This window comes from Flavobacterium sp. (assembly GCF_027484205.1).
Classification (GTDB): Bacteria; Bacteroidota; Bacteroidia; order Flavobacteriales; family Flavobacteriaceae; genus Flavobacterium.
Map to the genome: position 1 here is coordinate 1 of NZ_JAIXUB010000001.1, position 230,686 is coordinate 230,686.

At 30.8% G+C, this 230,686-nt stretch carries 199 protein-coding genes and 3 tRNA genes (1 of these 202 cut by a window edge); 120 read left to right on the forward strand and 82 right to left on the reverse strand.

Annotated elements, in window-relative coordinates; all coding sequences use genetic code 11:
- The coding region (locus Q0049_RS16610; protein ID WP_366941681.1) for a gliding motility-associated C-terminal domain-containing protein at positions 1-125 on the forward strand (125 nt) is incomplete at its 5' end.
- Between the two features lie 64 nt (positions 126-189).
- On the opposite strand, the gene Q0049_RS00005 is transcribed toward Q0049_RS16610, so the two are convergent.
- Positions 190-378 (reverse strand): hypothetical protein, encoded by a 189-nt coding sequence (locus Q0049_RS00005; protein WP_298114948.1) that lies wholly within the window; start codon positions 376-378, stop codon positions 190-192.
- 334 nt (positions 379-712) lie between these two features.
- Here Q0049_RS00005 and Q0049_RS00010 point away from each other — a divergent pair, with 334 nt between their 5' ends.
- The 7 genes from Q0049_RS00010 (at position 713) to Q0049_RS00040 (ending at position 24,597) form a co-directional block, all read left to right on the forward strand.
- Positions 713-1,456 (forward strand): hypothetical protein, encoded by a 744-nt coding sequence (locus tag Q0049_RS00010; RefSeq protein WP_298114951.1) that lies wholly within the window; start codon positions 713-715, stop codon positions 1,454-1,456.
- Positions 1,457-2,292: 836 nt separating this feature from the next.
- Positions 2,293-2,742 (forward strand): T9SS type A sorting domain-containing protein, encoded by a 450-nt coding sequence (locus Q0049_RS00015; protein ID WP_298114953.1) that lies wholly within the window; start codon positions 2,293-2,295, stop codon positions 2,740-2,742.
- A 3-nt stretch (positions 2,743-2,745) separates the two neighbouring features.
- The gene (locus Q0049_RS00020) at positions 2,746-9,336 is read left to right on the forward strand and encodes an RHS repeat-associated core domain-containing protein (RefSeq protein ID WP_298114955.1); all 6,591 of its coding nucleotides are present in this window, start codon (positions 2,746-2,748) and stop codon (positions 9,334-9,336) included.
- A gap of 641 nt (positions 9,337-9,977) precedes the next feature.
- Complete coding sequence (locus tag Q0049_RS00025; protein ID WP_298114957.1) at positions 9,978-10,457, forward strand: hypothetical protein; 480 nt, start codon at positions 9,978-9,980, stop codon at positions 10,455-10,457.
- 53 nt (positions 10,458-10,510) lie between these two features.
- Positions 10,511-13,690: a T9SS type B sorting domain-containing protein gene (locus Q0049_RS00030; RefSeq protein ID WP_298114959.1), complete on the forward strand. Its 3,180-nt coding sequence runs from the start codon at positions 10,511-10,513 to the stop codon at positions 13,688-13,690.
- Between the two features lie 137 nt (positions 13,691-13,827).
- A complete protein-coding gene (locus Q0049_RS00035) occupies positions 13,828-14,220 on the forward strand; it encodes a hypothetical protein (protein ID WP_298114961.1) in 393 nt (130 codons plus the stop codon).
- A gap of 948 nt (positions 14,221-15,168) precedes the next feature.
- The gene (locus Q0049_RS00040) at positions 15,169-24,597 is read left to right on the forward strand and encodes a CUB domain-containing protein (protein WP_298114963.1); all 9,429 of its coding nucleotides are present in this window, start codon (positions 15,169-15,171) and stop codon (positions 24,595-24,597) included.
- 39 nt (positions 24,598-24,636) lie between these two features.
- Here the strand turns inward: Q0049_RS00040 and Q0049_RS00045 are convergent, their stop codons facing one another.
- Positions 24,637-24,981: a DUF1801 domain-containing protein gene (locus Q0049_RS00045; RefSeq protein ID WP_298114965.1), complete on the reverse strand. Its 345-nt coding sequence runs from the start codon at positions 24,979-24,981 to the stop codon at positions 24,637-24,639.
- A 76-nt stretch (positions 24,982-25,057) separates the two neighbouring features.
- Here Q0049_RS00045 and Q0049_RS00050 point away from each other — a divergent pair, with 76 nt between their 5' ends.
- From Q0049_RS00050 to bchE, 9 genes are read left to right on the forward strand one after another with little or no spacing between them, the layout of a single operon-like run.
- Complete coding sequence (locus tag Q0049_RS00050; protein ID WP_298114967.1) at positions 25,058-25,690, forward strand: hypothetical protein; 633 nt, start codon at positions 25,058-25,060, stop codon at positions 25,688-25,690.
- Positions 25,691-25,695: 5 nt separating this feature from the next.
- Positions 25,696-26,358, forward strand: coding sequence for a YiiX family permuted papain-like enzyme (locus Q0049_RS00055; protein WP_298114969.1), 663 nt, complete (start codon positions 25,696-25,698; stop codon positions 26,356-26,358).
- Between the two features lie 3 nt (positions 26,359-26,361).
- Positions 26,362-26,658: a transcriptional regulator gene (locus tag Q0049_RS00060; RefSeq protein ID WP_298114971.1), complete on the forward strand. Its 297-nt coding sequence runs from the start codon at positions 26,362-26,364 to the stop codon at positions 26,656-26,658.
- Positions 26,659-26,707: 49 nt separating this feature from the next.
- Positions 26,708-27,082 (forward strand): DUF2809 domain-containing protein, encoded by a 375-nt coding sequence (locus tag Q0049_RS00065; protein ID WP_298114973.1) that lies wholly within the window; start codon positions 26,708-26,710, stop codon positions 27,080-27,082.
- Entirely contained in the window at positions 27,079-27,846 is a 768-nt protein-coding gene (locus Q0049_RS00070; RefSeq protein ID WP_298114976.1) for an oxygenase MpaB family protein, read from the forward strand. The genes Q0049_RS00065 and Q0049_RS00070 overlap by 4 nt, the downstream gene beginning before the upstream one ends.
- Positions 27,847-27,866: 20 nt before the next feature.
- Positions 27,867-28,322 carry a hypothetical protein gene (locus Q0049_RS00075; RefSeq protein ID WP_298114978.1) on the forward strand — a complete coding sequence of 152 codons (456 nt, stop codon included), beginning with the start codon at positions 27,867-27,869 and terminating at the stop codon, positions 28,320-28,322.
- Positions 28,323-28,324: 2 nt separating this feature from the next.
- Complete coding sequence (locus Q0049_RS16615) at positions 28,325-28,978, forward strand: DUF1361 domain-containing protein (protein ID WP_367178925.1); 654 nt, start codon at positions 28,325-28,327, stop codon at positions 28,976-28,978.
- Between the two features lie 4 nt (positions 28,979-28,982).
- Positions 28,983-29,297 (forward strand): hypothetical protein, encoded by a 315-nt coding sequence (locus Q0049_RS00080; RefSeq protein ID WP_298114981.1) that lies wholly within the window; start codon positions 28,983-28,985, stop codon positions 29,295-29,297.
- A complete protein-coding gene (gene bchE, locus Q0049_RS00085) occupies positions 29,298-30,749 on the forward strand; it encodes a magnesium-protoporphyrin IX monomethyl ester anaerobic oxidative cyclase (RefSeq protein ID WP_298114985.1) in 1,452 nt (483 codons plus the stop codon).
- Positions 30,750-30,757: 8 nt separating this feature from the next.
- Here the strand turns inward: bchE and Q0049_RS00090 are convergent, their stop codons facing one another.
- The 13 genes from Q0049_RS00090 to Q0049_RS00150 form a co-directional block, all read right to left on the reverse strand.
- The gene (locus Q0049_RS00090) at positions 30,758-32,347 is read right to left on the reverse strand and encodes a gliding motility-associated C-terminal domain-containing protein (RefSeq protein WP_298114988.1); all 1,590 of its coding nucleotides are present in this window, start codon (positions 32,345-32,347) and stop codon (positions 30,758-30,760) included.
- A 138-nt stretch (positions 32,348-32,485) separates the two neighbouring features.
- Positions 32,486-33,919, reverse strand: a complete 1,434-nt coding sequence (locus Q0049_RS00095) for an MFS transporter (protein WP_298114991.1) — start codon at positions 33,917-33,919, stop codon at positions 32,486-32,488.
- Between the two features lie 37 nt (positions 33,920-33,956).
- On the reverse strand, positions 33,957-34,799 hold the full coding sequence (locus Q0049_RS00100) for an endonuclease/exonuclease/phosphatase family protein (protein WP_298114994.1): 843 nt from the start codon (positions 34,797-34,799) through the stop codon (positions 33,957-33,959).
- The gene (locus Q0049_RS00105; RefSeq protein WP_298114997.1) at positions 34,800-36,689 is read right to left on the reverse strand and encodes a discoidin domain-containing protein; all 1,890 of its coding nucleotides are present in this window, start codon (positions 36,687-36,689) and stop codon (positions 34,800-34,802) included. It abuts the gene before it with no gap.
- An 8-nt stretch (positions 36,690-36,697) separates the two neighbouring features.
- Positions 36,698-38,794, reverse strand: a complete 2,097-nt coding sequence (locus tag Q0049_RS00110; RefSeq protein WP_298115001.1) for a glycoside hydrolase family 97 protein — start codon at positions 38,792-38,794, stop codon at positions 36,698-36,700.
- A 100-nt stretch (positions 38,795-38,894) separates the two neighbouring features.
- Positions 38,895-41,198 carry a beta-glucosidase BglX gene (bglX, locus tag Q0049_RS00115; RefSeq protein WP_298115003.1) on the reverse strand — a complete coding sequence of 768 codons (2,304 nt, stop codon included), beginning with the start codon at positions 41,196-41,198 and terminating at the stop codon, positions 38,895-38,897.
- 23 nt (positions 41,199-41,221) lie between these two features.
- Positions 41,222-41,914: a prolyl oligopeptidase family serine peptidase gene (locus tag Q0049_RS00120; protein WP_298115005.1), complete on the reverse strand. Its 693-nt coding sequence runs from the start codon at positions 41,912-41,914 to the stop codon at positions 41,222-41,224.
- Entirely contained in the window at positions 41,914-43,308 is a 1,395-nt protein-coding gene (locus Q0049_RS00125) for a glucoamylase family protein (RefSeq protein WP_298115007.1), read from the reverse strand. The genes Q0049_RS00120 and Q0049_RS00125 overlap by 1 nt, the downstream gene beginning before the upstream one ends.
- A 75-nt stretch (positions 43,309-43,383) precedes the next feature.
- Positions 43,384-44,307 (reverse strand): LamG-like jellyroll fold domain-containing protein, encoded by a 924-nt coding sequence (locus tag Q0049_RS00130; RefSeq protein WP_298115010.1) that lies wholly within the window; start codon positions 44,305-44,307, stop codon positions 43,384-43,386.
- A gap of 35 nt (positions 44,308-44,342) precedes the next feature.
- Positions 44,343-45,797, reverse strand: a complete 1,455-nt coding sequence (locus Q0049_RS00135) for a RagB/SusD family nutrient uptake outer membrane protein (RefSeq protein WP_298115015.1) — start codon at positions 45,795-45,797, stop codon at positions 44,343-44,345.
- A gap of 15 nt (positions 45,798-45,812) precedes the next feature.
- Entirely contained in the window at positions 45,813-48,776 is a 2,964-nt protein-coding gene (locus Q0049_RS00140; RefSeq protein WP_298115018.1) for a SusC/RagA family TonB-linked outer membrane protein, read from the reverse strand.
- Between the two features lie 264 nt (positions 48,777-49,040).
- The gene (locus Q0049_RS00145; protein WP_298115020.1) at positions 49,041-51,785 is read right to left on the reverse strand and encodes a histidine kinase; all 2,745 of its coding nucleotides are present in this window, start codon (positions 51,783-51,785) and stop codon (positions 49,041-49,043) included.
- 76 nt (positions 51,786-51,861) lie between these two features.
- Positions 51,862-53,064 carry an NAD(P)-dependent oxidoreductase gene (locus tag Q0049_RS00150; RefSeq protein ID WP_298115023.1) on the reverse strand — a complete coding sequence of 401 codons (1,203 nt, stop codon included), beginning with the start codon at positions 53,062-53,064 and terminating at the stop codon, positions 51,862-51,864.
- 202 nt (positions 53,065-53,266) lie between these two features.
- Between Q0049_RS00150 and Q0049_RS00155 the strand changes: the two genes are divergently transcribed.
- The 6 genes from Q0049_RS00155 (at position 53,267) to Q0049_RS00180 (ending at position 59,814) form a co-directional block, all read left to right on the forward strand.
- A complete protein-coding gene (locus Q0049_RS00155) occupies positions 53,267-54,469 on the forward strand; it encodes a serine hydrolase (RefSeq protein WP_298115026.1) in 1,203 nt (400 codons plus the stop codon).
- Positions 54,470-54,528: 59 nt separating this feature from the next.
- The gene (locus tag Q0049_RS00160; protein WP_298115029.1) at positions 54,529-56,457 is read left to right on the forward strand and encodes a BatA domain-containing protein; all 1,929 of its coding nucleotides are present in this window, start codon (positions 54,529-54,531) and stop codon (positions 56,455-56,457) included.
- Positions 56,454-57,458: a PDDEXK nuclease domain-containing protein gene (locus Q0049_RS00165; RefSeq protein ID WP_298115033.1), complete on the forward strand. Its 1,005-nt coding sequence runs from the start codon at positions 56,454-56,456 to the stop codon at positions 57,456-57,458. Before Q0049_RS00160 ends, Q0049_RS00165 begins: the two co-directional genes overlap by 4 nt.
- A gap of 14 nt (positions 57,459-57,472) precedes the next feature.
- The gene (locus tag Q0049_RS00170; RefSeq protein ID WP_298115036.1) at positions 57,473-58,726 is read left to right on the forward strand and encodes a dihydroorotase family protein; all 1,254 of its coding nucleotides are present in this window, start codon (positions 57,473-57,475) and stop codon (positions 58,724-58,726) included.
- Position 58,727: 1 nt separating this feature from the next.
- Complete coding sequence (locus tag Q0049_RS00175) at positions 58,728-59,054, forward strand: hypothetical protein (RefSeq protein WP_298115039.1); 327 nt, start codon at positions 58,728-58,730, stop codon at positions 59,052-59,054.
- Between the two features lie 115 nt (positions 59,055-59,169).
- Positions 59,170-59,814, forward strand: coding sequence for an alpha/beta fold hydrolase (locus Q0049_RS00180; protein WP_298115041.1), 645 nt, complete (start codon positions 59,170-59,172; stop codon positions 59,812-59,814).
- 69 nt (positions 59,815-59,883) lie between these two features.
- Here Q0049_RS00180 and Q0049_RS00185 read toward each other — a convergent pair whose 3' ends face one another.
- From Q0049_RS00185 to Q0049_RS00195, 3 genes are read right to left on the reverse strand one after another with little or no spacing between them, the layout of a single operon-like run.
- Positions 59,884-60,387, reverse strand: coding sequence for a hypothetical protein (locus Q0049_RS00185; protein ID WP_298115043.1), 504 nt, complete (start codon positions 60,385-60,387; stop codon positions 59,884-59,886).
- Complete coding sequence (locus tag Q0049_RS00190; protein WP_298115046.1) at positions 60,388-60,885, reverse strand: hypothetical protein; 498 nt, start codon at positions 60,883-60,885, stop codon at positions 60,388-60,390.
- A gap of 8 nt (positions 60,886-60,893) precedes the next feature.
- The gene (locus Q0049_RS00195) at positions 60,894-61,658 is read right to left on the reverse strand and encodes an MBL fold metallo-hydrolase (protein WP_298115049.1); all 765 of its coding nucleotides are present in this window, start codon (positions 61,656-61,658) and stop codon (positions 60,894-60,896) included.
- Positions 61,659-61,780: 122 nt separating this feature from the next.
- Between Q0049_RS00195 and Q0049_RS00200 the strand changes: the two genes are divergently transcribed.
- From Q0049_RS00200 to Q0049_RS00225, 6 genes are all read left to right on the forward strand, one after another.
- On the forward strand, positions 61,781-63,244 hold the full coding sequence (locus Q0049_RS00200) for a TonB-dependent receptor (protein WP_298115053.1): 1,464 nt from the start codon (positions 61,781-61,783) through the stop codon (positions 63,242-63,244).
- Positions 63,245-63,377: 133 nt separating this feature from the next.
- A complete protein-coding gene (locus Q0049_RS00205; protein ID WP_298115056.1) occupies positions 63,378-65,210 on the forward strand; it encodes a hypothetical protein in 1,833 nt (610 codons plus the stop codon).
- A gap of 65 nt (positions 65,211-65,275) precedes the next feature.
- Positions 65,276-66,169: an ABC transporter ATP-binding protein gene (locus Q0049_RS00210; protein ID WP_298115060.1), complete on the forward strand. Its 894-nt coding sequence runs from the start codon at positions 65,276-65,278 to the stop codon at positions 66,167-66,169.
- Between the two features lie 41 nt (positions 66,170-66,210).
- Entirely contained in the window at positions 66,211-67,047 is an 837-nt protein-coding gene (locus Q0049_RS00215) for an ABC transporter permease (protein ID WP_298115065.1), read from the forward strand.
- Between the two features lie 19 nt (positions 67,048-67,066).
- Positions 67,067-69,367: a T9SS type B sorting domain-containing protein gene (locus tag Q0049_RS00220; protein WP_298115068.1), complete on the forward strand. Its 2,301-nt coding sequence runs from the start codon at positions 67,067-67,069 to the stop codon at positions 69,365-69,367.
- Between the two features lie 29 nt (positions 69,368-69,396).
- A complete protein-coding gene (locus tag Q0049_RS00225) occupies positions 69,397-74,490 on the forward strand; it encodes a T9SS type B sorting domain-containing protein (RefSeq protein WP_298115070.1) in 5,094 nt (1,697 codons plus the stop codon).
- A gap of 74 nt (positions 74,491-74,564) precedes the next feature.
- Here the strand turns inward: Q0049_RS00225 and typA are convergent, their stop codons facing one another.
- A complete protein-coding gene (gene typA, locus Q0049_RS00230) occupies positions 74,565-76,361 on the reverse strand; it encodes a translational GTPase TypA (RefSeq protein ID WP_298115074.1) in 1,797 nt (598 codons plus the stop codon).
- A 162-nt stretch (positions 76,362-76,523) separates the two neighbouring features.
- Here typA and Q0049_RS00235 point away from each other — a divergent pair, with 162 nt between their 5' ends.
- Both Q0049_RS00235 and Q0049_RS00240 read left to right on the forward strand, forming a co-directional pair.
- Positions 76,524-78,236 carry a PAS domain-containing sensor histidine kinase gene (locus Q0049_RS00235; RefSeq protein WP_298115077.1) on the forward strand — a complete coding sequence of 571 codons (1,713 nt, stop codon included), beginning with the start codon at positions 76,524-76,526 and terminating at the stop codon, positions 78,234-78,236.
- A 2-nt stretch (positions 78,237-78,238) separates the two neighbouring features.
- Positions 78,239-78,640, forward strand: a complete 402-nt coding sequence (locus Q0049_RS00240; protein ID WP_298115079.1) for a response regulator — start codon at positions 78,239-78,241, stop codon at positions 78,638-78,640.
- Between the two features lie 50 nt (positions 78,641-78,690).
- Here Q0049_RS00240 and rpsT read toward each other — a convergent pair whose 3' ends face one another.
- From rpsT to proS, 4 genes are all read right to left on the reverse strand, one after another.
- The gene (gene rpsT / locus Q0049_RS00245; protein WP_298115081.1) at positions 78,691-78,942 is read right to left on the reverse strand and encodes a 30S ribosomal protein S20; all 252 of its coding nucleotides are present in this window, start codon (positions 78,940-78,942) and stop codon (positions 78,691-78,693) included.
- Positions 78,943-79,089: 147 nt separating this feature from the next.
- A tRNA-Glu gene (locus Q0049_RS00250) sits at positions 79,090-79,161 on the reverse strand.
- A 44-nt stretch (positions 79,162-79,205) separates the two neighbouring features.
- A tRNA-Glu gene (locus Q0049_RS00255) sits at positions 79,206-79,277 on the reverse strand.
- Positions 79,278-79,360: 83 nt separating this feature from the next.
- The gene (gene proS, locus Q0049_RS00260; RefSeq protein WP_298115084.1) at positions 79,361-80,839 is read right to left on the reverse strand and encodes a proline--tRNA ligase; all 1,479 of its coding nucleotides are present in this window, start codon (positions 80,837-80,839) and stop codon (positions 79,361-79,363) included.
- Positions 80,840-80,939: 100 nt separating this feature from the next.
- Between proS and Q0049_RS00265 the strand changes: the two genes are divergently transcribed.
- The 3 genes from Q0049_RS00265 (at position 80,940) to rimO (ending at position 85,120) form a co-directional block, all read left to right on the forward strand.
- Positions 80,940-81,971, forward strand: coding sequence for a hypothetical protein (locus Q0049_RS00265; protein ID WP_298115086.1), 1,032 nt, complete (start codon positions 80,940-80,942; stop codon positions 81,969-81,971).
- Between the two features lie 104 nt (positions 81,972-82,075).
- A complete protein-coding gene (locus tag Q0049_RS00270; RefSeq protein WP_298115089.1) occupies positions 82,076-83,581 on the forward strand; it encodes an OmpP1/FadL family transporter in 1,506 nt (501 codons plus the stop codon).
- Between the two features lie 237 nt (positions 83,582-83,818).
- Entirely contained in the window at positions 83,819-85,120 is a 1,302-nt protein-coding gene (gene rimO / locus Q0049_RS00275; protein ID WP_298115091.1) for a 30S ribosomal protein S12 methylthiotransferase RimO, read from the forward strand.
- A 131-nt stretch (positions 85,121-85,251) separates the two neighbouring features.
- Here the strand turns inward: rimO and Q0049_RS00280 are convergent, their stop codons facing one another.
- On the reverse strand, positions 85,252-85,665 hold the full coding sequence (locus tag Q0049_RS00280; RefSeq protein WP_298115094.1) for a DUF1573 domain-containing protein: 414 nt from the start codon (positions 85,663-85,665) through the stop codon (positions 85,252-85,254).
- A gap of 259 nt (positions 85,666-85,924) precedes the next feature.
- On the opposite strand from Q0049_RS00280, the gene Q0049_RS00285 reads away from it, so the two are divergent.
- Together Q0049_RS00285 and Q0049_RS00290 are read left to right on the forward strand one after the other, a co-directional pair.
- On the forward strand, positions 85,925-87,178 hold the full coding sequence (locus Q0049_RS00285) for a HAMP domain-containing sensor histidine kinase (protein ID WP_298115096.1): 1,254 nt from the start codon (positions 85,925-85,927) through the stop codon (positions 87,176-87,178).
- A 49-nt stretch (positions 87,179-87,227) separates the two neighbouring features.
- Positions 87,228-87,914 (forward strand): response regulator transcription factor, encoded by a 687-nt coding sequence (locus Q0049_RS00290; RefSeq protein WP_298115098.1) that lies wholly within the window; start codon positions 87,228-87,230, stop codon positions 87,912-87,914.
- 143 nt (positions 87,915-88,057) lie between these two features.
- Here the strand turns inward: Q0049_RS00290 and Q0049_RS00295 are convergent, their stop codons facing one another.
- A complete protein-coding gene (locus tag Q0049_RS00295; protein WP_298115100.1) occupies positions 88,058-89,248 on the reverse strand; it encodes a peptidoglycan endopeptidase in 1,191 nt (396 codons plus the stop codon).
- Positions 89,249-89,561: 313 nt separating this feature from the next.
- Between Q0049_RS00295 and Q0049_RS00300 the strand changes: the two genes are divergently transcribed.
- The 12 genes from Q0049_RS00300 to Q0049_RS00355 all read left to right on the forward strand — a co-directional run bounded on the left by Q0049_RS00300 (position 89,562) and on the right by Q0049_RS00355 (position 97,361).
- A complete protein-coding gene (locus Q0049_RS00300) occupies positions 89,562-90,083 on the forward strand; it encodes a hypothetical protein (protein ID WP_298115101.1) in 522 nt (173 codons plus the stop codon).
- A gap of 165 nt (positions 90,084-90,248) precedes the next feature.
- A complete protein-coding gene (locus Q0049_RS00305; protein WP_298115103.1) occupies positions 90,249-90,932 on the forward strand; it encodes a hypothetical protein in 684 nt (227 codons plus the stop codon).
- Positions 90,933-91,108: 176 nt separating this feature from the next.
- Positions 91,109-91,561 (forward strand): hypothetical protein, encoded by a 453-nt coding sequence (locus tag Q0049_RS00310; RefSeq protein ID WP_298115105.1) that lies wholly within the window; start codon positions 91,109-91,111, stop codon positions 91,559-91,561.
- Between the two features lie 9 nt (positions 91,562-91,570).
- Positions 91,571-92,083: a hypothetical protein gene (locus tag Q0049_RS00315; RefSeq protein ID WP_298115108.1), complete on the forward strand. Its 513-nt coding sequence runs from the start codon at positions 91,571-91,573 to the stop codon at positions 92,081-92,083.
- 16 nt (positions 92,084-92,099) lie between these two features.
- A complete protein-coding gene (locus tag Q0049_RS00320; RefSeq protein ID WP_298115109.1) occupies positions 92,100-92,603 on the forward strand; it encodes a hypothetical protein in 504 nt (167 codons plus the stop codon).
- Between the two features lie 369 nt (positions 92,604-92,972).
- Complete coding sequence (locus Q0049_RS00325; protein WP_298115111.1) at positions 92,973-93,368, forward strand: DUF5071 domain-containing protein; 396 nt, start codon at positions 92,973-92,975, stop codon at positions 93,366-93,368.
- Positions 93,369-93,534: 166 nt separating this feature from the next.
- Positions 93,535-93,825, forward strand: a complete 291-nt coding sequence (locus Q0049_RS00330; RefSeq protein WP_298115112.1) for a hypothetical protein — start codon at positions 93,535-93,537, stop codon at positions 93,823-93,825.
- A gap of 181 nt (positions 93,826-94,006) precedes the next feature.
- Positions 94,007-94,420: a DUF3997 domain-containing protein gene (locus tag Q0049_RS00335; protein WP_298115113.1), complete on the forward strand. Its 414-nt coding sequence runs from the start codon at positions 94,007-94,009 to the stop codon at positions 94,418-94,420.
- A 99-nt stretch (positions 94,421-94,519) separates the two neighbouring features.
- Positions 94,520-94,870 (forward strand): hypothetical protein, encoded by a 351-nt coding sequence (locus Q0049_RS00340; RefSeq protein ID WP_298115115.1) that lies wholly within the window; start codon positions 94,520-94,522, stop codon positions 94,868-94,870.
- A 179-nt stretch (positions 94,871-95,049) separates the two neighbouring features.
- Positions 95,050-95,364, forward strand: coding sequence for a hypothetical protein (locus Q0049_RS00345; protein WP_298115117.1), 315 nt, complete (start codon positions 95,050-95,052; stop codon positions 95,362-95,364).
- 250 nt (positions 95,365-95,614) lie between these two features.
- Positions 95,615-96,055, forward strand: coding sequence for a hypothetical protein (locus tag Q0049_RS00350; protein WP_298115119.1), 441 nt, complete (start codon positions 95,615-95,617; stop codon positions 96,053-96,055).
- Between the two features lie 217 nt (positions 96,056-96,272).
- Entirely contained in the window at positions 96,273-97,361 is a 1,089-nt protein-coding gene (locus Q0049_RS00355) for a DUF695 domain-containing protein (protein WP_298115121.1), read from the forward strand.
- Between the two features lie 134 nt (positions 97,362-97,495).
- Here Q0049_RS00355 and Q0049_RS00360 read toward each other — a convergent pair whose 3' ends face one another.
- Positions 97,496-97,987, reverse strand: a complete 492-nt coding sequence (locus tag Q0049_RS00360) for a hypothetical protein (protein WP_298115122.1) — start codon at positions 97,985-97,987, stop codon at positions 97,496-97,498.
- Positions 97,988-98,227: 240 nt separating this feature from the next.
- Here Q0049_RS00360 and Q0049_RS00365 point away from each other — a divergent pair, with 240 nt between their 5' ends.
- The 14 genes from Q0049_RS00365 to Q0049_RS00430 all read left to right on the forward strand — a co-directional run bounded on the left by Q0049_RS00365 (position 98,228) and on the right by Q0049_RS00430 (position 110,877).
- On the forward strand, positions 98,228-98,806 hold the full coding sequence (locus Q0049_RS00365) for a hypothetical protein (RefSeq protein ID WP_298115124.1): 579 nt from the start codon (positions 98,228-98,230) through the stop codon (positions 98,804-98,806).
- Between the two features lie 152 nt (positions 98,807-98,958).
- Positions 98,959-99,420 (forward strand): hypothetical protein, encoded by a 462-nt coding sequence (locus Q0049_RS00370; protein WP_298115126.1) that lies wholly within the window; start codon positions 98,959-98,961, stop codon positions 99,418-99,420.
- A gap of 185 nt (positions 99,421-99,605) precedes the next feature.
- A complete protein-coding gene (locus tag Q0049_RS00375) occupies positions 99,606-100,256 on the forward strand; it encodes a hypothetical protein (RefSeq protein WP_298115128.1) in 651 nt (216 codons plus the stop codon).
- 179 nt (positions 100,257-100,435) lie between these two features.
- Positions 100,436-100,936, forward strand: a complete 501-nt coding sequence (locus Q0049_RS00380; RefSeq protein ID WP_298115131.1) for a hypothetical protein — start codon at positions 100,436-100,438, stop codon at positions 100,934-100,936.
- 155 nt (positions 100,937-101,091) lie between these two features.
- Positions 101,092-101,871, forward strand: coding sequence for a hypothetical protein (locus Q0049_RS00385; protein WP_298115134.1), 780 nt, complete (start codon positions 101,092-101,094; stop codon positions 101,869-101,871).
- A 183-nt stretch (positions 101,872-102,054) separates the two neighbouring features.
- On the forward strand, positions 102,055-103,857 hold the full coding sequence (locus tag Q0049_RS00390) for a serine hydrolase (RefSeq protein ID WP_298115136.1): 1,803 nt from the start codon (positions 102,055-102,057) through the stop codon (positions 103,855-103,857).
- Positions 103,858-104,167: 310 nt separating this feature from the next.
- A complete protein-coding gene (locus Q0049_RS00395) occupies positions 104,168-104,863 on the forward strand; it encodes an SH3 domain-containing protein (protein WP_298115139.1) in 696 nt (231 codons plus the stop codon).
- A gap of 205 nt (positions 104,864-105,068) precedes the next feature.
- Positions 105,069-105,626, forward strand: coding sequence for an HD domain-containing protein (locus tag Q0049_RS00400; protein ID WP_298115144.1), 558 nt, complete (start codon positions 105,069-105,071; stop codon positions 105,624-105,626).
- Positions 105,627-105,686: 60 nt separating this feature from the next.
- The gene (locus tag Q0049_RS00405; RefSeq protein ID WP_298115147.1) at positions 105,687-106,262 is read left to right on the forward strand and encodes a hypothetical protein; all 576 of its coding nucleotides are present in this window, start codon (positions 105,687-105,689) and stop codon (positions 106,260-106,262) included.
- Positions 106,263-106,264: 2 nt separating this feature from the next.
- Positions 106,265-106,951, forward strand: a complete 687-nt coding sequence (locus Q0049_RS00410) for a DUF2695 domain-containing protein (RefSeq protein WP_298115150.1) — start codon at positions 106,265-106,267, stop codon at positions 106,949-106,951.
- Positions 106,952-107,187: 236 nt separating this feature from the next.
- On the forward strand, positions 107,188-107,679 hold the full coding sequence (locus tag Q0049_RS00415) for a hypothetical protein (RefSeq protein WP_298115153.1): 492 nt from the start codon (positions 107,188-107,190) through the stop codon (positions 107,677-107,679).
- Positions 107,680-107,811: 132 nt separating this feature from the next.
- Positions 107,812-108,651 carry a WG repeat-containing protein gene (locus Q0049_RS00420; RefSeq protein WP_298115156.1) on the forward strand — a complete coding sequence of 280 codons (840 nt, stop codon included), beginning with the start codon at positions 107,812-107,814 and terminating at the stop codon, positions 108,649-108,651.
- A 166-nt stretch (positions 108,652-108,817) separates the two neighbouring features.
- Positions 108,818-109,534, forward strand: a complete 717-nt coding sequence (locus Q0049_RS00425) for a hypothetical protein (RefSeq protein WP_298115159.1) — start codon at positions 108,818-108,820, stop codon at positions 109,532-109,534.
- Between the two features lie 161 nt (positions 109,535-109,695).
- Positions 109,696-110,877: a T9SS type A sorting domain-containing protein gene (locus tag Q0049_RS00430; RefSeq protein ID WP_298115162.1), complete on the forward strand. Its 1,182-nt coding sequence runs from the start codon at positions 109,696-109,698 to the stop codon at positions 110,875-110,877.
- 268 nt (positions 110,878-111,145) lie between these two features.
- On the opposite strand, the gene Q0049_RS00435 is transcribed toward Q0049_RS00430, so the two are convergent.
- The 3 genes from Q0049_RS00435 to Q0049_RS00445 form a co-directional block, all read right to left on the reverse strand.
- Positions 111,146-112,687 carry an acyl-CoA carboxylase subunit beta gene (locus tag Q0049_RS00435; RefSeq protein ID WP_298115164.1) on the reverse strand — a complete coding sequence of 514 codons (1,542 nt, stop codon included), beginning with the start codon at positions 112,685-112,687 and terminating at the stop codon, positions 111,146-111,148.
- Between the two features lie 188 nt (positions 112,688-112,875).
- Positions 112,876-114,333, reverse strand: a complete 1,458-nt coding sequence (gene accC / locus Q0049_RS00440) for an acetyl-CoA carboxylase biotin carboxylase subunit (RefSeq protein WP_298115167.1) — start codon at positions 114,331-114,333, stop codon at positions 112,876-112,878.
- A gap of 115 nt (positions 114,334-114,448) precedes the next feature.
- Positions 114,449-114,934 (reverse strand): acetyl-CoA carboxylase biotin carboxyl carrier protein subunit, encoded by a 486-nt coding sequence (locus tag Q0049_RS00445; protein WP_298115170.1) that lies wholly within the window; start codon positions 114,932-114,934, stop codon positions 114,449-114,451.
- Between the two features lie 209 nt (positions 114,935-115,143).
- Here Q0049_RS00445 and Q0049_RS00450 point away from each other — a divergent pair, with 209 nt between their 5' ends.
- The 3 genes from Q0049_RS00450 to Q0049_RS00460 all read left to right on the forward strand — a co-directional run bounded on the left by Q0049_RS00450 (position 115,144) and on the right by Q0049_RS00460 (position 122,405).
- Positions 115,144-117,060 (forward strand): tetratricopeptide repeat protein, encoded by a 1,917-nt coding sequence (locus tag Q0049_RS00450; RefSeq protein WP_298115173.1) that lies wholly within the window; start codon positions 115,144-115,146, stop codon positions 117,058-117,060.
- 31 nt (positions 117,061-117,091) lie between these two features.
- Positions 117,092-117,844, forward strand: a complete 753-nt coding sequence (locus tag Q0049_RS00455; protein ID WP_298115176.1) for a LytTR family DNA-binding domain-containing protein — start codon at positions 117,092-117,094, stop codon at positions 117,842-117,844.
- Positions 117,845-117,929: 85 nt separating this feature from the next.
- Positions 117,930-122,405 (forward strand): T9SS type A sorting domain-containing protein, encoded by a 4,476-nt coding sequence (locus tag Q0049_RS00460; RefSeq protein WP_298115179.1) that lies wholly within the window; start codon positions 117,930-117,932, stop codon positions 122,403-122,405.
- Between the two features lie 59 nt (positions 122,406-122,464).
- Here the strand turns inward: Q0049_RS00460 and Q0049_RS00465 are convergent, their stop codons facing one another.
- Positions 122,465-124,654, reverse strand: coding sequence for a radical SAM protein (locus Q0049_RS00465; protein WP_298115182.1), 2,190 nt, complete (start codon positions 124,652-124,654; stop codon positions 122,465-122,467).
- Between the two features lie 115 nt (positions 124,655-124,769).
- Here Q0049_RS00465 and bshC point away from each other — a divergent pair, with 115 nt between their 5' ends.
- Together bshC and Q0049_RS00475 are read left to right on the forward strand one after the other, a co-directional pair.
- Positions 124,770-126,368 carry a bacillithiol biosynthesis cysteine-adding enzyme BshC gene (bshC, locus tag Q0049_RS00470; RefSeq protein ID WP_298115184.1) on the forward strand — a complete coding sequence of 533 codons (1,599 nt, stop codon included), beginning with the start codon at positions 124,770-124,772 and terminating at the stop codon, positions 126,366-126,368.
- An 81-nt stretch (positions 126,369-126,449) separates the two neighbouring features.
- On the forward strand, positions 126,450-126,869 hold the full coding sequence (locus Q0049_RS00475) for a nucleoside-diphosphate kinase (RefSeq protein WP_298115186.1): 420 nt from the start codon (positions 126,450-126,452) through the stop codon (positions 126,867-126,869).
- A 77-nt stretch (positions 126,870-126,946) separates the two neighbouring features.
- On the opposite strand, the gene Q0049_RS00480 is transcribed toward Q0049_RS00475, so the two are convergent.
- Both Q0049_RS00480 and Q0049_RS00485 read right to left on the reverse strand, forming a co-directional pair.
- Positions 126,947-127,243: a DUF721 domain-containing protein gene (locus tag Q0049_RS00480; RefSeq protein WP_298115189.1), complete on the reverse strand. Its 297-nt coding sequence runs from the start codon at positions 127,241-127,243 to the stop codon at positions 126,947-126,949.
- 8 nt (positions 127,244-127,251) lie between these two features.
- Positions 127,252-127,689: a hypothetical protein gene (locus Q0049_RS00485; RefSeq protein ID WP_298115192.1), complete on the reverse strand. Its 438-nt coding sequence runs from the start codon at positions 127,687-127,689 to the stop codon at positions 127,252-127,254.
- 458 nt (positions 127,690-128,147) lie between these two features.
- Here Q0049_RS00485 and Q0049_RS00490 point away from each other — a divergent pair, with 458 nt between their 5' ends.
- Positions 128,148-129,152: a serine hydrolase gene (locus Q0049_RS00490; RefSeq protein ID WP_298115664.1), complete on the forward strand. Its 1,005-nt coding sequence runs from the start codon at positions 128,148-128,150 to the stop codon at positions 129,150-129,152.
- A gap of 1 nt (position 129,153) precedes the next feature.
- Here Q0049_RS00490 and Q0049_RS00495 read toward each other — a convergent pair whose 3' ends face one another.
- From Q0049_RS00495 to Q0049_RS00555, 13 genes are all read right to left on the reverse strand, one after another.
- Positions 129,154-129,342 (reverse strand): hypothetical protein, encoded by a 189-nt coding sequence (locus Q0049_RS00495; RefSeq protein ID WP_298115196.1) that lies wholly within the window; start codon positions 129,340-129,342, stop codon positions 129,154-129,156.
- Between the two features lie 4 nt (positions 129,343-129,346).
- Positions 129,347-130,300, reverse strand: coding sequence for a signal recognition particle-docking protein FtsY (gene ftsY, locus Q0049_RS00500; protein ID WP_298115199.1), 954 nt, complete (start codon positions 130,298-130,300; stop codon positions 129,347-129,349).
- Between the two features lie 102 nt (positions 130,301-130,402).
- Entirely contained in the window at positions 130,403-130,555 is a 153-nt protein-coding gene (locus Q0049_RS00505) for a DUF4295 domain-containing protein (protein WP_298115202.1), read from the reverse strand.
- Positions 130,556-130,624: 69 nt separating this feature from the next.
- Positions 130,625-130,807 carry a 50S ribosomal protein L33 gene (gene rpmG, locus Q0049_RS00510; protein ID WP_035126304.1) on the reverse strand — a complete coding sequence of 61 codons (183 nt, stop codon included), beginning with the start codon at positions 130,805-130,807 and terminating at the stop codon, positions 130,625-130,627.
- Between the two features lie 25 nt (positions 130,808-130,832).
- Positions 130,833-131,069: a 50S ribosomal protein L28 gene (rpmB, locus tag Q0049_RS00515; protein WP_298115209.1), complete on the reverse strand. Its 237-nt coding sequence runs from the start codon at positions 131,067-131,069 to the stop codon at positions 130,833-130,835.
- A gap of 75 nt (positions 131,070-131,144) precedes the next feature.
- Positions 131,145-132,395 carry a competence/damage-inducible protein A gene (locus Q0049_RS00520; protein WP_298115212.1) on the reverse strand — a complete coding sequence of 417 codons (1,251 nt, stop codon included), beginning with the start codon at positions 132,393-132,395 and terminating at the stop codon, positions 131,145-131,147.
- Between the two features lie 103 nt (positions 132,396-132,498).
- Positions 132,499-132,843 carry a histidine kinase gene (locus Q0049_RS00525; protein ID WP_298115215.1) on the reverse strand — a complete coding sequence of 115 codons (345 nt, stop codon included), beginning with the start codon at positions 132,841-132,843 and terminating at the stop codon, positions 132,499-132,501.
- Positions 132,843-133,454: a fumarylacetoacetate hydrolase family protein gene (locus Q0049_RS00530; RefSeq protein ID WP_298115218.1), complete on the reverse strand. Its 612-nt coding sequence runs from the start codon at positions 133,452-133,454 to the stop codon at positions 132,843-132,845. The genes Q0049_RS00525 and Q0049_RS00530 overlap by 1 nt, the downstream gene beginning before the upstream one ends.
- A gap of 68 nt (positions 133,455-133,522) precedes the next feature.
- On the reverse strand, positions 133,523-134,296 hold the full coding sequence (locus Q0049_RS00535; protein WP_298115221.1) for a 3'-5' exonuclease: 774 nt from the start codon (positions 134,294-134,296) through the stop codon (positions 133,523-133,525).
- Positions 134,297-134,426: 130 nt separating this feature from the next.
- Positions 134,427-135,758, reverse strand: coding sequence for a dihydrolipoamide acetyltransferase family protein (locus Q0049_RS00540; protein ID WP_298115224.1), 1,332 nt, complete (start codon positions 135,756-135,758; stop codon positions 134,427-134,429).
- A 76-nt stretch (positions 135,759-135,834) separates the two neighbouring features.
- On the reverse strand, positions 135,835-136,977 hold the full coding sequence (locus Q0049_RS00545; protein ID WP_298115226.1) for a glycosyltransferase family 2 protein: 1,143 nt from the start codon (positions 136,975-136,977) through the stop codon (positions 135,835-135,837).
- A 9-nt stretch (positions 136,978-136,986) separates the two neighbouring features.
- Positions 136,987-137,292 carry a hypothetical protein gene (locus Q0049_RS00550; RefSeq protein WP_298115229.1) on the reverse strand — a complete coding sequence of 102 codons (306 nt, stop codon included), beginning with the start codon at positions 137,290-137,292 and terminating at the stop codon, positions 136,987-136,989.
- The gene (locus tag Q0049_RS00555) at positions 137,289-137,510 is read right to left on the reverse strand and encodes a hypothetical protein (RefSeq protein ID WP_298115232.1); all 222 of its coding nucleotides are present in this window, start codon (positions 137,508-137,510) and stop codon (positions 137,289-137,291) included. The genes Q0049_RS00550 and Q0049_RS00555 overlap by 4 nt, the downstream gene beginning before the upstream one ends.
- Positions 137,511-137,804: 294 nt before the next feature.
- On the opposite strand from Q0049_RS00555, the gene Q0049_RS00560 reads away from it, so the two are divergent.
- Together Q0049_RS00560 and Q0049_RS00565 are read left to right on the forward strand one after the other, a co-directional pair.
- Positions 137,805-139,661 (forward strand): ABC-F family ATP-binding cassette domain-containing protein, encoded by a 1,857-nt coding sequence (locus tag Q0049_RS00560; RefSeq protein WP_298115667.1) that lies wholly within the window; start codon positions 137,805-137,807, stop codon positions 139,659-139,661.
- Positions 139,662-139,745: 84 nt separating this feature from the next.
- A complete protein-coding gene (locus tag Q0049_RS00565) occupies positions 139,746-140,555 on the forward strand; it encodes an O-methyltransferase (RefSeq protein ID WP_298115235.1) in 810 nt (269 codons plus the stop codon).
- Positions 140,556-140,615: 60 nt separating this feature from the next.
- On the opposite strand, the gene Q0049_RS00570 is transcribed toward Q0049_RS00565, so the two are convergent.
- The gene (locus Q0049_RS00570) at positions 140,616-141,302 is read right to left on the reverse strand and encodes a hypothetical protein (protein WP_298115238.1); all 687 of its coding nucleotides are present in this window, start codon (positions 141,300-141,302) and stop codon (positions 140,616-140,618) included.
- Positions 141,303-141,455: 153 nt separating this feature from the next.
- On the opposite strand from Q0049_RS00570, the gene Q0049_RS00575 reads away from it, so the two are divergent.
- The 5 genes from Q0049_RS00575 (at position 141,456) to Q0049_RS00595 (ending at position 147,501) form a co-directional block, all read left to right on the forward strand.
- Complete coding sequence (locus Q0049_RS00575) at positions 141,456-142,154, forward strand: ABC transporter ATP-binding protein (protein WP_298115241.1); 699 nt, start codon at positions 141,456-141,458, stop codon at positions 142,152-142,154.
- Between the two features lie 277 nt (positions 142,155-142,431).
- Entirely contained in the window at positions 142,432-143,001 is a 570-nt protein-coding gene (locus tag Q0049_RS00580; RefSeq protein ID WP_298115243.1) for a cob(I)yrinic acid a,c-diamide adenosyltransferase, read from the forward strand.
- A gap of 153 nt (positions 143,002-143,154) precedes the next feature.
- Positions 143,155-143,376, forward strand: a complete 222-nt coding sequence (locus Q0049_RS00585) for a DUF2795 domain-containing protein (protein ID WP_022828503.1) — start codon at positions 143,155-143,157, stop codon at positions 143,374-143,376.
- 105 nt (positions 143,377-143,481) lie between these two features.
- Positions 143,482-146,835, forward strand: a complete 3,354-nt coding sequence (secA, locus tag Q0049_RS00590; RefSeq protein ID WP_298115246.1) for a preprotein translocase subunit SecA — start codon at positions 143,482-143,484, stop codon at positions 146,833-146,835.
- Positions 146,836-146,919: 84 nt separating this feature from the next.
- Complete coding sequence (locus Q0049_RS00595; RefSeq protein ID WP_298115249.1) at positions 146,920-147,501, forward strand: hypothetical protein; 582 nt, start codon at positions 146,920-146,922, stop codon at positions 147,499-147,501.
- Positions 147,502-147,666: 165 nt separating this feature from the next.
- On the opposite strand, the gene Q0049_RS00600 is transcribed toward Q0049_RS00595, so the two are convergent.
- Both Q0049_RS00600 and Q0049_RS00605 read right to left on the reverse strand, forming a co-directional pair.
- Complete coding sequence (locus Q0049_RS00600) at positions 147,667-148,623, reverse strand: ion channel (RefSeq protein WP_298115252.1); 957 nt, start codon at positions 148,621-148,623, stop codon at positions 147,667-147,669.
- Positions 148,624-148,663: 40 nt separating this feature from the next.
- Positions 148,664-150,067, reverse strand: a complete 1,404-nt coding sequence (locus tag Q0049_RS00605) for an FAD-linked oxidase C-terminal domain-containing protein (RefSeq protein WP_298115255.1) — start codon at positions 150,065-150,067, stop codon at positions 148,664-148,666.
- Between the two features lie 45 nt (positions 150,068-150,112).
- On the opposite strand from Q0049_RS00605, the gene meaB reads away from it, so the two are divergent.
- A complete protein-coding gene (gene meaB / locus Q0049_RS00610; protein WP_298115258.1) occupies positions 150,113-151,195 on the forward strand; it encodes a methylmalonyl Co-A mutase-associated GTPase MeaB in 1,083 nt (360 codons plus the stop codon).
- Here meaB and Q0049_RS00615 read toward each other — a convergent pair whose 3' ends face one another.
- From Q0049_RS00615 to Q0049_RS00630, 4 genes are all read right to left on the reverse strand, one after another.
- On the reverse strand, positions 151,196-151,423 hold the full coding sequence (locus tag Q0049_RS00615; RefSeq protein ID WP_298115261.1) for a hypothetical protein: 228 nt from the start codon (positions 151,421-151,423) through the stop codon (positions 151,196-151,198).
- Positions 151,424-151,437: 14 nt separating this feature from the next.
- Complete coding sequence (locus tag Q0049_RS00620; RefSeq protein WP_298115264.1) at positions 151,438-152,016, reverse strand: hypothetical protein; 579 nt, start codon at positions 152,014-152,016, stop codon at positions 151,438-151,440.
- Entirely contained in the window at positions 152,000-153,406 is a 1,407-nt protein-coding gene (locus Q0049_RS00625; RefSeq protein WP_298115267.1) for an MATE family efflux transporter, read from the reverse strand. Before Q0049_RS00625 ends, Q0049_RS00620 begins: the two co-directional genes overlap by 17 nt.
- A 142-nt stretch (positions 153,407-153,548) precedes the next feature.
- Positions 153,549-154,421 (reverse strand): PPK2 family polyphosphate kinase, encoded by an 873-nt coding sequence (locus tag Q0049_RS00630; protein WP_298115269.1) that lies wholly within the window; start codon positions 154,419-154,421, stop codon positions 153,549-153,551.
- Between the two features lie 241 nt (positions 154,422-154,662).
- Between Q0049_RS00630 and Q0049_RS00635 the strand changes: the two genes are divergently transcribed.
- From Q0049_RS00635 to Q0049_RS00655, 5 genes are all read left to right on the forward strand, one after another.
- Positions 154,663-155,496, forward strand: a complete 834-nt coding sequence (locus Q0049_RS00635) for a hypothetical protein (protein WP_298115272.1) — start codon at positions 154,663-154,665, stop codon at positions 155,494-155,496.
- Positions 155,497-155,680: 184 nt separating this feature from the next.
- Positions 155,681-156,181 (forward strand): sigma-70 family RNA polymerase sigma factor, encoded by a 501-nt coding sequence (locus tag Q0049_RS00640; RefSeq protein WP_298115274.1) that lies wholly within the window; start codon positions 155,681-155,683, stop codon positions 156,179-156,181.
- Between the two features lie 24 nt (positions 156,182-156,205).
- Positions 156,206-157,105 (forward strand): hypothetical protein, encoded by a 900-nt coding sequence (locus Q0049_RS00645; RefSeq protein ID WP_298115276.1) that lies wholly within the window; start codon positions 156,206-156,208, stop codon positions 157,103-157,105.
- 29 nt (positions 157,106-157,134) lie between these two features.
- Positions 157,135-157,785 (forward strand): carboxypeptidase-like regulatory domain-containing protein, encoded by a 651-nt coding sequence (locus Q0049_RS00650; protein WP_298115278.1) that lies wholly within the window; start codon positions 157,135-157,137, stop codon positions 157,783-157,785.
- 42 nt (positions 157,786-157,827) lie between these two features.
- The gene (locus Q0049_RS00655) at positions 157,828-159,807 is read left to right on the forward strand and encodes a von Willebrand factor type A domain-containing protein (RefSeq protein WP_298115281.1); all 1,980 of its coding nucleotides are present in this window, start codon (positions 157,828-157,830) and stop codon (positions 159,805-159,807) included.
- Between the two features lie 81 nt (positions 159,808-159,888).
- On the opposite strand, the gene Q0049_RS00660 is transcribed toward Q0049_RS00655, so the two are convergent.
- The gene (locus Q0049_RS00660) at positions 159,889-161,523 is read right to left on the reverse strand and encodes an ABC-F family ATP-binding cassette domain-containing protein (RefSeq protein ID WP_298115283.1); all 1,635 of its coding nucleotides are present in this window, start codon (positions 161,521-161,523) and stop codon (positions 159,889-159,891) included.
- A 248-nt stretch (positions 161,524-161,771) separates the two neighbouring features.
- Between Q0049_RS00660 and Q0049_RS00665 the strand changes: the two genes are divergently transcribed.
- Positions 161,772-162,995 carry an MFS transporter gene (locus tag Q0049_RS00665; protein WP_298115286.1) on the forward strand — a complete coding sequence of 408 codons (1,224 nt, stop codon included), beginning with the start codon at positions 161,772-161,774 and terminating at the stop codon, positions 162,993-162,995.
- A 48-nt stretch (positions 162,996-163,043) separates the two neighbouring features.
- Positions 163,044-163,814, forward strand: a complete 771-nt coding sequence (locus Q0049_RS00670; protein WP_298115288.1) for a Fic family protein — start codon at positions 163,044-163,046, stop codon at positions 163,812-163,814.
- A 2-nt stretch (positions 163,815-163,816) separates the two neighbouring features.
- On the opposite strand, the gene Q0049_RS00675 is transcribed toward Q0049_RS00670, so the two are convergent.
- The 16 genes from Q0049_RS00675 to Q0049_RS00750 all read right to left on the reverse strand — a co-directional run bounded on the left by Q0049_RS00675 (position 163,817) and on the right by Q0049_RS00750 (position 177,518).
- Complete coding sequence (locus Q0049_RS00675; RefSeq protein ID WP_298115291.1) at positions 163,817-164,620, reverse strand: alpha/beta fold hydrolase; 804 nt, start codon at positions 164,618-164,620, stop codon at positions 163,817-163,819.
- A gap of 12 nt (positions 164,621-164,632) precedes the next feature.
- The gene (locus Q0049_RS00680) at positions 164,633-164,986 is read right to left on the reverse strand and encodes a hypothetical protein (RefSeq protein WP_298115293.1); all 354 of its coding nucleotides are present in this window, start codon (positions 164,984-164,986) and stop codon (positions 164,633-164,635) included.
- Positions 164,987-165,070: 84 nt separating this feature from the next.
- Positions 165,071-165,370 carry a type II toxin-antitoxin system RelE/ParE family toxin gene (locus tag Q0049_RS00685; RefSeq protein ID WP_298115297.1) on the reverse strand — a complete coding sequence of 100 codons (300 nt, stop codon included), beginning with the start codon at positions 165,368-165,370 and terminating at the stop codon, positions 165,071-165,073.
- A 1-nt stretch (position 165,371) separates the two neighbouring features.
- Positions 165,372-165,617 carry a hypothetical protein gene (locus Q0049_RS00690; protein ID WP_298115301.1) on the reverse strand — a complete coding sequence of 82 codons (246 nt, stop codon included), beginning with the start codon at positions 165,615-165,617 and terminating at the stop codon, positions 165,372-165,374.
- A gap of 31 nt (positions 165,618-165,648) precedes the next feature.
- Positions 165,649-165,906, reverse strand: coding sequence for a DUF2007 domain-containing protein (locus Q0049_RS00695; RefSeq protein ID WP_367178927.1), 258 nt, complete (start codon positions 165,904-165,906; stop codon positions 165,649-165,651).
- Between the two features lie 79 nt (positions 165,907-165,985).
- Positions 165,986-166,606, reverse strand: coding sequence for a DEAD/DEAH box helicase (locus Q0049_RS00700; protein ID WP_298115304.1), 621 nt, complete (start codon positions 166,604-166,606; stop codon positions 165,986-165,988).
- Between the two features lie 75 nt (positions 166,607-166,681).
- The gene (locus Q0049_RS00705) at positions 166,682-167,845 is read right to left on the reverse strand and encodes a sigma-54 dependent transcriptional regulator (protein ID WP_298115306.1); all 1,164 of its coding nucleotides are present in this window, start codon (positions 167,843-167,845) and stop codon (positions 166,682-166,684) included.
- Between the two features lie 220 nt (positions 167,846-168,065).
- Entirely contained in the window at positions 168,066-169,373 is a 1,308-nt protein-coding gene (locus Q0049_RS00710; RefSeq protein ID WP_298115308.1) for an ABC transporter permease, read from the reverse strand.
- 52 nt (positions 169,374-169,425) lie between these two features.
- Positions 169,426-170,346, reverse strand: a complete 921-nt coding sequence (locus Q0049_RS00715; protein ID WP_298115311.1) for an ABC transporter ATP-binding protein — start codon at positions 170,344-170,346, stop codon at positions 169,426-169,428.
- 230 nt (positions 170,347-170,576) lie between these two features.
- Positions 170,577-171,695 carry a molecular chaperone DnaJ gene (dnaJ, locus tag Q0049_RS00720; RefSeq protein WP_298115313.1) on the reverse strand — a complete coding sequence of 373 codons (1,119 nt, stop codon included), beginning with the start codon at positions 171,693-171,695 and terminating at the stop codon, positions 170,577-170,579.
- A 54-nt stretch (positions 171,696-171,749) separates the two neighbouring features.
- Positions 171,750-172,364 (reverse strand): nucleotide exchange factor GrpE, encoded by a 615-nt coding sequence (locus Q0049_RS00725; protein ID WP_298115316.1) that lies wholly within the window; start codon positions 172,362-172,364, stop codon positions 171,750-171,752.
- 511 nt (positions 172,365-172,875) lie between these two features.
- Positions 172,876-173,781, reverse strand: coding sequence for a TIGR01777 family oxidoreductase (locus Q0049_RS00730; RefSeq protein ID WP_298115319.1), 906 nt, complete (start codon positions 173,779-173,781; stop codon positions 172,876-172,878).
- Positions 173,782-174,150: 369 nt separating this feature from the next.
- A complete protein-coding gene (locus Q0049_RS00735) occupies positions 174,151-174,882 on the reverse strand; it encodes a head GIN domain-containing protein (protein ID WP_298115321.1) in 732 nt (243 codons plus the stop codon).
- Between the two features lie 2 nt (positions 174,883-174,884).
- Positions 174,885-176,630, reverse strand: coding sequence for a PspC domain-containing protein (locus Q0049_RS00740; RefSeq protein ID WP_298115324.1), 1,746 nt, complete (start codon positions 176,628-176,630; stop codon positions 174,885-174,887).
- A 5-nt stretch (positions 176,631-176,635) separates the two neighbouring features.
- On the reverse strand, positions 176,636-176,965 hold the full coding sequence (locus tag Q0049_RS00745; RefSeq protein WP_298115326.1) for a PadR family transcriptional regulator: 330 nt from the start codon (positions 176,963-176,965) through the stop codon (positions 176,636-176,638).
- A 97-nt stretch (positions 176,966-177,062) separates the two neighbouring features.
- The gene (locus Q0049_RS00750) at positions 177,063-177,518 is read right to left on the reverse strand and encodes a DUF4870 domain-containing protein (RefSeq protein WP_298115329.1); all 456 of its coding nucleotides are present in this window, start codon (positions 177,516-177,518) and stop codon (positions 177,063-177,065) included.
- A gap of 197 nt (positions 177,519-177,715) precedes the next feature.
- Between Q0049_RS00750 and Q0049_RS00755 the strand changes: the two genes are divergently transcribed.
- The 4 genes from Q0049_RS00755 to trxB all read left to right on the forward strand — a co-directional run bounded on the left by Q0049_RS00755 (position 177,716) and on the right by trxB (position 180,315).
- The gene (locus tag Q0049_RS00755; protein WP_298115332.1) at positions 177,716-178,168 is read left to right on the forward strand and encodes a DUF4442 domain-containing protein; all 453 of its coding nucleotides are present in this window, start codon (positions 177,716-177,718) and stop codon (positions 178,166-178,168) included.
- Positions 178,169-178,235: 67 nt separating this feature from the next.
- Positions 178,236-179,069: a DUF2807 domain-containing protein gene (locus tag Q0049_RS00760; protein ID WP_298115334.1), complete on the forward strand. Its 834-nt coding sequence runs from the start codon at positions 178,236-178,238 to the stop codon at positions 179,067-179,069.
- 81 nt (positions 179,070-179,150) lie between these two features.
- Positions 179,151-179,225 (forward strand) — tRNA-Pro (locus tag Q0049_RS00765).
- Between the two features lie 142 nt (positions 179,226-179,367).
- Complete coding sequence (gene trxB / locus Q0049_RS00770; RefSeq protein WP_298115336.1) at positions 179,368-180,315, forward strand: thioredoxin-disulfide reductase; 948 nt, start codon at positions 179,368-179,370, stop codon at positions 180,313-180,315.
- 471 nt (positions 180,316-180,786) lie between these two features.
- Here the strand turns inward: trxB and rho are convergent, their stop codons facing one another.
- Positions 180,787-182,538: a transcription termination factor Rho gene (rho, locus tag Q0049_RS00775; protein ID WP_298115338.1), complete on the reverse strand. Its 1,752-nt coding sequence runs from the start codon at positions 182,536-182,538 to the stop codon at positions 180,787-180,789.
- Between the two features lie 182 nt (positions 182,539-182,720).
- On the opposite strand from rho, the gene Q0049_RS00780 reads away from it, so the two are divergent.
- Together Q0049_RS00780 and Q0049_RS00785 are read left to right on the forward strand one after the other, a co-directional pair.
- Complete coding sequence (locus tag Q0049_RS00780) at positions 182,721-183,134, forward strand: DUF4293 domain-containing protein (protein ID WP_298115342.1); 414 nt, start codon at positions 182,721-182,723, stop codon at positions 183,132-183,134.
- Between the two features lie 126 nt (positions 183,135-183,260).
- Positions 183,261-183,860 carry a hypothetical protein gene (locus Q0049_RS00785; protein WP_298115344.1) on the forward strand — a complete coding sequence of 200 codons (600 nt, stop codon included), beginning with the start codon at positions 183,261-183,263 and terminating at the stop codon, positions 183,858-183,860.
- Positions 183,861-183,890: 30 nt separating this feature from the next.
- On the opposite strand, the gene Q0049_RS00790 is transcribed toward Q0049_RS00785, so the two are convergent.
- Entirely contained in the window at positions 183,891-184,385 is a 495-nt protein-coding gene (locus Q0049_RS00790; RefSeq protein WP_298115347.1) for a metallophosphoesterase family protein, read from the reverse strand.
- Positions 184,386-184,633: 248 nt separating this feature from the next.
- Here Q0049_RS00790 and truA point away from each other — a divergent pair, with 248 nt between their 5' ends.
- The 12 genes from truA (at position 184,634) to Q0049_RS00850 (ending at position 195,755) form a co-directional block, all read left to right on the forward strand.
- Entirely contained in the window at positions 184,634-185,380 is a 747-nt protein-coding gene (gene truA, locus Q0049_RS00795; protein WP_298115350.1) for a tRNA pseudouridine(38-40) synthase TruA, read from the forward strand.
- Between the two features lie 58 nt (positions 185,381-185,438).
- Positions 185,439-187,193 carry an ABC transporter ATP-binding protein gene (locus Q0049_RS00800; protein WP_298115353.1) on the forward strand — a complete coding sequence of 585 codons (1,755 nt, stop codon included), beginning with the start codon at positions 185,439-185,441 and terminating at the stop codon, positions 187,191-187,193.
- 46 nt (positions 187,194-187,239) lie between these two features.
- Positions 187,240-187,878 carry a DUF2238 domain-containing protein gene (locus Q0049_RS00805; protein WP_298115356.1) on the forward strand — a complete coding sequence of 213 codons (639 nt, stop codon included), beginning with the start codon at positions 187,240-187,242 and terminating at the stop codon, positions 187,876-187,878.
- Positions 187,879-187,887: 9 nt separating this feature from the next.
- The gene (locus tag Q0049_RS00810; protein WP_298115358.1) at positions 187,888-188,397 is read left to right on the forward strand and encodes a hypothetical protein; all 510 of its coding nucleotides are present in this window, start codon (positions 187,888-187,890) and stop codon (positions 188,395-188,397) included.
- A 57-nt stretch (positions 188,398-188,454) separates the two neighbouring features.
- The gene (locus Q0049_RS00815; protein ID WP_298115365.1) at positions 188,455-189,000 is read left to right on the forward strand and encodes a GNAT family N-acetyltransferase; all 546 of its coding nucleotides are present in this window, start codon (positions 188,455-188,457) and stop codon (positions 188,998-189,000) included.
- Between the two features lie 235 nt (positions 189,001-189,235).
- Complete coding sequence (lpdA, locus tag Q0049_RS00820) at positions 189,236-190,624, forward strand: dihydrolipoyl dehydrogenase (RefSeq protein ID WP_298115367.1); 1,389 nt, start codon at positions 189,236-189,238, stop codon at positions 190,622-190,624.
- A gap of 96 nt (positions 190,625-190,720) precedes the next feature.
- A complete protein-coding gene (locus Q0049_RS00825) occupies positions 190,721-192,094 on the forward strand; it encodes an alpha-amylase family glycosyl hydrolase (RefSeq protein WP_298115370.1) in 1,374 nt (457 codons plus the stop codon).
- Positions 192,095-192,179: 85 nt separating this feature from the next.
- Positions 192,180-194,402 (forward strand): M20/M25/M40 family metallo-hydrolase, encoded by a 2,223-nt coding sequence (locus tag Q0049_RS00830; RefSeq protein ID WP_298115373.1) that lies wholly within the window; start codon positions 192,180-192,182, stop codon positions 194,400-194,402.
- Positions 194,403-194,412: 10 nt separating this feature from the next.
- Positions 194,413-194,838: a hypothetical protein gene (locus tag Q0049_RS00835; protein ID WP_298115376.1), complete on the forward strand. Its 426-nt coding sequence runs from the start codon at positions 194,413-194,415 to the stop codon at positions 194,836-194,838.
- Between the two features lie 112 nt (positions 194,839-194,950).
- Positions 194,951-195,199 (forward strand): type II toxin-antitoxin system ParD family antitoxin, encoded by a 249-nt coding sequence (locus Q0049_RS00840; protein ID WP_298115378.1) that lies wholly within the window; start codon positions 194,951-194,953, stop codon positions 195,197-195,199.
- Positions 195,192-195,491 carry a type II toxin-antitoxin system RelE/ParE family toxin gene (locus tag Q0049_RS00845; RefSeq protein WP_298115381.1) on the forward strand — a complete coding sequence of 100 codons (300 nt, stop codon included), beginning with the start codon at positions 195,192-195,194 and terminating at the stop codon, positions 195,489-195,491. The genes Q0049_RS00840 and Q0049_RS00845 overlap by 8 nt, the downstream gene beginning before the upstream one ends.
- Before the next feature lie 36 nt (positions 195,492-195,527).
- Positions 195,528-195,755: a hypothetical protein gene (locus tag Q0049_RS00850; RefSeq protein WP_298115384.1), complete on the forward strand. Its 228-nt coding sequence runs from the start codon at positions 195,528-195,530 to the stop codon at positions 195,753-195,755.
- 80 nt (positions 195,756-195,835) lie between these two features.
- On the opposite strand, the gene carB is transcribed toward Q0049_RS00850, so the two are convergent.
- A complete protein-coding gene (gene carB, locus Q0049_RS00855) occupies positions 195,836-198,688 on the reverse strand; it encodes a carbamoyl-phosphate synthase large subunit (RefSeq protein ID WP_298115387.1) in 2,853 nt (950 codons plus the stop codon).
- 303 nt (positions 198,689-198,991) lie between these two features.
- Entirely contained in the window at positions 198,992-199,153 is a 162-nt protein-coding gene (rpmH, locus tag Q0049_RS00860; protein ID WP_008464848.1) for a 50S ribosomal protein L34, read from the reverse strand.
- Between the two features lie 153 nt (positions 199,154-199,306).
- Between rpmH and Q0049_RS00865 the strand changes: the two genes are divergently transcribed.
- A complete protein-coding gene (locus tag Q0049_RS00865; protein WP_298115390.1) occupies positions 199,307-199,822 on the forward strand; it encodes a DUF2892 domain-containing protein in 516 nt (171 codons plus the stop codon).
- Between the two features lie 108 nt (positions 199,823-199,930).
- Here Q0049_RS00865 and Q0049_RS00870 read toward each other — a convergent pair whose 3' ends face one another.
- Together Q0049_RS00870 and Q0049_RS00875 are read right to left on the reverse strand one after the other, a co-directional pair.
- Positions 199,931-200,824 carry a lytic transglycosylase domain-containing protein gene (locus tag Q0049_RS00870; RefSeq protein ID WP_298115392.1) on the reverse strand — a complete coding sequence of 298 codons (894 nt, stop codon included), beginning with the start codon at positions 200,822-200,824 and terminating at the stop codon, positions 199,931-199,933.
- A gap of 50 nt (positions 200,825-200,874) precedes the next feature.
- Entirely contained in the window at positions 200,875-201,531 is a 657-nt protein-coding gene (locus Q0049_RS00875; protein ID WP_298115393.1) for an alpha/beta hydrolase, read from the reverse strand.
- 106 nt (positions 201,532-201,637) lie between these two features.
- On the opposite strand from Q0049_RS00875, the gene Q0049_RS00880 reads away from it, so the two are divergent.
- The 3 genes from Q0049_RS00880 (at position 201,638) to Q0049_RS00890 (ending at position 204,178) form a co-directional block, all read left to right on the forward strand.
- On the forward strand, positions 201,638-201,922 hold the full coding sequence (locus Q0049_RS00880) for an N-acetyltransferase (protein WP_298115395.1): 285 nt from the start codon (positions 201,638-201,640) through the stop codon (positions 201,920-201,922).
- 121 nt (positions 201,923-202,043) lie between these two features.
- Positions 202,044-202,385, forward strand: coding sequence for a hypothetical protein (locus tag Q0049_RS00885; RefSeq protein WP_298115397.1), 342 nt, complete (start codon positions 202,044-202,046; stop codon positions 202,383-202,385).
- Between the two features lie 236 nt (positions 202,386-202,621).
- The gene (locus Q0049_RS00890; protein ID WP_298115399.1) at positions 202,622-204,178 is read left to right on the forward strand and encodes a VWA domain-containing protein; all 1,557 of its coding nucleotides are present in this window, start codon (positions 202,622-202,624) and stop codon (positions 204,176-204,178) included.
- 53 nt (positions 204,179-204,231) lie between these two features.
- Here the strand turns inward: Q0049_RS00890 and mtaB are convergent, their stop codons facing one another.
- Positions 204,232-205,560 (reverse strand): tRNA (N(6)-L-threonylcarbamoyladenosine(37)-C(2))-methylthiotransferase MtaB, encoded by a 1,329-nt coding sequence (gene mtaB, locus Q0049_RS00895; RefSeq protein WP_298115401.1) that lies wholly within the window; start codon positions 205,558-205,560, stop codon positions 204,232-204,234.
- 199 nt (positions 205,561-205,759) lie between these two features.
- Between mtaB and Q0049_RS00900 the strand changes: the two genes are divergently transcribed.
- Positions 205,760-206,131, forward strand: coding sequence for an STAS/SEC14 domain-containing protein (locus tag Q0049_RS00900; protein ID WP_298115403.1), 372 nt, complete (start codon positions 205,760-205,762; stop codon positions 206,129-206,131).
- A gap of 172 nt (positions 206,132-206,303) precedes the next feature.
- The gene (locus tag Q0049_RS00905; protein ID WP_298115405.1) at positions 206,304-211,082 is read left to right on the forward strand and encodes a T9SS type A sorting domain-containing protein; all 4,779 of its coding nucleotides are present in this window, start codon (positions 206,304-206,306) and stop codon (positions 211,080-211,082) included.
- A gap of 65 nt (positions 211,083-211,147) precedes the next feature.
- Here the strand turns inward: Q0049_RS00905 and Q0049_RS00910 are convergent, their stop codons facing one another.
- Positions 211,148-212,323: a GlmU family protein gene (locus Q0049_RS00910; RefSeq protein ID WP_298115407.1), complete on the reverse strand. Its 1,176-nt coding sequence runs from the start codon at positions 212,321-212,323 to the stop codon at positions 211,148-211,150.
- Between the two features lie 174 nt (positions 212,324-212,497).
- A complete protein-coding gene (locus tag Q0049_RS00915) occupies positions 212,498-212,749 on the reverse strand; it encodes a type B 50S ribosomal protein L31 (protein WP_298115409.1) in 252 nt (83 codons plus the stop codon).
- 234 nt (positions 212,750-212,983) lie between these two features.
- On the opposite strand from Q0049_RS00915, the gene Q0049_RS00920 reads away from it, so the two are divergent.
- The 10 genes from Q0049_RS00920 to Q0049_RS00965 all read left to right on the forward strand — a co-directional run bounded on the left by Q0049_RS00920 (position 212,984) and on the right by Q0049_RS00965 (position 223,746).
- The gene (locus Q0049_RS00920; RefSeq protein WP_298115411.1) at positions 212,984-213,517 is read left to right on the forward strand and encodes a DUF4199 domain-containing protein; all 534 of its coding nucleotides are present in this window, start codon (positions 212,984-212,986) and stop codon (positions 213,515-213,517) included.
- On the forward strand, positions 213,517-214,473 hold the full coding sequence (locus tag Q0049_RS00925; protein WP_298115413.1) for a glycosyltransferase family 2 protein: 957 nt from the start codon (positions 213,517-213,519) through the stop codon (positions 214,471-214,473). The genes Q0049_RS00920 and Q0049_RS00925 overlap by 1 nt, the downstream gene beginning before the upstream one ends.
- Before the next feature lie 38 nt (positions 214,474-214,511).
- Entirely contained in the window at positions 214,512-216,239 is a 1,728-nt protein-coding gene (locus Q0049_RS00930) for a phospho-sugar mutase (RefSeq protein ID WP_298115415.1), read from the forward strand.
- Positions 216,239-218,068, forward strand: a complete 1,830-nt coding sequence (locus tag Q0049_RS00935; protein WP_298115417.1) for an ABC transporter ATP-binding protein — start codon at positions 216,239-216,241, stop codon at positions 218,066-218,068. The genes Q0049_RS00930 and Q0049_RS00935 overlap by 1 nt, the downstream gene beginning before the upstream one ends.
- Positions 218,069-218,344: 276 nt before the next feature.
- Entirely contained in the window at positions 218,345-219,046 is a 702-nt protein-coding gene (locus Q0049_RS00940) for a hypothetical protein (RefSeq protein WP_298115419.1), read from the forward strand.
- A gap of 79 nt (positions 219,047-219,125) precedes the next feature.
- Positions 219,126-219,956, forward strand: coding sequence for an AraC family transcriptional regulator (locus tag Q0049_RS00945; protein ID WP_298115421.1), 831 nt, complete (start codon positions 219,126-219,128; stop codon positions 219,954-219,956).
- A 232-nt stretch (positions 219,957-220,188) separates the two neighbouring features.
- Entirely contained in the window at positions 220,189-221,397 is a 1,209-nt protein-coding gene (locus Q0049_RS00950) for a serine hydrolase (protein ID WP_298115423.1), read from the forward strand.
- Position 221,398: 1 nt separating this feature from the next.
- On the forward strand, positions 221,399-222,202 hold the full coding sequence (locus Q0049_RS00955; protein WP_298115425.1) for a DUF5694 domain-containing protein: 804 nt from the start codon (positions 221,399-221,401) through the stop codon (positions 222,200-222,202).
- An 87-nt stretch (positions 222,203-222,289) separates the two neighbouring features.
- Positions 222,290-222,973, forward strand: coding sequence for a DUF3667 domain-containing protein (locus Q0049_RS00960; protein WP_298115428.1), 684 nt, complete (start codon positions 222,290-222,292; stop codon positions 222,971-222,973).
- A gap of 2 nt (positions 222,974-222,975) precedes the next feature.
- A complete protein-coding gene (locus Q0049_RS00965) occupies positions 222,976-223,746 on the forward strand; it encodes a DUF3667 domain-containing protein (protein ID WP_298115430.1) in 771 nt (256 codons plus the stop codon).
- Here the strand turns inward: Q0049_RS00965 and Q0049_RS00970 are convergent.
- The 4 genes from Q0049_RS00970 to Q0049_RS00985 are packed head-to-tail and all read right to left on the reverse strand — an operon-like array spanning position 223,743 to position 229,340.
- Positions 223,743-224,459 carry a hypothetical protein gene (locus Q0049_RS00970; protein WP_298115433.1) on the reverse strand — a complete coding sequence of 239 codons (717 nt, stop codon included), beginning with the start codon at positions 224,457-224,459 and terminating at the stop codon, positions 223,743-223,745. The genes Q0049_RS00965 and Q0049_RS00970 overlap by 4 nt on opposite strands.
- 24 nt (positions 224,460-224,483) lie before the next feature.
- On the reverse strand, positions 224,484-225,170 hold the full coding sequence (locus Q0049_RS00975) for a hypothetical protein (RefSeq protein ID WP_298115436.1): 687 nt from the start codon (positions 225,168-225,170) through the stop codon (positions 224,484-224,486).
- Positions 225,171-227,642, reverse strand: a complete 2,472-nt coding sequence (locus Q0049_RS00980) for a TonB-dependent receptor plug domain-containing protein (protein WP_298115438.1) — start codon at positions 227,640-227,642, stop codon at positions 225,171-225,173. It lies immediately after the preceding gene.
- 3 nt (positions 227,643-227,645) lie between these two features.
- The gene (locus tag Q0049_RS00985; RefSeq protein WP_298115441.1) at positions 227,646-229,340 is read right to left on the reverse strand and encodes a M23 family metallopeptidase; all 1,695 of its coding nucleotides are present in this window, start codon (positions 229,338-229,340) and stop codon (positions 227,646-227,648) included.
- 194 nt (positions 229,341-229,534) lie between these two features.
- On the opposite strand from Q0049_RS00985, the gene Q0049_RS00990 reads away from it, so the two are divergent.
- The 3 genes from Q0049_RS00990 to rny all read left to right on the forward strand — a co-directional run.
- Complete coding sequence (locus Q0049_RS00990; RefSeq protein WP_298115443.1) at positions 229,535-229,825, forward strand: hypothetical protein; 291 nt, start codon at positions 229,535-229,537, stop codon at positions 229,823-229,825.
- 4 nt (positions 229,826-229,829) lie between these two features.
- A complete protein-coding gene (locus tag Q0049_RS00995) occupies positions 229,830-230,123 on the forward strand; it encodes a cell division protein ZapA (protein ID WP_298115445.1) in 294 nt (97 codons plus the stop codon).
- A gap of 221 nt (positions 230,124-230,344) precedes the next feature.
- On the forward strand, positions 230,345-230,686 hold the 5' end (the start) of the coding sequence (gene rny / locus Q0049_RS01000) for a ribonuclease Y (RefSeq protein WP_298115448.1). Its footprint extends 1,221 nt past the window's final position; the window shows 342 of its 1,563 coding nt (coding positions 1-342); the start codon lies at positions 230,345-230,347; its stop codon lies beyond the right edge, outside the window.

The following is a 230,686-nucleotide window of genomic DNA, read 5'->3' on the forward strand; positions in this document are numbered from 1 at the left end:
CTAATCAATGGGAAGGACAATCTGATGCTGGTGAAGAATTACCAGATGGAACATATTATTATGTAATTGAACGTGATGGTATGAAAACTTTATCAGGATGGGTTTATATTAATAGAGAACGATAAAATCAAACTATACTAATTAAGAAAAGAGACTGATTATCAGTCTCTTTTTTTTGTATATAAAATTTCACTTAATCATTTTTCTAACCTCATTACTATCTAACCCTTGATACATACAAAATTCCTCAATAGTTATTGATTGGTGTTTTTCTTTATTATTTTGCTTTCTTATTTTAGCTATTATTGCTCTACAATATCGCTCACTTTTACCTGTGATAATTTGGATATCGTTTGTGTAGATACACATGCGTTTCATAATTTCTATTTTGTTTTTAAATATTAAATTTATTTTATACTACTTATCAAGTCTTACTCAACTTATAGTCGGCTTTAAGTCAACTTTAAGTCGGCTTTGAGTGGGCTTAGTAACTTTGAAACGTAAGACAATTCTTTGTTAGTATTTTTATTGGCATTATTTAACATAACTTTCTGCAATAAACGTCTATATCGGCAAAAGAAGGTAAAAAGCTCCCTTTTCGGTAGTAGCTGTGTACTAATTTATTTTTTGATTGAGTTATTATTGTAACTCTTCGTACTTAAATATTTAATTTATGTTATAAGAGCATTATTAATTCAAAACGAAAAAAAAGATGGCAAAAACATCAGGTGTTATCAAAATTGAAGGTACGGTTGAAGACTTGACCTTTTACAAAAAAGACGGTAAGAATTTTGTTCGTAAAAAAGGAGGCATCTCTAAAGAACGAATTTCAAGTGATCCTAATTTTGTTAGAACTCGAGAAAACAATAATGAGTTTTCTCATAGTGGTAGTTCAGGCAAAATTTTAAAACTTGCTTTGGGAAGTTTAGTTTTTAAAGCTAAAGACAGTAAATTATCTAGTAGATTACTTCAATTGATGTCGAGAATTAAAAATCTTGATACTGTTTCTACAAGAGGCAATCGCCAAGTGTCTGTAGGTACAGCAGAAGGTAAGCAATTATTAAAAGGATTTGATTTTAATGCTAATGCACCATTAAAAAGTGTGTTTTTTGTTAACTATGATTTAGATACTGCAACTGGCGTAACTACTGTTACCGATTTTATTCCACTTGAACAATTGATGTATCCGCAAGGTTCTACACATATTAGTTTGCAAAGTGCGGTTGTTCATTTAGATTTTGCAACGCAAGAATCGGAAATTGCTTTAAGTAATCTTGTCAATTTACCACTAAACTTGACTATGAGTACTTCTGTTTTAACTCCTTCAGGTGTGCCTACAGGAACAGGTATTCAATTGTTTTTATTGTTTATTTCATTTTATCAAGAGGTGAATGGTGTGCAATATTCATTGAAAAATGAGGAATATAATGTTTTGAATGTTGTAGAGGTTATTTAGTGGTTTTTAATTTTAATTGAAGAAACCTTGTTGAATTTCAATGAGGTTTTTTGTTTTTTTAACCACACTTCACTTCGATAAACTCAGTGCAAGCTTGCTCAATGCAGGTTACAGATCATAGTTTTTATAGTTTTTAAAAAGTCGCTTCGCTCTACATAGATTACATAGTTTTTGGAATGCAGATAACAAAGATTAAATGGATTCTTTTTGTTTGTGGCTCATTGTTTATTTTAATTTTTTAACCACACTTCGCTTCGATAAACTCAGTGCAAGCGAGCTCAGTGCAGGCTACGAAACATAGTTTATCTTTTTTTAAGTCGCTTCGCTCTGTATAGATTATATAGTTTTTTTGAACGCGGATAACACAGATTAAACGGATTTTTTGTTGTTTATTCTTTATTTTAATTTTTACCACACTTCGCTTCATAGACTCAGTTCTTTATTTCATACTCTTTATGATAATTCATGATAACTTTTGGGATATAACAAATAAGAATTTGAATGAAGTTTTTTAGACCCAAAACTATGACTCTCAAATTTTAACATACTTGTAGAAATAGCTCTACAAGTGTGTTAAATAAAGGAAAAATAGGAGAAAAAATTTTGAAGTATAAATTATTTAACCAACTTTTGCAGAAAATTACTGCTATACAATTTGTTGAAAAATTACTTTTTTTAGTTTAAAATGCAGAGGAAAAACCTTTGCATTTTGCATATATAAAAAATAAAAAAACATCATTTTACAGTATCCTCTAAAAATGGTTAAAAAATTGAGCCATTAATTTTGGGGAAAATTTAATTACATAATATTATAAACCTAAATCTATTTTTTATTTATGAGAAAACTTTTATTTATTACTACAATTTTTATTAGCTTTTTAAGCTATGCTCAAGTCCCTAAAATAACTTTTGAATATGATGCTGCTGGAAATCAGGTTCAAAGGTATGTATGTCCTACTTGTAGTGCCAAACTTAATCAAGATGTAAAGGAAATTTCGGAATTACAAGAGGAAGATTTGCAAAAATTCTTTCCTGAAGATGTCATTTCTTATTATCCAAATCCTGTAAAAGAGGAACTGTATTTAAAATGGGAATTAATCAATGATAATAAAGTTTCTTCTATTGAAGTATTTGATATGAATGGTAAAGTAGTACAAAATTATAAAGACCAAAAACAAGAAAATAATCAAGTAATATCCTTTAAAGAGTTTCCTGTTGGGTTGTATGTTATCAATCTCAATTATACTAACGGTGAAATAAAAACCATTAAAATTTTAAAAAACTAAGCCATGAAGAACATTTATTTACTATTAGCCCTATTTTTTAATTACTTTTTATTTTCTCAAAATTTTCATGATACACAAGGTGCTTTAGAAGTATCTGGTTCAGGTCAAGCTACATTTACTGTCCCTATAGCTATGCCTGCAAGTATAGGTGATGTTGGACCTGTAATAAATTTAGTATATGCAAGTGGGCAACAAGGCGGAATTGTTGGTCAAGGTTGGAGTATAAGCAGTATTTCTGCCATTGCACGAATGTCCACAAGAGCGGATATTGAAGGATATCGCGATGGTGTAGACTTTGATGCTGATGATAAACTTTCTTTAGATGGGCAGCGATTGCTATTGAAAAGTGGCACTTATTGGGCTAACAATTCAACTTATGAAACCGAGGTTCAAAGTAATACTAAAATACAGCTTGTTGGAACTGGAACTGCAATGTATTTTATTGTTACCAATGCTGATGGTTCTCGAGCATGGTATGGCAATTATGGAGGTATGAATGCTACTGATTTAACCGCATTTTATATCACACGTTTTGAAGATACTAACGGTAATTTTATGACCTATCATTACTCTACACCTTTGGCTAAAAGTTTGTGTTTGACAGAAATTAGATTTAGTGCTAATGTTACCACAAACCCTAATCCATTAAATAAGATTGTTTTTAGTTACAAAACTTTAGCAAGAAAAGAGTATGGCTATATTAAAGGAATTAAAACTGAAAAATTTGAATTATTACAAAAAGTTGAAGTTTTTACAAATAGCTTGTTGTTTAAGAGATATGAAATTACCCATACAGCTGCTGATGCTCAAGGATATGAAAGAGTAGCAAAAGTTCAAGAGTATAATGGTGCAGGAGAAGCTGCTAATCCAATAGAGTTTACTTATAATACAACAGAATCTGGAGCTTCAGAAATTACGCACTGGTATAATGAATCCCTTGATTTATCTGAGCAACCTGATTTCTCTGGCGATTTTGATGGCGATGGTCGATTGGATTTTATTTCTAATGGTAAAGTATATACAAGACTTTTTACTGAGGGAAGTAACGTTAGTTTTGATGCGCCATCCTTACAACATGAAAAATTAGTAGGTTCTACACTAAAAAGTGGAAAATTAAATCAGGCACAATCTTTAATAACTATTGAAGAAACGTTAACTCAAAATAAGTTTCGTGCCTATCATTTAAACACTGAGACAGGTTTTGTTCAACATTTAACAAAGAATATTGATTTCAATAATCAAGTTACTTGTTATGACGAATGTGCTCCTGCCAATCCCGATGATATATGTTATGAACTTGTCGAAACAGCACCTGATGTTTTTACGCCTGTTCAAGTTCCTTGTTCTAATCGTTGTGCAACACCTATACTAAAGGATTCTAATGAATATCTTGAAGGAGATTTTAATGGTGATGGAATATCTGAAATTTTAGCGATGAGTCATGTTCAAAGACGAACTTATGCACCTTCAAATTCAGGTCTTGGATTACGAACTGTTGATCCTTTGCCTATTGATTGTGTTCAAACTAATGAAACTTTAGATATTTTAAACGGTGCTCGTATCGTTGATTTGAATCCTAACACCACAAACGAGTTTAACACCGCAGGGAACTATAATTTTCCAAGTTATGGTCATTTGCAAGGTGAAAAACGTTTTGTAATGGACTTTAATAGTGATGGTAAAGATGATATTTTAGTTATTGACAATAAAGCTTATAAGATCATTACATTAAAACATCTAACCGTTGCACCATGGGCGACGGTTGAAATTATTGGTCAAGGAATGATTGAGAATTACACTAAAGACAAAACAATACTATTTGGTGATTATAATGGTGATGGAAAACCTGATATGATGATGCCTGATTCTGATAATAAATATGGATGTCAAGGTTGTGCAAAATGGCATATTTATTATAGCAATCCAAATCCTGCGGGTGGCACTTTTTTTGTAAAAGAAACACATGACAATGTTACAGAATATAGACCATTTTCTGATGCTGATTATGACAATAGAGTAATTTTAAAAAATTATTATGCTCTTGATGTTAATAAAGATGGAAAAGCGGATATTGTTAGTGTAAAATTAGTTACATATTGGAGAGATATTGATAAAGCTGATATTGATACAAAATGGAGTGTTCATGCATATGTAAATAATATTGGTTTTAATGGTACTTTTACAAGTTATTATGAGTCACCTCATGAGCACAATAGCGATATAAGGACATTGCCAATCCCTATTGCAGCATCCTATAAATATGGCGGTTACAACAATGATCTAATTGTAGTTCGTTACCATAATCAAAGTGGAGCTGCAAAAACTACAACTTTCATTGATTTTTCTAAAAATTTTAATGATGATAATTTATTGACTAGCGTTTCACAATCTAACGGCGCAATCATTACTAGCATTTCTTATGAAGCTTTAACCAAGGAAAGACGATATATAAATTATGAACAATTTTACCATTCTTACGAGTCATTAAATTATCCTTATGTTGAACTTAATGAAATGCCAGGAAATAAAATTGTTTATAAATTGACAAACACTTCTTTAGGAACAACTAAATATCAAGATTTTAGATATGTTGGTTATGCTGTAAAACTGGATGGCGTTGGAGCATTAGGATTTATTAAAACAGCGAGAAGTAGTTGGTACGTTGATAGAAGTGCCGAAAAGACAACTTGGACTACAACCATTAATGACCCTTTGAAAAGAGGTGCTACGATAAGATCTGGTTTAACTTTATTAAATCCTGCAACAAATTTTCAAATTAGTGATTATACAGGTCCAGCCACAATAAATTACACATATACTAACTATACAGAAAGTACAGATCCTATAACTAAACGTTATTCATTGTTACTCGATAGTCAATCAACCTATGATTTTTTAACTAACGTTAATATTCGTAAAAAATATAATTCGTACTCAACAGATTATTTGTTGCCTTTAAGTGTAACAACGGAAAACTATTTAGGAGGATTTGAATTACAAGGTAGCACTACTACAGTAACAGACTATGACAATGTAGTAACAGGAACAGGAAGTGGATATTATATTGGTCGCCCAAAAGAGGTTACAACTACCTCAACTGTTTATGTCAATACTCCCATGTCTGGCGTTGCTGACACTAAAACGAGTAACACAAAATATTTTTACACTAACGGAAATTTAACTAAAACAGAGAAGAAAGCTAATGGTTCTTCCGAAACCCTTATAGAAACGTTTGCTTATTTTTCTAACGGTTTGTTGCAGAGTAAAACCATCAGTGCCACTGGAGCAATTGCTACAGAAGCCGTATCGCCTAGAACAACAAGCTATACGTATGACCCAACCAACCGATTTGTTAAAACGACTACTGATGTTGAAGGATTAGTTTCTACTAATCTTACTTATCATCCTATTTATGGAACAGTTTTAACTCAAAAAAATCCCTATAACCAAACTACTACTGTAGTTATTGACAATTGGGGTAAACAAACAAAAGTTACTGACTTTTTAGGAAAAAGTATTAACTACACTTACACAAGAGCCAGTAATTTATATACCACTACACAAACAGGAGATGATGGCAGTGTTAGTATGACACAAAGCGATGTTTTATCGCGCGAGGTTAAAAAAGGAAGTAAAGACATGAACGGCAACTGGGTTTATGTTGATAACACTTATAATTATAAAGGTCAAAAAATAGGAACAAGCGAACCTTATTTTGCTTCTTCCTCTCCAACACAATGGGCAACTTTTGAGTATGATGATTATGGAAGACCAATAAAAGCAACCGCCCATACCGGAAAAATTGTAACGACTACTTATAATGGTTTAACCGCAACGGTTACTGAACCTGCCATGAGTAAATCAAAAACAAGTAATGCCAATGGGCAAGTAATTACTGCTGTTGATAGTCCTGGCGGAACAATTGCCTTTAAGTATGATGCTATGGGCAATTTAACCGAATCTGATTATGATGGTATTAAGTTAAAAATGCAATATGACAATTGGGGACGAAAAATTCAACTTGAGGATTCTTCAGCGGGTATTTATACCTACCAATACAATGCTTTCGGTGAAACCATCAAAGAAGTTACCCCAAAAGGAACAACGACATATACGTTAAGTCCATTAGGAAAATTAATGACCAAATCAGTTGTAGGGTTAACTGCTGCTGAAAAAACCAATATAACAAGTACCTATACGTATGACCCAACTAATAAATGGTTGACTAACATGGCGGTAGTAAATACATTTGATGGAAATAGCAACTATGCTTATACGTATGATACAACTACCAAACAATTAAAAACTACTGTTGAAACACTTTATCCTCTTGGATCAACAACTGCTTTAGCAACCTTTACAAAGACTTTAACTTTTGATGCTTTTGGTCGTGTTGCTAATGAAACCTCTACGGCTGTAGCTCATGGAAAAACTAGTTCCAAAACCATTACCCATGTTTATAACGCTTATGGTACTGAAACGCAATTGAAAGACGGAACCGTTGTAAAGTATCAAGAAAATACAACTAATGCAAGAGGACAACTCACAAGTTCTACTTTAGGAAACGGAATAACGATTGCTAACTCCTATGATATTTATGGTTATGCTACACGCAACAAGCATGATAAAGCTACCACAAACATCATGACTTTGAATTATGCTTTTGAACCTATTTTGGCCAATTTACAAAGTCGTTCTAATAGTATGTTTAGCTGGAATGAAAGTTTTCAGTATGATGCTCTTGACCGTTTGACGCACTATACAAACGGCACAGGAACGCAAACCACTCAAAATTATGATGATAGAGGTAGAATTACGGCAAATAATCTAGGTAGTTATCAGTACACTAATGGTCTTAAACCGTATCAAAACACCTCTGTATTGACTTCTACGGAAGCACAAACCTATTATGATACACGACCTGTACAACAAATTTCCTATACGGCATTTAAAACGCCAATTGAAATTTTTGAACAAGGTGTTGACCGTATCAGCTTTGGTTATAATGCTGCATTGCAACGCAATATTATGTATTATGGTAATACCAATACTGATAAACTAACACGACCTTACAGAAAATATTACAGTGCTGATGGTAGCATGGAAATAAAAGCTACCTTTGGTCCTGGAAGTACGACCACACCAACTGCTGTAGAGTTTATCACTTATTTAGGTGGTGATGCTTACAGTGCTCCAATGGTTGTTAAAAGTAACGGAACAACCCAAAGTTATTTTTATTTGCATAGAGATTACCAAGGTAGTATCTTAGCTATCACCAACGACACAGGAGCTGTTGTAGAGAAACGCTTGTTTGACGCATGGGGATTGCTTTTAAAAGTGCAAAACGGCGCAGGTGTTAACTTAGCAGGATTAACGTTCTTTGATAGAGGATATTCAGGACATGAACATTTGCAAAGTGTTGGATTAATTAACATGAATGCTCGATTGTATGACCCAAAACTCCATCGCTTTTTATCGCCTGATAATTATATTCAAGAACCCTACAATACCCAAAACTACAACCGTTATGCGTATTGTATTAACAACCCACTAAAATATACTGATGTTACGGGTAATATTTTTGGAATTGATGACTTATTAATTTCTGCCATAATTATTGGTGCCATAATTGGGACTGCTTCTTATGGTATTCAATGTGTAATAGCAGGAAAAATTTCTGCAGGAGGATTAATACAGTCAGCTGTTGTAGGTGCTATTAGTGGTGCAGTAACCTTTGGAATTGGAGAATATGCCACAACTATTGGTAATTTTTATACTCGAGCATCCTACCAAGCCTTAGCTCATGGTATGTTTCAAGGCACTTTAACCGGAGTGCAAGGTGGTAACTTTTGGCAAGGTTTTGCAGCAGGAGCTATTAGTAGTATAGCAAGTAGTGCGTGGCAAGGAGGAAGTACAACAGAAAGTGGCTTTTTTAAAAAAAATAATTGGGCTTATGGAACAAAAGAAACAGCTCATCAAGGAATAGGTGGGTTTTTAGGAGCAAAAGGAGCAGGAGGTATGATTGCCTTTGGAACCATTATGGGTGGTGCTGGAGCTGCTATGAGTAAAGGAAATTTTTGGGAAGGTGCTGTAACTGGATTAGTCGTTAGTGGACTTAATCATGCTCTGCACGATACAGACCCACCTGTAAAAAGGGAACAATCACCTTTCATGAAAAAGCTATTTAAGACATGGTTTTTCGAAAATCAATATTTTAGTGCTGAAACTGGATTAAGAGCAGGAACCTATATTGATTTTACACCTTTTAAAAATGTTTTAGGTATTAAAATTGGTGAGTATAGAGAGTCAAGTATTAAAGGAGATTATTATGATTATAAGGGTTCTATAAATCAAGGTGAAAATCATTTTTTTGAAGTTGCTATTAGTTGTGGTTTAGGAGCTAGTTATAAATATAACATAGCAGAAAGTAGGTTTGAATCAGCTTCTTTTAGTTTATTTGGATTTTCAGCTGAGTATTCAAAACAGTCTAGTTATCAATCTCAAATTTATATTGGAATAGATACTGGATTTAGTATAGGTTTAGGATTAGGAGGTTATATAAATTTTAAAGGCGGTTGGAGATTTGATTGGTAATTTAAAAATATAAAAAATGAAAACATATTATTTTATTAAATTTAGCACAAAAAAAATATTTTTTTTAATATTAATAATTCCTGTAATAATTCAGTTGTTATTAATAAACATTGTTCAATCAATAGAAAATAATTTATTATATTATTTAACATTTGTTATTTTTTGGATGTTATATTTACCTTTTTTTTATTGGTTAAACAATTCAATAACTTTTTTATATAATCACTCAAGTAAATACCTTAATTTAAAATTGATTAATTTTAAATTTTCGCTTTTGATAAACATTATTATAACATTGAATTTTGTTTTTTTTGTCGCTTATATATTTAGTTTTTTCCATAAAGGAAGCACACCGAATACAGTTATTATTACCTTATTCATAGCGATTCAATTTATTGGGATATTTGCATTTATGTACAGTAGCTATTTTGTTTGTAAAGTTATTAAGACTATTGAATTAAAAAACAAAGTTTTCTTAAATGATATTTTACCAATTTTTCTTTATTATTCATTTCCACCCATAACAATTTGGGTAATTCATAATAAAATTAAGGAATTTCATCATTTAGAAAAAGATAATTACTGATACTTCAAAAAGAATTTTAAAAATAACTTTAAAGAGAATTTAAAAGCAAAAAAACATGAAAAAAATAATTTTATTAGTAGCAGTAATGGCAATCAATTTATCCTGCAGTAATGATGAAAATGATTATTTAAACCCAACCATTCAAAATTTAGGAAGTACAAAATGGCAATACAACACCGTAACAAAAGAAGATGGTACTGTTGTAGATTATGTAAATCTATGTGCTACTCAAAAGGACTATTTAGCCTTCACTGGTCTATATAGTGGTTATATGTTACAGGAATATTTTGGTATACCTTCTTGTGTTATATGTTACGGATGTGGTAACGATATCCTTAACGTTCCAATTGATGAAAATGGAAACCTTCAAGTTGCTGCTGATGCTAATGCTTTTTACTATAAGGGAAGAATAACTTCGTTATCTAAAACAAAAGATAAAATGAAAATTGTTTACAATCCACCGAAAATTGTTGACAAATTATCATCCTATGGTAAAATTAAATCCATTGAACTAGTAAAGTTTGTTGAAGAATAGATTAATTTTTGAGTTATTGTAGTTAAATGAAGTTAAAACTGTATTTATTAATAATGATTTTATCAATGTTGGTTTCTCATGCACAAGGGGAAGCCAACATTTGGTATTTTGGCAATAAGGCAGGTTTGGACTTTAGTAGTGGTAGTCCTGTGGCATTGACTAATGGAGAACTTGTTACTGAGGAAGGATGTGCCACACTATCAACAAGTACAGGGCAATTATTATTTTATACTGACGGTAGCACCATTTACAACAAAAATCATGTGGTAATGGTTAATGGTAGTGGTTTGATGGGGCATAGTTCTTCTACACAATCAGCAACCATTATTCCAATGCCAGGTTCTACAATGTTGTATTATGTTTTTACTATTGACCGAGAATCACAACCCAATGGATTTAGATATTCTGTTGTAGACATGACAATGGATTCAGGTAATGGTGCTGTTACTGCTCAAAAAAATGTTTTGGTTTACACACCAACTATTGAGAGTATAGGTGTTACAAAACACGCTAATAACATTGATTATTGGATTGTTACGCATGGTGTTGAAAACAATAATTTTAATGCTCATTTATTAACAGCTTTAGGATTAAATACAACACCAATTGTTACAACTGTTGGACCTGTAATTGTTAGTGCAAGTTTTACAGAAGCAGGAACTATAAAAATTTCACCAAGTGGAACAAAATTAGCCATTGCAAATGTTTCGGATTTTGTGCAACTGTATGACTTTAATACAACTACAGGTGTATTAACTAATGAAAGAACTTTATTAATTGAAGATTGGTTTTTATATGGCGCTGAGTTTTCACCTGATGAGTCATTATTGTATGTAACAAATAATTATGGTAAAATTTATCAATTTAATCTAAATGCTACTGATGTTCCTGCTTCAAAGTTTACAATTTTAGATTCAAATGTTATTTGTGGTGCATTGCAACTTGGTCCTGATAATAAAATTTATGTAGCTATTGGTAATCAAAATAAATTAAGTGTCATTAATAATCCTAATGTTTTAGGTGCAGGATGTGATTTTCAATTTAATGCTATTGATTTAGCAGGTAGATTATGTTATGGAGGTTTACCCTCTTTTAGTCAATCTTTTTTCTTTACACCATCTATTCAATTTGAAAATGCGTGTGTCAATCAAAATACCTCTTTTGAGTTTGTTACGAATCAAACCGTTTTAGGTGCTACGTGGAGTTTTGGTGATGGAAGTAGTTCAAGTAGCTTGAATCCAACACATAATTATAGTTTAACAGGAACTTATACTGTTTCTGTTGCTGTTACAACACCTTTTGGAACGGGTAGCAACACAAGAGAAATAACTATTTATCCCTTACCTACTCTTTTATCAAGTACGGTATCTCTAAAACAATGTGATGATAACAATGATGGATTTAGTAGTTTTAATTTGAATGAAAGCACTTCGTTGTTAGTTTCAAGTGCTACAGGATTGACTTTTAGTTATTATGAAACGGCACTTGATGCTCAAAACAATAGTAATGCCATTACTAATTTTACAGCTTATACCAATCAAATTGTGAGTAACGATTCTGTTTTTGTGAGAGTTCAAAATACTAACGGTTGTTTTAGAGTGGCACAATTGGACTTGATAGTTTCCACTACTTTAATTCCTGCAAGTTTTCAACGTGTTTTTACCGTGTGTGATGATGTTGCTTCGGGATCTATAACAGATGGAGTTTCTACTTTTGATTTTAGTGGCGTTACTGCAGAAATTCAAGCGTTATATCCACCAGGACAATTGTTAGACATTACTTATTATGCTACTATAACCGACGCTTTGGCAGAAGTTAATTCTATTACTAACACTTCAAACTATAGTAATATTGGTTATCCAAATACACAAAATATTTTTGTTCGTGTGGATAGTCAATTAAACAATGAATGTTTAGGTTTAGGACATCATATTACTTTGAATGTAGAACGCATTCCAATAGTTCAACCCCAAGTCATAAGGCATTGTGATGATGACCATGATGGCGTTTATGGATTTGATACATCTACCTTGCAAGCTACATTATTAAATGGTTTGACAGGTGTTTCGGTAAGTTATACTAATTCTGGTGGAACACCCATTGTGATGAGTAATCCCTTTACAAGTACTTCACAAACAATTACTGCAACTGTAACAAACACCACGGCAACTGCTTGTTCTTATAGTTCGACAATTCAATTTATTGTTGATGATTTACCAGAAGCTTTTCCAATCAATGCAAGTTTAACGAGTGTGTGTGATGACGAAACAGATCCAGCGTTGCAAGATGGTGTTTATCCGTTTGATACCAGTACGTTTCAATCTACTATTTTAGGTAGTCAAACTGGAATGTTTGTGAAATATTATGATGGTTTTGGAAATTTATTGCCTTCACCACTTCCAAATCCTTTTAATTCGTCTAATCAAACACTTTTAGCAGAAGTAAGTAATACCATCAATTCAAGTTGTAAAGCTATTTTACCTATTCCTTTAGTGGTTCATGAAAAACCTAGAATCAATTTGACGGGAAGTGAATTGGTTTGTAGTAATGATCCATCTTTTACAAAGATTATCAATGCAAGTTTGAATAACACTTCCACTATTGGAAATCATACTTATACATGGTATTTTAATGGAACAACGATTGCAGGAGCTACAAATTATAACTTAACTGTGAATACTGAAGGGGTTTATACTGTTGATGTGGAAAACATTTTTGGGTGTGTAAGCACAAGAACTGTAACCGTTACTGCGTCAAATACAGCTACCATTGATGCTATTGAAGTGAATGATTTAGTAAACAATAATTCTATTTTAATTTTAGTTTCCGGTGATGGAACTTATACTTACAGTATTGATGGTGTAAATTATCAAAGCAGTAATAGTTTCAATAATTTATTGCCAGGAATTTATACTGTTTATGTAAATGACGAATTAGGTTGCGGAATTACTCAACAAGAAATCAGCATTTTAGGAATACCAAAATTTTTTACTCCCAATAGCGATGGAACTAATGACTATTGGAATATTGACGGTGTGAGTGAACAATTTAACGCTAAAGCAATCATAAAAATTTATGATCGTTTTGGAAAATTATTAAAGCAAATAAGACCATTAAGTGTAGGTTGGGATGGCACTTACAATGGCTATACAGTAATTTCCGATGATTATTGGTATGTCATTGAACTTGAAGATGGAAGAATTGTCAAAGGGCATTTTGCATTGGTGAGGTAATTCTTTTTTAATCATTCTATCAAATCATTGTGACAATTTTTAAAATTTTAATCCCAAATAGCAGTTATTAAAGAAATACAATAACCTAATAGTCTATTCACAATTTTGGGAAGCTTCTAACATAAATGATTAAACAAATGAAAAAAAATTATGAATATTTATTTATAAAGTTTTATAAATATATGCTTAATACACCAAATCATGAGAATGTTTTCAATGGTGCAATTATTTTTTTATCAATGATCTTTTTATTTTTATTTTTTAGTAGTATTCTAATGTTAAAGATTTGTTTCGGATATGTTGGAATTCAAGGCAATAATTTAATATTATTAACTTTGTTTTTTAGTATTATTATATATTATTTAAATTTCTTTTACTTTAAAAAAAATGAAAAATATAAAAGATTAATTGAGCTTTATAAAGATGAATCAATAAAGCAAAAATATATTAGAAATTTTTTAGTTATTGCTCTCTGTTTAGGGAGCTTTTTATTGTTAATATTTGTTGCAAAAATCGCTAATAAATCTTAAAACTATTCAAAAGTTATTAAGTGAAAAATTATAGATGAATAGTTATGAAATTTTTTGATTTTATTTACACAAATATATTATTTTCTAAAAAAGGAGACAATTCAATTGATGCTTTAGTCGTTGTAACATTGTGCCAAACATTTAATGTTTTAACAATAATTAATTTGTTTTTATTTTTTAGTAAGATTACAAATGATTATGATATACCGACAATATTTATTTTGATATTAATTTTATTGTTTTTTGTGAATTTTTATTATTGTAAAGTAAAAAAAAATGAAGATCGTTTTTTAGACAAAAAAAGATACACTTCATTGAAGTGTACATTACTTATTATTTTATATTTTTTCTTTTCTTTTGCGTTAATTGGTTTAACATACTACCTATTTAAAGAATTTTAAAAATAGATATTAGCTTTTTAAGTTATATAAAAATAATAACTCAGCTTCGATAAGAGTTCCAAAATCTAATTTAAAACAAAGTACCAGCTCCGCAAATATCTACTAACTTTGAGGAATTTATTATATTTTATTAATCATAAGTTTATTAAAAGTATTAAAGAGCAAAGTCAGTAAGGATTGCAAATCCGCGCTATCGGATTGGCTACAGAAACACACACAAGAAATAAAAATTATCAATTTTGGCAATTGGGGACGAAGTAAAGAACTTTTTTGAAGCACTTCGACAAGCTCAGTGTGACATTTTCTATAAAATTGGCTATATAATAATAATTGCACCCAACGGATTATAAAATATATTAAAAAAACAATTATAAAATTTTAAAGAGACTGAAATTCAGTCTCTTTTTGTTTTTAAGTGCACTTCATCTATGAAATAAGTAGTTCGTCTATTTATGAAATAATTTGTAAGAAATAACAAATTTTAACACTACCAAAAAGAAAAAATATTGTTACATTTATAACATTAAATAGCCGAAAATTTCAAATTATGAAAAAGATTATTTTTATTTTAACATTATTATTATCATTAAATGGATTTGCACAATTTCCAATTCCAGGAACAGAAGGATTTGAAAGTACTACAGGTCCAGATGTATTACCATCGACAAACTGGTCTTTAGGAACAGGTAATTGGGCCGTTTTTGATAACGGAGTTGGATTAACCCAACGATGGGGAATTAATAATGGCGTTGCCTCTCCACCTTTAGTTTATGCAGGTACAAATGCTGCTTATATCAATCGAGAAAATATTGGACTTGGAAACACTTCTGAAGATTATTTAGCAACTCCATTAGTAACCGTTCCTGCAAATGGTCAACTCCGATTTTTTGCTAGAACTTTTTCAACCGGAAATACAGGCACACTTTATCAAGTAAAAGTTGCTCCATCAACAGCAACTCAAACAAACCCTGCTGCTTACACAACTCAACTCGCAGAATATAATGAAGACCAATTAACATTGGATATGAATGGTGTTCAAAATGCATACAATATTTATACAGAAAAAGTTATTTCATTTCCAGCTTCTATGATTGGAACTCAAGTTTATGTTGCCTTTGTAATGAAATATACGCAAACCACAACAGGAATAAGTGGTGATAGATGGCTTTTAGACAATGTTAGAGTCTCTGAACAATGTTTGAATCCAACTGGTTTAGTTGCAACTGGAGTTTTATTTAATCAAGCTTCTTTATCATGGGCAAATCCAAGTGGTGCTACATCATGGGAAATTGAGGTTATTCCTGCAACAGCTACTCCAACAGGAGTTGGTATCGTTTATAATGGAACTTTGCCATATGTTGCAACAGGCTTAACACCAAATACTGCTTATAAATATTATGTTAGAGCGATATGTCTAGATAATATTCCAAGTGAATGGGTTGGACCAACAACATTTTCAACAACAACAGCACCGCCTGTTTGTGGAGGAAACTATCTAGATCCAGGTGGAACAGGTAATTATGCAGATAATATTACTGCCGCTACTGGAACAACAACAATTTGCCCGGTAAATGCAACCGATTTAGTAACAGTTACTTTCACCTCTTTCTCTACTGAAGGTTGTTGTGACTTTTTAAGTATATATAATGGTAATAGTTCATCTGCTCCATTAATTGGGACTTTTTCAGGTACGACCTCTCCAGGAATAATTACATCAACTGTACCTGGCGGATGTTTAACTTTTGTTTTCACAACTGATGGTAGTGTCGTATCTAGTGGTTGGGTTGCCAATGTAACTTGTGCTCCTCCTCCAACATGTCCAAAACCTACAGCATTAGCAACATCAGCCATAACTTCAAATTCTGGAACTTTAGCTTTCACAAATAATAGTTCGGCTACTAATTTTGAATATTTAGCTGTTCCATGTGGTTCGCCTGCTCCAACAAATGGTGCTACAGGAACTGTGGGAATTGCAACAACATCAAACCCAATTGTAATTACTGGTTTAACTCCAAACACATGTTACACACTTTATGTGAGAGCAGTATGTGCTGGAAGTGACTATAGTGATTGGTCTGTTGGTGTTAATATTACAACACTAGTTGCTCCTCCAGTTTGTGGTGGAAATTTTGTTGATTCAGGTGGTATTACAGGAAATTATGCAAATAATGCTGATTCAGTTGTAACCATTTGTCCAGTAAATGTGGGTGATGTAGTTACAGTAACTTTTACAGCATTTAATACACAAGCTAACAATGACGGATTGTATATCTTTAATGGAAACTCAATTACTTCTCCTCTAATATCTAGTGGAAATCCTGCAGGAGCAGTTCCTGGTGGTTTAGCTGGTGCATTTTGGGGAACGGTTAGTCCGGGAACAATAACTTCTTCAAGTTCTGATGGATGTTTGACATTTAGATTTAGAAGTAATGGAACAACAACGGCAACGGGTTGGGCTTCAAATGTAACTTGTGCGCCACCTGTAGCTTGTCCAAGTCCTATTGCATTGTCTTCTTCAAATCTACTTCACAACTCCGTGAATTTATCTTGGAATGAAATGGGAACGGCTACAAGTTGGCAAATTTTAGCTTTACCTTGTGGTTCACCTGCGCCAACAGCAGCATCAATAGGATTTATAACTGCATCTTCAAATCCGTTTATACTAACCGGATTAACGCCATTAACTTGTTATGACATCTATATTAGAAGTAATTGTTCAACATCTACAAGTACTTGGAGTGGACCAAGAACAATTACAACGCTAGTCGCTCCACCAGTTTGTGGAGGAACATTCTTAGATCCTGGTGGAACTGGAAACTATGCAAATAATATTACCGCGACTACTGGAACAACAGTAATCTGTCCTGTAAATGCTACCGATTTAGTAACTGTTACTTTCACATCATTTTCAACAGAGGGTTGTTGTGATTTCTTAAGTATTTATAATGGAAGTAGCTCTTCAGCACCTTTAATAGGTACATTTGGAGGAACAAATTCTCCAGGAATAATTACATCAACTGTGCCTGGCGGATGTTTAACTTTTGTTTTTACGACTGATAGTAGTGTGGTTTCTAGTGGTTGGGTTGCCAACGTAACTTGTGCTCCTCCTCCAACTTGTCCAAAACCTACAGCATTAGCTACATCAGCTATAACTTCAAATTCTGGAACTTTAGCTTTCACAAATAATAGTTCGGCTACTAATTTTGAATATTTAGCTGTTCCATGTGGTTCGCCTGCTCCAACAAATGGTGCTACTGGAACTGTAGGAACTGGTACAACATCAAACCCAATTGTAATTACTGGTTTAACTCCTAATACTTGTTACACACTTTATGTTAGAGCCGTTTGTGATGGTAGTGACTATAGTGATTGGTCAGTTGGTGTTAATATTACAACGCAAGTTGCACCACCGGTTTGTGGTGGAAATTTTGTTGATTCTGGTGGTATTACAGGAAATTATGTAAATAATGCTGATTCAGTTGTAACAATTTGTCCTGTAAATGTGGGTGATGTAGTTACAGTAACTTTTACAGCATTTAATACACAAGCTAACAATGACGGATTGTATATCTTTAACGGAAATTCAATTACTTCTCCTCTAATATCTAGTGGAAATCCTGCAGGAGCAGTTCCAGGTGGTTTAGCTGGTTCTTTTTGGGGAACGGTTAGTCCAGGAACAATAACTTCTTCAAGTCCTGATGGATGCTTGACTTTTAGATTTAGAAGTAATGGAACAACAACATCAACGGGTTGGATGTCAAATGTAACTTGTGCTCCACCTGTAGCTTGTCCAAGTCCTATTGCATTGTCTTCTTCAAATGTACTTCACAACTCCGTGAATTTATCTTGGAATGAAATGGGAACGGCTACAAGTTGGCAAATTTTAGCTTTACCGTGTGGTTCGCCTGCGCCAACAGCAGCATCAACAGGATTTACAAATGCATCTTCAAATCCGTTTGTACTAACAGGATTAACACCATTAACTTGTTATGACATCTATATTAGAAGTAATTGTTCAACATCTACAAGTACTTGGACTGGACCAAGAACAATTACAACGCTAGTCGCTCCACCAGTTTGTGGAGGAACATTCTTAGATCCGGGTGGAACTGGAAACTATGCAAATAGTATTACTGCGGCTACTGGAACAACAGTAATCTGTCCAGTAAATGCTACCGATTTAGTAACTGTTACTTTCACATCATTTTCAACAGAGGGTTGTTGTGATTTCTTAAGTATTTATAATGGAAGTAGTTCGTCTGCACCTTTAATTGGTACATTTGGAGGAACAAATTCTCCTGGTGAAATTACATCTACAGTGCCTGGAGGATGTTTAACATTTGTATTTACGACTGATAGTAGTGTGGTTTCTAGTGGTTGGGTTGCCAATGTAACTTGTGCTCCACCGCCAACGTGTCCTAGACCTACAGCATTAGTAGCATCGGCAACAACATCAAACTCAACAACAGTCAGTTTTACGAATAATAGTACAGCCACAAGTTTTGAGTATATTGCTTTACCATGTGGCTCACCAGCACCAACAAATGGCACAACTGGAACATCCGGAATTGCTTTTGGAACTAATCCAATTGTTATTACTGGTTTAACTCCTGCAACCTGCTATACAATTTATGTTAGAGCAATATGTGCAGGAAATGACAACAGTAATTGGTCTGTTGGAATTAACGTAACTACATTAGTCGCTCCACCAGTTTGTGGAGGAACATTCTTAGATCCAGGTGGAATTGGAAATTATGCAAATAATATTACTGCGGCTACTGGAACAACTGTTATCTGTCCTACAAATGCTACCGATTTAGTAACTGTTACTTTCACATCATTTTCAACAGAAGGTTGTTGTGATTTCTTAAGTATTTATGATGGAAATAGCACATCTGCTCCTTTAATTGGCACTTTTGGAGGGACAAATTCTCCTGGTGAAATTACATCTTCAGCGCCAGGTGGATGTTTAACTTTTGTTTTCACAACTGATGGTAGTGTAGTTTCTAGTGGTTGGGTTGCAAACATAGTTTGTGCACCTGCACCAACATGTCCTCGTCCAACAGCATTGTCATTTTCAACTACAACTTCAAACTCTACTACATTAAGTTTTACAAATAATAGTACTGCAACTAACTTTGAATATATTGCACTTCCATGTGGTTCACCTGCTCCAACAAACGGAGCAACAGGAACATCAGGCATAGCTGCAACTACAAATCCTATTTTAATTACTGGATTAACACCAAATACTTGTTACACAGTTTATGTAAGAGCAGTATGTGCCGGAAACGATTTCAGTAACTGGTCTGTTGGTGCAAATGTAACTACACAATTAGCACCTCCTGTTTGTGGTGGAAATTATTTTGACCCTGGTTTATTATCAAACTATTCTAATAATTCAAATATTGCTACGTTAATATGTCCAACCAATACAGGAGATAAAGTAACAATTACTTTTACAAGTTTTAGTACAGAAGAAGGTTTCGATGTCCTTTCTGTTTATAATGGTAATAGTGCTTCAGCACCATTAATTGGTTCTTTTTCTGGAACCACACTACCTGATTCTATAACATCATCAGCTGCTAATGGTTGTCTATACTTTGTTTTTATTTCAAATGGTACTAATGTTAGTTCTGGTTGGTCATCAAATATTACATGTGCTCCTCCAGTATCATGTCCAAAACCATTAGGATTTACATCAACACCTGTAATAACTGATTCAACACAATTGAATTGGATAGAAGCAGGAAGCGCCACATCTTGGCAAATTTTAGTTCAACCTTGTGGAACACCAAATCCAACAGCTTCATCAACCGGATGGATAACTGTATCTTCAAGTCCGTATACTATTACAGGACTAACACCAAATTGTTGTAATGAATACTTTATTAGAAGTGTTTGCGGTGGATCAGCAACAAGTGATTGGACTAGAGTTTATAATAATGAAGATGGTGCGTATATAGTTTGGGCAGATGGACCAGGAAACACATTAATTGGAACTTATCCTGGAGGAACTGTTACTGCAACTTTTACAGGAACAGGAAATACACCAACTATTAATCCAATTGGAAATCCTGTGAATTTAGATACTTCAGGTACTACTACTTTTGAAACTTTTGGTCCAACATCAAATCCACCTTCACAAGATTTGACCTTTACTTTTTCAACTCCTGTAATTATCTCAAGATACACTATGGCGGATATTGATTTAGGTGATTTTGGATGGAATGATACATTTAATTTTGTTGGTGTAACATTTACATCTACAACGTCGGCAAATTTATTGACTACTACAACTGGAGCTGTTGCAACATCAGATGTAAGTGGTAATGGTGAATATGGAAATTGGTTTATGAGTACAACTCCTGTAACAAGTTTTTCATTAGATTATTCGGTAACAAATAACCTGACGCATGCCTATTTATCTTATGCGATGAAAGTATTTATTCCTTGTCCTCCAATAACACCTCCATCATTAACAGTGTCTGTGAATAGTCCAATACAGTGTCAAGGTACAACAGCAACAGTTACTGCTACACCAAATACAGCTGGCACATACAATTATGTCTGGACAGTTCCTGCAGGTGTAACAAATCCTGGAAATGTTGCTTCCTTTACTACAACTACAGGCGGAAATTATAGTGTTGTTATTACAAGTACTTCTACAAGTGCAACAGCAAGTGGTTCAGGAATCGTTACCTTTAATCCAATTGTTACACCAACATTTACAGCAATTTCACCAATTTGTCAAAATAATGTTGCTCCAACATTGCCTTTAACTTCAAATAATGGAATATCTGGAACTTGGAATCCTGCGACAATTAATACAGCTATTGTAGGAACAACAACTTACACATTTACACCTAATACAACAATTGTAGGTCAAGAATGTGCTATTCCAACGACTTTAAATATTACAATTGTAAACCCAACTGTTCCAACATTCACTCAGGTACTTCCTATTTGTTCTGGAACAACTTTGAGTGCACTTCCTACAACATCTAATAATGGAGTTATTGGAACATGGAGTCCAGCTTTAAATAATAGTGCTACAACAACATATACTTTTACTCCAAATAGTGGACTATGTGCTACTACAACTACGATGCAAATTCAAGTAAATGTTTGTGATTTGAATATATATGCATCGGCTGTTTGGATGCAAGATTGTACTACAACTGGTGATGGTAAATTCTTTAATACCAATGGTGCAGGTACAGATTTAATAAATCCTGATGGAAGTAATTTTGCTATTAATTATGGTGTACACGTTCAAAACTCTGCTACATTATTATTAAGAGGTGCAGAAATCAAAACTCAAAAATCAGGTTCAAGTAATATTTGTGATGCAAGAATGAATTATCGAGTTTTCCCTACATCGTCTACTCCAGGTGCTTTCACTCCATGGAATTTACCTTTCTATAGTGATTGTAATACAACATCTGGTGTCTTTAATGTTGGAGGTGGAACTTGTGTAACAGGTCAACAAAAATGGCAATGTGTTTCTCAAGCTGGATGTACTCCTCCATTAGATTTAACAACTTTTGCTCCCGGAAATTACACCATTCAAGTTTATTATGATATAAATGGTAGTTTGACAACTACTACTGGATGTACTGATAATTTAGTTTTAAATAATGGTGGAAATTATTATGTAGCAAACTTCACAATTCAAGCACCAGCCACAGTATCAAGTACAAATCCAACCACATGTAGTGGAACAGATGGAACAGTTACAATTAGTAATTTAGCTGCAAATGCAACGTACTCAATCACGTATTCTGATGATACAGTTGTCACTTCCCCAGCAAGTTACACATCGGATGCTTCAGGAAATATTGTAATTTCTGGCTTAAACTCTGGCGTATATACTAACTTTAGTATGACAATAAATAATTGTACAACAAACTTAAGTAATCTAGTTATTCTAACAGATCCAGCTTTACCTTCTGTAAGTGTAAATAATTCAAGTATTTGTAGTACAGGAACTGCAACAGTAACTGCAACTCCTATCACATCTGGAACTTACAATTATTCTTGGACAGTACCAGCAACTGCAACTAATCCTGGAAATGTAAATTCATTTACAACACAAGTTGGTGGTTTATATAGCGTAATCATTACAAATACAACAACCAATTGTTCAAGTTCTTCAGCTAATGGAATTGTCACAATACTTCCTGATGTAACAATGGAATTAGGTTCTGCTAATAATGTTCAAACAGTTTGTATAAACACACCAATTTCAAGTATTATTTATACTACAACAAATGGAGTAACAGATGTAACTTCAAGTGGTTTACCATCAGGTGTTACTGGCACATTTAATTCTGGAATTTATACTATAACAGGAATACCAACTGTTTCAGGAACTTATAATTATTCTGTAACAACTTCTGGTGGTTGTGGTTCGGTTACATTAAATGGAACAATTACAGTTTCTCCAAATGTTACTATTAATTTAACTTCTGGAAGTTCAACTCAATCCGTTTGTGTTAATACTGCCATTGCTACTATTGAATATACTACAGCAAATGGAGCTACAAATGTTACTTCTTCAGGATTACCTTTAGGTGTAACAGGCACATTTAATTCTGGAATTTATACTATAACAGGAACGCCAACAATTTCAGGAACATATAATTACACAGTAACAACTTCTGGCGGATGCAGTTCGGTTACATTAAATGGAACAATTACAGTTTCTCCAAACGCAACTTTGAATTTAACCTCTGGAAATAATATTCAAAATATTTGTATTAACACTGCAATTGCTACTATTGAATACACCGCAGGAAGTGGAGTTACAAATGTTACTTCTTCAGGTTTACCATCTGGAGTTACTGGCACATTTAATTCTGGAATTTATACTATAACAGGGATAGCAACTGTTGCAGGAACTTATAATTATTCTGTAACAGCTTCAAGTGGTTGTAGTTCGGTTACATTGAATGGAACAATTACTGTTTCTCCAAACGTTACTATGAATTTAACTTCTGGAAGTAGTATTCAATCTGTTTGTATTAACACTCCAATAACTACTATTGGATATACTACTGGAAATGGAGCTACAAATGTTACTGCTTCGGGATTACCTTCTGGTGTAACAGGTGTGTATAATTCTGGAATATTTACAATTACAGGAACACCAACAGTTGCAGGAACTTATAATTACACTGTAACAACTTCTGGTGGATGTAGTTCTGTAACTTTATCTGGTACAATCACGGTAAATTCTTTAACGCTTCCAATCTTTACATTTGGAACTGCTACAACTATTTGTCAAAATGGTCCTGTTGAAATATTAGTAGGAACTTCATCAAATGGTTTCATAGGAACATGGAGTCCATCAGTAATTAGCAATACAACTAGTGGTATTTATACCTTTACTCCAAATGCTGGTCAATGTGCTTCAACAACAACTTACACTGTAACTGTTCAAAGTGCATTTGATTTTGAATTTGAATCTGGTTGTATTGGTGATAATTTTACCCTACAAGCTAATCCTATTGAAAATGGTTATGATGAAAATACAGCAACATATTCATGGGTTTACAACTCAAATGTTGTTGGTACTGATGAATCTTTTGATGTAACTTCTTATTTACTTTCAACTTCGGTAAATGAAGCATTACCAATCACGTTCTATTTAACTATAACTAGAGCTGATGGATGTAGTACAACAAAACCTATTGATGTTACAAATGTTTATTGTGGAATTCAAAAAGGAATATCACCTAATAATGACACTTTAAACGATTCGTTTGATTTGACTTTATTAAATGTAGACAAACTTGAAATTTACAATAGATATGGTATGAAAGTTTATGCCAAATCAAACTATGTTGATGAATGGAAAGGTCAAAGTGACAAAGGTGATGATTTACCCGATGGAACTTACTATTATGTAATTCAATTCAAAAACAATCAACCAACAAAAACAGGTTGGATTTACATTAACAGAGAATACTAAAATAAAGTAAGAAAGCTTCCGAGAAATCGGGAGCTTTTTTTATAATGATTTTGCTTCATTAATTACAGCTCTTAAAATAGTATCTGGAATAGAATCTAAATTATAATAGCGTAATGATTTTACTGTATTTCTGTTTTCTCCAATTAAATATTCCTGATTGTGTTTTAATTGAAAACCTTTTGCAAAACCAATATCAACAAAACCTTTTTTCTTATTTGGAGCTAGATAACAAAATGGTTTCTTGTTCCAATAAAAATAAGGAATACCCCATTTAAAAAGTAGTTCAGTCGATGGTAATTCTTGCTCAACGACACTGATTACATAAAATAAAATTCCCTGAAATTCAGGCGATTGTTTCAGTATATATTCCTCTGTTGGTTTCATTTTACAAAAATAATTTAAAAAACATTTGGTGCAATGATAAAAATATATTTACTTTGTATTTCAAAGAACTTTAAAAATGGAAGAAAAAGATTATTTAAAGGATATAAAAGATATCAAACAAATGATGTCACAATCATCACAGTTTTTATCTTTAAGCGGTTTATCAGGAATATTAGCAGGAGTTTATGCATTGATTGGAGCTTATTTTGCCAATGTATTGTTTACAAATTTTGATAAAAGCAAAATTGTCATTGGTAAAACATATTACTATCCTTCAAATGAAGATATAACGTTGCAATTATTATTTATAGCTTTTCTAGTAATTACTTTTTCTATAATTACTGGTGTCATTTTAAGTCATTTGAAAGCAAAAAAGCGAGGAGAAAAATTGTGGAATGTTTCTGCTAAAAAACTACTAGTAAACTTTGGTATTCCATTAATAACTGGAGGCATATTTGCACTTTTATTGGTTAAAAAAGAATACTATGAATTAATCGCTCCTACGACTTTGCTTTTTTATGGTCTTGGATGCATCAACGCAAGTAAAAATACCTTTAGAGACGTTCGTTATCTTGGAATTACATTAGTACTTATTGGATTAATTTCAACATATAATGATGGTTATGGTTTATTATTTTGGACACTAGGGTTTGGAGTTTGCCATATTCTTTACGGAAGTATTATGTATTTTAAATATGATAGAAATTAAAATCTATGAAAAAGTCAATAAAAATAATCATAATCTCATTGGTGTGTTTTCTAACACTATTGTTTTCTGTTGGTGCAAATAGTGTGTCAGAAAACGGAAAGTTTTGGAAAACAAAATCACAACAATCATTTAATGATGGTGATATTATATTTCAATCTTCACAATCAGAGCAATGTGAAGCTGTTAGAATTGCAACCAACTCAAAATTCTCCCATTGTGGCATTATATTTAATGAAAATGGAAAATGCTATGTTTATGAAGCAATTCAACCTGTAAAAAAGACATTATTGAATGATTGGATTAGCCATGGAATCGATAAAAAATATCTTGTTATGCGTTTAAAAGATTCTACTCTTTTAGATAAATCTTCTTTAGAAAAGATGAAATCCTATGGAAAAAACTTATTTAATAAAGATTATGATATTTATTTTCAATGGTCTGACGAAAACATTTACTGTTCAGAGTATGTTTGGAAAATTTATAAAAATGGTGCCAATATTGAACTGTGCAATTTAGAAAAATTAAAGTCTTTCAATTTAGATGATAATCGCGTAAAAGCAATTTTGAAGGAACGCTATGGTCAAAACATTCCTTTGAATGAAAACGTTGTTGCTCCATCACAGTTGGCTAATTCTAACAAGTTAATAACTATATTTGACAATTATTAAAATTTGAAAACCATAATACAAAATATCAACAAGGCCTTTGATCACCGAATTCGTTTGGGGATCATGTCGGTATTGATGGTCAACGAAAGTGCCGATTTTAATATGCTTAAAGAACTATTAGGAGTAACTGATGGAAACCTTGCCTCTCATACTAAAGCATTAGAATCTGAAAACTATATTGCTATTGAAAAACAGTTTATCGGAAAAAAACCTAATACTAAATACATTGCAACCAAAGAAGGAAAAAAAGCGTTCAAAGATCATATTGATGCGCTTGAAAAATTAATATCAAAAAGCTAAAACTATTTTTTTATCCAAATACTTTGGAATACAAAGTACTTTTAAAAATATGAAGAATATAAATATAAAATTTCTAATCATCAGTTGTTGCATCTTAATAATAGAAATATTGATTGCTATTTATGCTAAAGATGATTTCATTCGACCAATATTTGGTGACTATCTAGCATCAATTCTAGTATTTTACTTATTGGCAACATTTCTAAAAACAGATTTGAATAAAATTGCAATCCTATCATTATTAATAAGCTATATGATTGAATTTTTACAATATATCAACATTCTGGAACTTCTTCATTTAGATAAAATCAAATTCCTAAACATCTTACTCGGAAACTCTTTTTCATGGACTGATATGATAGCTTATACTCTAGGAATTCTAACCATTCTTCTAATTCACAATCCTAATAAAATTAAATCATGAGCTATTTTGTTGACGAGAAATCGATTGTTAGAGAAATCTGGAAAAATACAGATGTAGTTCTGTTAATTTTTGCGGGTTCAGCAGCCGAATTTGCTTTAAACAAAGCAGTAGATTGGTTGTACTTTACGGGTAAAATTCCAGCAAATCCGTTGGAACGATTATTTTCAACTGTTGAATATGCTCAGAAGATTGTTTTTTCTGAAAATGATTTGGCTTTAGCTACCATTGATTCAATAACTCAAATTCATCAAGGAGTTGAAAAAAGTCGCGGTAAATCCATTCCAGATTGGGCTTATAGAGATGTACTTTATATGCTTATAGATTATTCGATTCGCTCGTTTGAATTATTAGAAAGAAAATTACAAATCACTGAAAAGGAGGAAATTTTTGATGTTTTCTATCGATTAGGATCAAGAATGGACTTGAAAGACTTACCAACTACTTTCAACGAATGGATTGTTGACAGAAACGTACATTTAGAAAACGATTTACAAAAAGGAAAATTCACTATTCATTTATTTCAACAATACAAAAAACATTTAGGAAGTTTTCGCTATTTCATTTTGATTCAAATCCAACAAATATTAGTTCCGAAGGTTGTCCACGTCCAACTTTTTCAAACTTCTAATTTCCCAACAATTACAATCCTAAAACTTTATAAATCAAGCAAAAAAATAAGATTAGACCATTTAATAAAATCTATAATCCTACCAAAGCAACATAAAGAAAACCTTATCAAGATTGGAAAATTTGAAAAAACATAAAACTATTTATTATACAAAAAATGAAAGATTTACTAATTGAAAAAATGTACGAATTAACCAAAAAACCTTATCAAAAATTCATCAAAAAAGGAATTGCTTGGAATGTAACCCCAAAAGAATTAATCACTTATAAAGAAGATAGTTTAGGATTTCATTTGGGTTGTTTTCTACTAAAATACAATTTTGAAATGCAACCAAAACTAGAAGATCATGATGTAATTCATGTACTTACAAATACTGGAGTTACTGTTGTAGATGAAATTGCAATGCAATACTTTTTATTGGGAAATGGTAAAAAAAGTGCCTACTTATTTATGGTAATCTGCATTGGAACTGTCTTCTATCCTACTCATATGAAACACTTTATTCACAATTACAAACGCGGCAAAGATGCACATCAATTTCATGATTTAAATTTTTATAAAATGTTATCCATTCCTGTTAAAACAATTCAATCAACCTTTAATATTAAGTAACTATGAACAATTTATTTTCACTTTATGTATTAAACAAAAAGCAAAACAATTTTTTAATTTTTAGTTCAATTATTGCCTTAGTTTTACTTTTAATTCGTGTAAAAATTACCCATTCATTTTATCTTTTATTTCTTATTTGGAATTTAGTTCTAGCGGTTATTCCTTATATAATATCTAATTTCATAAAAATTGATTTAAGTATAAAAAAATATAATTTCCAAAATCTGTTTTTGATTTTATTATGGTTACTTTTTCTTCCTAACACCTTTTACCTCATTACTGATTTTGTGCATTTAAACCATAACAATCTGATTCAATTTTGCTTTGATTTCATACTACTTTCAAGTTTTACAATAGCAGGTTTTTACTTTGGAATGTTATCAATATCGACAATTCATCAACAAATTGACTTTTTCTACACTAAAAAAGAATCGACACTTTTTATAATAACAATAAGTTTTTTATGCGCCTTTGGAATTTATTTAGGACGTTTTCTTCGTTTTAATAGTTGGGATATAATTACCAATCCATTTTTTTTAATTGAATCCATATTCAATTGTCTATTCGAGAATGAAACCTGGTTATTCACTCTTGGATTAGGCACACTAATTACAATTGTAAACCTTATATATATCAAGTTAAAATCAAATAACTAAAATTATGACCAAAAAACAATATGAAAATGCAACAGGTATTTTCTCAACACAACTAGCCATTGGTTCGTTCATCATTGGAACCATACTTCTCATTATTCAATTATTATTTCCAAATGGACACCTACTTTTTATTGGAGTTTTGTATGTAATAATCGCAATTTTAGTAAATCTATTAATGCTCTTGCAACTTTTGTATTTATTACTAACACAAAGAAATCATCAAGACTATTTTACTATTAAAATACTAATTCTTTTAGCCAACATTCCAATCGCTTTTGTGTATTTAAAAATCGTTTTAGAAAAAATAAATATAAATTAAATGAAAATACTAATCATAAATCCACCTCACTTATCCATCGGAAGTAGAATGCCTAATGAACATTTGCCTCCTTTGGGATTACTTTCAATTGCTGGTCCACTTATAGATATTGGACATGAAGTTAAACTTTTAGATGCTGATTATAGTAACATGAAGCATTTAAAAATTGTAGATGAAACAATAAGATATAATCCAGATTTCATTTTACTTGGTCATTCAGGTTCAACCTCAGCACAACCAATTATTAATGAAATTACAAATCTTATAAAAGAAGAAAATAACTCGTTTAGAATCATTATTGGTGGTGTTTTCCCAACCTATCATTGGAAAGAAATTCTTGAAGAAAATCCGCAAATAGATTATATTGTTTGTGGTGAAGGTGAGCAAGTTATACTTGATTTAATTAATAGTTTAGAAACAAATTCTGATTTAAATTCTGTGAGAGGTATTGCTTATAAAAATAATTCAGAAATAATAAAAACACCAATAGCACCAACAATTAAAGATTTAGAAAATTATAGAATTGGTTGGGAATTAATGAAAGGATATAATTATACCTATTGGGGAAAACGAAAAGCAGTTGTTATACAATTCTCACGTGGTTGTCCTTATCCTTGTAGTTATTGTGGCCAAAGTTTGTTTTGGAAAAAATGGCGTCATCGAAATCCTCAAAAACTAGCCGATGAAATTGAAATGCTTCACAAAGAATATGGAGTAGAGGTTATAAATTTTGCAGATGAAAATCCGGCAACTTATAAAAAAGCATGGCAAGAATTTTTAGAAGCTTTAATTGCTAAAAATCTAGATTTAACTCTAGTAGGTTCGCTAAGAGCAGACAATATTGTTCGTGATGCAGACATAATGCATTTATATAAAAAAGCTGGTTTTGAACGATTTTTATTAGGAATAGAAAACTATGATGAAACGGTTTTAGAAACTATCAAAAAAGCTGGTTCAACCACAATGGACAAAGAAGCAATTCAAATTTTAAGAAAAAATGACATCCTTTCAATGGCTACTTATGTTGTTGGATTTGGTGAAGAAACAACTAAAGATTTTATAAATTCATTAAAACAATTATTACATTATGATCCAGATCAAATTCAATTGCTATATGTTACACCACATAAATGGACACCTTATTTTGAAGATGTAAAAGAAAAAGAAATAATACAATTAGATCAACGTAAATGGGATTACAAACATCAAATTTTAAAAACTAAATTGAACCCTTGGCAAATCATTTTATATGTAAAATTAATTGAAGTAATCATGCAATCACGACCAAAAGCTGTAATGCGATTGTTTCTTCATAGAGATAAAAAAATCAGAAAAGCAATGAGTTGGTACACTCGAATAGGAAAAAGAGTTTGGATATATGAATGGTTGCAATTCTTTTTTTACGATAAGCATACCAAAAAATCAATTCGATTAAATGAATTTTGGAAGTAAAAATAAAACTACTTTTCTCTATTGAGGTAAATCCATCCTGTTTTAGAATTATCGTCTTTAAAATCAATTACATAATAATAAACCCCATCAGGTAATTCATCTCCTTTTTCTGAAATTCCAGTCCATTCATTTTTATAATCTGCTCTAGTATATACTTTTACACCATATCTATTAAATATAGAGAGTTTTTTAACATCTAAATTGCTCAATTCAAAAAAGTCATTAAAACCATTGTTGTTTGGTGAAATACCTTTCTGTATATCACAATAAATAGTAATTGCCGCATAAAAAGATTCGCCTTGACAACCAAGATTATTAACAATTAGTTGATATATTCCAGGCTCAGTAACAACCAAAGTTGAATTTGTTCCGACTAAAACTTGATTTGAATCCAACCAATTATATGACACGTCAGAAGTTACATCAGAAAAAGCAACTAACTCATAATCCTTACCATTGCACCTGTAATCAATATTTACATTAGGTTTTAGATTAACAATTAGATTAAAAGTAGTATTTACTGCACATTGACCAACATTAGGTGTAAATGTATAGGTTGCAGAAGCAGTATTATTTATTTGAGGTGACCAACTGCCAATTATTCCTTCATTAGAAACTGTAGGAAATTCAGAGATCACTTGACCTTTACAAATTTGACTTGGCAACGAAAATGATGGTGTAATTATCGGATTTAGAGTAACTGTTAAAGAAGTTGTTGGACTATAGCAATTATTTATACTATCATAAAAAGCAGCATAATAAGTTACACCTATTGGCTGAGACTGCGCTTGAGCAAATGTTAATTGATTTGCATTGGTAGCTGTGGCAGTTGTAAACCAAGCTAAACTTACTCCAGTAACTGAAGGCAAATTAGTTGCATTAATTGAATTTAAATTAACAGTATCAACTCCACAAAAAATTGTATCGGATAAAATTGGAGCAATTGACCCACTATTACAAAGTGGCACAATAGAATTTGAACAAATAGAAACTAAAGAGCCATTCGAACCTCCGTCTCCATTGATTGTAATTGAAGTAAAATTGTTTGGAGCCGTAATAGTAAATATTCCTCCACCTCCATCAGATACTCCTGAACCTGCTCCGCTTAAAATTGTATTCCCAATTATGGTAGAAAAACATGATAGAGACGAACTTATCGATGGAACTCCTCCGTTTGTATTAAATATAAAATTTTCACTCTCAAAACCAGCACCTGTCATAGCAATAACTAAATTATTAACAGGTTGGTCAAAATCTAGAGTATAATTAAATGATCCAAATGAACCTAACCAAATTGAATTCGCAGGTGTTATTACTGAACCACTACAAGTAGAATATTGATTTGGATATGTAGATACATATCCAGAAAATGTTGCCGTGACAAATACACCATTTACTATTGCAGGCGGAACTACAGAATAAGAGCAATCTGCAACATTCATATTAACACCAATCTTAGAGCTATCTTGAACTTTGTTATTCTTTACTATATTAAATGGAGGATTATCAAAATCGTTATTTACTTTAACTTCACTATTATTATTTTGACCATAAACAAAACAAGAATAAAGAAAAATAAAAATGATACTTTTTTGCATAGCTAATGTTTTTCACAAAACTAAGAAATAATTACTATCATGATAAAAAAACTCCGAAAGAAACCTAAATTTCCTTCGGAGTTTTTAAATTATTGAATAATCACTGTAAACTGAACACTGATTACTGAACACTATTTTCTAATGTCCGCCACTAACTTTTTTGTCAAAATTAATTCCTTGATCTTTTAATATACCACTTACTTTCCAAGCATAAAAAGCTAAATAAGCAAAACATAAAACACCAACAATATAACTTACATGAATTGTTGTTAAATCGGCAACATATCCTTGCAACCAACTTACAATTCCTCCACCCATAATCATCATAATTAAAAAGCTACTTCCTTGACTTGTGTGTTTTCCTAAACCACTAATCGCTAATGTAAAAATACATGGCCAAAGCGTGCTACAAAATAATCCAACACTAGTAAATGCATAAACACTTGTCATACCTGTAGTAGCCATTCCAATAACTAATGCTAAAATTCCTAATGATGAAAATATCAAAAGCATTTTTGCAGGATTTCCTTTACTAGCCATATCAGCAGCAATTAATACCAAAATAATTAAAGCATAAACATAGAATGGAGACAAATCATGTTTTGCTAAAGCATTTACAAATAAGAATACTCCAAAAGCTAAGTAAGGTGCAATAAAACGAAGTATTTTTTGTAAGTTCATATCTTCTGTAAAAGCTTCAACTGCACCAGTCCAACGACCAATCATTAAACTAGCCCAATACAAAGAAATATAAGGTGCAATATCTTTAGTCAAAAAACCTAAATCTTTTTCCATGTATGCAGGTAAATTACTTGCTGTAGATACTTCAACACCTACATACACAAAAATTGCAATCATTCCTAAAATCAATTGAGGATATTTCAATGCAGAACTTCTAGATGTACTAATAGATTCGTCTGATTCTACAACTGCTTGAGGTTTATCAGGTAATGATGAAAATTTTAATAAAATTGCAACTAATAAAAATGCTGCTCCAAGAACTAAATAAGGAATTTTTACACTTTCAATACTCATATCGGTGTTTCCTGATGTTGCTGAACCAAAAATAGCAAAACTCACAATTAGCGGTCCAATTGTTGTTCCTAAATTATTAATTCCTCCAGCTAAAGTTAATCGTTGTGAACCTGTTGTAATTGGTCCTAAAGCAATCGCTAATGGATTTGCTACTGTTTGTTGCAATGAAAAACCTAAAGCAACAATAAACAATCCTGATAACATTAATGGAAATGATCCTGTGTTTGCCGCAGGATAAAATAATAGAGTTCCTAAAGCCGAAATCACTAAACCTAATGCTAAAGAGTTTTTATATCCAATTCTATTAATTAAATCGCCTTTTGTTAAATAGGAAATTATCATATAAATTATAGAACCAACTGTGTAAGCAACATAAAATGCTACAGATACAAGCTGACTTTGCCCTTGTGTTAAATCGAATGCTTTTTTAAATACGGGAATTAAAATGTCGTTACTTGCAGCTACAAATCCCCAGAAGAAAAATACGGTTACTAAAGGAATAAATTGACCCCAATTAGTTTTTTGTTCTGTACTCATAAGTTTTAGTTTTTGGTTTTGGTTATTTAGTATTTAGTTATTTTATTAAAAATGTTGCCATTATTGGCAAATGGTCGCTTGGATATTTAAAGTCATAAAAGTCGTTTATTGTAATGAATTTTCGAACTTTTATTGAAGAAATTTTATCAAAAAAAATGTAATCAATTTGTTTTTCAAGTTTAGTTTTGAAATCGAAAGCATTCCATGTAGCTTTCTCACCATAAGGTTTTGTTTCAGAAACTGATGAAGCTTCATGTAACGATTGTTTTAATAATTGAACAGAATCTTCATTTGAAGTGGCATTGAAATCTCCTGTGATAATTACTGGAACTTGTTTTTTAGCTTTTAAATCTATAACTAATTTTACAATCATTCTAGCCGATTCCATTCGGGCGACTTTTCCTTCATGGTCAAAATGTGTATTAGCAATCCAAAATTGCTTTCCTGATTTTTTGTTTTTAAACAATCCATAAGTTACAATTCGGTGGCATGCTGCATCCCAACCTTTTGAAACCGAATCAGGTGTTTTTGAAAGCCAAATTGTTTTTTGCTCTATTAGTTTAAACTCTTTTTTGTTGAATAAAATACACGAATATTCCGCAAATTCTCCTGCTTCTCGTGGCAAACCTATATAATCATAATTGGGAGATTTCATCAAAATAAAATCCAATTGAAACTTTTGAACTTCTTGTAAACCTATAAAACTTGCTTCGTAATAATTCAATAAATCGGTAACTTTTTCTTTTCTAATTTCCCAATTATTTTCTCCATCATTTGCTGAACCCAATCGAATATTATAAGACATAACATTCATATCAGTTTGAGAGAAAACTTGAACTGAAGTAAAAAACAAAACTATAAAAAGAATATTTTTTTTCATTTATTCACATTTAATGACTTCTGTCCTTGGACTTATTCCATTATTATTGAAAGCTTCAATTTGAAAATAATAGGTATCTGTTCTATCCATTCCTGTAAAGAAATAATCGTTTTTGCCATAAACCATAATACTTCCATAAAGTTTATCCGCCGATTTTCCAAAATAGATTACATAACCATCAGCATCGGGATTTTGTTGCCAACGAATCCATGAGCTTCTTCTTTCTCCGTATTTTTTTGCATCAGCTCGAAGTACAACAAATTTTACAACCGCTTTTGGAGCATTTCCGTTTCCTTTTCCAAAAACTCTAAAACCACTCAAGGCAAATTTTCCTGTTGGCATTTTGATGTTTTCTAATTTTAAATAGCGTGCTTTTGAAGGATTTTCAAACTCAATATAATCGTGTGGAACATCTGTTTTATTTTGGCTTTTATCAACAAGTGTTGTCCATTTTTTACCATCGATAGACGCTAAAATTTTATACTGATGAAATTTTCCTAGCGTTTTACCCATAAATTCAACATCCTGATCAGCGTAATTTATTTGGATAGCATTAATTGTTGAAACTTCACCTAAATCGGTTTGAAACCACTCGCCTTTTTCACCTGTTTTTGCACTCCAATAGGTTCGCATATCTTCATCGACAGCATAATTAGGTTGGTTTCCACCAAGTGTTGAGGAAACTTGAACAGGTTTATTATAATTTAGTAACATCCAACCTGAAAATAATCCTTTTGTAAAGTCTTTTTCTTTTGCAAACTCAGGCAACAATGTTGGATAATCGCCATAAGCTGTGTTACAATACATAACATCGTCTTTGTCAAAACCACTTGGCCAAATACCGATTCGACGTTCGAAATTGTTTTTTTGTCCTAAAATTACAGTTGATGTATGCCACCAATTTCCAAAATTGTCTTGATATGTTGCGCCATGTCCAGCACCACGAGCAAAACCTCCAGGTTTATAGGAAAAAGGATTGTGTGATTGATAAGCAAAACCTTCTAAAGGATTTTCACTAACATAAACTCCGTCAGCATATCCTGAAAATTCTGTTGCTGGTGCACCATATTGAAAATAGTATTTATTCTTATACTTTGTAACCCATGCACCTTCCATAAACGGTTGTAAAAATGAATTGTCGTTATATTCTCCAAATCGTTCCCAACCGTGATCATTTGGTTTTAAAGTTAAAATAGGTTTTACAAATCCATCCGATTGTAAGGTTTTTGTGTTTAACTCTGTACCAAGAAGTGGAAATTCATTACTTGAACCCCAATATAGAAACAATTTATCTTTTTCTTCATCATAAAGAAATCCTGGATCCCATGCGCCAACATTTAATGTATCTATGGCAATTTTCCAATCATCTTTTGTTGGATTTGTACTTTTCCAAATGGGGAAATCTTTTTCGTGCGTAGAACCATAAACATATAAAGTATCTTTCATTGCAAAAACTCCTGGCGCATTCAAGTCGTGAGTGTATTTATTGTCTAAAAGGAATTTTCTGTATACAAAATTCCAATTGAGCATGTTATCGCTCCACCAATATCCTTCTTGATTTGTAGAAAAAAGAAAATATTTTTTTTGAAAATTTACAATAACTGGATCAGCAGTAGCGCGGTGTTTTCCTTGTTCAGAAAACCATTTAAAAGGTGTGTAACCATAGTCAATATTGATGGGATTACAATAGGTTTTTTGTTGGGAAAACGTATTTTTAAACGAAAACAGGAGTATTAAAACCAAACTAGCCCTGATAGCAATGGAAAGCCAATTTTGTGAAAAATCTATTTTTTCTTGACGAAAAAAAGCGACCAAAGAAGCTTCTTTTTTGTCATTAGAAAAAAAGGTTTTTGCACAATTGCTTGTAATGGATAGCAGGAAATGGCTCATTGAAAAAATTAATTTATGGGTTCAAAACTTATAGCAGTTCCGCCACCATTAGCTAAACTTAATTTAATTTTTGACTTAGAAGTAACTTGCATCGTTTTTATATCATAGCTTATTGGGTTATTTTTCCAATCGGCAGTTTTGCCATCTTGATAAATTGTGGCTTTATACTTTTTATTTGGCGAAAGAAAATCAAGTTTAATTTCGGTTGTTCTTTTATTCTCATCGGTTATTGCACCAAGGAACCAATTCTCTGAATGTTTGTCTTTTCGGGCAATAGTTAAATAGTCGCCTGGTTCCGCTTCAAGGTATTTTGATTCTTGCCAATCGACTGCTACATCTTTAATGAACTGAAAAGCATCTGGATATTTTTCGTAGTTTTCTGGTAAATCGGCAGCCATTTGTAAAGGTGAATACATGGTGATGTAAAGTGCCAATTGTTTAGCTAATGTTGTATGAACTTGCTCTGTTTTTGACTTATCATACACACTCATTTTGATTTCAAAAATTCCTGGTGTGTAATCCATTGGTCCACCAAGAAGACGTGTAAATGGTAGAATTGTTTCGTGCATTGGTGGATTTCCGTTGCTCCAAGCGTTGAACTCATTTCCACGAGCAGCTTCGGCAGCAATATAGTTTGGATACGTTCTGCTGAAACCTGTTGGACGTGAACTTTCGTGCGAGTTGACCATCATTTTATAATCTGCAAAACGTTTTGCTACAAAATTGAAATGGTTAACCATAGTTTGTCCGTCATGAAATTCGCCACGAGGAATAATTCGACCTACATAACCAGATTTTGCTGCAGGATAACCATACTCTTTCATTAAATTTAAAGCTCTGTCAAGATGTCTTTCATAATTAGCCACAGAACCTGAAGTTTCGTGATGCATAATCATTTTTACACCTTTTGACTTTGCATAATCATTGATTTCTTTCAAATTATAATCTGGATATGGTGTTACAAAATCGAAAACATTTTCTTTCCAATTTCCGAACCAATCTTCCCAACCTACGTTCCAACCTTCGACAAGAACTCCATCAAAACCGTGTTTTGCAGCAAAGTCAATATATCGTTTCGTATTCGCAGTTGTTGCGCCGTGTTTTCCTGTTGGAATTAAATTTCCTGCAGCATTTTGTGCATTTTGCGAACCTGCATAATCCCATGTGGCTTTTCCAACGTGCATTTCCCACCAAATTCCAACATATTTCATGGGTTTAATGAAAGAAGTATCTTCGATTTTACAAGGTTCGTTTAAATTTAAAATCATTTTTGAAGAAACAATATCTCGAGCATCATCACTCACCATAATTGTTCGCCAAGGAGAAACGCATGGTGCTTGAAGATACGCTTTATCTCCAATGGCATTAGGAACTAAATTTGATGTTAATTTATATTCATTAGGAACTAAATCTAAATGCATTACAGGATAATTGACAACCGCAGCTTCGAAAATATTGATGTAAATTCCATCAGCAGTTTTCATTTGTAATGGCGATTGCACTCTGTATTTATCTTTAATAGATTTTAAACCAATGCCATTATTCAAATCTATTTTTGAATTATCAACTTCAGATAATTTTGTTTCATTATACACATATTCTTGTGAATCATAATCGCCCGGAATCCAAAAAGTTTTGTGATTTCCTGTTAGATTAAATTGTGATTTCTCATCAGAAATTATAAAATAATTTAAACTTGGTTGTTTTGGAAATTCATAACGAAATGCAACGCCTTCATCAAAAACTCTGAAAATAATATTTAACTTTCTGTTACTTGATAACTGCGAAAGAGAAACCGTCATTTCGTTGTAGTTATTTTTAATATTTGACTGTTCGCCCAAAACAGGTTTCCAAGTTTCGTTGACACTTTTTCTATCAATATTTTCGATACGAAAATTAGCGTCAAGACTATTTGTTTCTTTTAGTTTAATTCCTAAATCGCTTTGAAGTATTATAGGTTTATTTTTATATGCTAAAGTATAACTAGGAATTCCATCAGAAGATAATTTAAAATCTAAAGAAATATTTTTAGATGGTGATTGTATGTTTTGTGCATTTAAAAAAGCAATAAACAAAAGTAGAATTGTAGTTAATTTGTATTTCATTTTATATATTTTTTGCTAAAGATAGAGAAAAGAATATTATTTTTTTCAAAAAAACCCTTTAGTAAAGTGCTAAAGGGCTTTAAAAATGCACAAAAAAATTCTATTTAACTAACTCCAAATTTATTTTATTGGTAGCATCGGAATCTTTCCCGATGAATATTTCAAACTGACCTTCTTCTGCAACAAATTGTAAATCTGAATTATAGAATTTTAAATCTTCTACAGAAATTTCGAAAGTTACTGTTTGCTTTTCTCCTTTTTTAAGGAATATTTTTTTGAATCCTTTTAGTTCTTTCATTGGACGAGTTATCGAACCAACAACATCTCTAATATATAATTGAACTATTTCTTTTCCATCATAATTACCTGAATTTAAAACATCAACAGAAATTGAAACTTTTTCAGAAAAATTCATTTTTGATGATGACGTTTTTAAATTAGAATATTCAAAATTAGTGTAACTTAAACCATACCCAAATGGATAAAGTGGCTCATTTGGGACATCAAGATAGTTAGAAAGAAACTTTTGAAACTTTCCTTCCTTGTTGTTTAATGGTCTTCCTGTATTTTTATGATTATAATAAATTGGAATTTGCCCAACATTTCTTGGCCAAGTAGCTGTTAATTTACCTGAAGGATTGACATCCCCAAAAAGTACATCAGAAATTGCTAAACCAGCTTCACTACCAGGAAACCAAACATTTAATATTGTTGATAATTTTTTATCTTCTTCTACTAAAACTAATGGTCTTCCTGTAAATAATACTAAAACTACTGGTTTACCTGTTTTAAGTAATTCGTCAAGTAATCTTTTCTGCACAAGCGGCAATTCTATACTTGAACGACTACTACATTCGCCATTCATCTCTGCACCTTCACCAAGAACTGCAATTAAAACGTCTGATTTTTTTGCTACTTCAAGAGCTTCTGCAATTAATTCCTCATCAGTTCTATTATCTCTCACATACGATTTTGGATTGTGAGGATTGATATTGATTTTTTCTTCTGCTGCAGTTGAAAGGAAATTACATCCTCGAGCAGAAAGTATATTCACACTTTTTCCAACAGTACTTTTTAAACCTTCTAAAATTGTTATTGGTTTATCAAAATTTGCTGCAACGCTCCATGTACCGGGCATATTCGCTTTATTATCGAAAAGTGGTCCAAAAAGTGCAATAGTTCCCGATTTTTTTAAAGGTAAAATATTTTTGTCGTTTTTTAATAATACCATAGATTCAGATGCAACTTTACGGGCAAAATCTCTATTTTCTTTTGAAAAAATTTCTTTTTTTGCTAAATCAATATCGCAATTTTTATAAGGATTTTCAAATAACCCTAAATCATATTTTGCGGCTAAAATTCGGGTAACAGCAGTATCAATATCACTCATTGAAATTTTACCTTCTTCTAAAGATTTTTTTAAAGTCGATAAAAAACCTTCTCCAACCATATCCATGTCAATTCCGGCTTTAAGTGCTAACGAAGAACAATTTTGCAAATCGCCCATTCCGTGCTCTATCATTTCGGGAATACCTGTATAATCTGTTACTACAAAACCATTGAACTTCCATTGATTTCTTAAAACATCGGTCATCAACCATTTGTTACCTGTTGCAGGAATTCCGTCAACTTCATTGAAAGAAGCCATTGCAGTTCCAACTCCAGCGTCAACGGCTGCTTTATATGGTGGAAAATATTCATTATACATTCTAACACGACTCATATCTACAGTATTGTAGTCTCTTCCAGCTTCTGGTGCGCCATAAAGTGCAAAATGTTTTACACAAGCTAACAAAGAGTTTTTAGCTTTAAGGTCATTATTCTGATAACCGTTAACCATTGCTTTTGCGATTTGACTGCCTAAATATGTGTCTTCACCACTTCCTTCAGAAACTCTTCCCCAACGTGGTTCTCTAGATAAATCAACCATAGGTGAAAAAGTCCAATTGATTCCATCTGCCGTTGCTTCATTTGCAGCAATTCTGGCAGTTTGTTGAATCATAGGCATATCCCATGAGGAAGATAATCCTAGAGGAATTGGAAAAATTGTTTCATACCCATGAATTACATCCATTGCAAAAATTAGCGGAATTTTAAGTCGGCTTTGTTCTATGGCAACTTTTTGAACTTCCTTAATTCTAGAAACCGATTTTATATTAAATAATCCTCCTACTTTTCCTTCTTTAATTTTTTTTGCAATATCAGAACTTCCAGCTTGTCCAGTTGTAATATCACCAGAAGTAGGAAGATTCAATTGACCTAACTTTTCATCGAGAGTCATTCTTGATAATAATTCTGAAATGAATTGGTTTTTAGGTGCAATTGCAACGGTTTTTTTCTTTTGTGCAAAAATTACTGATACCGATAAAAGAGCAAGTATAACTATATGATTTTTTAATCTCATAATTCAAATTTATTGTAAACTAATTATTGTTTTTTTTGTTGAAACATCCATTCATAAAATTTTGGATTTGAATAGGTTGAATCCCAACTGTTGTGATTGTCGTTTGGAAAAATGGTTAAGCTTGCATTAGGATTAACTTTTTTTAATTCACTAAAAATATCAATCGAATTATTTACTGGTACAACATCATCTAGAGCACCATGAAAAATTTGAATTGGTAAATTTTTTAACTTCTCAGCTTGAATTATCATTACTCTATCAACTGGTGGACATACTGGAGCAATTGCTGCAAAAAGTTCAGGATGTTCCAATGCTAATTTAAATGTTCCCCATCCGCCCATACTCAATCCTGTTAAATAAATTCTAGATTTATCAACATTATATTTTGCAGAGATTTCTACTATTAATTGATAAATTGCTGTTGTATCCCACCAAATATTTTCGGGACATTGTGGAGCTAAAATAGCACACGATTCTTTTATTAAACTTTGATATGTAAATGGACTGTGATTTTTAACTAAATCTAATTCTGTTCCTCTTTCGCCTGAACCATGAAGAAAAACTATTAAGGGAAATTTTTCTTTTTGATTTAATGGAAGTTGAAGAATATATTGTAATTCATGTTTTGTCTTAATTTCTTTAGAAAATGATGCTTTTATTTCTTGAGAAAAAATTGATATTGAAAATAATGATAGAATGAGGCAATATTTTTTCATTAAAATCCGTGTTGCGTTGATGAAAATCCTAAATTTTGTAATCCTGTTTTAACTTCTGGAGCTTGCATGAATAAATTCCATAACAATCCTGTACGGTGATTTTCAATCATAGGTGCAATTGTTCCTTGATCTATGGCTAAATATCTTGGTGTTTTCCAAATATATTTTGGAGAAAATGCATCATAAGGTCCAGCAACTCCAACATATCTTGCTCGATGTTCTTGATACAAATATTTTAGAAATTTCATACTTTCAACTGGAGTATATGGAAATGATGATAAGGCAGCTGTTGGAGATATGACACCTCTATCGTTATTAGGTTGATGAGCTGCATATCCTGTTGAACCATTAGAATTTCTTGAATAACTAGCCGTTAAACCCCAACATTTATCACTATAATCTGTGTATGCTAAAGGGTTAGCCTTGCAATATTCTAACATTATTTTTGCATGATTTTGAATAAGCGTCCAATAATTTGCATACTGATCTGACAATCCTCTTGGATCAAGACCTAAATAAGAATAGTGAGCCCAAAACATTGGACCAACGTTTCCGTTAGCACCATTATAATTAAAAACTACAGGAATTCCATATCTTGTTGAAGCATTTTGAATAGCTCCATTTCTTGCCCATGCTTGATTATAAGCTAAAGTTGAAATTGGATGCGTTGGTGAAGCAGCGGCCATAACATAAGTAATTAAACATTCGTTATAACCTTCTAATTTGAAATTCATTTCCCAACCGTAGTTTGGCGACCAATGCCAATACAAAGCATTTTCTCCTTTAGTGTACCAATCCCACTCGACACCTTTCCACAAGTCATCTGCCTTTTGAGCTAAAGCTTGCTCTTCTGCTGTTCCGTTTTTAAAATATTCTCGAACAGTAATCAAACCTTGACAAAGAAACGATGTTTCTACTAAATCACCACCATTATCTTTAGTTCCAAACGGAATTACATGACCATTTGTACCATTAATCCAATGCGGCCATGCACCATGAAATCTGTCAGCGGTTTCAAGAAAATTTAATGCTGTTGTAAGTCGAGAAACAGCTTCTGCCCTATTGACAAAACCTCGTTCTACACCTACAATAATTGTCATTAATCCAAATCCTGAACCTCCTGTGGTTACAATATTGGCATCATTTGAAACATCATCAGTATGATATCGTTCTCTGGCTAATTTTGAGTTAGTTTCTGCATATTCCCAAAAATACTTTAGTACATCTTTTTGAACTTGGTCTAAAGCATCAGTATCTGAAATAGGCGTTATGGGATCATTTATTACTGGAACAATAATTTCTTCTTCCTCTTCAACAATAGTCGACTTATCTGAACACGAGCAAGAACTGAAAAGAAAAGGAATAATAAGTAAATATTTTGAAAAACTGTTCATGATAATATATTATTGAAAATTAAAAAATAAAAATCTGACGGATTTATAAAAATCCGTCAGATTGAAAAAGAAGAATTATCTACCTGCTTTTTCTAATTCATATAAAGCACCGATTTCTGCTGGAGTCAATGGTTTATCAAAAACTCTTACCTCATCAACTTGACCTTTTAAAGCTGCGTTCCAAGCATCAGTATTTGTTCCATTTACAACAGTTTCTAAAGCTCCAATAACTGGTCTTGTAGGAGTAAAATGATTTAATGGTTTTGCTGCTCCACCATTTCTAATTTCCCATTGAGGGTTAGAAATTTTTACACCATTAACATACAATCTATTTGCACCTGCTGGTCCATCAAAAACATAAACTATATGTGCCCATTGACCACCAATTTTGTTAGCAAATGCTTGATGATTTTCTCCAGCTGCATTAGCATCAATCATCCATTGTTCCATTTTAGTCATGTTAACTGCATCACCACCAAATTCTGAACCATCAGTTTGTTTAATTCTAAAAATTCCTTTCACCTGGATAGTGTCACTAGTTGTTAAACCATGTGTTTCACCCATAATATTTAAATTACCAAAAATTTCACTTGATCTTGTTAAAGAAAAGATCGGTGAGATATTACTAACTCCACCAGCTACTAATTTAGTATTTGAAATTTTTGCCCAACAACTTACTGAAGCACTACCTGATGTAGTTGCTAAAGCAGCAATCGAAGGATATGCCATATAACCTGTGTTAAAACTCGCTGCTTGACCTTTTACACCTGTAACATAAGATGTAGCAACTGTAGAAGAAGGAGCAGTATTTGAAATAGACTCATTTCCATCTCCATCTAGTGGCCAATATGCTTTTAATGCAGTAGCAGCAACTTCGTCAGCATTGTTGTAACCGCCAATTGGTGGTAATGAATTATCATCATCGCTTCCACAGCTTGTGAATGATGCAAATGCAATAGATAATGCAAATGCAGAAACTAGAATTTTGTTTGTTTTCATAATAAAATATTTAATTTAAGTTAATTTAATTTTTGTTAATATCCTGGATTTTGTGTTAATCGATTTCCACTTTGAATTATTTGGTCTAATGGAATTGGGAAAAGTTCGTGAGTTCCGGTGATGAAAGTTTTACCATCAGCAGCCATTGCACTTTGAGCAGTTCCTGTTCTTACCAAATCAAACCATCTGTCATGTTCCATAGCCATTTCCCAACGTCTTTCATTTAAAATTTGTTGTAATGTTACTGATGTAAGTGTTGGAAGACCAGCACGAGTTCTAATTTCGTTTACTCTATCAACAGCTTCACCTGTCATTCCAGCATGGAAACCTGCTTCTGCTCTAATCAATAAAATATCGCTGTATTTAAGAATTCTGAAGTTTTTTGCTGTTGTACCTTTGTCTCCATTCCACGGTTCAGCAATTGGACTTTGATAAGCTTTGTAATTGTATCTTGGATTAGTCCATGATGTTGGAGCAGCAAATCCATCCCAAAGCGTTGATGGTACAAACATTACTGTAGCATTTTTTCTAACATCTCCTGCTTGATAAGAATTTGCTAAATTTAGTGATGGTGTATTAAAACCCCAACCTAAATCTGGCGTTCCTCTTGGACCTTGAACATTAGTATAATCTCTTAAACCAAGGGTTAATGTTGCTTGAACCTCATAAATAGATTCTAATTTATTTTCGCCGACTTCCCTCCAAACATGAGAATAATCAGGAAGTAAAGCATATTGACCGGATGTAATTACATTTCCTGCCATATCATAAGCATCCATCCATTTTTCTTGATATAAATAAGCTTTGGCTAAAAGTGCTTGAGCTGCTCCTTTACTTGCTCTTCCTAAATCGTTTGGAGCATATTGTGATTTTAAAGGTAGTTTTTCAATGGCATCTAATAAATCAGCTTCAATTTGAGCATAAGTTTCAGCTTTTGTTCTTCTTGTAAAAACAATTTCATTTATTGTTTCAACATCATTTATATCAATTTTTGAAGTAACAATTGGAACTCCACCATAACATCTTACTAAATCAAAATAGAACAATGCTCTTAAAAACTTTACTTCACCAATCAACCTATTTTTTAAAGTTGCATCAATGGTTAATTGTTCTAAATAGAATAATGCATTATTTGCTCTATAAATTCCATCATACCTGCCATTCCAAACATCTTTAAATGATATATCCGATGCTTCAAATGTTAAATTATCCATTTTATGTTTATCAGAACCTGAATCCGATAATGTAGAACCTTTATCTGCATCATCTGAAGTAATACTAGTCATTCCAATCCATGAAAAAGAATACATATTGTAATCTAATTGTTTATTGTAAACTCCATTAACTAATTGGACTGCATTATCAGGATTATTCAAAAAATCAAATTCTGAGATTGCATTTTGAGATTTAACATCTAAATCTTCTTCACACGATGCTAATGCAAAGGTCAATAAGAAAAGACTAATTATTTTTATTTTAAAATTTGACATCATAACTGTTTTGTATTAAAAACTAACATTTAAACCTAATAAGAACGTTTTGTTTGTTGGGTATGCGTCAAGCTCTATACCTGCACTTCCCAATGGATCGCCATTTCCGCTACCTGATAACTCAGGAGAATAGCCAGAATATTTTGTAAAAATGAATGGATTGATTGCAGAAACATATAATCTTACTTTATCAATTTTTTCATATACCTTAGGCAAAGTATAACCAATAGTAATATTATTTATTCTTAAATAATCACCATCTTCAATGTAGTAAGTTGAGGATATTGGCACGTTATTAAATGGTGTTGGATTTGTAGCATTAGGATTAGATGGTGTCCAAAAATCTTGTAAAACATCATACTCTACATTTTCACCACCAAAACGTTGTGCCTTTTTACCGTTATAAATTTTATTTCCCCCAACGCCATAAGCGTCAACAGAAAAATCAAGATTTTTGTAATTTCCACCAAAGCTAAAACCATAAGTAAAAGTTGGAAGGTAAGAACCTGCTACAACTCTCTCATCACTATAAGTAAAATTACCATCACCATTTAAACCAGTTACTTGATAAACATAAAAGCTTCCTAATGCTTCACCAACTAAAACCTTTTTAGTCCATTGACCATTATTGATACTTCCGCCTATAAAATCTGAAAAATAAGAATTGTCAACATTTGTTAACTCATTTTTGTTGTAGGAATAATTTCCTGAAACATAATAATTAAAATTGTCATTAATTTTAGAATTCCATTTTAAAGAAACTTCTACACCTTTGTTACTTACATCGCCAGTATTAACTGTTACTAATCCTGGTGAGAGAACTGATGGAAGTGTAATCGGCAAAATTATATCAGATGATTTTCTATCATAAACATCAACTGAACCTGATAATTTATTATTTAAAACCTTGAAATCTAATCCAAAATCAATTTCTTTCATGGTTTCCCATGTTAAGTTAGGATCTACTTGATATGGTTGATTATTTCCTGGGTAAATATTTTGATCATCGCCAAATGCATAATTATTTCCAGATGAAAAAACAGGTAAATTTAAAGAGTTGAGTGTATTTCCATTTCCAACTTCACCATAACCACCTCTAAATTTTAAATAATTAAGAAATTTTACATTTTCCATAAAACTTTCTTTAGTAATAACCCAACCTGCTGAAACTGAAGGAAAGTATGCCCAACGTTTGTCAGATTGAAATGCGCTAATTCCCTCTTTCCTGATTGTTGCAGAAAATAAGTATTTATTATCATATTCATATTCCGCTCTTGCAAAATAAGCAATTGAAACAACTGGTGTTGAATTGATATTACTAACCACAGAACCTGGAGCTATTTCAGTATTGTATGATGATAGATCTAATGACCAATAATTAGATTGTTCAGGAACATTCCATCTTGTTCCCGATAAATTTTCAGATGTATTAGAAGTAGTTCTTGACATTCCTGCAACAAAAGTTAACTCACTATTTCCAAATGCCTTTTTATATGTTGCAAAGTTGTCCCAATTCCATCTATATGAACTACCTCTTCTTTGGTTTAATGTGTTTATTGGAGAAGCTGCAGGATAATCTGCAATTTCATCCGTTGGATTTTGAGATAAATAAATTTCTCGTGAAGGTGTGTAAGTATATCCTCTTGACCAATCGTAAGTAGCACCAAAATTTGAATTGAATTTTAAATCTTTAAAAATTTGTAATTCTGCACCAATTGAACCAAAAAGAGTTACATTTTTATTTTGCTCATTAGTATAATATAATTGAGCAACAGGATTTCCAACATTATTAAATCTGTCGCTACCATTTATGTCAATCAAACCTGTTGCTGGATCTCTCAAAGGAACACCCCAACGACCGTTTGCGAATTTCACAGGAACAATTGGAGATTGTTTGTAAGCATTTGTAAAAGCACTTAATGGTTTTGGTGTATTATTAACAATTGCTACATTAATTGCTGGGGTAATTTTCAAAGTTTTATTTAGAAGTTTGAACTCATTTCTTGAACTAATGTTTGTTCTTTCAAATTCAGTTCCATTTAAAATTCCTTTTTCTTTATAGTTTGTTGCTCCAAAATAATAATTTGCATTATCAACTCCGCCAGATAAAGAAATATAATTACTTATTACTTCACCAGTCGACGTTATTTCATCTAACCATGTTGTATTATTAGGTTGCGTAAAATTAAAATAGGAAGATGAACCAAGAGCAGTGTTGTTATAGTACGCATACCTATAAGAATCAGACATTTTCACCTTACGTTGAATAAATTTCTGACCATAATAAGCATCATAATTAACTTTAATTTCTCCTTTTCCTCTTTTTGTGGTAACTACAACTACACCATTTGAACCTTTTTGACCATAAATCGCTAATGATGAAGCATCTTTTAAAATATCTAGTGTAGCAATTTCGTTTGGACTTAAACCATTCAAACTTGATGCTTCAACTCCATCTATTATATACAATGGATCTCTTGCTCCAAGTAAAGTTCCTAAACCTCTAATTCTTATCGTTGGATTTGCACCAGGTTCGTCATTTGTAACAATATTAACACCTGCTGCTCTACCTTGAATTGCCTGAATAGCATTTTGTGCTGGTGTTTTTACGATATCAGCTGCTTTAATTTGTGAAACCGAACCTGTAATTGCTCCAGCTTTCTTAGTACCATAACCAATAACTACAACTTCATTTATTGTACTAACTTCTTCTTGAAGTACTATTACTATATTTGATGTTGCTTTTACATTTTTTGTGGTGTAACCAACCATCGAAATTTTAAGATTATCACCTTTGTTTGCTTTAATTTTAAAATTTCCATCTAAGTCTGAGGCAACATTTAGTTTGCTAGTAACATTAGAAATATTTGCACTTGGAAGACCATTACCCTTTTCATCAACAACTCTACCCGCAATTTCTTGTGAAAATAAAGTTCCTGAAAAGAGCAATAAAAATAAAATTAGAATACTGTTTTTCATGATTGAAATGTAATAATTGGATTGTACACACAAATATAATCATTACATCGTTATAGTTGCAGTGAATTTTATACTACATAACTACATCAATAATAGTAAAATATTATTTAAAATATTGTTTTTCAATACTATAAAATATCAAAAATTAAATATCAACTAATCATCAATAATTACAAATGATGTATATATGATGTAGCAAACAAATTAGTAAATCTATAAAAAATTCACTGTAAAAAAATTACATCGATAAATAATTCATTAACTTTATATATTATTCATAAAACTAGAAAGATTGATTTCTTGGTCAATATTGAGTTTCTTTCTGAGTCTATAACGATGTAATTCAACTCCACGATAAGAAATATTCATTAAAGGAGCTATTTCCTTTGAAGTTAAATTCATTTTGAGGTAAATGCAAAGCTTTTTATCTTTTGAAGTTAATGCAGGATATTTAATTGATAGTCTTTTTATAAAATCTTCATGACTTTTAAATAAATTATTTTCAAACGTTTCCCATTCTTTTTTATTGATGGAATTCATTTTAATAGTTTTTCGAATATTATTTTTCAAATTAGAGATATCATTTTCTTTCTCAAGTAAATTTTGAATACCTTCTATCATTTCAGTTTGTTTTGCAATAGATAATGATTTCCCTGCTACCTCTGAGGCTTTTGTTTGCACCTGAATTTCTAAAATATGTTTTTCATATTCTTGAATTTTCAATTTATTTTCGGCATCTAACTCTAATTGAAGTATTTCTCTTTGATGTTTTAATTCTTCTTCTTTTAACTTTATTTTTTCTAAATATCTAATTTTATTCCATTTGTAATATAAAAACAAAAGCGTAGATGAAAACAATATGTAAAATGATATCATCCAAAAAGAAAAATACCAAGGTCGTGCTACATTAAACTCATATGATGTAATCTTTTTAAAATCATTTCCGTTATTATAAAAAATTTCAACCTCTTGATTACCACTTGTTAAGTTATTCAAATTAATATTACCATTTGATATTGGCAACATTTCATCCGTATTATTAAGTTTATAAAATAATGTAAGTTCATTATACCCATAATATGGTGAAATAATATTTAAATCAATAGATTGATTGTGTTCTAAATTAAAATCTTCATCAATCAATTTGCCTTGATAAAACCCTTCTACTTTTATAACTCCTATATTCAATTTGGATTTAGTAGGTTCAAAAACAAAAAAACCATCATCAAGATTAATTATCAATTCCTTCCCAAACTGGTACACTTTTGTATCTTGATTTACAATTTTTCCTTTATAATATTTTTCAGGAATTAGCTCACTAATAAAGCCATTATCATCTTGAGTAATTAGGTAAAATAATCCATTTTTTAAAATCACAAATTGCTCATTATTTACAGCTATTATTTGTGAAATATCCTTAAATAATTTATTGAAAACCGAATTGATTTCTAATTTATTAGTCAATGAATTATAATTGTACCATGAATTGTGGATAAGAAATAAAATTTGATTTTTGTAGTTAAACATTTTTACTTCATAATCATTTGAAATTCCATTACTTTTAGTAACGTTTTCTATCCTTTTAACCTTAAAATCAGGGTTGAAATTAATTTTATATAAACTTTTATAATTATCAACAGCCCATAACTCATCCTCTTTATTCTGGGCAACCGTTTTTATAGGTTTTGTCAGTCCTTCTAATCGTTTAAAATTAGAAAAATCATCGCTAGAGTATGCAATTATTCCTGCATAATGTGCCATAAAATAATTGTTCGAAAAGTTGTTTTTCAATAATTGCCAACCTCCATTTATTGGATTTACTTTTCTGTAGGAAGTATTATCAAACAAAAAGGTTCCATCATTGTGTCCAATTAAATAATTATTATCAACTTTATTAATATCCCAAACTTGCCCTTGTGAATTATCAATAAACCTCAATAAATTATTTTCATAAACAAACAAACCATGATTTGAACCAAGCAAATAACCATTTTTTGTTGGTGAAATCGCATAAACAGAACCCAAAACTCCTGAATTATCTGAAAAAACTGAAAACGGAGAATTAATTTCAACATGAGCAATGCCATTATCCATTCCTAACCACAAATCATTTTCTTTATCAAATCCAATACTTAAAATCGAATTGTTCTTTAAAGAATTATTTCTATTTATACTTATGGTTTTATTCTTTTTAAAATCAACTACATAAACACCTTTAAAAGCTGTCCCAATGGCTAATCTATCATTATCAATAAATCTTGCTGTAATGATTAACTCTGATTTTAAAATAGTGTTTATTGGATGATTCCAAGTAGATAAAATTCCATTCTTTTCAACATAAACACCATTCTTTTTTGTAAATATAAAAGTACCATCAGAATTTGAATCAATAGAATGAATTATAGTATTTTCGAGAGTAATCCACTTATTAATTTTTACAAACTTTTTATTTTCAAGTAAATAAACACCATTTGTAACTGAAGCAACGTACAATTTTTCTTTTAGAGGAAAACAATAAGAAATTTGAAATGGTATCTTAATCTTTTCAATTTTATTACCATTTAAAATAAAAATTTCATTGAATGATTGAAAGTAAATTTGATTTTTAAATTTGAATATCTTCCAAATTTCTTCATTATTTGAAGCGCCTGTAAAAAGTTTTTTACCTTTTGATAATGATGTGTATTTCATTTCGCCATGAACTCGTTTCCAGTATCCAAATTCATTATAAGAACCACAATATATTTTATCACTATCAGCAAAAACGGAACGAATTATAGTTTTGTTAGGCAACGTGTACTTCTCCCATTTCACTCCATTGTAACGCAAAAAATAATGATTGTTCGCAAAATAAATAGCATTATCATTCCCTTGGCAAACACTCCAAACTTGATTATCGCCATTATATTCTGTTTTTGTAAAATTTTCAACAAAAGGTAACAATTGCTGAGATTTTACACTAAAACTCAATAAAAGAAACAAAAAACTATGAAAGAAATATTTTTTCACGACACAAATTTTATTGTATCAAATATATAGTTTTTATTATTAACAAAAAATCCCGAAACGAATCGGGATTTTTTTGCTATTTTCCATCTACATAATCTTGTAAATATTGGAATCTTTCTGTGAGTTTACCTTTCTCGGTTATTTTAGCTCTTTGCAATATTCCATCTTTATCACCATTAAAAAAAGCTGGAATCACATGTTCCATAAACATTTCTCCAAATCCTTCACTCGCATCTTTAGGCAATTCGCAAGGCAAATTATCAACCGACATTACCATAATTGAACCTGGATGTGTATAGGAAACTTCTTTGTGCCCACTTGGCAAATATCCAAAAAATGGTTCAGCAATGGTTGATGCTTTTACAGTACATGCAATTGGACCATCAACATCACAAGAAATATCTGCAACGACTTGAATTTTATTTTTTGGAGCGTTTAACATTTCACGTGTTAAAATATCGGGCGCACCATTTCCATGAAAATGTCCTGCCATATAAATATCTGCAACTTTAGTAAATCGTTCAAAATCGGAAACATACTCTTGTGGATTTTTATAAAAATCTTGATTATCTAAAACTTGGCCATCAATTCTTTTATTGTAATCTAAAACATCAATTTGAGTATAAACGGGTTGTGTATAAACTTTATTTAAAAAGTCATCAACTGAAACCTCTTTAATTTTCATTCCATCGAGGATTTCTTTCGCGCCCATTCCTACTTTTCCATGACCTGTAAGCACAATTTTAATATTTGGAAGCATTGGTCTTCTTAATCTTTCAATTAAATCTTCCTTGCTTTTTAATGTTTCGGCTTTCGCCAAATTAAAAAGATCATACTTAATTCCGAATGCTCTAAATCCATTGTATGCACCAACTATTCCTGCATATCTTCCGAAACCAATAAGTCTTTTATTGTTAGCATCAACAATAGTTTCATGGTCGTACAATTCTATATTTTTTTCTAAAACTGCTTGAAGTAACTTTCTATTATATGGTTGAAATTTTATTGTATGCGAAAAGAAAAAATACTTTTTATTAGGAATTAATGCATCTACTGGAACTTCTTTTACACCAAATAAAACATCACAATCGGTCATATCTGTTGCAACTTCTAAACCTAAATTACTATACTCTTCATCTGAAAAAACTCTAATATCAGAACTTTCTACTTTTATTTGAGCTTCAGGATGTTCAGTTTTTAATCTAACTAATTCTTCAGGCGTAAAAACAACTCTCCTATCGGGTGGATTTTTTCTTTCTTTAATAATTCCAAACTTCATTTTAACTTTATTTTTTTGAGACCTCAAAAGTAGTTGTAACGAAAACGTTTTCAAAACTTTTTATTGAAAAATAAACAACAAGTTTAATTATTGAATTTCAATTAATTGAATACTATTGTTGATAATTTTATAATTATTATAACATTTCAAGAAATTTGATTGATGTATTGTTTGTTATATTTGTTTTTCAAGCTAACCAAAAATGAACCATAATAGATTACCATATATAGTACTTTTTGCTACTTTTTTATTGCTTATGAGTTGCGATAAATCAGGCAAACTAAAAAACCCTTTCCAAAAGAAAAAGCCATCTGTTGAGTATGCAATGCTTCCTTTAGAAGATTCATTGCCAAAACTTTCTGATGCATATAAAAAGACCAAAAAACGTGAAATAGAAAATTTTTTTACTAATAATTTTGCCAATGATTTTGAAAACATGAGTTTTTTAGTGGCAAAAAATGGTCAAATTATTTATGAGAAATATGATGGATTTGCTGATAAAGAAAATAATGTTTTAAATTCTCCAGAAACGCCATTACATATTGCATCTGTTACCAAAGTTCTAACCGCTTCCGCAATTTTAAAATTAGTAGAAGCAAAAAAAATTACTTTAGATCAAAAACTAACAACGATTTTTAAAGGTTTTCCCTATCCAGATGTCACCATAAGAACACTACTAAATCATCGAAGCGGATTGAAAAAATACAACTATTTCTGCGATGATAAAGCCATTTGGGGAAGAGACAAAACACTTACAAATAAAGACATTCTGAACATTCTTATCACAAAAAACATTCCTTTAGATTATAAAACGGATACACACTTTACTTACAATAACACTAATTATGTTTTATTGGCTTTAATCATTGAGAAAGTAACTGGAAAACGTTACAGTAAAGCCATGAAGGAAATTATATTTGATCCATTGGAAATGAAAAATACCTTTGTTTTTGATGAAACTACACCTATTGAAAAAGGAACTCCTTCTTATAAATTTAACTATCAAAAATATCCTTTTGATTTTCTTGACGCCGTTTATGGTGATAAAAATATTTACTCTACACCAAGAGATTTACTCAAATTTGATTTGGCAAGAAATGCTCCAACTTTTTTACCAAAAAAACTACTTGACGAGGTTTACAAAGGATATAGTTATGAAAGTAAAGGAATTAAAAATTATGGTTTAGGAATTCGACTGCGCGAATGGGAAACCGGTCAAAAACTATATTATCATAATGGTTGGTGGCACGGAAACACAGCAAGTTATATCAATTTAAAAAAGGAAAATGCGGTAATTATTGCGCTTTCTAATAAATTTACAAGAAAGACTTTTCAAATGAAACGTTTGTCGGTACTTTTTGGAGATTATCCTTTTACTTTGAAAGACACTGTTGCGAGTGAATAGTCTAAAAATCTGATTAAAATTTAATAATTTTTTGCTATTTTTGACCAATCTTTTTTGATATGCAATTCAAACATCCAGAAATACTTTATTTTCTTTTTTTATTGGTTATTCCAATTTTGGTGCACCTTTTCCAATTGAGAAAATTTAAAACCGAATTTTTTACCAATGTAAAGTTTCTAAAAGAGCTTTCTATCCAAACTAGAAAAAGTTCTAAAATCAAAAAATACTTACTACTTGCTAGTCGATTGTTGTTATTGGCTTTCCTTATTCTTGCCTTTGCTCAACCCTTTTTTAAAGCAAAAGACAGTAAAAATGCAACTAACGAATTGTACATCGTTTTAGACAATTCCTTCAGTATGCAAGCCAAAGGTCAAAAAGGCGAGCTACTAAAACGCGCTGTTCAAGATTTATTAGAACATTCACCAGAAAATGTTAATTTTTCATTACTCACTTGTTCAGACAACTATTGGAACACCGATATTAAGTCCATTCAAAAAGAGTTGCAAAACTTAAAATACAGTGCTTCTCCTTTTCAATTAGATAATCTTTTAGCAAAAATTAAAGCGCACAAATCGGCTTTTAACAAAGATATAGTTGTTATCACAGATGCTGTTGGTTTACAACCTAATCAAGTGAAAAACACTAAAGAAGATGAAAATTTATACTTTATAATTCCTGAGGCTGAAAAAACTGATAATATTGCTATCGATAGTGTTTATGTCAATCAGGTTTTAGATAATTTTTATGAAATTGGAGTAAAACTGGATGCTTTTGGAACTGATTTTAAAGACATTCCAATTGCTTTATACAATAATAAAAAACTAACCGCTAAAACGTTAGTAAACTTCGAATCTAAAAGTAAAACCATCAATTTTACCATTCCAAAAGAAGATTTTCATGGCTATGTTTCTATTGCTGACAATGGATTAGAATATGACAACAACTATTATTTCTCTATTTCAAAACCTGAAAAAAGTAATGTAATTAGTATTGGTGATGCTGAAAAAAGCAGCTATTTATCAAGAATTTATACCGAAGACGAATTTAATTATTCTAATTTTTCATTACAAACTTTAGATTACAATTTACTGGATAAGCAAGATGCCATTGTTTTAAATGAATTGAAAGATATTCCACAAGCATTGCAAACTACTTTAAAATCATTTGTAGAAAAAGGAGGAAATGTGATTTTAATTCCGAGTTCAGAAAGTGTAGTTTCAAATCTGAATACTTTCCTTTCTGCTTTTGGAGGCATTCAATTTAAATCGTTGAATAATTCTGAAAAAATGATTACAAAAATCAATTTCAGTCATCCGTTATTTGGAAGTGTATTTGAAAAGAAAGTAGATAATTTTCAATATCCTAACACTAAAACTTCTTTTGATTTGAATAGTGCAGCACCAATGGTTTTAGGATATAGCGATCAAAGTTCGTTTTTGAGTGCCATTCAAAATGGGGTTTCATCAGTTTATGTTTTCAATGCGCCAATTAATAAAGGAAATAGTAATTTTCAAAATTCACCATTAATTGTTCCAACGTTTTATAATATGGCACAAAATTCCCAAAAAGCTGGAATTAACGCCTCAATTATTGGAGAAAGTAAACCTTTTATAGTGGAAACTCTTTTGACAAAAGACGAAATTGTAAATGTTAAAAATGACACAGAAAGTTTTATTCCAATTCAGCAAATCCTGAACAATAAAGTCAAACTTACCTTTAATGACAATCCGAAAGAAGCAGGAAACTTTGACATTTTAAACAAAGAAAATCCTATAGGAAAATTGAGTTTCAACTACAATCGTTCAGAAAGTAATTTAACCAATGCTAATCCTGATGCGGTTAGTGATTATAAAGAAATAAACAATGTAGCTTCAATATTTGATACACTACAAGCTGACAGAAGTGATAATCAAATTTGGAAATGGTTTATCATTTTAGCGCTATTATTTGTTGCAATAGAAGTTTTAATTCAAAAATTTGTAAAATGATTTTAAGTAATCAGGAAAATATTGAATTAATAAACACAATAAAAGAATTAGTTGTTAATTCTAGAAAAAATATTTTAAGAAATATTAATTCTGAAATAATCATAACCTATTGGAGTATTGGAAAACTAATTATTGAACAAGAAACAAAAAAAAATATAACGGATAAATCTAGTCGTCAATTATTAATTGAATTATCAAAAGAATTAACTTTACAAATTGGAAAAGGATTTTCTCGCTCTAATCTCACCTATATGAGATTATTTTTTTTAAAATACCCTGATGGTGTAACACTGTCACACCAAATAAGTTGGGGACATTATTATGAATTACTTAAAATTGATGATGATTTAGAAAGACGTTTTTACGAAAATCAAGTTAGCAATGAAAACTGGAGCATAAGAGAATTAAGACGAAATAAATCAACTGCTTTATATCAGAGACTGGCTCTAAAAAAACAAAAAGACGAAATTTTAAATTTATCAAATTTTGGACAAAAAATTGAATCTGAAACTGACTTAATAAAAGATCCATATGTTCTTGAATTTTTAAATTTATCTGAAAAAGAATCCTTTTCAGAAAAAGAGTTAGAACAAAAAATAATTGATAATCTTCAAGAGTTTTTATTAGAACTTGGCAAAGGTTTTGCTTTTATTGGAAGACAGCATCGAATTACTTTAAGAAATAGACATTATTATGTAGATTTGGTATTTTATCACAGAATATTAAAATGCTTTATTCTTATTGATTTAAAAATTAATGAAGTTGAACATTTAGATATTGGCCAAATGAATCTCTATCTAAATTACTTCGAAATGGAACAAAATGTTGAAGGTGATAATCCTCCAATTGGTATCATTTTAACAACCGAAAAAGACGATGTATTTGTAGAATATGCTATCAAAGGAATAACTAATAAAATATTTGTTTCTAAATATCAACTTTATCTACCTGAAAAAGAAGCATTACAAGAAAGAATAAAAAGTATTGTTGAAAAAGAATAACTAAAATTTGTAAAATGAAAATAATCATCCGAGAAGCCAAGATTGTTGATGTTAAAAGTCCTTTTCACAATCAAATAGTTGATGTAAAAATCAATAATGGAACTATTGAAAAAATTGGAACAAACCTCTCGCCTTCTGATGATTATACCGAAATAAAGAAAGAAAATCTTAATCTATCACAAGGTTGGTTTGACAGCAGTGTTTCATTAGGTGAACCAGGTTTTGAAGACCGAGAAACGATTTCAAATGGATTACAAGTTGCCGCAAAAAGTGGTTTTACAGGAATTGCTTTGCAACCTAATTCCTTTCCAATTATTGATAATCAATCGCAAGTATTATTTGTAAAACAAAAAGCAGCAAATTCAGCAACCGATTTATATCCTATTGGAGCTTTGACAAAAAATAGCGACGGAACTGATTTAGCAGAACTTTTTGATATGAAAAATGCTGGAGCAATTGCTTTTGGTGATTATAATAAGAGTTTATCAAATGCTAATTTGTTAAAAATCGGATTACAATATGTTCAAGATTTTGATGGATTAGTACTTGCTTTTTGTCAAGATGAAAAAATTAAAGGAAGCGGCGTTGTTAACGAAGGAGTTGTTTCAACAAGATTAGGATTAAAAGGTATTCCGAATTTAGCCGAAGAATTAATCGTGGCAAGAAACCTATTTTTATTGGAATATACAGGAGGAAAAATGCATATTCCAACGATTTCAACAGCAAAATCTGTTGCTTTGATTCGAGAGGCAAAAACTAAAGGATTAAATGTAACTTGTAGTGTTGCTGTTCATAATTTGGTTTTAACCGATGAGAAATTGGATGGATTTGATACTCGCTTCAAAGTTTCACCACCTTTACGAACGGAAGAAGACAGAAAAGCTTTACTTGATGGCGTTTTAGACAATACCATTGACATTATAACTTCAGACCACAATCCAATTGATATTGAGCATAAAAAAATGGAATTCGATTTAGCTAAAAACGGAACGATTGGTTTAGAAAGCGCATTTGGTTCACTTTTGACGGTTTTACCATTAGATAAAATTGTAGAAAAATTAACGGCTTCAAGAGCAATATTCAAAATTGAATCGCATACAATTGAAGAGGGAAAATCTGCCAATATTACCTTATTTACAACTGATGAAGATTGGACTTTTACAAAAGAAAACATTCTATCAAAATCTAAAAATTGTGCTTTTCTTGGTTCAAAAATGAAAGGAAAAGTAGTTGGAGTTTATAATAATTCAAAATTAATCTTAGCATAAAATGACACTTGAAGAAATCAAAGAGGGAAAAACTGCTGCTGTAACAAGTTACATTTTAATTGTTGGCGTTTTAATTGCATTGTCAATGAACTCTGAAACAAAAAATAAATTTGCATCCTTTCATATTCGTCAAGGATTAGGATTAACATTAACCTTTATCATTCTTGGAGTTTCCATAAGCCATTTTGAAAGTATTTTAATTGCAGCTCCAATGTGGATTTTCATTTCCATTTTAACCGTTTACGGGATTTTCACAGCTGCTAAAGGCGAAACTACACCTTTACCATTATTAGGAAACGTATTTCAAAAATGGTTTAAAACAATATAAAAAAACGAACCACAGTTTCGCAGATTATAAAAATTTGAAATTTCACTAAAATAGTATCGAGATTTTTGAAGTTGAAATTGATTTTTGAAATTGATTTTTAAAAAAAATATAAAATATGACATTACATCACTTAGTTCGCGAACCTAAAATTAAATTAGACAAAAACCCATTGCTTTTACTATTGCATGGTTATGGAAGTAATGAAGAAGATTTATTTTCGTTCGCATCCGAATTACCCGAAGAATATTATGTAATTTCTGCACGTGCGCCTTATGACATGATGTACGGAAGTTATGCTTGGTACGCTATAAACTTTGATGCTGATGAGAACAAATTTTCAGATATAGGTCAAGCACAAACTTCTAGAGATTTGATTGCAAATTTTATAGACGAAGTAGTTTCAAGTTATGCTATTGATGCAAATAAAGTGACGCTTATAGGTTTTAGTCAAGGTTGTATTTTGAGTTATGCTGTTGCCGTTTCTTATCCAGAAAAAGTGCAAAGAGTTGTTGCTATGAGTGGTTATTTCAATGAGGAAATTGCAACTGAAAACTTTAAAGATAACGACTTATCAAAATTAAAAATATTTGCTTCTCATGGTTCTGTTGATCAAGTAGTTCCTGTAGATTGGGCAAGGAATTCAATCCCAAAAATTAAAGATTTAGGAGTTGAAATTGTTTATAAAGAATATCCTATTGGACATGGCGTTTCTCCACAAAATTTTTATGATTTTAAAAATTGGTTGCAAGAGAACTTTTAAAATATGAAACAAAAAAACGGCTAACAAATTTTAAAGTTGTTAGCCGTTTTTATTTTTAAAATTATATTGTTATTCCGTTACAGGAATTTCTTCACTATCATCGCTTCCGGTTACAGTACTACCAATTTGTCCGTCACCTGAATAAAGGATTTGTCCGTCTTTTTTCAAGACAAAACCTTTCCATGGAATTAATTGCCAACTTCCGTTAACCCATGGTTTCCCTTCACTTTCACGTTTTAAAAGAATAGATTCGTCTTGATTAGGTAAAAATATTTCGGCATTATCTTTTGTTTTATCAAAAAGTACATAAGCCGCAAAAACAGCTTCATCTTCAGTGGCGTCAACTTTTTCAGCAGGAAGCAATTGAACTCCTGTAAAAACTCGAACACATTCTTTGTTAAGTTTTGACCAAGTATATCCAGCAGAAGCTAAACATCCATCAGCATCTTTATCGCCACCTAAAACTACATCTTTTGCAGCATCGACTTCTTTTGGTTTTTCTTCATTTTTATTAATCAAATTACATGATAATAATGAAGAAAAAATTACTATTCCTAAAATAATTTTTTTCATCTAATAACTTGTTTTTTGCATTGGATAAAGATAAGATTCCATTGTTTCAAAACGAAAACTTCCATCGTCATTTATAAAATATTTAACCAAAACTTCACCCCATAAATCACCATTGCTATAGTCAGCAATTATCCAACGGTGATTTAATAATTTTATTTTGTTTACAATAAACTTTTTTCCACCCATGACAGGTTGATCAGTATATTTATTTCCTTCTGGAGCAAAATTATACTCCATTAGTGCATCTTTAACCTTTGGAATCAATTCTGTTATGTTGTAATTTTCTAAATAATCTTGAGCATTATCATTCGTTTCTAATGCAAAATAATTAGCATCAACCATATCATTATACATTACAATGATACTATCATGTTTTTTCTTTAAAGCTACTTCATTTTCTTTTTTTACCGATACTTCTTTTTTTGTGAAATACATATAAGTAAATACATTAATCAATGCAGAAATAATAAATAGATATAATAATAATTGCTTTTTCATATTGAATTTTAAATTGTGATTTCTAAATTATCATAAGCCAAAAACACATTTTCAGGTAATTTTTTTTGAACCTCTTCATGAAAACCTAATAAATGACTTATGTGAGTAAAATAGGCTTTTTGTGGCTGAATCAAAGTTACAAAATCTAAAGCTTCTTGCAAACTAAAATGTGAATGATGCTGTTCTTCTCTCAAAGCATTAATAACCAATACTTTCAATCCTTTTAATTTTTGAATTTCTTCAGATTCAATAGTTTTTACATCGGTTAAATAGGCAAAATCATTGATTCGATAACCAAAAACTTGTAAATTTCCATGTGAAGCATTAATTGGAATTATAGAAAAATTTTCAATAGAAAAATTTTGATTATTAACAACTTCAATCGATTTTACAGAAGGCGCACCAGGATATTTATTTTCTGTTTCAAAAATATAATCAAAACGCTTTTTTAAATTTTCTAAAACACGTTGATGAGCAAAAATTGGAATCTCGCCTTGACGGAAATTAAAAGGACGAATATCATCTAAACCTGCTGTATGATCAGAATGTTCGTGCGTAAAAAGAATAGCATCCACTTTTTGACATTTTGAAGTAAGCATTTGTTGTCTAAAATCTGGACCACAATCAATCACTATAGATTTTTCATCATCGTGAATCCATACAGAAACACGCAATCGTTTATCTTTTAAATCATCGCTTAAACATACAGAATGATGGCTTCCAATTACTGGAATTCCTTGTGAAGTACCTGTTCCTAAAAAATAAACTTTCATTTAGCACGATTTTTGATACTGTTAAAAAAAGTATAAGATGTTAATTTTTCTACAAAAATAGAACTATTTATCTTTTAATACCGCAATCGTTTTATTAACTTTGCATTGAATATAATTGATATATGGGAAATAACGGTTTAGACATTAAGTTAAAAGGTGATAAAGTCATTGAGCAAATTCCTTCTATTAAGGATAAAGCATTGCGTATCAACTTAAATGAGAACATCTACGGAACTTTTGCAGAAATTGGTGCCGGACAAGAAACGGTTCGTCATTTTTTTAGATCTGGAGGTTCATCTGGAACTATTGCAAAGGCTATGTCGGCATATGACAAAGACTTTAGTGATGCCATTTATGGTATTGAAAGTGATGGAAGATATGTAACAGAAAGTCGTTTAAAAAAGATGCTTTCGCATGAAGTTGACTTGATAGAAAAACGTTTAGACAGAGAAAAACATCCTAATAAAATGTTTTTCAGTTATGCAAACACTGTTGCTACAATTGATTTTGCAAAACAATTTAAAGGTCATGGTTGGGTTGGAATTAAATATCAAATCGAACCAGATGAAGACTATAATGAAATTATTCTTCACATTCGTTTTAAAGAAACTGATGCAAGATTACAACAGGAAACACTTGGAATTCTTGGTGTAAATTTAATATATGGTGCGTTTTATAAATATAATGATCCAAAAAAATTATTACGTTATTTATACGACCATTTAGATAAAGACCAACTTGAAATCGACACGATAAACTTTTCTGGTCCACGATTTGCCTCTGTTGATAACCGATTAATGAGTTTGCAATTAGTCAAAAATGGAATGACTGATGCCGTAATGTTTAGTCCTGAAGGAAAAAACATTTTGCCAGCAGCAGTTTTATATAAAAAAAATATTTTAGCATTACGAGGAAGTTTCCGTCCTGTTACAAAAGTAAACATGGATATGTATGAAAAATCTCTTGAAATGTTTGTTGAAGAAAATAAAGTTGAAAAAGAAAATACCTTTGTAATTTTTGAAATTACACTTTCAAATCTTCGTTCAGAAGGAGAAATTGACGAAAGAGATTTTATGGACAGAGCAGAACTTCTTTGTTCTTTAGGTCAAACCGTTATGATTTCTAACTTCCAAGAATATTATAAAGTTGTTGAATATTTTTCTAGTTATACTAAAGCAAGAATGGGATTAGTAATGGGTGTAAATAACCTTGTTGACATTTTTGATGAAAAATATTACCGTCATTTAAGTGGAGGAATACTTGAAGCCTTTGGAAAACTTTTCTACAGAGATTTAAAAGTATACCTATATCCAATGGAAGAAAATGGTGAAATCATTACTTCACAAAACTTAAAAGTTCATCCACGAATGAAAGAATTATACAAATTCTTTGCTTATAATGGAAAAGTAGTTGATGTGCCTGTTAATGATAAAGATAATTTAAAAATATTCTCAAGAGAAGTTTTAAAAATGATTAGCAATGGAATTCCAGGTTGGGAAAAAATGCTACCAAAAGGAACTGCTGAATTGATTAAACAACATCAATTATTTGGGTATGATTCTAATAAAGTGCTTGAAAAAGCCTAAATCAATACAATATAAATTCTTAATCCTCATTTGTAATTATTTGAGGATTTTTTATTTTAGATAAATACAACAACTATAGTAGAAACTCGTTATTTTAAAAGTAAATCTATATCTTTAGAACTCATTTCAAAATATGACTTTTAGACTTTTCTTTATTGTTTCATTACTTTGCTGCCAAATTTTGATGGCACAGAATAATCCTGCAAAAAAAGATTCTATCAAAGTGTATAAAAACATCGAAAATTATTCCAAGAAAAGTAAGTTTACCAAATTTGTTCACAAACTACTTTTTAAATCTACAAGAAAAGCAACTCCATCAAAAAAAGCTCAAAAAAAACGGTTTTTATTGAAACGTGCCTTTGATAAAAATGAAGGTAAAATAATTAGAAATATTACTATTGAAACTTTAGATCCTTTTGGATATTCTGTTTCAAATCCTAATGAAAAACCTAATAATGGTGTTGAACGATTTGGAAACAAAGTACATTTAAAAACTAAAAAATTTATTGTTAAAAACCTTTTATTAATTAAAAAAAATCAACCTTTAGATTCTCTTTTAGCAAAAGAATCTGAACGTTTAGTAAGAAGACAACGTTTTATTCGAAGCGTTTTGATTGAACCTATTGAACTAAAAGACAACAAAGATTCAGTTGATATTTCTATTAGAGTTTTAGATTCTTGGAGTTTAATTCCAACAGGCTCATTTTCTGGAACAAGAGGAAATTTAGAAATTACAGAACGAAATGTTTTTGGTTTAGGACATGAATTTGAACAAACTCTAACAAATAGATTCGACAATAAAGCTAATGGAAATAGCTCAAGATACACAATAAACAACGTTGCAAATTCATTTATTAATACAACTTTATATTATGAAAATGATTTGAATGACAATAAACGAAAAAGCTTTAAAGCAGAACGAATATTCTATTCACCTTTAACACATTGGGCTGGAGGAGTTTTTTTTGAAAATCGATTTTACAGAGACTCATTACCTGATCTTACCAATGATTTTGAAACTCAAAATTTCAAGCTAGAAACACAAGATTATTGGGCAGGACATTCGTTTAAAATATTTCCAGGAAAAGATGAAGATTTTAGAACGACTAATTTCGTTTCAACACTACGTTATCAAAATATAAATTATCTAGAAAAACCTGATTTAGTTTATGATACATCTCGTTTTTTTAATGATGAAAAAAACTATTTAGCAAGTATTGGAATCACTACAAGAAAATTTGCCGAGGAAAAATACCTTTTCAATTTTGGTATTATTGAAGATGTGCCTTTTGGTCAAGTTTATTCTTTTACAGCTGGATTTCAAGAAAAAAATTATCTAAAACGCGCCTATTTTGGAGGACGATTTGCCTATGGAAATTACTTTACATTTGGTTATATAGGAACTAATGTTGAATGGGGTAGTTTTTTTAATAATGGAAATTCCGAAGAAACTACACTTCGAATAGAAGCCAACTATTTTACAAATGTTATGCATTGGGGAAATTGGAAAATTCGTCAATTTATCAAACCCACATTAGTTATTGGAAACCATAGAAATCAGAACATAAAAGACAGAATCAACATCAATGAATCTAATGGATTGAGTGGCTTTAATAGTGCAACCTTATTTGGAACAAGAAAATGGATTGCATCCTTTCAAACGCAAACTTATTCACCTGGAAATTGGCATGGATTTCATTTCAATCCTTATCTAAATATTTCAATGGGAATGATTGGAAATAAAGAAGATACACTATTCAACAAAAAACTATATACAAGTTTGGGCATCGGAATTTTAATCAATAATGACTATTTAGTTTTCAATAGTTTCCAATTATCTTTTGCTTTTTATCCTTCTATTCCAAATGAAGGCGCCAATATTTTTAAAACTAATTCATTTAAAAACAATGACTTATCAATTCCTGATTATCAAATTGGTAAACCTACAATTGTTCCTTACAATTAATAATACTTTTTGAAGTAACAAAAGTTTATCTTCATCGTCTTACCTATATCTAAAACCAAAATCTTGTGGAAACTATTCTATCAATCAAAAATTTAAACAAACGTTATGGCAAACTTCAAGCCGTAAAAAATGTTTCTCTCGAAATTCAAAAAGGTAATGTTTATGGAATTCTTGGTCCAAATGGTTCAGGGAAATCAACTACTTTAGGAATTGTTTTAAATGTTGTAAATAAAACCTCGGGCGAATACAGTTGGTTCAACGGAACAATGGCAACACATGACGCTTTGAAAAAAGTAGGTGCCATCATTGAGCGTCCTAATTTTTATCCCTACATGACTGCCAAAGAAAATTTGCAATTAGTTTGCAAAATAAAAGGGATAAACTATTCAAAAGTTCAAGAAAAACTTGAAGTTGTTGGATTAATCGACAGACAAGACAGTAAGTTTAGAACCTTTTCATTAGGAATGAAACAGCGTTTAGCGATTGCATCGGCATTGTTGAATGATCCTGAAATTCTAATTCTTGATGAACCAACAAATGGTCTTGACCCACAAGGAATTCATCAAATTAGAGATATTATTCGATTGATTGCCTCACAAGGAACAACAATTCTTTTAGCATCGCATTTACTTGATGAAGTAGAAAAAGTATGTACTCATGTTTTAGTTTTAAGAAAAGGCGAAATTCTTTATACTGGAACTGTTGCAGGTATGTCAAGCTCAAATGGAATGATTGAATTACAATCAAGTGACATAAACGCCTTGAAACTTGCTTTACAAAGTTATCCAAATATTGATGAGATAAAAGAGGAAGAAGGGAAAATAATTATTACTTCAAAATCGAATATTCAACCAAACGAATTGAATAAATTTCTTGCGGAAAATAATATTTATTTAACCCATCTAGTAAAAAGAAATCATTCGCTTGAAGAGCAATTTTTACAATTAACGGGTAAATAATTCTAGAAAACATCTTCAAAAATCTCAAAAAACCAAACAAAATGAAACGATTACTCTCTATAGAACTACAAAAAATTTGGAAAAATAAAGCAAGTCGAGTTTTAACAATTGCTTATTTTGCTCTTCTTTCTTCATTAGCATTAATTGCATCAATCAAATTTGATATTGGACCACTACATTTTGATATTGCTGAAATGGGAATATTTAATTTTCCATACATATGGCATTTTAACAGCTATTTTGCAAGTTGGTTTAAGTTGTTTCTGGCAGTAATTATTGTTTCTATGATGGCAAACGAATACAGTTACGGAACTTTAAAGCAAAACTTAATTGATGGTATGAGTAAAAAAGAATTTATAATGTCAAAATTCTTTACCGTAATTTTATTTGCATTAACATCTACTTTGTTTGTTTTTTTAATGAGCTTAATTCTTGGATATTCTTTTTCTTCATTTAATGAAGTAGCTATTGTTTTCTCTGAATTAGATTATTTAATAGCATTCTTTGTTGAATTATTAGGTTTCTTTACAATATGTTTATTTTTAGGAGTTTTAATCAAAAAATCTGCTTTTGCTCTTGGCTTTCTATTAGTTTGGAAAATATTTGAAGGTATTTGTTATTTAGTAATGAAATGGTTATTTTTTGATACTTGGGAGAAAGCATATGAAGCATTGGGCTATTTCCCATTACAATCAATTTCAAATTTACTTCCTGATCCATGGAGAAGGCTATCAATTCTTAAAAGTGCTGGAAACCAAGCAGGTTTTGATATGAGTTATGATTACTCAATTCATTACTCCTCAATTGCAATAGTTTTAGCATGGACAGCAATTTTTGTTTTCTTATCACATTATATTATAAAAAAACGAGATTTGTAGTATCTTTGCAGATGCTATGATGTCTTTAAAAACATATTTTTATACCATATTATTTTTTCTTTTTTGCGCTAAAACAATTGCGCAAAATATAGTTGTAGACGATACTTATACAGCACAACAACTTGTTGAGAATGTGCTTGTAAACAGTCCTTGTGCAACCGTTTCAAACTTTTCTGTATCTGGAGATACTTTCAGTACTGGTCAAAATAGTTATGGATATTTCGATTATTCTGGAACGGATTTTCCTTTTGCAAACGGAATTGTTTTAAGTACTTCAAGAGCTTCAAGAACTGCTGGACCAAATGATAATTTAATAGATGAAGGTTCGACTGCTTGGATTGGTGACAGTGATTTAGAACAAGCACTATCAATTACAGGTACAGTAAATGCAACAGCTTTAGAATTTGATTTTACACCACTAACAAGTCAAATTAGTTTTGATTATATTTTTGCCTCAGAAGAATATCAAGGAACTGCTCCATGTAGATATTCCGATGGTTTTGCATTTCTTTTAAAAGTTGCAGGAAGCACTGATGATTATCAAAATTTAGCGCTAATTCCAGGCACATCTACACCTGTAAAAGTAACTTCTGTTCATCCCGATATTTCGGGCGGAAGTGGTTGTAGTGCTCAAAATGAAGAATATTTTGGGAGTTATAACGGCACAATTCATCCGATAAATTTTAATGGTCAAACAGTAGTAATGACTGCTAAAGCAGATGTAATTCCGGGAACAACATATCATATAAAACTAGTCATTGCTGACGAAGAAAATATTCGTTATGATTCGGCTATTTTTCTTGGTGGAGGAAGTTTTGATGTTGGAACTGATTTAGGCGAAGACCGATTAGAAGCTACAAATAACCCTGTTTGCGATGGCGAAAGTATCGTTTTAGATGCAACCGAAAGTGGTTTAAACACATATCAATGGTATAAAGACGGAACATCTTTATCAGGAGAAACAAATCCAACTTATACTGTAACATCTGAAGGATTTTATGAAGTTGAAGTCTCCATAAATGCTACCACTTGTGTTGCAAAAGGTGAGATTTTTATAGAATATGTAAACTTACCAATATTAAATAATCAAACTTTAATTCAATGTGATGAAGATACTGATGGAGTTACAACTTACAATTTAACTACTTTAAATTCTTTAATAACTGGAGGCGATTCACAACTTACAAACGTTACTTTTTATGAAAGTTTAGCAAATGCTCAAGCAGGCACAAATCCTATTTCAAATCCAACTAATTATCAAAACACTTCAGTAAATCAATTATTTGCAACTGCACAAAATCAATTTGGATGCATCGGTTTTGCCACAATTGATTTACAAATAGCATCCAACTCGCTACCAACAATAGCACCTATTTTTACTTGTGACGTCATCGGAAATCAAGATGGAATTACTGATCTTGATTTAACTTCAATGATAGGAACATCATTATCAAGCAGTTTACCATCAGGATTGACCTTAGTTTACTATGCGACAGAAAACAATGCTATCACAAATACAAATCCATTAAATTTAACTTTCACCAATACAATTCCAAATCAGCAAACGATTTATGTAAAAATTCTTGATGGAGTTAATTGTTATGGAATTCTACCTATAGAATTGAATGTAAATACTTTCAATCCTCCAAATTTTAATGATGAAACAATTTATTTATGTAATGGCTCATCTCAAACACTTTCTGTTGCATCTGGATTTTCAAGTTATAATTGGTCAAATGGTGAAACAGATAATTCAATTACAGTAAATACCTCAGGAACTTATTCAGTTATAGTAACCGATATTAATGGATGTGAAAAAACGAAACGATTTGAAATTATTTTATCAAGTAGTGCAACTATAACTTCTGTAGATGTAAATGATTTTTCAGGAAATAACAATTCCATTGAAATTATTGTTTCAGGAAATGGAGATTATGAATATTCAATTGATGGAACAATTTTTCAAGAAAGTCCATTTTTTTCAAACCTTGAACCCAATGAATATACCATTTATATAAATGATATCAATGGTTGTCCTCAAGTTACACAATCTGTCTATGTATTAGATTATCCTCACTTCTTTACTCCAAATGAAGATGGAATCAATGATATTTGGAGAATAAAAAGGATTCAATTTTTAGAAAATTCTACAATTTCAATTTTTGATAGATTTGGAAAACTCATAACCTCTTACTCTGAAAATTATGTAGGATGGAACGGTAAACTAAATGGTTTTGATTTACCTTCGACAGACTATTGGTTTGTAATCACTTTAAATAACGGTAGAACAATTAAAGGAAATTTTTCATTAGTGAGATAAAATTAAGTATTTTTTACTAATTTTATAAAATGAAAAAGAAAATTTACTTATTATTTACAATTGTCTTACTATCAATAAATTGCTACAGTCAATTTAGTAAAACGCATTATATTCCACCATTATCTGGTGCATCAAATGTTCCTGTTGAGGAACAATATCTCTATATTTCTTGTCCAAGTATTACACCGATAAACTTTGTTATAAAACAACTTGGAGGTACAAATATCAATGGAACAGTTTCAAGAGATAATCCCTATGTTTTTAATGTTGGAATTGGTTCATCTAATAATTTACATGTTGACCAAAGTGAAGTTAATACCATTCTTACAGATAAAGGTTACATTATTGAAGCCGAAGACGTTATTTATGTTACAGCTAGAGTAATTGCTGGCGACGGAAATCAAGCTGGAGAAGTTGTTTCAAAAGGATTAGCAGCATTAGGTACACAATTTAGAATTGGAGGTTTTACAAACATGATGATTCCATCAATCAACATCAATAATTATACATTTATATCAATTCTTGCTACAGAAAATAATACAGAAGTTTCCTTTAGTGATATTGAACTTGGAGCAGTTTTAGTAAACGATGCTGGATCAGGAAGTACTCCTGGAAATGTTTTTTTAAATGCTGGAGAAAGTTATGTTTTAGCTGTTCAAGGCCCAAATTCTGTAAACAGAGATGCTTTGATTGGAGCGCTTGTAAGTTCTGACAAACCAATTGCTGTAAATTGTGGATCATACGGAGGTACCAATGGTGAAATGCAAAATCAAGATTTAGGTTTTGACCAAATAGTATCAGCTGAAAGAACGGGAACTGAATATATTTTTATAAAAAATGATGGATTAGATAATGTTGAAAGAGTTTTATTAATTGCTCATGAAGATAATACCGATATTTTTTTAAATGGCAATACTGGAACACCAGATTACACACTACAAGCAAGTCAATATATTTTATTAAACGGAACTCAATATGGTCCAAATGGTAATTTATATGTCAATACTTCTAAAAATATATTTGCTTATCAGAGTGTTGGTGATGGTCCTACTTCAATTCAAGCTAATCAAGAGTTGTTTTTTGTTCCACCATTAAGTTGTCAAACACCAAAAGTTATTGACAATATTCCATTGATTGAAGAAATTGGAACTAGAATTTTTACAGGACGTGTAACCATTACAACAGAAACTGGTTCAGCACTAAATTTTGTTTTAAACGGAACGTCATACACTCTTGCAACTTTACCTGCAACTATATCTGTTGTTGGTCCTACTTCTGTTTTAGGAAATGCAAATTATGAATGTTACACAATCACAGGTTTTACTGGAAATGTTTCTGTTTATTCAACAGGTCAACTTTATTTAGCCGCATACGGAAGTAATGGAAATGCTACTTTTGGTGGATATTATTCTGGATTTACATTTAAACCCGAAATCACTTTCCAACCTATAGATTTAACTCAAAACAATTGTATTCCAAACGTATCTTTAGAAGTTAGTACCTTAAATGGCTTTGATTTTTTCCAATGGTATTTTAATGACTCGCCAATTGCAGGAGCAAATTCAAGTACGTACTCGCCTACTCTTCCTGGATATTATCATGTATCTGCAACAATTACTTCATGTGGAATTCCTGAACTAATTTCAGACAAAATACCCGTTAGTGATTGCCCAACAGATATGGATAATGATAATGTAAACGACAACATTGATCAAGATTTAGATAATGATGGAATTGCAAATTGTACAGAATCACTAGGAAATTCAGCGGTTAATTTATCAAATAATTCCTTTGGTTCAGTTACTGTGGGTTCATATTCAAATTTATTCTCAGGAACAATTACAACTACAGGAGATACTCCAACAGCAACACCATTTGTAGGAAATACCGATGGAAGTTTTGTTGCATCAGTTCCAAAAGGGGAAGAAAATTCTGTTACTTACCAAATGAATTTTGTCCAACCAATTAGCTTATTATTAGATTATCCTTCAACAGCTTCCGCAGGAGATTTATTAAATTCTAATTTAAGTTTTGTTCTTTCAGTTCCTGTAAATAAAACAATTACAGTATTAAATCCATCAAATCAATTATTAATTGACACTAACTATGATGGCATTTATGAAAGTGATGTAACCTCATTCTCATCATTTGAAATCCGATTTAGATATGACGGAGCTTTACCACTTGCCGCTGGAGCTGGAACTTTTAAATTTTACACACACGAAGTAACTAGCTTAAAATTCAAACAAATCAATCTTGTAGATAGAGGAAGTGATCGAAAAGCTACTTTTAAATTAACAGCAACATGTGTATCTAAAGATTCGGATAACGATGGTATTCCTGATAAATTTGATTTGGATTCAGAAAATGACTCCATTTCAGATTTCATTGAAGCACAAGGTTCTACATTATTAAGTTTATCAAACACTGACGCAAATGGCGATGGAATTGATGATATTTTTGGAACTGGATTAACTCCTGCAAATAACGATACTGACACGATACCAAATTATTTAGATTTAGACAGTGACAATGATGGAATTTTTGATATTATTGAATCTGGAAGTCCAGGAAATGCAACAAATACAAATGGAGATACTGTTGGCCCAAATTTTGGCACCAATGGCTTAGATAATACTCTTGAAACATCAGCAGATAGTGGTGTTTTAAATTATTCTGTTTTAGATATTGATACTGATGGCATTTTAAATTACATCGATTCTGATAGTGATAATGATAATTGTAATGATATCATAGAAGCAGGATATTCTGATGCAAATGGTGACGGAATTGTTGGTGACGAAAATCCAGCTACATTCAATACAGGAACAACTTTAGTTGGAACAGTTATTTCTTCAACAGGATATGGAATCCCAAATGCAAATTACATAACTTCTGCTCGAATAATAATTAATACACAACCACAAGATGCTGTAGCTTGCGAATTACAATCAACTACATTTACAATTAATACAAATCCTGTAAATAGCTATCAATGGCAACTTTCTACAGATTCAGGAACAACTTGGACAAACATTATTGATAATGCTACTTATTCAGGAAGTACTACAATTACTTTAACTGTTTCAAACGTAACACCTGCAATGGTTGGCTATAAATACAGAGTATTTTTAAATAAAAACGGAAATACTTGCGGATTATATTCTGCGGCTGCAACATTAACAACTTACGCATTGCCAGTTATAACATCACCTGTAACATTAGTTCAATGTGATAATGATACTGATGGTGTTTCAACTTTTAATCTAACAGAAAAAAATACATTCATTTCTGCAAATTCAGCAGTAGAAACTTTTACCTATTTTACAACATTTGCTGGTGCAGATAACAATACTTCTTCTTTACAAATCACTACTCCATTTGCTTACACAACAACAAATTCAAGTGTTTATGTAAGGGTTGTAAATGCAAATGGATGTTATCGCGTTGCCCAATTAAACTTGGTAGTATCAGCCACACAGTTACCATCAACATTCATAAGAAATTTTTACACTTGCGATGATTATATCGATGCAACAAATGATGATTATGATGGAATTTCATTGTTTGATTTTAGCAGCGTAACTACTGATATTCAAGCTATTTTACCAACTACAGCATCATATACTATAAATTATTATAGAAACGAAGCTGATGCTTTGTCAGAAACAAATGCAATTCCGAGTAGTTTGACTTCAAATTACAGAAATATTGGTTATCCTGGTATTCAAAATATTTGGGTTCGTGTAGATAGTGATGTCGACAATGCTTGTTTTGGACTTGGACCTTATGTTGTTCTAACTGTTGAAGCGTTGCCTGTTGCAAATTCAGTGAATGCAACAAATATCATTAGAACTTGTGATGATAACCATGATGGTATTTTCAATTTTGATACTTCAAATTTAGAAGCAACTATTTTAAATGGACAAACAAATGTAACTGTTACTTACTTTGACGAATTAGGTAATCCAATTATTCCATTACCTAATCCACTTTTTGTAAATACTACTAAAACAATAACAGCTCGAGTAACTAACAACTCAACACAAGCTTCAAATGGACCATGTTTTGATGAAGTGACAATACAATATATTGTTGACGATTTACCAGAAGCTTTTGCCATTTCAAACACATTAACAACAGTATGTGATGATGAAATTGATCCAATAGACCAAAATGGTTTATATGATTTTGATACTTCAACTTTTGAAACGACTATTCTAAATGGTCAAACAGGAATGGTGGTTAAATATTTTGATTCAAGCGGAAATCCATTACCAAGTCCTTTACCAAATCCATTTACTACTGGTACTCAAAATGTAACTGTATTGGTTGAAAACACAATAAACACAAGTTGTTCAGCTACCCTTGTAATTCCATTTATTGTTAATCCTACACCAAAAATTAGTTTAACTGATAATGAATTAGTTTGTACAAATCTTCCAACATTTCTTGTAACTGTAAACGCAGGAATTTTAGATGGAACTCCAAGTTCTTCATACAATTATCAATGGTATTTGGATGGAACACTAATTCCCGGAGCAACTTCATATAATTTAGATGTAAACACTGGTGGAATATACACTGTTGATGTTACCAATAGTTTTGGATGTACAAAAACAAGAACAATAGATGTTTATGCTTCTGATATTGCCACAATTCAAGATATTAATATTATTGATTTATCAGATGTTAACACTGTTGAAGTTATTGTAACTGGAACTGGAGATTATGTTTATAGCATTGATGATTCAATGTTCCAAGAATCAAACTTTTTCACTAATATTCCAATGGGTATTCATACTATATTCATCAAAGATTTATTAGGATGTGGAACGGTAATTAAGGAGATTTCTGTTCTTGGCGTTCCTCAATATTTTACTCCAAATGGTGATGGCTATAATGACACTTGGAATGTAAAAGGTGCAAATTCTGAATTTTATTCCAACTCCATAATTTATATTTTCGATAGATTTGGAAAACTAATAAAACAAATATCACCAATTGGTCCAGGTTGGGATGGAACGTATAATGGAAACTTAGCGCCGTCAGATGATTATTGGTACAACATTTCATTTGATGATGGAAGAAGCGCGAAAGGACATTTTAGTTTGAAACGATAAAAAACATTAAAAGTAAATCATAAAAAAACCATCAGCTTTCACTGATGGTTTTACTTTATATAGATTTTGACAAATTAGATTTTATTTCTTTTTCTATCATTTTCTGTTAAATAAATTTTTCTTAAACGAATAGTTTTTGGGGTTACCTCAACATACTCATCTTTTTGAATATATTCTAAAGCTTCTTCCAATGAAAAGATAATTGGTGGAATAATTCTAGCTTTCTCATCATTTCCTGATGAACGAACGTTAGATTGTTTTTTAGCTTTAGTTACATTAATACACATATCATCGCTACGAGAATTTTCACCAATAACTTGACCTTCGTAAATTTCATCATTTGGATTAACGAAGAATTTACCACGATCTTGTAATTTATCAATAGAATAAGGAATTGCTTTTCCATTTTCCATAGAAATTAATGAACCATTATTTCTTCCTGGAATTTCACCTTTAAAAGGTTCATATCCAATGTAACGATGCGACATAATAGCTTCACCAGCAGTTGCAGTAAGTAATTGATTACGTAATCCAATAATTCCACGTGATGGAATGTTGAATTTTACAATCATACGTTCTCCTTTTCCTTCCATTGATAACATTTCTCCTTTACGGATAGATACAAATTCAACAGCTCTACCTGATAAAGATTCTGGCAAATCGATTGTTAATTCTTCAATTGGCTCACATTTTTTACCATCAATTTCTTTGATAATAACCTGTGGTTGACCAATTTGTAATTCATATCCTTCTCTTCTCATTGTTTCAATAAGAACAGACAAGTGAAGAACTCCACGACCAAAAACCATAAATTTATCAGCAGAATCAGTTTCACCCATTCTCATCGCTAGGTTTTTTTCTAACTCTTTGGTCAATCTTTCTCTAATATGACGAGAAGTTACAAATTTTCCTTCTTTACCAAAGAAAGGCGAATCGTTAATAGTGAACAACATACTCATTGTAGGCTCGTCAATTGCGATAGTTTGCAATGCTTCTGGATTTTCAAAATCAGCGATAGTGTCACCAATTTCAAAACCTTCAACACCAACAATTGCACAAATATCACCAGCTATAACTTCTGATACTTTTTTACGACCTAAACCTTCAAAAGTGTGTAGTTCTTTAATTCTAGATTTTATTATTGAACCATCTCTTTTTACTAAAGAAATTGGCATACCTTCTTTTAAGACACCTCTTTCTAATCTACCAATCGCAATACGACCAGTAAATGAAGAGAAATCTAACGATGTAATTAACATTTGAGGAGTTCCTTCAGAAACTTTTGGAGCAGGAACATTTGCAACAACCATGTCAAGTAATGGTTCGATATTATCTGTTACATTTTCCCAATGATCTGACATCCAATTGTTTTTTGCAGAACCATAAACAGTTGGAAAATCCAATTGCCATTCTTCAGCACCTAATTCAAACATCAAATCAAAAACTTTTTCATGAACTTCTTCAGGAGTACAATTTTCTTTATCCACTTTATTGATAACAACACAAGGTTTTAAACCTAAGTCAATTGCTTTTTGAAGAACAAAACGAGTTTGAGGCATTGGACCTTCAAAAGCATCAACCAAAAGGCAAACTCCATCAGCCATATTCAATACACGCTCTACTTCTCCACCAAAATCGGCGTGACCTGGAGTATCAATAATATTGATTTTTGTTCCTTTATATGAAACAGAAACGTTTTTTGAAGTAATTGTAATACCTCTTTCACGTTCCAAATCGTTGTTGTCAAGAATTAAATCACCTGTATTTTCATTATCACGAAAAAGTTGACAGTGATACATAATTTTGTCAACCAAAGTAGTCTTACCGTGGTCAACGTGAGCAATAATTGCAATGTTTCTAATAGATTCCATCTGATTTTTTTAGGAGGTGCAAAGGTACACTTTATTTTGATTAAAAAAACCTTAATATAAATACTTTACCATTTAATAACTTATAACCAATAAATTAGTAAAAATTTTGATTTTTTTTCATAAAAAAAATTGTATTAGATAATAATTTTTTATTTTTGAGTAATGAAAAATAAATCGAATAATATAATTCTAACTTATTTTCTGGTCTCAACTCTTTTGGTTTTTTTAAGCCAATATATTTACCTAAATTATTATGAGCCAAATCATAATTGGAAATTAAACTCTTTAATTTTAATTTCATTCGCTTTAATTTCATCTTTACTGCTAAAGTATCTTCTTGAAAAAAACATTAAAAATTACAATTCTAACTTAAATCAACTGATTCATACAAATGACGAATTATACAAGTCAAATGAACGATTCGATATTGTTGCAAAAGCAACAAGCGATACCATATGGGATTGGAATGTAAAAACAGGAGAATTTACATTTAACAAAGGAATTCAGGGTATCTTTGGCTACAAAAAAGAAGAAGTTGGTGATACTATAGATTGGTGGTTTAGCAAAATACATCATGAAGATAGTTTAAAAGTGTCTGTCAACGTTCATTCCTATGTTGAACAAAAAATTGAAAAATGGGATGACAATTATCGATTTCTTTGTGCAGATGGAACTTATAAATATATTTTTGATAGAGGTTTTTTAGTAACAGATTCAGAAGGAAATGTTACTAGAATTATTGGAGCAATGCAAGACATCACAAAACTAAAAAAAGAAGAGGAACGTCTTAAACTTTTAGAAACTGTAATTACTCAAACTAAAGATGCAGTAATAATTACCGAAGCAAATGAAAATTCACGTGGAATTCCAAGAATACTATATGTCAACCCTGCTTTTACAAGAATTACTGGATATAAATCTAAAGAAGTAATAGGTAAAACTCCAAATGTGTTTATGAATAAAAATTCATTGAAGAATGATTTTAGAAAAGTATCACAAGCATTAAAGAAAAAAGAAGAATTTAATTTTGAATCTTTAAACATCAATAAAAACAAAGATGAATATTGGGCTAACATTACTATGATTCCAATAACAAATAAAGATGAAGAGCACTCACATTGGATATCAATTCAAAGAGATATTTCAGATGAAAAACAAAGAGAAAAAGAAAGAGAGCAATTAATTAGTGAATTAACTCAAAACAATAAAGATTTAAAACAATTCTCTTACATAACCTCTCATAATCTAAGAGCACCATTATCAAATTTAACCGGATTATTGAATCTAATTGAAGATATTCCAATAGAAAATGACGAGTTAAAAGAAATAATCAATGGCTTTTCTAAATCAACAGCACTTTTAAATGAGACTATAAACGATTTAGTAAAAGTAATAATCATAAAAGATAGCCATTCTATTGAAAAAGAAGAAATCATTATAAAAGATGTTTTTGAAAATGTCTTTAACCAATTAAGTTTCTTGATAAGTATTAAAAAACCTATCATCAAAATGAATTTTGAAAAAGCGGAAACTTTAACAATCAACAAATCTTATTTCGAGAGTATTCTATTAAATTTAATGACCAATTCATTAAAATACAGTGATGATAATAGAAAATTAAAAATTAGTATTTCTTCAAAAATCATAGGAGGAAATACTATAATACATTTCAAAGACAACGGAATCGGAATTGATTTAGTTCGAAATAAAGACAAAATTTTTGGTTTGTATCAAAGATTCCATGATTATGCAGACAGCAAAGGACTTGGACTGTATTTAGTTAAGTCACAAGTTGAATCAATGAATGGATCTATAAGTGTTGAAAGTGAAGTTGGCGTTGGTACAAGTTTCAAAATAATTTTTAAAAATATTTAAACATGTTGAGTAAAATTTTATGTGTAGATGACGACCCCATAACACTTATGTTATGCAAAAAAGTCATATCTAAAGCTGAGTTTTCAAATGAAATTGACACTGCACCCAACGGAGAAAAGGCATTACTTTACTTAGAAAACATTATCGAAGAAAAAAATGATGACACGCAATTTCCTGAATTAATTTTTTTAGATTTAAATATGCCAGTTATGAATGGCTGGGAATTTTTAGATATATTCTCTACAGATAAATACTCGAAAGTTTTTAAAAATACTAAAGTTATAGTTTTATCTTCAACAATAGATCCAAAAGATATAGAAAAATCAAAGTCGTACCCAATGGTTATAAACTTTTTATCAAAACCAATTACTCTTGAAATATTAAAATCAATTGAAATTAAATAAAAAAAGCTTCCAAAAATTGGAAGCTTTTTTTATTGATAAACTAAATCAAATTACAATTTTGCAACATGCTTAGTTAATTTTGATTTTAAGTTTGATGCTTTATTATCGTGAATGATATTTTTCTTAGCTAATTTATCAATCATTGAAATAACACCTGCTAATTTTGAAGCTGCGTCAGATTTATCAGTACTTAATCTTAATGCTTTAATTGCATTACGAGTAGTTTTGTGCTGATATCTGTTTAACACTCTTTTCTTTTCGTTGCTTCTAATTCTTTTTAAAGCTGACTTATGATTTGCCATTTTTTCTTAATTTAATTGTAATTATTAATAAACTTAGTTAAAAAAGAAAAACCTCCCACAATTAAAAATCACTTTGGTTTTAACTAATAAAACAAAAATCTGAGACACTAAACTCTTGTTCTATAAAACTAATTTACAACTAATTTGTAGCCCGTAGGGGAATCGAACCCCTCTTACCAGGATGAAAACCTGGCGTCCTAACCGATAGACGAACGGGCCATTATTTATACACCGTTATTTATTTTCAATAAAAACTGAACTTGTAGCCCGTAGGGGAATCGAACCCCTCTTACCAGGATGAAAACCTGGCGTCCTAACCGATAGACGAACGGGCCATTACATTATTTTGTAATGCGAGTGCAAAAATACAACTATTTTTAATTCACGCAATAGTAGTATGCACTTTTTTTATTTTTTTTTAATATGCTTTTGCAAATAGCACTCTACCAGATGATTTCGCTCCAGAAAAAACACATTTTCCTTCAACTTCTTCTCTATCTAACGGAATACATCTAATAGTTGCTTTAGTTAAATCTTTTATTTTTTCTTCTGTTTCAGGAGTTCCATCCCAATGTGCTGAAATAAAGCCGCCTTTATTTTCTAAAACTTCTTTAAACTCTTCAAAAGACTCAACCTCAGTAATATGCTCTGTTCTGTAATCAATAGCTTTTTGGAATAATTCCTTTTGAATTGTTTCTAATAAATCATTAATATACGACACAATTCCTTCCTTAGCAACTACTTCTTTACTCAATGCATCTCTTCTTGCTACTTCAAAAGTTCCGTTTTCCAAATCTTTTGGTCCAACAGCGATTCGAACTGGTACACCTTTTAATTCCCATTCTGCAAACTTGAATCCTGGTTTTTGTGTTGTTCTATCATCAAATTTTACTGAAACTCTTATTTTTTTAAATTGAGCAACCAAATCATTTACTACTGATGTAATCTTTTCTAATTCTTCATCTGTTTTAAAAATTGGAACAATTACTACTTGTATTGGAGCTAAATTTGGTGGTAAAACTAATCCATTGTCATCAGAATGCGTCATCACCAAAGCACCCATTAATCGTGTAGAAACTCCCCAAGAAGTTCCCCAAACATATTCTTGTTTACCTTCTTGATTAGCAAATTTTACATCAAAAGCTTTTGCAAAATTTTGTCCTAAAAAATGCGAAGTTCCTGCTTGTAGTGCTTTTCCATCTTGCATTAATGCCTCAATACAGTAAGTTTCTTCTGCTCCTGCAAAACGTTCTGTTTCCGTTTTTAATCCTTTAATTACAGGAATTGCCATAAAATTTTCTGCAAAATCAGCATAAACATTCATCATTTTTTCTGATTCTGTAATGGCTTCTGCTTTTGTAGCATGTGCAGTATGTCCTTCTTGCCATAAAAACTCAGCTGTTCTTAAAAACAAACGTGTTCTCATTTCCCATCGAACAACATTTGCCCATTGATTAATTAAAAGTGGTAAATCTCTGTATGATTGAACCCAACCTTTATATGTTGACCAAATAATGGCTTCACTGGTAGGACGAACAATTAACTCTTCCTCAAGTTTAGCATTAGGATCAACCATTAATTTACCTGGACGAGTTTCATCATTTTTCAATCGATAATGCGTTACAATAGCACATTCCTTAGCAAAACCTTCTGCGTTTTTTTCTTCTGCTTCAAACATACTTTTGGGCACAAAAAGGGGAAAATAAGCATTACTATGACCTGTTTCCTTAAACATTCTGTCTAATTCTGCTTGCATTTTTTCCCAAATTGCATAACCATAGGGTTTGATAACCATACAACCTCTAACACCTGAGTTTTCAGCTAAATCAGCTTTTACCACAAGTTCGTTATACCATTTTGAATAGTCTTCTGCTCTTTTTGTTAAGTTCTTGCTCATAATGAATAGTTTGGCATAAAAATTGTTTTGATAATTTTAACTAAATAGTTCGGCAAAACTAACTATTTTTGTATTGACCAACAATAAAAATGCTATAGATATGAAAACAAATTATTTTACTTTGAAAAATGCATCCAAATTTTCTTTATTTGGATTGGTTGCACTTATTGTAACTTCCTGTGGTTCTTACAATAACAAATCTTATTATGATAACGATGGTATTTATGGAGAAAATCCTACACCTACAGCCAAAGTTGAAAATGATAAAACTGAGAACAATAAGTATAAAGAATATTTTAGTTCCTTAAATCAAGAAAATCAAGAAGTTTTTACAGATGTAGAAAACTATTCTTCTCAATCTAATGATAGTATAGCAAATAGAACTTATGCAAATAACGGAACAAGTTATTCTTCATGGGGTTCAAATGCTTCAGATAATGTTACAATCAATGTTTACGACAATAGTTGGGGTTGGAATAACTGGAATTATGGTTGGGGTTGGAATGGTTGGTACGGAAATAATTGGGGTTGGAATAATTGGGGTTGGAACAATTGGGGTTGGAATGGCTGGTATGGAAATAATTGGGGCTGGAATTCATGGTATGGTCCATCTTGGGGTTGGAATAACTGGAATTATGGTTGGGGTTGGAACGGATACTACGGAAATTATTATGGAAACAACTACGCTTATGGTGGAGGAAGAAGAAATTCAAACTACAGCTATGAAGGTTACAACAATTATTCAAACAGACAATCAATAAATAGAACAAGAAATAGTTCTACAACATACAGTGGCATAAGAAATACTTCAAACACTATTAGACCTATTAGAAATAATTCTATCAGAACAACTAACGAAAATAGCACTGTTAGACCAATTAGAAATAACACTACAAGAAACGAATCTACAACAACTCCTGTAAGAACAAACACTAACAATGGTGGTGTAAGAAACAATTCTCAAAGTACACCTATAAGAAATGTTGCACCATCTTCAGCACCAACAAGAAACAACTCTTCAACTCCTACTAGAAGTTACAATTCTTCGTCATCTGGCGGAAGTTATGGCGGTGGAAGTTACGGTGGTTCATCTGGTGGCGGCGGAAGATCATCTGGTGGCGGAAGACGTTAATTATTTGTTCTAAAAAAATTATATGAAATTGCCATTATTAACTAGTTTACAATGATTAAAATAGCGATTTCATATTTTACTGCTAAAAAATAAAATTTAAAAATATGAAAAAGATATTTGGACTCTTCATGGCTTCTTTTGCCATGACGACTATACAAGCACAAGATATTAACGACGCTATGCGTTATGCTCAAGACAACCAAACAGGAACTGCAAGATTCAGTGCTATGAGTGGTGCATTTGGTGCACTTGGTGGTGACTTTTCTTCCATAAGTGTTAATCCTGCTGGTTCATCGGTATTTGCTAACAACCAAGTTGGTGCAACTTTAGGGGTTTTCAGTACTAAAAATAATTCAAACTATTTTGGAACAAATTCTTCTGAAAATGACTCTAAATTTGATTTAAGTCAAGCTGGTGGAGTTTATATTTTTGAAAATGAAGACCATAAAAGCGATTGGAAAAAATTTGCTTTAGCTTTGAACTATGAAAACACAAAAAATTTAGATAACACTATTTATTCTGCTGGAATAAACCCTACAAATTCATTAGCAAATTATTTTTTGAGCTACGCTAATGGTGTTCCTTTAAGTATTGCTGATGGTACAGATTACTATTTTGGCAATATGTTCTTTAACGAACAACAAGCTTATTTAGGTTATCAATCTTATATGATTAATTCTACTGATGATACTAACCCAAATAATACTGCTTATACTTCAAACGTTCCTGTAGCAAATTATTTTCAAGAAAGTTTAATTGAATCAAGAGGTTACAACGGAAAATTATCTTTCAACGCTTCAACAGTTTATAAAGATAAATTAATGATTGGTATAAACTTAAACTCTCATTTTACAGATTATAGACAATCATCAACTTTTTATGAAGAAAATGATTATAATAACACCACAACAACAGATGTAATCAACAGAGTTCGTTTTAATAATGAGTTGTATACTTATGGAAACGGATTTTCATTTCAAGTAGGTACAATATACAAAGCTACTAAAGAGTTTAGACTTGGTTTAGCGTATCAATCGCCTACTTGGTACCGATTGAATGACGAGTTAACTCAAAACATTAGTTCAGTTAGAGGAAATGTAGATGGCGAATTACCGGCTCAAATTGTTGACCCACAATTAACAATGGTTTATGATGCTTATCGTCTTCAAACTCCAGGAAAATGGACCGGAAGTTTAGCTTATGTTTTTGGGAAAAGAGGTTTAATCAGTTTTGATTATACTTTGAAAGATTACAGTAACACTAAATTCCAACCAAAAACTGACTTTACAGCTACAAATAACTTAATGTCAAATGTGTTAACAGCTACTAATGAATTTAGAATTGGAGCTGAATATAAAATAGAAAAATTCAGTTTGCGTGGTGGTTATCGCTTTGAAGAAAGTCCATACAAAAACGGAAAAACTATTGGCGATTTAACTGGATATTCAACAGGAATTGGGTACAACTTTGGTGAGTTTAAAATAGATTTAGCGTATGCTTTTTCACAACGTGATTATCAACAACGTTTTTTCTCTCAAGGTTTGACTGATGCTGCAAATGTTAAAGCAAAAAACAATAATATCAATGTAACTGTGTTATTTGAATTATAAATTTTTTGATTATTACTTTAAACCATTCGTTTTTCGGATGGTTTTTTTTGTGAAAAACAATTTTATTTTAGCCCTGATTGAGCTGATATCCTCTTGCGTAACGAAAGTGAAGCAAGAGATAAAAGCGAAAGCAGGAATATGGTTTGCCAAAAAAGCCCTAAAGTTTCGCTCCTTAAATTAATTATCGTAATTTTGCACCCGATTCCGAAACTATGGAACAGACAATTAAAAAAAGGTATGAGAACCAAATCGTTAAAGAAAAATAAAATCAATGTAATTACGCTTGGATGTTCTAAAAACACTTACGATAGTGAGGTTTTGATGGGACAATTGAAAGCCAGTGGCAAAGATGTTGTACACGAACAAGAAGGAAATATTGTTGTAATTAATACTTGCGGATTTATTGATAATGCAAAAGCCGAATCAGTAAATACAATTTTAGAATATGCTGATAAAAAAGAACGCGGAATTGTCGATAAAGTTTTCGTAACCGGATGTTTATCTGAAAGATATCGTCCCGATTTAGAAAAGGAAATTCCAAATGTTGATCAATATTTTGGCACAACAGAATTACCTCTACTTTTGAAAGCTCTTGGTGCCGATTATAAACATGAATTGCTTGGAGAACGAATTACTACAACTCCAAAAAATTATGCCTATTTAAAAATTGCCGAAGGTTGTGACCGACCATGTAGTTTTTGTGCTATTCCAATTATGCGTGGAAAACACGTTTCGCAATCTATTGAAAAATTAGTTCGTGAAGCAGAAGGATTGGCAAAAAATGGTGTTAAAGAATTGATTCTTATTGCACAAGATTTAACTTACTACGGATTGGATTTGTACAAAAAACGTAATCTTGCCGAATTACTTGAAAATCTTGTAAAGGTTGAAGGAATTGAATGGATTAGATTGCATTATGCTTTCCCAACGGGTTTTCCAATGGATGTTTTAGAATTGATGAAACGCGAACCGAAAATTTGCAATTATATTGATATTCCGTTGCAACATATTTCAGATAACATTTTGAAATCTATGAAACGTGGTACAACGAAAGAAAAAACTACTAAATTACTGAAAGATTTTCGTGAAGCTGTTCCTGGAATGACCATTAGAACGACTTTAATTGTGGGTTATCCTGGTGAAACACAAGAAGATTTTGAAATTATGAGAGATTGGGTTCAAGAAATGAAGTTTGAACGTTTAGGATGTTTTACCTATTCTCACGAAGAAAATACTACGGCTTTTGCATTAGTTGATGATGTTCCTGAGGAAGTGAAAAAAGCTCGTGCACAAGAAATTATGGATTTACAATCGCAAATCTCATGGGATTTGAATCAAGAGAAAATTGGCCAAACTTTTAAATGTATTATTGACAGAAAAGAAGGTCAATATTTTGTGGGTAGAACTGAATTTGATAGTCCAGATGTAGATAATGAAGTACTAATTGACGCTTCAAAATTCTATGTAAAAACAGGCGATTTTGTTATGGCAAAAATTACCGACGCAACAGAATATGATTTATATGCTGAACCGGTTTAATATTTTTGTCACACTGAGTATTTCGACAAAGCTCAATACAAACCAAGGTCGAAGTGCTTCAAAATAATAACATAAAAAAACTCCTAAACATTACATTTAGGAGTTTTTCGTTTTTAACCAACCTTTATTAATTATGATTTTGCTACTACAGTACCTTTAAAAGTCAACACTTTTGGAGTTTCTTCAACGTTTGTTGTAACTGTAACTGTTTTTGTAAATGAGCCTAAAGCTGCTGCATTGTAAATTGCTTTTACGAATCCTGATTTTCCTGGAGCAATTGGCTCTTTAGAATAATCTGAAGTAGTACATCCACATGCAGGTTTTACATTAGTAATTATAACCGATTTATCACTTGTATTTTTAAATTCAAACTCAATTGTTCTTGGTGTTCCTTGTGGAATTTGACCAACTTCAATCGCTTCTGCTTTCCAAATCACTGCTGATGGTGGCGTTACTTTTTCAATTGGATTTTTGTGTGTTGGAACCACTGAAAATGACATTAATCCTAAAGTCATTGCTAATAAAGAAATTTTAATTGCTTTCATATTTTTATGTTTTTTTAAATGTTAATCTGATTTACTGTTTTTCAACAATTCAAAAGTAGTACAATACAATCTATGCCGTTGTTAAGCGATTTCAAATGTTTGTTAACGACTTGTTAAGCACATAAAATGTGGTTATTTTTTAGTAATATTACGTTCTGAAAGATGGCACTTCACTTTGATAAACTCAGTGCAAGCTAGCTCAGTGTAACAAAGATGGAAGATGGAAGATGGAAGAACATAGAACATAGAATATATAAAATTGAAAACTAAAAACCTCAACATAATAATCGTATTAGGACTTGTAGCAACCATAGGAATATTGATTGCGCAATTGCTTTGGACAAAAGAAGCTTTTAATCTTGAGGAAAAGAAATTTTCTCAAAAGGTTCATATTGCTTTGCTTGAAGTAGTTAAAAAATTATATCAAGGAACAACAAGTGAATTGCCTTCTCACAATCCTGTAAATAAAATGGCTACCGATTATTATGTAATTAATGTAGAAAACGATTTTCAACCCGATATTCTAGAATTTTATTTGAAAGAAGAATTCGCAAAATCAAACATCAATACCGATTTTGAATTTGCAATGTACAATTGCCAAAGTGACGAAATGGTCTATGGAAAATACGTCGATATTTTAGACAATAAAACCTCAAAAAACAATATTGATTTCCCTAAACATGAAAATTTAGTCTATTATTTTGCCATTCGTTTTCCCAATGAAACAAGTTATTTATTGAGTTCGTTACGCTTTTGGTTCATTCTATCATTTGCATTGATTATCATTCTTTTAGTGTATGTTTATTCGATTTACACCATCATTCAGCAAAAAAAATATTCTGAGTTGCAACGTGATTTTATTAACAACATGACACATGAATTCAAAACGCCACTATCCTCTATCCTACTCGCTTCAAGTTTTTTAAACAAGCAAGAAGTGATTAAAAAAGATGACAAACTTGAAAAATATACTGAAATTATCATCAATCAAAGTAAGAAATTAAACAGTCATATTGAACAAATTCTGAACATCGCAAAATCAGATAGTGCTCCAATGCAAATGGATAAAAAAGAAATTTTTATTCTTCCTATAATAAAAGATGTTATTGAAAACATGCGATTGAAACACGAAAGTTTAGAAGTAAATATCAACGCTGACAAAGATTTTTCTATTGATGCTGATGCGTTTCATTTTACCAATATCATCTACAATCTTTTAGACAATTCTATTAAATATTGCGATGGAAATCCAAAAATCAACATCACGATTACAGAAGAAAATAAAAAATTAAAATTAGATTTTAGTGATAATGGAATTGGAGTTTCAAACAAAAATATTAACTTTATATTTGATAAATTTTATAGAATTCCAGGAATAAAAAGTAATGAAACCAATGGATTTGGACTTGGATTATATTATGTAAAAAAGATTTGCACCCAACATAATTGGAAGATTTTTGCAACTAACAACAAGGAAAAAGGAATCACCATTACTATAGAAATTCCAAAGTAATAAGTAAACAATACAGCATTCATGAGATGCTTAAAAAAGGTAGTACAAAATGACTAAATTTAAAATTCTTTACGCCGAAGACGATGAAACCCTTGCGTTTCTTACTAAAGACAATTTAGAAAATTACTACGATGTAACACATTGTACTGATGGAGAAATATGTTTTGAAACGTTCAAGAAAAATGAATTTGATTTGTGTATTTTTGATATTATGATGCCTAAAATGGATGGTTTTGATCTTGCCGAAAAAGTAAGACAACACAACGCAGATATTCCTATTATCTTTCTATCGGCTAAAACCTTAAAAGAAGATCGAATCAAAGGTTTGCGTCTTGGAGCTGACGATTATCTAGTAAAACCCTTTAGTATTGAAGAGTTATTACTTAAAATTGAAATCTTTTTAAAACGTTCGCAGAAGAAAATCACACCAACAGAAAACCCAATTTACACTGTTGGAAAATACCAATTTGACCACAAAAACTACTTGGTTTTTACAGATACTGAAAAAGTAAGTTTAACACAACGTGAAGCCGAACTTTTAAAACTGTTTTTAGACAACAAAAACAAAGTTCTAAAAAGAGAAGAAATTCTAAAATCACTTTGGGGAAATGACGATTATTTTATGGGAAGAAGTTTAGATGTGTTCATCTCAAGATTGCGAAAAATTTTAACCAATGAAGAAGGAATTACTATTGAAAACCTTCACGGAATTGGGTTTAAATTCAACATGAAATAACGTAATTAAAAGGTCTTCGACAAGCTCATGCTGACATTTTTTTTTATTATTTGAAGTTTGATTTTAAAAAATAAAAGTTGTTTTTTTTCAACAGACACAATTTATTACATATTGTCACACTGAGCTTGTAGAAGTGGTTTAAATTAATCCTTCAAAACTCTATTGATTTTTACGAAACTTCTAGCATAATAATCTTCTTTTGTTGACGAAATCATTACACCTTGACTTGTTGAAGAATGAATAAACTTAATTTCATCATCAAGCACTTCAGTCACCATTCCTACGTGGCTAATGCGTCCTTTTCCGAAAGTAGCAAAAAATATTAAATCACCTTTTTGTGCTTGTGATCTTTCTACACGTTGTCCATAATTTCCCATTTCGTGCGATGTTCTTGGCAACGACATATCCAGATTTTTAAAAGTAAAAAGCATAAAACCTGAACAATCAAAACCACCAGGTGAAGTTCCGCCACGTCTGTATCTTGTACCAATATGTTCTGACGCTTTTGCAATTAACAATTCGGCTTTTGATAGATTTTCTGCTGAAAGTGGTTTGGCTAATTCAACTTCTTTTTGAACTTCCACTACTTCCGCTTTATTTTCAATTGTTTCGCCTGTACCCTTTTTTATAATTAAAAATTGGTCAATTTTCAAACCATTTGCCACACTTGGATTCAATCGAGTAATCTCTTCAATAGAAACACCCGTTTGTCTTGAAATTCCATACAAAGTTTCTTTTGGCAATACTTTATGAACTATATCTACATTAGAAACCATAGGTTCGGCAGAAGCTACATTAATCGTTTCTACAACCTTATTTTCCTCTTTAAGTACTTTTTCAGGAACCGTTGCTTCCTCCATATTAGGCAATTGCAACTTCATTCCGGTTTTTAAATTACTTGTTTTCAATTCTGGATTTAACTCACAGAGCGTTTCCATTGTTACACCATATTTTTTTGAAATGCTGTATAAAGTTTCTTTTGCTTTTACAGCATGAGTTGCTTTCGAATTACCTTGAATCTGTGCTGAAACTTCAGTATTTTTCAGATTATCATTTTTATCAGCATTTGCTTTTTTATCAGCAACCTCTTTCTTTGTAGGCTTTTCTTGTTCCTTGAATTTCTTGTTTGGAATTTTAACCTCAGCATTCAAACCTAAAACGGCTCCTTTCAACTTAGGATTCAAACCATATATTTCCGATTGAGTAACGTCGTATTTTTTAGCAATAGAGTAAATCGATTCGCCTGATTTCACCTTATGTTTAATAACTTTTTGAGCAAAAGTTGGAACAGAAAAAAACAGAAAGAACAGTATAAAGAGTTTGAAAAATTTCATGAGTTGTATATAATTCACAGCACCAGAAAGTACCATTAAAAGTTTTGCAATTTACAAATAAATGTGCATTTCGTCGGTATTTTTTAACTTAAATTTAAAAAAACAATAGTTTCATTACTACAAATACAACATAATAAAGAAATAAATGGATTTAAAAATTTGCAACATTTTTTTCGTATATTTGAATACTACACGCTGTTATGTAGCGCAAATATTACCTTATTTGGGTGTATTACCGCTATAACGTAGCGACTATATAAGTTAGTGACAATTGTAAAAAAAACGGAACGAATTCAATAACTTAATTTAACAAATGAAAGAATTTATAATAGAAAACTGGGATAAAATAGTTTCGGGAATTTTAAGTATTTATGCTACAATTTTATCTACTTATACATTTATAAAACAAAAAGACAAACTGAAAGTTGAATTTTCTTTAGGTTATATGCATGTCAAACAGAAGAATTATATGTATAGACTAGCATCAATTAACATAATAAATTTGTCGCAAAATCCACTAAAAATTAAAGGCGCAAAATTTCATGACATTAAAGGGAAAATAGTTGATATTTCTGGTGTTCCTGAAGAAATCACAAAAAATGTGTTGCGTTCAGAAATGGATTTTGAAAATAAAGTTTTTGTTGATGTAAATCAAGAAATGAGCAAATTTGACAAGAAAACTCAAATAAATCCCTATGATGATAGATATTTATACTACGATTATATTTCATTGAAAAAGTATATGGACGATAACAAAGTTATCTATTTTACTGTAACTCATAACAATGGAAAAAAGAAGATAAAAATTACTAATAAAAAGATATTTGACATGTAAACAACTGTCACTAAAAACGGTTTAAAAAAATGGTGTGGCTCGGGATTTTTCAGAAATGGTAATTGTTGAATCAAAGTTTTATTTACATTTGTAATTGGCAGTGAATGAAGTACGCAACTTCTTGTAGCCGCAAAACGTTAGGCTCAACTATTACAACTAATACTTATGGAAGGAAAAAAGCTAATAAGAACATTATTATCATTAAGCATATTATTCATTCTGATTACGATTGGTTTTTATTTATACCAATTTGGTAGTTTAAGACTTTCAGAAAATAACGAAGATTGGTCTAACTTTTCAAACTATTTTAATGGAATTTTGACACCAATATTAACCTTGTTAAATTTACTCATGTTTGCTTACCTAAGTTTTAAATTAGTACAAATTGAGGATGATAGAAATCACTGGACATTACAAGAATTAGCAAGACCATATGCAAATTTAATAACTGAAAACACTTCTGGAAGTGTCGAAATTACGGTTCATAATGTTGGACTTGGGCCAATGATATTAACCGATTTCAGAATTTTCAAAGATCCTGAAAAAACATACAGGAACTTTTACTATTTAATTAATGACATCGCTGATTATGAAAATATAGGTCCAGAAATTCAACCAAAAATTGATTCTTTTGAAGTCAACTCTGAAAGTGGTGCAATTGCGAAAGACAAATCGCATTGTTTATTGAAAGTTTATTTTTTAGAGGATAGTCAACAAAACATGCAATTTTTAGATTTAATACGTATTCATTTGAATGATTATACTCTATCCATAACTTATAGTGATATGTATGGTAGAGAAATAGAATGTATGCGCGAAAAGTTAAATTTTAAACCTTGGAACAACTAGCAGCGCCTAATAGACGTTTCTCGAAATTGCGAATTTTGTGGTAAGTTCACGTTTACGTTTCGCAAGAATTTTTATCTTTAACAGAAAATAATTCGTTCCGAAGTTCGCAACTGACGAGAAGCGGCAGAACGTTGTGCGTCATTTTAACCGAACAAAACCGTAGAAAAAAATAAACAATGTGTGATTTTACCAAAGGCATTAAATTATGTAGTTGTGAAAACGAAACTATAAAATTTCGTGAACAAGAGTTCTATAAAATGTTAGAAGGCGAACTTGTTAAAATTCCCAATAAAAAGAATGAAAATGTCCCCATAATTTTTATTTGGAGATTATTCAAATTGAAATCTAAAAATAATAATTACGAAATTGGAAGGTATATGCTTCCTGTAAACGATATTGGAAATGGATTAGATGCTGAATGGATTGCTTTAAATTTAAATTCAGAAAATTGTTTTGATTTTGATTACACTCCTGATGAGGGTGATAATTTATTCATTCAGACCAACGAAATTGCTTCAGCATATATTTCATTCATTTTTAGGAATGGTCAATGGAAAATTGACCATTACAGCCCTTTTTCGTGGGATATTAGACATGTTAAAGATGGACAAATTAAGGAAACTTTATAAAAAGTAATAATGTTTGAAATAATAGATATAAATTTCGTTGAAGCAGATATACTTGAAAAAGAAATAATTTCTTTTCACATTCCTCATTCAAAGATGCTTAATGAAGACCACAAATATTTTAAAAAAAGAATTGTTTGGACTTTAATAGAATGGAAAGACACTGAAGATTATCCATATAAAGAAATTGAAGAAGACGAGAAAAACGGAATTCGTTATCATGAAATACCTGAACAAATAGTAAGTGAAATTAATGGAATTACAAGTGAATCTATTAAAGATAAAATTAACGTGAATGATTGTTTTGCTTTTAATTACAACCCAAGAGAATTCGATAAATTGATATTGAGAAGTGATTACGAGTTTCAAGAGATTAAAGCAATTAGACAGCCTTACAATAGAATATTCAAATATATTGCTCTGACTTACAAAAACGGAGTTTGGGAGATTGATGAGAAAGTGGAAAAAAGAGTTTTTAAGAAAAGTAGAACAGGAATAGTAAAAATAATGTTAGAAAATGAATAATGAAAAAAACAGAAAAATGAATGAAAATATAAGATATAGAATATATAAAACCAGTATAAATATTTTCTTTATTTCAATTTATAGTAATTCAAAAGTTTATGAAATCAAAAGTGGTAAAAGTTCAATTTTACCGGGAATAAAATATTCAATAATAACAATTTTATTTGGATGGTGGGGATTTGGATTTCCTTGGAAAAAAATTCAAGAGTTAAAAAATTCATTAACGGCATTACATATAAATTTCTCTGGTGGAGAAGACTATACCAAGGTAATAACTGAAATGGATTACGAAGAAAAAACAGTTTGGGTTTATAACAATCTAAAACATGAACTTTTTGAAAAAACTAATATTGAAACTATTGACATTATTATTGATTTACAAACTAATTCAAAATTGACTCTTGAAGGAAATATAATTTTTATAATTGAAAGTTTAAAAAAGTTGAACATTGTAAACTTAAGAAATTCAGATATAGAAGAAATTATTAATAAAATAAAGCAGTTTGATTATAGAAATTAAATGAAAAATGAAATGAAAAAATTAAATATAATTTTAATTGTATTCTTAAGCTTAACTTCTTTAATATTTGCAGTATTAAATAACTCTAACGCATAAGATTTAAAAACAACTGAAGTAGAACTAAATTCAGCAAGAGATTCTTTATCAATGTATCAAGGGAATTATAACAAATTGAATGTACAATATAAAATTTTGGAAAAATCACTTGAAGAAAAATAAAACCGAACGGCTAACTGCAGTTACAAGAAATTGCTAGGCTTGATTTTTGTCAGAATTCGTTATGCAGAATCAAAGTTTTGGTTATATCTGTAATTGACAGTGAATGAAGTACGCAACTTCTTGTAGCTGCGAAACGTTAGCAGATATAGCATGAAAAAAGAACATCAAAACATATTAGAATTAATTCCTAAAGATAAAGGTGATTATAAAACTGCTCAAAATCTAAAAAAACACAATATTTCGAAATTAAAATCAATTATACCAAAATTATTGGAATGGATTCAAGATATGAATTGGCCAATTTCAGTAATAGTTGCTGAATATTTAGTCGATAATTTTAGTGAAATAGAAAACGAAATATATCCAATACTAAATACTAACGATGACATTTGGAAATGGAATGTAATAAATATTTTTAAGGATTTAATTGGAGATGAAAAAAGCATTGAATTAATAAAAAGAATAGCTGAAAATCCAACAGAAATGGAAAAACTTGAAGAATTAGATTTACTATGCAAAGAAGTTATTGAAAAACGAAAATGGTAAAAACTACATCTGCTAACAGCAGTTACAAGAAATTGCTATGCATGGGATTTATCAGAATTGGAAATTGTTGAATCAGAGTTTTGTCTATATTTGTAATTGTCAGTGAGTGAAGTACGCAACTTCTTGTAGCGGCGAAACGTTAGCATCAATTTTAAATTTACGATGTATGTCATTTTTGAAAAATATATTTGGGAAAAAATCTAATGAAGAAGGTACTTTAACTCAAATTAGATTTACAAAAGATAACATTAAAAATTTCCCGAAATACGAAGCACTGTTGATTGATGGAAAAATAAAGTTTGATTCTTCTGGAAGGCTTCGTTATCTGCATGGAGCACCCGTTGGAGATATGTTATTAATAAGAATGAATAAGGATGGTAAAGCTGTCTACAAAGAGTCTGCTAAAGAATGGTTTGATCCAGAAAGTCAAAAAGCAAAAGACTTTTTTTGGAAGTAAAAACTGCTGCTAACATTGGTTTTCATCAATGGCAAGGCTTGGGATTTATTTGTCATTGGAAAGGTTTTTAATTTAAAGTTTTGTTAATACTTGTAAAGGCTTGGGCTTGGTTCGTCACCACTTCTTGAAGCCGCGAAACTTTAGCCGTCAGTTTGACAGAACGCAAAAAAATCTAAACAGAATGAAAAAAATAATTAGTTTAATATATTTTTCAATTTTAATGAATAGCTGTGCTTGGCTTGATGAAAGTGAACATCAAAAAATTATTGGACAATATGAAATTGGCTGGAACGACCTAGAATCTAATCGAGCAATTACGAAAAAAATCGAAAATTCTGAAAGTAATTATCAAGAAATTGTTGGATGTTATGTTTTTGCAGTCGGTCATAATGAAAATTTCATAATAGCAAAACAACACCAAAATTTTAATTCGAAAACTAATTATTACTTAATAGATATTAAAAAAAATGAAAAAGATTACTCAAAAGGTGTTTTCGGACCTTTAAACGAAACCGAATTTGAAAAAATGAAAACAAAATTTAATATTAAAAACTTAAAATTTGACTTAAAATTTGCTGATGAACCATATAATTAAATCAAACAAAAAATCGAAAAGAAAAAATCGAAAAGAAAAACTCATAAAAGAAAAAAAACGAACGGCTAACAGCAGTTTACAAACATTTTTTACATCGTTATGAAAGAACTTTATCCTGAATTAATAGACTATATTTTCCAACATTGTTGGAAATATTACTCTGAAATAGAGAAAGAAGCAATCGACCATCATATTGGAGCTGTGAAGTTTGATAAATTTGCTTTTCAAAGTCAGAAACTTGATGATGCAAAAACCAGATTTTCAACAGAAAATCCAGAAGCTTTAAAATTATTGGAGAATGGTTACTCAGAATTTATTAAAACTACAGCGACTAGAATTTTTAATGAGCACGAAAACGAATTGGAATTGAATTTTTGTCCTGGATGTGGAAAAATAGCCAGAACTCCAAAAGCCAAACAGTGTAGGTTTTGCAGAAATGATTGGCACTAAAAAACGGCAGCTAACAGCGGTTTCTCTCAATTGCGAATTTTGTAGTAAATTCACGTTTACGTTTCGCAAGAATTTTTATCTTTAACAGAAAAAAATCAGTTCCGAAGCTCACAATCTCTCCAAGCGCCGAAACGTTAGCAGAAAGCGTCTCCAAAAATCACGTAACTAAATATGAAAAGATGTTTAAATTAAAAAAAATAACAATTTTACAAATTGAAAAATTTTTAACAATTATATTTTTCTTGATTTTTGTAATCTTAACAAGAAACACATTAATTGAATCTTACAATAGAATAGAAGATTTGAATACTGAAAAAACTATCAGAATTGTAAATGATAAATCTCAGAATGAAAATTTGGTTAATTTTACAAAAAAAGACAAAGCTAATTTCTCAAATCATTTGGATGTTTTAATTTTACTCATAATTGGTTTTTTTATTATGTTTTACAAGGTTCAGAAAAAAATAAATGTAGAAAAAAATAAAATTGAATAATCGGTTTTTAAAAGTTAAAACTAATTGCAAAATAATTGCAAAACAAAAACAGAATTACTAAAAAAAACGGCTTCTACTAACAGCCATTTGCACCAATGACGAGGCATGGGATTTATCAGAAATTGGAAAGGTCTTTAATTAAAAGTTTTGGTTACATTTGTGAAGGCTTGGTCTTGGTTTATCGCCACTTCATGAAGCCGCGAAACGTTAGCGGTAATTTTAAAAAACGCACGTGAATAAAATACGAAACATGAAATATCAAATCAAAACCGATTATAAAAGACTTGGACTTCATGATTCTCATCTATCTGAAATCAAAATAGAAAATGATAAAATTTTTATAAATTTAGATTGGGGATTTTTAGAAAATTATTCCGAAGATAAAACTATAGAAGCAATTATATTTGATAAGGCTAAACTTAATTTAGATAATATTTACAATCAATCATTTAAAAAGTATGATGAAATTGGTTTTGTAGATATTGAGAAACCTGATAATTTTGAATTAGATGAATGGCTTGTAATGGAAAATAAATATCAATTCAATGACAACAAACATATTTTTACATTAAGTATAACAAACTATTCTTTGTACTTACAATGGACAATAGTTTGTATAAATGCAGAATTAAATTGGGACAAGTTCATTTTACATAAGAATTGGCTAACAGGAGAACAGTCGTTGGGATAAAACACTATCGCTAACACAGGTTTTATGCTATTGCTGCGCTTGGGCTTTTTTGGACGCTTGGTCTCTTATCTTTTTTCTTTTTCATCACGTTTTATTTCCAAAAGTTTTCGGTATATTTGTTATCGGCTGTGATAAAAGCAGCAACTGTCGCAAAGCGGCATTACGTTGGTGGCAAGACTACATCAACAGACAAAAAAATCAATAAATAAAGAAAAAAATGAACTTTTTAAAAAATATATTTGGCAAAGAAAACACCAAAATAAATTCAAATAATGACTTTTGGAATTGGTTTCTACAAAATGAAAAGACTTTTTTCAATGTTGTAAAAAACAACAATAATATACATAAAAACTTTTTTGATAAAATTTCTCCCAAATTGGCGGATTTAAGAGAAGGATATTTTTTTGTGTCTGGAATGTTTAATGACGAAACCGCTGAACTCGTTTTGACAGCAGATGGCAACGTTAAGAATATTAACTTTGTAGAGGAACTTGTAAATGCTGCACCAAAAATTGAAGGATGGAAAATAACTGCTCACAAAGAACCAATGGATATTGAAAATATAGAAATTAAAATGGGAAACTATATTTTTAATAGTGAAAATATTTTCTTTTACTCAAACGATTTTAAAGAATATCCAGATGAAATTGATATTTCTGTAATTCACAATGAATTGAATGATATAAACAAAGAACAAGTTGGTAATGGTACTTATATTTTTCTAGATAATTATTTGGGGGAAATTGATTTTATTAATAACATTGATAATTTATCAATAATAGGAAAACAAGAAAGTCAAAAAGAGCTAATTCCTATATCTAAATTAAAAGATTTTCTAAATTGGCGTAGAAAAGAATTTATTGAAAAATATGAAGGTGTTCGATATAATACAGAAGATGATGAATATTCAATAATGGAAGCCGAATTGGAAAGTGGAAATAAATTATTAGCTGTAATTAATACAACATTGTTAAATTGGGATAGAAAAGCATCACATCCTTGGATTTGTATCTTAACAATGAAGTTTGATGGAAAAGATACAAATGGAATGCCAAATGACAATGATTATAAATTACTTAATGAAATTGAAGAAGAAATTTTACAAAACCTAATTGATAAAGATGGCTATTTGTATATCGGAAGACAGACTGCTAACAGTGAACGTGACATTTATTTTTCTTGCAATGATTTTAGAAAACCGTCAAAAGTTTTTGATGAAATTCAAAGAAAATATCACAACAATTTTGAAATAGATTTTGAAATATTTAAAGACAAATATTGGCAAGCATACGAAAGATTTACATAAAAGCCCAGCCACCAACATGCAGTTTGGCAAACAGTTTATAAAAACTACTAAAAATAAAAAATATATTAATTATGAGTGATAAAGAAAAACCAGAAAAACCTACAAATCAATCAGAAAAACCAACTGATGGAGGTTCAACATTTATAACTTTGAATGATGAAACACCAAGCCGAAATACAACAAACAAAGACTAACCAAAATAGCAAAGTTTTAAAAGCTTTATTATAAGAAGTGGAAATTATAGTCAAATGTTTACCGTTTATCTCAATTGATTTTTGGTAAGTAAATAGAATATTAATTCTTGACTTTTCTTCTGTTTCTGAAGTTATTTTATCGAAGTTGTCTGGCGCAATTCCATTAAACCTTAAATCTAAAGGAGTAATGGCTTTTCTTGTATGGAATACGATGATGCCTCCGAATAATACTATTGAATAAAGTATGTAGCTTTTTAACGTATAAAACTTACCTTCTATAATGTCAGAAACAGAATATCCGAAAACGGCTAATATTAAAGTTAATAAATAAAAAAGTCTATTTCTTGTTTCTCGTATAGAGTCATTGATGTGAATAAGCAAATCTTTTGCTTCACTTAATTGAATACTAAATAATTCGTTTTTTGTTTTCATATTTGTAAAATTAAACATTTTCACTTAATTCAGTGGAAAATAAAACCGATTTGCCAACACAGGTTTTATGCTATTGCTGCGCTTGGGCTTTTTTAAAGGTTTGGTCTCTTATCTTTTTTCTTTTTTTAAAACGTTTTTTCTTTCAAAGTTTTCGGTATATTTGCTTTGGTCTTTGACAAAAATCAGCAACAGACATAAAGCCTGGGAACGTTAGCTGCCATTTTCATAACACTCGATTTTATGAGAAACTATATCTTTATTTTAACTCTAATTGTCTTATTTGGATGTTCAACTCCAAAGCAGCTTAATGATTACTATAGTGAAGATAAAAACATAAATCTTTATACTTTTGTAGGCAAGAAAATATCTGTAACAGAATTTGATCCAAACGCAGAAGAAAAAGGAGAAACTATTGTTGACAAAGTGACTGGTGAAAATCAAGTTAGAAAGTCGCACATAATGGATTTAGGATTTCGATGTAAATATTCAGTCCTGAAAAACGTCTTCAATAAATTAGAAAACGACACTATTGATTTTGTTGCTTATGATCATTACGGAAATCCCAGGTTTTCGGAATATAAAACTGTATTACTTTACATTTCAAAAAGCACAAAAGGAAATTATTATTTTCATCAAAAATATCAGTTCGACTACTTGGAAAAAACTTCTGATGGAAAGTTTTATGGATACACATATGACAGAAAAGAAAAAAGAAAAAGAATCACATTTAAAAACAAAAAAATTGCCAGTATAGAAGATTTATTTGTTAAGAAAAAAGAAGAAGTATTCAAATCGCTATTTAAAAAAAACGGCAACTAACAGCCGTTTCTCGTAATTGCGAATTTTGTAGTAAATTCACGTTTACGTTTCGCAAGAAATTTTATCTTTAACAGAAAACAATTAGTTCCGAAGTTCGCAACCTCACCAAGCGCTGGAACGTTAGCCATTATTTTACCTAAACGACACGAAAAATGAAAAAATCGACCAAAATTTTCTTGACAATACTTCTAACTTTAATAATTGGAATTTTTATTCATCCACAGAAAGTAATTTATGAGGCAAATATTGAAGGAAAAGTAGTTGACGAAAACAATAAGCCTGTTATCAATGCAATAGTTTACAGAATTGAAAAAGAATATTATACAAATGAGGAAATTGGATCTAATGAATCAAGAGATTTAAGAACAGAAAGTGTAAAAACAGATGATAGTGGAAACTTCAAGTTTTATGAAAAATCAAGAATCGATTGGTTTCATACTCCATTAGATTTACCAATTGGCTACTGTTATGCAGAATTCGAAATTGAGAAAAATGGATTTGAATTTTACAAAACAAAGTTTGGTGAATTTGAACAATACAGAATTGAAAATTGTTACGCTTGTGAAAAAGTATTATTTAAGCCAATTATTACTTTAAAAGTAAAAACTAAATAGAAATTTAAAACAGCACTAAAAAAAAATAACGGCTAACAAGTGTTTGTAGCAATTGCGAATTTTGTGGTAAGTTCACATTTACGTTTCACAAGAATTTTTATCTTTAACGGAAATTCGTTCCGAGGTTCTCAACTGCGTTAAGCGGCGGAACATTAGACACAATTTTATCGCAGAAAACTAAAAAAATGAGAAATCTAATAATTACATTTTATTTATTAATAAGTGCAATAACATATTCACAAAACGCAGAAAACAATTTTCCAAGTATTGTTGAACAGAAAACAGCTTATTTTCATAAAGACAACTTAAAACCATTTACTGGAAATCTTATATTTAAAGATGATGAAACAAATTTAATAATTAAATCAAAGATTATAAATGGTTTTGAAACTCTTTCTGAAGTATATAATCAAAAAAATGAACTTGTTCGATTATTAGAAAATGGAATTGATGCTGAAATACAAAAAACAACAACACATAAATCTAAATTTTTACCTAAAGATAAATTTACTGACACATTAAATATTGAGCATAAAACTGTTATTATTAGCTATATAAATAACAATAAAACCAAAGAGAAAATAAAATTTAATGGTATTGTTTCATTTAACAATACTAAACTATACTATAAAAATGGAATAATCTTTAAGATAGTAAATTTTTATGATGAAGATTTTAAAAGAATAAAAGAAAGCTATGAAATATTTTATACTGAACTTGGAAATATAGAATTTGCTGGTGAAGAGAAAATATTTAATGGAAACTACAAAAAATGGAATGAAGAAGGAAAAGTAATAGAAAGTGGAGTATACAAACAAGGGAAAAAAGTAAAATAAAAAACTGCGTATAACAGCTGTTTGGCAAGATTGTTAATTTTGTAGTAAATTCAAGTTTACTTATCGCAAGAAATTTTATCTTTAACATAAAATAATCAGTTCCGAAGTTCGCAACTAACGAGAAGCGGCGGAACATTAGCAGTCATTCTGCGAGAAAATCTGAAAATCAAGAATTCATTATGAAAGAACAAATATTACTTTTAATTTCATTCTCTATATTTTTCCTTTCTTGTAATAAAACAGAAGATAAAACTTCTGAATTTTTAAAAAAATATGATAAAATCAGACTTATCTCTTATAACAAACACAGAGATGTTTTCAGACCAAAATATGAATTAAAAATAGAAAAAGACACCATTCAAATACCAAACATAAAGGTTATTGATAATATTGTCTTAGACAAATACTTTTCACAAAAAATAGCAGAAGTTTTACTTTCGACAGAAAAAGAATGTATAGTGGCTGATTGTTACAATCCAAGACATCTAATCTTATTTTATAAACAGAATAAAATTGTTGACTTTTATGAGTTCTGTGCTGAATGTGGTGGAAGTAGACAATCAAAAAATATTAATTTTCCAGAACTTTGCACAGAAAAAGGAGACAGAATTATTGAAGTTTTTAAAGACCTGAAATTGAAAAATGACGGCGAAGAAACTGAAAATTACAAATATTTCTAATAAGAACGACTGCTAACAGCGGTTGCAAAAAATGGCGTTGCTCGGGATTGATTTGAATTGAGAAAGATTTTTAATTAAATTTTCGGTATATTTGTGAGGGCTTGGTCTTGGCTTATCTCCACTTCTTGTAGCCGACGAACGTTTTCTGCTATTTTATGAAAAGTGAAGAATCAAAGGAAATTTTAACAAGTGTAGCTAAATCTCTATTTAGTACTATTCCTTATGCTGGCACTGCATTAACAGAATTAGTGTTTGATTATAATGGAAGGTTAAAACAAAACAGATTAAATAAATTTATTGAAATTCTTGCTGAAAGCTTCACAAAAAATTCTGATATAAATTTAAACAATATAAAAACAGAACATTTTAATGACTTATTTGAAGCTGTTATAAAAAGAGTAGTTAGCACAAAATCAGAATCAAAATTGAGAAGATTTAAAGACATTTTGATTAACGAATTAATAAATCCAACCGAATCAGATACTGTTGACATTTATCTTGATTTAATTAACAATTTATCAGATAACGAAATTTTAATTCTAAACCATCATCGCCACTTTGACAAATCTTATATTAAAGAAATTGCCCGTCGTGATGAATTAAGGGAAGAACTCAATAAAGCTTTAGAAAACAAAAAACGTGAATCAAATATTATGGATATATCCTCATCCTCGCATAACAATGAGACAATTAGAGCAATTGAGACAGAAATTCGTATGATAGAGGAAAAACATAATAAATTAAAAGAATTTCGTTCGCCTGCTTTTTACAATTTGGATGAGAATAAATATTTTTTCTATATCCAAAGATTATATTCTCAAGGTTTATTAATTGACATTGGTATTGGCAGAATTGGAACAGAGCCATTTTACATTATGAGTATAACAGAATTTGGAATTAATTTTCTAAAGTTTCTTAAAGACTTTAAAGATTAAAAAATACAGATAACACAAGTTTTATGCTATTGCTTCGCTTAAGCTTTATTTAGAAAGTTTGGTGATAATTTTTTTTAATCACGCTTTCTCTCTCAATTTTTCGGTATATTTGTTAAAACAAGTCTTAAAACACAACAGACGTCAAGCCAAAAAACGTTCTGTGATGTTTCAAAAAATATATCTATGAAAATAAGCATCTTAATAATATCCCTTTTTATTTTTGGACAAACTTTTGGCCAAAATAAACAATTGAAAGACAGAATTAATCAAGTAGAAAACAACTTAATTCCCTATGTGCCTGTAAAAGGTTTTAATGGTTGGAATATTATTGACAGAATGAAGTATTACAAAGTTCCAGGATTAAGTATTGCTGTAATAAAAGATTACAAAATTGACTGGGCTAAAGGATATGGATTAGCAGACACAATTCAAAAAACAAAGGTTACAACCGAAACGATGTTTTCAGCAGGTTCAATCAGTAAATTTTTAATGGCAGTTACAGCTCTTAAATTAGTTGAAGAGGGAAAAATTGGCTTGGATAGCCCAATTAATGATTATCTCACTTCTTGGAAAATTACCGAGAATGACTATACCAAAAAAACGCCTGTTACTCTAAGAATGTTGTTAAGCCATTCGGCAGGTACTTCTCAAACTTCCTATTTTGGTTTTACACCAACAGAACCACTACCAACGATTGTAGATGTGTTGAATGGTGCGAAAATTTCACAAACAAGAGCTGTAGTTGTAAATAGTGAACCCAACAAAGAATTTCGATATTCTGGTGGAGGTAGTATGATTGCGCAAATGGTTTTGATGGACGTTAGCAAAAAGAGTTTTGGTAATTTAACACAACAAGTACTATTTGACAAAATTGGAATGACCAACTCAACATTTGAACAACCAGTTCCAGAAAAATTTTCTAAACAATGTTCTTGGGCTTATTCGCAAGCCTCATGGTTTAAAGGAATGCCTTATGTCTATCCACAACAAGCAGCAGCAGGTCTTTACTCAACTCCAACTGACTTGGCTAAATTTTTCATAGATGTTCAAAACTCATTCAATGGAAAAGGCAAAGTTTTGAGTGAAGAAATGACAAAAAAAATGCTAACATCGCAAGTAAATGTTTCTGATGGTGGCTATAAAGAACAAATGGCAATTGGACCATTTCTAATTCAACGTACAGACAACAAAGACCCAAATGGAGTTTACTTTGAATTTACTGGTGTTAATGCAGGTTTCTTGGCTTATGGAATAGCGAGTGTACAAGGAGGAAATGGAGTTATTGTAATGCTTAATTCTGGTGACAATCAAAACGGAATTGGAAAAGAAATTAGAAGAGCCGTAGCCAAAGTGTATAATTGGACTAACTTTTTACCCGATGAAATTCAACCAATCAATCTGCCTGAAGATGAATTAAACAAAATGGCTGGACGATATAGAATGGCTACAGACGAAGTACTTTATTTAAGAAAAGAAAAAAACTATCTAGTAGAGAATATAAACAATGGAAATGAAATTTACTGCTTCCCAATCTCAAAAGATAGCATTGTATTTACGGATTACAACATCAAGGGCTTCTTTAAAAGAAATGAAAATGGAGAAATAATCGGGCTTCAAAATATTTATCAAGAAAAGCCAATGCCAAAAATGAAAGACAATGAATTTTCGCCAAGTGAATATTTAAATATGCAGCAATATGATGAAGCCAAAAAAGCATTTGCAGCAATGAAAATGAATGAAGGACAAATTACATACTTAGCCTATGACTTGATGAATAAAAAGCCATTAAACCCATTTGCCGTAAAAACCATTTTAGATTTAGCAACAGAGCAACATCCGAATTCTTCAATGGTTTACAGTCGTTGGGGTGACTATTATTTAAAACTAAATGACAAACAAAATGCATTAAAGAGCTATCAAAAAGCCATAGATCTTGACCCAAACGACCAACAAACAAAAGATATTTTGGAAACCTTAAAAAAATAAACAACTGAATTTATAAAGAAAAGAAAAATGTCATTTAAAATGATTCGTCAATTGCATGAAAAATCAATCATTCCTACTGATGTTTCGATACAAACTTATTAAAAGACACAATCGCTAATAGTGTGCAAAACTTCATTACTTAGTTTTCGTTAAGTAGTGCGATTTGTTACTATTTTCGTTTTGAGTTAATCCAAAATCTCTGTTGCCAAGATTTAACGAGTTTTCCGAACGAATTATTTTTATAACTATATAGATTTCGAAAACTTACATAAAAAAGAAAATTTTAAATTAATAAAGTTTTTCGTTAAAAATGAGAAAAATAAATTTATACTTAATAATACTTGTTTCAATTTTTCTAACAAACAAGTCGTTTTCACAATCTATAATTAATGACAAAGATGGTTTTGTAAATGTCCGAAAAGAGGCTAATAAAGACAGTCAATTAATTGATACCTTAAAAAATGGTCACATAATATATGATTTAGAACGAGAAGGAAATTGGGTAAATATCGATTATTTTAAAAATAACGAATCTTTAAGCGGTTATATTTACAACGATAGGTTTAAACGAATCGAGAAATTTAAAGAAATTAAGAGAAAAACAATCAGTGCTAATGAGGTAGTTTTAGGCAATGATAGTATTGAAATTAGAGTAACTGAGGCAAAATTTGAACCTAAAAAACACAAATTCACTTATTCGAAGGAAAATAAAAAGGTAATTACTCTCATTGATAAAAAGCAGTATTACGGAACTGATGGCGAAGTACCAAAAACACAATATGAAGAAATTAAAATGAAGATTAAAGATAAAGTAATTATACTTCCAAAAAGTGCGACAGAAAATTTATATGAACCGAGTATAAATAAAATTACTGTTCATTATGACGAAATTAATAAAACAATCTACATAGATTCAATTAATAGCGATGGTGCTGGCGGTTATGTTGTGGTTTGGAAAATAAAAAAAGAAAAATTTGAAGACAGATATATATTTTATGGTTTTTAATTTAACAAAAAAAGCTAACCCTAACTCCAGTTTTTAATTCTGTTTATGCTTACGCTTGCCATTTTGTTATTCGCGAAAAGTACTCAGATATTTTCAATTTAATCTTTCAAATTAATTCAGTAAATTTGTTTTGCTAGTGATTGCACCAACATCAGGCGTAAGCCGAAACACGTTAGTCGCTTTACTAAAAACTTGAATAAAAAACATGAGCGAATTACAAACAAAGTATCAAAATGCAATAAAGTTTGCTGCAAAAAAGCATGCTGATAAAAATCAATTAATCCCGGGAACAAACTTATCTTACGTAGTTCATTTAAGCAATGTTGCAATGGAAATTTTAATTGCTTCTCAAAAAACAGAAACGTTTGATACAGAATTTGCAATTCAAGTCGCTTTACTCCACGACATATTGGAAGATACAGAAACTACTTTTGATGAACTTGTAAATGAATTTGGAGAAGAAATTGCAAAAGCAATTTTATCTTTAACAAAGAACTCTAATATTCCAAAAGAAAAAAGAATGGACGATAGTCTAAATCGTATTAAAGAATTGAAGAAAGAAGTTTGGGCAGTAAAATTGGCAGACAGAATTACAAACTTACAAGTTCCACCAGAACATTGGAGTATTGAAAAGATTACAGAATATCAAAAACAAGCTGTTCAAATACATAATTCCTTAAAAGGCGGAAATGAGTACTTAGAAAACAGACTTAGTAAAAAAATATTAGATTACTTAAAATATTGCGTAACAACTACAGAATAATTACTGATACGAACATCGATTTCAATAATTTACAACAAAAGATAATTTTAAAATTTGAATATGAGAACCAATTCGAAAGTTAAAAAAGATGAAAAGAGCAATTTAAAAAAACATAAAAAAATCATCAATTTATCAGTAATAACAGGATTCCTTTTTTTATTGATTTGGATTTTCTTTTTTTATCAAAAGACATTTATAGATATTAAAATTGTATTAGCATTACTTTTCATTCCGAGTTTAATTGTAACAATACTTTTCTATAAAAAATTTGTGCCAATAAGTTTAGAAAACACTCTCCTGAATATTTTATCATACATACTCGTCTATTTTCTTATTACTATTCCAATTGGTAATTTTGTAGTAATTTTATTTTTTTCGATAAACACTTTTCTAGCTTCTGATCATATTGAAAAAGTAAACTTGAAAATCGAAAATGTGAATGTCACAAAAATCCGAAAACGAACACTTAACAAAAATAACTACTATTCCCATTTTGATGTTACCTATAATGGCGTTTTAAAAAGATTTAAAACGGGAGATACACCAATTGATGAACTTGAAAACAAAACTGTAGAGTTCAAGTTAGCCAAAGGTTTTTTTGGATATTATATAATTAAAGGACGCAAAATTCAATAATAATGATACTACTTACAGAAAAACAAGCCAATGATTTAATCACGTTTGTAGAAGATAAATTAACTACAAAATCGTGCAATCACAAATTAACTTTTGCAATGCAATGGGCAAAAAAAAATAAAATTGACTTAGAAGATTTTGAAGATTTGATGTTGGAACAAGGTTGCGGTTGTGATTGCGAAGTGGTTTTGAACTTACCAAATGAAGGCGATTTAGAGTTGGAAGAAGAAAAAGAAAAAAACGATGATAACATAAACCCATTCAAAATCCCAGCTATTTTTGTTGAAGACTTATCGAAATTGTACGACAAAGCACTTTTTACAAGTGATGATTTAGATTATAATATCCACACAAGTCCAAATGAAATTTTAATTCCAGCACCATACGGATATAAACCTAAAAAAAAAATGCCCAGAAGCGACTGGTTTTTCATTAGTTCAATAAGTGAAATGCCTAATGGTTTAGGTTTTGTAAAGCAAATTGAACCCATTTCAGCAATTGAATTTTCAAAAAAAATAAGAAACTCAAATATTGAATGTTTAAAAGACTTTTCGCCAAGAGCGGCATCTTATTATTTTTCAAGAATCGAATTGCAACAAATTGGTAATGGAATGTGGTGCCATTTTTTAGAAAGAACAGGAATTGGAGGATTTAGTGTAGATTTAAAAATTAACAAAGCAGTAAGATGATAAAAACTTACACTAAAAGCGGTTTGATAAAATGGCAAATTTTATGGTAAATACAAGTTTATATTTTACAAGAAATTTTATCTTTATCAGAAAATAATTAGTTCCGAGGTTTTCAATCTTGTTAAACGCCAGAACATTACTAGCAATTGACTAGCAGGATGGAGAATTCAATAACTTAATGCAGAAAAGATATTTTTTATCTTTATTGAATTGTGGAAAAAAACAAAATTTAAAATATGTTAATACCAATTATTTTCTTTTCAACTTTTTTTATATTAATATTATTTTTTATAAACTCAATAAATAAAAACAGAGAAAATCAATATAAATTCTTAATTGAAAGTTTAAAAACTGAGACAGAACTTTATATTGAGCAGACCAAAATCGCAACTATGACAATGGGGCGAAATAATCGAGATTTTTTATTTAATCGTTGCGATTTATATTTGACTAAAAACGCTATGATAATTTTAGGTTTTACTAAAAATAGTTTTCTAAAACAACTCTCTTTACCAATTATTTTAACAACAGAACTTAGCGAACTTTCAAATAGGTTTCCATTTGCATATGTAAAAAAAGTAAATAAGATAAGCTTTGAGAATAATATTGTGAAGATTAATTTTGGAGAAAAAGGAATTACTAAAACAGAAGTTACACTGAAATTTAACTCACTGAGCGAAATTGAAAAAACAAAAATTAAAGAATTAGTTGAAAAAAACTGCTGGTAACAACAGTTTGGTAAAATGGAGAATTTTGTGGTAAATACAAGTTTATATTTTACAAGAAATTTTATCTTTATCGAAAATAATTAGTCCCGAGGTTTGTAACCTTGTTTAGTACCATAACGTTAGCAAACATTTATGAAAAACAGTATCTTTTTCTTCATATGTTCATTATTCTCACAATTTGCACATTGCCAGGAAATGAGCATGGAGGATGAATTATATGTATTTCACTCTCCTTCAACTGGTAAAGTTGGCTATATGAATAATCATGATGAAATTATTATTCCTGCACAATATTCATCAGCTAGCTCTAAATTTAATATGTATGTTGTAACTCTTGGTAAAATAAATTCAGGAGAAGAAAAATATGCTCTTTATGATAGTCGTGGTAATTTCATTTTAGGATTTGAAAATAATTATGAATTTATTAGTTTGTCAGATTATGAGGAAAGTCTTATTCAAGTTCAGAAAAATGGCAAATATGGTTACGTAAATAAAGAAAATGAGATTAAAATTCCAATCATATATGACGAGGTATTACAATTAGGGAATGGATTGATAACGGCTCACAAGAATGGCAAATATGGTTTTATTGATTTTTCAGGCAATATAATTATTGAATTTCAATATGAGGATGTATTCATCTTTGGAGAGATACAAAGTGACAATCACAAATACTGCCAAATTTCAATAAATGGAAAGTATGGGTTTATTAACGAAAATGGACAAAATGTAATTCCATGTATCTATGATTCAGTAACTCAATTTCACAAAGATATTTCAGAAGTAACTATTAATGAAAAACATGGAGTTATAAATACAAGTGGAGAGATTTTAATCCCAATATTGTACGACCATTTAAAAGAAGATTACGAAACAAGTCAATTTGTAGCAACTATCAATTCAAAACCAAAGTATGAATTTATATACGACAGAACAGGGATTTTTATAAAGAGAAGAAAAGTTTCTAACTAAAAAACTTTTACCAACAGCAGTTTCTCTCAATTGAGAATTTTGTAATAAATTCACGTTTACGTTTCGTAAGAAATTTTATCTTTGATATAAAATAATTGGTTCTAAGATATGCAACTGAAAAGAAGTGACGGAACGTTAGCATAATTTTTTTATATCAACAACATAGATGAATATTATTAGAGAGATAAAACATTTTTTTCAAAGACGAAAAGCACTTAATGAAATTTATGATGATCTTAATAACTTAGATGAAGTTCATTTAGACAAAAGAATAGAAATTTTCAATGAAATTGTAACTCCAAAGTTAGCAGAAATAGGGTTAGTCAATTGGAATGGTAAATACATTTGGTTTAGTAATTTTAACGAAGAGGGAATTAAACACGTAGTGGAATATAATGTGTTTAAGTATTTTGGTGGATCTTTTTCGTATGGAAACTGTTATAACTTCATACCAACTATTTCTGGACGTAAATTAATTTATCACAAGACCGACAAGTCAACTAAAATCATTTATTACAAAAAGTCTGAAGGTTGGCAAAAAAGTGATGATGAACATTCTCCTATAAACATAGATAAGGTAAGTACTGTAAACGAAGAAAAATTTCGTAAAAGTTTAAATGAAGTTTTAGATAGAAATATTTCAAAATTTCAAAAATGGTTTCAACAGAATGAATCTATCGAACAAAATATTCAAAATTTAATAAAAGATATTGAACAAGAAAAAAAAGAATTTATTCGTAGAATTATATCCTTTGATTACATTCTATGCTTTTTGTACACTCGGAAAGGTGATGTCGATGCCGCCAAAAAACATTTTAATCAACACATAAAAAGAAATTTAAGTAGTCCAACAGAAATAGAACTTTTAAAAGAGAAAATATAAATTATGCAAGCTTCTGCTTACAACACCTTCAAGAAATGTCCATACAAGGGATTTATCAGAAATTGGAAAGTTTTAATTTAAAGTTTTAGTTATATTTGTAAGGGCTTGGTTTTGGTTCATATCCACTTCTGGTAGCGGCAAAACGTTAGCAACTTTTTAAAATGATAACAAAAAGAAAATTACTATTTACTTTACTTTTAACGTTTGCAACATTCTATGCAAATGCACAACAAGTAATTTTTGGAACTAATAATTTTATTGAATATCAAGTAGGAACACTTCCGTTAGTTATTTCAGTTCCTCATGGCGGTAACTTAAATCCAAGCGCTATACCAAATAGAACTTGTAACAACCCTGTTTATGCAACAGACGAATTTACCATTGAAACTGCGTTAGAAATCAAAAACAAACTTTTTGAATTAACAGGTTGCTATCCTCATTTAATTATTTCTCACTTGAATCGTAGTAAACTTGACCCTAATCGTAATTTAGCAGACGGTGCATGTGGTAACTCTGAAGCAGAAACAGCGTGGAATGAATTTCATGGTTTTATAACTAATGCACGAAACACGACAAATCTACAAAATGACTATAAAACTTTTTTCGTGGATTTACATGGTCATGGCAATCCAATTCAAAGAATTGAATTAGGATATTTACTTTACGATTCTGAACTAGGATTATCTGACAGTACCTTGAATACAGAACAATATTTAAACTACAGTTCTATTAAAAATCTAGTTCTAAACAATGTAAACAATTATACACATGCGGAACTTTTGAGAGGACCTTATTCTTTAGGTACATTTTTAGCAAATAATAATTTCCCATCAGTTCCTAGTCAAAGCATTCCGTTTCCTGGAACAACTTCAAATTATTTTAGTGGTGGATATATTACTGCAAATCATACTTGTTATAACATTGGAGCTCCAATAAATGGACTTCAAATGGAATTAAATTACAACAATATTAGAAACACAGCAGCAAATAGGACGGCATTTGCTCTTGCATTTACTCAAAGTATGGTATCCTATTTTAGTACACATTTTAATGTCTCACTGATTGGTTGTAGCACACTTTCAACTATTAATAATGAATTAGAAAAAAAAATAATTATATACCCAAATCCGTTAGTTAGAGGAGATAGTATTCATTTTAATTTCTCAGAAGATATTGAATATGAATACCAAATTTTAAATACATTAGGGCAGATAGTAGTTGCTGGACAGTTGAAGCACAATCAGTCTATAGATTCAAGTAAATTATCTCCAGGCGTTTTTTTAATAAAACTATCCAATAAAAACAATAATGATATAAATGTGCTTAAAATTATTGTTCAATAAAAACAACTGCCAATACTGGTTTTATTGACTATTACAAAGCTTGCACTTGCTGTTTTGTTTTAATGGAATAATCTGGTTGATACATTTATATCTTTCAAAGAAAATTCGTGGGTTTGTTTTGATCAGTCATTGCAGCAGCAACTGGTGAAAAGCAATAGAACGTTGACAGAAAAACCTGAATTACCAAAAAAAGGTCAAGTGTAAAACCTCACAAAAAAACCCGTTTTGCATTACAAAACGGGTTTTTCATTTCATGAAAAAAAGATAATTACAACGGAATATTTCCGTGTTTGCGTTTTGGTGTATCAACCACTTTATTTTCGAGCATACTGAACGCTTTTAGTAGTTTTCTACGTGTATCTTTTGGTAAAATAACCTCATCAATAAAACCACGTTGCGCTGCTGTATATGGATTTGCAAACAACTCCGCATATTCTGCTTCTTTTTCTGCTAATTTTTCTGTTGGATTTTGGGCTTCACTAATTTCTTTTTTGAAGATAATTTCAGATGCACCTTTTGCTCCCATCACAGCAATTTCGGCACATGGCCATGCAAAATTCATATCGGCACCAATGTGTTTCGAATTCATTACATCATACGCGCCACCATAAGCTTTACGAGTAATCACTGTAACTCTTGGAACTGTGGCTTCACTGAAAGCATATAATAATTTTGCGCCATGAACGATAATTCCGTTCCATTCTTGATCCGTTCCAGGTAAGAATCCAGGAACATCTTCTAAAACCAACAATGGAATATTGAAACAATCGCAAAAACGAACAAATCGCGCACCCTTAATTGAAGATTTCACATCCAAACATCCTGCTAAAAACTTAGGATTATTAGCTACAATTCCGATGCTTCTTCCTCCTAATCTTGCAAAACCTACAATAATATTTTCGGCAAAATCCTTATGAATTTCGAAAAACGAATCCTCATCAATAATGTTGTCAATAACATCGTGCATGTCGTAAGGTTTGTTCGCATTATCTGGAATAATAGTATCCAGTTTCTCCCGAACTTCATCGTTAGTTACATAGGGCAACTTAGGTGTTGTTTCTCTGTTATTTTGAGGCAAATAGCTCAATAATTTTTTAATATCTTCAAGACATTCAATTCCGTTAGGCGAAGTGATATGTGCCACACCAGATTTAGTAGAATGTGTACTCGCTCCACCTAATTCTTCCGAAGTAACTTCTTCGTTTGTAACCGTTTTCACCACATTTGGTCCAGTAACAAACATATAACTATTTCCTTCAACCATCATCGTAAAATCGGTCATAGCAGGCGAATAAACAGCGCCACCAGCACATGGTCCCATAATGGCAGAAATCTGTGGAATTACACCACTAGATTGTACATTTCTATAAAAAATATCAGCATAACCACCAAGCGAACGAACACCTTCCTGAATTCTAGCTCCACCAGAATCGTTTAACCCAATCATTGGCGCACCACTTTTTAGAGCCATGTCCATTACTTTACATATTTTTTCAGCATGAGTTTCAGATAATGAACCTCCAAAAACGGTGAAATCTTGTGCAAAAACATATACAATTCTTCCGTTAATTGTTCCATAACCTGTCACAACACCATCGCCATAAACAATTTCTTTTTCCATACCAAAATCGGTAGTTCGGTGTGTTACCAACATTCCGATTTCTTCAAAAGAACCTTCGTCCATAAGATATTCCACACGTTCACGAGCCGTTAATTTCTTTTTGGCATGATGCGACGCAATTCTTTTTTCACCTCCACCTAATTTGGCTAAAGCTATTTTATCGTTTAATATTTTAATTTTATCTTCCATTTATTTTTATTTTTAACCACATAGAAACATAGATTCATAGTTTCATTTTGTGTTGAGACGCTTCGCTTTATATAGCTATCATAGTTCCTATGAAAATCGAAGATTTTTCTATTTTATCTTTAAAAAAATCTAAAATTATCTATGATTCTATGTGGTTTAAATTATTTTATTGTATTAATGTAAAATCGCTAATTGCTAATTATTGGTAATCTTAAAACTTGTTTGTCAGCAATATACTGTTTCAAGGCAATCATGGCTGCAATTTCAGCTTCGATGTCTAAATTAGCTTTTAGTTTTTCAGGACTATAATACGCTTTTACGAAACCTGTATCAAAATCACCTGAGCGAAAAGCTTCATGTTCCATTACAAATTTTCCGAAAGGTAATGTAGTAGCAACACCTTCTACATGATAATTATCAATGGCTTTAATCATCAACTCGATGGATTCCTCACGAGTTTTTCCATAAGTAACCAATTTAGAAAGCATCGGATCATAATAAATTGGGACATCCATTCCTTCTTCAATTCCGTTATCTACACGAATTCCTTCACCTTCTGGTAATTTATAAGTACTTAAATTTCCGACATTTGGTAAGAAATCATTCATTGGATCTTCGGCATAAACACGAAGTTCCATAGCATGACCTTGAATTACTAAATCTTCTTGTTTGATATCTAAAGCTTCACCACGAGCGACTTTAATTTGCAATTCAACTAAATCTAATCCTGAAACCATTTCAGTAACTGGATGTTCCACTTGCAAACGTGTATTCATTTCGAGGAAATAAAAATTATGTTTATCGTCTAATAAAAACTCAACGGTTCCTGCGCCAAGATAATCGCAAGCACGAGCTACTTTTACAGCTGCTTCACCCATTTTTTTTCGCATTTCAGGAGTTAAAATAGACGATGGTGCTTCTTCCACTACTTTTTGATGACGTCGTTGAATACTACATTCTCTTTCAAAAACATACAATACATTTCCGTGACTGTCAGCCATAATTTGGATTTCAATATGACGTGGTTTGGTTACATATTTTTCAATAAAAACCGAACCATCACCAAAAGCATTGGTAGCCTCAGAAATAGCGCGTTCCATTTGGGATTCAAAATCTTCTTCTTTTTCAACAACACGCATTCCTTTTCCTCCGCCACCAGCTGAAGCTTTAATCAAAATTGGAAATCCAATTTGAGTAGCAACTTTTTTTGCATCTTCAATATCAGATATTGCATCTTCTGTACCAGGAACCATTGGAATATCATAAGCTTTTACAGCATCTTTTGCAGCTAATTTACTTCCCATCATTTCAATAGCTTTGGATTTTGGCCCAATGAAAATGATGTTATTCTTTTCACATTCTTCTGCGAAAGCGGAATTTTCACTTAAAAATCCGTAGCCTGGATGTACTGCATCAACACCAAGTTCTTTACAAACTTCAATGATTTTATCACCACGTAAATAAGATTGGCTTGAAGCCGCTTCACCAATGCAAACTGCTTCGTCAGCATATTTTACATGAAGTGCATTTCTATCAGCAGTTGAAAATACGGCTACCGTTTTAATACCCATTTTCTTTGCTGTTTTCATTACCCTAATCGCAATTTCTCCACGATTGGCAACTAATATTTTGGTTATTTTTTTCATATATAAATTTTAATTTGCCGTTAAGACATTAAGTCGCTAAGTTTTTTTTAAATAGTATGAATAAAAAAAAAAATCCTTTGTGGCTTTGCGCCTTTGTGGCAAAATTTGTGTCTTTTTATTCGAATTCAATTAACAATTGTCCTTTATCTACAGCGTTCCCTTTTTCAACAGCAATAGATTTAATCACTCCATCACGAGGTGAAAGGAAACTGTTTTCCATTTTCATGGCTTCTAAGATTAATAAAGGATCGTTTTCTTTAACGGTTTGCCCAACTTCTACGCTAATTTCAAGAATTAAGCCAGGCATTGGCGCTTTAATAGCATTGATAACTTTAGTTCTACCACGTTCAATTCCCATACTTTTAATAAGAATATCTAAAGCGTCTTCAATAGCTACTTCATAAGTGTTATTGTTTACCTTGATGGTGTATTTTTTAGCTAAAAAATCGGCAGAAACGATTTCTGCTTTGTAAGGAATGTGATTTTTTAAAATATGGAATTTATTATTTTCCACACTAACAGCATCAAGATTTTTTAGATCACTTTCCGATAAATCATAGGCATTGGAATGATTTACAGACAGTTTATAAGTATTACTCATATTGATTAATTTTTGTTGGTAGTAAAATTAGCAAAAGAAAACGTTTTCGTGACTGATAATTATCACAAATTTGGAAATTTAGTATAGTTGAAAATATCAAAATAAATTAAACATTTGGAATAATAAGTGAAAAACACTGAATGATAGTTGCAATAATCTATGCTAAAAACTTACCTTATATTTGTAGTAATTAGTTAAAGAAAAATATTTTGAAAAATACATTTAACATAGTGATTCTCTTTTTGGTAGTTTTTTATTGCCAAATTGGTTTTTCGCAAAAAAGTGAAATTGATAGTTTAAAAAGAGTTTTGAGTGTTTCAAAAGCAGATACATCAAAAGTAAATCTATACAATCATTTAGCGGATAAATTCAAAGAATTAAATCCAGACTCAACTGCTTTTTATGCTAATAAAGCAAAACTACTATCCTCAAAAACAGCTTATGGTTTTGGCTTAGCAAGTTCTTACATCAATAAAGGGAATTCAAACATCATTTTAGGAAATTATAAAAATGCTAAAAGTGATTTCAAGAAGGCGCAAATTGAATTTGAAAAATTATTAAACAGTGATTCCAATAATAAAAAATATAAAAATGGTTTAGCAAGAGCTTATGCAAGTGAAGGTGTAGTTTTTTCAGAGGAAAGTAATTATTATATGGCTTTAGAACTATATCAAAAAGCTTTAAAATTATACCAAGAAATTGGACAAAAAAACAACATCTCAAAAGCTTACAATAATATTGGAATTGTATATAAATCGAAGCAAAACAATACCAAAGCTTTAGAATATTTTAAAAAAGCACTTACTATTCAAGAGGAAATTGGAGAGCAAACTGTTCCTGTGACTTTAACTAATATTGGTGTTATTTATTTTGAAAACGGTAATCTTTCGGAAGCTATAAAATACTACACCAAAGCTGAAAAAAGTTTTAAATTAGTTGAAAATAATCGCGGTTTAGCATTGTTAAACAACTATTTAGGTGATTATCATAGAAAACTTAACGATGAATCAAAAGCAATTTCACATTATACATCAGCTTTGAATTTATATGAAGCGATGCAAAATAAATTTGGCGCTTCACTTGCTTTATACAATTTAGGACAACTTTATTTTGAAAATAAAAAATACAGTGAAGCGATGCCATTCGCAACAAAATCTTTGAATTATGCGAAAGAAATTGGAGTTCTTGACCAAACATTTCATTCAGAGAAACTGTTAAGTGACTTGTATGCAGCACAAAACAATCCATCACAATCCTTATTTCATTATAAAAACTATATTATTGCTCGAGATAGTATTACCAATCAAGAGAACGACAAAAAATTTGTTCAAGCCGAAATGGATTTTGAGTATCAAAAAAGAGAAGCACTTTTGTCTGAAAAAAACAAACGCCAAAATTTAATTCTGCTTTTTTCTATCATTGGTACACTACTTTTACTTGGTTTGATTTTAGTGATGTACAACAGAAGACAAATTAAAAGACGATTAACATTACAAAAAGAAGTGGCAGAATATGAGCAAAAAGCATTGCATTTACAGATGAATCCTCATTTTGTTTTTAACTGTTTGGGATCAATTTCAAGTTTTATTGTTCAAAACGGAACCGACTCAGCACTAAAATATTTATCTAAATTTTCTAAACTAATGCGATTGACTTTAGAATACTCAAAAGGCGCATTGATTCCTATTGATAAAGAAGTTGAAAGTTTACAAAATTATTTAGAATTAGAGCAATTGCGTTTTCATAACAAATTTGAATTCTCAATAAAATCATCTGATAAAGTGGAATTTAATATGGGAATACCACCATTATTGATTCAGCCCTTTGTAGAAAATGCTATCTTGCATGGCGTTGTTCCAAAGGAAGGAAATGGTAAAATAGAAGTTCATTTTGATGTTGAAAACAACCAACTCGTTTGTAAGATTAAAGATGATGGCATTGGCGTTTCAAAATCGAAAGAAATAAAGGAAAAATCGGTAACCGCACATCAATCAATGGCGTTAGAAATAACAAAAAAACGATTGGAAATTATGGAAGCAACCATTTCTAAATCGGCACAAATTGAAATTATTGAAAACAACGGAACGATTGTAACATTGAGATTACCAATACAATACATAAAATAGTTAGCAGACTAATCACTTTTCACTAAAAAACATGATTACAGCAGTATTAATAGACGACGACAAACATTTACGTGAAGGTTTAAAAGCACTTTTACAACGCTATACCAATGAAATAAACATTATTGGTGAAGCAGAAAGTGTAAAATCGGGTGTGGAAACATTAGAGCGTTTACAACCTCAAGTGATTTTTCTTGATATTCATTTATCTGACGGAACAGGTTTTGATATTTTAGAACAACTGAAAGGTAAAACAAAAGCACATATTGTATTTATTACTGCTCACGAACAATACGCCTTAAAAGCATTCAAGTTTAGTGCTTTAGATTTTATTTTGAAACCTGTTGATCCTGAGGAATTACAAAATACAATTTCAAAAATAAAAGAGGTTGTTGGAAAAAGCAACTCGTTTGAACATATTGATTTGTTGTTGGAAAACATTCGTAAGAAAGTTGATAATTTTAAAAGAATAGCACTTTCTACAAGCGATGGCATTCATTTATTTGAAGTTTCTGATATTATTCGCTGTGAGGCAAAAGGAAATTATACAGAGTTTTTTATTAAAAATCACAAACCAGTTTTAATTTCAAGAACATTGAAAGAATTTGAAGAAATGCTTACTGAACAAGGATTTGAAAGAATTCATCAATCGCATTTAATTAATTTATCTTATTTAAAATCGTACATAAAAAGTGATGGCGGTTATGTAATCATGGCTGATAATAGCAATATTCCATTAGCGCAAAGTAAGAGAGAACGATTGCAGGAAATGATAAAAAATTTGTAATAAAGTCCTTCAAACTCCCAAAGCTTTGGGACAAGATGACAAAAAATATAAAAATATGAAGACACATACTATAAAATCACGAACTATGAGAACGCTACTAATTATTTTGCTATTTGTATCGGGTTTTGCATTTGCGCAACCATCAATTAACAATCCTACATCATTACAAGTTTGTGATGATGGTAATGATGGATTTGAAAATTTTAATTTATTTTCAAAAAATGCAGAAGTTTTAGGATCATTAAACGCATCAAATCATACCGTAAGTTATCATGAAACATTAGTTGATGCAGAAAATAATCTTAATGCATTACCATCAGTATATAGTAATATCGTAAACAATCAAATAATTTATGTCCGTGTAATAGAAAATAGTAGTCCAACATTATATTCAACTACAACATTAACTTTAGAAGCTGTTTCTTATCCTTTAATAATTCCAATGTCAAATGTTACCGTTTGCGAAAGTTATACTTTACCTGCTTTACCATTTGGTCAAAATTATTATACACAAACTTTTGGCACAGGAACATTATTAGCAGCAGGATCACAAATAACTACAACACAAACGATTTATATTTTTGCGCAAACACTAACGATACCACCATGTACAAGTGAATCTAGTTTTACAGTAACAGTAAATTCTATTCCAACATATTCTACACCACCAAATTTAGTTCAAAATAGTACAACAGGAACTGCTGTGTTTGATTTGGCTACTCAAAATTCTTTAATAACTACTGACGCTGATTATTCAATTTTTTATTTCGAAACTTTATTAGATACTGAAAACACAATAAATGCAATAAATCCACTATTGTATGAAAATATTTCAAACCCGCAAACAATTTATGCAAGAGTTCAGGACAACGCAACGGGTTGTTATTCTATTACTAATTTTAATTTGATTGTAAATACAAATCCTTTTCCAATAAATAATCCAACACCATTATATGCATGTGATTCAGGATATAATAGTGGTTTTGGTTTGTTTTATTTAGTAGATGTAGGTGAAATTTTAGGTAGTTTAAATCCTAGTTTATATTCAGTTACTTATCATGAAACTTTAGCAAATTCTCAAACTGGTGCAAATCCATTATCAACATTAGGATACGCAAATATCTATCCATTTTTTCAAACTATTTATGTTAGAGTAACTGAAAATGCTAATCCAACAAATTTTGCTACTACAACTTTAGATTTAATTGTTAATCCATCACCGATTTTAAATTCTGTACCAAATTTAACACAAGTTGATAATGACGGATATGCCTCATTTGATTTAACTACACATAACAGTTTATTAATTGCTCCTGCTAGCATTACAGATTATGGTTTTTTGTATTACCCAACAATAACTGATGCCGCTAACGGTACAAATCAAATACTTGATTTTTTTAATTATACAAATAGTACAAATCCGCAAAATATTATTGTAAAGGTTACAAATAACGTAACTGGATGTTATCAATTTAGTGGTTTTGACTTAGTAGTTCAAGCAAGTGATTTTCCAATAAATACACCTACAACACTTTCCACTTGTGGAAATGCTTCAGGATTTAGCAATTTTAATTTACATTCAAAAGACACTGAAATATTAGGTAGTTTAAATCCTAGTAATTACACAGTAACTTATTATGCAAATTCTAATGATGCCTTCAATGAGCAAAATGCACTAGCATCACCATTTACAAATACTACAGCAAGTTATCAAACAATTTTTGTAAGAGTTGACGAAAATTCAACAGCAAGTTTTTCAACAACAACTTTACAATTATATTCAGTTCCACCGCCTTTTATTGCTACAACAGTTCCAAATTTAACTGTTACAGAAAATCCTTTTGATGGCGTTGCTACTTTTAATTTGACCACACAAAATAATTACATCACGACAATACCAACACAAATTATTAATTTCTTCACCACTCAAACTGATGCAGAAAATCAAACTAATGCCATTTCAAATCCTAGTTCATTTACAGGAAATCACTTGCAAACCATTTGGTTTAGTCTAACAGAACCTTCAACAGGATGTTTTACCATTGAAAGTTTCACTCTAAATGTATTTGATTCATCTATAGTAGTTTATATTCCTGATAATAATTTTAAAACGAAACTTTTATCAGCAAATCCAAGCAATACAGTTGCAAAAAATTTAGCAGGAAACTACTCTATTGTTGATACAAATTCTAATGGAGAAATTGAGTTTTCTGAAGCACTAAATATAAGTTACTTAGATGTAAATCAAAGCAATATTGCAGACATGACAGGATTAGAAGCTTTTACAAATTTAACTTATTTAGATTGTAGATTAAATCTTGTACTATCAAATTTAAATGTTTCAAGTTTAACAAATTTAACTTATTTGAATGCTTACTATGCAGGTTTGTTCACAATAACTCTAACTCCTAGTATTGTAAATTTAGATATAAGTGCTAATAATTTAACAGGAAACTTAGATCTAACATCGTTTACTAATCTACAAACATTTAAAAGTGGTCCATATAATGGTTTAACCTCTCTAAACCTTTCTGGATTAACAAATCTTACCACAGTCGATTGTAGTAATAACAGTTTAACATCTTTAAACGTAGATGGTTGCACACAATTACAAAGTCTTAATTGTGTTTCAAATCAAATAGCTACTTTCAATGGTTCAGGACTTGTATCATTATTAAATTTTGATTGTACTTTAAACCAAATCCTTTCATTAGATGTTTCAACATCAGCTAATTTACAAACTTTAAGCTGTGGATCAAATTTATTATCAACTCTAAATTTAGGTACAAATTATTATCTATCGTATCTTGATTGTAACAACAATAATCTTTCATCATTAAATGTAGATAATTGTCCAAACCTACAAACATTATATCTTTATACAAATCCTATTTCAAGCATAAATTTATTAAACAATATCATTTTACAAAATCTTTATGCTAGTTCTACAAATTTAACTTCAATAGATTTATCAAATAATAGTTTTTTAAATTACATCGATGTTTCATCAAATCCACAATTGACTTATTTGTCATTAAAAAATGGAGGAATTGAAGAAGGAATTTCTATATTTTCAAATCCTAATCTTCAATTTGTGTGTGCCGATGATAATGAAATTGAATCCATTCAACAACAATTAAACATTGCTCTTTTAGAAAATGTTACTGTCAATTCCTATTGTTCATTTACACCTGGAGGCGATTTCAATACTTTAACCGGAACAGCAACTTTTGATGTAAACAATAATGGTTGCGATGCTTCTGATATTCCTTTTGATTTATTAAGTTTAAATGTAAGTTTAAATGGTATTTCAACAAATTCATCTGTGATTACTAACAATTCTGGAGTTTATAGTTTATATACCAATGTAGTAGGTGAATACCAATTAACTCCAAATTTTGAAAACCCAACATTTTACAATGTTTCGCCTGTTGTTCAACTGTTTCCTGTAATTGATAATTCAACTGCTACTCAAAACTTTTGCATCACTGCAAATGGTGCTCATCCTGATTTAGAAATTATAATTGCACCTATAACTCCTGCGCGTCCTGGTTTTGATGCATTATACCAAATTGTTTATAAAAACAAAGGAAATCAAACACTTTCAGGAAGTTATACATTTAATTATGATGATGTAAAATTAGATTATATTTCAGCAACAGTTATCCCAAATACTTTTGCTACAGGTATTTTAACTTGGAATTATACTAACTTAATGCCTTTTGAAAATAGAACTGTCTATGTGACTTTAAATGTGAATTCACCTGTAGAAATTCCTGCAGTAAACATTGGTGATATTTTTACGTTTTCATCAACAATAAATCCAATAACAGGTGATGAAACTCCAAGTGATAATACGTTTACTTATGCGCAAACAGTCGTTGGTTCTTACGATCCAAATGACATTACTTGTACTGAAGGACAAACTGTTGCACCATCAGAAATAGGTGAATATCTTCATTACATTGTTAATTTTGAAAACACCGGAAATTATTATGCCGAAAATGTAGTGGTAAAAATTGAAATCGATGCAACTAAATATGATGTAAGTTCGTTGCAATTACTAAATACATCAAGCGAAAGCAAAAGTAAAATCACAAATAATGTAGTTGAATTTATTTTTGAAGGAATAAATTTAGCAGCAGCAAGCGGAAATCCACCTGTTGGCGGACATGGAAATGTACTTTTCAAAATCAAGTCCAAAAACAATTTAGTTACTGGAGATATGGTTCAAAAAGCAGCTAAAATTTATTTTGATTACAATGCACCAATTGAAACCAATCTTTCACAAACAACTTATCAATCGTTGAATAATCCAATATTTGAGTTTGACGAAAGTGTAAAAGTGTATCCTAATCCAACCCAATCAATAATCAATATCAACAGCAATTTCAATATTCAATCAATAGAATTATATGACGTTCAAGGTAGAATTTTAGAAAAAAGTTTTGAGGATAACACCGCTACAACTCTAGACATATCTGAAAGACAAAACGGAATTTATTTTGTAAAAATAAATTCTGACAAAGGAAGTAAAATTGAAAAAGTAATTAAAAATTAGTAATTGAAAATAGGTTAAGTTAATGAAGAAGCGTGAATCAGAAATGGTTTGCGCTTTTTTTATAAAACCAAAAGTCCAAAATCTCTCAAAGTAGCTAAAGGTTTAGAATACCAAAACAATTCGAAATTTTCAAAATGAGTTTCAAAATCCAATTTTAATTGTGAAAATGTAAATTTTGAATCCTTGTAAACCGATACTTTTTCTAATGTAGTAACCAACCAATCTGCCTTATCTTTTTCTAGTGAAATATCGAAAGTTTCGGTTTTATCATGAAACGTCAATTTTGTCATTTCCCTAGAACTTCCTTTTTTAGATTTGGTAAAAGTTTCTGAAGTTGGCTTTCCTCCTATCCAAACAATTTTTGCTGAAGGTTTAGTATTGAAATCGGTTTCTTTTTCAAGGCAAGAAACAATGTAATCAGAAGAAATTTTAGTAGTTGGAATTTTAAAATCAAACCAATCTTGTAAGTCATAATCGAAACAAATTCCGTGCATATAATTAAACAATGACTTCTTTAATCCGAAACTAAATTTATCGTGATTGATTCCGGTTTTGTCTTTGAAATTAATGTCATTATTAGCAAAAGTAATTGTGTTTTGTTCAGGAATTACACCAAATTCCTCTGGAAACATTCCAACTGGAGAATGTGCCGTCATAGCAAATTGATGCCAAAAACCAGATTGTAAAACTCCTAGTTCAAAAAGTTGGCGCACCATTTCTAAACTATCAATCGTTTCTTGAACCGTTTGCGTTGGATAACCATACATCAAATAAGCATGAACCATGATACCGCTTTCAGTGAAATTTCTTGTTACTTGCGCTACTTGTTCTACAGTTACACCTTTTTTAATTAATTCTAAAAGTCTATCGGAAGCAACTTCAAGACCGCCAGAAACGGCAATACAACCAGATGCTTTGAGTAAAACACACAAATCAGAAGTAAAACTTTTTTCAAAACGAATATTGGTCCACCAAGAAACTACTAACTTTCTTTTGATAATTTCTAACGCAACTTCTCGCATCAATGCTGGTGGCGCTGCTTCATCTACAAAATGGAATCCGTTTTCACCAGTTTGAGCCATTAATTCCTCCATTCTATCGACTAGAATTTTGGCTGCAATGGGTTCGTATAACTTGATATAATCTAAAGAAATATCACAAAACGTGCATTTTCCCCAATAACATCCGTGCGCCATGGTAAGTTTATTCCATCGACCATCACTCCAAAAACTGTGCATTGGATTGGCAATTTCAATAACCGAAATATAATTTTGAAGTTGCAAATCCGAGTAATCTGGAGTTCCAACATCGCTTTGTTTATAATCTTGATGTGTAGAATTATTGATATAAGTTACTTCGTTATTTTGTAATTTAAAGGTTCGCTTTAAAATGACTTCGACAAGCTCAGTATGACAAATGTGGTTAAATAGTAATTCAATAGGAAGTTCGCCATCATCTAAAGTTATGAAATCGAAAAACTCGAATACACGTTTGTCTTTTAGTTCGCGAAGTTCGGTATTTGGAAAACCGCCACCCATTGCGATTTTAATATTTGGAAAATGAGTTTTGATGAATTGTGCACAACGAAAAGCACTATATAAATTCCCTGGAAATGGTACCGAAAAACAAACTAATTTTGGTTGAACTTTATCTACTCTATCATTTAGAATTTTAAGTGTAATCTTATCGATATAAGTTGGTTCATTTTGCAAATTAGAATACAATTCATCAAATGAATTAGCACTTCTACCTAAACGTTCCGCATAGCGACTAAAACCAAAATTTTCGTCAACACATTCTACTATAAAATCTGATAAATCTTCAAGATATAAAGTCGCTAGATGCTTGGCCTTATCTTGCATTCCCATCGTTCCAAAAGCCCATTCCATATCGTCTAATTGTGAAAATCGTGAAGCTTCTGGAAGGAAATTTCCACTACAAATTTGACGTGCTAATGAAGGATTTTTTCCTTGAAGAAAAGCAATTACAGCATCGATGGTTTTTATGTAATCATCTTTTAAGGAATAAATTCGCTTTGAGTTGGAATATGCACTTAGACTGCGCTCAGTGTGACAAAAAATGTTGGTTAAACCTTTTTTAGAAAACAGTTCTAAAATCACTTCAATCCCTAAATCCATTTGGAATGCAGAAATCCCTTTAGTGTTTAGAAAACCTTTTATATAAGCCGTCGCTGGATATGGTGTATTCAGTTGGGTAAACGGTGGAGTTATAAGAAGGAGATCTTTCAATTGGAAATAGTTTTTGCAAAAGTAAAATTAATAATTAAGGTTTTAACTATTATTTGTGAATTTGAAAATGTATTTTCAATTTGAATTTTAAGTATTTTTACAAAAAATTTCAAACATGCCAAGCGATTGTATAACCTACCAAAATTCAGGATATTTCACTAAACTAATGATGGATTATTTAGATGAAAAGTCAGAACTGAAGACGTTTTACAATCATTTTCCAACGATTGAAAATTTTAAAACACAAATTGAAGAGAAAAATTTCAATTTTAATGACAACAACAATTTTAAAAGAGAAATTTTAGCCTCAGAATTAGAAAAACAATATTTAAATTTTGAAGTTTCAAAAACAACTTTAAACAATATTAAACTTTTAAACAACACAAACACTTTCACAATTACAACAGGTCATCAACTAAATTTATTTACCGGACCATTGTATTTTTTATATAAAATTGTTTCCACAATCAACCTTTGTAAACAATTAAAAAAGGAGTTTCCTGAAAATAATTTTGTACCCATTTACTGGATGGCAACTGAAGATCACGATTTTGAAGAGATTAATTACTTTAATTATAAAGAAAAAGTTTTTAGATGGAATCGCGAGAGTTTTGGTCCTGTAGGACGATTATCTACAGAAGGTTTAGACAAAGTTTTTGATTTATTTTCTAAAGAAATAGGAACTTCAAACAATGCTAAATTTTTAAAAAATCTCTTCGAAAATGCCTATTTAAAACATTCTAATTTAGCCGATGCTACCCGATTTTTGGCTAACGAATTATTTCAAAATGAAGGCTTGGTAATTATTGATGGTGATTCCATTGAATTGAAAAAACTTTTTATTCCTTTTGTAAAAAAAGAGCTTTTAGAACAAACCTCATTCAAAAAAGTTACAGAAATCAATGAGCTTCTGAAAGACTATTTCATCCAAGTAAATCCGCGTGAAATTAATTTATTTTACATTAAAGATAATTTACGTGAACGAATTATTTTTGAAGACGGAATATACAAAGTGAACAACACAACCATTCAATTTTCTGAAAGTGAAATTCTATCGGAATTAGAAAATCATCCTGAAAAGTTTAGTCCAAATGTAATTTTGCGACCTTTATACCAAGAAGTAATTTTGCCCAATTTATGCTACATTGGTGGCGGTGGCGAATTAGCCTATTGGTTAGAATTAAAATCTAATTTTGAGGAAAATAATGTTACTTTTCCAATGCTGTTGCTACGAAATTCGGTTGTTTTAACAACACAAAAACAAACTGAAAAAGCAGATAAATTAGAACTATTCTGGAGTGATTTATTTTCAAAGCAAAGAGATTTAGTAGATGTAAAAACTAAAGAATTCTCGCAATTCACAATAGATTTTTCAGAACAAAAAGAACATCTAAAGAAGCAATTTGAAAAACTATACACCATTGCAAATCAAACCGATAAATCCTTTATTGGAGCTGTAAAATCTCAAGAAATTAAACAAATAAAAGGTTTAGAGAATCTTGAAAAACGACTTTTAAAAGCTGAAAAAAGAATTCATTCAGAAAAACTTGACCGAATAGTTTCGCTACAAAATGAATTATTCCCGAATCAAAGTTTACAAGAGCGAAAAGCAAATTTTAGTGAATTTTATTTAGAATTTGGAAATACATTAATTGAAGAATTGTTAACAGAACTGAATCCGCTTTCACAAGAATTCAAAATCATCACTTTATAAACGATATTTTCTTGTAATTCTTCAAAAAAACACTACTTTTGCACCCGAATTGAAATAAAAAACAAATAAATTAAAATAAAAATGGCTACAAATAGAACATTTACAATGATTAAGCCAGATGCTGTTGAAAACGGACACATCGGTGGAATTTTAAACATGATTACAGAAGGTGGTTTCAAAATTGTTTCTTTAAAATTAACACAATTAACTGTTGCTGATGCTCAAGCATTTTACGCTGTTCACGCTGCAAGACCATTTTTTGGTGAGTTAGTTGAATTCATGACAAGAGGTCCAATCGTTGCTGCAATTTTAGAAAAAGAAAATGCTGTTGAAGATTTCAGAACTTTAATTGGCGCTACAAATCCAGCTGATGCTGCAGAAGGAACTATCCGTAAAAAATATGCTACTTCAATTGGAGAAAATGCAGTTCACGGTTCTGATTCGGATGAAAATGCAGCTATCGAAGGTGCTTTTCATTTTTCTGGAAGAGAGCAGTTCTAATATTAAATTTTAGATATTTGATATCCAATATTTATTAAAAATAAAAATCCCGTTTCTTAATTGAAACGGGATTTTATTTATCTTAAAACTAAATCTTTTACAATTTCTTTTCGAAGTTCTTCGTTTAGCATTGCAATTATTTTCTGTTTGCCGTAACTTAATTCTTCTCTTAAAACAGCCGAAGTTAATTTGACATACAAAGTACTTCCTTTCAAAATTACTTCTTGTGTATAACTATTCACACCATTTCCCATAAGTGATTTCCAAGCTTGCTCAACATCAATTTTATCCATACCAACTTCGAGTTTATTAGCTTGAATAAACTGTTGTAAAACCTCTGAAATAGAACTTTCGTTACTTAATCTTTTTGCCATTTAAAAAATTACTTTAAAGAAAATGGTTGGTACCTTTTATAATTGTATTCTAATTCATCTTCATTTTTAAGAACTAAAACAGAATCTTGAATTTCGATTATTTTTTCTTTCCATTTACCATAACTTGTAGTATAATTTAGAAAATAACTTCCATTTTCGTTGGAAACAGAAATCGTTTCTTTCGAGTCATTAGTTCTGTATGTTCCATCAAGTTGTGGCATGACTTTTTTTCGAAAACCATTCCAAATTTTGTCAGACTTAGCTTGTGAAAGTTGAAAATAATCTATTGTTTCATTGATTTTATAATCTTTCTTCTCACCATCTTTTAAAATTACTTTTTCAATTTCCCAATATCCATTTATTTTATTGATATCATTCTCTTTAATCTCTTGTTTACAAGACACTAAAAGTATTCCCAAAACGAGAAACAGGTATGTTTTTTTCATAATTAAAATAAAACCTAAAATTACAATTAATTTCAAAGAATAAAAAAGTATTTTTGATTAAACCTTTTTATTTTTTTTAAGTCTTAATTGAAATTCTACCAATTATGAAAAAATATTTTACTTCACTGTTAGTTGTAATTTCAGTTTTAGTATCTTGCTCTAAAGATGATTCTGATACAAATGCAACTTTAGCTACGGTTACTACAAATCCAATTACATCATTTACAACAATTTCTGCTGTTTGTTCAGGAACTGTTTCAAATGATGGTGATTCAAATATAACCGCTAGAGGAATTTGCTGGAATACAAGTACAAATCCAACAATTGCAAATTCAAAAACTATTGACGGAACTGGAACTGGAACATTTACATCAAATCTATCTGATTTAATTCCAAATACAACTTATTATATTCGAGCTTACGCAACAAATTCTGTTGGAACTGCTTATGGAAATGAATTGAGTTTTACGACAGAAGAGGCAATGTATTTTCCACCAAACGACGGAAGTACAACTTGGGAGACAAAAACAATTGAAAGTTTAGGTTGGAATCAAACTGCAGTTCAACCTTTATTAGACTACTTAGAATTAAAACATTCTAAATCATTTATTGTTTTAGTAAACGGAAGAATTGTTTTAGAAAATTATTTCAACGGACATTCAGCTACAACGCCATGGTATTGGGCAAGTGCTGGGAAAACATTAACTTCAACTGTAACCGGAATAGCTCAAGATCAAGGACTCTTAAACATCAATAATAAAGTCTCTGACTATTTAGGAACAGGTTGGACAAGTGCACCAATTTTAAAGGAAAATTTAATCACTTGCAAAAATTTACTTTCAATGAATTCTGGATTAAATGATGAATTGGGCGATGATGTTTCGCCTGCAAACCTTCAATATGTTGCAGATGCAGGAACGCGTTGGGCATATCATAATGTATATGTAAAACTTCAAGATGCTGTGGCACAAGCAAGTGGTCAAACTTGGACAAACTATTTCAATACAAATTTGAGAGATAAAATTGGAATGACTGGTGGAAGTTGGATACAATCTGATGGTTTGAGTGTTTACTGGAGTACTTCAAGAAACATGGCTCGATTTGGATTGATGGCATTAAACGAAGGAAAATGGAATGGAACTACTATTGTAAGTAAAAACTTCATGAATCAAGCGTCAAATACATCACAAACTATTAATCAAGCATATGGTTATTTATGGTGGTTGAATGGAAAATCTAGTTATCATTTACCGCAAACACAATTTCAATTTTCTGGAACTTTGATTCCAAGCGCACCAAGTGATATGTATTGTGCATTAGGCAAAAATGATCAAAAGATTTACGTAATACCAAGCAAAAAAATGGTTATAATAAGAATGGGAGAAGTTGCTGACGGAGTAAATTTTGCCTTATCGGATTTTGATGAAACGCTTTGGAGTAAAATTAGTGATTTATATGAATAATTTACTTCGCTCTTGAATTTAAAAATTTATTAATCGTAAAAAGTAATAATCCAAAAGTAATGAGTTGAAAAGCCATTGCTAAATCAGGTAACTTACTTTCAATTAACTTCGCCAAAAGTCCTAAACAAACACAAATGATTAATAGGATTTTTGGCGAAACTGTTTTAAAAAATACAATAACCTTATTCATAATTCTATTTAAAAAAACTATCTACAAATTCGTATTTATTAAACACCTGTAAATCTTCAATTCCTTCACCTACACCAATATATTTGACAGGTATTTGAAATTGATCAGAAATTCCAATAACAACGCCTCCTTTTGCAGTTCCATCTAATTTTGTTACAGCCAAACAAGAAACTTCTGTTGCAGCAGTAAATTGGGTTGCTTGTTCAAATGCATTTTGACCTGTTGAACCGTCAAGAACTAATAAAACATCATGTGGTGCATCTTCAATCACTTTTTGCATCACTTTTTTAACTTTTGTTAACTCGTTCATTAAACCAACTTTATTATGCAAACGACCTGCTGTATCAATAATCACAACATCAGCATTTTGAGCAACTGCACTTTGCAAAGTATCAAAAGCAACAGAAGCTGGATCACTTCCCATTTGCTGTTTTACTATTGGAACTCCTACTCTATCAGCCCAAATTTGAAGTTGGTCGATTGCAGCAGCACGAAACGTATCAGCAGCACCAAGAACAACACTATAACCAGATTTTTTTAATTGATAAGCTAATTTTCCAATAGTAGTTGTTTTCCCAACTCCATTAACACCAACTACCATAATTACATATGGCTTTTTATTAGCTGGAATTTTAAACTCAGAATCTTCACCAGAATTTGTTTCAGATAGTAATCCTGAAATTTCTTCACGAAGAATTTGATTTAGTTCTTCCGTTCCTAAATACTTATCATTAGAAACTCTTTCTTCTATTCTTTTGATGATTTTTAGAGTAGTGTTTACTCCTACATCAGAAGAAACTAAAATTTCTTCAAGATTATCTAAAACCTCATCATCAACTTTTGATTTGCCTGCAATAGCTTTAGTAAGTTTTGAAAAAAATGAAGTTTTAGTTTTTTCTAAACCTTTATCAAGTGTTTCCTTTTTTTCTGATGAAAATATTCTTTTAAAAAAACTCATATCAATTTTGATTAAATATACTTATTTATAAGTAGTGACAAATATAAAAATAAAAAAGCTACTTCCGAAAGAAAGTAGCTTTGATATATATTTTACTAGGAATTATTTCTTTTGCAAGAAAGAATCCACTTCTTCTGGAGTCATAATACTCTCAACAAATGTGTAAGCACCAGTTTTAGGTGACTTTACCATTTTAATAGCTTTAGTTAATCTCTTAGAAGCTGTTTGTAATGTTGCAACGGTTTTCTTTGCCATGACTTATGAGTGTTATTGAATTTAAAAAAATCTAAATGTAACCACTTAAGATTTATATTAAATATCTAATTATTTAATTTCTTTGTGAACAGTCATTCTCTTCAAGATTGGATTAAATTTTTTAATCTCTAATCTATCTGGAGTATTTTTTTTGTTTTTGTTTGTGATGTAACGTGAAGTTCCAGGAAGACCTGTTCCTTTGTGCTCAGTACATTCTAAAATTACTTGGATTCTATTACCTTTCTTTGCCATCTTGCTCTATTTTTATTGGTAAGGATTATTTTATAAATCCGTTTGCTTTAGCTGTTTTTAAAACCGCAGCAATTCCATTTTTATTAATCGTTTTTATTGTAGATGCAGCTACTCTAAGAGTAATCCATCTGTCTTCTTCTGGAAGATAGAAACGTTTTTTAACTAAGTTAACAGAAAATTTTCTCTTAGTTTTGTTCATAGCGTGAGAAACGTTATTTCCTACCATCGCTCTTTTACCTGTAAGGTCACAAACTCTTGACATTATGCTTTTCTTTTATCGTTATTCTAAATAAGGGTGCAAACTTACATAAAATAAATGTTAGTAGCAAAAAAAATATTATAGATTTTTAAAAATTTCTTTTTGTAACATTTCAAATGCTTTATTTACTGTTCTATCTATCACTTTTTCACGTGGTTGACCAAAATTAAATTCTTCAACAATTATATTATTCGGAGTGATTAAAGCTATAAAAACAGTTCCAACAGAAGCATCTGCATCACCTTTACTTGGTCCTGCATTACCTGTTGTTGCTATGGCGTAATCTGTTTTCATTAATTTTTGAATTCCGATTGCCATTTCTTGAGCAACTTGAGCACTTACTACAGAATGTTCATCAATAACTTGTTGTGAAACTCCTAAAACCGATACTTTAGTTTCTGTTGCATACGAAACAACACTTCCTCTAAAGTAGTTTGAAGCACCTGAAACCGATGTCAAAACTTGTGCTATTTTTCCTCCTGTACAACTCTCTGCAGTAGAAATTGTTTTTCCTAACTTTGTTAATTGTCTTCCCAAAACAACTTCTATAGTTTCATCTTCATCATATCCTACAATAATATCAGCAATTATTTTTGAAAGCGATTGAACATTTTCATCAATTGCATTTTGAAGTAATTCTTTGTTTGTACCTCGTGCTGTTAAACGCAAACGAACTCTTCCTGGAGCAGGCAAATAAGCTAATTTTATAAAATTAGGTAACTCATTCTCCCAATTTTCAATTCGCTCAGCTACCAAACTTTCTCCTTGACCATAAGTCATAATTGTTTTATGAATAATATATGGTCTATCGTACTCATTTACAATTTTAGGAACAATCTCATTTTCGACTAAATATTTCATTTCATAAGGAACACCTGGCAGCGAAATATAAACTGTATTTTCCTTTTTCATCCACATTCCTGGAGCAGTACCGACTTTGTTAAAAAGAACTTCACATTTAGATGGAACAAGAGCTTGGTCGCGGTTCATTTGTGTAATTGGACGCTTAAAAATACTTTCAATCATTTCCTTAACGTGAGTAAGTACTTCTTGATTTTCAATTAAATTATCATCAAAATATTCGCAAAATGTTTTTTTAGTAATATCGTCTTTAGTTGGACCTAATCCACCAGTAATGATTACAAAATCTACTTTATTTTGAAGTGATTTGAATGTGTCTAAAATGTGCTGTTTATCATCACTAATTGACAATAATTCATGCGTTTGAACTCCAATTTTATCGAGTGCTTTGGCGATGTATCCTGAATTAGTATCAATAATTTGACCAATTAAAATTTCATCTCCAATGGTTACAATTGTAGCTTTCATTATTTTTTTTAGCAAATTTAGTGGTTTTATTCAAAGTGAATTGAAATAAAAAAGGAATTATTCTCGCAAATAATTCCTTCAAATAATTTTAAAAACTAAAAGTTTATATCTCGAAATCTTTCTTAATCTCTTTTATTGCTTTTTCTACTTGATTTTCAATACTTTCAAATGTAGCTTCAATTTCTTTTTTCTTTCCTTCTGCTCTTGTCCATGCTTCAACTTGAAGAATTTCCTCATGAGCCATCGTCATACCTAACAAATCTAAAGTTGGCTTAATTTTGTGCGCATAGGCATAAGCTAATTTATGATCTTTAGTTTTAATTCCTAGATCGATTTGTTTTAAATCTTGTGGAACTTCTGTTACAAAAAGTGAGATGATTTGCATTACAAATTCAGGATCATTGTCCGAAAGTGCATAAACTTTTGATAGGTTGTAGTTTAGGGCCATTATTTTACTTGTATTTTGAATATTTTTTTGTTTTCTATAAATCCTTCTAAGACATCATTTGGTTTTACAACAGCAACTCCTTCTGGTGTTCCTGTAAAAATAATATCTCCAATTTTCAGGGTGAAATATTGTGAAACATGAGAAATTAGTTCGTCAATTTTCCACAACATATGACTTGTATCACCTTTTTGAACAACTGTTCCGTTCTTAACTAGTTCAAATTTAATACTTTCTAAAGAATTGAAAAAATTTTTCGGTAAAAAGTCACCAATTACCGCTGAACCGTCAAATGCTTTAGCTTTTTCCCATGGCAAACCCTTTTCTTTAAGTTTGGCCTGTAAATCTCTAGCTGTAAAATCTATTCCTAAACCAATTTCATCATAATAATTATGAGCGAACTTTGGTTCGATATATTTTCCAACTTTATTTATTTTAACCAATATCTCAACTTCATGATGAATATCTTCTGAAAAATCAGGTATAACAAACGGATGTTGCTTTAACAAAACAGCAGAGTCTGGTTTTAAAAACACCACAGGTTCATCAGGACGTTCATTTTGAAGTTCCTCGATATGTTTTACATAATTTCTTCCGATACAGATGATTTTCATTTCTTATATTGTTTGAAGATGGAAGGTGAAAGACAGAAGAAAAACTTCCTGCTTTAGACTTCTAACTTCTAGCTTTTTGTATTCAGTTTTCTTAATTTAATTCCTGTTAATACTTTTTTAGTATACAGAGGAAAATCAGCACCTTGAATCCAACCATAATAACCTGGCTCCTTTTCAAGAACTTCTTCTACTAATTGTCCTTTATTTTTTCCAAAAGTAAAAATTTCTCTTCCATCGTTATTTAAAGCTATGAATCCTGCAAAATCAACTGATTTTTTTCGAGTTGTGAATTCAGACAACCACTTCATATCATTGTCCAAATCGTCATATCTATCTAATTGTGCTTTTAGAATTTCATAAGTCGCCATAGTATCAGCTTCAGCAGAATGAGCATTTTCTAAACTCTCGTTGCAATAAAACTTATAAGCCGCACTTAAAGTTCGCTCCTCTTTTTTATGAAAAATGGTTTGAACATCTACTGAAACTCTATTTTTCATATCAAAATCAACTTCTGCACGAAGCAATTCTTCAGCAAGAAGCGGAATGTCAAATCTATCTGAATTAAAACCTGCCAAATCAGAATCCTTAATCATATTATGAATTTGAGAAGCTAATTCTTTAAACGTAGGTTCATTAGCCACTTTTTCATTAGTGATTCCATGAACAGCTGTTGTTTGAGGCGGAATTGGAATTGTTGGATTTACTAACCAAGTTTTGCTTTCCTTATTTCCGTTAGGATAAACCTTAAAGATTGAAATTTCTACAATTCTATCCTTAGCAACATCAATTCCTGTTGTTTCAAGATCGAAAAAACAAATTGGTCGGTTGAGTTTTAATTCCATTTTTAATTTTTGTTGCGACAAATATAAAATTTTGTACTTACCGTTTATCGATTATTTATAATTTATTATGTTTTTAAACAAAAAACCCTTTCACAATTTGGAAAGGGTTGATTTGCAATTATCTATATTATTAGTATTCTCTATTTACATCAAATGCTTCTAAATACTCAGCTACACGTTTTACAAAACTTCCGCCAAGTGCTCCATCTACAACTCTGTGGTCGTAACTGTGCGACAAGAACATTTTTTGACGAATTCCGATGAAATCACCTTCTGGAGTTTCGATAACTGCTGGTACTTTTCTAATCGCACCAAGAGCTAAGATTCCAACTTGAGGTTGATTAATAATTGGTGTACCAAATACAGAACCAAAAGTTCCTACGTTTGTTACAGTGTATGTTCCGCCTTGCGTATCGTCTGGTTTTAATTTTCCAGCTTTGGCTCTGTTTCCTAAATCGTTAACCGCTTTTGCCATTCCAACCAAATTTAATTGGTCAGCGTTTTTAATTACTGGAACGATTAAATTTCCGTTTGGTAATGCAGCAGCCATTCCTAAATTGATGTTTTTCTTTTTAATGATATAATCACCATCAACAGAAATATTCATTCCAGGGAAATCTTTTAATGCTTTTGCAACTGCTTCCATCATAATTGGAGTGAAAGTCAATTTCTCACCTTCACGTTTTTCGAAAGCACCTTTTACTTTATCTCTCCATTTTACAATATTGGTAACGTCAACTTCAATAAATGACTGTACATGTGCAGAAGTTTGCACTGAAGCAACCATATAACCCGAAATCAATTTACGCATTCTGTCCATTTCAACAATTTCGTCACCTCCATTTACAGAAACCGGAACGGCTTGAGTTGTAGGATGAACCGTTGGAGTTGTAGGTTGAGCAACTGGAGTAACAGTTTGTGCTACAACTGGCTGACTTGTTCTATTCTTTACAAAATTTAATATATCTTCTTTAGTTACGCGTCCATCTTTTCCTGAACCAGAAATATTTTCAAGTTCTGCAACAGACACACCTTCTTCTTTAGCAATGTTTTTTACTAAAGGAGAAAAGAATTTATCTGATCCCGAATAGTCGGGAGAAAAATCAGCAGGAGTAACTGTCTCTTTAGCAACTTCTACTGTTTTAGCAACTTCAGCAACAGCAATTGGCATCTCGACTGCGCTCGATGTGACAGAACTTTTTTCAAATGATGTACTTCCGCCTTCTGTTTCGATAATCGCAATAGTTTGACCAACTTTTACCACATCATCTTTCCCAAAAAGTTGCTCTACTAAAACACCTGAAACTTCACTTGGAACTTCACTATCAACTTTGTCTGTAGCAATTTCAAGAACTGCTTCGTCCATTGCGATAGTATCTCCAACGTTTTTTAACCAATTGGTAATTGTTGCTTCTGCAACGCTTTCACCCATTTTAGGTAATTTCAATTCAAACTTTGCCATATCTTTAAACTAAAGTTGTGTTTTTTTATAATGATTGCAAAATTAGTAATTTTATCTTCATTTTGTAAAGAATATACTAATTTTTTAGCTGAATAATTTCTCCTCTATCTATTGAATTATTGCTTCCAATGAGAAAGTTAGAGTTTGGAATGTAATTTTTAAATGTTAAATTACTGCATTTATTTGAATTCATGAAATTAATAATCTCTTGAAAACTAAATGATTTTGTATCAAAAATAATTTCGATATTCGATTTAGAATTGTTTTTAAACTCGGAAAAATCATTTAAAACAGTCTCTTTTTTGTTCAGATTGAATTGTAATGCATCTTTCGAAAAAATAACATATTCATCAATCGTTCTTTTTATTTCTTTGGATTGATTTTTCTTAATAAGTGAAAAGACATAAACTCCAATTTTCATAAAAACATTAAATAAAAACGATTTTTTAAAATGCTTAGAATAAAAGAAGTTCATCGCTTCTTGAAATCGTTTCATATACTTTTCATCACGAATCGTGCTCTCTCCTTTATAATGTATTACGGTTGTATCATGAAAATAATAATTGCATTTTCCTTTTTGTAACACCATATAACTCAAATCAATATCGTCTGAATACATGAAGCAATTTTCGTCAAAACCTCCTATTTCATTATACAATTCCCGTTTCATCACCATAAAAGCACCAACTAAAATATCAACTCTTCCCGATTGATTTTCGGTTAAATGTTGGGCATAATACTTTCCAAAAATATTTGAAATTTCATACAATCCGAAGATTTTAGTGAAAGCAACCCAAGGTGTTGGAACTCCGCGTTTAGATTCTGGTAGAAAATTTCCTGTTCCGTCGATTAGTTTACATCCAATTATTCCTATTTCAGAATTTGGCACTTCGTCTGCGCTCAGTGTGACAAAATTTAGAATTTTTTCAAAAGTATCTTCTGCTACAACGGTGTCTGGATTTAAAATACAAATATAGTCGCCTTTGGCTTGTGCAACTCCAATATTATTTCCTTTTGGAAAACCAAGATTTTCTTTATTTTCGATAAGTTTTACTTTAGGAAACAGTTCTTTCATCATCGCACAACTTTCGTCAGATGAGTTATTGTCAATTACAATGATTTCGCCATCAATGGTTGAAAGTGCCTTTTGAACACTTAAAACGCATTGCTCTAAAAAAAAGCGCACATTATAATTAAGGATGATAACGGATAGTTGCATTGGACAAATTTAAAGCAACTTATTTAATTCTTCAGGATTTTTTTGATTGTTGAAAAAAAAGTGAAGTTCTATTATTTTCATATCAGAATTAAAACTGTAATACAAAGTAGTTTGTTTAGAAATAACAATGCAATATACTTTAAGAGATTTGCTGTAAATACCAATCTCAGGATTTATTGATAATCTACTCAAATTTTCTTCAACTAAATCACTAAACTTTTTAACTTCATTGAAATTCCACTTAAATAAAATATAATTGATTTCTTCTTCAAAAGTTATTTGAGCTTTTACATCCCAAATCATGTCATAAATCATTTTAAAAAAGGATATTTTTCTTTTATTCTTTTCATTACAACGTCATGAGGAATTCCCTTTCCTTCTTTTAAATCTTTTTTAGACTTTTCAATTACTTTGGCAAATAGTGGATGTTCTTCAACATTTGCATAGGTTTTCTCTGTTGAATATTCCGTAATTGGTTCTTCAACTTTATTAAAGTCTTGGTTTTTATCTTTTTTGTTTGAATTGTCGCTCATGGCAAATAGTTTTGAATTTAGCTTCGCTCTGTTCGCTGTTGCTCGAGTCAAATATACAAATTAAATTTAGTGTTGTTTTGAAAATTGAAGCAAAAGTGCAATACAATTACTTTCTAGCCCTGATCTCGTCATTGTTGAAGTCTCTTTTTTTTTCGAATGAGACGACTGACGAGAGCAGGAAAATGGTCCCGAAGTTTCGGGACAAATAAATCCCATGCCATTCGCTCCAACAAACTTGAAACTTTAATCATCAAACTTGAAACAAAAGACTATTTTTGCAAAAAAAATACAACTGTGAATTACCTTTCTGTAGAAAATATATCGAAATCATTTGGAGAACGAACGTTGTTCAAAGACATTTCGTTTGGAATAAATAAAGACCAAAAAATTGCTTTTATTGCCAAAAATGGTTCGGGCAAAACTTGTATCATGAAAATCATTAATGGCGAAGATGAACCAGATTCTGGACAAGTTGTGATTAGAAAAGAAATTAAAATGGCTTTTCTATCGCAAGTTCCTCAATTACAAGACGAATTGACCGTTGAAGAAAGTATTTTTGCATCAGATAACGAAATTCTACATGTAATTGAGCGTTATGAAAAAGCATTAGAAAATCCAGAAGATACTGAAGCTTATGAGAAAGCTTTTGACGATATGGACCGACATAATGCTTGGGATTTTGAAACACAATTCAAGCAAATTTTGTTCAAATTGAAGTTGGAAGATTTCAAATTGAAAGTCAAAAATATGTCTGGTGGACAAAAAAAACGTCTTTCATTGGCGATTATTTTGATTAATAAACCCGATTTATTGATTTTGGACGAGCCTACGAATCACCTTGATTTAGAAATGATTGAATGGTTAGAAAGTTATTTTGCAAAAGAAAATATTACGTTGTTTATGGTTACGCACGACCGTTTCTTTTTAGAACGCGTTTGCAACGAAATCATAGAATTAGATAACGGAAAATTATACAGTTACAAAGGAAATTATTCGTATTATTTAGAGAAGAAAGAAGAAAGATTAGCGTCTGAAAATGCTTCTATCGACAAGGCTCAAAATCTTTTTGTAAAAGAATTGGCTTGGATGCGAAGACAACCAAAAGCACGAACTACAAAATCAAAATCGCGTCAAGATGACTTTTACAAGATAAAAGAAGTTGCCGAAAGTCGTAGAAAAGAAAACAAAATTGAACTTGAAATCAACATGGAACGTCTTGGAAGCAAGATTATTGAGTTGCATAAAATTTCGAAAAAGTTTGGTGATAAAAAGATATTAGAGAATTTTAGTTTCGATTTTCAACGTGGTGCTCGAATTGGAATTATTGGTAAAAACGGAACAGGTAAATCGACTTTTTTGAATTTGTTGACACAAACAATTCCAGCAGATTCTGGGAAAGTTGTAATGGGTGAAACTATTAAAATTGGTTACTACACTCAAAGCGGAATAAATCCAAAACCGGGACAACGTGTTATTGATATTATTAAGGAATATGGCGAATATATTCCGTTGATGAAAGGAAAACTGATTTCGGCAAGTCAATTGTTGGAGCGATTTTTATTTGACAGCAAAAAACAATACGATTTTGTTGAAAAACTTTCTGGTGGCGAATTGAAACGATTGTATTTATGTACGGTTTTGATTCAGAATCCGAATTTCTTGATTCTCGATGAGCCAACAAATGATTTGGATATTGTTACATTAAATGTATTAGAAAGTTTCTTGTTGGATTTTCCAGGTTGCTTGCTTGTGGTTTCGCATGACCGTTATTTCATGGATAAGATTGTTGATGATTTATTCGTTTTTAGAGGTGACGGAATTGTGGAGAATTTTCCAGGAAATTATTCAGATTTTAGAGCTTATGAAGATTCGGCTGAGCCAACAAATAAAGATGATAACAAGGAAAAGAATAATTGGAAAACCAAAACTATTTCTTCAGGATTAGATTTTAATGAACAAAAAGAATTCAATAAAATTGAAAAGGAAATCAAAGATTTAGAATACCAAAAGAAACAAATCGAGCAGTTATTCTCTGACGGAAATGTTGCCGATAATGATATAGAAACAAAAGCCAATGAACTGCAAAAAGTGATTAAAACACTTGAAGAAAAAGAAGAACGTTGGTTTGAATTGAGTTCAAAAATGGAATAAGAAAAAGTATTCAGTGCTTAGTTTTCAGTTGGCAGTTTCGCACTGAACACTGAACACTAAACACTGAACACTGAACACTAAATAATGTTACATATTATAAAATCATACTTAAAATTCCTTTGGAACTCCAAAAATCAACATGGAGTACATTCGCCGTTTGTGTATAATTTGGTTACCAAATGTTTTTATGATAAGAAAAAGTATCCTGAATATTCCATTCTAAAAGATTACAGAAATTCACTTTTACAAAATAAAAATACGATTGAAGTAACTGATTTTGGTGCTGGTTCGCGAGTTTTTAAAAGCAATACAAGAGCTATAAACCAAATTGCTAAAAACGCTGGAATTTCCTCAAAAAGAGCGGAATTGTTATTTAGAATTGTAAATTATTTTCAACCAAAGAACATTTTAGAAATTGGAACTTCTCTAGGATTAGCGACTTCGGCGTTATCTTTGGGACTCGAGGCGAAGACGAACAGAGCGAAGCTAAATTCTAAATCAAAAATAATTACATTAGAAGGTTGTCCTAAAACAATGTCAATTGCAAAAAATCAATGTGAATTTCAGAATCTAAATAACATCGAGTTTGTAAATACAAAATTTGAAGACTTTCTAAAAAACCCGAAACCCGAAACCCGAAACCCGAAACTAATTTACTTCGACGGCAATCATTCTAAAAAAGCTACTTTAGAGTATTTTGAACTTTTGCTTCCTTCAATAACAAATGATTCTATTTGGATTTTTGATGATATTCATTGGAGCAAAGACATGGAAGAAGCTTGGGAAATTATAAAAAATCATCACAAAGTCACTGTAACTATTGACACCTTTCAATGGGGAATTGTTTTTTTTAGAACTGAACAAGAAAAAGAACATTTTGTGATTAGAGTGTAAAAAAAATGACAACCATCACTGATTGCCATTTTCTTGAATTAATAATCATACTTAAAATCTTTATTCTTTTGCTTCGGCTGTTTCTCTACTCTTTGCACCCATTCTGTTCACTTTAAACATTGGTCCAAATTTTAATTTTACAGAAGCTATTTTATTATTATCGTCAGATGTTAATCCTTCTTTCTCAACGGTATTTTTTCTGTTATCTAATGCTTCATACATCAATTTAATCTCGTCATAATCCTCTCTAGAAAAATCTTCTTTATTGTCTTTGTATGATTGGAAAAAAGTTTCATACGTTTTCAAGATATTATCTTTATTAACCCAAGCAAAACTCATATCATCACCTATTTTTCCTGCACCAAAAAGTCTATCACGTAAACGTTGACTTGGTGATGATTCCGCAACAATTGCTGGAGTTGCTGCTTCCTTTTTTTCTTCAACACTTGCTTTCATTTCATTATAATCGGCATTATAAGAGTCTAATTTTTCTTGACCAGATGTTTTCTCTTTCTCATTAAGCACACTCAATGCATCTTTAGCACTTGTTGATTTTTTGTCATAATCTGATGCAATTTGATCCCAATTATCATTAATTGCCATTTCATCAACTGTCTTCAATGAATCAACATAACTCTCTAATTCACTAATTCTTTTATCGGCCATTTCTTTCTCTTTATTTTGACAAGAAACAATACCTAATAAAATCATTGAAAACAACCCTAATTTTAATGTACCTTTTTTCATAATTTGAATGTTATATTAATTAATGGCAAAGTTAGTTCCACATTTTATCACTAGTGTTATACAATTAAATATTATATTTACATAAATCTTTTTAAATCGATTTTGTAACTTTATTGCTACTTTTAGTACTAATACTTCATAATTTACACAAAAATGTCAAATTCACTCATAAACATCACAAACATTAAACGTGATTTCCAACTTGGAACTGAAACTATAAATGTTTTAAAAGGAATTGATTTACAAATCAATAAAGGAGAATATGTTGCTTTGATGGGACCATCAGGTTCAGGAAAATCAACCTTAATGAACCTTTTAGGATGTTTAGACACACCAACATCTGGAAGCTATATTCTTAACGGAAAAGATGTTTCACAAATGGATGATGATGAGTTAGCTGAAATTCGTAACAAAGAAATTGGATTTGTTTTTCAAACCTTTAATCTTTTACCAAGAACAACCGCTTTAGATAATGTTGCTTTGCCAATGATTTATGCAGGCTATTCAAAATCTGATAGAAATGCGCGAGCTACAGAGGTTTTAACACAAGTTGGGTTAAACGACAGAATGGATCATCAACCTAATCAGCTTTCTGGTGGACAACGACAAAGAGTTGCCGTTGCAAGAGCATTAGTCAACAAACCGTCTATAATTCTTGCCGATGAACCAACAGGTAATTTAGACAGTAAAACTTCTGTTGAAATCATGAAACTTTTTGGCGATATTCATGCAAACGGTAATACTGTAATTCTTGTAACTCATGAAGAGGACATTGCAAAATATGCTCATAGAATCATCCGTTTAAGAGATGGAATGATTGAAAGTGACGCATTAAATACAGAACATCTTTAATAAAATATTTCTACTAATAAAAATTTCAAGGAGCGAATCGTTCGGGCTTCATCCGTAAGCCATATTCCTGCTCTTGTCAGTCGCTTTTTTACAATGTGGCCTTCGTCAAGTTCAATGTGACACCTCAGGCAACATTGAAAAAAGAGCTCCAATAATGACAAGATCAGGGCTAGTTAGCAATCCATTTTAATTTTTGTTACCTTTGAAAAACAATTTTGATTTTTTGACAAAGACATAAATCTTATAGTCAAAGAATCTAAAAATCTAAAAATCTAAAATGAAAGTATATACAAAAACTGGTGACGCTGGAACAACAGCTCTTTTTGGAGGCACACGAGTTCCAAAACATCACATTCGTATTGAAAGTTATGGAACGGTTGACGAATTAAACTCACACATCGGACTCATTCGCGACCAACAAATAAATCAATTATATAAAAATGTACTAATTGAAGTACAAGATAGACTTTTTACTGTTGGAGCTATTTTAGCAACGCCACCAGAAAAAGAACTATTAAAAAGTGGTGAAAAACGTCTTCAAAATTTGGGTATTTTAGAATCCGATATTGAGTTTCTTGAAAAAGAAATTGATACCATGGAAGATAGTTTACCACAAATGACACATTTTGTACTTCCTGGTGGTCATACTTCTGTGTCATATTGTCATATTGCACGTTGTGTTTGCCGTCGTGCCGAACGTTTAGCCGTACATTTGAATGACATCGAACCTACAGATGAACTTGTAATTAAGTATCTAAACCGACTTTCTGACTACCTTTTTGTCTTGGCACGAAAGTTGTCATTTGACCTGAAAGCTGAAGAAGTTCAGTGGATTCCGAGAAAGTAGTTAGTTTTGTATTCAGTGTTCAATTACTGCTTACTGAGACTGAAAACTGAAAACTAAAACACACGTTCTTAAACTTAATTGAAAAATAAATCAAAAAAAACTTGACTTTTTCAGTAATAAATTTATTTTTGCACAAATTAAAACCCGAAGAAGATGTATTGGACATTAGAATTAGCATCGTATTTAAGTGATGCACCGTGGCCTGCAACCAAAGATGAACTTATAGACTACGCAATTAGAGCTGGTGCTCCACTTGAAGTAGTTGAAAACCTTCAATCAATTGAAGACGAAGGTGAAATATATGAATCAATGGAAGAAATTTGGCCAGATTATCCAACAGACGAAGATTATCTTTGGAATGAGGATGAATATTAAAAAATAAACTAACACAACAGAAGAAAAGTCTCCATTGGGGCTTTTTTTTTGTTTAAATTCGCATTCCCAAATATTGGGACATTAAAATTATAAATACAAACCATTATGAGTTTCATAAATAGCATACTTAAAGTATTCGTTGGAGATAAATCTCAAAAAGATGTTAAAGCAATTCAACCTTTAGTAACAAAAATTAAATCATTTGAAAGTGCTTTGATGGCATTATCTCATGATGAATTGAGAGAAAAAACAACTGCTTTTAAAGAAAAAATTAAATTAGCAAGAGCAGAAAAGGACAATAAAATTGCATCCCTAAAACAAGAAGCAGAAGGAACATCTGATATTGATAAAAGAGAAGACATCTACAATGCAATTGACGCACTTGAAAAAGAAGCTTATGATATTTCTGAAAAAGTATTAATGGATATTCTTCCTGAAGCTTTTGCTGTAGTCAAAGAAACAGCAAGACGTTTCAAAGAAAATACTTCAATAACAGTAAAAGCAACTCCAAAAGACAGAGAACTTTCTGCTACAAAATCATACATTGCTCTTGACGGAGACAACGCTACTTGGGCAAATTCATGGAATGCCGCTGGAAAAGAAATTACTTGGGACATGATTCACTATGACGTTCAGTTAATTGGTGGAATCGTATTGCATCAAGGTAAAATTTCCGAAATGCAAACCGGTGAAGGTAAAACACTTGTTGCTACACTTCCACTTTATTTAAATGCTTTGACAGGAAATGGAGTGCATTTAGTAACTGTAAATGACTATTTAGCAAAACGTGATAGTACATGGAAAGCTCCTTTATTTGAATTTCATGGGATAACTGTTGATTGTATTGATAACCATTCTCCAAACTCAGATGCAAGAAGAAAAGCCTATGAAGCTGATATTACTTATGGAACAAATAACGAATTTGGTTTCGATTATTTAAGAGATAACATGGCTCATTCGCCAGAAGATTTAGTACAAAGAAAACACAATTTTGCCATTGTTGACGAGGTTGACTCGGTATTAATTGATGATGCTAGAACACCATTAATTATTTCAGGTCCAGTTCCTGATGGCGATCGTCATGAATTTAATGAGTTAAAACCAAAAATTGAAAATCTTTACAATCTGCAACGACAATTAGCCAACGGATTTTTAACAGAAGCTAAACGTCTTGTAAAAGAAGGAAACACAAAAGATGGTGGTTTTCAATTGTTAAGAGCTTATCGTGCGCTTCCAAAAAACAAAGCATTAATTAAATTTTTAAGTGAAGAAGGAATTAAACAATTACTTCAAAAAACTGAAAATGAATACATGCAAGACAATAACCGCAAAATGCCAGAAGTTGATGAAGCATTGTATTTTGTAATTGAAGAAAAAAACAATCAAGTAGAGTTAACCGATAGCGGTATCAAGTATTTATCACAAGATACAGATGAAACTTTCTTTGTATTGCCTGATATTGGAACTGAAATTGCTACTATCGAAAAACAAAATCTTGAAAAAGATAAAGAAGCGGAAGCTAAAGAAAAATTATTTCAAGATTTTGGAATAAAATCAGAGAGAATTCACACGCTGACACAATTATTGAAAGCCTACACTCTTTTTGAAAAAGATGTGGAATATGTAATTATGGACAATAAAATTCTAATTGTTGATGAACAAACAGGACGTATCATGGATGGACGTCGTTATTCTGATGGATTACACCAAGCTATTGAAGCAAAAGAACAAGTAACTATTGAAGCTGCAACACAAACTTTTGCAACTATTACATTGCAAAATTATTTCCGTATGTACAGCAAATTAGCTGGTATGACAGGAACAGCAGTTACTGAAGCAGGAGAACTTTGGGAAATTTATAAATTAGATGTTGTTGAAATTCCAACAAATAGAGGTATTTCTCGTCAAGATAAAGAAGACTTAATTTACCGTTCTGTTCGTGAAAAATTTAATGCTGTAATTGAAGACGTAACACAACTTTCTGCTTCAGGAAGACCAGTATTAATTGGAACAACATCAGTAGAAATTTCAGAATTATTAAGCAGAATGTTGAAAATGCGTGGTGTTGCTCACAACGTATTGAATGCAAAAATGCACAAAAGTGAGGCTGAAATTGTTGCTGAAGCAGGAAAACCTGGAGTTGTAACCATTGCAACAAACATGGCTGGTCGTGGAACCGATATTAAACTAACTCCAGAAGTAAAAGCTGCTGGTGGTTTAGCAATCATTGGTACAGAACGTCATGATTCGCGTCGTGTTGACCGTCAGTTACGTGGTCGTGCTGGTCGTCAAGGTGATCCAGGAAGTTCTCAATTTTATGTTTCTCTTGAAGATAATTTGATGCGTCTTTTTGGTTCAGATAGAGTGGCTAAAATTATGGATAGAATGGGATTGAAAGAAGGTGAAGTTATTCAGCATTCAATGATGACCAAATCTATTGAAAGAGCACAGAAAAAAGTAGAAGAAAACAACTTTGGAACTCGTAAACGTTTGTTAGAGTATGATGACGTTATGAATGCACAAAGAGAAGTAGTTTACAAACGTCGTCGTCACGCTTTGCATGGTGAACGTTTGAAACTGGATATTGCTAACATGATGTATGACACTTGCGAAGTTATTGTTGGTGATAATAAAGCAGCAAATGATTTCAAAAATTTTGAATTTGAATTAATTAGATATTTTTCAATCACATCACCTGTTTCAGCTTCAGAATTTGAAAAATCTAATGAAATGGATTTGACAGGAAAAGTATATAAAGCAGCAATGCAATATTATACTGAAAAAACAGAGAGAAGCGCTCGCGAAGCATTGCCAATTATATCAAATGTATATGAGCAAGAAGGAAATAAATTTGAAAGAATTATTGTTCCTTTCACTGACGGAATCAAATCGCTGAACGTGGTTACTGATTTGAAAAAAGCTTACGAATCAAATGGTGCTCAATTAGTTGCAGATTTTGAAAAAAACATTACACTAGCCATTGTTGATGAAGCTTGGAAAAAACATTTACGCAAAATGGACGAATTGAAACAATCAGTTCAGTTGGCTGTTCATGAACAAAAAGATCCATTACTTATCTATAAATTAGAAGCATTCAAATTATTTAGAGCAATGCTTGATGGTGTTAATAAAGAGGTAATTTCATTCTTGTTTAAAGGAGATTTACCTCAACAGCAAAACAACATTCAAGAGGCAAGAAATGAAGTGCGTCAAAAAGAGAATTATACGGAATCAAGAAGTGAGATTCCGAATAGTGAAGAACTCGCTGAACAAAACAGAGAAGCAGGACAAACTCAACAACGTCAAGTTACAGAAACTATCGTTCGCGATCAACCAAAAATCAACAGAAACGATAATGTTACTATCAAACACGTTATGAGCGGAAAAACAGAAACCTTGAAATACAAAAAAGCTGAAAGCATGATTGCAAGTGGCGAATGGGTTTTAGTTAATGAATAATAAAACTTTTTAAGTTTAAAAATAATATCCTCAATTGTGAAAGCAGTTGAGGATTTTTTATTTACATTTGATAAAAATCAACCAATGAAAAAATATATTTTACAAATTTTCTTCATTATATTTCTAATTACAAACTCATTTAGTCAAAGTTTGGAGGAATTAAAATCAAATAGTCAAAAAATTTATGAAGCGACTACTACATTAAACTATGATCAGATTTTAGAATACACCTATCCAAAGGTCTTTAAAATCATCCCTAAAGATAAAATGAAAGAAGCTTTAGAGTCAACTTTCAAAGGAACAGAAGAAATGAAGGTAAAACTAATAGATGTTGCTCCAAATTTTACTTACGGCGAAATAAAGACCATCGATAAGCAAAAAATCTGTCAAGTAAATCATAATTTATCCATGGAACTAACATTCACAGAAACACTTGAAGAGGGAAATGCTGAAATGATGATTGAAATTTTTAAAGAAGCAATGGAAACCGAAGATGTAACTTTTAACAAAGAAAAAACAACATTCAGCATCAATAAAGTAGCTACAATGATTGCTATTTCAGATGAATTAACAAAAAATCAATGGCGATTTTTAAATAAAGACAAAGAAAATAAATTGATGAAAATGCTTTTAAATAAAAAAGTACTTCAAGAAATAGGATTATAAACTAAACTAAAAATATCATGGCAAAAAGTCAAGACGCAAAAAAGACCGTAAAAAAAGAACCTCTAAAAACGGCAAAAGAGAAAAAAGCAGAAAAAAGAGATAAAAAAAATACTCCTAAAAGAGACTAAATCAAATCCTCAATTGTAATTCAGTTGAGGATATTTTTTATAACTTCACTCTATCAAAAGTATTCAGCTTATCAATTTGAAGAATTGTTTTACTATCAGAATCGTCTCTGGTAAACATGGGTGCAAACTTAGCTCCATAAACAATTTCATTAAAAATATAAGATGATCTTTTTACAACAGTATTACTAAACATATCATCAAAAGCTTTTATAATTACTATAACTTCTCCAATGCTATTTTTAAAATCCGCTTCTGTAAAACCATAAAATGGACTTGTTTCAGTAATTGGATGAACTAAAGTCCAACTCAAATTTAAAGAATTTACTTTGTCCATTTCTAAATCTAAAAGATAAAATTTATTAAAAACTTTACCATTTTCTTCAATATGTAAACCTAATGTAATTTTAGCTTCAACATCAGTCAAATTTGCATTTTTATAAGGTGTAATTCTCATCATTAAAGCTGTTCCATCACCATATGGTGCAACAATCGCATTTTCCGAAAATAGAATGTGAGCTTTAGGTTTACTAAATCTTCCGTAAAACAATCCAGTTGCAATAGCAAAACTCAAAAGCCCAAAAAGAGCTTCAACTGCTGCCGTAAAACTTGCTAAAAATCCACTAGGACTAATGTGTCCATATCCAACAGTTGTTAATGTTTGAATACTAAAAAAGAATGCTTGTCCAAATTTTTCAGCAGTTGTAGTAACTTCTGCACCAATTAAATTTTCAACACCAATAATATAATAAAGACTTGCAAAAAAACAATTTACAAGAAAATAAAAAAGTATAATTATAAAGAAAAACTTCCATCGAGGTATATTCAACATGGTGTGAAACCAACTGATGCTATCAAAAAATCCAATGCCAGATTTTCTAACATTGGCTACACCTGATTTTGTTACAAATCGACCACCATAACTTGATGAATTTATTCCAAAACCTGTATTTTTAACCGACTTTGCTTTACTATTTATTCTTTTGAGAAATGCCATGAATTTTTACGAATATTAAAATTGAATTCAAAGAAATCTATTAAACCTCATCAGGAAAAATTTTTCCCGGATTTAAAATATTATTTGGATCAAAAACATATTTAATACGTTCCATTAACTCAAGATGAACTTTTGAAAATGCAATATCCATAAAGTTTTTTTGCACAAAACCTATTCCGTGTTCGCCTGAAAGTGTTCCTTTTAAAGCCACTGTCAGTTCAAATATTTCGCGAATTCCTTTTGGAACTTCTGTTTGCCAATTCTCATCACTCATCTCTCCTTTTATAATATTAACATGCAAATTTCCATCGCCTGCATGACCATAGCAAACTGATTTGAAGCCGTATTTATTTCCGATTTTTTTAATACCATTCAATAATTCGGGCAACACATATCTTGGCACAACCGTATCTTCTTCTTTATAAATCGAATTCGATTTTACTGCTTCAGCAACAGAACGACGCATTTTCCATAGTGCATTTTTTTGATCTTCTGTATCGGCAAACAAAACCTCGTCAATTTCAAACTGTTCTACAACTGACATGATTTTTTCAGCTTCAGAAAAAAGAATTTCAGGATAATTTCCATCCACTTCAATTAGTAAATGCGCTTCAACATTATCATGAACCTCTACATTAATATTGTCATTATATTTTAAAGTCCAATCAATAGCGTCACGTTCCATAAACTCTAAAGCACTTGGAACAATTCCTGCTCTAAAAATGGCAGAAACCGCTTCACAAGCTTGACTTGCTTTGAAAAAAGGCACTAACATTAAAACATTATAAGAATTTTGAGGGAGAAGTTTTAGAACAATTTTAGTAATTACGCCAAGAGTTCCTTCACTTCCAACCATCAACTGTGTTAGATTGTAACCTGTAGAATTTTTTAAAGTATTGGCACCTGTCCAAATAATTTCTCCATTTGGCAAAACCACTTCAAGATTTAAAACATAATCTTTAGTAACACCATATTTTACTGCACGTGCGCCACCAGAATTTTCTGCTACATTTCCACCAATCCAACAACTTCCTTGACTACTTGGATCAACTGGATAGAACAATCCTTTTTCAGCTACAGCTTCGCGCAAAACTTGAGTAATTACAGCTGGTTCAACAACAACTTGCAAATTTTGTTCATCAATTTCAATGATTTTATTTAAACGTTCCATAGAAAGCCCAATTCCTTGATAAATTGACAATGCGCCACCACTTAATCCTGTTCTTGCTCCTATTGGCGTTGTTGGAATTTTATATTCATTGGCAATTTTTAAAATTTCAGATATTTCTCTAGCATTAGCAGGTTTAACAACTACACTTGGAGGAAAAACATAATCTTCAGTTTCATCATGACCATAGTGATTACGAGTTTCAATATCTGAGAAAATATTAGTTGAACCTACAATATTTTCAAGTGCAAATAGTATTTCTGGCGATAAAGACATTTTATTATTGTTTAAATTTTATTACTTTTACAAAAAGCAATTCGATTGAGTAAAAGTATAAAAAAATCGGCACTTTCAGAAATTCACGGCGTAGAACAACCTAAAACATTAAGTGAAGTTGTAGCTAGCCAAATTCAACAATTCCGAAGAAAACAACCTTCGGCAGAAGAATTAATTACAAAAATTTTGAAAGGCGATAAAACTGCTTTAAGTCGCGCCATTACACTTGTTGAAAGCACCAATCCTGACCATTTAGAAAAAGCAAATACAATAATTCAGGCATGTTTACCCTATGCAAACAAATCAATACGCATAGGAATTACTGGTGTTCCTGGTGTTGGAAAAAGTACTTTTATAGAAGCTTTTGGAAAACATATTACATCCTTAGGAAAAAAAGTTGCTGTTTTAGCTGTTGATCCGAGTAGTACAATTTCTCACGGAAGTATTCTTGGTGATAAAACCCGAATGGAAGAATTAGTAAAAGATGAAAACGCTTTTATTCGTCCGAGTGCTTCAGGAGAAACACTTGGTGGTGTTGCTAGAAAAACACGTGAAACCATAATTCTGTGTGAAGCTTGCGGTTTTGACACTATTATTATTGAAACTGTTGGCGTTGGTCAAAGTGAAACCGCTGTTCATAGTATGGTAGATTTCTTTTTATTATTAAAAATTTCTGGTGCTGGCGATGAATTGCAAGGTATAAAACGTGGTATTATGGAAATGGCTGATGCTATAGTAATCAATAAAGCTGATGGTGATAATATTGCAAAAGCTAAATTAGCCAAAACAGAATTCAATAGAGCATTACATTTATTTCCTGCAAAACAAAGTGGTTGGATTCCGACTGCTGCGACTTGTAGTTCTTATACCAAAGAAGGAATTGACGAAGTTTGGACAACGATTTCACAATATTTTGAATTGGTAAAATCAAATCATTATTTTGAAGAAAAACGTCAAAATCAGAATCAATTTTGGATGATGGAAACTATAAATGAGCAATTAAAATCAAATTTCTACACTCATCCTGAAATCATTAAACTATTAGAAGAAAACAAAAAAGCAGTGCAAAATGATGAAATTTCACCCTTTGCAGTTGCCATGAATTTATTGAAAAAATATTTTAGATAATTACTCTTCGTACGCTTCCATTTCTTTATCATAGAATTCTCCTGCCAGAGTAATTAAATGTTCCATTTCACTTTCTAATTCGGTTTCGTCTTCTCCTTCTAAATCTTCTAAAAACTCTACTTCATCGTCTTTCAAATTAATTATAAATCTAGGAAAATCAAGATGTATAACAAATATATCATCTGGAAAATCTGAGTTGTCAGCTAGAACAAACTTTGGTAATTGCATAATATTTATATTTTTTAAACTTTAATGTGACCCCAATTTTCACCTTTTCTAATGCGGTATAATTGTTGGGTTGAAATATTGAATTGTTTTGCAATCATTACCAAACGAGTTTTATTCTCTGGACGTTGCAACATTTTTTTTATTCTTATTACTTGAGTAGAAGTTAATTTTCTTCCATCGGCTTTTTTATTGATTTCAATAATCTTTAATTTTCCTGCAATAACTGCTGGATTTTTTGATTGAAAAGCAACTTGCTCAGCTCTTGTTGCCCATTTCAAATTTTCCACTCTATCATTGGTTTTAACATAATCTAAATGCAAAACCATTGTTCGTTCAGGATTATCATTCGGAATAAAATACTGAGCAACTAGTTTATACAACAAAAAACCTTTAGTTTTTCTTTTACCATTTTCTCGTATTTGGTATCTAAAAACTCTAAAACCTTCGACAACAGTTCCTTTCAATTCATTTCCGCTTAAAAAATCATCCGTATAACTAATGATTCTACCATGATTAGAAATGGCATATTTCAATTGTAATGGATGTTCAATTTGAATTTGTTTGAACTCTTCTCCTCTATTCAGTTGTATCATTTGGGGTTGATTTTGAACTATCTCTCAAAATTAATGATTTTGTTAAATAATGAAAGCGAATATACAAAAATAATGCTGCAGCAGTTAATCCTGCTAAAAGACCTAACCAAACACCAACAGCTTTTAAATCAGTGTATTCTCCTAAATAATAGGATATTGGAAAACCAATTATCCAATAAGCAACAAAGGTAATATACATAGGAATTTTCACATCTTGCAATCCTCTTAAAGCACCAAGAACCACAACTTGAATTCCATCGGAAATTTGAAAAATAGCAGCAACTAGTAATAATTTAGCAGCAATAGTTACAACTTCAGCATTATCAACTAGTTGAACTTGGTCTTCCATATCCATAAATAATGGCGGTAAAATTTGATGAAAAATCACAAATAAAACAGCAAAAACTACTTCAATAATAATTGCTAATAAAAAGATAGAACGAGCAACTACAACTAATTTTTTATAATCTTGTAATCCTTTTTGATTGCTAATTCTAATCATTGAAACTACACTCAATCCCATAGCAAACATAAACGTCATGGAAGCTAAACTTAATGCAATTTGATTAGCCGCTTGACTCGTTTTTCCAATGTTTCCACAAAGCCAAATTGCAGCTGTAAACAATACTACTTCAAACAACATCTGCATTGCAGAAGGCATTCCTAAATTTACAATTTTGACTATAGTTGCTTTCTTAATTTCATCAAAACTAAATCCTTTAAAATACTGTTTCAAGCGTTCTTGTTTTGCCAAAATAAAATGCATAAAAACTACCATTGCAATTCTTGAAATTACTGTTCCAAGTGCAGCGCCAATAATTCCCATTTTTGGAAAAATCCAAATTCCGTAGATTAATACATAGTTTATAATAACGTGAATGATATTAGCTCCAACAATGGCATACATCGAATATTTTGTCATCGATAAACCATCGGCAAACTGCTTGTATCCTTGATAAATAATTAACGGAACTAAAGAAAATGCAACCCAATCAAGATACGGTTTAGCCAATTGAATAACTTCTTTTGGCTGGTGTAATAATTCCATAATAGGTTTAGCTAAAACCACTAATCCGAATAACGCAAATCCTAGAATAGTACACAAAAGCATTCCATGATGAAAAGCCGAACGAATTTTATTATTATCGTTTTCTGCATCAGCTTCACCAATTATCGGAGTTAAAGCTGTGGAAAATCCTATACCGATAGACATCGCGACAAAAATCAAACTATTTCCAAGAGAAACGGCAGCCAATTCTGTTGAACCTAATTTTCCAACCATAATATTATCAACAATTCCAATTAATGTATGACCAAGCATACCCAAAATTACTGGATAAGCCAATTGAAGGTTGTAACGAAACTCTTTAGTGTATTGAGATAAATTCACGGTGCGTTTTTTGAGTGCGCAAAAGTAGGTAATTCAACTTCAAATATCAATTTCAACCTCAAAAATCAACAAATAAAAAAATTGAAATTGATTTTTGAAATTGATATTTGAAGTTGACTTTTGATATTAAATTTTAAAATTGTTATTGCAACTGGTTTTTGTAAAATTCAATATTTGCTGCAACTTTTGGATCCAATTTTGGTTCGGTGATATCTGTTAATTTTTGCATTTCTTCCCAAATGGTTTTGGCAACAATATATCTTGCAATACCTTTATCATCAGCAGGAACAACATACCAAGGCGCATTTTCAGTTGAAGTTTTATTAATTGCTTCTTCATAATACGTCATGTAATCGTCCCAACGTTCGCGCTCTTTTAAATCACCTGCAGAAAATTTCCAATTATCTTCTGGTGTTTCTAAACGTTTTAATAATCGTAATCGTTGTTCCTCTTTGCTCATATGAAAATAAAACTTCAAAATTTTAGTTCCGTTTTGCGAAATGTGTTTCTCAAAATTATTGATTTGCTCAAAACGATTTTCCCAAAATTGAGGAGTAATATCTTCTACTTTTTCAATTCCGGGAAGGTTTTCAAACAAAATATATTCTGGATGAACTCTTGTTACCAATACATTTTCATAATGTGTTCTATTGAAAACGGCAAACTTTCCTTTCTCAGGCAAAGCCAAATAATGACGCCATAAATAATCGTGTTCCAACTCGGTAGAATTAGGTGTTTTAAAACTATGAACCACAACGCCACGCGGATTAAACTCTTTAAAAACCTCACGAATCAAACTGTCTTTTCCGCTGGTATCCATTCCTTGAAGACATATCAAAAATGCATGACGATTATGAGCATACATGGCATCTTGTTTTTTACTCAACTTCATTTGAACTTTGTCCAACTCTTCTTCTTCTTGATTTTTATCAGTATCGATGGCTAATTTTGTTGGAATTTTTGACAAATTTATGTTTCCAACAACTTTAAAATCTTCTATGTTAATTGATTTCATATGTTTTAATTTTATTTTTTAGCGGTAACATATGGTATCGCCCTTTTAAATTATAGGTTTTTGCTTTTGCAAATTTATTATTAATGGCGATTTCATTTATCACGTATTTATATTTGTAAAAATAGTATTTTTGAGGAGCTATTTCCAGCTATTCGCTTTATCTTTTTTGGTGACTTCGAGAAATCCTCAGCCACCAAAAAAGGATGTCGCTACTATCTGGGCTAAAACTATTTGCTAACTTATGGAAAAATTTCAACTTACACTACTATTTAAAATCATTGGTCTTGGTTCTGCTTCTGGATTGATTTATCACGATAATACTATTTTGGCAATTGGCGATAATAGTTCTTATTTGTATGAATATAATATGAATAACAACAAACTTGAACGTCATGCATTAACTAAAAATCCCGAAGAAAACATTCCTAAAAAACTAAAACCTGATTTTGAAGCCATCACAAAGTACCAAGATAGTTTATATCTTTTTGGTTCGGGTTCAACCGAAAAACGTAATTCTATGGTTCAAGTTGATGCAAAATCTAAAAGTGTAATTCAAACGCAAGATTTATCCGATTTGTATTTAGCCATGCAATCATTTGGTGAAATAACTGAAGAAGAATTTAATTTAGAAGGCGCTATTTTTAATGGTGAAACTTGGTTTCTTTTCAACAGAGGAAATGGAAAAACCAACAAAAATGTAGTCTTCACTATCGACGGAAAAAACTTAGCAAACGAATTCAGAATTGTAGCAAACGAATATAAATTACCTAAAATAAAAGGAATTAGAACCAGTTTTACTGATGCAATTTTAGTTGATGACAAAATCTATTTTCTTGCAACTGCTGAAAACACTGATTCAACTTATAATGATGGTGAAGTTCTTGGAAGTATAATTGGAAGAATTGATGTAATGAAAATGAAAATTGATTTTACAAAGAAAATAACCAATACCAACAAATTTGAAGGAATAACCCTTTTCAAAAAATCAGAAAAAGAAATTGAATTTTTACTTTGTGAAGATAATGATACTGAAGTTTTGGAATCTAATATTTATAAGTTAGTGATTAGTGAATAGTCCTTCGACTCCCGAAGCTTCGGGACAGGATGACAAATGAGATTAGAAATTAATTTTTCGTTCTGAAAACTTAAAACTAAAAACTTTTTTTCACCTCTTCCCAACCTTTTTATAAAAAATGTACTCTTTACAATAAAGACCTTTAATTGTGATAAACGAAACGATATTAATTAACTGCCGAAAAATGCAACGCGATGCACAGCGACAAGTTTACGAACTGATGTCGCCTAAGTTGTATCGCACTTGTAAAAGGTATTTAAAAAAGGAAGAAGAAATTGAAGAAGTATTGGCCGATGCATTCTACACTATTTTCACTAAAATGGATCAGTTGAAAGAATTGGGTGCTTTTGAAGCTTGGGCAAGAAAAATTACAGTGAATCAATGTTTGCAACAATTGAAAAGAAATGTAAATTTTAACATCTATATAGAAGATGCAAGTATTCAATTGCAACCAGAAACTTTGCCTGAAACCCATTTAGAAGAAGAAGATTTATTGAATCTACTTAATTTCATTCCAGAAGGATGCAAAACTATTTTTAACCTCTTTGTGATTGAAGGTTACGGTCATAAAGAAATAGCGAGCATGCTAAAAATATCAGAAGGTACATCAAAATCGCAATTGAATGTAGCTAAAACAAAATTGAAAGAATTAGTCAACAATCATTATTATCAACAAGTAAAATAGTACTGAAAATATTCAGGATATATCATGGACAATCAAGATAATTTATTCAACAAAATCAAATCGGCTGCTGATAATGCTGAAACTAAAGATTTTCCCTCGATGGAAAAAGTTTGGTCACGAATTGATGCTAAATTGGATACCAAAGTTGAAAAAAAACATAATAACAATTGGAAAAAATTGTTAGTTGCTGCCTCAATTTTATTAGTGATAACAATTGGTTATCAATTTTTAAAAACCGAAAAAGAAATTGTTTCACCTAATAATGAAATAGTAACAAAAGAAGCAAAAAAAACAATAATTCAAGATTCATTAGAAAATCAAAATGCCATAGTTTCTTCAGAAACAGTAAATCCAGTAATAAAAGAAAATGCAGAGGAAATTTTGAATGAACAAGTCGCAAAACCTAATGTTGTAGCAAGTTCTGAAATGCCTGAAGAAGCTACAAGTTTAGTACCAATTGCACCAAAAGCAGATATGAATAATGCCGCTTCATCAAATTCTGATGGTACTTGGTATGGCAATAGAAATTTTGAATCTCGTGGGGTTCAATACCTAGATGCTAAAAAAATTGTTGTTGAAGCAGAAGCCAAAAAAGAAAAATCAGAAAAAAAATTAGACCCAATTATTATTGTTGATGGCAAGGCAACAAATAAATCAGTTTCAGATTTAGATGATGAAAATATAGAATCCATTATTGAATTACCAAATCCTATTTATTACATCAATAGTGTTTTATATACTGAAGAAGAACTTTTTGGACCTAATCCAACGAGTCCTTATGCACCATTAAACAAACAAAAAATTGAAGCAACAACAGTTTTAAGTCCGGAAAAAGCTGTTAAAATTTATGGTGAAAAAGGAAAAAACGGAGTAGTCATTATTACAACTAAAGACGGTAAACCTGCCAAGAAAAAAGGAAAATAAATTAATTTAACTTACTGAAAAACAATATTATGAAAAAAATTAAAACATTTTCATTAGCTCTACTTATGTTTATTTCTTACCAAATATTTGGCCAAGAAAGAATCATTACAGGAACAGTTTCTGATAAAATTGAGAGACTTCCTTTTGTGACAATTAATATAAAAGGAACACAAAAAACAGTAAATTCAGATATTGATGGAAAGTTTTCTATAAAAGCAAAAAAAGGCGATAAACTTATTTTTAGTTTTCTGGGTTATGATAATTACGAACAAGAAATTGGAGAAAAAGTATCTGATTATCAAATCATACTTAAAAGTAATGTTGTTTTATTAGAAGAAACTTATGGTTACGATCCAAAAGTAAAAAAGAAAAATTTGCCTTCTACAACAACAATTTCTGTAGAAGAATTAAAGAAACCTGTTGAAGAAAATAAAGAAAATAGTGTCGAAAATGAAACTTCAAAAAACGAACCAGTTTATATTGTAAACGGAATAATTTCAACAAAGAAAATAATTTCTGAAATAAATCCTGACAATATTGAATCAATTAAAATAATAAAAGGTGAAGATTCTTCAAAAATTTATGGTCAAGAATATAAAAATGGAGTTCTCCTAATTACAACCAAAAAACTCTCTAAAAAACAACTAAAAAAATTAAAAAAACGTTCTAAAGAAGAATAAAACCAAACACAAATTAAGTTTAACTTATTAAAAATCAATATTATGAAAAATTTAAAAGTATTTTCATTAGCCATTGCTATGCTTATTTCTTTCCTATCTTTTGGGCAAGAAAACACAATTACTGGAGTAGTTTCAGATAATTTAGGACCGCTTCCAGGTGCAAATGTAATTGTAAAAAGTACCAATAAAGGTGTACAAACTAACGTTGATGGAAAATATTCCATTAAAGCGAAAACTGGTGATATTTTAATTTTCCAATTTACAGGTTATGAGACAAAAAATATAACCGTTGGAAAGTCAAAAATAATTAATGTGAAATTAGTTGAAAATGTTCAAAAAATTGATGAAGTTGTAGTAACTTCATTTTCTAGAAAAAAAACGACAAAAAAATTAGCTTACTCAACTCAAAAAGTAGAATCAAAAGAGCTTGTACAATCTACACCTTATAAAGCTGCTAAAGCTCTAAATGGAAAAGTTTCAGGTATCAATATTGTCACAAAAAACAATTCTACAAATCCAAGTACGGCTATAATTTTAAGAGGTTATAAATCAAGTCCCGATAACACTTTAGAAAAAATAAATAATCAATCAGGAATAATTTCAACTGAACTAAACGATGAAGATTATGGAAGTTTCATCGAAAATCCATTTGAAAGTCCAAAAAAAGCACCTCTTTCAACTTTTTCTATTGATGTAGATAATGCCTCTTACACAAATGTTCGACGTTTTATAAATAATGGTCAAGTTGTTCCAAAAGATGCAATTAGAGTGGAAGAAATGGTAAACTTTTTTAAGTACAATTACCCACAACCTTTAAGTGAAAATCCGTTTTCAATCAATACAGAATATAGTGACTGTCCTTGGAATTCTAATAACAAATTAGTTCGCATTGGTTTACAAGGGAAAATAATTGAAACCGATAATTTACCTGCTTCGAATATGGTTTTTCTAATTGATGTTTCGGGTTCAATGAGTGATATGAACAAACTTCCCTTACTAAAAGAATCATTAAAAATATTAGTGAAACAATTACGAAACGAGGACAAAATTTCAATGGTAGTCTATGCTGGTGCAGCAGGTTTGGTTTTACCTCCAACATCTGGAAAAGACAAAAAAACAATTATTGATGCTTTGGACAAACTTCAATCTGGAGGAAGCACTGCTGGTGGCGCTGGAATTGAGTTGGCATACAAAGTAGCTCAAGAAAATTTTATAAAAGGTGGAAACAACAGAGTTATACTTGCAACTGATGGCGATTTTAATGTGGGTTCATCTTCTGATTCTGATATGCAAACACTAATCGAAGAAAAAAGAAAATCGGGAGTTTTCTTGACTTGTTTAGGTTATGGAATGGGAAATTATAAAGATAGTAAACTAGAAACTTTAGCTGACAAAGGAAACGGTAATTATGCTTACATCGACAACATTCAAGAAGCTAATCGTTTTTTAGGAAAAGAGTTTAAAGGTTCGATGTTTGCCATTGCAAAAGATGTAAAAATTCAAATAGAATTCAATCCAAAACATGTTCAAGCGTATAGATTAATAGGTTATGAAAATCGAAAATTACGTGATGAAGATTTTACAAATGATGCTATTGATGCCGGAGAATTAGGAAGTGGTCACACGGTTACTGCATTATATGAAATCATTCCACGTGGTGTGAAAAGTGATTTGTATAACGAACCAACCGATTTAAAATATAGTGTTATGGCTGAACCTTCATCTAAAAATTATAGCGAAGAATTAGCAACAATTAAATTCCGTTATAAAAAACCTGATGGCGATAAAAGTGTTGAAATGAGTTCAATTATTGCCAATAAAGCGAGTGATTTACAAAGCACATCCGAAGATTTTAAATTTTGTGCTTCTGTAGCTTGGTTCGGATTGAAATTAAGAGATTCTAAATTGATAGTAGATAAATCTAATGAGGCAATTTTAGCTCTTGCCAATCAAGGTTTAACAAATGATTCAGAAGGTTACAGAGCTGAATTCATAAGATTAGTAGAAAATGTTAGGTTATAGTTAGGTTAAATTTGGTTAATTGAAAAACCCGATACGTTTCTAAAATGTATCGGGTTTTGTTTATAGTCTTACTACTAAAATCTACTTCTCAATTTCTTTCAAAGAATCCATTTTCTTGTGAGCTAAGAAACCTTTAATATCTTCAAAATGTTCTTTTACTCGTTTGTTACCAAATTCAAAAACTTTTTCTGCTAATCCATCAAGGAAATCTCTATCGTGTGAAACTAAAATTAATGTTCCATCAAAATCACGTAAAGCATCTTTAATAATATCTTTAGTTTTCATATCCAAATGGTTTGACGGCTCATCCAAAATAAGAAGATTCACTGGTTCTAACAGTAATTTAATCATTGCCAAACGCGTTTTTTCTCCACCAGAAAGCACTTTCACTTTCTTTTGAATATCATCTCCTTGAAACATGAATGCACCAAGAATATTTTTAATTTGAGTACGAACATCTCCAACAGCAATTCTGTCGATAGTTTCAAATATGGTTGCGTTTTCATCTAACATTGCTGCTTGATTTTGAGCAAAATATCCAATTTGTGAATTATGACCAATCTCAACGGAACCACCATTGATTTCAATTTCTTTCATAATGGCTTTAATCATGGTTGATTTACCTTCACCATTTTTACCCACAAAAGCAACCTTTTGACCACGTTCGATAACTAAATTAGCATCTTTAAAAATCAAATGATCACCATAAGATTTTTCTAAATCCTTAACAATTACAGGATATTGACCTGAACGAACAGAAGGTGGAAACTTCAACTTTAATGCCGAATTATCAATTTCATCAACTTCAATAGGAACAATTTTTTCTAACATTCTAACACGCGATTGAACGGCATCTGTTTTAGAAAACGTTCCGCGAAAACGTTCAATAAATGCTTGATTATCTGCTATAAACTTTTGTTGTTCATCGTATGCTTTTTGTTGATGAACTCTTCTATCTTTTCGCAATTCTAAATAATGAGAATATTTAGCTTTGTAGTCGTAAATTCTACCCATGGTTACTTCAATCGTACGATTTGTAATATTATCAACAAAAGCTCTATCGTGCGAAATTACCATAACCGCTTTAGCTTGCGTAATCAAAAACTCTTCCAGCCATTCAATACTATCCATGTCTAAGTGATTCGTTGGCTCATCCAGTAAAATCAAATCAGGTTTGGTTAAAAGTATTTTTGCCAATTCAATTCGCATTCTCCATCCACCAGAAAATTCTTTGGTTGGACGATTGAAATCTTCTCTTTCAAATCCTAATCCTTTTAATATTTTTTCAACTTCGGCTTCATAATTCACTTCTTCAATTGAATAATATTTTTCAGATAATTCCGAAACCTTTTCAATCAATTTCATGTACTCATCACTTTCATAATCAGTACGAATGGTCAATTGTTCGTTGATTTCGTCGATTTCTTTTTTCATGTTTAAAACACCTGCAAAAGCCTTAGATGTTTCTTCCATTACGGTACAATTATCCTCTGTAAGTAAATGCTGAGGCAAGTAAGCAATAACAGCATCACTTGGAGCTGAAATAACACCACGCGTAGGTTTATTTGCACCAGCAACAATTTTCAATAAAGTAGATTTTCCTGCTCCATTTTTACCCATAAGGGCAATTTTATCAGTTTCATTAATAGCAAATGTTACTTCACTAAAAAGAGTTGTGCCACCAAATTCAACGGCAATATCATTAACTGTAATCATTTTTTAATATGTTGGAAGTTTGAAGATGGAAGTTTGAAACTTCTATCAACTTATTTTTTTAAAGGTGCAAAGATAGATTAATTAAAGAATTTATCAATTTCAATATCAGAAAAAAAAGGGTTGTTTTTCAATGATTTAATAATTGAAATGCTAATTTTTTAAAGTTTAAATAATTCGGATGATTTAGTTTCAAAAATTCAAAGGCAAAAAATAAATTTAAAGTAATTTTGAAAATCTAATAAAACCTTATGCCGTTAATTGACTATAGTTTTTTGAGTAAAATTCTGCCTAAAGCGAAAATAAAAAAATCGTTTAAAAAAGCGAAACAGTCTTATCTTATTCGCATTAGAATAGCAACATCATTATTTTTCTTCGGAATGGGTTTTTGTTTTGCAACATGGGCAAGTAGAATTCCCGATTTAAAATTAAGTCTTGGTTTGAGCGAATCAGATTTAGGCACCATTTTATTTGCACTTCCAGCAGGTCAATTGTTAGCAATGCCATTATCAGGAAGAGTTGTAGCACAATATGGAAGCCGGAAAATAGCTATTTTAGGGCTTTTTGTATATGCCTTTTTCTTGACTTTATTAGGTTTACCAAACGAAAGTTGGCAGTTGGCTTTAGGATTATTTCTCTTCGGATTTTTTGGAAATTTTTGCAATATTGCGGTGAACAGTCAAGGAGTTTTCACACAACAATTATTTGACAAACCTATTACTGGCTCATTTCATGGTTCATGGAGTTTGGCTGGATTTTCTGGCGCATTGTTAGCATTATTGATGTTATTTTTAAAACTATCGCCTTTTCAACATTTTCTTATTGTATTAATTATTATAGCTATTTTAATTGCTACAAATTACAACTATTTGGTAAAAGTAAAACCACAAAAAATAGTTGAAAAAGAAAAAACTTCTTTCTTCAAAATTAAAGACAAATCTCTGATTTGGTATGGCTTAATAAGTTTTTGTTGTATGGCAAGCGAAGGAATAATGTTTGATTGGAGTGGCGTTTATTTTAAAGAAATTGTAAAAGTTCCAGGCGCATTAGTAGTTTTAGGTTACACTTCTTTCATGATAACCATGGCAATAGGACGTTTTTTAAGTGATATTTTAGTAAGGAAATTTGGTTCAAGAAAAGTGATTCTAATAAGTGGATTTGTAATTTCAACTGGACTATATTGTGCCGTTTTATTTCCCTATTTAATTCCTTGTACATTAGCTTTTATGCTAGTAGGATTTGGAGTTTCCAATGTAATTCCGATAGTATTTAATGCAGCTGGAAATAGTAAAAAGGTTCCAACAAGTATTGCTTTAACAATAGTTTCGAGTATTAGTTTTATGGGATTTTTAATTGGACCACCAATTATTGGATATATTGCCGAGCTAACAAGTTTAAGATATTCTTTTGCCTTTATTGGCGTTTTTGGAATCTTAATTTCAACTTTATCTTATAAACTGAATTTGTTTAGGTAAAATAACTCAATTGGATTATTAGTTAAAATATATCATATATTTGTAACTATGAATTTATTGAAAAACATTCTTTTATCTAACTATATTGATGCATTCCCAAATGAAGCCATTGCTGGATTTGATGCTTTAATTGATGCCGAAATTTCAACAGATAATTTTAGTTTTTATACCTCAGTTGCAAGTGTTTTTTCAAGTAAAATTGAAGGCGAAGCTATTGAATTGGATTCTTACATCAAGCACAAAAGATTTGGAATTGAATTTCAACCTGATTACACCAAAAAAATTGACGATTTATACAATGCCTATTCTTTTGCAAAAGAAAATTCGTTAAACGAAAATAATCTTTCAGAAGTTCATAAATTATTGAGTAAACATTTGATCTCTAAAAATTTTCAAGGAAAATATAGAAATCAGAACATGTTTGTAACAACCGATGATGGAAAAATTGAATATGTTGCGGCATTACCAGAAGTAGTTTCTACTGAAATGAAATTGTTTTTTGAGGATATAAATCAACTTTTAAATACTTCTTTAAGTTTTGAAGAAACATTTTTTTATGCCAGTTTAATACATTTGGTTTTCGTCAAAATTCACCCATTTAATGATGGAAATGGTAGAACGGCGAGATTATTTGAAAAATGGTTTTTAGCAGAAAAAATTGGAGATAAAGCATGGTTCATTCAAAGTGAAAAAAACTATTATAATCACCATCAAAATTATTACTCAAATTTAAGAGTTTTAGGTTTAGAATATGAAGATTTAGATTATTCAAAAGCGCTGCCTTTTTTGAAGATGTTGGTACAGAGTTTGAATAGCTAACTTTACAAAATCACTTTCAACTTTTCCTTAAAGTCTTCATTATCGTTGATATCAATATGACCTTGATTTTCTAATGTAAATAAACTATCAGTTGGTTTGATGATTTTCTTTAGTCTCACAGAATTATCAAAAGAAATGAGTTGGTCTTGATTTCCATGAAAAAGATAAATCGGAGCTTTGACTTTTACAATGTATTTATTAGTTTCAAATTGAAACTTCTTTAAAAAATCAGGAAAATAAGGTGCTCTTAAAGTAGAAAATTCTAAGAAATTATAAAATGGAGCTTGAAGAATTAATTTATCTGGATTTTTAATTGACGCTAAATAAGTTGCTAATCCTGTTCCGATTGAATAACCTATTATAATTTTTTGCTTATTCTTGTAAATAGGAGCAATTTCATCATAAACAATTGAAATATCCTTAAAAACCTGCTCTTGATCTTCAATTTGACCTTCACTTTTGCCAAATCCACGATAATCTAAAAAGAAAATATCGTAACCTAAATCAGTAAATATTTTAGCATTATTTCCCCAAGAATCAAGTGAACCTGCATTTCCGTGAAGGTAGAAAATTATTCCTTTTGAATTTGATGTTTTAAATAATAATCCGTTTTGTTTTTTGCCATCGTAAGAAGAAATATTGAATTCTTCAAAGCTTTGATTGAACTCAAACTTGTAATTTTTTGGAAGTTTATTAGCAACGAAAACCATCTCAGCTTGATTGAAATATACATAACTTACATATAACAAGTAAAGTATTCCAAAAAGTGAAGCTAATGATAAAAATATAAATCGGATTGTTTTCATCAAAAATAATTTTTAATCAGCAATAAAATAATCCAAATCATTATGAATAGGAACAATATAAATGCGTTCCCAAATTTCACCGTCAAGAATTTTCCATGAATGACCTTCGCCATCAATATCTTTAGCAATTAGAATAATTCCTGGTTCGATGATAAACGTATTTCCTTCGGAAGTTGTGAATTCTAATTTTCCTTTTAAAGTTACTACAAATTGTTCTCTTGGCGCAGTGTGTTGCTCTTGTTGCCAAGGTTCAATCTTGGTTTGAATATTGAAATATACAACCTCAATTTTGTGGTATTCAGGTAAAGTTCCTGTTTCAAAATAGGAATTTCCAAGGTCATCGTTAAGTAGACGTATTGCTCTCATATTTAAGTTATAAACTCAATCGAAACTCATCAATTAAAGGACTTGCCTTTCCATAATCCGCTTCTTGAATGAATAATTCCATTATTATTTTTTAAATCTTGTTGGATTTTGACGGGTGTCAAAAATTTGGAGAATTCTGATTTCTGATTCGGATTGAATTTTATAAATGATTTTATAATTTCTTACAACCATTCTTCTATATGGTTCACCAAGAAATTCATCAACTTGATATTGCTCTGTAAAATGGATACTTTTGCTTTGGATAATTATATCTCTAATAACATTTTTTGCTCCTTGTGGTGATTTTAATTTAATAAATTCAAAAATCAATTTTAAATCGGCTTTCGCATGATTATCCCAAAGAATTTGTATTGGTTTTTTCATGCTACCAATTCTCAATTTCCTTTTCTAAATCTTCAATTGTTGTAAATTTGCCAGATGAAATTCGTTCGTCGGCTTCTTTAACCATATTAATATACTCTTCTTTATCAACAGGATAACCGCTAATAGTATGAGCTACTACTTCATTATCTAAAACTGATTTTAAAGCAATGATTTTTTTTAGCTTACTTTCATCATTTAAATTTAGTAACCAATCAACTAATTCACTTTTTTTTGCAGCTATATCCATTTTTAGCAATTTTAAAAACAAATATACAAAATTATAAACTCAATCGAAACTCTTCAATTAAAGGACTTGCCTTTCCATAATCAACTTCTTGAATGAATAATTCTGCTGCTTTTGATGTTTGAATACTCGGTAAAACATTCGCCTGATTGTTATGTCTTAAAACTGTATTTATACCAACTGATTCTATTTTTTCTTGTAATGAAATAGCTAGAACTTCTTCTCCTGAAAATATTTTTATTAAACCCATTTTGTGTTGTAAATTGTATTGTTGTAAAATGTATAATTGCATCGTTGTATAATCTAAGTGCACTTCGAATGCGCTCAGTGTGACAAACTGATTACTGCGACTGAACACCGATTACTAAAAACTACTCGTCATCTTCCATTTCGAAAAATGTTGGCTCAATCATGATTTTGTCTGCTAATGCTTCTACTCTTTCAGTAATTTCTGAACAAAAGAAAATGCGTTGTGTTTTTTCTACACTTGCCGAAAGCCTCAGAATTACTGCATCCAATCGGTTTCTAAAAATTACATCGGCATCATCAACAATAAACATTTTTACGGTGTTCATATTGAATCCAGCTGATGAAAATAAGGCGTTAATTTTGTTTGGTGTTCCAATAAGTATATCTAAACCCATTGAAATTATGTTTTTATCATAATCGGTATCACCTTTGTCATGTACCCCAAAAATACTTAAATCGGTATAATTTCCGTATTTCAGAAAAAGCTCTTCCATTTCAAGTACTTTCTCCTTATTCTCTACAATTATTAACGCTCGAGTACTTTCGCCCATGGTTTTTTCCATACGCTGAATTACATTCAAAACTATTGTTGTTGTTTTTCCTGTTCCGCTTGGCGATTGAATTACAGCATCTTTCCCACTTTTAATGGTAGAAAATGTTTCTTGTTGCATTTCATTTGCTTCAATTAACTCGTTTTCAATTAATGCTTGCTGTAGGTTTGGGTTTATTTTTTTTAATTGCATTTCTTTTAGTTGTCGGTTGTCAGTTGTCGGTTGTCAGTTCTTTTTAGTGACTGATAACAGATAACTGACAACAATTTATTTACTTGCGAATAACTTCACGTCTGTCTCAGAAATTTCGTTTCCTCCTAATATAATAAGGCGTTCTACTACGTTTCTTAATTCGCGAATGTTACCTGTCCAATCGTATTCTTGTAATAATTTTGTTGCTTCTTTAGAAAATGATTTCTGTGCATTTCCTTGTTCTTCAGCAATTTTTGAAGCAAAATGTTCAATTAGCAAAGGTATGTCATCACGTCTATCATTCAATGCTGGAACTTTAATTAAAATTACCGCCAATCTGTGATACAAATCTTCTCGGAAACGTCCTTCTTCGATTTCTTTTTTCAAATCTTTATTGGTTGCTGCAACCACGCGAACATTAACTTTTATATCCTTATCTGCACCAACTCTTTGCACCAAACTTTCTTGTAAAGCACGTAAAACCTTAGCTTGTGCTGCCAAACTCATATCGCCAATTTCATCAAGAAAAATGGTTCCTCCATCGGCAGCTTCAAATTTCCCTGCTCTGTCTTTCACAGCTGATGTAAAAGCACCTTTTACGTGACCAAATAATTCGCTTTCAATTAATTCTGATGGAATGGCAGCGCAGTTCACTTCAATTAAAGGGAAAGCTGCTCGTTCACTATTTTCGTGTAATTGATGCGCAACAAGTTCTTTTCCAGTTCCGTTTGGTCCTGTAATTAAAACTCTGGCGTCAGTTGGAGCTACTTTTTCAATCATTTGTTTGATGTGATTGATGGGTTCAGAATTCCCAATCATTTCGTAGTTTTTACTGACTTTTTTCTTTAGAATTTTGTTTTCAACAACCAATTGTTTTTTGTCTAAAGCATTTCGAACCGTATTCAAAAGACGATTCAAATCTGGTGGTTTTGAAATATAATCGAATGCACCAAGACGCATGGTGTTTATTGCTGTTTCCATATCGCCGTGACCTGATATCATTACGATTGGAATTTCAGGTTTGATTTTTTTTACGGCTTCCAATAATTCTTCGCCGTCCATTTTTGGCATTTTGATGTCGCAAAGAACCAAATCATAATCGGTGTTTTTTATTTTTTCAAGTCCTTGAACACCATCTTCTGCTTCTTCTACTTGATAGGTATCGTTTTCTTCAGAAAGAATTTTAGTTAAAACTCTTCTGATGGATGCTTCGTCTTCTATGATTAATATTTTTGACATAGTTTTTTATTTAACCGCAAAGTTCGCAAAGTTTTTCGCAAAGTTCGCAAAAATTCAAAATTGTTATTCTATTAGCCCTGATTGAAGGGAAAAACATCCCGATTTTTTTTCGGGATTTTTGAAATGAAAGCAGGAACACGGATTACTGATAATGCCCGAACGATTCGCTCCTGACTTCAATATTTCGATAAGCTCAATATAAACCAAGCTCAGTCTGACATTAGTATTTTAGCCATTTATAAAGTTCTTTCCAAGATGGTTTTTTACCGTACATTAAAATTCCGACGCGGTAAATTTTACTTGCAAACCAAACTACACCTAGAAATGTTCCGAAAAGTAGTGTCATTGAAATGGCGATTTGCCACCATGGCACACCAAATGGAATTCGCATCATCATTACGATTGGTGATGTGAGTGGAATCATTGAAAAAACGGTTGCCACAGTTCCGTGCGGATCATTTATTACTGTGAAAAAGCCAATGTAAACTCCAAGAATTAAAGGCATTATTATTGGCAATAAAAATTGTTGCGAATCGGTTTCGTTATCAACAGCTGCGCCAATGGATGCATAAAATGAGCTGTAAAGAAAATAGCCACCAATGAAATAAATAATAAACGAAATTAGTATCGTTGCTATTGGTAAATTCCATAACTCTTTGATGTACATTTGAATATCGCTACCCATTCCTTTTTGTGCCATTTGCATAGCTTCTTGAGTTTGTGCCGATGATGTTGCTCCCATTTGAACTCCAAAAATGGACGACATGATAAACATAGCTGTCATACCAAGTAATGCCCAAATTAGAAATTGAAGAATTCCTGCTAATGAAGTTCCGATGATTTTTCCCATCATTAATTGGAAAGGTTTTACTGATGAAATGATGACTTCAATAATACGAGATGTTTTTTCTTCTATGACGCTTCGCATCACCATATTTCCGTAGATGACGATGAACATCATGATTAAATATCCGAATGCTCCACCGATTCCGATTTTGATTTCGTTTAATCCTTTCAAAGATTCCTCGCCTGATGCTTTGTTTAGTTTTATGGAAACATCAGCTTTTGATTGATTGATTTTTAAAGTGTCTAATCCTTCTTTTTGAAAATTTTCTGCTGTTATTTTTTTAGCAATAACATCTTCTAAATCTTCAACAAACATAACACCTGGACTGTCATTTGAAACATATTGTATGTTTTTTTGCAATGAAGTATTGTCATTAGATTTTGGAATAATTAGAAGTCCTTCATAGCTTTCACTGATGATGCTGTCCTTTAAAACTTTTAAATCTACATTTGACAGATTTAGGTATTTGTATTCGTCATCGCTTTTGAAATCATTGACAAATCTTCCTGTTTCATCGTGAATGGCAATGGTTTTTAAATCGGCTTTCATTTGGCTTAAATATCCAACAAAAACACCAATTCCAACAAATAACAACGGACTCAAAAACGTCATTACAATGAAGGATTTGTTGCGAACTTTGGCAATGAATTCTCTTTTTATTATTAGAATTAATTTATTCATATATGTTTACTTATAAGCACTTCTACAGCGCTCAGTGTGACAAATTTGTTATTTATTCGGTAACAGTTTTTATGAAAATATCGTTTACACTTGGGATTTTTTCCATAAAATGGGTTACTTGACCTCTTTGAATTAAGGTATTTAGTAGTTCATTAGGCGTTGCAGTTCCAAGATTGATTTCTAGTTTTAATTCGTCGTTTAGTGATTTGAAATCGGTTTGTGAAAGTGTGAATTTTTGTGATAAATCATACATCAAACCTTCGATATTGTTACTAAGAATTCCAACTTCGTAACTATTGGTTCTGAATTGCTTTTTGACATCGGTTAATTTTCCCTCAATCAATTTATTCGATTTGTGGATTAAGGCAATGTAATCACACATTTCTTCAACGCTTTCCATTCGATGCGTTGAAAAAATTACTGAAGTTCCTTGCTTGTTCAATTCGATAATTTCATCTTTAATCAAATTGGCATTTACAGGATCAAATCCTGAAAAAGGTTCGTCAAGAATTAATAATTTGGGTTTGTGTAAAACAGTAACCACAAATTGTACTTTTTGAGCCATTCCTTTAGAAAGTTCTTGCATTTTTTTGTTCCACCAACCTTGAATTTCTAGTCGATCAAACCAATAATCTAATTGTGTTTTGGCTTCTTGCTTTGACAACCCTTTTAATTGTGCTAAGTACAAGCATTGCTCACCAACTTTCATGGTTTTGTACAAGCCGCGTTCTTCTGGCATATAACCAATGAAAGCAACGTGTTCTGGTTTTAAAGGTTCGCCATCTAGGATTACTTCACCACTATCGGGCATTGTAATTTGGTTGATGATTCTAATTAAGGATGTTTTTCCGGCGCCATTTGGACCAAGAAGTCCGTAGATACTTCCTTTTGGAACGGATAGAGAAACTTCGTTAAGCGCGGTGTAATCGCCATATTGCTTTACGACATTTTTTACTTCAAGGATATTAGTCATTTAAATTCCAAATTTTTAAATTCCAAATTCCAATTAAACTATAAATTTAAATTGATTTTTGAAATTGATATTGCTATTGATGTTGTAAAAGTACTGAATTAGTAGCTATTTGATAGTTTTTGTTACAAAAAAAACCCACCCTTATTTTGACACAAGGATGGGAAAAATTGCTATGAAAAAGAAATTACCTGTTTCCAAGTAATTAGTCAAATGTAGAAATAATTTTATAATTATGAAAACATATCTTTAACTTTTTCAAAAAAAGATTTATCGCTCTTTTCTGGATGAGGAATAAAGTTGTCATCCGTCAGCGATTTTTCAAAGAATTGACGTTGTTCTTTGCTTAAAGTCTTTGGTGTCCAAACGTTTACATGAACTAATAAATCACCACTTCCGTAACTATTTAAACTCGGAATTCCCTTACCTTTTAGTCGTAAAATTTTTCCAGATTGGATTCCTTCTTCAAGTTTGATTCTCACTTTTCCGTTTACGGCTTCAATTTCTTTAGAAACTCCTAATGCAGCTTCTGCAAAACTTATATATAAATCGTAATGAAGATTTTCACCTTCACGTTTTAAAAATTCGTGTTCTAATTCCTCAATGGCAACAATTAAATCACCTGCAATTCCGTTTCCTGGTGCGTCATTTCCTTTTCCAGAAACTTTTAGTTGCATACCATCAACAACTCCTGCTGGAATTTTGATTGAAACCGTTTCGTCTTCTAGAATCATTCCGTGCGCATCGGCATTGTTAGGTTTGCTCTCAATAGTTTGTCCTGCTCCACCACATGTTGGACAAGTTGTTGCCGTTTGCATTCTACCCAAAATAGTATTGGTTACTCTCAAAACCTGACCTTGACCATTACATGCCGAACACGTTTTATAACGAACACCTGGCGCTTGAATTTTTCGTTTAACTTTTACTTTCTTTTCAACACCGTTAGCAACTTCTTCTAAAGTTAATTTAACTTTGATACGAAGGTTACTTCCTTTTACACGACGTTGTCCTCCAGAATTTCCTCCGAAACCACCGAAACCGCTACCGCCAAAAGCACCTCCAAAAATATCACCGAACTGGCTGAAAATATCATCCATATTCATGTGACCGCCACCAAAACCACCTGCGCCATCGAATGCTTGATGTCCGTATTGGTCGTATTTAGCTTTTTTGTTTGGATCACTTAATACTTCGTATGCTTCAGCACAAAGCTTGAAATTTTCCTCTGCTTCAGCATTTCCGGGATTTTTGTCAGGGTGAAATTCTATGGCTTTCTTTCGATAAGCCTTTTTTATTTCCTCAGGTGATGCACTTTTTGTGATACCTAATATTTCGTAAAAATCTTTTTTCATGTTTGAAAATAATATATTTTAATTGGAACGCAAAGCATCACGTTTCCACAGTAATTATTGTCCTAAAATAACCTTAGGGAAACGGATAATTTTGTCTCCTAATTTGTATCCTTTTTCGATTACATCGACAATTTTTCCTTTTAAATCGTCTGATGGAGCTGGAATTTGGGTAATTGCTTCTGCAAAATCTGCATCAAATGAATCGCCTGCTTTTATTTCAACTTCTTCTAATCCTTTAGAAACTAATGTTGATTTTAGTTTTTCGTGAATTAATTCAACTCCTTTTAAAAGCACTTCATCTTCTGATTTTGCAATTTGTGTCATCGCTCTGTCAAAATCGTCAAGAACTGGCAACATGGCTTGTAAAACCTCTTGATTGGCAGTTCTAAATAAATCGATACGTTCTTTTGAGGTGCGTTTTTTATAGTTTTCGAATTCGGCAAAAAGACGTAGAAACTTATCTTTTTCTTTAGCTAATTCTTCTTCTAATTTTTGCTCAACGGTTAATTCTTCTACTCCCGAAATTTCGGCATCAACTTCTGGCGTTGCTTCATCTGTAGGATTTCCTTCTGATTGTGTTGCCATTTCATTTTCATTCTCAAGAATTTCTTTATCAGTATTTTCAGTACTCATTGTGCTTTTATTTTTAAATATATTTTTGATGTTCATTGTTGGTTTTTTGTTCCGAAGAATTTGGTTGCAAAAGTACTGCCATTTCTTTAAAAATGTCAAATTGTCACGTATTTTTTACCACAAAATCAAAAGAAATCGCGAAGAACACAAAGATTTTATTTGATATTTAAGAATAATATCTTGTGAAAAACTGAATTTAGAAGCCTAAAGATTGAGTTTAGCCCTGATAGAAGCAGTTACCTTGTAACGCGGATAGCAGGAAAATGGATTAAAAAATGCCTTAAGTGATGCTCCTAAAATTTTACATGAATTAAACAAATTTGCACAATTTTACCTTGTGATAAATTTCACTAATAGAAACTTTGATTTTATTTCAATCACAAAAAAAGACCTAAATAAATTCAGTGTAAAACTTTAATAAAACTTTAAGAGTTTTGCTTCACGAAATCGTTATATTTGGATTTATAAAAGGTTTATGATTCGCTGAAAAGCAAAATATATTATTAATTCAAGTTGAAAAAAGTTCTAGTAAAGCCTAGAACTTTTTTTATTTTATGATGTTTTCAAGCGCTTCTTTAGCTGTTGGAAATTGAAACTTAAACCCTAATTCTTGTGCTCTTTTTGGAAGAATATTCTTGTTGTTGAAAAGTAGAATGTGCATCTCGCCTAGGATTAATTTCATAATGAACTGAGGAACATTTGGCAAAAACAGAGGTCTTTTTAGTTGTTTTGCGATAGCTTTTGTCAACTCTTGATTGCTAATTGGATTAGGTGAAACAGCATTGATGATACCTTCTGTTTGATTTTGAATCACAAAGTAATACAAATTAGCAACATCCGTTAAATGAATCCATGATTGCATTTGCTTTCCTGAGCCAAAACCTGATCCAACATACATTTTTATTGGTTTTATCATCTCTAAAAGTGCACCTCCTTTTTCAGAAAAGACTACGCCAGTTCTTAGTTTGGACACTTTTAAATTTAACAATTTGAATTGATTAGCGCTTTCCTCCCATTTTTGAACTACATGGCCGAGAAATGTATTGTCTATTTGGGTTGATGTTTCGTCGTAAATATTGGTATAGCTATCAGGATAAATGGCTGTTCCGGAGGCTGAAATAAAATGTTTTACCTGATGTGGTGCTTTTTTGAGTAAATTGAAAAGTAAATTAGCAGACAAAACACGACTTTCTATTAATTCTTGTTTGTATGAATTTGTCCATCGTTGCGAAATGGATGCGCCAGCAAGGTGAACAATAGTATCTACACCATCGAGGCAATTGTCATCAATTTTTCCTTCTTGTGGATTCCAATAAAAGCCATAGTAATTGGTTTTATTTTGGATTTTTTGTGGCGATGTTGTTAGATAGTGAACGGTGTGATTGTTTTTAAGAAGAACTTCTACCAATTCTTTTCCAATTAAACCTGTTGCACCTGTAATTAAAACTTTCATTTCTTTTTTTAACCAAAATTACAATTTATGAATCAAAAATGTACGTTAATTGGTATTGGTTTAACTTTTGTTGAATTATTCTTTGGAGAAAGGTTTCCACGAAGACACTAAAGCACGAAGTTTTTTAAATACAGATTGCAAAGATTTTTTTGAAAAAATTTTTGATGAAAAGTTGTCACGAATTGCACGAATTTTCACTAATTAATTTGAAATTTGATTAAACGAATTTTCTCAAATTTATTTTAATTTTATTGATGAAGTTTTTTGAGAATCTGAAACAATCCCGAAGTTTCGGGACAGATTAAAAAAATCCCAATCTCGTTTTAGAACGAGACGGGATTTTTTTACAACTAAAACTATAAATAAATTCTAAAGGCTTGAAACGCTTCCGCCAGAAGTTTCTTCTTTCACAATTGTTTTTGGCTTGTTAGTGTATTCAATGGAACTTCCGCTTGATGCTTTTGCTTTTAACAAGACTCTTGGGTTTACTTCCGTAGAACTTCCGCTAGTTGACTGTGCAACTACTTCGTTTGCTAGAAGATTTCCTGCTTCAATTTCGCTACCGCTTGATGATGCTGAAGTGAATTTTAATGCTTTTCCAGATAATGTAATATTACTTCCACTTGTAGATTCACCAGAGATAGTATCGAATTCAGCATTGATGTCTATTTCACTTCCGCTACTTGATTTTACATATACTTTAGAACCTTTTAGTACCGATGTACTTGATAAATTAGAACCACCTGTAGTTTCTAAACCTTCAATTAAAGGCATTGTAACTCTTACAAGTTCTTTCTCGGCGTTGTAAATATTTTCGTCTGATGAAATTACTAAAATTCCGTTTTCAACTTTTGTTGTGATGTGTTTTAGTAAATTTTCATCGGCTTCGACCTCAACTTTTACAACATCACCTTGTTCTACAACTACTTCTAAACCTCTATTAACTGAAATTTTAGTAAATGATTCTGATATTTTTCGTTGCTCAGTTTGAACGTTTCCGTTTCCTTTAACTCCTTCAAATACTTGATTACATGAAGCGAATAATATGGCTACAACTGCTGCAAGTAATATTTTTGTGCAAAAAACTATAAATTTTATCATGACTATTTAGTTTTAATGATTATTCCGTCTTTATTTATTGTTAAACTTCCTTTTTCATCTTTTCCTCTTAAAGTTTGGATAACTTCTTTACCGTTCACTTTTACAGAAACCGTTTTGATAGAGTCATTTTCTTCGATTACATTGATATCTTCCGTTTCGATTTCATCATTCTGAGAATCTTCATTTGGACAATTTAAACAATCTAATTCGGTACCTTTCACTTTATATTTATAACCTTCTGGACCATAATAGTAATCGAAATCGGCGTTGTTTCCGCTTAAATATTGCTCTACATTCTCGTTAGGATAATATACAATTCCTTCTGGTAAATAAAGATAAACCTCAACCATTTGACCTCTGAACTTATTCTTTGTTTCTGTAGTAAAATAGTTGTCAAGAATCAATTCGTTTCCTACAATTTTGTAATTATATTTAATTTTTTGAGCTCTTTGATTGGCTTCTGCAAATGATTTTCCTTGCGCTAATTTCTCAATTTGAACGTAAGGGAAAGCTTTATCCGTTTTTTTCAAATGAATGGTAACATTTGTAGAGTGAATTACTTCATTTCCAAGAGAATCTTGTACAATTCTATATTCGCTTCTATCTTCAATTCTTTTTGAATAGAAATCATTGTAGGCAAATCTTACTTTTAAAGTATCCGTTGCTACAACAGTCATACTTTGTTTTTCTAATGCTTTTCCTGAATATGCCAATTGATTAGCTTCACTAATTCCTAATGAAATTAAAATTCCAATAGCTATAATCCAAATGGCTAACAAACTATATTTTGCAATATTCCCAATTGATTTTAAGTTAGTTACTAATAATTTCAAACCTAAAATGATAAGAAAAAATAAGGGAATTCCTGCTGCAAGAAAGAATAAAATTCCTTGTGCCCAAATTGGTGTTTCTAATCCTATTGGTGTGTGAATAAATTCAACAATTTTGTTATCTGGCATTGATGAAGAGAACAACATAACAACAGAAACTATTGCGACTGCCAAAAAAATAATTGACGAAAAAACAACAATTAAAGCACCTAAAACTTTAGCAAAAGCACCAAAAACAGATGTAAATGCACTTCCAATTTTAGTTCCTGCAGTTTCAGCACCAGATTTTATTTGGTTTCCCATTTTATCGTAATCTGCATTTTTAATTTTTTCAGATACGTTTTCAAACTCTTCTCTAACTTTCTTTTCAATATTAGAAATGGTTACTGGTTCACCTGTCATTTCTAATTTTTCAGAAGTTGTTATGGCTTTTGGTGTAGCTATCCAAAGGATTAAGTACACAATTAAAAACCAACCAAAACTAACTAATGCAAAAATCAAGAATATTATTTTTATCCAAACAGCATCAATTCCAGTGTAATGACCTAAACCAGTACATACTCCTGCTATTATGCCTCTATCTTTATCACGGTATAATTTTTTAGTTTTATTTGGAACATAAAATGGTTCGTTTTTAGGAGTTTCAGCATCATCGTCAATGCGATAATCTTCTGGTTGTCCCATAACGGTAACTACTTGATCAACATCAACATTATTGATAACATGTTTGTCGCTTTTTTGTCTTTCTGTAAAAAGTTCGGCAACACGCATTTCAATGTCTTTCATGATTTCATCTTTACCTGATGAATTTGAAAGTGAACGTTTTATAGCATCAAAATATCTTGATAACTTTTGGTATGCATCTTCATCTATGTGAAAAAATAAACCACCTATATTAATATTTACTGTTTTGTTCATGATTGTTATTTTTGATTGGTTATGATGTTTACGGCGTCAGAAAGTTCTGTCCAAGTTCCGCTTAATTCGTTTAAAAATGTTTTTCCTAATTCGGTCAACTCATAATATTTTCTTGGTGGACCCGAAGTTGATTCTTCCCAACGATAGTTGAGTAAACCGTCATTTTTTAATCTTGTCAATAGCGGATAAACTGTTCCCTCTACTACAAGCAATTTTGCGTTTTTTAAAGTGTCTAATATTTCAGAGGTGTAGGCTTCTTTTTCTTTTAATACAGATAAGATGCAGAACTCTAAAACACCTTTTCGCATTTGGGCTTTTGTGTTTTCAATGTTCATAATTCGATTTTGATTTTTTTAATTAAACTGTTCATTTTTTTGATTTAATCTGAATTTAGTTCAGATTCTGATGATGATTTTTGATGATTGAAACTTATTATTTAAAGAATGGTATTGTTAAAGGATATTTATACTGTTCGCCATTAGATGCTTTTACTGCTGCATATATGATTAATATGAATTCAAATACTTTTAGAAACATAAAAAGTACGAAAGCTACAATTGCAATTCCTATTAAAGTTGTGATTTTTTGATTATGAAAACCATTAAAATCAACTTCAAAATTACTGAAGGTACAATTGGTTCCTATCAAATCTACAAACCCATAGATTAAAAGTGGCAAAGAAATTAAAACTAAAATTGCACTGTATGCAAAAATACTTAACTGAAAATTTAATATTTGTTTTCCATTATAGTCAACAAATTCAGAATCGTTTTTTTTAGCACTCCATATAATTATAGGAGCAATAAAATTTCCTAATGGAAAAACATATTGAGCAAAGGAACTCAAATGTGTTACTGATGCAATGGTACGTTCGTTAGCTGGTGTCATTTTATTTTGATTTTTGATGATGAATAAATTTTGATTTCAACAATACTATAGATAGCTTATTAATTTCTTATACAAAGATACAACCAAAAAAAGGTATTATGCATTACAAAGTACTTAAATTTAACATTTTATTAACATTATGATTTTAGTATGAGTGCATAGTATTTTTAGTATATTTACAACAAAATCAATACATCATGGAATTTTCACCTTCAAAATTGAATACTTTTTTATTTTTCAAATTACCCTCTGCTTTTTGGTGCGGCGTAAGAACAAAATACATTTCACCTGAAAAATGTGTTGCTACAGTAAAACACCGTTGGTTTAATCAGAATCCGTTTAATTCGATGTATTTTGCTGTACAAGCAATGGCTGCAGAGCTTACAACTGGCGCTTTAGTAATGTATCAAATAAAGAAAAGCGGTAAAAACATTTCGATGTTAGTTTCTAATAACAAAGGTAATTTTACCAAAAAAGCCAAAGGAAGAATTACTTTTACTTGCAATGATGGCACTATAATTGAAGATGCTATCAAAAAAACCATCGCGACTGGTGAAGGACAAACACTTTGGCTAAAATCAATTGGTGTAGATGAAAAAGGCGACCAAGTTTCTGAAATGGATTTTGAATGGAGTGTTCGTGTAAAATAATTTATGATAGATTTTATAATTCTATTAACATTGCTTTTTATAAATTTGACAACAAATTAAATACATAATGAAAAAAACAATCTTCCTAACTTTATTACTAATAACTACACTTTCTTACTCTCAAAAGAAAGAAAAAGTAAAAGGTTCAAAAATTGTAACTACTGAAATAAAAAAAATTGAACCTTTTGAAGCTATTGAAGTTTTAGACAATATCGAAGTTTTCATAATAAAAGGAGCTGAATGTGGATTAGAAATTGAAGCAGACGATAATTTACATGACGCCATTGATATTGTTTTAAATGGTTCAACATTAAAATTATCTACTTTAAAAAATGCTTTTGGATATAAAAAACTAAGTGTTAGAATTACTTATAATGATAGTTTTAAATCAATCATCACAAGAAATGAATCTAGTGTAACAGCACTTGCTGATATTGAACTAGAAAATATTACTCTTAAAAGTTATGATGAATCTAAGTTGTTTATTAATTCTAAAGCAAAGAATTTTACTTTAATAATGGATGATAAATCTAAAATTGAATTGAATTCAAAAGCGGATAAGTCTGCCATAACTTTGAGTAAAAATGCTAAACTAAAAGCTTTAATTACTTCTAAAGAATTGACTTTTGACATGTATCAAAAAACGGATGCTGTTATTGAAGGTGATTGCGATAACTTGAAACTTCGTTTAGATAACAATGCAACATTCAATGGAAAAAAATTAACTTCAAAAAACACCGAAGTCATAGCGGAATCATATACTAATGCAAGTATTTTATGTACTTCAAATATAATTATAGAAGCATCAGGAAAATCAGAAATTGAATTGTATGGTGATCAAAAAGTAGAATTAAAACGATTTGTAGATAGTGCTATTTTGAAGAAAAGGCCAACAAAATAAATTTTTATAAAAAATAGTTTTCAAAATCTTTGTAAACTTGAATATTGTTATATATTTGCACTCGGAATTTATAACAAATTTCGGGGTGTAGCGTAGCCCGGTTATCGCGCCTGCTTTGGGAGCAGGAGGCCGCAGGTTCGAATCCTGCCACCCCGACAAAAAGCTGAACTTTTATTAGTTCGGCTTTTTTTTATTTTCGATAATTAAAATTTATATTAAAATAGTTTTTTGTCAAGTACTTTACATTAAAATATTTTAAGAAAAACTTACCTTTGCATTTCATAAAAACAAACAAGTCATGTCTGATACAATAGAAAAAGTAAAATGTCTTATAATAGGTTCTGGTCCTGCTGGTTATACAGCGGCAATTTATGCAGCTAGAGCTAATATGAATCCTGTTTTATATCAAGGAACACAACCTGGTGGACAATTAACCACTACTAATGAAGTTGAAAACTGGCCCGGAAATCCTGAAGGAATTACCGGACCACAAATGATGATTGGTATTGAAGAACAAGCCAAACGTTTTGGAACTGATGTTCGTGATGGTTGGGCTACAAAAGTAGATTTCTCTGGAGATATTCATAAAGTGTGGATTAATGACACTAAAGAAATTCACTGCGAAACGGTAATTATTTCAACTGGTGCAACGGCAAAATATTTAGGTTTACCATCAGAACAACATTATTTGAATATGGGTGGTGGTGTTTCTGCTTGTGCGGTTTGCGACGGATTCTTTTACAGAAATCAAGAAGTTGTAATTGTTGGTGCTGGAGATTCTGCTTGTGAAGAAGCGCATTATTTATCTAAATTGTGTAAAAAAGTGACCATGTTGGTGAGAAGTGAGAAATTTAGAGCTTCTAAAATTATGGAACAACGTGTTAGAAATACAGAAAATATCACAATTTTAATGAACCACGATACCGTTGAAGTGTTAGGTGATGGTCAAGTTGTTACTAGCGTAAAAGCTTTAAACAAAACTACAAACGAAGAAATTGAAATTCCTGCAACTGGATTTTTTGTAGCTATTGGACATAAACCAAACACTGATATTTTTAAAGACTATATAACATTAGATGAAACTGGATATATTGTAAATATTCCTGGAACTTCTAAAACTAATGTTGCTGGAGTTTTTGTTGGTGGTGATGCTGCCGACCATGTTTACAGACAAGCTATTACAGCTGCTGGAACGGGTTGTATGGCGGCTTTAGATGCTGAGAGATATTTAGCTGCAAAAGAGTAATTTTTTACACGAATTTCGCGAATTTTCACGAATTCTTTAAAACATAGATTTACTACGTCTGTTCGACCTTTGGTCTCGAGTCACGAACTATAAAAGTTGTTCCTTTTTGGAATGGCTTTTTTTTTACACGAATTGCACAAATTTTCACGAATTTTTTGAACGTAGATTTCACTAACGATAAAAACTGTTCCTTTATCGGAATGGCTTTTTATTTGGAAAAGTTTCTTGTGAAAACTGAATTTAGTGTTTAAAGATTACTATTTAGCCCTGATTGAAGTGGAAATCCTTTTTTTATTGCCTTCGAGAGCATTTCGACAAGCTCAATGTGACACCTCAGGCAACAAAAAAAGATTGAAACGAAAAGCAGGAATAAGGTCACGAAGCTTCGGGACAAAAACTCCCAAGCCATTCGCTCCCAAAAACAAAAAAACCGAACATTACTGCTCGGTTATTTATATTTAATAATTAAAATTAATCATTCATAGAAATCAAAAACTCTTCGTTATTTCTAGTCTTTTTGATTTTATCATTTATAGTGTCCATTGCTTCAACTGGATTCATGTCAGCTAGGAATTTACGTAGAATCCACATGCGTTTTAATGTGTTTTCGTCTAATAATAAATCGTCGCGACGTGTACTCGATGAAGTTAAATCGATGGCTGGGAAAATTCTACGGTTGGCAATTTTCCGGTCTAATTGTAACTCCATATTACCTGTTCCTTTGAATTCTTCGAAGATTACTTCGTCCATTTTAGAACCAGTTTCTGTTAATGCTGTTGCGATAATACTCAACGAACCGCCGTTTTCTACATTACGAGCTGCTCCGAAGAAACGTTTTGGTTTTTGCAAGGCATTGGCATCAACTCCACCTGAAAGTACTTTTCCAGAAGCAGGTTGAACCGTATTGTATGCTCTTGCCAGACGTGTTATCGAATCTAAAAGAATCACTACATCGTGACCACATTCTACCAAACGTTTAGATTTTTCAAGAACAATATTAGCAATTTTAACGTGTTCCATTGGTTCACGGTCAAAAGTTGAAGCGATAACTTCTCCACGAACGCTACGTTGCATATCGGTTACCTCTTCTGGACGTTCGTCAATTAATAAAACAATTAAATAAACCTCAGGATGATTAGCAGCAATGGCATTGGCAATGTCTTTTAGCAACATTGTTTTACCCGTTTTTGGTTGGGCCACAATCATTCCACGTTGTCCTTTACCTATTGGTGAAAATAAATCGATTATTCTTGTAGAAGTGCTGGCTTGTCTATCGGCAATTTTGAATTTTTCTTGAGGAAATATTGGCGTTAAATGATCAAACGAAACTCTATCGCGAACGACTTGAGGATCATGACCATTTATTTTTAAAACTCGTACTAATGGAAAAAACTTCTCTCCTTCTTTTGGAGGACGCACTACACCTTTCACCGTATCACCTGTTTTTAATCCGAACAAACGAATTTGTGAAGTTGAAAGATAAATATCATCTGGTGAAGCTAAGTAATTATAATCGGATGAACGCAAAAATCCATATCCATCAGGCATCATTTCTAAAACACCTTCACTTTCGATAATTCCGTCAAATTCGTAATCGGCATCACGGAAATTAGGATTCTTTTTATTTTTGAAATTTGGATTTTGGTTCGGATTCTGATTAGAATTTCCGTTACCATTACCGTTTTGGTTTGGGTTTTGGTTCGGATTTTTATGCTTTTGGTTGGGATTTTGATTAGGGTTTTGAGGTTTTACAGGAGCGTTTTCTGCATTTTCAGAAGTTTCTTCTTTATTTGTCTCCTCTTTATTTGCTTCTTCTTTATTCGCTTCTTCTGTAGATTGCTCTTCAGAAATTACTTTTACTGGCTTAACAAATTTAGGTTTCTTCTGAAATTTTTCAGGTTTAGACGTAACTTCTTTTACTGGTGCTACTTCTTCCTTGATTGAAGACTCTACTTGTTCAACTGGAGCTTCCGAAAACAAGTTTTTAGACTCTTTTTCTATTTTAGGCTTTGCCTCTGAAGTAATTCTAGCTCTTTTTGGTTTTTCTTCCTTAGGTGCTTTTTTTTCTTCTGAATTTTCATTCATTGAAGCAGCTTGATGTTGTAAGATTTGCTCAATTAGCGCTTCTTTTTTTACACCGTTAAATTTTATGGTTTTAGCCAATTTGGCAATTTCTTGAAGTTCAGATAACTTCATTCCTTTTAATGCAGAACTATCAAACATAAATGTTTATATATATTTTAATGAATTGAATGACAATACAAAATGTGTGGTGATTTTTTTATTGGGACTTCCGTGTTTTTGAAGTACTTACGGATTTGTTATGCAATAATACGAATAATTTTCTATCAAGCAATAGTTTTTTAAAAAAAGAAAATATATTTTTGCGTTATAAATAAGTAATAATGTTACAAAGAATTCAAACTGTTTATTTAGCTATTGTATTCATTCTAGTAGGAGTACTTCCATTTGTGTTTCCGCTTTGGAAATTTGAAGATGGAAAAGAATTCTATTTTATGAGTAAAATGCTTTATCAAATCTTGTTTGGGTTGAGTACCGCTTTTACAGTATTAAGTATAATATCCTTTAAAAAAAGACAACAACAATTTGTTTTTAACAGATTGAATATGATATTAAATTTAATTTTATTAGGATTATTTGTTTATCGTTCACTAAATTTATCTGGAGAAACTCCTGTAGTTTCTGAGAAAGGTATTGGGATGTTTCTACCTATCATTTCTATCGTAATGCTGGTTTTGGCCAACAAAGCCATCAAGAAGGATGAAGATCTCGTAAAATCTGTTGACCGATTGAGATAAACCTATAAACTTAGTTTATTAGTGCGAAGAAAATCCTGGATGAAAATCTGGGATTTTTTTGTTTAAAAATGTTGCCACAGATTCACAGATTTTTTTATATTTGGTTTTAATCAATATTTAAATCCAATGAAATATTTATTCTCGACAATTTGCTTATTCCTTTCTATATCAAATTTTGCTCAAGATTTTAACTTCAATACGAAATACAATCCATCAGACAAAAAAATGATTCAAGACTATTTTCATTTTGCAGAAGTAAATTATTCTCAAAACACAATTACAGGCAAAGATTTAGTAAATAAAAATTATATCATAAACCTGAAAGAATTTAAAAACGGTAAGTTAGTTAACACTATATGTTTAGACAAAAGTGATAATGCTTATTATGCAGTTTTAGATTCAACAACATTCAATTTTAATATTATTGGTAAGAGAATTAAGAATAATTATGAAATGAAATTGTTTTTTGATAGGTATTGGACAAAAAAATTCACTCTAAAATTACAACCCAAATATGCAGAAGATTACATTTTGAAAGAACTTCCAGTAAAAGAAAGTGATTTACAATTCAATAAACCATTCATTTTCTTACTCTTAACAACTCCTGAATATCACAAAGATGGCTCTGCATCCTGGTGCGAAGTAGCTGCAAGTGAAACTCCAGAGAAAATCTATGAAAAAAACAAAATTCCTCATTTTTTTGTTTTCGAAATGACAATTTTATAAATCTTCAACCTGAAATCTGAAATCTAAAACCTACTTCTTCCCTATTTCCACAATCTCCAAACTCTGAATTTTATCTCCATCGATTTCAAATCTGAGCATCGTTCGCACTTGATGAAATCCTGAAATTCCACACGCACCAGGATTCATGTGAAGCAAATTCAAACTTTTATCAAATTGCACCTTTAATATATGGGAATGTCCGCAGATGAACAATTTTGGTGGATTCGTTTTCAATTCCTCACGAATCGCTTGATTGTATTTTCCAGGATAACCTCCAATATGTGTAATCCATACATCAACTCCTTCGAACAGAAATCTATTATTTAAAGGAAATTCCATTCGAGCTTTGTCATCATCAATATTTCCATAAACAGCGCGAAGTGGTTTTAGTTTTTTAATTGTATCGGTTACAACCAAATTACCAATATCGCCTGCATGCCAAACTTCATCAGCTTGATTGACATATTTTAAAATGGTATCGTCAATATGACTGTGCGTATCAGAAAGTAAAAGAATTTTTTTCATAGTATTTGCCACAAAGGCGCTAAGTCACAAAGATTTTTTTTGACACGAATTGCACGAATTTACACGAATTCATTGTCCATAAAATTTCACCAATAACAAAACTTCGTTTTATTTATTATGATTGATTAACTATTCAACAAAGTTAATTATTTAGGAAAACTTTAAACATTCAATCTATCAAAATCTTTGTAAATTTGCAAAAGTGTTTTCAAACTGAACACTGCCAACTGAACACTGAATACTAAATTTTGAGATATTTTCTAGAATTTGCTTACAAAGGAACTAACTATCACGGATGGCAATATCAGCCAAACGCAACTTCTGTTCAAGAAACTTTGACCAAAGCACTTTCCACGATTTTGAAAACAGAAATTGAACTTGTTGGCGCTGGTCGAACCGATTCTGGTGTTCATGCCAAGCAAATGTTTGCGCATTTTGATTACGACTTAGTAATTGATGTTCCATATTTAAGTCATAAACTCAATTCATTTTTACCAAAAGATATTGCCATTTTGAATATTCATAAAGTTCATGATGATGCTCATGCCCGATTTGACGCAACAAAACGAACTTACGAATATCATATCCATACCAAAAAAGATGCTTTTGAAAGTGACGATTCTTGGTATTATCAAAATGATTTGAACCTTGATAAAATGAATGATGCTTGTAAAATACTATTCAATTATATTGATTTTGAGTGTTTTTCAAAAGTGCATACCGATGTAAACACATTCAATTGTACGATTTTTGAAGCAAAATGGCAGCAAAATGACAATCGATTAGTATTTACAATTTCAGCAGATCGATTTTTGCGAAATATGGTTCGAGCAATTGTTGGAACAATGGTAAATATAGGATTAGAAAAAGTATCTTTGCAAGACTTTATTCAAATAATCGAAAGCAAAGACCGAAATAAAGCAGGTTTTTCAGTTCCTGCACACGGATTGTATTTGACAAAAGTGGAATATCCGTTTTTAGAAAATAGAGAGTAGAATATAGACATCACTTTTTATATTTAAAATCTGATATCTAAAATCTAATATTAAATTAATGAAAGCAAAAGCATTCGACATAAATTTATTTAAACGTATTTTAAAATACACAAAACCCTATAAAATTCTATTTTATGGTGTAATTGCTGCTGCAGTTTTGTTAGCGATTTTTGCTTCATTACGTCCATTTTTATTGAAACAAACTGTTGACCATTACATAAAACCTCATGATCAAAATGGGTTGTTACTTTATGTTTCATTGATGGGAGTTGTTTTATTATTAGAAGGAATTTTTCAGTTTTTCTTTGTTTTTTGGGCCAATCTTTTAGGTCAAAACATTATTAAAGATATTCGTTCTAAACTTTTCAAACACATGTTGAGTTTTAGAATGAAATATTTTGACAACGCACCTGTCGGACAATTAGTTACACGTTCTGTTTCTGATATTGAACAAATCGCGAGAATTTTTAGTCAAGGTTTGTTTATGATTATCAGTGATTTGCTTAAAATGTTTGTCTGTTTAATCATCATGTTTTACATGAACTGGAAACTTACTTGGATTGTAATTGGAGCCATGCCTATTTTGGTTTTTATTACCAGAATTTTTCAACGTAAAATGCAAGTGGCTTTTGAAGAAGTAAGGAATCAAGTGGCTAATTTGAATACGTTTGTTCAAGAACGTGTTACAGGAATGAAAATCGTACAACTATTTAATCGTGAAGATATTGAATATCAAAAGTTTAAAGACATCAATCAAAAACACAATGTTGCTTGGATAAAAACCATTTTATACAATTCTATTTTCTTTCCAATCGCCGATATTATTTCGTCGTTAACATTAGGATTTGTTGTGCTTTATGGAGGTTTTCATATTTTAGATGGTGACAAATTTACCACATTTGGAGATTTATTTTCTTATACGATGTTTATCGGAATGTTGTTTAATCCGTTACGCCAAATTGCAGATAAATTCAACGAAATGCAAATGGGAATGATTGCTGCTAACAGAGTTTTTGATATTTTAGACACCGAAGAAGATGTGCAACAAACTGGAACTATTGTAGCCAAACATTTTGCTGGAAACATTCGTTTTGAAAACGTTCGATTCAGTTATATCAAAGATGAAGAAGTTTTAAAAGGCATTTCATTGGAGGTAAAATCAGGTGAAACTATTGCGATTGTGGGTTCAACTGGCGCAGGAAAATCTACAATCATTAATTTGTTAAATCGTTTTTACGAAATCAATTCAGGAAGAATATCCATTGACAATCAAGATATTAATACCTTTACTTTAGAAAGTTTACGCGCTCAAATTGCAGTTGTTTTACAAGATGTTTTCCTATTTGCAGATACCATTTATAACAACATTACCTTAAATAATACTAATGTTTCTCGTGAAGAAGTTATTGCCGCTTCCAAGAAAATTGGTGTTCACGAATTCATCATGAGTTTACCCGATGGTTATGATTATAATGTAAAAGAACGTGGCGTAATGTTATCGTCTGGGCAGCGCCAATTAATTGCTTTTTTACGTGCTTATGTTAGTAATCCAAGTATTCTAATTTTGGATGAAGCCACGTCTTCTATCGACACTTATTCTGAAGAATTGATTCAAAGAGCTACTGAAACTATTACTAAAGACAGAACTTCCATAGTGATTGCACATCGATTGGCAACCATTGTCAATGCTGACAAAATTATCGTAATGGACAAAGGTCAAATTGTAGAATCTGGAACGCATCAAGAATTAGTTACCAAAGAAAATGGTTATTATAAAAACTTGTACGATTCACAATTTTCTGAAGCAATTTAAAAACCACTTCGTTTTTATTATATTTGGTGAAAATTAAATAAAAACTATGGCATTTACTATTGCAATTTCAGATGAAAGAACTCCTTTAAAAAACAATACTTGGTTAAAAATTTTCATCGGATTTTTTCTGATAAATTGGATTAATTCCTATGTAGGAAATACCGATACAGCCAATTGGATTTTAGAAAACACCTTAGTATTTCTATTTCTAGGTTTCATGATTTTTACTTATAAAAAATTTATTTTCAGCGATTTAAGTTATTTATTGATTTGTGTTTATTTATGCCTTCATGTTTATGGTTCAAAATATACTTATGCTGAAAACCCTTTTGGATATTGGCTTAAAGACGCTTTAGATTTATCTCGAAATCATTACGATAGAATTGTGCATTTTAGTTTCGGATTTTTATTGGCTTACCCAATGCGTGAAATGTTTTTGAAATGGTTAAAGTTTCCTTCATGGGTTGCTTGGACATTACCAATAGAGATTACACTTTCTGTCAGTGGTTTCTACGAATTGATTGAATGGGCAGTTGCTGACGTTTTCTTCAAAGCACAAGGTGATGCTTATCTTGGAACTCAAGGTGATATTTGGGATGCACAAAAAGATATTTTCTTAGCATTTTCAGGAGCAATTATTGCTACAACTATTGTTTCTATCATCAAAAAAATGATAAAAAAATAATCCGCTGACATGAATTATAAAAAAGTAAAAACCAAAGTAGCATCCTTTCATAATCAAGGAAAAACTAAAGAAGCTGCGAACTGGATTTTGCAACATTTCAACATGCAAGATCATTATTTAAAAGGTTTTGAGTATCGAGATAAAGCAGAACCAAGTATGATTGTTCTTACTACAGAAGGCGATTTTGGTAAACAACAAATTATTAGAATTCCTGAAAATTCTTTCCAATTTCCATTGCCTTTGATGATATCCTTAATTTCACATGAAATGGTTCACGTGCGTCAAAAAACAAGACAACCTTATGTGATGGACAAAAATGAACGCGAATGGCAAGCGTACTATGAAATGCTATTCCGAAAAATATTTCCAAATATTCCTGAAATTTCTAATTTCCACAAAAAAGCATTCGCGAACAAAGCCTTCGATTACTATAATAGAATGGGCGAAGGTTCAGAATTACAACTCAAATATGCAGAACAAAAAAAAGAAGTTGAGGAATTAATTGCTTCATTAGGTTAGAAAATGGAAGTTAGTAGCATGAAGTAGTTGCCAAAACCATATAACAATAAAAAAATAATGAAGGTTAAAAAATTAGAAATTGATAATCTAATAACTGAAAGATTACTACTCATTCCCTACACTATTGATATTTGCAAGAATATTTTAAACAACGATTATAAAGATTTAGAAAACTTGAACTTAAAAAGAGGAAAAAGTTGGCCAGATGCAGATGTTTTAGACACATTACCAAGGATAATCATTAACTTAAATAAAGTTGAAAGTCCAACTGGCTTTGAATCTTGGATGATTATTAAAAAGGAAACTTTGGAAATAATTGGAGATTTAGGATTTAAAGGATTCAATTATAAAGAAGAAAATATTGATTTAGGATATGGAATAATCATAGAGGAAAGACGAAAAGGTTATGCAGTAGAATCTGTAAAAAAAATAATAGAATGGGCTTTCTCAAACGAAATTATAAAAGAAATCACAGCAAATTGTTTAACTGAAAATAGTAGTTCTATAAATCTTTTAAATAAATTCAATTTTGAACAAGTCAGAACAGAAAACGATACAATATATTGGAATTTAATTAACCCAAATTATAAAAACAAGCACTAAAAAAAGGTGATTCAATGAAATGCCTTGCAAGTTTCAATAATAGTAATTGTATCGTTTTTTTACTAAAATCTGCTCAAGTCAAGATTTCAATCTGTGGTTAAACTTTTAGATTTCTAAACTCCTAAACTTTTAAACTTTTTTACTAAATTTGCAATCAAAATTATCTAAGAAATTTATACTTATGACACGAGCGAAAGCGACTGCATTTTTACATTAAATAAATAATTACTAAAAAATGAAATACGATATTATTGTTTTAGGAAGTGGTCCAGGCGGTTATGTAACTGCAATCCGTGCTTCACAATTGGGCTTTAAAGTAGCCGTTATTGAAAAAGAAAGTCTTGGTGGAATTTGCCTTAATTGGGGTTGTATTCCAACAAAAGCACTTTTAAAATCGGCTCAAGTATTTGATTACCTAAAACATGCTTCCGATTATGGATTAACTATTAAAGAATTTGACAAAGATTTTTCTGCCGTTGTAAAACGCTCTCGAGATGTTGCAGACGGAATGAGTAAAGGTGTTCAATTCTTGATGAAAAAAAATAAAATTGATGTTATTGATGGTTTTGGTAAAATAAAACCAGGAAAAAAAGTAGATGTAACGGCTGCTGATGGTAAAGTTACTGAATATTCAGCTGACCACATCATTATTGCAACTGGTGCACGTTCAAGAGAATTACCAAATCTTCCTCAAGATGGAGTAAAAGTTATTGGATACAGACAAGCGATGACCTTACCTACTCAACCAAAGAAAATGATTGTAGTTGGTTCTGGTGCGATTGGTGTTGAATTTGCTCATTTCTACAACTCAATGGGAACTGAAGTTACTATTGTGGAATTTATGCCAAATATTGTTCCTGTTGAAGACGAAGATATTTCGAAACAAATGGAACGTTCTATGAAGAAAGCTGGTGTAAATATCATGACTAATTCTTCTGTTGAACGAATTGAAACAACAGGAAATGGCGTAAAAGCTTATGTAAAAACCGCAAAAGGTGAAGAAGTTCTTGAAGCTGATATTTTACTTTCGGCAGTTGGAATTAAAACAAATATCGAAAATATTGGTCTTGAAGAAGTTGGAATTGCAACAGATAGAGATAAAATTTTAGTTAACGCATACAACCAAACTAACGTTCCAGGATATTATGCTATTGGTGATGTAACGCCAGGTCAAGCGTTAGCTCACGTTGCTTCGGCTGAAGGAATTAATTGTGTTGAAAAAATTGCAGGTTTACACGTAGAACCAATTGATTATGGAAATGTTCCAGGTTGTACTTATGCAACTCCAGAAATCGCTTCTGTTGGTTTAACAGAAAAACAAGCAAAAGAAAAAGGATACGAACTGAAAATTGGTAAATTCCCATTCTCAGCTTCAGGAAAAGCTAAAGCTGCTGGTGCTGCCGATGGTTTTGTAAAAGTAATTTTCGATGCAAAATATGGCGAATGGTTAGGTTGTCACATGATTGGTGCTGGTGTAACAGATATGATTGCAGAAGCAGTTGTAGCAAGAAAACTAGAAACAACTGGACACGAAATTCTAAAAGCAATTCACCCACATCCAACTATGAGTGAAGCTGTTATGGAAGCCGTAGCCGCAGCATATGATGAAGTAATTCATTTGTAAATCGACATTAAAATACGAAATACGAAGTTTTAATAAAATTCCGTTTGGTGAAAACTAAACGGAATTTTTTTATATTTGAAAATCAAAACATTACTAATGAAAAAAATATTCCTTTTATCCATAATCGCCTTATTTTTTAGTTGTAAAAATGCTGAAAATAATACGTCAGACAATCCATATCAACCAAAACCATATGTGGAATTAAAACATCCTGAATGGACAAAAAATGCTACTATCTATGAAGTTAACGTGCGTCAATATACCAATGAAGGAACTTTTAAAGCTTTTGAAAGTCATTTGCCACGATTAAAAAAACTTGGTGTTGATATCATTTGGTTGATGCCAATTCATCCTATTGGAGTTAAAAACAGAAAGGGAACTTTGGGTAGCGAATATTCTGTAAAAGATTACTATGACATCAATCCTGAATATGGAAATAAGGAAGATTTCAAACGTTTGGTGGACAAAATTCACAGTCTAGGAATGTACGTTGTTGTAGATTGGGTTGCCAATCATTCGGCTTGGGATAACGAACTTACTAAAAAACATCCTGATTGGTATACCAAAAATAAAGATGGTAATTTTCAACCAACACCATGGTATGATTGGGACGATGTAGTAGATTTTGATTATGAAAATCCTGAAATGAGAAAATACATGACCGATGCTATGAAATTTTGGGTTAAAGATTTCAATATTGATGGATATCGTTGTGATGTTGCAGGATTCATTCCAGTAGATTTTTGGGATAATGTTCGTGCAGAATTAGATGCAATCAAACCTGTTTTTATGTTAGCCGAATGGGAATCAAGAGACATGCACAAAAAAGCATTTGACATGACGTATTCATGGACTTTATTTGACAAAATGAAAGATGCAACTACAAATAACAAAGGTATTGGAGGATTGGTTGAATATATGGCGCACGACCAAGGAGCATTCCCTAAAGGCGGTTATCGTATGACATTTACTGATAATCACGATATGAATTCTTGGAACGGAACACCATTTAAAAACTTTGGAAAAGGACTTGAAGCGGCTATAGTTTTTTCAAATGTTGTCAACGGAATGCCATTAATTTACAGCGGACAAGAAGCCGGTTTAAATAAATCTTTGAAGTTTTTTGACAAAGATTCTATCGAATGGAAAGAACATCCACACAGACAATTATTCACAACACTATTTGAATTAAAACACAAAAATCAAGCACTTTGGAACGGAGAACATGGTGGTGCAATGGTCAGAATATACAATGATAAAATGGATAAAATTGTATCTTTTTCTCGTGAAAAAAACGGAGATAAAATTATTCCAATCATCAATTTTAGTGATGAAAAAGTGACGGTTGTTTTAAACTCCAAATATGAAAAAGGAACGTATAAAGATTTGTTTTCAGGACAAACTTACACTTTCAAAGGTAATGATTCTGTGACCTTAAATCCTTGGGGTTATTTGGTATTGATAAAATAAATTGTAATAAAATTAACAAAAGTTGATTAGTACTATTTAAGAAATAGCAACCTTTTTTAGTATTTTTACATCAAATTTTTAAGAAATGAAATTATACAAAATTGCTATTACAGTTCTAACATTTGCTTGTTTTACAATCAATGCACAAGAATCCAATTTAAAAAACATAAAAAAATTAACTTTTGGTGGTGATAACGCTGAAGCTTACTTTAGCCCAGATAGCAAAAGTTTAACTTTGCAAGTAACAAATACTGCGTTTGGTGTGCCTTGCGATCAAATTTTCATGTTGGATTTACAACAACAAGAAATCAATTCGAAAAGTTTAAAATTAATTTCAAATGGTAAAGGACGTACCACATGTTCGTTTTATATGCCTGATGGAAAACATATTTTATACGCTTCAACACACGAAGGAAATATAAACTGTCCAGCGCCACCAAAACCAAAAGACGGAAAATACCTATGGGCAGTTTATCCAGAATTTGATATTTATATTTCTGATTTACAAGGTAATATTGTAAAAAAACTTACTGATTCACCAGGTTATGATGCAGAGGCAGTGGTTTCTCCTGATGGTAAAAAAATTGCTTTCACTAGTATGAGAAGTGGCGATTTAGAACTTTACACAATGGATATTGACGGAAGCAATGTAAAACAAATCACTACTGGCTTAGGTTATGATGGTGGAAGTTTCTTTTCACACGATAGTAAAAAATTAGTTTTTCGCTCTTCTCGTCCAAAAACTGATGAAGCAATCAAAGAATATAAAGATTTTTTAGCTGAAAATGTAGTTGCTCCAACAGAAATGGAAATCTATACTTGCAACGTTGACGGAACTGATTTAAAGCAAATTACCCATTTAGGAAAAGCAAATTGGGCACCTTATTTTACTCCAAATGATAAGAAAATCATCTTTTCTTCCAACCATCATTCCACAAGAGGTTATGATTTCCAATTATATACAATTGATTTAAATGGTGAAAATTTAAAACAAATTACTTATGAAAGTGAGTTTAATGCGTTTCCAATGTTTTCGCCTGATGGAAAAAAATTAGTTTTTTCGAGTAACCGTCAACAAGAACAAAAAAGAGAAACTAATGTATTTATTGCGGATTGGGTTGAAACCGATGAAGTTGAAAATGCAAGCGAAAAAAATCTTAAAAAACACATTACATTTTTATCTTCTGATGATTTGAAAGGAAGATTGACAGGTTCGAAAGAAGAAAAAATTGCTGCTGATTATTTAGTTAAAGAATTGAAAACATTAGGATTAAAACCTTATGACAAGAAAAATTATATTCAAAGTTTTACTTACTCATTAAAATTAAATCCAAAAGATTCTCTTGATGTAAAACAAAATTCAGGTCGAAATGTAATTGCCTATTTAGACAATAAAGCTTCAAAAACTATTGTTATTGGTGCGCATTATGACCATTTAGGATTGAACGAACACAAACATTCTACAAAACCAAATTCTGATGGAGAAATACACAATGGTGCAGACGACAATGCTTCGGGTGTTGCAGGTGTTTTAGAATTAGCACGAATTTATTCTCAAAATAAAACCACTGAAAAAGCTAACTATGTTTTTGCCTTATTTTCGGGTGAAGAAGATGGTTTAATTGGTTCTAAAAAAATGGCTGAAACTGTTAAAACACTTTTCCCAAATGTTACTGCTATGATTAATATGGACATGATTGGTCGATTAGAAACTGCTAAAAAAGAATTAACTGTTGGTGGTGTTGGTACTTCACCTGAGTTTAGTAAAATGGCAGAAAAAAATAAACCTGCAGGATTTAATTTGACTTTAGATGAAAGTGGCGTTGGACCTTCTGACCACACTTCGTTTTATTTGAAAGATATTCCAGTGTTGTTTTTCTTTACAGGAACACATAATGATTACCATAAACCAAGTGATGACGAGGACAAAATCAATTATTATGGTGTAACAAACATTGTAAATTATGCTTTCAGAATGATTTCTGATATTAGCAATCAAGAAAAAACAGAGTTTACAAAAACAAAAACTACAGCAACAAAATCACGACCAAAATACAAAGTAACGTTAGGAATTATGCCTGATTATACTGATCATGGCGATGGATTGCATGTTGATGGCGTTACTGAAGGAAGACCTGCTGACCTTGCCGGAATTAAAGAAGGTGACATTATTATAAAAATTGGAACTTACGAAATTAAAGAAGTATATAGCTACATGGAATGTTTAGCAAAACTAAACGCAGGTGACGAACTTCCTGTAACTTATGTAAGAAATGGCGAAACAAAAACTGTTACAGTAAAATTTTAATTCAATTATCATGAAAAAAGTACTATTATTATTATTCTTATTTTCAATTGCATCTTATTCACAATGTGTTAAATGCAATTCGTTTGAAGAAGCAGATAAAAACCCAACAATAGTTAAATCTATTATTATCAATTCTTATGTTCATGATATTGAGTTGAATGAAATTCCAAAATCAATTGAGAAGTTTGTAAACCTTGAAATTTTATTTCTTTCCGATCAACAATTCACTTCAGTTCCTGCAGAAATTGGAAAACTTACTCACTTAAAAAGTATAAGTTTTGGTGGTTGCATGCTAAAAACAATTCCAGATGAACTATTTCAATTGAAAGAACTTGAAGAAGTTATATTAGCAAACAATGAGTTTTCTGATGAATACAAAGCAACGTTAGAAAAAAGATTCAAAGCAGAATTACCTAAAGTAAAAGTTATGCTTTAATACAAAACATAAACATTTTAAAAATCCGTTTTATCAAGTTGAAACGGATTTTTTTTTACAAAAAAGCTAATTATTACCAAAATTTGGTAACTTTACATAAAATTAGATTATTATGGGACGTAACACATCAGTTTCTTTAGGTGATTATTTTGAAGATTTTGTTGACAACAGAGTTTCAGAAGGAAGATTTAAGAATGCAAGTGAAGTAATTCGTGCTGGTTTACGATTACTTGAAGAAGAGGAAAATAAGATTATAGTATTAAAAAAGGCTATCAACGAAGGAATAGAAAGTGGAATAGCTAAAGATTTTGATGCAAAAAAACACCTTGAATCACTAAAAGCAAAAAAGAGAAATGGTTAAATTTCATCTAACCAACAAAGCCGTAGAAGATTTAAGTAAAATTTGGGATTACACTTTTGAAATTTGGTCAGAACATCAAGCAGGTAGGTATTATTTTGAACTACTTCAAGATTGTCAAGAAATAGCAAAAAATCAAAATTTAGGCAGAAATTACAATGAAATAATCAACGATTTATTAGGTTATAAATCCAATCAACACATTATATTTTACAGGATAATAAACGAAAATGAAATAGAAATCATCAGATTTCTTCATTCACGAATGGACTTAAAAAGTAGAATTGGAGAGTGATATATACATATAATAAAATAAAATTAGAAAACAGCTATGCTAGAATTAATCATAATATCAATAACTCTAGCTACATTGGGTTCTATCATTTACTTTGTTCGATATAAAGATAAGGGAAAACCTAAAGTTGGAGTAAAAAGAAATAATAATTCAGAATATTTAAATAACTATTCAGAATTGAAATTATATTGGAGTTCAATCTTTCTATTTATTTTTGGCTTGACTGTTTTAATAGCGATTTTAATAATAGAGTTAATTTTATAAATCATGTTTAAAAAAAATTCTTAAAAAACTAATAATCAAATGTTAAAAAAAAATCCCGAATCAATCGGGATTTTCTATTTTTATTTACTCAAGTACATTTTTCGTCTACTATACAATTCGTAGAATTGATCATCTTTTAAATCATCAATAAACAAAATACTCTCACCTGTCGATTTCATTTCTGGTCCAAGTGCTTTGTTTACATCTTTAAACTTACTGAAAGAGAAAACCGGTTGCTTAATCGCATAACCTTTCAACTGCGGATTGAAAGTGAAATCGGTTACTCTATTTTCACCAAGCATCACTTTGGTGGCATAATTTACGTAAGGTTCGCCATACGCTTTTGCAATAAACGGAACGGTTCTCGATGCTCTTGGATTGGCTTCAATGATATAAACCGTGTCATCTTTTATTGCAAATTGGATGTTTATCAAACCAACTGTTCGTAAAGCCAGAGCGATTTTCTTAGTATGATCTTTTATTTGTTGCATTACAAATTCACCTAAATTAAATGGTGGCAAAGTCGCATTAGAATCACCTGAATGAATTCCGCAAGGCTCGATGTGTTCCATAATTCCGATGATGTACACGTTTTCTCCATCGCAAATAGCATCAGCTTCTGCTTCTATTGCTCCATCTAAATAATGGTCAAGAAGCAATTTGTTTCCTGGAATCGATTTTAATAAATCAATTACATGTTCTTCTAATTCTTGTTTGTTGATTACGATTTTCATTCCTTGTCCACCCAAAACATACGATGGACGAACTAGCAACGGAAAGTCTAAACTATCAGCCAATTTAGAAGCTTCGTCAGCACTTTCAGCAATTCCGAATTTTGGAAACGGAATATTTAATTCAGTTAATAATTCTGAAAAACGTCCTCTATCTTCAGCTAAATCAAGAGCGTCGAATGAAGTTCCTAAAATTTTAATTCCGTATTTAGATAATTTTTCTGCTAGTTTCAAAGCCGTTTGTCCACCAAGTTGAACGATAACTCCTTCAGGTTTTTCATGACGAATGATATCGTAAATATGTTCCCAAAAAACGGGTTCGAAATACAATTTATCAGCCGTATCAAAATCGGTAGAAACCGTTTCTGGATTACAATTAATCATTATAGTTTCGTAACCACATTCTTTCGCTGCCAAAACTCCGTGAACACAAGAATAGTCAAATTCAATTCCTTGCCCAATTCTATTTGGTCCTGAACCCAAAACTACCACTTTCTTTCTGTCAGTTACAATACTTTCGTTATGAACGTATCTTTCACCATTTGCTGTTTGAATTTCAGCTTCAAAAGTTGAATAATAATATGGAGTTTGTGCTTTGAATTCGGCCGCACAAGTATCAACCAATTTATAAACACGCTTGATGTTCATGTCATCACGTAATTTATAAACCTGACTTTCCAAACAACCCAACATGTGCGCAATTTGTCTGTCGCCATAACCTTTTTGCTTTGCTTCAAGCAATAATTCTTTTGGCAAAGTATCTATTTTATAGTTTGTGATTTCTCTTTCTAACAAATACAATTCTTCGTATTGTTTCAAGAACCACATATCAATTTTAGTAATTTCGTGTATTCTGCTCAACGGAATTCCCATCGCAATGGCATCGTAAATTACGAAAACTCTGTCCCAACTTGCGAACGTTAATTTCTCAATAATTTGTTCATAGTTTTTATAACCTTTTCCGTCAGCACCAAGTCCATTTCGCTTAATTTCAAGTGATTGCGTTGCTTTGTGAAGCGCTTCTTGAAACGAACGACCAATTCCCATAACTTCACCAACCGATTTCATTTGAAGTCCTAAAGTTCTGTCTGCACCTTCAAATTTGTCGAAATTCCAACGTGGTATTTTTACGATTACATAATCTAAAGTTGGTTCGAATAAAGCCGAAGTTGATTTGGTAATTTGGTTTTGAAGCTCATCTAAATTGTAACCTAAAGCTAATTTCGATGCGATTTTGGCAATTGGATAACCAGTCGCTTTTGATGCTAAAGCAGATGAACGCGAAACTCTCGGATTGATTTCGATGGCAACGATATCTTCTTTTTCATCAGGCGAAACGGCAAATTGCACGTTACAACCTCCAGCAAAATTTCCGATAGAACGCATCATCAAAATTGCCATATCACGCATCTTTTGAAATGTAGTATCCGATAAAGTCATCGCTGGCGCAACGGTAATTGAATCTCCAGTATGAATTCCCATTGGATCCATATTTTCAATCGAACAGATGATTACTACATTGTCATTTTTATCGCGTAAAAGTTCTAATTCATATTCTTTCCAACCTAATAATGCTTTATCAATCAACACTTCATGGATTGGTGACATTTCTAAACCGTAGGTTAATTTTTCGTCAAATTCTTCTTTGCTGTGTACAAAAGCTGCTCCAGTTCCACCCAACGTAAACGATGGACGAATTACTAATGGAAAACCAAATTCTTGTGCTATTTCTTTTCCTTTTAAGAACGAAGTAGCTGTTTTAGCTGGTGCTGCAGGAATACCAATTTTTTCTAATAATTGTTTGAATTGCTCTCGGTCTTCAGTAATATTGATGGCATTAACATCTACACCAATCATTCTTACATTAAAATCTTCCCAAATTCCTTTTTCATCAGCTTCTAGGCACAGATTTAACGCGGTTTGTCCGCCCATTGTAGGAAGAACGGCATCAATTTGAGGATGTTCTTTAAGAATTTGGATGATAGATTTGGTTGTTAATGGCAATAAATAAACATGATCCGCCATAGATGGATCAGTCATGATGGTTGCTGGATTAGAATTGATAAGGATTACTTCAATTCCTTCTTCACGAATGGAACGTGCTGATTGTGAACCTGCATAGTCAAATTCGCATGCTTGTCCAATAACGATTGGACCTGAACCAATTATTAAAACCGATTTGATTGAATTGTCTTTTGGCATTGTAGTTAGTTTGTTGTGTTGTTGTTATTTTTTTTTGCCTCTAATCCCGAAGCTTCGGGAACGAAGACTCAAAGTTTCAAAATTTTACTATCTTATAAATTAATCAATTTTGACTGCTGATAAGCTTAGCCCTGATAATCCCGAAGCTTCGAGAGAAATCCTTTTTAATTTTTCTTTAAAATTAAAAAGATTGCAACGGATAGCGGGAAATAGCTTTAAAAACTTATCAAAATTTATAAACAGGTTTAAAAAAAAGCCGCTACTAATAAAAGTAACGGCTTGATATTGATTAAAATCTAATCATTATTTTTTGTGTCTTGGTTCAGAAGAAACTGTTAATTTGTGTCTTCCTTTAGCTCTACGACGCGCAAGGACTTTTCTTCCATTTGCAGAAGCCATTCTGTCCATAAATCCGTGTTTATTTCTTCTTTTTCTTTTCGATGGTTGAAACGTTCTTTTGCTCATTGCTTTTTATCTTTAAAATCGTATAATAATCTTTTCTTGAGGTCTTTTTAAAACCGAGTGCAAATATACAACGATTTTTATTACTTGCAAGTAGTTTTTTAAAAATATTTTAATTTCCTTTTATTATCTTTGCAACCTTAAATAATCACTATTATGTTTCACAGAAATATCAAACTTATTTTAACAGGTTTAATCTTTATCGCAGCTATTTGGCAATTTACTGAAGGTAACATTGGAAATGGTATTTTCCTTATACTATTATCATTAATTCCTTTGTTTTTATACTTTAGAAATGAATATATTTTATTAGCATTTTTACAATTGCGTAAACAAAATTTTCCTGGTGCAAAAGCTTGGTTGGACAAAATCAAAAACCCTGAAACGGCTTTAGTTCGCAAACAGCAAGGATATTATAATTATTTAAATGGTATTATGTTGTCACAAACGAACTTGATTCAAGCGGAAAAATATTTTAAAAAAGCAATCGAATTAGGATTGAACATGGATATGGATTTAGCTGTTGCGAAATTAAATTTAGCTGGAGTTGCAATGTCAAGAAGAAGAAAATTAGAAGCAACTAATTTGATTGCAGAAGTTAAAAAACTAGACAAACAAGGAATGCTTGCCGATCAAATAAAAATGATGAAAGAGCAGATGAAGAAAATCTAGTTGGCAGTATTCCGTGATCAGTTATTATGATACTTAAATAAAAAAGTTCGCAAAAATTGCGAACTTTTTTATTTAAAACATTTCTGCCAACTGAGCACTGCCAACTGACTAATAACCTTCCGTTGGAATTTCTAATTGATATTTTTTCTTCGTTGGATTATTCAACTTTTTATCTCGCAACCAAGGATTGTGAATCTTTAAAATCTTATAATTAATTCCTTGTGACTTTGCAAATGTGGCTAAATCAGTTATAGAACTATCAACCTCAATAGTTTTCGTTGGAATATTATCATACAATTCATGTTTTGCTACATCGAAACCATAAAGTGTTGGGTTTTTCATAATCTCTTTCAAAGCTAAAATTCTGAATACATATCTTGATGTTTCGTCTGTTAGCAACAAATCATAATAATCTGAAACTTTTTGTTCAGCAATTTTATTGTTTACTCCTGTTATTCCACCATTATATGATGCTGCAGCAAGTGTCCAATTTCCAAATTTTTCTTTGGCTTGAATCAAATATTTACATGCAGCTTCAGTAGCTTTTTTTAAATGATAACGTTCGTCAACACCATCGTTAACTTCCATACCTTTTTCTTTAGCAGTATCAGGCATAAATTGCCAAACACCTTTTGCTCCTGAAGGCGAAACAGCATTCATCAAGGCACTTTCAATTACGGCCAAATATTTAAAATCATCAGGAACACCATATTGTTTCAAAATTGGTTCAATGATTGGGAAAGCTCTATTGGCACGTTTCATGATAAGTATTGTAGAAGAATGAAGATTAGCGTTCACTAATAATTCTCTATCAAATCGTTCTTTTACATCAGCAATTTGTAATGGCGCTTTTTCACCTGCAAAATCAACTTCTGTTGGAAAATATTGCGCCGTTCCAACTTTAAATTGTTTGTCTTTCTGCTCACCCGAAGTTGCATAAATAAAAACTCCACTAACTAAAACCAATAGTGTAACAACACCTAAAACTTGTATCTTTTTCATTTTCAAATTATATATTCTTCAAAACTACAAAAATTGAACCAAAATCAATATTATTCGAGAATTAACTTGGCTAAATTTGTGTTAAACCATCTATATTTACTCAAAATCATGGCATGAGTTCCACCTTTTACATTAATGAAATCTTTAATGTTTTTAGCAGGAAAAACCTCATCTGCATCACCGTGAATATGAATAACTTCTGAATCAATAGTTTTCCTCTCCCAACAAATCATTTGTTCAATTGCCCAATCTAGATATTCTTTATTGCGCATGTGGAGGTATTTTTCGTATAATTTTAGTTTCTTTTTTAGCGTATCTCCAAAAGCGTATTTCGTTAATAATTCAACATCTTGAAGCAAACCTGTGGGCAGTAATTTATATGCTTTTGTGGTTTTTATTATTTTCATTCTTCGAGGCAATTCAGAATTACATCGCACACTCGAAATAATTATTATTTTTCTAGTAGTAAGAAAAGGTTTCATTTCTTGAACTAAAACACCTCCAAAGGAAACTCCTATCAAAACAGCATTTTCATGCACCACTTTCTCAGCCATTCGTTTAGCATAGCTAGAGAGTTTTTCATTAATTTCTGGTAAAAACCAATGAAGTAAATGCACTTCAAAAGTATCTTCTGGTAAATCTATCATTTCAAAGATTGTTGGACTTGCTGCTAATCCTGGCATAAAATAAACAGGTATCTTACTCATATTTTAACGTATTTCAGTGGCTTTATCCATATTTTATTCCGAAATTTGCATAAAATTAATTTATTTATCCCACTTATACATGAACTCAGAGTTAATTTTAGAAAAAATGGAAATTAAAGACAACACATTTGCTAGACAGTTCGAAACTTTGGTCGATGGAAAGCTAGTTTCTATTGAATACTCATTTCAAGAAAAAAAGATTTTCCTAACTCGAATCAACACTTTTGAAGGATTTGATAATGAAGAATTTATTACCGATTTCTTAAAAAATATTATGGAAATTGCTTATGAACGCAAATTAAAAGTTGTGCCAATTCTTCCGAAAATTGCTGCTTTTATGAGAAAAAATACTACTTACAGAGATTTATTACCTCCAGGAATTAAAATATAGATTTCAGGTTACAGTCATCAGATTGCAGATTACAGAAAAAAATTAAAGAATTCCAAATTCCAACAGTTTAAACTTGGGATTTGGAATTTTTGTTTTGAATTATATTTTTTATCTTTATCAAATGAATTCCGAAGAACTAAATCTCAACATCATTTCATTTTTTGAAAACATCCAAAAATATTATGGTTGCAAAACCGAAATTACCGAAGGTTTATTTTCAGACTTGGAAGATTTAGATGCTAATTTAACTACATGGAATTTATCTGAATTTGATTTAATTCGTTCTGCTTATCGCAACAATGGCAAACGTTTTATGTTTGAAGGAAGTTCAATGTACTATGAAATTTCTGGCGAAAGAATCATTGATTTCAAACAACCTGGTAGAAATAAATTTGAATTTATAGAACAATATAGTGAATCGGTTTTTAGGATTACTAAAATAAGATTTCACTATAAATACTAAATAAGAAATCTTTAATTTAAGAAAGATTTATTTATTACTTTATCAAATATTATATCCGAAATACAAGAATTCAGCATCTTTAAAATAAAATATTTAGAAAATTCTTATTTTAAAAAAATCTTGGCATCAAATTTGAATTGTCAAAATTTGTAGATAATTGCCTCAGTAAATCCGGAATACTAGAAATTATTTAAAGACAAAAAATCAATCTTTAACATTTTAAAAAATTTAATTAAATGAAAAAATATCATTTTTATTTAAGTGTATTCCTATTGCTTATTTTTAGTAATTGCAAGAATATGAGTGCTTCTGAAGTATCTTGTGCTGACTCTGCATCAGCTTCTGCAGACGAAGTTATTGTCACTGAATTTCCTGAATCTACTTCTTTTGATGAGAATAGTGAAAGCTATGCTGAATTAGAAGAAAACCAATTTGAATCTCCAAAAAACAATCCGCTTTCTACTTTTTCAATTGATGTTGACAATGCTTCTTACACCAACATTAGAAGATTTATAAACAATGGACAAAAAGTTCCAAAAGATGCTGTTAGAGTTGAGGAAATGATGAACTTTTTTAAGTACAATTATCCGCAACCAACAGATGAACATCCGTTTTCAATTAATACAGAATACAGTGAAAGTCCATGGAATGAAAAACATAAGTTACTAAAAATAGGTTTACAAGGAAAAGATGTTTCGCTTACTAACCTACCAAATTCTAATCTAGTTTTTCTAGTTGATGTTTCGGGTTCGATGAGTGATGATAATAAATTGCCATTACTAAAAGAATCCATGAAAGTTTTAGTAGAAGAGTTACGCAAAAAAGATAAAGTTTCTATTGTGGTTTATGCGGGTTCGGCTGGAGTTGTTTTAGAGCCAACATCTGGAGATGAAAAAGAAACAATTATGGATGCCTTTGACGATTTACAAGCTGGAGGAAGTACTGCTGGCGGAGAAGGAATTGAACTTGCCTATAAATTAGCAGAGCAAAACTTTATAAAAGAAGGAAATAATAGAGTAATCATTGCCACTGATGGCGATTTTAATGTTGGCGCTTCATCTGATGAAGACATGATTGATTTAATTGAAGAAAAAAGAAAATCAGGAGTATTTCTGACGGTTTTAGGTTTTGGAATGGGAAATTATAAAGACAGTAAAATGGAAATTTTAGCAGATAAAGGAAACGGAAATTATGCTTACATTGATAACATTCAAGAAGCCAATCGATTTTTAGGAAAAGAATTTAAAGGTTCTATGTTTGCTATTGCTAAAGATGTGAAAATCCAAATTGAATTCAACCCAAAACACGTTCAAGCTTATAGATTAATTGGTTATGAAAACCGAAAATTGAAAGCTGAAGATTTTAAAAATGATGCGATTGATGCAGGAGAACTGGGAAGTGGTCACACTGTTACTGCTCTGTATGAAATAATTCCTGTTGGTGTTGAAAGTAACTTCTCGCCTTCTGATTTAAAATATACAAAAGTAAAAAATGAAGATTCTAATTATGATGAGGAATTGGCAACAATAAAATTTAGGTATAAAAAACCTGATGGTGAACGAAGCATCGAAATGATTAAAACTATTGAAAACAATGTAATTACACTTGAAAAAAGTTCGGCTGATTTCAAATTTAGTTCCTCTGTAGCATGGTTTGGGTTAAAATTAAGAGAATCTAAATTAATTTCAAACACTTCAACTTCAGAAATAAAAAAATTAGCTAAATCAGGATTAGCCTCTGACGAAGAAGGTTACAAATCAGAATTTATCCGATTAGTTGAATCAGTAAATTAGATTTTTATAAAAAAAAGAAACCCTGAAAAGTAATTATTTCAGGGTTTTATATTTTAAGCTTCAACATTCAAAAACTCCATTCTTACACTTCCATCTTCATCAATTCTTGTCAAGTTGATTTCATGTAAAGTATTTACCAACTCTGGATTCCATGGCGTTTTTACTTTTACGTAATTTTCTGTGAATCCGTGAATATAACCTTCTTTATTTTCTCCTTCAAATAAAACAGTTCTATTGCTTCCAATCTGACTTTCGTAAAAGGCACGACGTTTTTTTACCGATAATCCTCGAAGCATTTTACTTCTTTTAGAACGCACATTCATTGGCACTACATTTTCCATAGTAGCGGCTTCAGTGTTATCTCTTTCTGAATAGGTAAAAACGTGAAGATAAGAAATATCCAACTCGTTCAAGAAATTATAAGTTTCTAAAAAATGTGCATCAGTTTCACCTGGAAAACCAACAATAACATCAACACCAATGCAAGCATGTGGCATTACTTTTCTGATATTTTCTACTCTATCAGTGTAAACTTCGCGTTGGTAACGACGTTTCATTTTGCCTAAAATTTCATTACTTCCAGATTGTAGCGGAATATGAAAATGAGGTACAAAAGTTCTACTTTTTGAAACAAATTCGATAGTTTCATTTTTCAACAAATTAGGCTCAATAGATGAAATTCGTAAACGTTCAATTCCTTCTACCTCATCTAAAGCTTTAACTAAATCTAAGAAAGTATGTTCATGTTTTTTATTTCCAAATTCTCCTTTACCATAATCACCTATATTTACACCAGTAAGTACAATTTCTTTGATGCCTTGTTGCGAAATTTCGTAGGCATTTTTCAATACATTTTCTAAAGCATCACTTCTTGAAATTCCGCGTGCTAGAGGAATGGTACAATAAGTACATTTATAATCGCATCCATCTTGAACTTTTAGAAAAGCACGAGTTCTGTCTCCAATTGAGTAACTTCCTACATAAAAATCGGCTTCTTCAATTTCGCACGAATGTACTTCGCCCATATCATTTTTGGACAAATCATTAATGTAATCGGTGATTTTAAATTTTTCTGTAGCTCCAAGAACTAAATCAACACCATCAACAGCGGCAAGTTCTTCAGGTTTTAACTGTGCATAACATCCAACGGCAGCAATAAATGCTTTATCGTTGAGTTTCATTGCTTTTTTAACTATTTGTTTGAATTGCTTGTCGGCATTTTCAGTAACCGAACACGTATTAATGACATACATATCGGCAATTTCTTCAAAATCTACTCTATCAAAACCTTCGTCTTGAAAATTTCTCGCTATAGTAGAAGTTTCTGAGAAGTTCAATTTACATCCTAAAGTATAGAATGCTACTTTCTTTTTATTTTCCATAAGTAAACTCAATTAATGAAATCGTTGTCAAAAAATTGAGTGTGCAAATTTAGGTAAAAAATAAAAATAGCCACAGATTCACACATTAAAATTATTTTAAAACCATAAAATAACAAGCAATTATGCAATATTACTTTACAATTATGTAATATTAATAATATAAAAATAATGAATTTTACATTGATAAAAAATTAATATTATGATAGTAGAAATAGCAAACGAAGGAAAAAAGTTTATTGGTTTTAGAGCTGTTGGCGATGTTACAGCTGATGATTTTACAAAAGAAGTTGTTCCTAAAGTTGAAGCTTTTGTAACTGAATATAACACCTTAAATTATCTTCTACAAATTGAAACAGAATTATCAAATTTCACAGTTGGAGCTTGGCTTCAAGATGCTATTTTAGGAATAAAAGTTTTCTCAAAATGGAATAAAGCAGCGATAGTAACCGACACTCAAGGAATCAAAATTTTCACTAAACTTTTCAGTAAAATTATGATAGGAGAATTTAAGTGTTTTAATCATGATGAATTGAATGCTGCTATTAGATGGGTTTCTGAAGAAAAAAGCTGAATTAAGTAATTAATAAAAAATCTTTTACATATTTGTAGAATAATGTTTACTAATTTAATAATCAAAATGTTATACTTTTACAAAAAATTACAAGCTTTCAATTTTGTTTGAAAATCAACTAAAACACTTATAATTAGTATTAAAATTAGATAATAACGCTAAACATATTTCCATGAAAAAAATTACTTTGATTTTTTTAACTCTATTTTTTGTATTGCTGTCATTACAAAATACCAATGCTCAAACTGCGGGTTTTAATTCAACTTTTGCTGTTTTATCCATAAATGGTAGTTCAAATCAATATTATGATTTACAAGCTACTACCGGAAATTCTGATTTTAATGGATTAAATTTAGGAAGCTTTAATTCAAGTAATTCCTTATTATTAAAAGGCGCAGAACACAATGTGTATAAATGTGGTGGTTGCGACTTAACTTCAACTAGAGTATATTATAGAGTTTATAAAACAAATTCAACTCCAGGAAGTTTTTCTAACTTGAATATTGGATATTCTAGTGGAGGAGCAAATGGATGTGGTGGCGAAGACCAACAATGGTCAAATACTGGATATTCAGTTGATGTTCTTTCAGGATTGACAGCAGGAAATTACACTTTTGAAGTTTATAGCGATGCAAGTGTGACTTGTTTAGGCGGAACAATATATGCTGGAAACAGTGGTGCAAATTATAAAGCAACTTTTAATTATTGTGGATCATTGAGTGGAGCTTTGCCTGTTGGTGAATATTCAATTCCAGGTTGTTTTCCTACAGTTGCCTCGGCGGTTACTTATTTGAATTCAAATGGAGTAACAGGAACTGGAACAGTACAATTTAATGTAGCTGCTGGACATACAGAAACAGCTCCAACATCAGGAATTATTCTTAATGGTTTAGGAACATCAGGAAGTTTAGCTACTGGAACTTCAACAACTCAAATAGTATTCAAAAAAAGTGGTTTAGGAGCAAATCCTATAATTTCTGCACCACAACGTTTAGCAGGTGGTTTAAATGATGGAATTATAAAAATTATAGCAAGTGATTATGTTACTTTTGATGGTTTCAAATTAGTTGAAAACCCATTAAATACAATTACCACAACAGGAGCAACAAATACGATGACTGAAGTGGGAATTGGAATTTTCCTAGGTTCTACTACAAACGGTGCTCAAAATAATACTATTCAAAATTGTACTATTAGTTTGAATGAAAATTATCAAAACTCATTTGGAATTCTATCAAGTTCATCTTCTTCATCGACAAATGCTGCAATGGTATCATTAAATACTAATGGAACTAATTCATACAATAAAATATACGGTAATATAATTTCTAATGTTGCTTATGGTATTTATGTTATAAGCGAACAAGCTACAACTATTTTAAACGAAACAGGTTGGGATATTGGTGGAACTTCTTTGGCTACAGGAAACACTATTACTTTTGGAAATCCAACTGCTTCAAATATTAATTATACTAGGTTTTCAGCCGTAGGAATGGCAGGAATATATTTTAGAAATAATGCTGGGGTTAATGTTCAATTTAATACAATAACTTCATATCCAAATTCTTATACTCAAAATAACGTAGCAGGAATTTTCTCTAATCGCACAAGTACGGTAAATCCTAATGGAATAACCTATACAAATCAAATTAGTAATAATATTATTAACTTGACAAATAATGGTTTGTTGATAACATCAGGAATTGACTTTGGTTATGGAAATTCAACTGCTAGTTTAATTGGAAACAACAACAACATTTCTATTATTGGAGGTGCAAGTGGAGCTTCTACAGGTTTTTATCACGGAATAAAGGCAAATTACATTTCAAATAATGTTAATTTTTCTAACAATACAATTTCCATAAATCAATCGGGATCAGGAACATTTTCAGGAACAGTTTATTTCATAAATGCTGATGGTAACACCAATGATTTAGTAATTGAAAATAATAATCTGTTTACAACCGGAAGTCATTTAAAAACAACAGGGCAATTTTTTGGAATATCGCATGATGCTCTTACAAATAATAGTTTATCCATTGGATCAACTATTGGAACAGGAAACATAATAAATATTTCAAGAAGTGGAATTGGAACTTTTAATGTTCATGGAGTTTTTGTTGGTACTTTTGCTACAGGTGTTCCAAATGGATATACCATAAATTTCAATTCAATTACCATTTCAAATCCTAATGGTACTGCAGGAACTTTTGGAATTAACGATACCTCTGGAAACTCTTCAGCAAATAAATTTTATAACAATAATGTAATAAATTTACTTGGTTCCACTGGAGTAACAATGGGTGAATTTTTAACTTTTGGAAACATTAACACATCCAACAATACAATCTCACTAAATTCAGCTGCGAATACAACTAATGGAATAGAATTTAGTTCAAATGGTTCTATCACTTCAGGTTTTGCAGATAATAATATTATTGAAATTAATACCTCAGGACTTTCACCAATTGCAAGAGGTATTAATACATCAGCCACATCGGTTACTAATGGTTATACAATCACAAATAACAATATTAATGGGATTTCAACCTCTACAACTACAGGAAATCCAATAATAATGGGAATTAGAGTTGGTGAAGGAACTAACAGCATTGTATCAGGAAACACTATTAAAAATTTATCAGCTGCAAGTACTTCTGGCAATGCAACTGTAAATGGTATTGCAATTACAAGTGGTACAAATGCCAAAATCTTTAGAAATAATATTAATTCTATTTCAAATTTGAGTTCAGGAGCAGTATCAACTTTGTCAGGAATTGCAATTTCATCATTTACACCTGTTGGTTCTACTGATATTTACAATAATTTAATTTCTGGTTTCAATGCACCATCGATAGCAACAAGTTATGGGATAGTTGGAATTGCATGTAATACACCTTTTTCTAGTTATAAAGTTTATTATAACACTATTAAACTTGGAACTGCAGCTTCACCTCTATCTGGAGGAACAAATTTTGGAGCAATTGGTGTTGGAGTAACCGGAAATTCAGCATCAACAATTCTTGATTTAAGAAATAACATCATCAATATGAATATTATTCCATCTGGAGATGGTTTTGCTAGTTGTGTTGGATTTAGTTCAGGAACTGCAAATACTACACCTTTTGGATTTGCTTCAACAAGTAATTCAAATATCTATAGTATCAACGAAGGAATTAACAATTACTTATTTGCGCAAGGTTCAAGTACAACTTCACCAATTGTAAATGGATTTGCATTAAGCGGATTAACACCAAACACAACTAATAACATAAACAATGATGTAAATTTTAATGCTACATGTGGTATTTATAAATCATTTATGGGTGGAACTCGTGAATCTGCAACTTACAATGAAAATAACTTGGTTGCAACTTCACCATCAGGAGCATTTGTTCCTTCAGGAAATTCATTTGCAGAAAATAATGCAGAAACTGTTGCTTCAATTACAACTGACTTTAATTCAGTTAATAGAACTCCAACTAACGATAGAGGAGCAATTCAATTTGAAGGAACAGCTTTAACTTTTACAAATCCAAATACAATTCCAACATTTGATGCTGTTGCACCAATTTGCTCGGGAACACCATTAGCTGATTTACCAATAACATCAACAAATGGAGTTACTGGAACTTGGTCACCTTCAATGAATAATAATGTTACAACAACTTACACTTTTACACCTACTGTTGGTCAATGTGCATCAATTGTAACTTTAACAATTGAAGTTATTCCAAGTATTTTCAATACAACAACTATAACAGCATGTAATTCATATACTTGGTCAGTAAATGGAACAACTTACACTTCAAGTGGAACTTACACTAATGTTAATGGCTGTACAACAGACACATTACAATTAACAATTCAACCATTATTAACTTTTTATCAAGATGCTGATGCTGATGGATATGGAAACCCTGAAGTAATAGTTGTTGATTGTATTGCACCAATAGGATATGTTCTTATCGGAACTGATTGTAATGATACCAATTCTAATATTAATCCAGGTGCAATTGATATTTGCTATGATGGAATTGATAATGATTGTAATGGAATTATAGATAATGTAGGACAACCTGGTGGATGTATTCCTATTATTACGGTTTTACAACCAACATCTTGTGGTATTACTTACAATAACATATCTCAATCATTTTATGCTACAACAATACCTGGAGCACAAGGATATAGTTTTAGAGTTAAAAACATGTCCACAAATGCGGTCCAATTATTTCAACGTTCAGTAAACAACTTATCACTTGCACAAATTCCAGGCGCAACTTATGGAACAGATTACCAAATTGAAGTTGGTGTTAAATACAATAATGTTTGGCAACCTTTTTATGGTACACCATGTATTATTTCTATTGCTTCACCACAAGCAACAATTGGAACTTATTGCGGAACTACATTAACCTCTATGAATCAATGGATATATGCCAATTATGTTGCCCGTATTACATTGTATCGCTTTAGAGTTACGAACACTGTAACAAATCAAGTAGAATTTGTAACAAGTAGTTTAAATAGATTCAATATGACTCAAATACCTAATAGAACATTTAATACAGTTTATCTGGTAGAAGTTTCTTTAAGAAATACTGATGGTACTTTCTTACCATACGGTACAGGTTGTACAATAACTACTCCATCACTTTCACCTTCAAGAATTGTAGAGACAGAATCTATTTCAAAATTAAATACAATTTTTAGAGCTGTTGCTTATCCAAATCCATTTGTTGATGATTTTAAATTAAATATTGAAACTACAAGTAGTGAAGCAATCGAAATAAAAATCTATGACATGTTAGGAAAAATAATAGAAAATAAAACTATTATTTCTTCTGAAATTGATTATGAAATTGGAAGAAATCTTTCTTCTGGTGTTTATAACATTATTCTAATTCAAGGAGAAAATACACAAACAGTAAGAGTCATAAAAAGATAATCCTCACCAAATAGTATCCAAAAAAAACTCCTCAAAATTTTGAGGAGTTTTTTTATTTCAAAGATTTACTCTTTTCTATATTTTTTAGTTTCTTCAAAAACATGTTCCAGAATTTTTGCATCTTGCTCAGTAAAATCTACATGTCTCCTACTCATTACAATTTTTGCCGTTTGAAATGCTTTTGAAGTTATGTAAGTTGTAAAACCGGATGCTCCACCCCATGAAAAGCTTGGTACAAAATTTCTAGGAAAACCACTTCCAAAAATATTAGAAGAAACTCCCACAACTGTTCCTGTATTAAACATAGTATTAATACCACATTTACTGTGATCGCCCATCATTAAACCGCAGAATTGCAAACCAGTTTTAGCAAACCCTTCAGTTTCATAACTCCACAAACGTACTTCTTCGTAATTATTTTTAAGATTTGAATTATTACTATCAGCACCAATATTACACCATTCACCAAGAACAGCATTCCCTAAAAAACCATCGTGACCTTTATTGGAATATCCAAAAAGTACCGAATTACTAACTTCACCACCAATTCTTGAATGCGGTCCAACAGTTGTTGCTCCATAAACTTTAGTCGCTAACTTTACTTGAGCTTCTTCACACAATGCAAAAGGTCCACGAATTACTGAACCTTCCATTATTTCAGAATTTTTGCCTATATAAATTGGTCCAGTTGATGCATTTAATGTTACAAATTCTAACTTCGCTCCTTCTTCTATAAATATATTTTCAGGTGATAAAACATTAACACTTTTTGGGATTGGTTGTGAAGTTCTTCCTTCTGTAATTAAATCAAAATCTTCTCTAATTGCAGCATCGTTTTTAGCAAAAATATCCCAAGTATTTTCAACAGTTAAACAATCTTCGTTGAATTCTATAATTTCATAAGTATCAAAAACAATCTCTTCTTGAGTATCATTTGTATAAAAAGCAACTACTTCATCACCTTTAAAAATGGCTTGATTTTTTTCTAAACTCTTAACCATTTCTGATAAAATATCATTTGGCAAAAAAGAAGCATTAATCATTACATTATCTTCCATTTCCACCATTGGGTATTTTTCAGAAAGATATTCTTCAGTAAGCGTTGTGGTTGTATAACCCAAATATTTTTCCCATTTCTCACGAATAGTTAAAATTCCAATACGGATTTCTGCAACAGGTCTCGTAAAAGTAAAAGGTAAAAGTGCGTTTCTAACAGTTCCATCAAAAAGTATGTAGTTCATTTTAATTTCAGATTTCAGATTTCAGATTTCAGATTTCAGTTTAAAGGCTGAAAACAAAATTTAAAAATCATTAGTAATGTTTTGTCAAAGTTACAAAAGTTTATTCCATAAAAAAACCTTCCAATTCCGAAACTTCGGAAGGAAGGTTTTAATAAAATTTGAACAGCTAAAAAATTATTTTGCTTTTTTAGCGTATTTGCTATTAAATTTATCAATACGTCCTGCAGTATCGATAAGTTTAGATTTACCTGTGTAAAATGGATGAGACGTTCTTGAAATCTCCATTTTAAAAACTGGATATTCAACACCTTCGTGCATGATTGTTTCTTTAGTTTCAACTGTTGATTTAGTGATAAAAACATCTTCGTTTGACATGTCTTTAAAAGCAACTAATCTGTAATTTTCTGGGTGAATTCCTTGTTTCATTTTGTAAATCTTTTATTTGTTATGAAGTAGTTTGTTGTGAAGCTTTCATTATAAAAGGTATCAACTCACTACAACTTTTAATTATTCTTTTAATTTTGAGAGTGCAAAAATACAACTATTTTTTATAATTCAAAGATTTACATAGCTTTTTTTTACAATTAACAAGAAAATTATTTTTTCTTACATTGATTTGATAATTACTATATTTGTAGATTAATTTAAACCAATAAAATCATGAACGAAATAGTTAAAAAAAATGGTATCACTTATGGTATAATTACGGGAGTTGTATCAATATTAATTACTACATTAATTTACACAATTGATTTAAAATTATTTACATCAGTGTGGGTAGGATTAGCTAATATTTTATTCTATATCATTATAGGTGTTGTTTTACTTATGAAAACGAAAAAAGAATTAAATGGCGTTTTCCCATTTAAAGATGCTTTTACTACCTATTTTATTTCCGCTCTTATTGGGATATTAATTTCTGTTGCATTCAACATAATACTTTTTAATTTCATTGATCCTGCAGCAAAAGAAACAATAAAAGAGTTAACAATACAATATGCTGTAGAAATGATGGAAAAATTTGGTGCTCCATCATCTGCAGTTAATGAGGCTATTAAAGGAATGGAAAAAAACGATCAATTTTCAATTATTGAATTAGTTAAAGGTTCATTTGTTACAATAGCTTTTAGTGCTGTTTTCGGATTAATTCTTGCAGCAATTTTCAAATCTAAAAACACCAATCAAGGTTTTTAATGAATCTATCCATTGTTATCCCATTATTAAACGAACAAGAGTCGTTACCTGAATTGCATTCATGGATTGTAAATGTCATGAAAGAACATAACTATTCCTACGAAATTCTATTTATAGATGATGGTAGTACGGATGATTCTTGGCAAACTATAGAAAATTTATCTAAAGAAAATTCGTGTGTCAAAGGAATACGCTTTTTGAGAAATTTTGGTAAATCGCAAGCACTTCACGCAGGATTTGCTAAAGCTCTAGGTGATGTTATCATCACAATGGATGCAGATTTGCAAGATAGCCCAGATGAAATTCCTGGGTTATTCAAAATGATTACAGAACAAAATTTTGACCTAGTTTCGGGTTGGAAAAAGAAACGATATGACTCTGTTGTTTCTAAAAACATGCCTTCTAAATTGTTTAATTGGGCTGCAAGAAAAACTTCTGGTGTTTACTTGAATGATTTTAATTGCGGATTGAAAGCATATAAAAATGTAGTAATTAAAAACATTGAAGTTTCTGGTGAAATGCATCGCTATATTCCTGTTTTGGCAAAAAATGCTGGATTCGGAAAAATCGGCGAAAAAATAGTCATTCACCAAGCTCGAAAATATGGCGAATCAAAATTTGGAATGAGTCGTTTTATCAATGGCTTTTTAGACTTAATAACTATTTGGTTTTTATCAAGATATGGAAAACGCCCAATGCACTTATTCGGTGCTGCAGGAGTTATTATGTTTATCATAGGATTTTTAGCAACAGGATTTATTATAACGCTAAAGCTTATAAAATTATATTCTGGGTTTGAAACCATTTTAGTTACCGATAACCCGTTATTTTACATCGCATTAACATCAATGATAATTGGTTCACAACTATTTTTAGCCGGATTTTTAGGTGAGATAATTCTTCGAACAAAAAGTAATGAAGAACGATATAAAATAGCTTCCGAAATAAATTTATAATAATACAAAAGCGAAATTTCGCATTTCAAAATAAGAACATGCACATCGATCAAAACATTTTAGACAAAGTTAATGAATGGCTAACACCAACATTTGACAACCAAACGCAAGAGACTATCAAAGAAATGATGACTTCTGCTCCAAAAGATTTAGAAGAAAGTTTTTTCAAAAATCTTGAATTTGGAACAGGTGGAATGCGCGGTGTTATGGGAGTTGGAACCAACAGAATCAATAAATATACACTAGGAAAGAACACCCAAGGTTTATCAAATTATATGATAAAATCATTTCCTGGAGAACAACTAAAAGTAGCAATTGCTTATGATTGTCGTCATAACAGTAATACTTTGGCTAAAGTCGTTGCAGATGTTTTTTCGGCTAATGGAATTCACGTTTATCTTTTTTCTGATATGCGTCCAACACCTGAATTATCTTTTGCTCTAAAATATTTAAATTGCCATGCAGGAATTGTGCTAACAGCTTCACACAATCCGCCAGAATATAATGGTTACAAGGTGTATTGGCAAGATGGCGGACAACTAGTTCCACCGCAGGATAAGGAAATTATTGAAGTTATCGAAGCGTTGAATTACAATGAAATTAAATTTGAAGCTAACGACAATCTAATTGAATATATTGATGTTGCAGTAGATGAAGCTTTCGCAAAATCAACAGTAGAAAATGCAAGTTTTAATACTCCAAAAGAAGCAAAAGAAAATTTAAAAATTGTTTACACATCACTTCACGGAACTTCTATAAAAGCAATTCCAGGAGTTTTGGCAAAAGCGGGTTATACCGATGTAAATATCGTTCCCGAACAAGAAATTCCAAATGGTGATTTCCCAACAGTAAAATCTCCAAATCCAGAAGAACCAGAAGCATTAACAATGGCTTTAGCTTTAGCTGACAAAATTGGTGGCGATATCGTAATTGGCACTGATCCAGATTCTGATCGTTTAGGAGTAGCTGTTCGTGATACTGATGGAAAAATGATGTTATTGAATGGAAACCAAACTATGGTAATCATGACCGCTTTTTTATTAGAACAATGGAAGCGTGCAGGAAAAATAGATGGAAAACAATTTATTGGCTCGACAATAGTTTCAACTCCAATGATGTTAGAATTAGCATCAGGTTATGGTGTTGAGTGCAAAGTTGGATTAACAGGATTCAAATGGATTGCTAAATTTATTAAAGATTTTCCTGAATTAAAATTTATTGGTGGAGGTGAAGAAAGTTTTGGATTCATGGTTGGTGATGCTGTTCGCGATAAAGATGCTGTTGCCGCTTGTCTTTTAGTTTGCGAAATTGCAGCTCAAGCTAAAGCATCGGGCACAACTTTATACAAAGAATTACTAAATTTATATGTTGATTTTGGATTTTATAAGGAACATTTAATTTCATTAACTAAAAAAGGAATTTCAGGAATGCAAGAAATTAATCAAATGATGATTGATTTACGTGAAAATCCAATGAATGAAATTAATGGTCAACGTGTAGTTTGTATTGAAGATTATGAAAATTCAACTTCACGAAATATGTTTACTGAGGAAATAGAATCTATTTCAATTCCGAAATCGAATGTATTGATTTATTACCTTGAAGATGGTTCAAAAATTTGTGCACGTCCAAGTGGAACCGAACCTAAAATCAAATTCTATTTTAGTGTAAATACTCCATTAGATAATATTGAAAATGCAAAAGAAGTTGAAAAACAATTAGACCAAAAAATTAAAAATATTATCGCAGAAATGCAGTTAAACTAATGGACCAAAATTTAAAAAAAATTATTCCTTTTGCTAAAAAATATAAAAGTAATGTTGTTTGGAATGTTATTTACAATATTTTATATGCTCTTTTTGGAACAATTGGAATGGTTATGATTTTCCCCGTTTTGAAAGTACTTTTTGGAAACGAAGAAAAAATAACTGAATTGCCTGTTTACGAAGGGATTACTACAATCGACTCTTATCTAAATGATACACTCTTTTACTATGTAAATTACTATTCAGAAACCTATGGAAAAAACTATGCTTTATTATTAACGGTTTCATTAGTTGTAACTACCTTTTTATTTAAAAATGTATTTGGATATTTAGGTTTACAACATCTGACTAAATTAAAAACAGGAGTTCTTAGAGATTTACGTGAAAAAATGTTTAAAAAAATAATAGAACTTCCTATTCCCTATTATTCTGAAAAAAGAAAAGGAGATATAATGTCACGAATGCTTGGCGACATTAACGAAGTTCAAAATTCATTTTTCATGGTTTTAGAACTAATTGTAAAAGAACCACTTACAATTATTTTTTCTTTAATTGCGATGATAAATATAAGTTGGAAACTAACTTTATTTGTATTTATATTTATACCCATTTCTGGATTTATTATTTCTAAAGTAGGAAAGTCATTAAAAGGAAAATCAGCAAAAGCACAGCAAGAAAATGGGCGTTTGATTTCTGTAGTAGAAGAAACTTTATCGGGTTTAAAAGTGGTAAAAAGTTATAATGCTGAAGGCTTTTTTTCTCAAATTTTCAATGATTCTGTAAACCGATTATACAAATTAAACAATAGCATTGGAAAGAAGAATAATTTGGCTTCTCCAATGTCCGAATTTCTTGGTATTATCGTTATTGCCATATTACTTTTTTACGGTGGAAACTTAGTTTTGGTAGATAAATCTTTAGATGGCTCTTTATTTATTTCTTACATTGCATTAGCTTACAACATATTAACTCCTGCAAAAGCCATTTCAAAAGCTTCATATCAAGTTAAAAACGGATTAGCTGCAGCAGAACGTGTTTTTGAAGTTTTAGAAGTTGAAAATACAATTACTGATAAAGTTGATGCTTTTGAATTAAAACAGTTTAATGAAAACATCAGTTTAAAAAATATTACATTCGCTTACAACAACGAACCTGTTTTAGAAAATTTTTCACTGATTATACCAAAAGGTAAAACAGTTGCTTTAGTTGGACAATCTGGATCAGGTAAAAGTACAATTGCTAATCTTTTAACCCGTTTTTATGATGTAAATGAAGGTGAAATACTTATTGACAATCATAATATAAAAGATATAACAATGCAATCTTTAAGAGGATTAACTGGTTTAGTTACTCAAGATAGCATCATGTTTAACGGAACTATAAAAGATAACATAAAAATTGGTAAACAAGACGCTACAGATGACGAAATCATTGAAGCATTAAAAATTGCAAATGCTTTTGAATTTGTAAAAGATTTACCAAACGGAATTGAAACTAACATTGGCGACAGCGGAAACAAACTTTCTGGTGGACAAAAACAACGATTATCAATTGCTCGTGCAGTTTTGAAAAATCCTCCTATTATGATTTTGGACGAAGCAACCTCAGCATTAGATACTGAAAGCGAAAAATTTGTTCAAGTTGCTCTAGAAAATATGATGCAAAATAGAACTTCCATTGTCATTGCTCACCGACTTTCTACAATTCAAAAAGCAGATAAAATTGTGGTAATGAATAAAGGAAAAATTGTTGAGCAAGGAACACACGATGAACTTTTAGCGCTGAATGGAAATTATTCAAGACTAGTTACAATGCAAAGTTTTGATTAAGAGGCATGAAGTTATAAGTTGATTGATGGAAGATGGAAGCAATAAAAAATATTTAAATTTTATAAAATCGCCATAAACAAGAGTTTGCGAATGCATTTGTAAATCATCGAAGACAAATGAAAATAACAAAATTGCGAAATAAACTCTAAAGAAAATAGCGATATATGCACCAAAAAACAAATAATATTTACAAATGAAAAGAGAATATTTTATTGGTTTATTTGTTGTGCTTTTTATGTTGGTCAATATTCAATGAAATTTCCGAAACGTTTTTAAATGTATATCAACAATCCAAATATCAATCTTCCCACAAATCCTGACACTATAGTATGGAAATATTTGGATTTATCGAAGTTTTTAGATTTACTACTTTCTAAAAAACTCTTCATGTCACGTTCCGATAAATTTGAAGATCAATATGAAGGTACTTTTAGTGAACCAACTTTTGAAGAAATCAAAAAATTATCTGAAAACAATCCTGACTTTTTAGATTTTTATAAATCACATCGCGAGAAAGTAGTAGTAAGCAGTTGGCATATCAATGAATATGAGTCATTTGCTATGTGGCAAATTTTCACACAAAATAGTGAAGGTTTGGCTATTCAATCAACTATTGGAAGATTACAAAAAGCATTGGATGTTGAAAAAAACTTCAAGCAATACATTGGCGAAGTGAATTATATCGACTATAAAAAAGAATACATTCCGTTTGATGATATGTTTTTTCCATTTCTTTTCAAGCGAAAAAGTTTTCAATATGAGCGTGAAGTTCGCATCATATCCGATTTATCTGAACAAGAAATAAAAATCAACGATGGTTTAAAAATTGATGTTGATATTACTCAATTGATTGAAAAAATCTACATTCATCCAAAATCTGAAAATTGGTATAAAAAATTAGTCATCGAACTCGTTGATAAACTTGGTTTTGACTTTGAAATTGAAAAATCTGATTTGGAAAGTGATATTTTGATTTAAAATTAGTTACAATTCGGTAAGTTTTAACTTTTATGTTACACAAATTTATCTAATTTTACGTAACTATATTTCACACCAATTGGAAATCAAATTCTTTAAGCCAAAGTCAGAAATTCTTCAAAAATATATTGAAGGATATTACTTCTTGACCAATTCTAAATCTGATTTACCAATAGAATATTTTACATTCCCAAACAATTATAGTATCGTTTCTATCATTGAAAATGCTGAAGTTCTCTATTCAGAAAACAAAGGCATTATCAAAGAGAAAAAAGGAAATCCATTAAATTCCGACTTAATTTGTCATTACAAAAAACCCATCAAATTAAGCTATGAGGGAAATATTAATGAAATTACATTTTATTTCAAACCACTTGGTCTCAATGCTTTTTTAGAAAAATCTTTATGCCATTATACTAATGATTTTTTTGCGAATTTTATACCTTTTGACGATTACAAAGAATTATTTACCACCATATTAAAAGAAAATAATTTAAATAAAAAAATAGAATTAATTGAAAATTATTGGTTGTCAAAACTAAAAGAATTTCAACATCCTTTTCTAAATCAAGTCATTAATGATTTAAAAGACACCCAAAAAGAATATTCAATTTCAGATTTAGCCAAGAAATACAATACCACGCGTCAAAATCTGACCAAACATTTCGAATCAAACTTATGTAAATCGCCTTCCGATTTTAAAAAAATTCAACGATTTAGAGATGCTTTAAAATCTCATATGAACTCGAAAAACAAAAACAACCTTACTTCATTAAGCTACGATATGTTGTTTTATGATCAATCTCATTTAATAAAAGACTTTAAATCATTAACTGGTTTGACTCCAAAAAATTTCTTCAAAAATATTTCATCTCAAGAAAATGGTGAAGTGAATTGGTTATTTGTTTAAGATTACATTTTTACAATTTTCATCTATTTATAAGGCGTAGTTTTACTAAAATTAACGTAACCATTTTGTCATGATAAATTTAATTGTAAAAATCGTTGTTACAGCTATAAACATTGTTGTAAGTTGTTTGTTTTAAATAATATAACCGAAGAAACTTCCATAATTTCAAAAATCATCAATCAATTTTCGAATATTACTTTTCATGGAGTTTCTTTACAAATCTTGACTACTTATGTATAATTACGTAAGCAAAATTATTTTTGCATTAATCACACTGCTCAGTTTTCAAGTATGTAACTCTCAAATTAGAACCGAACAATTCAATAAAAATTTAAAATCAATCTCTAAAAAATCAATTCTACCTGGTTTTTCAGTCACTATTTTAAAAAACGATTCTATTTATTTCCAAAATGGATATGGTTTTGCAGAAAAAAAATTGAAGAAAAAATATACTTTAGAAACCATTCAACCTATTGGTTCAATTAGCAAAACAATTATTGGTTTTTCCATTATGAAATGTATCGATTTGGGCTATTTCACTTTAGATACAGATATAAACACTATTTTACCATTTAAAATCCAAAATCCAAATTTCCCGAATTCAATTATAACAATAAAAGATTTAGCAACACACACTTCAAGTTTAATTGATAATGAAGCTACTTATTTATCTTTATATTCCGTAGGAGAAAAACCTTTATTGAAATTAGGCAGTTTTTTAAATGAGTATTACTCAAAAGAAGGTAAATTTTATTCACTTTCAAATTTTGGAACTTTTGAACCAGGAAAAGAATACAATTATTCAAATATCGCATCCAGTCTAGCTTCATATATTATTGAATTAAAATCGGGTTTATCATTTGAAGCTTTTACAAAAAAATATATTTTTGATCCCATAAAAATGAATGATTCACATTGGTTTTATGATAAATCGAAAAGTGAACATTATGCTACATTATATGAAATTAATAAAACAGATATTACTTATTTAAAACCATTTTTAAACAAAGACAATAGTGTAAAAATATATTCATGCATTACATACTCTGATGGAAGTTTAAAAACCTCAACTCAAGATTTAACAAAATATACCTTAGAGATGATTAAAGGATTTTATGGAACATCTAATTTATTATCTAAAGAGTCCTATTCAACACTATTTCAAAAACAATTTTCTGAGGAAAATATGCCACTAAATATGGATGTGAAAGAACCAAACCGAGCTGTTTTTTGGTGTTATAGTAAAAAAGGAAAATTGATTCACACCGGAAGTGATATTGGTGTAACTGCATTTTTATCTTTTGACCCAATAACAAAAATTGGAAGAATAATAATGATTAATGCGGCACTTGATGGCGAGAAAAATGATAAAGCCGTAAAAGATTTTATGAAAATAATTGGCGAAATTGAAAAATTTGAAGCAACATTAAATGAAAATTAAAATGAAAAAAACAATCCTATTTATACTTTTAGCAATTTCATCTTTTGCACAAACGAAAAATGAAAAAATTAAAATAATCCTAATGGGAACTTTTCATTATGGAGCAACTGGCGACAAAAACTCGACTAGTTTCAAAGATTTATTTTCTGAAAAAAGACAAAAGGAATTGGAATATATGACTTCAAAACTCAATGCTTTTGGAGTAAAAAAAATATTTGTAGAAACAGATTTTCGTGAACAAAAAAAATCAGATAGTTTATACAATGCTTATAAAAATGGTGTTTTAAAAGATTCCGTTTGGTTAAGACGTGAAGAAATTCAAGTAGCTTTTAGATTAGGAAAAATTAATAATCTTCCAATTATTGCCGCTGATAATCGACAAGATTTAGACTATAATCCATTAAATGAATACGAACAAAAACACAAAGATGACAAACCAAATCCTGATTCATTTTTTGAAGTTCCTTATCCGTTTACCGAAAAATTAAAAAAACTTTCAGAAACACCATTACCTGAATATTACATTCAATTAAATTCACCATACGCACGCCAAGCAAATCAATATGATTATTTACATTATGCCATGGCTTATGGTGAAAAAGATGATTTTACTGGTGAGCAATTTACCCTTTCATTTTATGATCGAAATTTGAAAATTTATAATAATATTCTTCGTAATATTGATGTGAAGAAAGATAAAGTAATTTTGGTTTTATTTGGTGCTTCACATACTAATATAATGCGTCAATTTTTTGAAAACCATCCGTATTTTGAAATTGTAGAATTGGAAACTGTTTTTAATTAAAGAATGATTTGTACTAATTGTAAAACTTCATTTGAAGGTAATTTTTGTTTTAATTGTGGACAAAAATCTAGTGTTCGCGAGTTAAAAATGCACGACTTATTTCATGAATTATGGCATTCTCTGACTCATACAGATAAAGGAATTTTAAAACTTATTAAAGATTTATTTATTCATCCAAAAAAAGTATATTTTGGCTATTTTTCAGGAAAAAGAAAAACCTATTTTAGTCCAGTAACTTTTTTCTTAATTACTGCTACCATCTTACTTTTAATAGGAAATAAAATTTATGACTATGAAGATTATGTACGCAGTGCAAATAATCCAAATGGTTTCAATGAAATGGGTCGTTTTGTTTTTGAAATGACAAAATTCAAAACATTAATTCTGTTGCCATTTCAGGTTTTACTTACATGGTTTTTTTATCATAAAAGGTTTAATTTAGCAAAAATCATTGTCTTCTTTTTATACTTTCATGGATTGATTTTTGTAATTCAAATACTTTTATCTCCTATTTACTTTATCTTCATATTAAAGAAGGAATTACTCGATAACTTTGTTTCAATTATTAGTTATATTTTATTATTTTGGCATCTAAATTCAATTTTTGGATTAAAAAAATGGAAAACATATCTAATTAATTTTTTTGTTTTAAATTTGTTTTACATCCTAAATTATTTAATTACTTTTTATTTGATATACGGCGAAGGGCTTTTCGAACAAACAAATACTAAAAATATTTTTGGATTTATAATTGAATTATACAAGATATAACCATGCATCATCATCTTTGTAAAAACTGCGATCATACTTTTGAAGGAAACTTTTGTTCTAATTGTGGACAAAAAACAAATACAATTCGATTAAATTGGCATTTCGTTAAAGATGAACTGCAATACACATTTCTTCATATAAATAAAGGGTTTTTATTTAGTGTAAAAGAATTACTGACTCGTCCAGGTGATACTGTTAGAGAATTTTTAGAAGGAAAACGTGTAAAACATTACAAACCTATCTTATTAGTTTTTGTACTTGCTGGTTTGAATGGACTTCTTTCTCAAAACATTGATTACAAAGGTTTCATGCCTAAAAATGACACCAAAAATATTGTAGCTAATGAAATGCCTAAAATGATGAATTGGATTTTTAGTCATTATGCTATAATTGAATTAACTCTACTTCCATTATTTTCAGTATGTTCATGGTTAGCATTCAAAAAATATGGATACAATTATATTGAAAATATTATTATAAACTGTTTTGCATCTGCTCAAAGGTTAACTTTTGGATTAATTACTATTCCATTAATGTATTTGATTGATACAAAATATTTATTAACGTTTTCAAGCTTAATTTCAATACCTGTTTACGCTGTAACCATTTGGCTTTACCTTCAGCTATACAAAAAACACGAACTAGGAAATGTAATTTTAAGATTACTACTTTTTGGATTCTTAGCAACTGTAGTGTTCTTCGGAGCAATATTAATTGCTTGTTTTATATTTCTTTATTATTTGGTTAAAACCGGTCAGTTAGAAATCAACTAAATAGGATTATACTCCACAACTTTCAACTCTTTATCTAATAAGTCTACAAACTGATAATGAACTTTGTCCGCTTTGTCGAAAGCACCATTTTTATTGATGTCTTCAATGGTTCTGAAGTACAATCTGTTTTGAGCTTCGATTACATTCCAATCGATAAATTCTTGTAAATCAACGGAAAGTTTTTTGAAATTAGTTCCGTCTATATTGCTGATATAAAGATTCTTAATATCATTTTCATCATGTTTTCCATCTTTGTTAGAATCCATATCTTCTAAAACATAAACTAAAAATTGTTTTTTAGTTTTATCAGCAATCGATTTTAAATAAGTAACGCGTTCAATTAAAACAGGTTTATCGGTTAAAACTTTCAATGAATCTGAACCAATTTGTTGGAATTTAAAATTGCTTAAATAACCCGTGATTTCATTTTCACTCGCATTAGAAACCGTAAAGCTTGCTCTTTCTGAGCTTGAATATTTTGTTTTTGAACTTCCGTCAGAAACGCTAAATTCTCCAATTGGGTATAACAAAACCGATGTTCCTTCCATTTGAACAGGTAAATCTGCTACAAGAATTTTTTCAGCAACAGTTTTTACTTCACTCCTATCTTTTGAAGCATCTTCATAGATTACTTTTGGCTTTTCGGCTTCTTCCTTGCAACTTAAAAAAACGATTACAAGTGAAAGAAAAATATATTTTGTGAAATTTTTCATTTGGATACTATTTTTAATCTTTTATCAAAGATATGATTTTTGACTGTATTTTCTATTTCTATTGAATTTTAGTAAAGCAAAAATATTTAGAACTACAAGACCAAGATAAGCAACGTATAGATACCAAACCTTTTTATTATATGAGATAAAAAATTCTTTTCTCTCTTTCTCTTTTTCTTTTGCTTCTATTTTTAAAGTTTCTATATATGTATAGTAACTTGTGCCGCAATTGACTGTTAGATGCTTATTCTCTTTTTCATCAATTTTTTTATTTTTCCTATTGCCATTTAATATCCATAAATTATTTTGGTAATCAATATAAGTTGGAGTATTTTCAATATTTAAAATATCCAAAATTTTAATATAAACTTCATAAGTCATCTTTTTTCCAAATTGTAGTTTAATCCCATTGATGGTATCTCTAAATTTATTTTGAATTCTGAGAGATTTTTGAAAACTTCTTAAATTGTTTTTCTCCTTTTCTAATGTATTATTAAAAACAAATATTTTATAATTTCTTAAATTAGGAAAATCAAACTTCTCCAATATTTCATTAAAAGATTGTTTGTCAGCTAAACCCAACCTAATGCATGTATATTCCTTAAAAGAATTATTAAAGTTTAAAAACCACAAAAATAAAATTGGCAAAACAACCAAAGAAATCATTCCGGGAACATAAAAAATTTTTCTATGTTTTTTGATGATTTTCATTTACAATCTAGCACTCAACTTCAAATTGAAAACTCTTGTTGTCATGTAATTTGGAATTCCGTATTGATTTTTGGTATAAGCATCACGAACCCAAGTGTTAGTAATGGCATTTTGATTGTTGAACATATTGAAAATTTCAAATCCTAACGATAAATCTTTGAATTTTTTCAACCAATGTCCATCAGGTCTTGAAGCATTTTTTTCTGTAAATACATATGAAAATCCAATATCAGCACGTCGGTAATCTCTCAAACGACTTTGATATTGATAAACATCAGCATACGATGGTGAACCTCCAGGAAGTCCTGTATTGTAAACCAAATTTAAGTATAATTTCAAGTTTGGAATATTAGGCATATAATCTTGAAAGAGAATTCCAAATTTCAACAATTGATCCGTTGGACGTGCAATAAATCCCTTATTATCTTGATTTTCTTCGGTTTTTAAATATCCAAAACTAAACCATGATTCAGTGCCAGGAACAAATTCACCATTGATTCGAGCATCAAATCCATAAGCATAAGCAGTGGCATCATTATTTGCACGATAGCGAATACGAACATTTTCTAAAGTATACGTATTTACATCGTTCATATCTTTATAATACGCTTCGGAAACCAATTTGAATGGACGATTCCACATTTTGAAATTATAATCGTTGGACAATACAAAATGTACTGATTTCTGAGCTTTCACATTAGGTTGGACAACGCCATCTTGGTCACGCAACTCTCTATAAAATGGTGGTTGATAGTAAAATCCTGTCGAAAAACGGAAAACCATATCTTGCTTCCAATTGGGTTTCAATGAAAATTGTGCTCGTGGAGAAAAAACAGTTTGCGATTTTGCATTCGAAATATCATCACCAGAAACAGTCCAATTGTGTGCACGAACACCTGCATTTATCCAAAACTCATTTTCACCTAAAGTAGTTTTTGTATTAAACTGAGTATATCCAGAAAAACGATTTATGGTAATAAAATTAGTTGCTCTCACATCTTGAAATGGAACTAACGGACCAACATAAGGATTATATGGTTGGTCGTTTACAGGCAAATCAATTATTGGTGGATTGATAGAAAATCCAGCAGAATCGATTACTTCCCACTCTACTATTCTATCGCGAATGTCTTCACGAGTGTATTTTAAACCCCAATCGATTTGGAATTTCTTTTTCGCATTATGATTTCCTTTAATTTCAACATTGGTAATCAATGCATCTAAATCGTTTCGAGCATGATTTAATTGCGAGCCAATTCCTCTGCTATACGTAACATCACCGAAAGTTTCTGAACCAATACTTGTATCAACTTCACCTAAAAAATAAGCAGCGTCAATATCATAATGTTCTTGCTCTTGTGTGTGATAAGTAGAAAGAATCAACTTATAATTAGAATTTTCTGTAGCCGAAAAAGTGGTTTTTACAGCTCCAAATAAAGTTTGATATTTATCATTTTCTTGTCCATCATAAAATATTAGTAAGGCAATTGGTTCACTAACTGTTCCAAAATTAGTTTGACGTGTTAAAGGTTTATAAACATATCTATTTTGTGATACATTTCCAAGAAAACTAAATTGCCATTTATCTGAAGGTGTGAAATTTACGTTAGTTTGAACATCGGCAAAAGTTGGTGTATAATTTGTCTGTGTTTCTTGACTGTTTACCAAAAGTGAATTATCTCTATAACGAATTCCGGTAATTGCTGTCCATTTTTTATTTTTTGAAATTAAATCAACCGATGCGCTTCCGCCAAGAAAACTTGCTTCAAAACTAGCTCCAAATTTCTTTGGAGTTCTATAGGTAATATCTAAAACCGAAGACAATTTATCGCCAAACTTTGCTTGAAATCCACCAGCTGAGAAATCAACATTTTGAACTAAATCTGTATTAGTAAAACTCAAACCTTCTTGCTGACCGGAACGAACTAAAAACGGACGATAAATTTCTACTTCATTGACATAAACTAAATTTTCATCATAATTCCCACCGCGTACATTGTATCCTGAACTTAACTCATTGTTATTATTTACGCCTGCAAAAGTTTTTAAAATACTTTCTACACCAGCATTTGCTCCGGGAATTTTTCTGATTACTTCAGGATCAATACTAATAATTCCTTGAACTCTTCGCTTGTTATTTGTAATTATAACATCATCAATTTGCTCAAAAGTACTACTAATTACAGGATTATATTCTAAAACTTCATATTGCTTTAATTGAAATGAAGCCGTAATTTTTTTGTAAGCAGGATGTGAAAAAACCAAAACCACTTTTTGATTTACAGGAAGTTCTAAAACATAAAATCCTTCTTTTGTAGATTTAGTTGAATTTACTTTATCTGTAATTAAAACGCCTTCTACAGGATTGTTTTTTTCATCAAGGATGACACCAGTAATTTTTGCTGTTTGTGCATAGGATACAAAACTTATCAGTACAAAAAGTAGTGATAAAAGGTTAATTTTTGTTCTCAAGATTTATTTTTTTTGACTTCTGTTAAATTGCGTTTCAAAGATAGTAGAATTTCCAACATTATCAGTGACAACCACTTTCAATTTATTAGCACCTTCAAGTAGAAAACTATCATTAAAAACGTGCGTAATTCGTTTTAATTTTGATTCATATTCAAATAAAACCCACTTTCCATTTAAAAATCCGTTGTAGGTTTTAATTCCTGACAAATCATCGGAAATGGTTAAACTTATACTTTTTTGAGCTGTAATCCATTTACCTTCAATGCTTTTTGAAATAGTTATTTTTGGCGCCGTTGTATCTTTTGCTAAAGTATATTGTCCTAATGTTTTTGTTTTACATGAAAACGTATTACCTGTTAGTTTTGTTGTAAGGTAACTCAATTTATTTCCGTTAACGGCAGCAATAAACATCTTTTTCTTATCTTCAACTGATGATTTTGTATCTTCAAATGATATCGTAAAATTAGTATGTGCTGGAACAACATCTTTATGTAAATAGAGATTATTATTTTTTACATCAAAGTTTAAATAAAAATCTTCATAGAATGTATTTTCTGGAAAATAGACAGCTACATTTTCTTTTTCAAAATTAGACTCTCTATTTGCTTTTACAAAATAAGGTGTTTTTAAATTTTCAGCAAACACTGTTGGTTTTAATGCCGAATATTCAATTGGAATTGAAATTATGGTTTTATTGTTATTAAAATCAGAAACTTCTAACTTTTTAGTTTGGGTCGAGTTTGAAGAAATATCTAAAATACCATTATCAATATTGCTTTTTATATTGCTCCAAGAATAAAAATTCTTCATAAATAATCGTTGCACTCGTTGGCGCAAATTTTTATATCGCGAATAATCAATCAAATTGTTTACAAATCTAGCTTCATCAAATGCCATTTTATCAAATTCATATCCAAAAAATGGTTTTCCATTACTTTGCAATTCAGTTTTGTACGTTCCATTATTGTTGTATGAAACATTGTCAACATCATAACTACTTATTCCGAAACCAATTTTTCCTGAAGCCAAAACTTTTTCTGATAAATATGTCCCATCAGCTTGCAACGATAAATTCAAATTTACAGGACGTTGCGATTGATTAGCTACTGAATTTTCATCAATTGGATAAACCACTAAAGCATTAACAATGGGCTTTTTTGTATCTGGAAGTAATTTATCAAAACCAAAAAACAATGGATTAATGATGTTTTCTGCGGCATCTCTAAATTCAAAATGCAAATGCGGACCTTCTGAACTACCGGTATTTCCTGACAAAGCAATAATTTCTCCTTTTTGAACAGGAATATCGCCAGGTTTCAAATATATTTCAACTTCATAAAGTTGTTCTTTATATTGTTCTTGAACAATTCGTTCTTGAATTTTGCCCATTGCAGTTTTCAAATGCCCATAAACAGAAGTAAAACCATTGGGATGAGTTATATAAATTGCTTTTCCATAACCTGCTGTAGAAATTTTAATTCTAGAAACAAAACCATCTGCAACAGCATAAACATTCAAACCTTCTCTTTGTTCCGTTTTAAAATCAAAACCAGCATGAAAATGATTGGGACGTAATTCACCAAAATTTCCTGACAATTTCATCGGAATATCTAATGGTGATCTAAAATAGTCTTTTGGATATTGATCTTGAGCATTGGAAAAAAGAATAAAAAGTAGAAAAAATGGTACTAATCGCATATAATTATGGTTTTTTGCTAAAATATAAAAAAGATTGATATATACTAAATTTAAATATTTTTTCTAATGATAACTCACTATTAAACATAATATTAGAAAACAATAAAAAAATAAAAGAAGATTTTAACAAAAAATATTGCTTTAATAGAATAGTAATTATAAATTTGTAAATTAAGTAATGAATAAAGTCAAGCATGAGTGAAATTGCGGAAATAATTGATACTCTTGAAAGTAAAATTCATAAGTTGTTAACTAAGATTGACAATTTAGAACAAAAAAATCAAGTTTTACAACAAGAATTGACCGTTTCAAGCAATGTAATTCAAAATCAAAATACAATCATGGAAACATTGAAAAAAGATTTTGAATCACTAAAATTGACAAATTCATTGTTAGGCAGTGAAGATTATAAAAGAGATACAAAGCTTAAAATAAATTCATTAATTCGTGAAATTGATTACTGTATAGCACAGCTTGCAGATTAAAAGTATGGATGAGAAGCTTAAAATTAAATTGAATATTGCCGACAGAGTTTATCCGTTAACGATTGACATGTCGCAAGAGGAAGGATTGAGAAATGCTTCTAAAAAAATCGATTCGATGATTAAGCAGTTTGAAGAAAGTTATGCCGTTCGAGACAAACAAGATGTTTTAGCCATGTGTGCTTTGCAATTTGCTTCTCAAGTAGAACAAAAAAAGGTTGATAACGCCATAGATGGAACCGAATCAATTGAAAGATTAACGAAATTGAATAATTTAATAGACGAATATCTCAATAAATAATATAAAAACACGTTCTTATAAATAAGCTAAAAATACTGCCTACATTAGTTCATAATTGGTAAACTCAACACTAACAAATTAAAATGAGTGAATCTTCGTTACTATAGTATGCCTGCCTTGCGTAGGAAACTTGAACAACGAGTTAACTCAAAACTTGTCCTTACGAGTTTATACAAGCAACTAATGTAGGTTTTTTTATATATTAATTTTTTTACACAACCATGGACATATTATCAATAATTATCGGGATAATCGTTGGTGTTGCTGGAGGTTTTGCCATAGCAAAAATGCTCGAAAAAAGCAACGTTTCTAACCTTATCAAAAACGCAAAGAAAGAAGCATCATCAATTTTAAAAGATGCAAATTTAGAAGCCGAAAACATCAAAAAAGACAAACTACTTCAAGCAAAAGAGAAGTTTTTAGAATTAAAATCGGAACACGAAAAAGAAATTTTAGCCAAAGACAAAAAGATGGCTGAAGTTGAAAAAAGAATTAGAGACAAAGAATCACAGGTTTCAAGCGAGCTTGCAAAAGCTAAAAAAGTAAATGATGATTTTGAGTCA

Excerpts from the sequence above, each read along its gene's own strand:
- Q0049_RS00005 (WP_298114948.1), bottom strand. The coding sequence starts at position 378 with ATGAAACGCATGTGTATCTACACAAACGATATCCAAATTATCACAGGT.
- Q0049_RS00010 (WP_298114951.1), top strand. The coding sequence starts at position 713 with ATGGCAAAAACATCAGGTGTTATCAAAATTGAAGGTACGGTTGAAGAC.
- Q0049_RS00015 (WP_298114953.1), top strand. The coding sequence starts at position 2,293 with ATGAGAAAACTTTTATTTATTACTACAATTTTTATTAGCTTTTTAAGC.
- Q0049_RS00020 (WP_298114955.1), top strand. The coding sequence starts at position 2,746 with ATGAAGAACATTTATTTACTATTAGCCCTATTTTTTAATTACTTTTTA.
- Q0049_RS00025 (WP_298114957.1), top strand. The coding sequence starts at position 9,978 with ATGAAAAAAATAATTTTATTAGTAGCAGTAATGGCAATCAATTTATCC.
- Q0049_RS00030 (WP_298114959.1), top strand. The coding sequence starts at position 10,511 with ATGATTTTATCAATGTTGGTTTCTCATGCACAAGGGGAAGCCAACATT.
- Q0049_RS00035 (WP_298114961.1), top strand. The coding sequence starts at position 13,828 with ATGAAAAAAAATTATGAATATTTATTTATAAAGTTTTATAAATATATG.
- Q0049_RS00040 (WP_298114963.1), top strand. The coding sequence starts at position 15,169 with ATGAAAAAGATTATTTTTATTTTAACATTATTATTATCATTAAATGGA.
- Q0049_RS00045 (WP_298114965.1), bottom strand. The coding sequence starts at position 24,981 with ATGAAACCAACAGAGGAATATATACTGAAACAATCGCCTGAATTTCAG.
- Q0049_RS00050 (WP_298114967.1), top strand. The coding sequence starts at position 25,058 with ATGGAAGAAAAAGATTATTTAAAGGATATAAAAGATATCAAACAAATG.
- Q0049_RS00055 (WP_298114969.1), top strand. The coding sequence starts at position 25,696 with ATGAAAAAGTCAATAAAAATAATCATAATCTCATTGGTGTGTTTTCTA.
- Q0049_RS00065 (WP_298114973.1), top strand. The coding sequence starts at position 26,708 with ATGAAGAATATAAATATAAAATTTCTAATCATCAGTTGTTGCATCTTA.
- Q0049_RS00070 (WP_298114976.1), top strand. The coding sequence starts at position 27,079 with ATGAGCTATTTTGTTGACGAGAAATCGATTGTTAGAGAAATCTGGAAA.
- Q0049_RS00075 (WP_298114978.1), top strand. The coding sequence starts at position 27,867 with ATGAAAGATTTACTAATTGAAAAAATGTACGAATTAACCAAAAAACCT.
- Q0049_RS16615 (WP_367178925.1), top strand. The coding sequence starts at position 28,325 with ATGAACAATTTATTTTCACTTTATGTATTAAACAAAAAGCAAAACAAT.
- Q0049_RS00080 (WP_298114981.1), top strand. The coding sequence starts at position 28,983 with ATGACCAAAAAACAATATGAAAATGCAACAGGTATTTTCTCAACACAA.
- bchE (WP_298114985.1), top strand. The coding sequence starts at position 29,298 with ATGAAAATACTAATCATAAATCCACCTCACTTATCCATCGGAAGTAGA.
- Q0049_RS00090 (WP_298114988.1), bottom strand. The coding sequence starts at position 32,347 with ATGCAAAAAAGTATCATTTTTATTTTTCTTTATTCTTGTTTTGTTTAT.
- Q0049_RS00095 (WP_298114991.1), bottom strand. The coding sequence starts at position 33,919 with ATGAGTACAGAACAAAAAACTAATTGGGGTCAATTTATTCCTTTAGTA.
- Q0049_RS00100 (WP_298114994.1), bottom strand. The coding sequence starts at position 34,799 with ATGAAAAAAAATATTCTTTTTATAGTTTTGTTTTTTACTTCAGTTCAA.
- Q0049_RS00105 (WP_298114997.1), bottom strand. The coding sequence starts at position 36,689 with ATGAGCCATTTCCTGCTATCCATTACAAGCAATTGTGCAAAAACCTTT.
- Q0049_RS00110 (WP_298115001.1), bottom strand. The coding sequence starts at position 38,794 with ATGAAATACAAATTAACTACAATTCTACTTTTGTTTATTGCTTTTTTA.
- bglX (WP_298115003.1), bottom strand. The coding sequence starts at position 41,198 with ATGAGATTAAAAAATCATATAGTTATACTTGCTCTTTTATCGGTATCA.
- Q0049_RS00120 (WP_298115005.1), bottom strand. The coding sequence starts at position 41,914 with ATGAAAAAATATTGCCTCATTCTATCATTATTTTCAATATCAATTTTT.
- Q0049_RS00125 (WP_298115007.1), bottom strand. The coding sequence starts at position 43,308 with ATGAACAGTTTTTCAAAATATTTACTTATTATTCCTTTTCTTTTCAGT.
- Q0049_RS00130 (WP_298115010.1), bottom strand. The coding sequence starts at position 44,307 with ATGAAAACAAACAAAATTCTAGTTTCTGCATTTGCATTATCTATTGCA.
- Q0049_RS00135 (WP_298115015.1), bottom strand. The coding sequence starts at position 45,797 with ATGTCAAATTTTAAAATAAAAATAATTAGTCTTTTCTTATTGACCTTT.
- Q0049_RS00140 (WP_298115018.1), bottom strand. The coding sequence starts at position 48,776 with ATGAAAAACAGTATTCTAATTTTATTTTTATTGCTCTTTTCAGGAACT.
- Q0049_RS00150 (WP_298115023.1), bottom strand. The coding sequence starts at position 53,064 with ATGAAGTTTGGAATTATTAAAGAAAGAAAAAATCCACCCGATAGGAGA.
- Q0049_RS00155 (WP_298115026.1), top strand. The coding sequence starts at position 53,267 with ATGAACCATAATAGATTACCATATATAGTACTTTTTGCTACTTTTTTA.
- Q0049_RS00160 (WP_298115029.1), top strand. The coding sequence starts at position 54,529 with ATGCAATTCAAACATCCAGAAATACTTTATTTTCTTTTTTTATTGGTT.
- Q0049_RS00165 (WP_298115033.1), top strand. The coding sequence starts at position 56,454 with ATGATTTTAAGTAATCAGGAAAATATTGAATTAATAAACACAATAAAA.
- Q0049_RS00170 (WP_298115036.1), top strand. The coding sequence starts at position 57,473 with ATGAAAATAATCATCCGAGAAGCCAAGATTGTTGATGTTAAAAGTCCT.
- Q0049_RS00175 (WP_298115039.1), top strand. The coding sequence starts at position 58,728 with ATGACACTTGAAGAAATCAAAGAGGGAAAAACTGCTGCTGTAACAAGT.
- Q0049_RS00180 (WP_298115041.1), top strand. The coding sequence starts at position 59,170 with ATGACATTACATCACTTAGTTCGCGAACCTAAAATTAAATTAGACAAA.
- Q0049_RS00185 (WP_298115043.1), bottom strand. The coding sequence starts at position 60,387 with ATGAAAAAAATTATTTTAGGAATAGTAATTTTTTCTTCATTATTATCA.
- Q0049_RS00190 (WP_298115046.1), bottom strand. The coding sequence starts at position 60,885 with ATGAAAAAGCAATTATTATTATATCTATTTATTATTTCTGCATTGATT.
- Q0049_RS00195 (WP_298115049.1), bottom strand. The coding sequence starts at position 61,658 with ATGAAAGTTTATTTTTTAGGAACAGGTACTTCACAAGGAATTCCAGTA.
- Q0049_RS00200 (WP_298115053.1), top strand. The coding sequence starts at position 61,781 with ATGGGAAATAACGGTTTAGACATTAAGTTAAAAGGTGATAAAGTCATT.
- Q0049_RS00205 (WP_298115056.1), top strand. The coding sequence starts at position 63,378 with ATGACTTTTAGACTTTTCTTTATTGTTTCATTACTTTGCTGCCAAATT.
- Q0049_RS00215 (WP_298115065.1), top strand. The coding sequence starts at position 66,211 with ATGAAACGATTACTCTCTATAGAACTACAAAAAATTTGGAAAAATAAA.
- Q0049_RS00220 (WP_298115068.1), top strand. The coding sequence starts at position 67,067 with ATGTCTTTAAAAACATATTTTTATACCATATTATTTTTTCTTTTTTGC.
- Q0049_RS00225 (WP_298115070.1), top strand. The coding sequence starts at position 69,397 with ATGAAAAAGAAAATTTACTTATTATTTACAATTGTCTTACTATCAATA.
- typA (WP_298115074.1), bottom strand. The coding sequence starts at position 76,361 with ATGGAATCTATTAGAAACATTGCAATTATTGCTCACGTTGACCACGGT.
- Q0049_RS00235 (WP_298115077.1), top strand. The coding sequence starts at position 76,524 with ATGAAAAATAAATCGAATAATATAATTCTAACTTATTTTCTGGTCTCA.
- Q0049_RS00240 (WP_298115079.1), top strand. The coding sequence starts at position 78,239 with ATGTTGAGTAAAATTTTATGTGTAGATGACGACCCCATAACACTTATG.
- rpsT (WP_298115081.1), bottom strand. The coding sequence starts at position 78,942 with ATGGCAAATCATAAGTCAGCTTTAAAAAGAATTAGAAGCAACGAAAAG.
- proS (WP_298115084.1), bottom strand. The coding sequence starts at position 80,839 with ATGAGCAAGAACTTAACAAAAAGAGCAGAAGACTATTCAAAATGGTAT.
- Q0049_RS00265 (WP_298115086.1), top strand. The coding sequence starts at position 80,940 with ATGAAAACAAATTATTTTACTTTGAAAAATGCATCCAAATTTTCTTTA.
- Q0049_RS00270 (WP_298115089.1), top strand. The coding sequence starts at position 82,076 with ATGAAAAAGATATTTGGACTCTTCATGGCTTCTTTTGCCATGACGACT.
- rimO (WP_298115091.1), top strand. The coding sequence starts at position 83,819 with ATGAGAACCAAATCGTTAAAGAAAAATAAAATCAATGTAATTACGCTT.
- Q0049_RS00280 (WP_298115094.1), bottom strand. The coding sequence starts at position 85,665 with ATGAAAGCAATTAAAATTTCTTTATTAGCAATGACTTTAGGATTAATG.
- Q0049_RS00290 (WP_298115098.1), top strand. The coding sequence starts at position 87,228 with ATGACTAAATTTAAAATTCTTTACGCCGAAGACGATGAAACCCTTGCG.
- Q0049_RS00295 (WP_298115100.1), bottom strand. The coding sequence starts at position 89,248 with ATGAAATTTTTCAAACTCTTTATACTGTTCTTTCTGTTTTTTTCTGTT.
- Q0049_RS00300 (WP_298115101.1), top strand. The coding sequence starts at position 89,562 with ATGAAAGAATTTATAATAGAAAACTGGGATAAAATAGTTTCGGGAATT.
- Q0049_RS00305 (WP_298115103.1), top strand. The coding sequence starts at position 90,249 with ATGGAAGGAAAAAAGCTAATAAGAACATTATTATCATTAAGCATATTA.
- Q0049_RS00310 (WP_298115105.1), top strand. The coding sequence starts at position 91,109 with ATGTGTGATTTTACCAAAGGCATTAAATTATGTAGTTGTGAAAACGAA.
- Q0049_RS00315 (WP_298115108.1), top strand. The coding sequence starts at position 91,571 with ATGTTTGAAATAATAGATATAAATTTCGTTGAAGCAGATATACTTGAA.
- Q0049_RS00320 (WP_298115109.1), top strand. The coding sequence starts at position 92,100 with ATGAATGAAAATATAAGATATAGAATATATAAAACCAGTATAAATATT.
- Q0049_RS00325 (WP_298115111.1), top strand. The coding sequence starts at position 92,973 with ATGAAAAAAGAACATCAAAACATATTAGAATTAATTCCTAAAGATAAA.
- Q0049_RS00330 (WP_298115112.1), top strand. The coding sequence starts at position 93,535 with ATGTCATTTTTGAAAAATATATTTGGGAAAAAATCTAATGAAGAAGGT.
- Q0049_RS00335 (WP_298115113.1), top strand. The coding sequence starts at position 94,007 with ATGAAAAAAATAATTAGTTTAATATATTTTTCAATTTTAATGAATAGC.
- Q0049_RS00340 (WP_298115115.1), top strand. The coding sequence starts at position 94,520 with ATGAAAGAACTTTATCCTGAATTAATAGACTATATTTTCCAACATTGT.
- Q0049_RS00345 (WP_298115117.1), top strand. The coding sequence starts at position 95,050 with ATGTTTAAATTAAAAAAAATAACAATTTTACAAATTGAAAAATTTTTA.
- Q0049_RS00350 (WP_298115119.1), top strand. The coding sequence starts at position 95,615 with ATGAAATATCAAATCAAAACCGATTATAAAAGACTTGGACTTCATGAT.
- Q0049_RS00355 (WP_298115121.1), top strand. The coding sequence starts at position 96,273 with ATGAACTTTTTAAAAAATATATTTGGCAAAGAAAACACCAAAATAAAT.
- Q0049_RS00360 (WP_298115122.1), bottom strand. The coding sequence starts at position 97,987 with ATGAAAACAAAAAACGAATTATTTAGTATTCAATTAAGTGAAGCAAAA.
- Q0049_RS00365 (WP_298115124.1), top strand. The coding sequence starts at position 98,228 with ATGAGAAACTATATCTTTATTTTAACTCTAATTGTCTTATTTGGATGT.
- Q0049_RS00370 (WP_298115126.1), top strand. The coding sequence starts at position 98,959 with ATGAAAAAATCGACCAAAATTTTCTTGACAATACTTCTAACTTTAATA.
- Q0049_RS00375 (WP_298115128.1), top strand. The coding sequence starts at position 99,606 with ATGAGAAATCTAATAATTACATTTTATTTATTAATAAGTGCAATAACA.
- Q0049_RS00380 (WP_298115131.1), top strand. The coding sequence starts at position 100,436 with ATGAAAGAACAAATATTACTTTTAATTTCATTCTCTATATTTTTCCTT.
- Q0049_RS00385 (WP_298115134.1), top strand. The coding sequence starts at position 101,092 with ATGAAAAGTGAAGAATCAAAGGAAATTTTAACAAGTGTAGCTAAATCT.
- Q0049_RS00390 (WP_298115136.1), top strand. The coding sequence starts at position 102,055 with ATGAAAATAAGCATCTTAATAATATCCCTTTTTATTTTTGGACAAACT.
- Q0049_RS00395 (WP_298115139.1), top strand. The coding sequence starts at position 104,168 with ATGAGAAAAATAAATTTATACTTAATAATACTTGTTTCAATTTTTCTA.
- Q0049_RS00400 (WP_298115144.1), top strand. The coding sequence starts at position 105,069 with ATGAGCGAATTACAAACAAAGTATCAAAATGCAATAAAGTTTGCTGCA.
- Q0049_RS00405 (WP_298115147.1), top strand. The coding sequence starts at position 105,687 with ATGAGAACCAATTCGAAAGTTAAAAAAGATGAAAAGAGCAATTTAAAA.
- Q0049_RS00410 (WP_298115150.1), top strand. The coding sequence starts at position 106,265 with ATGATACTACTTACAGAAAAACAAGCCAATGATTTAATCACGTTTGTA.
- Q0049_RS00415 (WP_298115153.1), top strand. The coding sequence starts at position 107,188 with ATGTTAATACCAATTATTTTCTTTTCAACTTTTTTTATATTAATATTA.
- Q0049_RS00420 (WP_298115156.1), top strand. The coding sequence starts at position 107,812 with ATGAAAAACAGTATCTTTTTCTTCATATGTTCATTATTCTCACAATTT.
- Q0049_RS00425 (WP_298115159.1), top strand. The coding sequence starts at position 108,818 with ATGAATATTATTAGAGAGATAAAACATTTTTTTCAAAGACGAAAAGCA.
- Q0049_RS00430 (WP_298115162.1), top strand. The coding sequence starts at position 109,696 with ATGATAACAAAAAGAAAATTACTATTTACTTTACTTTTAACGTTTGCA.
- Q0049_RS00435 (WP_298115164.1), bottom strand. The coding sequence starts at position 112,687 with ATGGAAGATAAAATTAAAATATTAAACGATAAAATAGCTTTAGCCAAA.
- accC (WP_298115167.1), bottom strand. The coding sequence starts at position 114,333 with ATGAAAAAAATAACCAAAATATTAGTTGCCAATCGTGGAGAAATTGCG.
- Q0049_RS00445 (WP_298115170.1), bottom strand. The coding sequence starts at position 114,934 with ATGAGTAATACTTATAAACTGTCTGTAAATCATTCCAATGCCTATGAT.
- Q0049_RS00455 (WP_298115176.1), top strand. The coding sequence starts at position 117,092 with ATGATTACAGCAGTATTAATAGACGACGACAAACATTTACGTGAAGGT.
- Q0049_RS00460 (WP_298115179.1), top strand. The coding sequence starts at position 117,930 with ATGAGAACGCTACTAATTATTTTGCTATTTGTATCGGGTTTTGCATTT.
- bshC (WP_298115184.1), top strand. The coding sequence starts at position 124,770 with ATGCCAAGCGATTGTATAACCTACCAAAATTCAGGATATTTCACTAAA.
- Q0049_RS00475 (WP_298115186.1), top strand. The coding sequence starts at position 126,450 with ATGGCTACAAATAGAACATTTACAATGATTAAGCCAGATGCTGTTGAA.
- Q0049_RS00480 (WP_298115189.1), bottom strand. The coding sequence starts at position 127,243 with ATGGCAAAAAGATTAAGTAACGAAAGTTCTATTTCAGAGGTTTTACAA.
- Q0049_RS00485 (WP_298115192.1), bottom strand. The coding sequence starts at position 127,689 with ATGAAAAAAACATACCTGTTTCTCGTTTTGGGAATACTTTTAGTGTCT.
- Q0049_RS00495 (WP_298115196.1), bottom strand. The coding sequence starts at position 129,342 with ATGAATAAGGTTATTGTATTTTTTAAAACAGTTTCGCCAAAAATCCTA.
- ftsY (WP_298115199.1), bottom strand. The coding sequence starts at position 130,300 with ATGAGTTTTTTTAAAAGAATATTTTCATCAGAAAAAAAGGAAACACTT.
- Q0049_RS00505 (WP_298115202.1), bottom strand. The coding sequence starts at position 130,555 with ATGGCAAAGAAAACCGTTGCAACATTACAAACAGCTTCTAAGAGATTA.
- rpmG (WP_035126304.1), bottom strand. The coding sequence starts at position 130,807 with ATGGCAAAGAAAGGTAATAGAATCCAAGTAATTTTAGAATGTACTGAG.
- rpmB (WP_298115209.1), bottom strand. The coding sequence starts at position 131,069 with ATGTCAAGAGTTTGTGACCTTACAGGTAAAAGAGCGATGGTAGGAAAT.
- Q0049_RS00520 (WP_298115212.1), bottom strand. The coding sequence starts at position 132,395 with ATGAAAGCTACAATTGTAACCATTGGAGATGAAATTTTAATTGGTCAA.
- Q0049_RS00525 (WP_298115215.1), bottom strand. The coding sequence starts at position 132,843 with ATGGCCCTAAACTACAACCTATCAAAAGTTTATGCACTTTCGGACAAT.
- Q0049_RS00530 (WP_298115218.1), bottom strand. The coding sequence starts at position 133,454 with ATGAAAATCATCTGTATCGGAAGAAATTATGTAAAACATATCGAGGAA.
- Q0049_RS00535 (WP_298115221.1), bottom strand. The coding sequence starts at position 134,296 with ATGGAATTAAAACTCAACCGACCAATTTGTTTTTTCGATCTTGAAACA.
- Q0049_RS00540 (WP_298115224.1), bottom strand. The coding sequence starts at position 135,758 with ATGGCAAAGTTTGAATTGAAATTACCTAAAATGGGTGAAAGCGTTGCA.
- Q0049_RS00545 (WP_298115226.1), bottom strand. The coding sequence starts at position 136,977 with ATGCAACTATCCGTTATCATCCTTAATTATAATGTGCGCTTTTTTTTA.
- Q0049_RS00550 (WP_298115229.1), bottom strand. The coding sequence starts at position 137,292 with ATGATTTATGACATGATTTGGGATGTAAAAGCTCAAATAACTTTTGAA.
- Q0049_RS00555 (WP_298115232.1), bottom strand. The coding sequence starts at position 137,510 with ATGAGCGACAATTCAAACAAAAAAGATAAAAACCAAGACTTTAATAAA.
- Q0049_RS00565 (WP_298115235.1), top strand. The coding sequence starts at position 139,746 with ATGTTACATATTATAAAATCATACTTAAAATTCCTTTGGAACTCCAAA.
- Q0049_RS00570 (WP_298115238.1), bottom strand. The coding sequence starts at position 141,302 with ATGAAAAAAGGTACATTAAAATTAGGGTTGTTTTCAATGATTTTATTA.
- Q0049_RS00575 (WP_298115241.1), top strand. The coding sequence starts at position 141,456 with ATGTCAAATTCACTCATAAACATCACAAACATTAAACGTGATTTCCAA.
- Q0049_RS00580 (WP_298115243.1), top strand. The coding sequence starts at position 142,432 with ATGAAAGTATATACAAAAACTGGTGACGCTGGAACAACAGCTCTTTTT.
- Q0049_RS00585 (WP_022828503.1), top strand. The coding sequence starts at position 143,155 with ATGTATTGGACATTAGAATTAGCATCGTATTTAAGTGATGCACCGTGG.
- secA (WP_298115246.1), top strand. The coding sequence starts at position 143,482 with ATGAGTTTCATAAATAGCATACTTAAAGTATTCGTTGGAGATAAATCT.
- Q0049_RS00595 (WP_298115249.1), top strand. The coding sequence starts at position 146,920 with ATGAAAAAATATATTTTACAAATTTTCTTCATTATATTTCTAATTACA.
- Q0049_RS00600 (WP_298115252.1), bottom strand. The coding sequence starts at position 148,623 with ATGGCATTTCTCAAAAGAATAAATAGTAAAGCAAAGTCGGTTAAAAAT.
- Q0049_RS00605 (WP_298115255.1), bottom strand. The coding sequence starts at position 150,067 with ATGTCTTTATCGCCAGAAATACTATTTGCACTTGAAAATATTGTAGGT.
- Q0049_RS00615 (WP_298115261.1), bottom strand. The coding sequence starts at position 151,423 with ATGCAATTACCAAAGTTTGTTCTAGCTGACAACTCAGATTTTCCAGAT.
- Q0049_RS00620 (WP_298115264.1), bottom strand. The coding sequence starts at position 152,016 with ATGATACAACTGAATAGAGGAGAAGAGTTCAAACAAATTCAAATTGAA.
- Q0049_RS00630 (WP_298115269.1), bottom strand. The coding sequence starts at position 154,421 with ATGAAATCAATTAACATAGAAGATTTTAAAGTTGTTGGAAACATAAAT.
- Q0049_RS00635 (WP_298115272.1), top strand. The coding sequence starts at position 154,663 with ATGGAAAAATTTCAACTTACACTACTATTTAAAATCATTGGTCTTGGT.
- Q0049_RS00640 (WP_298115274.1), top strand. The coding sequence starts at position 155,681 with ATGCAACGCGATGCACAGCGACAAGTTTACGAACTGATGTCGCCTAAG.
- Q0049_RS00645 (WP_298115276.1), top strand. The coding sequence starts at position 156,206 with ATGGACAATCAAGATAATTTATTCAACAAAATCAAATCGGCTGCTGAT.
- Q0049_RS00650 (WP_298115278.1), top strand. The coding sequence starts at position 157,135 with ATGAAAAAAATTAAAACATTTTCATTAGCTCTACTTATGTTTATTTCT.
- Q0049_RS00655 (WP_298115281.1), top strand. The coding sequence starts at position 157,828 with ATGAAAAATTTAAAAGTATTTTCATTAGCCATTGCTATGCTTATTTCT.
- Q0049_RS00660 (WP_298115283.1), bottom strand. The coding sequence starts at position 161,523 with ATGATTACAGTTAATGATATTGCCGTTGAATTTGGTGGCACAACTCTT.
- Q0049_RS00665 (WP_298115286.1), top strand. The coding sequence starts at position 161,772 with ATGCCGTTAATTGACTATAGTTTTTTGAGTAAAATTCTGCCTAAAGCG.
- Q0049_RS00670 (WP_298115288.1), top strand. The coding sequence starts at position 163,044 with ATGAATTTATTGAAAAACATTCTTTTATCTAACTATATTGATGCATTC.
- Q0049_RS00675 (WP_298115291.1), bottom strand. The coding sequence starts at position 164,620 with ATGAAAACAATCCGATTTATATTTTTATCATTAGCTTCACTTTTTGGA.
- Q0049_RS00680 (WP_298115293.1), bottom strand. The coding sequence starts at position 164,986 with ATGAGAGCAATACGTCTACTTAACGATGACCTTGGAAATTCCTATTTT.
- Q0049_RS00685 (WP_298115297.1), bottom strand. The coding sequence starts at position 165,370 with ATGAAAAAACCAATACAAATTCTTTGGGATAATCATGCGAAAGCCGAT.
- Q0049_RS00690 (WP_298115301.1), bottom strand. The coding sequence starts at position 165,617 with ATGGATATAGCTGCAAAAAAAAGTGAATTAGTTGATTGGTTACTAAAT.
- Q0049_RS00695 (WP_367178927.1), bottom strand. The coding sequence starts at position 165,906 with ATGCAATTATACATTTTACAACAATACAATTTACAACACAAAATGGGT.
- Q0049_RS00700 (WP_298115304.1), bottom strand. The coding sequence starts at position 166,606 with ATGCAATTAAAAAAAATAAACCCAAACCTACAGCAAGCATTAATTGAA.
- Q0049_RS00705 (WP_298115306.1), bottom strand. The coding sequence starts at position 167,845 with ATGTCAAAAATATTAATCATAGAAGACGAAGCATCCATCAGAAGAGTT.
- Q0049_RS00710 (WP_298115308.1), bottom strand. The coding sequence starts at position 169,373 with ATGAATAAATTAATTCTAATAATAAAAAGAGAATTCATTGCCAAAGTT.
- Q0049_RS00715 (WP_298115311.1), bottom strand. The coding sequence starts at position 170,346 with ATGACTAATATCCTTGAAGTAAAAAATGTCGTAAAGCAATATGGCGAT.
- dnaJ (WP_298115313.1), bottom strand. The coding sequence starts at position 171,695 with ATGAAAAAAGATTTTTACGAAATATTAGGTATCACAAAAAGTGCATCA.
- Q0049_RS00725 (WP_298115316.1), bottom strand. The coding sequence starts at position 172,364 with ATGAACATCAAAAATATATTTAAAAATAAAAGCACAATGAGTACTGAA.
- Q0049_RS00730 (WP_298115319.1), bottom strand. The coding sequence starts at position 173,781 with ATGAAAGTTTTAATTACAGGTGCAACAGGTTTAATTGGAAAAGAATTG.
- Q0049_RS00735 (WP_298115321.1), bottom strand. The coding sequence starts at position 174,882 with ATGATAAAATTTATAGTTTTTTGCACAAAAATATTACTTGCAGCAGTT.
- Q0049_RS00740 (WP_298115324.1), bottom strand. The coding sequence starts at position 176,630 with ATGAACAAAACAGTAAATATTAATATAGGTGGTTTATTTTTTCACATA.
- Q0049_RS00745 (WP_298115326.1), bottom strand. The coding sequence starts at position 176,965 with ATGAACATTGAAAACACAAAAGCCCAAATGCGAAAAGGTGTTTTAGAG.
- Q0049_RS00750 (WP_298115329.1), bottom strand. The coding sequence starts at position 177,518 with ATGACACCAGCTAACGAACGTACCATTGCATCAGTAACACATTTGAGT.
- Q0049_RS00755 (WP_298115332.1), top strand. The coding sequence starts at position 177,716 with ATGGAATTTTCACCTTCAAAATTGAATACTTTTTTATTTTTCAAATTA.
- Q0049_RS00760 (WP_298115334.1), top strand. The coding sequence starts at position 178,236 with ATGAAAAAAACAATCTTCCTAACTTTATTACTAATAACTACACTTTCT.
- trxB (WP_298115336.1), top strand. The coding sequence starts at position 179,368 with ATGTCTGATACAATAGAAAAAGTAAAATGTCTTATAATAGGTTCTGGT.
- rho (WP_298115338.1), bottom strand. The coding sequence starts at position 182,538 with ATGTTTGATAGTTCTGCATTAAAAGGAATGAAGTTATCTGAACTTCAA.
- Q0049_RS00780 (WP_298115342.1), top strand. The coding sequence starts at position 182,721 with ATGTTACAAAGAATTCAAACTGTTTATTTAGCTATTGTATTCATTCTA.
- Q0049_RS00785 (WP_298115344.1), top strand. The coding sequence starts at position 183,261 with ATGAAATATTTATTCTCGACAATTTGCTTATTCCTTTCTATATCAAAT.
- Q0049_RS00790 (WP_298115347.1), bottom strand. The coding sequence starts at position 184,385 with ATGAAAAAAATTCTTTTACTTTCTGATACGCACAGTCATATTGACGAT.
- Q0049_RS00800 (WP_298115353.1), top strand. The coding sequence starts at position 185,439 with ATGAAAGCAAAAGCATTCGACATAAATTTATTTAAACGTATTTTAAAA.
- Q0049_RS00805 (WP_298115356.1), top strand. The coding sequence starts at position 187,240 with ATGGCATTTACTATTGCAATTTCAGATGAAAGAACTCCTTTAAAAAAC.
- Q0049_RS00810 (WP_298115358.1), top strand. The coding sequence starts at position 187,888 with ATGAATTATAAAAAAGTAAAAACCAAAGTAGCATCCTTTCATAATCAA.
- Q0049_RS00815 (WP_298115365.1), top strand. The coding sequence starts at position 188,455 with ATGAAGGTTAAAAAATTAGAAATTGATAATCTAATAACTGAAAGATTA.
- lpdA (WP_298115367.1), top strand. The coding sequence starts at position 189,236 with ATGAAATACGATATTATTGTTTTAGGAAGTGGTCCAGGCGGTTATGTA.
- Q0049_RS00825 (WP_298115370.1), top strand. The coding sequence starts at position 190,721 with ATGAAAAAAATATTCCTTTTATCCATAATCGCCTTATTTTTTAGTTGT.
- Q0049_RS00830 (WP_298115373.1), top strand. The coding sequence starts at position 192,180 with ATGAAATTATACAAAATTGCTATTACAGTTCTAACATTTGCTTGTTTT.
- Q0049_RS00835 (WP_298115376.1), top strand. The coding sequence starts at position 194,413 with ATGAAAAAAGTACTATTATTATTATTCTTATTTTCAATTGCATCTTAT.
- Q0049_RS00840 (WP_298115378.1), top strand. The coding sequence starts at position 194,951 with ATGGGACGTAACACATCAGTTTCTTTAGGTGATTATTTTGAAGATTTT.
- Q0049_RS00845 (WP_298115381.1), top strand. The coding sequence starts at position 195,192 with ATGGTTAAATTTCATCTAACCAACAAAGCCGTAGAAGATTTAAGTAAA.
- Q0049_RS00850 (WP_298115384.1), top strand. The coding sequence starts at position 195,528 with ATGCTAGAATTAATCATAATATCAATAACTCTAGCTACATTGGGTTCT.
- carB (WP_298115387.1), bottom strand. The coding sequence starts at position 198,688 with ATGCCAAAAGACAATTCAATCAAATCGGTTTTAATAATTGGTTCAGGT.
- rpmH (WP_008464848.1), bottom strand. The coding sequence starts at position 199,153 with ATGAGCAAAAGAACGTTTCAACCATCGAAAAGAAAAAGAAGAAATAAA.
- Q0049_RS00865 (WP_298115390.1), top strand. The coding sequence starts at position 199,307 with ATGTTTCACAGAAATATCAAACTTATTTTAACAGGTTTAATCTTTATC.
- Q0049_RS00870 (WP_298115392.1), bottom strand. The coding sequence starts at position 200,824 with ATGAAAAAGATACAAGTTTTAGGTGTTGTTACACTATTGGTTTTAGTT.
- Q0049_RS00875 (WP_298115393.1), bottom strand. The coding sequence starts at position 201,531 with ATGAGTAAGATACCTGTTTATTTTATGCCAGGATTAGCAGCAAGTCCA.
- Q0049_RS00880 (WP_298115395.1), top strand. The coding sequence starts at position 201,638 with ATGGAAATTAAAGACAACACATTTGCTAGACAGTTCGAAACTTTGGTC.
- Q0049_RS00885 (WP_298115397.1), top strand. The coding sequence starts at position 202,044 with ATGAATTCCGAAGAACTAAATCTCAACATCATTTCATTTTTTGAAAAC.
- Q0049_RS00890 (WP_298115399.1), top strand. The coding sequence starts at position 202,622 with ATGAAAAAATATCATTTTTATTTAAGTGTATTCCTATTGCTTATTTTT.
- mtaB (WP_298115401.1), bottom strand. The coding sequence starts at position 205,560 with ATGGAAAATAAAAAGAAAGTAGCATTCTATACTTTAGGATGTAAATTG.
- Q0049_RS00900 (WP_298115403.1), top strand. The coding sequence starts at position 205,760 with ATGATAGTAGAAATAGCAAACGAAGGAAAAAAGTTTATTGGTTTTAGA.
- Q0049_RS00905 (WP_298115405.1), top strand. The coding sequence starts at position 206,304 with ATGAAAAAAATTACTTTGATTTTTTTAACTCTATTTTTTGTATTGCTG.
- Q0049_RS00910 (WP_298115407.1), bottom strand. The coding sequence starts at position 212,323 with ATGAACTACATACTTTTTGATGGAACTGTTAGAAACGCACTTTTACCT.
- Q0049_RS00915 (WP_298115409.1), bottom strand. The coding sequence starts at position 212,749 with ATGAAACAAGGAATTCACCCAGAAAATTACAGATTAGTTGCTTTTAAA.
- Q0049_RS00920 (WP_298115411.1), top strand. The coding sequence starts at position 212,984 with ATGAACGAAATAGTTAAAAAAAATGGTATCACTTATGGTATAATTACG.
- Q0049_RS00925 (WP_298115413.1), top strand. The coding sequence starts at position 213,517 with ATGAATCTATCCATTGTTATCCCATTATTAAACGAACAAGAGTCGTTA.
- Q0049_RS00930 (WP_298115415.1), top strand. The coding sequence starts at position 214,512 with ATGCACATCGATCAAAACATTTTAGACAAAGTTAATGAATGGCTAACA.
- Q0049_RS00935 (WP_298115417.1), top strand. The coding sequence starts at position 216,239 with ATGGACCAAAATTTAAAAAAAATTATTCCTTTTGCTAAAAAATATAAA.
- Q0049_RS00940 (WP_298115419.1), top strand. The coding sequence starts at position 218,345 with ATGTATATCAACAATCCAAATATCAATCTTCCCACAAATCCTGACACT.
- Q0049_RS00950 (WP_298115423.1), top strand. The coding sequence starts at position 220,189 with ATGTATAATTACGTAAGCAAAATTATTTTTGCATTAATCACACTGCTC.
- Q0049_RS00955 (WP_298115425.1), top strand. The coding sequence starts at position 221,399 with ATGAAAAAAACAATCCTATTTATACTTTTAGCAATTTCATCTTTTGCA.
- Q0049_RS00960 (WP_298115428.1), top strand. The coding sequence starts at position 222,290 with ATGCACGACTTATTTCATGAATTATGGCATTCTCTGACTCATACAGAT.
- Q0049_RS00965 (WP_298115430.1), top strand. The coding sequence starts at position 222,976 with ATGCATCATCATCTTTGTAAAAACTGCGATCATACTTTTGAAGGAAAC.
- Q0049_RS00970 (WP_298115433.1), bottom strand. The coding sequence starts at position 224,459 with ATGAAAAATTTCACAAAATATATTTTTCTTTCACTTGTAATCGTTTTT.
- Q0049_RS00975 (WP_298115436.1), bottom strand. The coding sequence starts at position 225,170 with ATGAAAATCATCAAAAAACATAGAAAAATTTTTTATGTTCCCGGAATG.
- Q0049_RS00985 (WP_298115441.1), bottom strand. The coding sequence starts at position 229,340 with ATGCGATTAGTACCATTTTTTCTACTTTTTATTCTTTTTTCCAATGCT.
- Q0049_RS00990 (WP_298115443.1), top strand. The coding sequence starts at position 229,535 with ATGAGTGAAATTGCGGAAATAATTGATACTCTTGAAAGTAAAATTCAT.
- Q0049_RS00995 (WP_298115445.1), top strand. The coding sequence starts at position 229,830 with ATGGATGAGAAGCTTAAAATTAAATTGAATATTGCCGACAGAGTTTAT.